This window comes from Acinetobacter thutiue (assembly GCF_030385805.1).
Taxonomy (GTDB): Bacteria; Pseudomonadota; Gammaproteobacteria; order Pseudomonadales; family Moraxellaceae; genus Acinetobacter; species Acinetobacter corruptisaponis.
The window spans coordinates 57,672-288,357 of sequence record NZ_JAUDZE010000002.1 but is presented as its reverse complement, the minus strand read 5'-3'; the positions used below and the strand labels follow the sequence as shown (position 1 = coordinate 288,357).

Annotated in this window: 217 protein-coding genes, 6 tRNA genes, 2 other RNA genes, 3 pseudogenes and 1 riboswitch (2 of these 229 only partly in view); of the genes and pseudogenes, 90 read left to right on the top strand and 138 right to left on the bottom strand. The window is 42.2% G+C overall.

The window, feature by feature from the left end:
• Positions 1-650, bottom strand: partial view of an acetolactate synthase large subunit gene (locus tag QTA56_RS07305; protein WP_267980280.1) — the beginning only. It extends 895 nt beyond the left edge of the window; the window shows 650 of its 1,545 coding nt (coding positions 1-650); it begins with the start codon at positions 648-650; its stop codon lies off the left edge, out of view.
• Positions 651-827: 177 nt separating this feature from the next.
• Between QTA56_RS07305 and QTA56_RS07300 the strand changes: the two genes are divergently transcribed.
• A complete protein-coding gene (locus QTA56_RS07300) occupies positions 828-1,646 on the top strand; it encodes an IclR family transcriptional regulator (protein WP_267980279.1) in 819 nt (272 codons plus the stop codon).
• 330 nt (positions 1,647-1,976) lie between these two features.
• Here QTA56_RS07300 and QTA56_RS07295 read toward each other — a convergent pair whose 3' ends face one another.
• Positions 1,977-3,578, bottom strand: coding sequence for a GMC family oxidoreductase (locus tag QTA56_RS07295; protein WP_267980278.1), 1,602 nt, complete (start codon positions 3,576-3,578; stop codon positions 1,977-1,979).
• A gap of 104 nt (positions 3,579-3,682) precedes the next feature.
• The gene (locus QTA56_RS07290) at positions 3,683-4,450 is read right to left on the bottom strand and encodes a TorF family putative porin (protein ID WP_267980277.1); all 768 of its coding nucleotides are present in this window, start codon (positions 4,448-4,450) and stop codon (positions 3,683-3,685) included.
• A 369-nt stretch (positions 4,451-4,819) separates the two neighbouring features.
• Here QTA56_RS07290 and QTA56_RS07285 point away from each other — a divergent pair, with 369 nt between their 5' ends.
• The 3 genes from QTA56_RS07285 to QTA56_RS07275 are packed head-to-tail and all read left to right on the top strand — an operon-like array spanning position 4,820 to position 7,327.
• The gene (locus QTA56_RS07285) at positions 4,820-5,941 is read left to right on the top strand and encodes a class II histone deacetylase (RefSeq protein ID WP_267980276.1); all 1,122 of its coding nucleotides are present in this window, start codon (positions 4,820-4,822) and stop codon (positions 5,939-5,941) included.
• 46 nt (positions 5,942-5,987) lie between these two features.
• Positions 5,988-6,140, top strand: coding sequence for a hypothetical protein (locus tag QTA56_RS07280; protein ID WP_267980275.1), 153 nt, complete (start codon positions 5,988-5,990; stop codon positions 6,138-6,140).
• Entirely contained in the window at positions 6,137-7,327 is a 1,191-nt protein-coding gene (locus QTA56_RS07275) for an MFS transporter (protein WP_267980274.1), read from the top strand. The genes QTA56_RS07280 and QTA56_RS07275 overlap by 4 nt, the downstream gene beginning before the upstream one ends.
• 139 nt (positions 7,328-7,466) lie before the next feature.
• Here the strand turns inward: QTA56_RS07275 and QTA56_RS07270 are convergent, their stop codons facing one another.
• From QTA56_RS07270 to QTA56_RS07255, 4 genes are all read right to left on the bottom strand, one after another.
• Complete coding sequence (locus QTA56_RS07270) at positions 7,467-8,408, bottom strand: helix-turn-helix domain-containing protein (protein ID WP_267980273.1); 942 nt, start codon at positions 8,406-8,408, stop codon at positions 7,467-7,469.
• Positions 8,409-8,608: 200 nt separating this feature from the next.
• Complete coding sequence (locus tag QTA56_RS07265; RefSeq protein WP_267980272.1) at positions 8,609-9,868, bottom strand: D-amino acid dehydrogenase; 1,260 nt, start codon at positions 9,866-9,868, stop codon at positions 8,609-8,611.
• Between the two features lie 110 nt (positions 9,869-9,978).
• Positions 9,979-11,334: an aminotransferase class III-fold pyridoxal phosphate-dependent enzyme gene (locus QTA56_RS07260; protein WP_267980271.1), complete on the bottom strand. Its 1,356-nt coding sequence runs from the start codon at positions 11,332-11,334 to the stop codon at positions 9,979-9,981.
• A 27-nt stretch (positions 11,335-11,361) separates the two neighbouring features.
• Positions 11,362-12,786, bottom strand: a complete 1,425-nt coding sequence (locus QTA56_RS07255; RefSeq protein WP_267980270.1) for an APC family permease — start codon at positions 12,784-12,786, stop codon at positions 11,362-11,364.
• Positions 12,787-13,033: 247 nt separating this feature from the next.
• On the opposite strand from QTA56_RS07255, the gene QTA56_RS07250 reads away from it, so the two are divergent.
• Together QTA56_RS07250 and QTA56_RS07245 are read left to right on the top strand one after the other, a co-directional pair.
• Positions 13,034-13,942 (top strand): alpha/beta hydrolase, encoded by a 909-nt coding sequence (locus QTA56_RS07250; RefSeq protein ID WP_267980269.1) that lies wholly within the window; start codon positions 13,034-13,036, stop codon positions 13,940-13,942.
• Positions 13,943-13,955: 13 nt separating this feature from the next.
• Positions 13,956-14,789, top strand: a complete 834-nt coding sequence (locus QTA56_RS07245) for an SDR family NAD(P)-dependent oxidoreductase (protein WP_267980268.1) — start codon at positions 13,956-13,958, stop codon at positions 14,787-14,789.
• Positions 14,790-14,958: 169 nt separating this feature from the next.
• On the opposite strand, the gene QTA56_RS07240 is transcribed toward QTA56_RS07245, so the two are convergent.
• From QTA56_RS07240 to QTA56_RS07225, 4 genes are all read right to left on the bottom strand, one after another.
• Positions 14,959-16,308, bottom strand: coding sequence for a PQQ-dependent sugar dehydrogenase (locus tag QTA56_RS07240; protein ID WP_267980267.1), 1,350 nt, complete (start codon positions 16,306-16,308; stop codon positions 14,959-14,961).
• Positions 16,309-17,013: 705 nt separating this feature from the next.
• Positions 17,014-17,484, bottom strand: coding sequence for a DUF2147 domain-containing protein (locus QTA56_RS07235; protein WP_267980266.1), 471 nt, complete (start codon positions 17,482-17,484; stop codon positions 17,014-17,016).
• 188 nt (positions 17,485-17,672) lie between these two features.
• On the bottom strand, positions 17,673-18,914 hold the full coding sequence (locus QTA56_RS07230) for an OmpP1/FadL family transporter (protein ID WP_267980265.1): 1,242 nt from the start codon (positions 18,912-18,914) through the stop codon (positions 17,673-17,675).
• A 351-nt stretch (positions 18,915-19,265) separates the two neighbouring features.
• On the bottom strand, positions 19,266-19,751 hold the full coding sequence (locus QTA56_RS07225) for a hypothetical protein (protein ID WP_267980264.1): 486 nt from the start codon (positions 19,749-19,751) through the stop codon (positions 19,266-19,268).
• Between the two features lie 210 nt (positions 19,752-19,961).
• On the opposite strand from QTA56_RS07225, the gene QTA56_RS07220 reads away from it, so the two are divergent.
• Positions 19,962-21,314, top strand: a complete 1,353-nt coding sequence (locus QTA56_RS07220) for a flavin monoamine oxidase family protein (RefSeq protein WP_267980263.1) — start codon at positions 19,962-19,964, stop codon at positions 21,312-21,314.
• Positions 21,315-21,413: 99 nt separating this feature from the next.
• Positions 21,414-22,874: a coniferyl aldehyde dehydrogenase gene (locus tag QTA56_RS07215; RefSeq protein WP_267980262.1), complete on the top strand. Its 1,461-nt coding sequence runs from the start codon at positions 21,414-21,416 to the stop codon at positions 22,872-22,874.
• 126 nt (positions 22,875-23,000) lie between these two features.
• Here the strand turns inward: QTA56_RS07215 and QTA56_RS18260 are convergent.
• Positions 23,001-24,370, bottom strand: a pseudogene (locus QTA56_RS18260) (flavin monoamine oxidase family protein).
• Between the two features lie 98 nt (positions 24,371-24,468).
• Here QTA56_RS18260 and QTA56_RS07200 point away from each other — a divergent pair.
• Positions 24,469-25,104, top strand: a complete 636-nt coding sequence (locus QTA56_RS07200; RefSeq protein WP_267980261.1) for a TetR/AcrR family transcriptional regulator — start codon at positions 24,469-24,471, stop codon at positions 25,102-25,104.
• Positions 25,105-25,309: 205 nt separating this feature from the next.
• On the opposite strand, the gene QTA56_RS07195 is transcribed toward QTA56_RS07200, so the two are convergent.
• Positions 25,310-25,582 (bottom strand): hypothetical protein, encoded by a 273-nt coding sequence (locus QTA56_RS07195; protein WP_267980260.1) that lies wholly within the window; start codon positions 25,580-25,582, stop codon positions 25,310-25,312.
• Between the two features lie 371 nt (positions 25,583-25,953).
• Between QTA56_RS07195 and ssrA the strand changes: the two genes are divergently transcribed.
• The 4 genes from ssrA to QTA56_RS07175 all read left to right on the top strand — a co-directional run bounded on the left by ssrA (position 25,954) and on the right by QTA56_RS07175 (position 29,054).
• Positions 25,954-26,313: a transfer-messenger RNA gene (gene ssrA, locus QTA56_RS07190) on the top strand.
• Between the two features lie 168 nt (positions 26,314-26,481).
• Positions 26,482-27,711, top strand: coding sequence for a tyrosine-type recombinase/integrase (locus tag QTA56_RS07185; RefSeq protein WP_267980259.1), 1,230 nt, complete (start codon positions 26,482-26,484; stop codon positions 27,709-27,711).
• Positions 27,712-27,860: 149 nt separating this feature from the next.
• On the top strand, positions 27,861-28,724 hold the full coding sequence (locus QTA56_RS07180) for a DUF6387 family protein (RefSeq protein WP_267980258.1): 864 nt from the start codon (positions 27,861-27,863) through the stop codon (positions 28,722-28,724).
• Positions 28,725-28,814: 90 nt separating this feature from the next.
• On the top strand, positions 28,815-29,054 hold the full coding sequence (locus QTA56_RS07175) for a hypothetical protein (RefSeq protein WP_267980257.1): 240 nt from the start codon (positions 28,815-28,817) through the stop codon (positions 29,052-29,054).
• Between the two features lie 111 nt (positions 29,055-29,165).
• Here QTA56_RS07175 and QTA56_RS07170 read toward each other — a convergent pair whose 3' ends face one another.
• From QTA56_RS07170 to QTA56_RS07160, 3 genes are all read right to left on the bottom strand, one after another.
• Complete coding sequence (locus tag QTA56_RS07170; RefSeq protein ID WP_267980256.1) at positions 29,166-30,692, bottom strand: DHA2 family efflux MFS transporter permease subunit; 1,527 nt, start codon at positions 30,690-30,692, stop codon at positions 29,166-29,168.
• 6 nt (positions 30,693-30,698) lie between these two features.
• Positions 30,699-31,847: an HlyD family secretion protein gene (locus QTA56_RS07165; protein ID WP_267980255.1), complete on the bottom strand. Its 1,149-nt coding sequence runs from the start codon at positions 31,845-31,847 to the stop codon at positions 30,699-30,701.
• Positions 31,848-32,116: 269 nt separating this feature from the next.
• Positions 32,117-32,614, bottom strand: a complete 498-nt coding sequence (locus QTA56_RS07160) for a thioesterase family protein (protein ID WP_267980254.1) — start codon at positions 32,612-32,614, stop codon at positions 32,117-32,119.
• Positions 32,615-32,785: 171 nt separating this feature from the next.
• Here QTA56_RS07160 and hemB point away from each other — a divergent pair, with 171 nt between their 5' ends.
• The gene (hemB, locus tag QTA56_RS07155; RefSeq protein ID WP_267980253.1) at positions 32,786-33,799 is read left to right on the top strand and encodes a porphobilinogen synthase; all 1,014 of its coding nucleotides are present in this window, start codon (positions 32,786-32,788) and stop codon (positions 33,797-33,799) included.
• A gap of 269 nt (positions 33,800-34,068) precedes the next feature.
• A complete protein-coding gene (gene thiO / locus QTA56_RS07150) occupies positions 34,069-35,190 on the top strand; it encodes a glycine oxidase ThiO (RefSeq protein WP_267980252.1) in 1,122 nt (373 codons plus the stop codon).
• Here thiO and QTA56_RS07145 read toward each other — a convergent pair.
• Entirely contained in the window at positions 35,176-36,081 is a 906-nt protein-coding gene (locus QTA56_RS07145; RefSeq protein WP_267980251.1) for a TIGR01777 family oxidoreductase, read from the bottom strand. The two genes, thiO and QTA56_RS07145, sit on opposite strands and share 15 nt — an antisense overlap.
• A gap of 75 nt (positions 36,082-36,156) precedes the next feature.
• The gene (locus tag QTA56_RS07140; protein WP_267980250.1) at positions 36,157-36,603 is read right to left on the bottom strand and encodes an ABZJ_00895 family protein; all 447 of its coding nucleotides are present in this window, start codon (positions 36,601-36,603) and stop codon (positions 36,157-36,159) included.
• Positions 36,604-36,878: 275 nt separating this feature from the next.
• On the opposite strand from QTA56_RS07140, the pseudogene QTA56_RS07135 reads away from it, so the two are divergent.
• Positions 36,879-36,974 (top strand): annotated as a pseudogene (locus QTA56_RS07135) (VOC family protein); the annotation flags it as partial.
• Positions 36,975-37,023: 49 nt separating this feature from the next.
• The gene (locus tag QTA56_RS07130) at positions 37,024-37,677 is read left to right on the top strand and encodes a hypothetical protein (RefSeq protein WP_267980249.1); all 654 of its coding nucleotides are present in this window, start codon (positions 37,024-37,026) and stop codon (positions 37,675-37,677) included.
• 58 nt (positions 37,678-37,735) lie between these two features.
• On the opposite strand, the gene QTA56_RS07125 is transcribed toward QTA56_RS07130, so the two are convergent.
• On the bottom strand, positions 37,736-38,518 hold the full coding sequence (locus tag QTA56_RS07125; protein ID WP_267980248.1) for a crotonase/enoyl-CoA hydratase family protein: 783 nt from the start codon (positions 38,516-38,518) through the stop codon (positions 37,736-37,738).
• 166 nt (positions 38,519-38,684) lie between these two features.
• On the opposite strand from QTA56_RS07125, the gene QTA56_RS07120 reads away from it, so the two are divergent.
• The 3 genes from QTA56_RS07120 to QTA56_RS07110 all read left to right on the top strand — a co-directional run bounded on the left by QTA56_RS07120 (position 38,685) and on the right by QTA56_RS07110 (position 44,438).
• Positions 38,685-39,935 carry an exonuclease SbcCD subunit D gene (locus tag QTA56_RS07120; RefSeq protein WP_411956083.1) on the top strand — a complete coding sequence of 417 codons (1,251 nt, stop codon included), beginning with the start codon at positions 38,685-38,687 and terminating at the stop codon, positions 39,933-39,935.
• A 9-nt stretch (positions 39,936-39,944) separates the two neighbouring features.
• On the top strand, positions 39,945-43,541 hold the full coding sequence (locus QTA56_RS07115) for an SbcC/MukB-like Walker B domain-containing protein (protein WP_267980247.1): 3,597 nt from the start codon (positions 39,945-39,947) through the stop codon (positions 43,539-43,541).
• A 105-nt stretch (positions 43,542-43,646) separates the two neighbouring features.
• A complete protein-coding gene (locus QTA56_RS07110) occupies positions 43,647-44,438 on the top strand; it encodes a transglutaminase-like domain-containing protein (RefSeq protein WP_267980246.1) in 792 nt (263 codons plus the stop codon).
• Here the strand turns inward: QTA56_RS07110 and QTA56_RS07105 are convergent.
• Positions 44,435-45,121 carry a YggS family pyridoxal phosphate-dependent enzyme gene (locus tag QTA56_RS07105; RefSeq protein ID WP_267980245.1) on the bottom strand — a complete coding sequence of 229 codons (687 nt, stop codon included), beginning with the start codon at positions 45,119-45,121 and terminating at the stop codon, positions 44,435-44,437. The two genes, QTA56_RS07110 and QTA56_RS07105, sit on opposite strands and share 4 nt — an antisense overlap.
• Before the next feature lie 126 nt (positions 45,122-45,247).
• Between QTA56_RS07105 and QTA56_RS07100 the strand changes: the two genes are divergently transcribed.
• The gene (locus QTA56_RS07100; protein WP_267980244.1) at positions 45,248-46,285 is read left to right on the top strand and encodes a type IV pilus twitching motility protein PilT; all 1,038 of its coding nucleotides are present in this window, start codon (positions 45,248-45,250) and stop codon (positions 46,283-46,285) included.
• A 24-nt stretch (positions 46,286-46,309) separates the two neighbouring features.
• Positions 46,310-47,428, top strand: a complete 1,119-nt coding sequence (locus tag QTA56_RS07095; RefSeq protein WP_267980243.1) for a PilT/PilU family type 4a pilus ATPase — start codon at positions 46,310-46,312, stop codon at positions 47,426-47,428.
• A 101-nt stretch (positions 47,429-47,529) separates the two neighbouring features.
• Here QTA56_RS07095 and fur read toward each other — a convergent pair whose 3' ends face one another.
• Positions 47,530-47,967 carry a ferric iron uptake transcriptional regulator gene (gene fur, locus QTA56_RS07090; RefSeq protein WP_004682786.1) on the bottom strand — a complete coding sequence of 146 codons (438 nt, stop codon included), beginning with the start codon at positions 47,965-47,967 and terminating at the stop codon, positions 47,530-47,532.
• Positions 47,968-48,078: 111 nt separating this feature from the next.
• Between fur and QTA56_RS07085 the strand changes: the two genes are divergently transcribed.
• Positions 48,079-48,477, top strand: coding sequence for an outer membrane protein assembly factor BamE (locus QTA56_RS07085; protein WP_004676608.1), 399 nt, complete (start codon positions 48,079-48,081; stop codon positions 48,475-48,477).
• Positions 48,478-48,803: 326 nt separating this feature from the next.
• On the opposite strand, the gene QTA56_RS07080 is transcribed toward QTA56_RS07085, so the two are convergent.
• The 10 genes from QTA56_RS07080 to QTA56_RS07035 all read right to left on the bottom strand — a co-directional run bounded on the left by QTA56_RS07080 (position 48,804) and on the right by QTA56_RS07035 (position 59,054).
• The gene (locus QTA56_RS07080) at positions 48,804-49,124 is read right to left on the bottom strand and encodes an RnfH family protein (protein ID WP_267980242.1); all 321 of its coding nucleotides are present in this window, start codon (positions 49,122-49,124) and stop codon (positions 48,804-48,806) included.
• Positions 49,124-50,206, bottom strand: a complete 1,083-nt coding sequence (locus tag QTA56_RS07075; protein WP_267980241.1) for an SLC5/6 family protein — start codon at positions 50,204-50,206, stop codon at positions 49,124-49,126. The genes QTA56_RS07080 and QTA56_RS07075 overlap by 1 nt, the downstream gene beginning before the upstream one ends.
• 249 nt (positions 50,207-50,455) lie before the next feature.
• Positions 50,456-50,911, bottom strand: coding sequence for a bacteriohemerythrin (locus QTA56_RS07070; protein WP_267980240.1), 456 nt, complete (start codon positions 50,909-50,911; stop codon positions 50,456-50,458).
• A 420-nt stretch (positions 50,912-51,331) separates the two neighbouring features.
• Positions 51,332-52,180: a class II glutamine amidotransferase gene (locus tag QTA56_RS07065; protein ID WP_267980239.1), complete on the bottom strand. Its 849-nt coding sequence runs from the start codon at positions 52,178-52,180 to the stop codon at positions 51,332-51,334.
• Between the two features lie 98 nt (positions 52,181-52,278).
• Entirely contained in the window at positions 52,279-53,055 is a 777-nt protein-coding gene (locus QTA56_RS07060) for a GNAT family N-acetyltransferase (protein WP_004757387.1), read from the bottom strand.
• Between the two features lie 122 nt (positions 53,056-53,177).
• A complete protein-coding gene (gene argB / locus QTA56_RS07055; protein ID WP_004682793.1) occupies positions 53,178-54,077 on the bottom strand; it encodes an acetylglutamate kinase in 900 nt (299 codons plus the stop codon).
• Between the two features lie 14 nt (positions 54,078-54,091).
• Positions 54,092-55,510: a phosphomannomutase/phosphoglucomutase gene (locus QTA56_RS07050; RefSeq protein ID WP_267980238.1), complete on the bottom strand. Its 1,419-nt coding sequence runs from the start codon at positions 55,508-55,510 to the stop codon at positions 54,092-54,094.
• Positions 55,511-55,661: 151 nt separating this feature from the next.
• Positions 55,662-56,114 (bottom strand): dUTP diphosphatase, encoded by a 453-nt coding sequence (dut, locus tag QTA56_RS07045; protein ID WP_267980237.1) that lies wholly within the window; start codon positions 56,112-56,114, stop codon positions 55,662-55,664.
• A 23-nt stretch (positions 56,115-56,137) separates the two neighbouring features.
• On the bottom strand, positions 56,138-58,177 hold the full coding sequence (locus QTA56_RS07040; protein ID WP_267980236.1) for a UvrD-helicase domain-containing protein: 2,040 nt from the start codon (positions 58,175-58,177) through the stop codon (positions 56,138-56,140).
• Positions 58,178-58,400: 223 nt separating this feature from the next.
• Positions 58,401-59,054, bottom strand: a complete 654-nt coding sequence (locus QTA56_RS07035) for a YiaD family glycine zipper/OmpA-like lipoprotein (protein ID WP_267980235.1) — start codon at positions 59,052-59,054, stop codon at positions 58,401-58,403.
• Positions 59,055-59,437: 383 nt separating this feature from the next.
• Here QTA56_RS07035 and yihG point away from each other — a divergent pair, with 383 nt between their 5' ends.
• From yihG to QTA56_RS07005, 6 genes are all read left to right on the top strand, one after another.
• Positions 59,438-60,355, top strand: a complete 918-nt coding sequence (gene yihG, locus QTA56_RS07030) for a 1-acylglycerol-3-phosphate O-acyltransferase, YihG family (protein ID WP_267980234.1) — start codon at positions 59,438-59,440, stop codon at positions 60,353-60,355.
• A gap of 24 nt (positions 60,356-60,379) precedes the next feature.
• Entirely contained in the window at positions 60,380-61,441 is a 1,062-nt protein-coding gene (locus QTA56_RS07025; protein ID WP_267980233.1) for a preprotein translocase subunit SecA, read from the top strand.
• Positions 61,442-61,569: 128 nt separating this feature from the next.
• Positions 61,570-62,289: a septum site-determining protein MinC gene (gene minC, locus QTA56_RS07020; protein WP_267980232.1), complete on the top strand. Its 720-nt coding sequence runs from the start codon at positions 61,570-61,572 to the stop codon at positions 62,287-62,289.
• Between the two features lie 73 nt (positions 62,290-62,362).
• Entirely contained in the window at positions 62,363-63,175 is an 813-nt protein-coding gene (gene minD, locus QTA56_RS07015) for a septum site-determining protein MinD (protein WP_004682801.1), read from the top strand.
• A 2-nt stretch (positions 63,176-63,177) separates the two neighbouring features.
• On the top strand, positions 63,178-63,450 hold the full coding sequence (minE, locus tag QTA56_RS07010; RefSeq protein WP_004676585.1) for a cell division topological specificity factor MinE: 273 nt from the start codon (positions 63,178-63,180) through the stop codon (positions 63,448-63,450).
• Between the two features lie 123 nt (positions 63,451-63,573).
• Positions 63,574-63,861, top strand: coding sequence for a PA4642 family protein (locus tag QTA56_RS07005; protein WP_004676583.1), 288 nt, complete (start codon positions 63,574-63,576; stop codon positions 63,859-63,861).
• Between the two features lie 43 nt (positions 63,862-63,904).
• Here QTA56_RS07005 and rhtC read toward each other — a convergent pair whose 3' ends face one another.
• Together rhtC and QTA56_RS06995 are read right to left on the bottom strand one after the other, a co-directional pair.
• Positions 63,905-64,522 (bottom strand): threonine export protein RhtC, encoded by a 618-nt coding sequence (gene rhtC / locus QTA56_RS07000; protein WP_267980231.1) that lies wholly within the window; start codon positions 64,520-64,522, stop codon positions 63,905-63,907.
• A gap of 127 nt (positions 64,523-64,649) precedes the next feature.
• Entirely contained in the window at positions 64,650-67,727 is a 3,078-nt protein-coding gene (locus tag QTA56_RS06995; protein ID WP_267980230.1) for a DNA translocase FtsK, read from the bottom strand.
• Positions 67,728-68,030: 303 nt separating this feature from the next.
• Between QTA56_RS06995 and trxB the strand changes: the two genes are divergently transcribed.
• The 3 genes from trxB (at position 68,031) to QTA56_RS06980 (ending at position 70,656) form a co-directional block, all read left to right on the top strand.
• Entirely contained in the window at positions 68,031-68,981 is a 951-nt protein-coding gene (gene trxB, locus QTA56_RS06990) for a thioredoxin-disulfide reductase (protein WP_267980229.1), read from the top strand.
• Between the two features lie 99 nt (positions 68,982-69,080).
• Positions 69,081-69,812: a leucyl/phenylalanyl-tRNA--protein transferase gene (gene aat, locus QTA56_RS06985; protein ID WP_267980228.1), complete on the top strand. Its 732-nt coding sequence runs from the start codon at positions 69,081-69,083 to the stop codon at positions 69,810-69,812.
• A 28-nt stretch (positions 69,813-69,840) separates the two neighbouring features.
• Entirely contained in the window at positions 69,841-70,656 is an 816-nt protein-coding gene (locus tag QTA56_RS06980; protein ID WP_267980227.1) for an arginyltransferase, read from the top strand.
• Between the two features lie 2 nt (positions 70,657-70,658).
• Here the strand turns inward: QTA56_RS06980 and rimI are convergent, their stop codons facing one another.
• From rimI to QTA56_RS06940, 8 genes are all read right to left on the bottom strand, one after another.
• Complete coding sequence (gene rimI / locus QTA56_RS06975) at positions 70,659-71,117, bottom strand: ribosomal protein S18-alanine N-acetyltransferase (RefSeq protein WP_267980226.1); 459 nt, start codon at positions 71,115-71,117, stop codon at positions 70,659-70,661.
• 101 nt (positions 71,118-71,218) lie between these two features.
• A complete protein-coding gene (locus QTA56_RS06970; RefSeq protein WP_267980225.1) occupies positions 71,219-72,103 on the bottom strand; it encodes a metal-dependent hydrolase in 885 nt (294 codons plus the stop codon).
• Positions 72,104-72,500: 397 nt separating this feature from the next.
• Complete coding sequence (locus QTA56_RS06965) at positions 72,501-73,382, bottom strand: metal-dependent hydrolase (protein WP_267980224.1); 882 nt, start codon at positions 73,380-73,382, stop codon at positions 72,501-72,503.
• A gap of 204 nt (positions 73,383-73,586) precedes the next feature.
• Complete coding sequence (tuf, locus tag QTA56_RS06960) at positions 73,587-74,777, bottom strand: elongation factor Tu (RefSeq protein ID WP_267980223.1); 1,191 nt, start codon at positions 74,775-74,777, stop codon at positions 73,587-73,589.
• Between the two features lie 93 nt (positions 74,778-74,870).
• Positions 74,871-77,009, bottom strand: coding sequence for an elongation factor G (fusA, locus tag QTA56_RS06955; protein WP_267980222.1), 2,139 nt, complete (start codon positions 77,007-77,009; stop codon positions 74,871-74,873).
• A 178-nt stretch (positions 77,010-77,187) separates the two neighbouring features.
• On the bottom strand, positions 77,188-77,658 hold the full coding sequence (gene rpsG / locus QTA56_RS06950; protein WP_004638185.1) for a 30S ribosomal protein S7: 471 nt from the start codon (positions 77,656-77,658) through the stop codon (positions 77,188-77,190).
• A gap of 160 nt (positions 77,659-77,818) precedes the next feature.
• Positions 77,819-78,193 (bottom strand): 30S ribosomal protein S12, encoded by a 375-nt coding sequence (gene rpsL, locus QTA56_RS06945; protein WP_004638184.1) that lies wholly within the window; start codon positions 78,191-78,193, stop codon positions 77,819-77,821.
• 169 nt (positions 78,194-78,362) lie between these two features.
• Positions 78,363-79,712 (bottom strand): EcsC family protein, encoded by a 1,350-nt coding sequence (locus QTA56_RS06940; RefSeq protein ID WP_267980221.1) that lies wholly within the window; start codon positions 79,710-79,712, stop codon positions 78,363-78,365.
• A 290-nt stretch (positions 79,713-80,002) separates the two neighbouring features.
• Here QTA56_RS06940 and QTA56_RS06935 point away from each other — a divergent pair, with 290 nt between their 5' ends.
• Positions 80,003-81,232, top strand: a complete 1,230-nt coding sequence (locus QTA56_RS06935; protein WP_267980220.1) for a beta-ketoacyl-ACP synthase II — start codon at positions 80,003-80,005, stop codon at positions 81,230-81,232.
• 18 nt (positions 81,233-81,250) lie between these two features.
• Positions 81,251-81,703, top strand: a complete 453-nt coding sequence (gene hemJ / locus QTA56_RS06930; protein ID WP_267980219.1) for a protoporphyrinogen oxidase HemJ — start codon at positions 81,251-81,253, stop codon at positions 81,701-81,703.
• A 23-nt stretch (positions 81,704-81,726) separates the two neighbouring features.
• Here the strand turns inward: hemJ and QTA56_RS06925 are convergent, their stop codons facing one another.
• Positions 81,727-82,941 carry a hypothetical protein gene (locus tag QTA56_RS06925; RefSeq protein WP_267980218.1) on the bottom strand — a complete coding sequence of 405 codons (1,215 nt, stop codon included), beginning with the start codon at positions 82,939-82,941 and terminating at the stop codon, positions 81,727-81,729.
• A 203-nt stretch (positions 82,942-83,144) separates the two neighbouring features.
• On the opposite strand from QTA56_RS06925, the gene QTA56_RS06920 reads away from it, so the two are divergent.
• Positions 83,145-83,666 (top strand): hypothetical protein, encoded by a 522-nt coding sequence (locus tag QTA56_RS06920; protein ID WP_267980217.1) that lies wholly within the window; start codon positions 83,145-83,147, stop codon positions 83,664-83,666.
• Positions 83,667-83,721: 55 nt separating this feature from the next.
• Here the strand turns inward: QTA56_RS06920 and QTA56_RS06915 are convergent, their stop codons facing one another.
• Entirely contained in the window at positions 83,722-83,892 is a 171-nt protein-coding gene (locus QTA56_RS06915; RefSeq protein WP_267980216.1) for a hypothetical protein, read from the bottom strand.
• Positions 83,893-85,159: 1,267 nt separating this feature from the next.
• Between QTA56_RS06915 and QTA56_RS06910 the strand changes: the two genes are divergently transcribed.
• Positions 85,160-86,785, top strand: coding sequence for an NAD+ synthase (locus QTA56_RS06910; protein ID WP_267980215.1), 1,626 nt, complete (start codon positions 85,160-85,162; stop codon positions 86,783-86,785).
• Positions 86,778-87,809 carry a hypothetical protein gene (locus tag QTA56_RS06905; protein ID WP_267980214.1) on the top strand — a complete coding sequence of 344 codons (1,032 nt, stop codon included), beginning with the start codon at positions 86,778-86,780 and terminating at the stop codon, positions 87,807-87,809. Before QTA56_RS06910 ends, QTA56_RS06905 begins: the two co-directional genes overlap by 8 nt.
• A 106-nt stretch (positions 87,810-87,915) precedes the next feature.
• Here QTA56_RS06905 and QTA56_RS06900 read toward each other — a convergent pair.
• The 5 genes from QTA56_RS06900 to coaD form a co-directional block, all read right to left on the bottom strand.
• Positions 87,916-87,992 (bottom strand) — tRNA-Met (locus tag QTA56_RS06900).
• A 254-nt stretch (positions 87,993-88,246) separates the two neighbouring features.
• Positions 88,247-88,323: transfer RNA gene (locus tag QTA56_RS06895), tRNA-Met, on the bottom strand.
• A gap of 62 nt (positions 88,324-88,385) precedes the next feature.
• An RNA gene (gene rnpB / locus QTA56_RS06890) (RNase P RNA component class A) lies at positions 88,386-88,741 on the bottom strand.
• 26 nt (positions 88,742-88,767) lie between these two features.
• A complete protein-coding gene (locus QTA56_RS06885; RefSeq protein ID WP_267980213.1) occupies positions 88,768-89,031 on the bottom strand; it encodes a YfhL family 4Fe-4S dicluster ferredoxin in 264 nt (87 codons plus the stop codon).
• On the bottom strand, positions 89,032-89,523 hold the full coding sequence (gene coaD, locus QTA56_RS06880) for a pantetheine-phosphate adenylyltransferase (RefSeq protein WP_004676544.1): 492 nt from the start codon (positions 89,521-89,523) through the stop codon (positions 89,032-89,034).
• A gap of 316 nt (positions 89,524-89,839) precedes the next feature.
• Here coaD and QTA56_RS06875 point away from each other — a divergent pair, with 316 nt between their 5' ends.
• Positions 89,840-91,063, top strand: a complete 1,224-nt coding sequence (locus QTA56_RS06875) for a tyrosine-type recombinase/integrase (RefSeq protein WP_267980212.1) — start codon at positions 89,840-89,842, stop codon at positions 91,061-91,063.
• Positions 91,064-91,191: 128 nt separating this feature from the next.
• Here the strand turns inward: QTA56_RS06875 and QTA56_RS06870 are convergent.
• The 8 genes and pseudogenes from QTA56_RS06870 to QTA56_RS06835 form a co-directional block, all read right to left on the bottom strand.
• Positions 91,192-91,341, bottom strand: a pseudogene (locus tag QTA56_RS06870) (IS256 family transposase); the annotation flags it as partial.
• Positions 91,342-91,763: 422 nt separating this feature from the next.
• Positions 91,764-94,232: a S8 family peptidase gene (locus tag QTA56_RS06865; RefSeq protein ID WP_267980211.1), complete on the bottom strand. Its 2,469-nt coding sequence runs from the start codon at positions 94,230-94,232 to the stop codon at positions 91,764-91,766.
• A gap of 3 nt (positions 94,233-94,235) precedes the next feature.
• Positions 94,236-95,216, bottom strand: coding sequence for an AAA family ATPase (locus tag QTA56_RS06860; protein ID WP_267980210.1), 981 nt, complete (start codon positions 95,214-95,216; stop codon positions 94,236-94,238).
• A 183-nt stretch (positions 95,217-95,399) separates the two neighbouring features.
• Entirely contained in the window at positions 95,400-95,762 is a 363-nt protein-coding gene (locus tag QTA56_RS06855; protein ID WP_267980209.1) for a DUF2513 domain-containing protein, read from the bottom strand.
• Positions 95,763-96,228: 466 nt separating this feature from the next.
• Complete coding sequence (locus QTA56_RS06850; protein WP_267980208.1) at positions 96,229-96,459, bottom strand: helix-turn-helix transcriptional regulator; 231 nt, start codon at positions 96,457-96,459, stop codon at positions 96,229-96,231.
• 76 nt (positions 96,460-96,535) lie between these two features.
• The gene (locus QTA56_RS06845) at positions 96,536-97,420 is read right to left on the bottom strand and encodes a recombination directionality factor (protein WP_267980207.1); all 885 of its coding nucleotides are present in this window, start codon (positions 97,418-97,420) and stop codon (positions 96,536-96,538) included.
• Between the two features lie 138 nt (positions 97,421-97,558).
• Complete coding sequence (locus tag QTA56_RS06840) at positions 97,559-98,671, bottom strand: YqaJ viral recombinase family nuclease (RefSeq protein WP_267980206.1); 1,113 nt, start codon at positions 98,669-98,671, stop codon at positions 97,559-97,561.
• 103 nt (positions 98,672-98,774) lie between these two features.
• Complete coding sequence (locus QTA56_RS06835) at positions 98,775-99,845, bottom strand: DUF932 domain-containing protein (RefSeq protein WP_267980205.1); 1,071 nt, start codon at positions 99,843-99,845, stop codon at positions 98,775-98,777.
• A gap of 654 nt (positions 99,846-100,499) precedes the next feature.
• On the opposite strand from QTA56_RS06835, the gene QTA56_RS06830 reads away from it, so the two are divergent.
• From QTA56_RS06830 to QTA56_RS06820, 3 genes are all read left to right on the top strand, one after another.
• The gene (locus tag QTA56_RS06830; protein WP_267980204.1) at positions 100,500-100,853 is read left to right on the top strand and encodes a hypothetical protein; all 354 of its coding nucleotides are present in this window, start codon (positions 100,500-100,502) and stop codon (positions 100,851-100,853) included.
• A gap of 34 nt (positions 100,854-100,887) precedes the next feature.
• Positions 100,888-101,526 carry a DUF805 domain-containing protein gene (locus QTA56_RS06825; RefSeq protein ID WP_267980203.1) on the top strand — a complete coding sequence of 213 codons (639 nt, stop codon included), beginning with the start codon at positions 100,888-100,890 and terminating at the stop codon, positions 101,524-101,526.
• 87 nt (positions 101,527-101,613) lie between these two features.
• Positions 101,614-102,363, top strand: a complete 750-nt coding sequence (locus tag QTA56_RS06820; RefSeq protein WP_267980202.1) for a hypothetical protein — start codon at positions 101,614-101,616, stop codon at positions 102,361-102,363.
• Positions 102,364-102,431: 68 nt separating this feature from the next.
• Here the strand turns inward: QTA56_RS06820 and QTA56_RS06815 are convergent, their stop codons facing one another.
• Positions 102,432-102,704: a hypothetical protein gene (locus tag QTA56_RS06815; RefSeq protein ID WP_267980201.1), complete on the bottom strand. Its 273-nt coding sequence runs from the start codon at positions 102,702-102,704 to the stop codon at positions 102,432-102,434.
• Between the two features lie 99 nt (positions 102,705-102,803).
• Complete coding sequence (locus QTA56_RS06810) at positions 102,804-103,682, bottom strand: YagK/YfjJ domain-containing protein (protein WP_267980200.1); 879 nt, start codon at positions 103,680-103,682, stop codon at positions 102,804-102,806.
• Positions 103,683-104,253: 571 nt separating this feature from the next.
• Between QTA56_RS06810 and QTA56_RS06805 the strand changes: the two genes are divergently transcribed.
• On the top strand, positions 104,254-105,183 hold the full coding sequence (locus tag QTA56_RS06805) for a hypothetical protein (protein ID WP_267980199.1): 930 nt from the start codon (positions 104,254-104,256) through the stop codon (positions 105,181-105,183).
• 96 nt (positions 105,184-105,279) lie between these two features.
• Here QTA56_RS06805 and QTA56_RS06800 read toward each other — a convergent pair whose 3' ends face one another.
• Positions 105,280-106,491, bottom strand: a complete 1,212-nt coding sequence (locus QTA56_RS06800; RefSeq protein ID WP_267980198.1) for a hypothetical protein — start codon at positions 106,489-106,491, stop codon at positions 105,280-105,282.
• Between the two features lie 164 nt (positions 106,492-106,655).
• Between QTA56_RS06800 and QTA56_RS06795 the strand changes: the two genes are divergently transcribed.
• The 3 genes from QTA56_RS06795 to smpB all read left to right on the top strand — a co-directional run bounded on the left by QTA56_RS06795 (position 106,656) and on the right by smpB (position 107,861).
• Complete coding sequence (locus QTA56_RS06795; protein WP_087548253.1) at positions 106,656-106,940, top strand: pyocin activator PrtN family protein; 285 nt, start codon at positions 106,656-106,658, stop codon at positions 106,938-106,940.
• Positions 106,941-107,066: 126 nt separating this feature from the next.
• Positions 107,067-107,261, top strand: coding sequence for a helix-turn-helix transcriptional regulator (locus QTA56_RS06790; protein ID WP_267980197.1), 195 nt, complete (start codon positions 107,067-107,069; stop codon positions 107,259-107,261).
• Between the two features lie 126 nt (positions 107,262-107,387).
• Positions 107,388-107,861, top strand: coding sequence for an SsrA-binding protein SmpB (smpB, locus tag QTA56_RS06785; RefSeq protein WP_267980196.1), 474 nt, complete (start codon positions 107,388-107,390; stop codon positions 107,859-107,861).
• Between the two features lie 49 nt (positions 107,862-107,910).
• Here smpB and QTA56_RS06780 read toward each other — a convergent pair whose 3' ends face one another.
• The 10 genes from QTA56_RS06780 to rluD all read right to left on the bottom strand — a co-directional run bounded on the left by QTA56_RS06780 (position 107,911) and on the right by rluD (position 116,452).
• Positions 107,911-109,173 (bottom strand): McrC family protein, encoded by a 1,263-nt coding sequence (locus QTA56_RS06780; protein ID WP_267980195.1) that lies wholly within the window; start codon positions 109,171-109,173, stop codon positions 107,911-107,913.
• Positions 109,170-110,927, bottom strand: coding sequence for an McrB family protein (locus tag QTA56_RS06775; RefSeq protein WP_267980194.1), 1,758 nt, complete (start codon positions 110,925-110,927; stop codon positions 109,170-109,172). Before QTA56_RS06775 ends, QTA56_RS06780 begins: the two co-directional genes overlap by 4 nt.
• A 70-nt stretch (positions 110,928-110,997) precedes the next feature.
• Positions 110,998-111,192 (bottom strand): hypothetical protein, encoded by a 195-nt coding sequence (locus tag QTA56_RS06770; RefSeq protein WP_267980193.1) that lies wholly within the window; start codon positions 111,190-111,192, stop codon positions 110,998-111,000.
• 33 nt (positions 111,193-111,225) lie between these two features.
• Positions 111,226-111,714, bottom strand: coding sequence for a hypothetical protein (locus tag QTA56_RS06765; RefSeq protein ID WP_267980192.1), 489 nt, complete (start codon positions 111,712-111,714; stop codon positions 111,226-111,228).
• 26 nt (positions 111,715-111,740) lie between these two features.
• Positions 111,741-111,869, bottom strand: coding sequence for a hypothetical protein (locus QTA56_RS06760; RefSeq protein WP_267980191.1), 129 nt, complete (start codon positions 111,867-111,869; stop codon positions 111,741-111,743).
• 26 nt (positions 111,870-111,895) lie between these two features.
• Positions 111,896-112,546, bottom strand: coding sequence for a hypothetical protein (locus tag QTA56_RS06755; protein ID WP_267980190.1), 651 nt, complete (start codon positions 112,544-112,546; stop codon positions 111,896-111,898).
• A complete protein-coding gene (locus QTA56_RS06750) occupies positions 112,539-113,759 on the bottom strand; it encodes a WYL domain-containing protein (RefSeq protein WP_267980189.1) in 1,221 nt (406 codons plus the stop codon). The genes QTA56_RS06755 and QTA56_RS06750 overlap by 8 nt, the downstream gene beginning before the upstream one ends.
• A gap of 105 nt (positions 113,760-113,864) precedes the next feature.
• Positions 113,865-114,431: a flavodoxin family protein gene (locus QTA56_RS06745; RefSeq protein WP_267980188.1), complete on the bottom strand. Its 567-nt coding sequence runs from the start codon at positions 114,429-114,431 to the stop codon at positions 113,865-113,867.
• Positions 114,432-114,514: 83 nt separating this feature from the next.
• Positions 114,515-115,255 carry a peptidoglycan editing factor PgeF gene (gene pgeF / locus QTA56_RS06740; protein WP_267980187.1) on the bottom strand — a complete coding sequence of 247 codons (741 nt, stop codon included), beginning with the start codon at positions 115,253-115,255 and terminating at the stop codon, positions 114,515-114,517.
• 147 nt (positions 115,256-115,402) lie between these two features.
• Entirely contained in the window at positions 115,403-116,452 is a 1,050-nt protein-coding gene (gene rluD, locus QTA56_RS06735) for a 23S rRNA pseudouridine(1911/1915/1917) synthase RluD (RefSeq protein WP_267980186.1), read from the bottom strand.
• Positions 116,453-116,522: 70 nt separating this feature from the next.
• Here rluD and QTA56_RS06730 point away from each other — a divergent pair, with 70 nt between their 5' ends.
• Both QTA56_RS06730 and QTA56_RS06725 read left to right on the top strand, forming a co-directional pair.
• Positions 116,523-117,557 carry an outer membrane protein assembly factor BamD gene (locus QTA56_RS06730; RefSeq protein ID WP_267980185.1) on the top strand — a complete coding sequence of 345 codons (1,035 nt, stop codon included), beginning with the start codon at positions 116,523-116,525 and terminating at the stop codon, positions 117,555-117,557.
• Positions 117,558-117,678: 121 nt separating this feature from the next.
• Positions 117,679-119,559 carry a DNA primase gene (locus QTA56_RS06725; RefSeq protein WP_267980184.1) on the top strand — a complete coding sequence of 627 codons (1,881 nt, stop codon included), beginning with the start codon at positions 117,679-117,681 and terminating at the stop codon, positions 119,557-119,559.
• On the opposite strand, the gene hemA is transcribed toward QTA56_RS06725, so the two are convergent.
• Positions 119,560-120,843: a glutamyl-tRNA reductase gene (gene hemA / locus QTA56_RS06720; protein ID WP_267980183.1), complete on the bottom strand. Its 1,284-nt coding sequence runs from the start codon at positions 120,841-120,843 to the stop codon at positions 119,560-119,562.
• A gap of 79 nt (positions 120,844-120,922) precedes the next feature.
• Between hemA and QTA56_RS06715 the strand changes: the two genes are divergently transcribed.
• The 12 genes from QTA56_RS06715 (at position 120,923) to QTA56_RS06660 (ending at position 129,228) form a co-directional block, all read left to right on the top strand.
• Entirely contained in the window at positions 120,923-122,641 is a 1,719-nt protein-coding gene (locus QTA56_RS06715; RefSeq protein WP_267980182.1) for a tetratricopeptide repeat protein, read from the top strand.
• A gap of 4 nt (positions 122,642-122,645) precedes the next feature.
• Complete coding sequence (gene lolB / locus QTA56_RS06710; protein ID WP_267980181.1) at positions 122,646-123,227, top strand: lipoprotein insertase outer membrane protein LolB; 582 nt, start codon at positions 122,646-122,648, stop codon at positions 123,225-123,227.
• A gap of 13 nt (positions 123,228-123,240) precedes the next feature.
• On the top strand, positions 123,241-124,074 hold the full coding sequence (gene ispE, locus QTA56_RS06705; RefSeq protein WP_267980180.1) for a 4-(cytidine 5'-diphospho)-2-C-methyl-D-erythritol kinase: 834 nt from the start codon (positions 123,241-123,243) through the stop codon (positions 124,072-124,074).
• Positions 124,073-124,147, top strand: a tRNA-Gln gene (locus tag QTA56_RS06700). The genes ispE and QTA56_RS06700 overlap by 2 nt, the downstream gene beginning before the upstream one ends.
• 26 nt (positions 124,148-124,173) lie before the next feature.
• Positions 124,174-124,248, top strand: a tRNA-Gln gene (locus QTA56_RS06695).
• Between the two features lie 18 nt (positions 124,249-124,266).
• Positions 124,267-124,341 (top strand) — tRNA-Gln (locus tag QTA56_RS06690).
• A 90-nt stretch (positions 124,342-124,431) separates the two neighbouring features.
• A tRNA-Gln gene (locus QTA56_RS06685) sits at positions 124,432-124,506 on the top strand.
• Between the two features lie 282 nt (positions 124,507-124,788).
• Entirely contained in the window at positions 124,789-125,742 is a 954-nt protein-coding gene (locus QTA56_RS06680; RefSeq protein WP_267980179.1) for a ribose-phosphate pyrophosphokinase, read from the top strand.
• 96 nt (positions 125,743-125,838) lie between these two features.
• On the top strand, positions 125,839-126,135 hold the full coding sequence (gene rplY, locus QTA56_RS06675) for a 50S ribosomal protein L25 (protein WP_004676507.1): 297 nt from the start codon (positions 125,839-125,841) through the stop codon (positions 126,133-126,135).
• Positions 126,136-126,154: 19 nt separating this feature from the next.
• Complete coding sequence (gene pth, locus QTA56_RS06670) at positions 126,155-126,736, top strand: aminoacyl-tRNA hydrolase (protein WP_004676505.1); 582 nt, start codon at positions 126,155-126,157, stop codon at positions 126,734-126,736.
• A 145-nt stretch (positions 126,737-126,881) separates the two neighbouring features.
• Positions 126,882-127,262, top strand: coding sequence for an aspartate 1-decarboxylase (gene panD / locus QTA56_RS06665; protein ID WP_267980178.1), 381 nt, complete (start codon positions 126,882-126,884; stop codon positions 127,260-127,262).
• A 175-nt stretch (positions 127,263-127,437) separates the two neighbouring features.
• Positions 127,438-129,228, top strand: a complete 1,791-nt coding sequence (locus tag QTA56_RS06660; protein ID WP_267980177.1) for a patatin-like phospholipase family protein — start codon at positions 127,438-127,440, stop codon at positions 129,226-129,228.
• Between the two features lie 9 nt (positions 129,229-129,237).
• Here QTA56_RS06660 and QTA56_RS06655 read toward each other — a convergent pair whose 3' ends face one another.
• Positions 129,238-130,419 carry a hypothetical protein gene (locus tag QTA56_RS06655; protein WP_267980176.1) on the bottom strand — a complete coding sequence of 394 codons (1,182 nt, stop codon included), beginning with the start codon at positions 130,417-130,419 and terminating at the stop codon, positions 129,238-129,240.
• Positions 130,420-130,430: 11 nt separating this feature from the next.
• Entirely contained in the window at positions 130,431-130,646 is a 216-nt protein-coding gene (locus QTA56_RS06650; RefSeq protein ID WP_267980175.1) for a hypothetical protein, read from the bottom strand.
• Between the two features lie 186 nt (positions 130,647-130,832).
• Positions 130,833-130,991, top strand: a riboswitch (FMN riboswitch).
• A gap of 96 nt (positions 130,992-131,087) precedes the next feature.
• Here QTA56_RS06650 and ribB point away from each other — a divergent pair.
• Positions 131,088-131,747: a 3,4-dihydroxy-2-butanone-4-phosphate synthase gene (ribB, locus tag QTA56_RS06645; protein ID WP_267980174.1), complete on the top strand. Its 660-nt coding sequence runs from the start codon at positions 131,088-131,090 to the stop codon at positions 131,745-131,747.
• Positions 131,748-131,798: 51 nt separating this feature from the next.
• On the opposite strand, the gene QTA56_RS06640 is transcribed toward ribB, so the two are convergent.
• The gene (locus QTA56_RS06640) at positions 131,799-132,473 is read right to left on the bottom strand and encodes an HAD-IA family hydrolase (RefSeq protein WP_267980173.1); all 675 of its coding nucleotides are present in this window, start codon (positions 132,471-132,473) and stop codon (positions 131,799-131,801) included.
• A 93-nt stretch (positions 132,474-132,566) separates the two neighbouring features.
• Here QTA56_RS06640 and QTA56_RS06635 point away from each other — a divergent pair, with 93 nt between their 5' ends.
• A complete protein-coding gene (locus tag QTA56_RS06635) occupies positions 132,567-133,334 on the top strand; it encodes a hydroxymethylpyrimidine/phosphomethylpyrimidine kinase (protein WP_267980172.1) in 768 nt (255 codons plus the stop codon).
• A 78-nt stretch (positions 133,335-133,412) separates the two neighbouring features.
• On the opposite strand, the gene lysM is transcribed toward QTA56_RS06635, so the two are convergent.
• From lysM to QTA56_RS06600, 7 genes are all read right to left on the bottom strand, one after another.
• Complete coding sequence (lysM, locus tag QTA56_RS06630) at positions 133,413-133,886, bottom strand: peptidoglycan-binding protein LysM (protein ID WP_267980171.1); 474 nt, start codon at positions 133,884-133,886, stop codon at positions 133,413-133,415.
• 183 nt (positions 133,887-134,069) lie between these two features.
• On the bottom strand, positions 134,070-134,312 hold the full coding sequence (gene acpP / locus QTA56_RS06625; RefSeq protein ID WP_267980170.1) for an acyl carrier protein: 243 nt from the start codon (positions 134,310-134,312) through the stop codon (positions 134,070-134,072).
• A 188-nt stretch (positions 134,313-134,500) separates the two neighbouring features.
• Complete coding sequence (gene acpP, locus QTA56_RS06620; protein ID WP_004655272.1) at positions 134,501-134,737, bottom strand: acyl carrier protein; 237 nt, start codon at positions 134,735-134,737, stop codon at positions 134,501-134,503.
• Between the two features lie 86 nt (positions 134,738-134,823).
• Positions 134,824-135,558: a 3-oxoacyl-ACP reductase FabG gene (gene fabG, locus QTA56_RS06615; RefSeq protein ID WP_267980169.1), complete on the bottom strand. Its 735-nt coding sequence runs from the start codon at positions 135,556-135,558 to the stop codon at positions 134,824-134,826.
• On the bottom strand, positions 135,555-136,541 hold the full coding sequence (fabD, locus tag QTA56_RS06610; RefSeq protein WP_267980168.1) for an ACP S-malonyltransferase: 987 nt from the start codon (positions 136,539-136,541) through the stop codon (positions 135,555-135,557). Before fabD ends, fabG begins: the two co-directional genes overlap by 4 nt.
• Positions 136,542-136,738: 197 nt before the next feature.
• Positions 136,739-136,924, bottom strand: a complete 186-nt coding sequence (gene rpmF, locus QTA56_RS06605; RefSeq protein ID WP_004638135.1) for a 50S ribosomal protein L32 — start codon at positions 136,922-136,924, stop codon at positions 136,739-136,741.
• 79 nt (positions 136,925-137,003) lie between these two features.
• Positions 137,004-137,564: a YceD family protein gene (locus QTA56_RS06600; protein ID WP_267980167.1), complete on the bottom strand. Its 561-nt coding sequence runs from the start codon at positions 137,562-137,564 to the stop codon at positions 137,004-137,006.
• A 96-nt stretch (positions 137,565-137,660) separates the two neighbouring features.
• Between QTA56_RS06600 and QTA56_RS06595 the strand changes: the two genes are divergently transcribed.
• Complete coding sequence (locus QTA56_RS06595; RefSeq protein ID WP_267980166.1) at positions 137,661-138,323, top strand: elongation factor P hydroxylase; 663 nt, start codon at positions 137,661-137,663, stop codon at positions 138,321-138,323.
• Positions 138,324-138,410: 87 nt separating this feature from the next.
• Positions 138,411-139,028, top strand: a complete 618-nt coding sequence (locus QTA56_RS06590) for an L-threonylcarbamoyladenylate synthase (protein WP_267980165.1) — start codon at positions 138,411-138,413, stop codon at positions 139,026-139,028.
• A gap of 15 nt (positions 139,029-139,043) precedes the next feature.
• On the opposite strand, the gene QTA56_RS06585 is transcribed toward QTA56_RS06590, so the two are convergent.
• Positions 139,044-139,604 carry a hypothetical protein gene (locus QTA56_RS06585; protein ID WP_267980164.1) on the bottom strand — a complete coding sequence of 187 codons (561 nt, stop codon included), beginning with the start codon at positions 139,602-139,604 and terminating at the stop codon, positions 139,044-139,046.
• Between the two features lie 54 nt (positions 139,605-139,658).
• Positions 139,659-140,135 (bottom strand): hypothetical protein, encoded by a 477-nt coding sequence (locus tag QTA56_RS06580; RefSeq protein ID WP_267980163.1) that lies wholly within the window; start codon positions 140,133-140,135, stop codon positions 139,659-139,661.
• A gap of 308 nt (positions 140,136-140,443) precedes the next feature.
• On the opposite strand from QTA56_RS06580, the gene QTA56_RS06575 reads away from it, so the two are divergent.
• Entirely contained in the window at positions 140,444-141,202 is a 759-nt protein-coding gene (locus QTA56_RS06575; protein WP_267980162.1) for a hypothetical protein, read from the top strand.
• On the opposite strand, the gene QTA56_RS06570 is transcribed toward QTA56_RS06575, so the two are convergent.
• Complete coding sequence (locus QTA56_RS06570; protein WP_267980161.1) at positions 141,194-141,919, bottom strand: GNAT family N-acetyltransferase; 726 nt, start codon at positions 141,917-141,919, stop codon at positions 141,194-141,196. The two genes, QTA56_RS06575 and QTA56_RS06570, sit on opposite strands and share 9 nt — an antisense overlap.
• A 243-nt stretch (positions 141,920-142,162) precedes the next feature.
• Between QTA56_RS06570 and QTA56_RS06565 the strand changes: the two genes are divergently transcribed.
• The 5 genes from QTA56_RS06565 (at position 142,163) to QTA56_RS06545 (ending at position 145,320) form a co-directional block, all read left to right on the top strand.
• Positions 142,163-142,957, top strand: coding sequence for a segregation and condensation protein A (locus QTA56_RS06565; protein WP_267980160.1), 795 nt, complete (start codon positions 142,163-142,165; stop codon positions 142,955-142,957).
• On the top strand, positions 142,954-143,553 hold the full coding sequence (scpB, locus tag QTA56_RS06560; RefSeq protein WP_267980159.1) for an SMC-Scp complex subunit ScpB: 600 nt from the start codon (positions 142,954-142,956) through the stop codon (positions 143,551-143,553). Before QTA56_RS06565 ends, scpB begins: the two co-directional genes overlap by 4 nt.
• A gap of 40 nt (positions 143,554-143,593) precedes the next feature.
• Positions 143,594-144,538 (top strand): 23S rRNA pseudouridine(2605) synthase RluB, encoded by a 945-nt coding sequence (rluB, locus tag QTA56_RS06555; RefSeq protein WP_267980158.1) that lies wholly within the window; start codon positions 143,594-143,596, stop codon positions 144,536-144,538.
• Positions 144,539-144,668: 130 nt separating this feature from the next.
• Positions 144,669-144,902 carry a hypothetical protein gene (locus tag QTA56_RS06550; RefSeq protein ID WP_267980157.1) on the top strand — a complete coding sequence of 78 codons (234 nt, stop codon included), beginning with the start codon at positions 144,669-144,671 and terminating at the stop codon, positions 144,900-144,902.
• Between the two features lie 7 nt (positions 144,903-144,909).
• The gene (locus QTA56_RS06545) at positions 144,910-145,320 is read left to right on the top strand and encodes a type II toxin-antitoxin system VapC family toxin (RefSeq protein WP_267980156.1); all 411 of its coding nucleotides are present in this window, start codon (positions 144,910-144,912) and stop codon (positions 145,318-145,320) included.
• 7 nt (positions 145,321-145,327) lie between these two features.
• On the opposite strand, the gene QTA56_RS06540 is transcribed toward QTA56_RS06545, so the two are convergent.
• The 11 genes from QTA56_RS06540 to QTA56_RS06490 all read right to left on the bottom strand — a co-directional run bounded on the left by QTA56_RS06540 (position 145,328) and on the right by QTA56_RS06490 (position 160,184).
• Complete coding sequence (locus tag QTA56_RS06540) at positions 145,328-147,052, bottom strand: ABC transporter ATP-binding protein (RefSeq protein WP_267980155.1); 1,725 nt, start codon at positions 147,050-147,052, stop codon at positions 145,328-145,330.
• A 12-nt stretch (positions 147,053-147,064) separates the two neighbouring features.
• Positions 147,065-148,204: an ABC transporter permease gene (locus QTA56_RS06535; protein WP_267980154.1), complete on the bottom strand. Its 1,140-nt coding sequence runs from the start codon at positions 148,202-148,204 to the stop codon at positions 147,065-147,067.
• An 11-nt stretch (positions 148,205-148,215) separates the two neighbouring features.
• The gene (locus QTA56_RS06530; protein ID WP_267980153.1) at positions 148,216-149,154 is read right to left on the bottom strand and encodes an ABC transporter permease; all 939 of its coding nucleotides are present in this window, start codon (positions 149,152-149,154) and stop codon (positions 148,216-148,218) included.
• Positions 149,155-149,166: 12 nt separating this feature from the next.
• Positions 149,167-151,125, bottom strand: coding sequence for a M3 family metallopeptidase (locus QTA56_RS06525; RefSeq protein ID WP_411956086.1), 1,959 nt, complete (start codon positions 151,123-151,125; stop codon positions 149,167-149,169).
• A gap of 345 nt (positions 151,126-151,470) precedes the next feature.
• Positions 151,471-153,288, bottom strand: a complete 1,818-nt coding sequence (locus tag QTA56_RS06520; protein ID WP_267980151.1) for an ABC transporter substrate-binding protein — start codon at positions 153,286-153,288, stop codon at positions 151,471-151,473.
• Between the two features lie 11 nt (positions 153,289-153,299).
• Positions 153,300-155,096: an ABC transporter substrate-binding protein gene (locus QTA56_RS06515; protein ID WP_411956082.1), complete on the bottom strand. Its 1,797-nt coding sequence runs from the start codon at positions 155,094-155,096 to the stop codon at positions 153,300-153,302.
• A 185-nt stretch (positions 155,097-155,281) separates the two neighbouring features.
• Positions 155,282-155,923 carry a dethiobiotin synthase gene (bioD, locus tag QTA56_RS06510; protein WP_267980149.1) on the bottom strand — a complete coding sequence of 214 codons (642 nt, stop codon included), beginning with the start codon at positions 155,921-155,923 and terminating at the stop codon, positions 155,282-155,284.
• The gene (bioC, locus tag QTA56_RS06505) at positions 155,920-156,672 is read right to left on the bottom strand and encodes a malonyl-ACP O-methyltransferase BioC (RefSeq protein WP_267980148.1); all 753 of its coding nucleotides are present in this window, start codon (positions 156,670-156,672) and stop codon (positions 155,920-155,922) included. The genes bioD and bioC overlap by 4 nt, the downstream gene beginning before the upstream one ends.
• Positions 156,669-157,823 carry an 8-amino-7-oxononanoate synthase gene (locus QTA56_RS06500; RefSeq protein WP_267980147.1) on the bottom strand — a complete coding sequence of 385 codons (1,155 nt, stop codon included), beginning with the start codon at positions 157,821-157,823 and terminating at the stop codon, positions 156,669-156,671. Before QTA56_RS06500 ends, bioC begins: the two co-directional genes overlap by 4 nt.
• Positions 157,810-159,105, bottom strand: coding sequence for an adenosylmethionine--8-amino-7-oxononanoate transaminase (gene bioA, locus QTA56_RS06495; RefSeq protein ID WP_267980146.1), 1,296 nt, complete (start codon positions 159,103-159,105; stop codon positions 157,810-157,812). Before bioA ends, QTA56_RS06500 begins: the two co-directional genes overlap by 14 nt.
• Positions 159,106-159,434: 329 nt before the next feature.
• Positions 159,435-160,184: an alpha/beta hydrolase family protein gene (locus tag QTA56_RS06490; protein WP_267980145.1), complete on the bottom strand. Its 750-nt coding sequence runs from the start codon at positions 160,182-160,184 to the stop codon at positions 159,435-159,437.
• 99 nt (positions 160,185-160,283) lie between these two features.
• On the opposite strand from QTA56_RS06490, the gene QTA56_RS06485 reads away from it, so the two are divergent.
• Positions 160,284-160,862: a peroxiredoxin gene (locus QTA56_RS06485; RefSeq protein ID WP_267980144.1), complete on the top strand. Its 579-nt coding sequence runs from the start codon at positions 160,284-160,286 to the stop codon at positions 160,860-160,862.
• Positions 160,863-160,917: 55 nt separating this feature from the next.
• Here the strand turns inward: QTA56_RS06485 and ftn are convergent, their stop codons facing one another.
• Positions 160,918-161,382 (bottom strand): heteropolymeric bacterioferritin subunit Ftn, encoded by a 465-nt coding sequence (ftn, locus tag QTA56_RS06480; protein WP_267980143.1) that lies wholly within the window; start codon positions 161,380-161,382, stop codon positions 160,918-160,920.
• A gap of 352 nt (positions 161,383-161,734) precedes the next feature.
• Between ftn and QTA56_RS06475 the strand changes: the two genes are divergently transcribed.
• Positions 161,735-162,790, top strand: coding sequence for an SDR family oxidoreductase (locus tag QTA56_RS06475; protein ID WP_267980142.1), 1,056 nt, complete (start codon positions 161,735-161,737; stop codon positions 162,788-162,790).
• A gap of 60 nt (positions 162,791-162,850) precedes the next feature.
• Here QTA56_RS06475 and QTA56_RS06470 read toward each other — a convergent pair whose 3' ends face one another.
• The 6 genes from QTA56_RS06470 to QTA56_RS06445 form a co-directional block, all read right to left on the bottom strand.
• Complete coding sequence (locus tag QTA56_RS06470; RefSeq protein WP_267980141.1) at positions 162,851-163,234, bottom strand: DUF6155 family protein; 384 nt, start codon at positions 163,232-163,234, stop codon at positions 162,851-162,853.
• The gene (locus QTA56_RS06465; protein ID WP_267980140.1) at positions 163,218-163,370 is read right to left on the bottom strand and encodes a hypothetical protein; all 153 of its coding nucleotides are present in this window, start codon (positions 163,368-163,370) and stop codon (positions 163,218-163,220) included. Before QTA56_RS06465 ends, QTA56_RS06470 begins: the two co-directional genes overlap by 17 nt.
• On the bottom strand, positions 163,367-165,400 hold the full coding sequence (gene ligA / locus QTA56_RS06460; RefSeq protein WP_267980139.1) for an NAD-dependent DNA ligase LigA: 2,034 nt from the start codon (positions 165,398-165,400) through the stop codon (positions 163,367-163,369). Before ligA ends, QTA56_RS06465 begins: the two co-directional genes overlap by 4 nt.
• Before the next feature lie 70 nt (positions 165,401-165,470).
• Entirely contained in the window at positions 165,471-166,499 is a 1,029-nt protein-coding gene (locus QTA56_RS06455) for a cell division protein ZipA C-terminal FtsZ-binding domain-containing protein (protein ID WP_267980138.1), read from the bottom strand.
• A 1-nt stretch (position 166,500) separates the two neighbouring features.
• Complete coding sequence (gene smc / locus QTA56_RS06450; RefSeq protein ID WP_267980137.1) at positions 166,501-169,950, bottom strand: chromosome segregation protein SMC; 3,450 nt, start codon at positions 169,948-169,950, stop codon at positions 166,501-166,503.
• A gap of 24 nt (positions 169,951-169,974) precedes the next feature.
• Positions 169,975-170,670 carry a GntR family transcriptional regulator gene (locus QTA56_RS06445; RefSeq protein WP_267980136.1) on the bottom strand — a complete coding sequence of 232 codons (696 nt, stop codon included), beginning with the start codon at positions 170,668-170,670 and terminating at the stop codon, positions 169,975-169,977.
• 347 nt (positions 170,671-171,017) lie between these two features.
• Here QTA56_RS06445 and QTA56_RS06440 point away from each other — a divergent pair, with 347 nt between their 5' ends.
• A complete protein-coding gene (locus QTA56_RS06440) occupies positions 171,018-171,995 on the top strand; it encodes a hypothetical protein (protein WP_267980135.1) in 978 nt (325 codons plus the stop codon).
• A 14-nt stretch (positions 171,996-172,009) separates the two neighbouring features.
• Positions 172,010-172,552 carry a GTP-binding protein gene (locus tag QTA56_RS06435; RefSeq protein ID WP_267980134.1) on the top strand — a complete coding sequence of 181 codons (543 nt, stop codon included), beginning with the start codon at positions 172,010-172,012 and terminating at the stop codon, positions 172,550-172,552.
• A gap of 5 nt (positions 172,553-172,557) precedes the next feature.
• Here QTA56_RS06435 and QTA56_RS06430 read toward each other — a convergent pair whose 3' ends face one another.
• The gene (locus tag QTA56_RS06430) at positions 172,558-173,358 is read right to left on the bottom strand and encodes a sulfite exporter TauE/SafE family protein (RefSeq protein ID WP_267980133.1); all 801 of its coding nucleotides are present in this window, start codon (positions 173,356-173,358) and stop codon (positions 172,558-172,560) included.
• A gap of 6 nt (positions 173,359-173,364) precedes the next feature.
• Here QTA56_RS06430 and QTA56_RS06425 point away from each other — a divergent pair, with 6 nt between their 5' ends.
• Positions 173,365-174,141 (top strand): biotin--[acetyl-CoA-carboxylase] ligase, encoded by a 777-nt coding sequence (locus QTA56_RS06425; RefSeq protein ID WP_267980132.1) that lies wholly within the window; start codon positions 173,365-173,367, stop codon positions 174,139-174,141.
• 14 nt (positions 174,142-174,155) lie between these two features.
• A complete protein-coding gene (locus tag QTA56_RS06420) occupies positions 174,156-174,899 on the top strand; it encodes a pantothenate kinase (RefSeq protein ID WP_267980131.1) in 744 nt (247 codons plus the stop codon).
• On the opposite strand, the gene QTA56_RS06415 is transcribed toward QTA56_RS06420, so the two are convergent.
• Together QTA56_RS06415 and ffh are read right to left on the bottom strand one after the other, a co-directional pair.
• A complete protein-coding gene (locus QTA56_RS06415) occupies positions 174,869-175,456 on the bottom strand; it encodes an RBBP9/YdeN family alpha/beta hydrolase (protein WP_267980130.1) in 588 nt (195 codons plus the stop codon). The genes QTA56_RS06420 and QTA56_RS06415 overlap by 31 nt on opposite strands.
• Before the next feature lie 159 nt (positions 175,457-175,615).
• Positions 175,616-177,022 (bottom strand): signal recognition particle protein, encoded by a 1,407-nt coding sequence (gene ffh, locus QTA56_RS06410; RefSeq protein ID WP_267980129.1) that lies wholly within the window; start codon positions 177,020-177,022, stop codon positions 175,616-175,618.
• A gap of 147 nt (positions 177,023-177,169) precedes the next feature.
• Here ffh and QTA56_RS06405 point away from each other — a divergent pair, with 147 nt between their 5' ends.
• On the top strand, positions 177,170-177,979 hold the full coding sequence (locus QTA56_RS06405; protein WP_267980128.1) for a cytochrome C assembly family protein: 810 nt from the start codon (positions 177,170-177,172) through the stop codon (positions 177,977-177,979).
• 77 nt (positions 177,980-178,056) lie between these two features.
• Positions 178,057-178,983 (top strand): tRNA dihydrouridine synthase, encoded by a 927-nt coding sequence (locus QTA56_RS06400; RefSeq protein WP_267980127.1) that lies wholly within the window; start codon positions 178,057-178,059, stop codon positions 178,981-178,983.
• Between the two features lie 176 nt (positions 178,984-179,159).
• On the opposite strand, the gene QTA56_RS06395 is transcribed toward QTA56_RS06400, so the two are convergent.
• The 8 genes from QTA56_RS06395 to QTA56_RS06360 form a co-directional block, all read right to left on the bottom strand.
• Positions 179,160-180,206, bottom strand: a complete 1,047-nt coding sequence (locus tag QTA56_RS06395; RefSeq protein ID WP_267980126.1) for a pilus assembly protein FilA — start codon at positions 180,204-180,206, stop codon at positions 179,160-179,162.
• A 140-nt stretch (positions 180,207-180,346) separates the two neighbouring features.
• Positions 180,347-181,798 carry a hypothetical protein gene (locus QTA56_RS06390; RefSeq protein ID WP_267980125.1) on the bottom strand — a complete coding sequence of 484 codons (1,452 nt, stop codon included), beginning with the start codon at positions 181,796-181,798 and terminating at the stop codon, positions 180,347-180,349.
• A gap of 168 nt (positions 181,799-181,966) precedes the next feature.
• Positions 181,967-183,952: a hypothetical protein gene (locus QTA56_RS06385; RefSeq protein ID WP_267980124.1), complete on the bottom strand. Its 1,986-nt coding sequence runs from the start codon at positions 183,950-183,952 to the stop codon at positions 181,967-181,969.
• 19 nt (positions 183,953-183,971) lie between these two features.
• Positions 183,972-186,452, bottom strand: coding sequence for a DUF6160 family protein (locus QTA56_RS06380; RefSeq protein ID WP_267980123.1), 2,481 nt, complete (start codon positions 186,450-186,452; stop codon positions 183,972-183,974).
• 23 nt (positions 186,453-186,475) lie between these two features.
• Entirely contained in the window at positions 186,476-187,261 is a 786-nt protein-coding gene (locus QTA56_RS06375) for a hypothetical protein (protein WP_267980122.1), read from the bottom strand.
• 12 nt (positions 187,262-187,273) lie between these two features.
• On the bottom strand, positions 187,274-189,979 hold the full coding sequence (locus QTA56_RS06370) for a hypothetical protein (protein WP_267980121.1): 2,706 nt from the start codon (positions 189,977-189,979) through the stop codon (positions 187,274-187,276).
• A gap of 340 nt (positions 189,980-190,319) precedes the next feature.
• Positions 190,320-190,889, bottom strand: coding sequence for a dCTP deaminase (gene dcd / locus QTA56_RS06365; protein WP_004675063.1), 570 nt, complete (start codon positions 190,887-190,889; stop codon positions 190,320-190,322).
• Positions 190,890-190,996: 107 nt separating this feature from the next.
• The gene (locus QTA56_RS06360; RefSeq protein WP_267980120.1) at positions 190,997-191,590 is read right to left on the bottom strand and encodes a LysE family translocator; all 594 of its coding nucleotides are present in this window, start codon (positions 191,588-191,590) and stop codon (positions 190,997-190,999) included.
• A 311-nt stretch (positions 191,591-191,901) separates the two neighbouring features.
• Here QTA56_RS06360 and QTA56_RS06355 point away from each other — a divergent pair, with 311 nt between their 5' ends.
• Positions 191,902-192,474: a DUF2062 domain-containing protein gene (locus tag QTA56_RS06355; protein ID WP_267980119.1), complete on the top strand. Its 573-nt coding sequence runs from the start codon at positions 191,902-191,904 to the stop codon at positions 192,472-192,474.
• 18 nt (positions 192,475-192,492) lie between these two features.
• On the opposite strand, the gene apbC is transcribed toward QTA56_RS06355, so the two are convergent.
• Positions 192,493-193,722, bottom strand: a complete 1,230-nt coding sequence (gene apbC / locus QTA56_RS06350; protein WP_267980118.1) for an iron-sulfur cluster carrier protein ApbC — start codon at positions 193,720-193,722, stop codon at positions 192,493-192,495.
• 158 nt (positions 193,723-193,880) lie between these two features.
• Positions 193,881-194,417 carry a hypothetical protein gene (locus QTA56_RS06345; RefSeq protein ID WP_267980117.1) on the bottom strand — a complete coding sequence of 179 codons (537 nt, stop codon included), beginning with the start codon at positions 194,415-194,417 and terminating at the stop codon, positions 193,881-193,883.
• Between the two features lie 479 nt (positions 194,418-194,896).
• Between QTA56_RS06345 and QTA56_RS06340 the strand changes: the two genes are divergently transcribed.
• A complete protein-coding gene (locus tag QTA56_RS06340) occupies positions 194,897-195,394 on the top strand; it encodes a hypothetical protein (protein ID WP_267980116.1) in 498 nt (165 codons plus the stop codon).
• 33 nt (positions 195,395-195,427) lie between these two features.
• Here the strand turns inward: QTA56_RS06340 and QTA56_RS06335 are convergent, their stop codons facing one another.
• Complete coding sequence (locus tag QTA56_RS06335) at positions 195,428-195,895, bottom strand: hypothetical protein (RefSeq protein WP_267980115.1); 468 nt, start codon at positions 195,893-195,895, stop codon at positions 195,428-195,430.
• Positions 195,896-196,102: 207 nt separating this feature from the next.
• On the opposite strand from QTA56_RS06335, the gene metG reads away from it, so the two are divergent.
• Together metG and QTA56_RS06325 are read left to right on the top strand one after the other, a co-directional pair.
• Positions 196,103-198,160 carry a methionine--tRNA ligase gene (gene metG, locus QTA56_RS06330; RefSeq protein WP_267980114.1) on the top strand — a complete coding sequence of 686 codons (2,058 nt, stop codon included), beginning with the start codon at positions 196,103-196,105 and terminating at the stop codon, positions 198,158-198,160.
• 115 nt (positions 198,161-198,275) lie between these two features.
• Entirely contained in the window at positions 198,276-198,632 is a 357-nt protein-coding gene (locus QTA56_RS06325) for a hypothetical protein (RefSeq protein WP_267980113.1), read from the top strand.
• Positions 198,633-198,683: 51 nt separating this feature from the next.
• On the opposite strand, the gene QTA56_RS06320 is transcribed toward QTA56_RS06325, so the two are convergent.
• A complete protein-coding gene (locus tag QTA56_RS06320) occupies positions 198,684-199,442 on the bottom strand; it encodes a methyltransferase domain-containing protein (RefSeq protein WP_267980112.1) in 759 nt (252 codons plus the stop codon).
• Between the two features lie 100 nt (positions 199,443-199,542).
• Entirely contained in the window at positions 199,543-200,220 is a 678-nt protein-coding gene (locus tag QTA56_RS06315) for a DUF1345 domain-containing protein (RefSeq protein WP_267980111.1), read from the bottom strand.
• A gap of 187 nt (positions 200,221-200,407) precedes the next feature.
• Between QTA56_RS06315 and QTA56_RS06310 the strand changes: the two genes are divergently transcribed.
• The 5 genes from QTA56_RS06310 (at position 200,408) to QTA56_RS06290 (ending at position 206,000) form a co-directional block, all read left to right on the top strand.
• Positions 200,408-200,956 (top strand): TetR/AcrR family transcriptional regulator, encoded by a 549-nt coding sequence (locus QTA56_RS06310; RefSeq protein ID WP_267980110.1) that lies wholly within the window; start codon positions 200,408-200,410, stop codon positions 200,954-200,956.
• 13 nt (positions 200,957-200,969) lie between these two features.
• Complete coding sequence (locus QTA56_RS06305) at positions 200,970-202,616, top strand: MFS transporter (RefSeq protein WP_267980109.1); 1,647 nt, start codon at positions 200,970-200,972, stop codon at positions 202,614-202,616.
• 27 nt (positions 202,617-202,643) lie between these two features.
• Entirely contained in the window at positions 202,644-203,810 is a 1,167-nt protein-coding gene (locus tag QTA56_RS06300) for an HlyD family secretion protein (protein ID WP_267980108.1), read from the top strand.
• A gap of 67 nt (positions 203,811-203,877) precedes the next feature.
• Positions 203,878-204,750, top strand: coding sequence for a 1-aminocyclopropane-1-carboxylate deaminase/D-cysteine desulfhydrase (locus QTA56_RS06295; RefSeq protein WP_267980107.1), 873 nt, complete (start codon positions 203,878-203,880; stop codon positions 204,748-204,750).
• Positions 204,751-204,803: 53 nt separating this feature from the next.
• Positions 204,804-206,000, top strand: a complete 1,197-nt coding sequence (locus QTA56_RS06290) for a BaiN/RdsA family NAD(P)/FAD-dependent oxidoreductase (protein ID WP_267980106.1) — start codon at positions 204,804-204,806, stop codon at positions 205,998-206,000.
• 46 nt (positions 206,001-206,046) lie between these two features.
• Here QTA56_RS06290 and QTA56_RS06285 read toward each other — a convergent pair whose 3' ends face one another.
• From QTA56_RS06285 to QTA56_RS06275, 3 genes are all read right to left on the bottom strand, one after another.
• On the bottom strand, positions 206,047-206,226 hold the full coding sequence (locus QTA56_RS06285; RefSeq protein ID WP_267980105.1) for a hypothetical protein: 180 nt from the start codon (positions 206,224-206,226) through the stop codon (positions 206,047-206,049).
• A 377-nt stretch (positions 206,227-206,603) separates the two neighbouring features.
• Positions 206,604-208,232 carry a mechanosensitive ion channel gene (locus QTA56_RS06280; protein ID WP_267980104.1) on the bottom strand — a complete coding sequence of 543 codons (1,629 nt, stop codon included), beginning with the start codon at positions 208,230-208,232 and terminating at the stop codon, positions 206,604-206,606.
• A gap of 228 nt (positions 208,233-208,460) precedes the next feature.
• Positions 208,461-208,661 carry a hypothetical protein gene (locus QTA56_RS06275; RefSeq protein WP_267980103.1) on the bottom strand — a complete coding sequence of 67 codons (201 nt, stop codon included), beginning with the start codon at positions 208,659-208,661 and terminating at the stop codon, positions 208,461-208,463.
• Positions 208,662-208,868: 207 nt separating this feature from the next.
• Here QTA56_RS06275 and QTA56_RS06270 point away from each other — a divergent pair, with 207 nt between their 5' ends.
• Positions 208,869-209,291, top strand: coding sequence for a hypothetical protein (locus tag QTA56_RS06270; RefSeq protein WP_267980102.1), 423 nt, complete (start codon positions 208,869-208,871; stop codon positions 209,289-209,291).
• Between the two features lie 22 nt (positions 209,292-209,313).
• Here the strand turns inward: QTA56_RS06270 and QTA56_RS06265 are convergent, their stop codons facing one another.
• Entirely contained in the window at positions 209,314-210,075 is a 762-nt protein-coding gene (locus QTA56_RS06265; RefSeq protein ID WP_267980101.1) for a ferredoxin--NADP reductase, read from the bottom strand.
• A gap of 90 nt (positions 210,076-210,165) precedes the next feature.
• Here QTA56_RS06265 and gigC point away from each other — a divergent pair, with 90 nt between their 5' ends.
• Positions 210,166-211,050, top strand: coding sequence for a LysR family transcriptional regulator GigC (gene gigC, locus QTA56_RS06260; RefSeq protein ID WP_267980100.1), 885 nt, complete (start codon positions 210,166-210,168; stop codon positions 211,048-211,050).
• Positions 211,051-211,115: 65 nt separating this feature from the next.
• On the opposite strand, the gene QTA56_RS06255 is transcribed toward gigC, so the two are convergent.
• The 16 genes from QTA56_RS06255 to ndhC form a co-directional block, all read right to left on the bottom strand.
• The gene (locus tag QTA56_RS06255) at positions 211,116-211,610 is read right to left on the bottom strand and encodes a hypothetical protein (protein WP_267980099.1); all 495 of its coding nucleotides are present in this window, start codon (positions 211,608-211,610) and stop codon (positions 211,116-211,118) included.
• 162 nt (positions 211,611-211,772) lie between these two features.
• Complete coding sequence (locus tag QTA56_RS06250) at positions 211,773-212,066, bottom strand: cold shock domain-containing protein (protein WP_267980098.1); 294 nt, start codon at positions 212,064-212,066, stop codon at positions 211,773-211,775.
• Positions 212,067-212,185: 119 nt separating this feature from the next.
• Entirely contained in the window at positions 212,186-212,821 is a 636-nt protein-coding gene (gene upp, locus QTA56_RS06245) for a uracil phosphoribosyltransferase (protein WP_267980097.1), read from the bottom strand.
• A gap of 108 nt (positions 212,822-212,929) precedes the next feature.
• Positions 212,930-214,426, bottom strand: a complete 1,497-nt coding sequence (gene nuoN / locus QTA56_RS06240; protein WP_267980096.1) for an NADH-quinone oxidoreductase subunit NuoN — start codon at positions 214,424-214,426, stop codon at positions 212,930-212,932.
• Positions 214,427-214,429: 3 nt separating this feature from the next.
• The gene (nuoM, locus tag QTA56_RS06235; protein ID WP_267980095.1) at positions 214,430-216,028 is read right to left on the bottom strand and encodes an NADH-quinone oxidoreductase subunit M; all 1,599 of its coding nucleotides are present in this window, start codon (positions 216,026-216,028) and stop codon (positions 214,430-214,432) included.
• Position 216,029: 1 nt separating this feature from the next.
• Complete coding sequence (gene nuoL, locus QTA56_RS06230) at positions 216,030-217,925, bottom strand: NADH-quinone oxidoreductase subunit L (protein WP_267980094.1); 1,896 nt, start codon at positions 217,923-217,925, stop codon at positions 216,030-216,032.
• On the bottom strand, positions 217,922-218,230 hold the full coding sequence (nuoK, locus tag QTA56_RS06225) for an NADH-quinone oxidoreductase subunit NuoK (RefSeq protein WP_004638057.1): 309 nt from the start codon (positions 218,228-218,230) through the stop codon (positions 217,922-217,924). The genes nuoL and nuoK overlap by 4 nt, the downstream gene beginning before the upstream one ends.
• Entirely contained in the window at positions 218,230-218,748 is a 519-nt protein-coding gene (nuoJ, locus tag QTA56_RS06220; protein ID WP_267980570.1) for an NADH-quinone oxidoreductase subunit J, read from the bottom strand. The genes nuoK and nuoJ overlap by 1 nt, the downstream gene beginning before the upstream one ends.
• On the bottom strand, positions 218,748-219,290 hold the full coding sequence (gene nuoI, locus QTA56_RS06215; RefSeq protein ID WP_267980093.1) for an NADH-quinone oxidoreductase subunit NuoI: 543 nt from the start codon (positions 219,288-219,290) through the stop codon (positions 218,748-218,750). The genes nuoJ and nuoI overlap by 1 nt, the downstream gene beginning before the upstream one ends.
• A gap of 18 nt (positions 219,291-219,308) precedes the next feature.
• Positions 219,309-220,325, bottom strand: a complete 1,017-nt coding sequence (gene nuoH / locus QTA56_RS06210) for an NADH-quinone oxidoreductase subunit NuoH (protein ID WP_267980092.1) — start codon at positions 220,323-220,325, stop codon at positions 219,309-219,311.
• Positions 220,326-220,328: 3 nt separating this feature from the next.
• Positions 220,329-223,013 (bottom strand): NADH-quinone oxidoreductase subunit NuoG, encoded by a 2,685-nt coding sequence (gene nuoG / locus QTA56_RS06205; RefSeq protein WP_267980091.1) that lies wholly within the window; start codon positions 223,011-223,013, stop codon positions 220,329-220,331.
• A gap of 11 nt (positions 223,014-223,024) precedes the next feature.
• Positions 223,025-224,350: an NADH-quinone oxidoreductase subunit NuoF gene (nuoF, locus tag QTA56_RS06200; RefSeq protein ID WP_267980090.1), complete on the bottom strand. Its 1,326-nt coding sequence runs from the start codon at positions 224,348-224,350 to the stop codon at positions 223,025-223,027.
• Positions 224,347-224,856, bottom strand: coding sequence for an NADH-quinone oxidoreductase subunit NuoE (gene nuoE / locus QTA56_RS06195; RefSeq protein WP_267980089.1), 510 nt, complete (start codon positions 224,854-224,856; stop codon positions 224,347-224,349). Before nuoE ends, nuoF begins: the two co-directional genes overlap by 4 nt.
• A gap of 12 nt (positions 224,857-224,868) precedes the next feature.
• Complete coding sequence (gene nuoC / locus QTA56_RS06190) at positions 224,869-226,656, bottom strand: NADH-quinone oxidoreductase subunit C/D (protein WP_267980088.1); 1,788 nt, start codon at positions 226,654-226,656, stop codon at positions 224,869-224,871.
• 90 nt (positions 226,657-226,746) lie between these two features.
• Positions 226,747-227,424, bottom strand: a complete 678-nt coding sequence (locus QTA56_RS06185) for a NuoB/complex I 20 kDa subunit family protein (protein WP_004638049.1) — start codon at positions 227,422-227,424, stop codon at positions 226,747-226,749.
• 6 nt (positions 227,425-227,430) lie between these two features.
• Positions 227,431-227,982 carry an NADH-quinone oxidoreductase subunit A gene (gene ndhC, locus QTA56_RS06180; RefSeq protein WP_267980087.1) on the bottom strand — a complete coding sequence of 184 codons (552 nt, stop codon included), beginning with the start codon at positions 227,980-227,982 and terminating at the stop codon, positions 227,431-227,433.
• A gap of 397 nt (positions 227,983-228,379) precedes the next feature.
• Between ndhC and QTA56_RS06175 the strand changes: the two genes are divergently transcribed.
• Together QTA56_RS06175 and QTA56_RS06170 are read left to right on the top strand one after the other, a co-directional pair.
• On the top strand, positions 228,380-229,798 hold the full coding sequence (locus QTA56_RS06175) for a GGDEF domain-containing protein (RefSeq protein ID WP_267980086.1): 1,419 nt from the start codon (positions 228,380-228,382) through the stop codon (positions 229,796-229,798).
• A gap of 92 nt (positions 229,799-229,890) precedes the next feature.
• Entirely contained in the window at positions 229,891-230,247 is a 357-nt protein-coding gene (locus QTA56_RS06170; RefSeq protein ID WP_004799824.1) for a hypothetical protein, read from the top strand.
• Positions 230,248-230,336: 89 nt separating this feature from the next.
• Here QTA56_RS06170 and bfmS read toward each other — a convergent pair whose 3' ends face one another.
• A protein-coding gene (bfmS, locus tag QTA56_RS06165) for a sensor histidine kinase BfmS (protein ID WP_267980085.1) crosses the window boundary here: on the bottom strand, positions 230,337-230,686 show its 3' end. The gene runs 1,297 nt beyond the window's last position; 350 of the gene's 1,647 nt are visible here — the last part of the coding sequence; the start codon falls outside the window, past its right edge; its stop codon occupies positions 230,337-230,339.

Genomic DNA, 230,686 nt, shown 5'->3' with positions numbered 1-230,686 from the left:
GCTTTCAAGCCCTCTTCGTTTACGCCAGTATCACCGACAATAAACACCAGAGATTTACCCTGTTGATATTGCTTGGCAACCTCTTCAACCTGAGTGGCAATAAAATGGCGTTGTGGGGCAGCCACATGGAATTTTTTACCCAAGTCCTGAATCTGTTGAGCCTGAAAATCCATTGGTAAAATTAGGGTGGCAATTTGTCCCTTGGCTTGCCAGGCCGCTTTCATTGCATCCTGCAAATCATCACCGATACTGTTGGCATTGCGGGTCATACGCACCCAGCCTGACACAGTTTTCGCCATGCTTTCAATATCGCTGGCTAACGGTGGATCATAGTTGACATGCCATGAGGCATGGTCACCAATGATGTTGACAATTGGGGTATTGGCACGGCGGGCATTGTGCAGGTTTGCCATACTGTTGGCGAAACCAGGTCCCAGATGGGTCAGGGTCAAGGCAGGTTTAGCCGCCACACGACCATAACCGTCAGCCGCCCCAGAACATACTCCCTCAAAGAGAGACAGCACTGGCTTGATTCTTGTTTCTGACTCCATCACCGCAACCATCGGAATTTCTGTGGTTCCTGGATTGGCAAAACAATATTCAAAGCCAAGTTGCGCAGCTGTTTTTACAAAGTATTCCGCACCGATCATCGCTTCCACCAAAAGTTAATTATTCCCTTATTAAGAGATTTATAAAACATAAAATTTATAATTTCAACAATTATTTTCATATTACGGGATTTTTTATATTTTTTAACATTTCAATTGACCAGACTGCATAACTGGTGAAAGATATGAAAAATAATTTGCAGTTTTAATCGAGACAATATGAATAGCAGTCTGGCCAGGATACTGAACGTACTTAACCTGTTTGGCCCTGAACAATTAGAAATTGATGCTGAACTTATCGCGCAAAAATTTGATTTATCAAGAACTTCGTCTTATCGCTATATAAAAGAACTATGTGATGCGGGATTAATTGCCAAGCGTGGGCCAGGTGGTTATGCGCTGGGTCCCCGTGTGATTGAGCTGGACTGGATGATGAGGAAATATGACCCTGTGCTCAGTACGGGCCGTCCCTATCTGGAAAATTTAAGCCAGATTACAGGCCTTACCGTTTTTGTCAGCGCGTTTTATGACAGCAAGATCATCAACACCTTTATTCTAAGCCCCAACAATGAAATGCACTTTAGCTTTGGTCGTGGGCGACCTTTACCGCTGTTCAGGGGCGCACAGGCCAAGGTTCTCACCTCTTATAGAAGCATTAAAAAAATCAGGGAGCTTTATGAGACTCAAATTTCTAAAGACCCACAAAACCCTTATTCACTTGAGGAAGTGCTGAAAATTGCCAAGACCATTCGTAAGGATGGCTACTGCGCCACCAATAACGAGTTGAATATCGGTAATATCGGGATTGCAGCGCCAATCTTTTCAGATTTTGATTCAAAGGAAGTGACTTATAGCGTCTGTGTGGTGGGGTCTGATCAACAGTTTAATTTATTGCGTCAGGAAACCATCATTGAGATTTTATTGGAAACAGCCAAAAACCTAACCAAATCCATTGTGTCCTCGCCTAAATCAGTGAATACGCCAATTGAGGTCAATGAGGAACAAATTCAACGTGAAGAGGTTGAGCATCTAGAGTAAGTAGCTGACTTCAACATAAAACTCTTGATGAAATATGATACTCGGAAACGTCATCCGCAATTGTTCGAGACAGGACTTTATGAATAAAATGTTGTTTCTGCGATACATTAAACTAGTTGCTAGTAGTGAACGAGTTTTGCGGATGACAATGGTTTTGCCTACTTTTGCCAAAACAAAAGTAGGACGAGCCTGAGCAAACCAAAGCGACTAAAGCTTTGGTATAGCGCAAGACGAAGTTGCTTATCCTGAAATTCGATGAGAACTCAGCAAGACTCCGTTAAGGCAATTTTTTTTCAATAAGTTAAAACAATATTTAAGTCGAATTCAGGTTTAGCTACGCTGAATCAATAGGTTAGCACCTTTTTCCGCAATCGCAACCGTTGGCGCATTGGTATTAGCGCTTGGGATGGATGGAAACACTGAACAGTCAATCACACTGAGCTGATCAATTCCATGTACTTTCAGGTTTAAGTCCACCACAGAATCCTGCGGACTTTGCCCCATTCGACAGGTTCCTACAGGATGATAGGTGGTTTTGCAATATTGCCGCACAAAACTTTCCAGTGCCACCACATCATCCCGTTTTACCGTGTGGTCAGGGGCAAAAACCTCGTCAATTTCATTGGACAACGAGGGTTGCTGTAGTAAGTCCAGACCGAACTGAGTGGCCCGAATCAGCCCCTGTAGATCATCTGGATGTTCCAGCAAGTTAGCCTCGATCCTAACCGCATCATCTGGGTTTTTACTACGGAGATAAAGCTGTCCCCTCGACTTAGGCCGTAAATGACACATTTTCAGGGTAATGCCATGGGTATAGTTTTTGCCCTGACCACTTGGATCATCAAACACATCCAGAACAGGCAGGAACATCGCCTGTACATCGGGACGGCCCTCATGGTTGCTATCCATAAATGCACCACCCTCCAATACACTGGAAGCAACCACACCCTCCCGAAACAACAGCCACTGCAAACCATGTTTATAGCGTTTCAGCCCTTTATCCTCACCATACAGTGAAATTGGGTGCTTGATGGTGGCATTAATCGAGGTATGCAGATGGTCGTGGTAATTTTTTCCGACTGGCAGGTCCTGCTTGACCTCAATCCCCAGACTGTCCAGATGCTCTTTCGGCCCAATGCCTGAAAGGAGCAGGATTTTTGCTGAACCGATTGAACCTGAACTGAGTACCACACCTTTTCTGGCTTTAATGGTCGTACTGGCGCCATTGATTCTGCATTCAATTCCAGTGGCCTTGCCCTGTTCCACCAGAACTTTCTCCACCTGTGTATTGAGTTGCACAGTTAATTGTGGATTCTGGCGTACCGAAGCCAGATAGGTTCTTGAGGTACTGCCACGCTCACCATTTTTGATATTGTGCTGATAAAAACCCACACCTTGCTGTGACTGTCCATTAAAGTCATTCACATAAGGCAGGCCCAGTTCCTGTCCCGCCTTGATAAAGGCACGTGTTAAAGGATGTTTGAGTCGGGTGTCACTGATCACAAAATGCCCTTGTGTACCGTGATATTCACCAGACAGGCTTTCATTGTTTTCAGATTTTTTAAAATAAGGCAGAATGGACTGAAAATCCCAGCCTGTGCAGCCATACACATCGGCCCATTCATCGTAGTCTTCAGCCTGTCCACGGAGACAAATCATGCCGTTGACGGAGCTACTGCCACCCAAAACCTTGCCCTGCGCACAGGACATTTCCCGATGATGGGTTCGGGCATCGGGTTCAGTGGTATAGTTCCAGGTGGAGTTGATCACCACGGGAATACCTGCTGGAATCTTGTAATTAAAGTCCTGATCACTGCCGCCTGCTTCGAGCAATAATACTGTTCCCTTATTCTGTTCAATCAGACGTGTGGCGACCACACAGCCAGCCGATCCCGCACCACAGACAATATAATCAAATTCCTTAACTTGCATGAGTTCTCCTTTGGACCTATTACCCGTTTCAGTAATACTTCACTCCCTAAAAAAGTGAGGCAGCCAAACCATCCTACCCACCTCACAAAGAGGAGCCACAGCGTTTAGAAATTCTTGGTCACACTGACATATAGACGGTCATCGTACATATCAAACTGGCTGTCAATATTATTGCCTACCCAGGCCAGTTCAGTGGTTACGCCCTTATAGTCACCACGTACCCCCACCTTGTAGTCGAAGTAATTGTCTTTTTTGCCATCGGGAACCGAACCTAGCTGGAACTCAGCAACGCTGTCCTGTTTGGTATAGCCCGCTGAACCAAACAACCGTACGTTTTCAACCACAGGGAAACTGTATTCTCCACTAAAGTAATACTCGTTACCTGAGCCAAATAGATATTCTGGAGAATAGTAAACTGCCGCACTCAAGTTATCCTGAGCAACCAGTGTGCCTGTGCGCTTATACATGACACCATATTCACCAAAATCAGCAGACTTACCATTGGGACTGAAATCCCCTCCTGGGTAATTCACATCCGCATAAAAGAAGTCCAGACTGTTCTTGTCATCAATACGCCATGTGTAGCCCACAATTGCATCAGCTTCCATGCTGCCGCCATTCGGTGTGGTGGCGCTTGCACCCCACAGCATCAGGTAAGCACCTGACTGATGCGCCAGAATCATCCCACCCTGTACCGATGGCTTGTGGCTCGACTTGGAAAAACCACGACTACGGTAATCTGAGGATAGGGTTAAGGTTCCATGTACAGAAAACTGATCCATAAATGTTGCTGGAGCTGATGTTCCTGTATCTGCCTGTACCGCCTGTCCACACCCTAGAGCCAGCATGGCAGCTAAAACTGAATATTTCATATTCTTCTCCTTTTCATCCTTGTTGTTTGCCTCATCAGTCCACCCTGAATGTATGTGAGGCGATGTCATCTTTGGGGTTTTAACCTATGAAAAACAATTTTTTCCATATTATGGGATTTTATATATTTAAATAATCATAAAAACAACACATATTTTTAAATATTTACACATTACGGTATTTTTCAATATTTATGCATTATTGTAATGCAAAAGGGTGCTGTATGATTGTGCAGGCTGCACCAAAATATAGAATTTTTAATTTTTTTATCGAAATATAAGAATTTTTATCTTTTTACTATTGTTTATTTCTCAATAAAGTAATATATATCCCATATTACGGGATTTTTATAAAAATAGATGGAGTTAAAAATGAAACAGAAGCAAACTGGATTTTTCTTTGATGAGTGGTGTTTCTGGCACACCACAGGCCTACATGCAACGGTATTGCCAGTCGGTGGCTGGGTACAGGCCCCATCAAGTGCAGCACACGCGGAATCACCTGAATCAAAACGCCGCTTTAAAAACTTAATGGATGTGTCTGGCCTGACCAGACAGCTGGATGCCCGTTCGGCCTCTCCCGTCACAGAGGAAGACCTATTACGTGTTCATCCCCAGCACTATCTTAGCAAATTTAAAAATCTAAGTGATCAGGGCGGTGGCTTGCTGGATGAACATGCACCGATTGGCCCTGGCAGCTACGAAATTGCCAAAGTTTCGGCAGGGCTTGCCTGTGAGGCGGTTGAAAAGGTATTGCTCGGTGAATTACAGAATGCCTACTCCCTTTCACGTCCACCTGGTCATCACTGCCTGCCCGACAAACCGATGGGTTTCTGTTTTCTTGCCAATATCCCGATTGCGATTGAACGGGCCAAAGCCAAATTTGGCCTAAACAAGGTCGCGGTGATTGACTGGGATGTACACCACGGCAATGGAACGCAACATATCTATTATGAACGGGATGATGTACTGACCATTTCCCTGCATCAGGAACATTGCTTCCCGCCTGGCTATCACGGCGCTGACGATCTGGGCGAAGGAAAAGGACTGGGCTATAACATCAACATTCCACTGTTGCCAGGCTGTGGCGATGAAGCCTATCTGTATGCCTTTGAAAGCATTGTATGGCCTGCGCTGGAAAAGTTCCAACCCGACATGATCATTGTCGCCTGTGGCTATGATGCCAATGCATTCGACCCACTCGCCCGCCTGTTACTGACCAGTGAAACTTTCCGCCGTCTGGCCGAACTGACCAAGCAGGCAGCTGAAAAGCTATGTCAGGGCAAACTGGTGATGGTGCATGAGGGAGGCTATGCGGAATCCTATGTTCCATTCTGCGGCTTGGCGGTGGTTGAGGCACTGAGTGGTATCAGAACCAGCGTACAGGACCCATGTATTGACCTGCTCAAATTACAGCAACCCAGCGCTCCCTTTAACCAGTTCCAGAAACAGCTGATTGATCAGCTTGCGCAAAAAATAAATTCAACCCCATAACTCAACGCTTCATTGCAAGGAAGCAAACGGCTTCAAGGAGTATGTCATGTTAGATCGGATGTGTTATGTCTGGGTGGTTCCAGACAGGCAACCCCAATATCGTGCTGAACGGCTGTATTTTTTACCTATTTTTCATTTCACCCGATTCAAGGCTGAATGGCGCAGCAAAAAGACCAAAAACTTGGGAGAAAAATTATGAATACTCAGGCTTTTTTTGATTCCAAGGGACATATTTTTGCATTGTGCCTGTTTGCCGCCATTGGCCCACTGGTGATGATGACCACGCCTGTACTGGCCTATCAACTTGCAACTGAATGGCAGTTTGCGCCATCACAGGTCGGCACGTTCTTCTTCTATGAACAAATCTTTATGGGGATTGCCGCTTTACCTGCGATTTACTGGGCAAAACGCTATTCACCGCAAAAAGTCATGAAAGTGTTTATTTTGCTATTTATTCTGGGAAATTTCCTGTCCCTGTTTGCCAATAGCCTGACCACGCTGGTGCTGGCCCGTTCATCCGCTGCCTTTGCGGCTGGCAGCATCATGATTGTCACTATGGCTTCATGCAGCATGACCTCCAAACCTGCCCGAACCTTTGCTCTGTGGCTACTTGGACAAACCATTTTTGGTGCCCTCGCCATTCTGGTGTTGCCACACCTGTTCGCCCAGTTTGGTTTAAAGGCGTTCTTTGTGCTGTTGATTGTACTGATGCTGATCGCAACACCTTTTTACAAACAGTTCAGCAATGAAGTTCCGCAGGCACCACAACAGACCGAACAGCATGCCAACCACCCATCCAGCCTTTCCATCATCTGGAGCATTATTGGGGTTGCATCGGTGCTGTCTTTCTTTATGTCGATCAGCAGTATCTGGACATTCCTGACCAGTATTGGCCTGAACTCCAACATTCCAGAAGCCTCCATTAATGGTTATTTATCCTTTGCCACCTTATTTGGAATTTTGGGCTGTTTTGTCGCCACCTTTATTGGGCATCGGGTCAGCCGTATTGTGGTGGTGATTATTGGATTTATCCTGTTCTTTATTTCCCTGTTCCTCATGCTCGGTACGATTGCAGCATCGACCTTTATGACCTCAATTGTGGTGTTCAAGTTTGCATGGATGTTTACTTTCCCATTTATCCTTGCCAGCCTCGCCATGATGGACCATACAGGCAGCATTATGAAATATGTCAGTCTGATGATTGCGATTGGCATGGGCGTTGGCCCTGGCATCTCAGGCCAGATTATTGAACAAACCGCCAGCTTTAACACCCTAATCATGTATGCCATGGCGATGTTTGTCATCTCCTTGGTTCTGGTGACCCTGTTGAATGGCAAGTTCCGTAAACACCAAAACGGTGCGCAGGCAAACTCTCTGGCACATTGAGCCGATCAGTCCACAACATAAAGCCAGTCAAATGACTGGCTTTAGTGCTTTTAAATTAAACCTTTTCAATAAAGTTTCTAAAAATAATTCTTTCTCTTTTTATTGTTATCTCATTCCAAGACCAAACAAAAAATACGACCTATTTACACTGCGCCAATGTTTGTGACGGCGTTTCACCAAATAACTTTTTATAGTCTGTGGCAAATTGCGATAAATGCCAGAATCCCCATTCACTCGCCACCTCACTGACCGACACCGATTCAGCATTCTGGATAAAGGTACGCCTTACCCCATTCAAACGTAAATGTTTTAAAAACTGTGCAGGACTCTGCCCCGTGATCAGTTCAAAACAGTTCTGCAAGGTACGGCGGGAGGTATAGGTCAGTTGGCACAACTCATCCATTGTGGGTGGGTTATCATGGCAGGACTGCATGGCATCGAGTGCACGCTGCACCACAATCTTGGCCTTACGTGCAGAGGTCCGAATCTCGTTGCGTTGCTGTTGCAAGGCCTGAATATACTGAAAGCCCAGATCCAGAATCTCGGATTTTGCCTGTTGCATACTGACCAGGTTTGTTGTGTGAAGTCTGGAGAGCTGATTTAATAAAACCGAAAGTTTGCAATAAATTTCCTGTGCCAAGGGTTGATGGGTCAACATGCTTGCGCCCTGTGGAATCTCTCCAGCCTCGGCCAGTAGAGACATGGGCAGACTCAGCGACAGAAAAGACGACTGCGGTGGTGTCCGCATCATGATTTCACCACCCTGACAAAGTGAAATAATTTCTGAACCCTGCAATGCCTGCCCCATCCACAGGGCTGGGTCGGACAGGTTGGAAAACACGCCTAGACACAGTGAGTCGGCTTTGCCTTCGCCACTCTGGAAAATCGAGGGACTGATTTTTTCTTCATAGATTTGAATGTCATCCAGCCAGAGTTCATTTAAGTGACTTTCAAAATGACCTGAGGAAAGCTGGTTATAGGAGAGCGACCAGTCCTTTAAAATCTGGGTATGCTGCAACGACTCCCGAATTTGAAAGGCATGCAGCAAACCTGAATTTACATCTGGTTCAACGACTAACATCCGTGCCTCGCTTTTACCTAAAAATGTAAAAATATCTTATAGTTAGGTTTAAATAAAAAACCCAGTCCTGTTTTTATTGTAAAACGAATCACCTAATTGGCAAGTCTTTAAATGTAATTATTTCAAATGTATATCCAAGCATATTTCGCCTAAAAAATATTGAATATTTATGGTCAACTGATATGAGAAAAAACTCAAATTTAGCTCTGGTAACGGTAGATATCCAGTCCCTCACTACGAATCTGTGTCGGCTTTTGGGAAATGATGTCACTCAACAAACGCGCAGAGCCACATGCCATGGTCCAGCCTAGGGTGCCATGACCTGAGTTGATAAACAGGTTGCTATAAGGCGTTTTACCGACAATTGGTGTGCCATCGGGAGTGGCAGGTCTTAGACCCGTCCAAAAATTGCTTTGCTCAAGCGAACTGGCCAAGGGGAAAAGTTGCTGTAACACCATTTTCAGGGTGTTTTCACGTTCGGTATGCAGGGATAGATCAAAACCACTGATTTCCGCCATGCCACCCACCCGAATACGGTCATCGAATCGGGTCAATGCGATTTTATAGCTTTCATCCAGAATGGTAGACACGGGAGACATATCCGCATTTTTAATGGCGGTAGTGATGGAATAACCTTTGAGTGGATAAATTGGTGCAAATAAACCCAGTTGTTTCAACATATCACGGCTATAACTCCCCAATGCCATCACATAGGCATCCGCGGTGAGCTGTGATCCATCTTCCAGTATCACCTTAGTTATTTTCTGCTGGTCTGCCTGAATCGACTGGATACGGCTATTCAAGCGAAACTGTACCCCTAGCTCTCTGGCATACTGCGCAATTTTCTGGGTAAATTTTTGACAATCACCTGTCTGGTCATTCGGCAGGCGCAATCCGCCCACAAAATCAACCTGCGCATGGGCCAAGGCAGGCTCAACCTCAATTACGCCCTGTTTGTCCAGCAGTTGATAAGGAACACCCTCTTCTTTCAGCACCACGGTATCTTTCACCGCATTGTCCAACTGTTCCTGTTTCCTGAATAGTTGCAAAGTCCCTAATTGGCGCTCATCAAAATGGATGCCTGTTTCCTGTCGTAGTTCATCCAGACAATCACGGCTATATTCAGACAAACGAACCATGCGTTCCTTATTGATTTTATATCGGTTTTTCGTACATTCACCCAGCATTTGCAGCATCCAGCGATACTGAAAAATATCACCTGTCAGTTTGACCCGCAACGGTGCATGCTGTTGAAACAGCCATTTAAAGGCTTTCAGGGGAATGCCAGGCGCAGCCCAAGGTGAGGCATAGCCTGGGGAAATCTGGCCTGCATTGGCAAAACTGGTTTCAAGGGCAACATCAGGCTGACGGTCAACCACAATCACTTCATGTCCTGCCTTAGCAAGGTAATAGGCAGTGGTTGTGCCAATCACCCCTGCGCCCAAAACAAGAATATGCATATTACACCTTTAAAAAATTATATTTTTCAGTTATATAAATCAAAAAAAATAGAATTGGATGCTGATAAAGCCAACACCCAATCCTTATTTAAGCTAGTGAATCTCTGGTTTTATCGGTCAACCTGTTCAAACGCGGTCTGTAGCGCATTGACCAAGAGATCACAACCCGCCTGATCAAGCACCAAAGGTGGGGCAAGTACGATTTTCGGCCCGACTGGACGCACTACAGCACCCGCATCACGGCAAGCCTCGGTAATACGCCAAGCTAAATTGTTGTCAGGTGCGATAGATTCACGGGTGTTTTTGTCTGATACCAGATCAATCGCCAGCATCAAACCTTTACCACGTACATTGCCCACAGATGGGAATTTTTCCTCAAAGGTTTTTAACTGGGTCAACAGGCTATCGCCCATTTTGGCAGCATTGGCAGGCAGGTCTTCTTTTTCCACAATATCCAGAACTGCCAGCCCTGCCGCACAACCCAATGGATGTCCACCATAGGTATAGCCCTGCATCAAAATGCCACGATGGTCCTTGTTCTGTAAAAAGGCCTGTTCAATTCGGTGATTGATCAAGGTTGCCGACAGTGGCACATAGCCTGCGGTTAAAGCCTTGGCAAATACCATAATGTCAGGTTTTACCCCCCAGCCGCGTGAGCCGAACATATTGCCGCTACGGCCAAAACCCGTCACTACTTCATCGGCGATCAGTAAAATTCCATATTTGTCACAAATCTGGCGAACCAAAGGCCAGAAGTTGGCTGGAGGTACAATCACCCCACCTGCACCCTGCACAGGTTCAGCAATGAATGCGGCCACACTATCTGGACCATAATAGAGAATGTCACGTTCCAGTTGCTCGGCAACCAAGCGTCCCAGTTGTTCTGGATCATCACAGTTCCACGGGTTACGATACAGCCACGGTGACTCAATTTGTGAACAGCCCTCAAGCACAGGGCCATAGTTCATGCGGTAAATGGACAAGCCACCCACAGATGTGCCGCCGAAATGCACCCCATGATAGGCATTTTTCAGGGAGATAAAACGAGTACGCTGTGGCTGTCCCTGTAAAATCCAGTATTGGCGGGCAACTTTTAGGGCGGTTTCCACTCCATCTGAACCACCTGTTCCGTATAAAACCCGCGCCATATCTTCCTGAGCGGTCATTTCAATCAGTTTATTGGACAAGGCCTCGGCTTTTGGATGGCTCACCCCATCAAACAGTTGGTAGTAGGCCAACTCATCCATTTGCTGGCTAATCGCCTGTTTAACTTCTGGCCGATTATGACCGACATTGACACACCATAATCCAGCAAAGCCATCCAGCATTTTGCGGCCTTTATCATCCCAGACAAACAGTCCATCACCCTTGACGATTCGCAATGGTGCCTTGTTTAGCCAGTTGTTTGGATGGGTCATTGGATGCCAGAACTGGTAATCATTTTTTTGAACCACTGAACTATTCATACGTTAAACTCCTTGTCGATTCTGACATTAAGAATGAGTGACAATGTCTGTGACATTTGCATATTTTTGAGGATTGATGTGTTTCAGCACCCGCGCTGTGATCATGCCAATGAGCATGCAGGCAAGCAGTAACCACGGTAAAAACAGCACCACGGGCGAAGAAGAACCGCTCAGCATTTCCAGATTTCCAATCACCACATACAGCATCAGCAACATACCCAGTGCGGAAATGATCGGGGCAATCAAACGGCTCCAGATCGACACAGGCAGGTCTTTATGTTGTTGAAAATACTTGATGACAGCGAATGAAACACCGATCTGCAACACCAGAATGGCCATACTGCCCAGCACCGATGCCCATGCAAAAATATTGATCATTGGATCAAGCTGAAGTAATCCAAAGACAACCTGTGCGGCAATCATAAAGATGCCCTGCGCAATGCTGGCGATATACGGTGTTTTATAAGTGGCGTGGGTTTTTGCCAGTTTTGACCATAGCAAACCATCACGGCTAATGGTAAATAGATAACGGGATAATGAATTGTGAAAGGCCTGGGTTGCTGCAAACAGGCTGGTAATGAGTAAGACTGAGATCAGGTCAACTGACCAGCCACCCAGCAATTGTTCCGCAACGTTGTAGACATAAACGCCTGGGTCTTTGGCTGCCTCTGCAACGATATTATTGGCACCCGTATACTGTACAAACACCCATGCGGTCAGTGCGTAGAACACAGTAATAAGGATAACGGCGGTAAAGGTTGCCTTGGCGACGATTTTTTTAGGTTCCCGACATTCCTCCGCATAAATTGCGGTTGCCTCAAAACCAATGAAAGAACAGATTGCAAACACCATGGCGATGCCAAAATTACCATTGAGAACCGTGCTCGGCTGAAAAGAACTAAACTCCCAGGAGACTGGTCGAGTCATAAACACCAGATCCATCAGCAGGACAATGGCAATTTCAAGCAGCATCAGTATGCCAAGCACCTTGCCACCAATCTCTACCTTGGCAATGCCCAGTGCAATCACCAGCAACTGCATCAAGGCGGCATATCCCCACCACGGCAAACTGATCCCAAGGTGTCGGGTGACAAACTGCTCCGTAAAGAAACCAAACATGGCGCTGCATGACAGCTGCATTGCGGCGTAGGCCAGCAGTGCGACATTAAAGCCCGCCAGTCCACAGGTCACGCCCAGTCCCTGTACGATATAGGAATAGAATGCGCCTGCATTGACCACATAGCGGCTCATTGCCACCAGACCAAAACTAAAGATAAGCAGCAATGCGCCTGCAACAATGAATGTCCCTGCCACCCCTGCACCATTGCCCGCCATAAAGGCCACAGGCAAGGCGCCCACAACGCCAGTTAAGGGCGAGGCGGCGGCAACCACAAAAAATACCACGTACCACAGCCCTAGACTTCCTTTCTGGAGTTTATTTTCTTCTGCCATACTGATCTCCTTCCTTGATCATTTTTGAGTCTATAAAGGAAGAACGGACAGGCGTTATCAAAATATGGCAATTTTTATGATGGGCAGAAAACTCTTATAGCTTCGACACGAACTTTTCTCATGTGGAATAAAAGCTGAATGCATATTTTGGCGCAAAATATCAAGTGACATGGCGGCTCTCGTCAAGCTAACTACTCCGTTTTTCCTGAAGATAGGGTTAGACGCCGCCTATCTAGAGAAAACCCTCATGAACAATAAATTAAGCCACCTGGCACAACCCACCGATGTTCAGTTTTATTTAGTTGGAATGAGATGTAATGCCTATTTATATCGTCCAGACCATCAGGCCCCTAGTCCAATCATCATTATGGCGCATGGGCTGGGTGGCACCAGAAAAATGCGTCTGACTGCATTTGCCGAACGCTTTGCTGCCGAGGGCTATGCCTGTCTGGTTTTTGATTATCGCCACTTTGGTGACAGTGAGGGACAGCCAAGACAGTTGCTGGACATTGAACGCCAGCTTGAGGACTGGAAAGCGGCGATTAACTATGCACGTAGTCTGCCGAATATAGACAATTCAAAAATTATTCTTTGGGGAACATCCTTTTCTGGTGGGCATGTGTTGTCAACTGCCGCACAGGATTCAGGCATTCGTGCGGTGATTTCCCAGTGCCCATTCACGGATGGCCTGGCTTCAAGCCTGGCTATGAACCCCGTTACCTCTGCCAAGCTCACCGCCTTGGCTGTACGTGACCGCATCGGGGCAGCATTCGGGAACGCACCGATTATGGTTCCTTTATCCGCCGCTCCAGGTGAAACCGCCCTGATGAATGCAGCTGATGTTGTTTCAGGATTATCGGAAATCACCAAAAATGACCCTGACTACAAGAACTATGTTGCGGCACGTTTTGCACTCGACATTATCCGCTACTATCCAGGCCGTCAAACCACAAAAATCAAGGCCCCTGTACTGTTCTGTGTATGTGAAACCGATACGGTTGCCCCTACAAAAATGACCTTACGCCATGCAAAAAGAACACCACACAAGGAGATCAAGCTTTACTCATACGGTCATTTCGAAATCTATGTAGGCGATGCCTTTGAGCATGTGGTCAAAGACCAGATTGATTTTCTAAAACGTACCGTGGCAGTGTGATGGAGTAAAAAACATGCGTAAATATCAATTAAAAGACAAGGTTGTGGTGATTACAGGTTCAACAGGCGGTCTTGGACAGGCAACAGCACGGGCTTTAAGGGGGAAAGGCGCAAAACTGGCGCTGCTTGATTTGGACCTGAACAGTGTGGAGCGACAGGCAAATGAACTGGGTGGCAGTCAGGTAGCGGCTGGCTGGGTGGCGGATGTCTGTTCTCTGGACAGTCTGGAAAAAGCAATGACCAATGTGGTCCAGCATTTTGGCAAGATTGATGTGGTGATTGCCAATGCTGGTGTTGGAACGCCAGCATCACTTGAACACATGCCACCAGAAACCTTTGAGCGTACCATTGATATTAACCTGAACGGTGTGTTCCGCACATTCCGTTCAGCACTGCCCCACGTCAAAAAAACTCAGGGCTACCTGCTGGCTATTTCCTCTCTGGCCGCTTTTGTCCACTCCCCTTTAAATACGCACTATACCTCAAGCAAGGCAGGTGTTTGGGCCTTATGTGACAGCCTGCGTCTGGAACTCAGGCACCTGAATATTGGGGTTGGCAGTTTTCATCCCACCTTTTTCCAGACCCCGATGATGGATGCCGTACAATCTAACCCAGCGGGCAAGGCGGTATGGAATGGCAATACAGGTATATGGAAATATGTGCCTATTGAAACTGTGGTTGCGGAGCTGGTTGAGGGTATAGAAAGGCGCAAGGATATTGTGATTGTGCCCAAAAGTAATAGGCTGGTTGCCAGTACGCCAGGACTCGTCCGCAGCCTGATTGAGTTTATAGGCTTCGATCAGAAACGGCTTAAGAAAACCATGCAACTGGCTGAAAAAGCTGATTAGAATGAGAGCGATGGAGGGACTTCAATCCTGAATTTATCACGTTCCTGTTGTAGTGTTTTACCCGACTATTCCCTGTAGGCTCGGGTAAAGGCACTATGTTCTGAAAAGTATCAACTGGATTATTTAAAATCGTCAAAGCACACCTAAGTATTTATCTCAGAGTATCCTCTCAACGCCGTTGCATTGGGCTTTCATAAGTTGTCTGCCCCACAGGTGACACACGCCAGATCATGCCACCCACATCATCCGCCACCAAAACTGCACCTGAAAAATCAATTACCACCCCCACAGGCCGTCCCAAAGCCTGTCCCTTATCACTAAGGAAACCAGTCAGCACATCCTGTGGTTTACCATAAGGCTGACCATTTCTAAACGGTACAAAAACCACCTTATAGCCACTATGCGGTTTACGGTTCCATGAACCATGTTGGCCGATCAACGCACCCCCACGATACTGCGGCATAAGTTCAGCCGCATAGAAAGCCAGGCCCAACGAGGCGGTATGGTTACCCAGTGCATAGTCTGGCTTAAGCGCACGTGCAACCATCGCGGGGTTTTGTGGTTTTACCCTTGTATCCACATGCTGTCCGTAATAACTATACGGCCAGCCATAAAAGGCACCTTCCCTGACGGAAGTCATATAGTCAGGCACCAGGTCGCTCCCCAGCTCATCACGTTCATTGACCACGGTCCAGAGTTTACCGCTCTGGGGTTGCCAAGCCATGCCATTTGGATTGCGTAAACCTGTGGCGAATGGCCGTGCCTGCGCACTGATAATGTCAAACTCCAGAATCAGCGCCCGTCCCACTTCCTTGTCCAGTCCATTTTCAGCCGCATTACTGTTCGACCCCACCGTAATATACAGTTTGCTTCCCTCTGGATTGGCAACCACATTCTTGGTCCAATGGTGATTCAGCTTGCCAGCAGGTAAATCCAAGACTTTGGCGCCTTTTGATGTAATTTGAGTGGCACCCTCTTGATAAGGGAAACGCAGCAAGGCATCAGTATTGGCCACATAAAGCATATTGCCAACCAAAGCCATCCCAAATGGTGAATTTAGATTCTGTAGAAATATAGTGTTCTGGTCGGCCACGCCATCACCATTTGTATCACGCAGCAAGCGGATACGGTTGGCACTCGGAAATGAGGAACCTGCTCGCCGCATCACCATTTTCATGATTTTTCCGCGAATGCCCTTGCTATCATCAGGTTTTGGAGGGGCATCCGTTTCAGCGACCAGCACGTCACCATTCGGCAATACATATAGCCAGCGTGGATGCTCAAGCCCCTGTGCAAAAGCCTGAACCTTTAAACCCTCCGCTGGAATTGGCATTTTCCCTTTGGGCCAGCCCTTGGCAGGTGCAATATTAACCGTAGGCAATAAAGCTGACTGCGGTTCAGGCAGCACAGGTTGTGGACCATAGCTCTCTGCAAGTGGATATTTGGAGGATGCGGTACAGCCTGAAAGAAGCACAAACATACTAAGGCCTGTAATAGACAAGATAAATTGGGTAGCCATCTTCATATCTCCATTTTTATTTTTGTTGCCACAGAAAGCATAAGGCGAAGCATCGTTGAGATATAGCCGATTTGCTTAACAGATTGTCTCTCTTGTAAATCAAACGTACCAATGTGTAGGGTGATGATGGTGCCAGCCTTATAACCCCATCTTTATAAAGTTATAAGGCTGGCTGATTATTATGGGGTGAGAATGACTTACGGCACTCTTCCGCCCTGTTGTCAAAAATTAAGTAAGAGCACGGATTGTTTATTCCTCATCCATATTAATTTTAACAAACATACCCACTGCAAAAATATAAGAATATAAAATAATTATTTATTGTAATAAAGATCATAAAAAATATTATTTCAACAAAAACCAGAAATAATTATTCAGCTAAAACATAAGATTAATATTTACAACAAAATATCAATATCATTAAGTTTTCTTATTTTAACCAGAAGAGATAAATTAAATAAATCCTAATTCTTTTATAAAATTTTATTTACCTTAATACGTTTATAAATAAAAACCACTCATCCATTATAAGAATAGCCAATATACATTTAGGATATATTCCATATCAATTTTCATTTTAGGTTTAGAGAAGAAAGTCCTGCACCCTAAAAAGGATTTTGGTAAATTTCCCTTTTCCCACTCTTTTCTTGATGATATTCCCATCAATTGAAGTCAATTCATTCCATTAACTTCAATTTTAAAATTTTACTGGTCTCTACTCTTGATCCAGGTTTGGGTACGTCCAAGAAGAGATATACCCACATAGCCATTTAATGTCATCTTTTTTCCATTTGGACTCATTCGAATAGTTCCCTTATAGGTTTTACCCGTCTCAGGATCAACAACCAGACCATTTACATATTCATTGGGATTTTTTGGATGTTTGGTAAAATGAGAAAGAATACGTAAACCAATAAGGGGCTGATCTTTTAATTCACCAGCGCATTGGGTACATTTTTCTACTTTCTGGGGAGTTCCATTTGGTAAGTCATAAATCTTTTCTATCTTTCCATCATAGCTGCCATCATTATTTTGATAAATGAGAATATTGGCCTCATGAACACCTGTTCTATCATTAATCGCTTTCCATTTACCTACAATATCATCTGCCCAGGCATGGCTCATAAATAAACAGGGAATTAGAAAAAATATAGTTATAAAAATCTGAGTTCTCAAAAATTTACCCCTTTTTCGAAATATTTTAATCTGCTGTTTGACTATGCAACAGATCAAGCCAATCTGAATAATTGAAAGTTAAGTTAATTACTGTATAAATCCACATAGAAATAAAATAAATCAATTCAGTGGATAACATCTTAAAAAAGCAAAAATGGAATGGTGTAAATATAACCATCCCAATAGATTTAGAAACGATAACCAAACTTCAATGCATAGGCAGTTGCATGATTATTTTTAAAATCGGCCTGTTCTGCAATTGGCTGAATCCCCTCAATCGGCAAGTAATACGTTCCATCTTCCGAAGTCACATCACCTAACCAAAAGTACTTAACACCAGCAGCGATGAAATAATTGGATGCTGGATTAAACTGGACTCCCATCCCAAATGACCATGATCCTTTGGTGGGGCCTAATGTTGAAGCGGGATTTCCAGTTCCTGAATCCCAGCCGATGTCTGTGGATGCACTCCATTTTTCAGTAAATTGATGTCCCACACCAATCAAGGCACTGTATTGGTCTTTATGATAACCATCTAGATTAAATCCATTTGTATATGCCCCGCCCGTTGCCTCAGTCATCAGGATTGAGGAGATCGCATCAAACTGCACAGGTCGGCTTGCAAATTTTTTCCAGTTCACCCACCTTAAATTGGTATAGATCAGTGTGTTGTCAGCCACACCTGTCTGAAAGTCAATATTGATTGACTGTGGTGTATCCAGCTTGGTTTTGGCAGGACTAACCAGTTGTAATGGCTCTCCAAAAACATCTTCCTCCACTTGCAGTTCATACTTAATTTTTGATCGGTAGGTAATAGCAGCCTTGAGTGCCATTTCAGGAATTTGATAACCCATTCCAGCCAACCAACCTATTTCTGCATCTTTTTTAAAATTAGCGTTATAGCCATTAAAAGCCTCAGTATAGGCTTTTCCTCTTAACGACACTTTTCCCTTTACATCCTGATAGACAGGTCCGCCATAAATCTGGACATTCTTAACTGGCGAGTATCCCAACAGCAGGCTCAGATTTTGTGTTTCAACTTTCGCCTCGGTTCCCTCATGACTCAGGTGATTATCAAAATAACTATTGTTTGCTTGTTGGGGATAAGAGATTTTCGCACCAAAGGGTTGATCGTAAAGAATCCCAACACTGAGATCATCCCTAAGCTGAAACTTTAAGGCAAAATTATAAAGACTAAATGAATTTGCCATATCCCCCGTATTGAGGTTCTGCGAATCATCCACCAATTCAGGACGATTCTTCACCTGACCTGAAATCTTGATATCGGCTATGGCCATACCTGCCTCTGCATAATTTCCATTTTCTAGAAATGGTAAAATACTCTGCCCAGACTGATCCATTGCCGCAGCATAGACCTCAGCAACAGGCAATACACATAAGCTTCCTAAAAAAATATTTGTTAGTTTCATTTCCATCATCCTTTGGAAAATGTTTATAAAGTTTTGGCATCTAAAAAAACTGATGAACTGGTGATCTACAAGTCAATGAAGCAAATACCTCTCCAGTTCTGATTTCTTGTTTTGCCCTATTCTTTTAACCACCCAGCATTTCATTAGAATTTTCCAATTTAAATAAACACGTTCATTTAAATTAATATAAATATTATTGAACGCGTTCTATAAAATCAATAAAAACCTGTAAAAAATTTTGAAAAACTTTGAAGAACTTATTTAGGTAATAAAAAAATCCCATATCTACAAAGATATAGGATGTATTGGCGTTCATTTTTTTGTAGCTAAAAAACTTAAGGACACTTATGTTTATACAAGTTTTTTATCCTGATAGTGCTTAAGAAAGCTGTCAATTTTGGGTTGAATTTCGCCATATCGTTTTTTGATTGCCAGTTCCATCAGCTCAATCTGAACCTCTTCCTGGGCAATCATATAGTTGAGAAATTCATTATCCCCACTAGGTCCCAAGCTACGTACTTTCTTTAAATCCTGCATATACACCTGAGTTTTTGAATAAACGAGCTTGAGTAACGCATCCAGCAATATGCCAGGCGTTGCACCAATCATTGAGGCTTTCGCTTTGGTAAAAGAAGATGGAGTGGTATCCAGACCTAATTTTTTTGCATAGGCTGCATAGCGTGGCGTATTAAACTTTTCTAATTTTTCGTAGGAACTCCAAAAAATATGCTCAGGCTCCCCCTCGACACGAATGGCAATTCGCTCAATGGTTCGAAGTGCAAAAGCCCGATTTTGTAGTTCATATTTCATTCCGCTTATAAAATCTTCAGACAACATACTTTTTACTCCTTGATCCAGCGAATCACCGATCATAACTTCTGAAAAACTGAACAGTTTTAGCTCATTACCGACCCAAACAATGATTAATTCATACACAAAAAATAGGATATTTATTAATCAAATTTTATGGCTATTGATTTTAATGAACGAGTTCAATAAAATCAATTTAAATTTAATGAACACGTTTAAAAAATTATGGAAGTGAAAATGAAGCTAAAAAATGACAACTGGGACGTAATTGTGATCGGTGCAGGTTTGGCAGGGCTGAAAGCTGCACTGGAACTAAAAAAGGCAGGTAAAAGTGTGCTGGTGATTGAGGCACGCGACCGTGTTGGAGGAAGAGCCAAATTGGGAGAAATCTGTGGACAGCCCATCGATCATGGTGGTCAATGGCTGGGGGCACAGCAATCACGTTTTAGGGAACAAGCCCAGACACTGAATGTTGAAATTTACCCGCAATATATCAAGGGCAAAAGTCTGCTTAGTTTGAATAATAAAGTCAGTCATTTTCAATCCATTCCCAAGCTTCCTTTATCTTCCTTATGGACTTTGGTCCGTGTTTATTATCGCTGGCAAGGTGATATGAAATTAATGTCTGATCACAAGTCTTGGTCAGCCGAAAAAGTTCAGCAATGGGACCGACTCTCACTTGATGAATGGATCAAAGAAAATGTTAAAAATCAAATAGCCAATGATTTTACTCACTTATTAGTGAATGCCATTCTTTGTACAAATGCTTCAAAAACGTCCTATTTGTTTTTTCTGGAATGTCTACGACAAGGACAGGGCATAAAAGTCATGGCTGATGTGAAAGGCGGTGCTCAACAAGATAAATTTGTTGGAGGCGCATGGCAGATTACTCAAAAAATGGCTGACTTACTTGAGGGAAATATTGTTTTGAACAGGCCTGTTCTTTCAGTACAGCAGGATAAAAATGGTGTACAGGTGAATTGTGCTGAAAGTCGTTTTAAAGCAAAAAAACTGATTATTACAGCACCACCAGAATATATTGAGAAAATTAAGTTTACACCTGAATTAACAGAAGAAAAATCTAAGCTATTGCAAGGCATGGAAATGGGCAATGTGATTAAAGTACACATTGCTTATCCAACCCCTTTCTGGCGTCATCGTGGTTTAAACGGATCAGTAATGAGTCCTGATCACCATTTAGGTATTGTTTTCGATCAATCACCCCATGATGAGAAGATTGGAATTCTAGTCGGGCTTATTGAAGCTCATCACGCAATTGCGATGGGATCACTCTCAACAGAACAACGTAAAAAAATTGTGCTCTCCGATCTTGTGCATTACTTCGGTTCTGATGCTGCCGAACCACTTGATTATGTTGACTGCAACTGGGATCAGGAGCAGTGGTCTTCGGGTGGCTATGCGGCACATACCAAGCCAGGCATATTGTCAAAATATGGAAATGCCTTGCGGGAACCTTTTGGACATATCCATTGGGCTGGAACAGAAACAGCCACCGAATTTATGGGCTATTACGAAGGTGCCCTTGAATCTGCCATACGGGCAGTAAAAGAAGTCATTGAAACCGTTTAACTCCCTCCATGTTGACATTGAGAGAGTTGAATAAGCTTTTTAATTTATTCCTTTTGGGATGTCATTCCCCTGCTCACCCAGTTATTTAAAGGATTTATCATGAAATTAACCCATTTAAGTGATATCCAGCATTCAGCCACTGCACACATGCAGAATATTTTTGCACAGCAAAAAATTGCTTTTGATGCTGAACCTTATCCAGAACTTGCTTATAGACGAAATAAACTGGTTCAACTGAGAAAACAAATTATTCGTTATCAGGATGTTATTGCAACAGCGATTAGTCAGGATTTTGGCTCAAGATCAATTGAGGAATCAAAATTGCTCGATTTACTGGGTTCTGTTCTGGAGGCTGAGCATGCAATCAAGCATGTGCATCGCTGGATGCGACCAAGCAAACGCCATACCGAACTGTTATTTTTATCCAATAACTTAAGGGTTCAGTATCAGCCCAAAGGTGTTGTCGGGGTGATTGTACCGTGGAATTTTCCAGTGTATCTGGCTTTAGGACCTTTGGTTGCCGCAATCGCTGCGGGTAATCGTGTCATGATTAAACTGTCAGAATTTACCCCAGCAACCAATGCTGTACTTCGCCGTATGCTGCAAGAAATCTTTGAGCAGGAAGAGGTTGCTGTTTTTGGTGAGGAAATTGTCAATCCAGCGGAGTTTACCAATCTCCCATTTAATCATATCGTATTCACTGGTTCTCCTGCGATTGGGCGTGTGGTGATGCGCTCTGCCTCAGAAAACCTGACCCCAGTCACGCTTGAACTCGGTGGTAAATCTCCTGCCCTCGTCACCAGAAACTACCCAATTGCTGATGCAGCAAAACGAATCCTGCATGGTAAGGCAACCAATTGCGGTCAGATTTGTGTGGCACCCGACTACGCACTGGTTCCACAGGAAAGTGTTGATCAGTTTGTTGCAGAATGTCAGCATAATTTCACTGAAATGTTTGGTCGCAATGTGACGAAGAACCTTGATTATACTTCTGTCATTAATGAACGGCATCTTCAAAGAATTCAGGACATCCTGACCGACGCAAAAGAAAAGGGAGCACAAATTATTGCTTGTGGTGAATACGATTTTGAAAAAGATGCCCGTCGCATGCCCATTCATATCGTACTGAACTGCACCCAGCAAATGCGTATTCTGAAAGAGGAGCTATTTGGACCTGTTCTGCCTATCATTGCATACAATAGTCTGGATGATGCGATTGCCTACATCAAAACGGATGAGCGCCCATTGGCACTGTATTGCTTTTCACATAATAATGCAGAGCTTGACCATATCCTAAAACAAACACATTCTGGTGGCGTAACCATCAATGATTGGGGTTGGCATGTGGTCAACCATGATGCTCCTTTTGGCGGAATCGGTAACTCTGGTATGGGCACTTATCATGGTGAGGAAGGATTCCGTGAGCTATCCCATGCCAAAACAGTGTTTTCACGTCATCGGTTGTTTCCAACCCAATTATTTTACGCACCATATGGAACTTGGGTTCAAAAACTAACCTTGGGTTTCTTTTTAAAGAAAGGCGATCCGACCCTAAAATAAGATTTATTCACTGTTTTTAAATGCCCCTTGTGTAAACGGGGCATTTATATTTTAAGCAATAGGTTATGAAAATAACCCAACAAAAAACCGACTTTTAACCCAAAGTCGGTTTGTTTGAAATGACACTCATATTGCCTGCTTATTGATCACCTCTTTTGCAGCACGAATGCCCGACTGTAATGCACCATCCAGATAACCAGTCCATTCAGTTGCCGTTTCTGTACCCGCCCAATGGATTCGATCAAAGGGTTCCCGAATACAATCACCATAGGTTGTCATTGCGCCTGGCGGCATGTGGGCAACATAGCCACCTTGTGACCACTCTTCGGTTAACCAGTCCTGTTCAACATACTCCAAAGGATGGGCAGCCTGATGACCAAAATAATAGACATAATCTGCAATCACACGCTTACGCCGTGTATCAGCATCTAAAGCACTGAGTTCAACAGCATAGTCTCCCTCGATCAAACCCAGTAAAACACCATGACTTTCATTTTGGGGAGATTGGTCGAAAACAACGCTGACTGCCCGATCTGTTGCAACCACAGCACCATTTAACTTTTGATGTCTCCAGAAAGGCTTGTTGTAGGCCAAGTGAACCTTGATGACCGCCCCCATAATCATGCTCTGTAATAATTTGGCACGTTTTACAGGTAGCTGTGGTGTGTAATGAATCTTGGATGCCAGAACAGGTGGTGTTGCAATAATGATATTTTTTGCTTTATAGCTTTGGGCTTTACACGTCACGATAACATGATCCACATGCTGCTCAACTGCCATGACTGGCGAATTTAAAATAATATTTTCACCCAAGTAATCTGAAATAAGTTTAGAAATTTGCCAAGCCCCCCACCAACAAATTTATCTTGCTGTGCCCCCTTTTCAGTTGAAATTAAAACCTCTAATCCATGCCCTTGTTTGAAATATTCCAGAAAATATAAATAGGAAAGCTGAGATGAATTGCAGCAGAATAATGCCCCAACAATTGTCCTTATAAAGTCCCGCGCCGCTTCGGTACGTACATTTTTTAAAATCCAGCTTTCTACAGTTTCAGCATCCCACTGCTTCGCATTGCTTGCCAGCCAGGGTTTACCATGGGGCAAAGACTGAATTTCCTTATTCCAGCGCCGATCAATCAATGCAATCTCAATTAAAGCAGCTATAGGAAGTTTAGGCATATCCGACTTATAAGATTTAACCAAGCCCTCACGACTAAATAGGCTCGCACCTTTTGCAAATTGAGGATAGGTTTGCACGCCCAGCTCCTTTGCTTGAGCCAACAACAATTTTTGCTGAGGTCCAACCCACTGACCTCCCAGATCAATCGTTTCTCCATTAATCTCGCCCGCTTTTGAACGACCACCTACCCTGTCACGAGCCTCAAGTACAAGTACTCGCTTCCCAACCTTTTTTAGTTCCATTGCAGCTTTCAGCCCTGCCAAACCTGCACCGACCACAATTACATCCCATATTTCATTATTTGTTGCAGTTTTCATCATCATCTTCCATTTTTAAAATTCTACCTTTATTTAATGAACGCGTTCATTAAAATTAAATTTGATTTTAAAAAACATGTTTACTAAAATCAATACCTATGGAAAATAAACAAACAAAAACGTCTCGTCGTGGGCGTCCTCCCCGTAGTCAGGAGGAAATAATAGCAAGCCGAAATATCATTATTCAGGCTGCCAGAGACTTATTTGCAGCGCATGGCTACGAAGGCGTATCCATGCGTAAAATCGCAGCAAAAGCGGAATGCTTACCTGCTTCGCTATACAACCTGTTTCCAAGCAAGAGACATCTGCTCCACCATATTTGGGAAAATATTTTTCTTGATCTCATGAGGGAGTTAGAGGAATGCTATAAGAATACGCCTGCGTCTGAACGACTAGAAAATCTATGCCTCACACAAGTTGATTTTTGGTTAAACCGACCTGATGACTGTCGAGCGATTTTCTTGATAGAAGACCACCCTCAGAATCCTGAGGAGCACTATTTTGTGGATGATTCACAAGCTGTTCCACAATTAGAGATTTACACACGTGCAATCACCGAAGCACAACAACGTGGTGAAGTAAAAGCGGGCGATCCTAATGAAATCAAGAATGTTCTACTCTGTAGTATCTTAGGTATTGCCCTAAGCTTAATTGGTATTCCTGAGTATCCCTGGGGAAATCCAAATACATTGAAAGAAATGACAATACGAGCACTGATTATTGGATTGAAATAAAAAATTGTTATTGAAAACAGTCATGCCAGAGTTAAGCTGTACTTAACTTTGGGTATTGATTGAGATTCTTCCTCTTTCTCTATATATAAGATTATAACAGTGAATTTCAGGCATAAAAAAACCACATCGGGGATATGATGTGGCGAAAGGGTGAATTACGTTATAAAAAGTACCTATCCTGAATAAATACCTTTAAATTTCTATACTAACTTTTTGCAATGTTATTGAGCAGTTCAGGCTCCAGCATAAAGAAGTCCCGTCCAAAGTTTTCCAAAGGAATGTCTGAAACATTGATGTGGTATTCAATGTCACCATTTAAAAAACTCTGCGACTTTTGTATGGAACGCTCCCAACCAAATCCCTTTCCACATTGCCTCAATAAATATTGATAGACTTTTGCATCATTAACCCTTAACAAGAACGCGTTATCCGATAACTGCTGTATCGAGACGTTTTGTGAATATTGCACATCAATCATGATCCACTCCTTAGAATAAATGACCAAGTGAATAACAGTTATCATTATGCATAATTGGTTTTATTTCAACCATAAACTCATATTTTTCTATAACTATTAACGGGTTAATGAGGATTTCTGACATAAAAAAACCACATCGGGGATGATGTGGCGAAAAATGTCACTGTATGGATACAGTGTTGTCAGATGCTTAGGCTAATTGTTTCTGCTTAAATCAAACTGAATTATTGAAAAAATTCCAATCCACAAATTATTGAGTCTTTCATCTTTATCCAGCTATAACACTTGCTTATATTTCAATCATTAACCCCCTTATTTATAGATTTAGATGTCAATTTTCAATATTTATGCTATGATGCCCGTTCATATATGGGGGTGTTATTGGCTTCGACGCTGGTGATGAAGCTCATAGATGCATGCCGAGAGCGCATTTTCTCTCGTAAATAAAATTTGCATTTTAATAGTCGCAAACGACGAAACTTACGCTCTAGCTGCCTAAGGGCAGCTTGTCCGCTTCACTGAATACTTGTGGTCAGTGAACCCGACCGAAGCGCACGCACACAAGTCCGTATAAAGTCAAGCCTCGGGGCTTTATACCAAACTTAGAGGATCGCGCCTTGTACCCTGTTCGTCGGGTCGCTTGGTGTTAAAATAATAGACGATATCTAAGCATGTAGTATTCTCGAGTGTAGTGCTGGCGGACGCGGGTTCAACTCCCGCCACCTCCACCAAATACCTAAATTTATATGCTGTCACATGATGGTATATAAAAGAAAAAGGCTTAAGCTATAATGGTTTAAGCCTTTTTTTTGCCTAAACATAACTAGCCATAGGGATACATGCCGTGTATCCTAGCGTGTATCCCCTCATATTTATTGAACTCGCAGGGATACAAGAAAATGAAACGAACAGACATAAAACGCAGACCACTAGCAGACACCGTACTTGCAACCCTTGAGCCTGAATTAAAAGAATATCGGGAGCTAGACGGCAACGGCTTATATTTTCGTATCAAACCTGATGGCAATAAATCTTGGCAATTACGATATAAAAAAGCTGATGGTAAATGGTCATGGTTAGGCATTGGAGGCTATCCTGAAATATCAGGACAGTTAGCACGTAAAAAAGCGAAAGAACTTTTAAGCGACATTTCAAAAGGTGATAACCCCATCATCACCAAACAAGAACGTAAGCGCAAAGAAATAGAACAGCACAGTGCAACCTTTGAAGTTTTAGCTCGTGAATGGTTAGACACAAAAAAGGAATCATGGGTACAGGACACCATGAACCGAAATAAAGGCGCATTGGAAAAACACATATTCCCTATTTTTGGCACACGCCTATATGCCACCATCAAGCCTATTGAATGGATGAACTTGTTAAAAAGCATTCAGCAAGAAAAAGGCATTATTGAACAGGTGAACCGTATGCGCTCGATGTGTCGTGACATTTACGACTTTGCAAAGGTCACTGGACGTATGGACTACAATCCACTTGAGGGCATTCAAAAATATCTACAACAAGGCAAAAAGCAAAACATGCTGCATGTGAGTGAGCCTGAACTCCCTCCGCTACTCCGAGCTATCAATAATTATCCGACTATGGATGTACGTATAGGCTTGCAGCTTTTAGCTATGTTGTTTTGCCGACCAACTGAACTAAGACAAGCCAAGTGGCAAGAATTTGATTTAGAGCAAGGCTTATGGAATATCCCTGCTGAACGTATGAAAAAACGCCCTGAGCATCTTGTACCGTTGCCAACTCAAGCCACCACCCTATTAAAAGAATTGCAAAGCTATGAAACCAATTCTAAATACTTATTTCCAAGCAGATCGGACAAAAGCAAACCTAAATCAGACACGGTTTTTATTATGGCTTTGCGCCGTATGGGTTATGAGGGCAGACAAACCCCACACGGATTTAGGCATATTGCGAGTACCTTGTTAAACAATCGTGGCTTTGATGAACGCCATATTGAAGCAGCACTGGCACACGTTAAAGACGGCGTGGCAGGCGTATATAACAAGGCTCAATATTTAGATGACAGAGCAAGCATGATGCAATGGTACGCCAATCATTTAGAAGAAATTGCAGACCAAAGCATTATTCAATTTAAGAAAGCACAGTGACGCAATTTGTCGCTGTAATTGCCAATAGATACACAAATATAGCTTAATATCGTTTATATTCAGATTGCTAAGTCTAGGTTAGCTCCCGAAAGTCGGACACCCAATCCGATTGACTTAGCAGCTTTTTGGGGATGCTTGGGAGGCATGAATTGAAACGTATTAGCGATAAGGGGAAAATACCCGAGTTTTTCAATAATAAAAGATATGACGAATATTATAAAAATTGTGGTGTGGTGGAACTAGCTCACGAAATCCAAGAACGACAAAATATCTCACGGAAAATCAACGGCATATTTGAGGATGATTACATTACTCCTATTACAGACGATGACATTAAGAATAAAAAAATCGTCAGTAGAAAACGCTTTAGGATTGTTAATGGTGAGCGCATTGAATACACCCCACCCCCGAGGACTATTGAGCAAATCATTGAAGATGACAAAAAGTTTTATTTGAGATGGATTGAGGGTTTTGCAGAGCAGACTTATGCTGAGCATCCAAAACTAGGGAAAATACTCAACAGCAAAAAACCTATGGAGATATTTCCGCGATTTTTATTTGATTGTAGACCATATATACAGCCACTAAAGGAAGCCACAGACGATATAGAAATTCGTGTTAAATATGCATTGAGGGGGAATGTGGATGCTTATGATGAATACCCAGCTATTAGTATTAATTTAGATTTTTCCGATGATGCAATTATTGCGGGCGTAAAAAAGCATTTAATACAATTGAGAAAGCAGCTAAAGCACAAGCCAAAACTTCTACCACCTAAAGAATATCTAAGAAAATTTAAAAATTTTAGAGCCTTGCAAGTGATTGATATTTTGCTTTGGCAGAAGCTAACAGATCATCATATTGAATATGAAACTTTGGCAGAGTTTTTATTTCCTCAAGGACAATTTACTGGAAAGCAACTAAGAGAAACTATTATTCCATTTACAAAAAAACTTTTAGATTCAAAAAGTAATGAATCTGCATACATGTTTTATCTAGCAGATAAAAAGTAGTGAAAAGTAATCTAAATTCGTTTTCACAACTCTAATAATTATTAAAAAACATACTGCACCTACACAATATTTTGTCATGTAGGTGCATAAATGACTATCAAACCAATCCGTATTCAATTTAAAACAGCTTGTGAACTACTGGACATAAAACAAGAAGCGTATGAAGAATTAAATCTTTTGCACTTGCAAGCAAAAATTCAGGAAGCAATTGGGTCATTTCACGGTAGGGGTTTAAATCAGCATAAATCCACAATGAAATATTTAAATCAAAAAATATCGAAATGTGAGGAAGATTTACAGCTAAAACTTTGGGAAAATATAGGGGAGTAAAACTGTGATGCGTATAAAAAACCCAAAGACCAAATAAACCTCATGTCAGATTTAAATAAAAAAACTCGGATTAATAAGTCCGAGTTTTTTGAAAATAAACATCTATTTAAGTTAATGCGGTGCTGGCCCACCTGTAATCTGCTTCGGTTTGGGACTCATCCAGATCAGGGCACTGGCAAAGATAAATACAATCGCCAGAATCATAAACACATGGTTGGCTGAAATGGTAATTGCCTCTTTATCAACGAGATTCGCAATCACACCTAAGGTCGCATCAGGAGAGAAACCATTTTGCAACAAGGTATTCTGTACTTCTTGCGGATGTAAGGTATTCACCATTTCACTACGTGCCACTTTGGCATGGTCATCCCAAATCGTCACTGCAATGGATGCACCAATCGCCCCTGCCATGGTTCTTAGGAAGTTCATCAGACCTGCGGCAGAAGCCATTTCCTGTGGCAGCACCGAACCCATTGCAATATTCGACAGTGGAATAAAGAAGAATGGCACTGCAAAGCCCTGCAAAATCTGCGGCCAAGCCAATGCCATAAAGTCGGCATCGGTCACCCAGAATGCACGCATGACCGTGACAATACCCAACAAGGCCAAACCAAAACTCGCCAATGCCCGTGGATCATATTTGGTTGCCAGTTTTGCCACAATCGGTGACATGGTCAAACTACCAAAGCCCATCGTGGCAGTCAGATAGCCTGCCCATGTTGCGGTATAACCAAGATTGATCTGTAGCCACTGTGGAATAAGCACAATACTGCCAAAGAACGAACCAAAGCCAAACGCCAGTGCCAGCACGGAAACTGCAAAGCCCCGATGGCGGAACACATACAGGTTGACCACGGGATGTTTATCGGTCAGCTCCCAAATCATAAAGACAATGAAGCCAACGACTGCCACCAAGGCAAGCATGATAATACTGCTGCTATTAAACCAGTCGCGCTCATGCCCGAGATCAAGCATCAACTGCAAGGCACCAATCCATAGCACCAATAGACCTAAACCAATCGCATCAATCCGCAATTTTTCAGTTTTGGTTTCAGCCACAGACAATAGGCGAATTGCAGCCAGCGCACAGAAAATCCCAACAGGAATATTGATAAAGAAAATCCAGTGCCAGGATAAATTATCACTAATCAGGCCACCGAGAATCGGCCCCAGGATTGGCCCAACCACGGTGGTCATGGCCCACATGCCCATCGCCTGTGAATGCTTTTCAGGCGGGAAAATGCGCATGAGCAAGGTTTGGCTGAGTGGCATCAACGGGCCACCGCAAAGCCCCTGACCGATACGGAAAAATACCAGCATTTCCAAGGAGGTCGCCAAACCACAGAGGAATGAAAAGATGGTGAAACCAATCAGCCCGAAGACAAAGACCCGAACCGTTCCAAAGCGTCCTGCTAGCCAGCCTGTTAAAGGCACACAGATGGCTTCAGCAACGGCATAGGAGGTGATGACCCATGTGCCCTGCGAGCTGGAAACGGCCAAATTGCCTGTAATATGTGGAACGGAAACGTTGGCAATGGTGGTATCCAGTACCACCATAAAATTTGAAAGGGCGATGACAAAAGCGGCAAGCAGTAATCGCCCGCCACTGAGTTCTGCAAAAGGTGTTTGCGTTTTCATGGCTGCTTACTTCGATGCCAGATCAATATCCGCCTGCATAGACAAGCCCACTCGCAATGGATGTTCTGCAAGTTCTTTAGGATCAAGGCTAATGCGTACAGGCAAACGCTGTACCACCTTAATCCAGTTACCTGTGGCATTTTGGGCAGGAATTAAGGCAAATGCCGCACCTGTTCCACCTGAGAAGCCCTGTACCACACCGTGATAGACCACATCATCCCCATAAAGATCAGAGGTCAATGTGACTTTCTGCCCTGCCTTGACTTTGGCAAGCTGGCTTTCTTTATAGTTGGCATCCACATACAGTGCTGATACAGGCACCACTGACATCATCACTGTGCCTGGTGCGACACGTTGCCCGATCTGAATATTCTTGCGGGTGATGACACCATCAACTGGCGCACGAATCACGGTACGTTCCAGATCAAGCTGTGCCTGTTCAACATGCGCTTTCGCAACCAATACATCAGGCGTGGATGCCTCGTTGAAGCCTTGAATCAATGCCTCATTTGCGGCCAATGTGCTTTCCGCAGCTTTACGGCTTGAGGTTGCCTGTGCCAAACCTGCCTGTGCCAACTCAAGGCTTGCTTTCGCGGTTGATACCGTACTTTGTGCCTTGCTCAGTTCTTCCTTGGAAATCGCACCTGATGCAGCCAACTCATTACGGCGTTTAAGTTCCAATGAGGCACGGTCATAATCGGCCTGGGCTTTGGTCACTTGCGCCTGTGCGCTGGTGATTTCATCATTACGCACCACAACCTGAGAGTTCAAGGAACTGCTGTTGGCCTGACTTTGTTTGTATTGACGCTGTGCCTTTGCCAATTCAGCCTGTGCCTGTGCCAGTTGAATCTTGGCATCACGCTCATCAATGCGGACCAGCACATCACCCTGCTTAACTTGCTGAGTATCCTTGACCAAAACCTCAGACACCTGTCCACTGACCATTGAGGTAATCTGCGCGGTTTCCGCACCGACATAGGCATTGTCAGTATTGACTGAATGGTTGAAGAACATCGCCCAAATACCATACAGAATGGCTGCAAGAATGAGAATGAGTGCGAAAAATCCTAAAAACTTTTTACGTTTTGCTTTCATTGCATCATCTGCTGCCAAGTTTGAAGCAGCATCCTGTTGATTTGCTTGGGCGTCAGTCATAAGTTATTCCTGAAAATTAAAGAGACTTTTAACTTTTGGTTTAATCAGCCGATCAGTTTAATTTTGAAAACTGAACCGAATGTTAAAACAAAAGATCAAAATACAAACAAAAATCCAGAAAACATTCTAACGACAAAAAATCACATATCGAGAATAAAAAAAATAACTGATGCGTTCAATTCTCATATTTTGATAATTATTTTTATATAAACCTTATTTTCACCTATAAAAAAAGCGTCCAATGACGCTTTAAATGTTTGCTCAATGCCCTAGTACGCATAAGACGCAATTGCGGTTGCGATTGGCTTGTCTTCATCATTGACCATCGTCATGCGCATGGTGCAGCCCTTACGCCCCAGACGTAATGTTTCAGCACGCGCAATAAAGAATTGGCCACGCCCTGGTGCCAGATAATCCACACGCATATCGACTGTTGCCAAACGGGAAACTTTTTTAATGGTATCAGGCAAATTCTCAGGGGTTGAATGACGATAAAGCTGTTCCATCGCAACAATACCACCAATACTATCCAATATGGTTGCGGCCACACCGCCATGCAGGATTTGAAAGGCTAGGTTCCCCACCAGCTCAGGCTTCATTTCCACATAGGCTTCAATCTGGTCATCGACCACACGCATCACCATGCCACTGTATTTAAAAAATGGACAGGCATTAAAAGATTTACAAAGTTGCTTTAACACCACAGCATGATCTACTTCCACACCTAACTGAATATTACCCGTCCAGTTTTTCTTTACATCATTCATACGCTGCCAACATCCAAAGGAACGATAAACATCCCATTATTTTGTACAAATCTAAAATTATGGGGCTACAATAGCGAGGTTCTTTCATTGGTTCAGGCTGCCAAGCTCTCCCCAGCATGCCTTAAATGAGCCAATTATTCCTATAGTGTAATACTGAACATCGAGATTGTTATGACTTATACGTTCAATCGTCCAGCTTTCCCTGCGACTCGCATGCGCCGTATCCGTAAAAATGACCAGCTCCGTGCCATGGTCAGCGAAACACAACTCACTGCTAATCACTTGATTTATCCAGTATTTGTACTACCAGGACAACAACAAAGCCAGGACATTCCAAGCATGCCAAATGTGCAGCGTTTGTCTGCCGATTTATTGCTCAAAAAGGCGGAAAGCCTGCTGAAACTTGGTGTATCCAAACTTGCCCTATTCCCCGTAACACCACAACAAGATAAAAGTTTAACGGCGGAAGCGGCTTGGCATGAAGATGGTCTGGTTCAAAACACTTGCCGCCTGCTTAAAAAAGAATTGCCTGAAATGGTGCTGATCACCGATGGCGCACTTGATCCATACACCACACATGGTCAGGACGGCATTATTGATGATACAGGCTATGTACTGAATGATGAAACGGTGGAATGCCTGATCAAACAGGCACTCAGCCATGCCGCAGCAGGCGCGGATGTGGTCGCGCCAAGTGACATGATGGATGGCCGTATTGGTGCGATTCGTCAAGCACTTGAGCAAAATGGTTTTATCTATACCAATATCATGGCCTATTCAGCCAAATATGCATCCAGCTTTTATGGCCCATTCCGTGATGCGGTAGGTTCAGCCAGCAACCTAAAAGGTGGCAATAAATACAACTATCAAATGGATATTGGCAACCGCGCAGAAGCCCTGCATGAAATCGCCCTTGATATTCAGGAGGGTGCGGACATGGTGATTGTAAAGCCAGGTATGCCGTATCTGGATATTGTACGTGAAGTCAAAGATACCTTTGGTGTTCCAACCTTTATCTATCAGGTCAGTGGTGAATATGCGATGCTTGCGGGCGCAATTCAAAATGGCTGGTTATCGGACAGTGTGATTCTGGAGTCCTTAATGTGCTGCCGTCGTGCAGGTGCCGATGGGATCTGGACGTATTTTGCTGAAGAAGCAGCCCGTAAACTGAAAGAGATGAAATAATATTCATTGCTTCTAAAATGAGAACCTACCCAGCAGCGTCTTGCCGAGTCCTCATCTTATTTTAGGATAAGCCTGCGGCTCGCCCTACTTTTCTTTCGGGAAAAGTAGGCAAAACCATTGTCATCCGCAAAACTCGTTAACTACTGTTAGCTAGTTTGCTGAATCGCAGAAACAACACTTTATTAATAAAGTCCTGCCTCGAACAATTGCGGATGACGTTTCCAAGTATCAAATTTCAGGATTAATTTTCTTGAGCTTGAGTTGAACGTATGCATATTGCCATCATCGGTGCGGGTATTATTGGATTAATGACTGCACTGGAGCTTGCTGAACAAGGCTGCTCAGTGGATATTTTTGATCAGCAACAAGCAGGTCAGGCTGCTTCATGGGCGGGTGGCGGTATCCTCTCCCCCATGTATCCGTGGCGATATGCACCTGAAGTCAATCAACTCGCCCAGTATGGCAAATCCTTGTATCAAATGTGGAATGAAAAACTGCTGCCGATTACAGGCATTGATTTTCAAATCCACGATACTGGAATGTTAATTTTTGACCAAGAAGATTTCAACCCTGGACTAAACTACGCAACCCAATTCAATGAGCCAATGCAGCAATGCGACCTGTTCAATCGCAAACAACTTGAACAGGTTAATCCACATATTTCAACACAATTCCAGCAAGCCATTTATTTTCCCCAGCTTTCCAATGTCCGTAATCCACGTTTATTGCAATCGCTGATTAGCTATTTAAAACAGCATCCCTCCGTGCGTTTTTTTGAAGATTGTCCCGTTAAAAAACTGATCATTCAAAATAAAAAAGTACAAGGCATTCAAATAGAAGATGGCAGAAATTTCTTTGCTGATCATGTCGTGATTACATCAGGTGCCTGGAGTCAGCATTGGGCCGAACAGCTACAACGAAAAATCCCTGTACATCCTGTACAAGGTCAAATGCTACTGTTTAAAACGCCTGAAAACTGGCTACCAACCATGTGTATGAATCGGGTGATGTACCTGATTCCACGTCAGGATGGTCATATCGTCTGTGGTTCCAGCATGGCGGATTGTGGTTTTAGCACCGCAGTGGATGAGCAAACGCAGCAGGATATTTTAACGGCGTGTCTGGAAATGGTGCCTGAGCTGGAACAGTTCCCGATTGTGCAACGCTGGGCTGGGTTACGTCCAAGTTCGCCACACGGTATTCCGTATATTGGCCCAATGCCTGAAATTGAAAACCTGTGGGCTAATTTTGGACATTTCCGTAATGGGCTGTGTATGGGTGCGGGTTCGGCACGTTTACTGCGCCAGTTAATGCTAGGACAAGAAACCCTTGTTTCGCCAATCGCCTATTCACCAGAACGCCTAAAAAAACAGGATTTAATCTCTTCCTAAAATTTCGCTCAAGGCCGATTTCAGGTCGGGATACTGAAACTGGAAACCTTGGTCCAGCAATGCCTTAGGTGATACAAATTGACCATTTAGAATCAATTGGGATTGCTCACCCAAAGCCAGTTCAAAGACACATTTCGGCATTCGAATAAAAGGCTTACGTTTTAAAACCTGCCCTGCGACCTGAACAAATTTTTGCTGATTGGATTGCTCAGGCGCAACCAGATTATAAACCTTTTGCTTACTATTCGATTGCAGCAGAAAAACCATTGCATTGAGTACATCCTGAATATGAATCCAGACAATTGGCTGCCGTCCTGAACCGATCTTGCCTACTGCATTTAAGCGAATGGGTAACAGCATTTGCGGTAAAATCCCTCCATTTCCAAACACAACGCCCAACCGAATAATTTTGGTATTTTGCTGACTAAAGTTCAGTGCGGCTTGTTCCCATGCCTGACAAAGTTCAGACATAAAAATTGTTTGCGGTGGTGTGTTTTCATCACAAATGGCAGTCCATTGTTCTTGAGGATCAATGCCATAATAGCCAATCGCTGAACCTGAAAGAATGCATTGTGGGAAAATCTGCTTTTGCTCCAGCCATTGATACAGACTTTGAGTTACAGAGACACGACTTTCAATGAGCTGTTGCTTACGCTGTTCTGTCCAGCGCTTTTCCCCAATATTTTCTCCAGCTAGATTGATCACATAATCAATCTGTTGGGAACTCATCTGTTCAAAGTCATTTACCCAAGTTAAATCTGGATGATCAGAAACTTTATTCTTTTGCCGAGTGAGCGCAATGACCTTGTATTGCCTTTCCAATAAAAATGGCAATAGATGGGAACCGATAAAACCACTGGCGCCCGTGACCAGGACAGTCAATTTTTGCATCACACAACCTTTATAAAATGATATGCATCCTAGTCTTGGCAAAATTGGCATGAATTACAAGTGAAGTTTTTTATCCTAATCAAACATCTTGTTTACCATTCTTTGCGCCTGTGGACCATAGAACCAGTAGGTCATTAGAAATAGTGGAATAGCAAGCATCGCCCACATGCCTAACACCGCGATGAGAAATTGCGGTTGTTTTAGATAGAGCAGAAAATTCTGCCAAATTTCAGGGTCTTTATGGGCAAAGATAAATAAACCGAGTAATAAACCACAAATGTTATATCCCCAAAAAATCAGGGTAAATCCTAAAGTCAGGCGTTTCTTTTCCTGCACAGTTGGGGCGCGGCGCTGTTGCTTTAAAAACCTGAATAAGACAAAAATAATCGCGATTAAATAAGGAACAGCGGTAAGCACACCACCTATGCTATTGGGTAGAATTGCTGCCAATACGCCAGCAATCAAGGTTGAAACCAGACAAATAATAAAAAACCAAATATAATACAAACGCAATGAAATCATTAACATAAACCTAGCTAGAGCGGTTTCGAGAAATAATTATAATTTTTTTTCACTTTTTTTTCATTTTTATGTCAACCAATCCTCAACTATCACCGTTATATAGGGTACAAGGTCGCAGCAACCGATTGGACATTGCACGGCATCCGCAACGTTTTCGGTGACCTTTCATTATGACTCTCCATCTTTTGCAAAGGTTTTGTTAGCAGCCAAAACCTTGAATAAAGATTTTGACCGACGATTTATCATCACTCGAATCGTCGGTTTTTATTTGCCTGAAATTTACAGTGCCAAACCGTTGCTGGCAGGGCTATTTTCTCGATTTAGACAATAATATCTTTGGAATTTGCGAAATTGATGTGAATGCAAAATGACAATGCTATACTAAAATTTCATAAAATTAAAATAGTTAAGTTTTAGAAAATGAAATGTCCAAACTGTCAAACGGAAGTGGCAAACGACAATATCAATATTCAAAGTGATATGGGAAAATGCCAGGCATGCAACCACCTGTTTCGTGTTTCAGAACATTTTGACAGGCCTGCATTTGCATTTGACCTGAACCAGCCTCCTAAAGGGACCTGGTATAAAAACAATATGCAGGAAATTAAGCTTGGAGCAACGCTAAGAAGTCCAATCGCGTTCTTTCTTGTGCCATTTATGTTGATTTGGTCAGGCGGATCATTGGGTGGCATTTACGGTACTCAAATTGCAAAACAGCAGTTCAGCCTTTTACAAAGCCTATTTGGGATTCCATTTCTTCTTGGCACATTATTTTTTGGATTTATTACTCTGATGGCGACATTCGGCAAAGTGGAGCTGACTATTGACCGTCAAGGTGGACGTGTTTTTACAGGAATTGGCAAACTGGGTAAATCCAGGTCTTTCCAGTGGCATGAAGTGACCCGAATCCGTGAGAGTTATGTCTCCAACTCATCCAACAGACAGCAGGGACAAATCTTTATTGATGCGGCTCAACCTATCCGTTTTGGTTTAGGGCTTTCTCAAGAGCGACATTACTATCTGTTCCACGCCCTCAAGAAAATCCAGTCACAATATAAACCTGAACGAAGATAATTCGATTTAAAAGTATTCACCAACAATCCATCATGACATGAATTGTCGGTTTTAATTTTTATTGCCCTTTAAACTGTGGCAAACGTCTTTCCAGCATGGCATGCACTCCCTCCTGTGCATCCTGTGATGCAAATAGTGGCTTGAGGTAACTGTCCATGTTCTGAAAGGCAAAAGTCTGCCCTTGTGTCACCGCATCGGTTGCCGAAGCCAACAAGGCCTGCACAGCAAGTGGTGCAGAAATACAGATTTCTTTGGCAATTTCGATGGCACGTTGCAACTGTTTGCCATTTTCCACAACCTCAGATAGCAAATTCATTTCATTGGCTTTTTGGGTATCAAAGGTCTTACCCGTTAACAGATACGGCATAGCCTTTTGCCAACCCGCAGCCTGTACAAAACGTACGGTTGCGCCTCCAAAAGGCATAATTCCGCGTAGCACTTCAAGCTGACCAAATACCGTGTTTTCACTGGCAACCACTACATCGGCATTCAGCATCAACTCCACCCCAGCGGTATAACAGATCCCTTGTACTGCGACAACGACAGGTTTGGTTCTGTGCCGTCCACCAACACCCCAGGGATTAATTTGGCTTTCCTCAAAATTAAAAATGCCCTGTGGAATTTTTGGTTGTAATTCAACCAGGTCCAGACCTGCCGTGAAATGATCACCATGTGCAAAAATCACGGCGCAACGTAATTCAGGATTGTTCTCATATTCGGTTAAGGCCAGAGATAAATCCTCAATCATATGACTATCAAAGGCATTTCGTTTTGCGACCCGATCCAAGCCAATCAACATCACATGACCCATCATTTCACGGCTTACTTTTCCTGAACTCATTTTTGTATTTCCTCATTTTTTAATAATAACTTCGATTCTAAATTAGAGGATCGCTTAAAAATGATCAAGCTGCACTATGTATGGCTTTTTCTGCTCAGCAAAGCCCTCCTTTCCATTTAAATACATGCTACCTTATTCCCATACAAAAATAGGGATTTTCTATTTCATGACCGTGCGTTTTTTTCATACTTCTGACTGGCATTTGGGGCAATTCTTTTATAATCATTCCCGCCATTATGAACATGAACAATTTCTGGCATGGTTACTTGAGCAAATCAAACAGAAACAGCCGCATGCCTTACTGATCGCAGGCGATATTTTTGATGTGATCAACCCCAGTTCGCAGGCACAAAAACAACTGTATCAATTCCTTGCCGATACACATGAACTTGCACCGCACATGCAAACCCTGATGATCGCGGGCAATCACGATTCAGGCTACAGAATTGAACAGGTTGAGCCATTATTAGCGAAATATAATGCCAAAACGGTTGGGGTAATTCGCTGGAATGAAGATAATACGCTGGATTTGGAACGTTTAATTCTGCCCATTTATGATGAGCAAAAACAGATTGTCGCGTGGTGTATTGCCCTACCTTTCTTGCGTTCAGCCGAAATCACGGGCTTTAATGAACACACGACGAATAGCCAAAATGCCATTGCTTATCTGCACCAACAATTAATCGAAGAAGCCAAACGTCGCAAAACCGATGAACAAGCCCTAATCCTGATATCACATGCGCATATGCAAGGTGGGGAAACCTCGGATTCAGAGCGACCGATTATTATTGGCAATGAAGAGGCACTTTCGACCAGCCTGTTTGATGACAGTATCGATTATGTTGCACTTGGGCATCTACATAAACCACAGAAAGTTGGGCAAGATCATATTCGTTATAGTGGCTCTCCAATTCCGCTGTCATTTAGTGAAATCAACTATAAGCACCAAGTGGTTGAGGTTACGATTGACCCATCAAAAATTGACGAAAAATTTACCTTTCAAGCCTTACATATTCCTAGAACTGTTGATTTATTTCATATCGAAGATCCATTAGAACAAGTTTTTATTGAATTAAAGGCTTTAGAAAAAGGTGAAATTCCTAATATTGATCAACGGCATTATGTCTTTATCGAATACTCAACAACCATCCCCCCGCAGCCGAATTTGCGCCAACAATTCGAAGATGCCTTGCCGAAAGATCGCTACCGTCTGGTGCGTATTTCCAGACAATATTTATCTAATGAAAATAATGCTGAAAATAAGCAGACCATTCATCTAGAGCCACCGACACCAGAAAAATTATTCCAGCAGATCTGGGAGAAAAAGGGTTATCACGCCGATGAGGAAGTCACCAAAGATTTTTTAAGTCTGGTCAATGAAGCACAGAAAAAACTTGAAGATGATCAAAGTTCTTAAGGACATGCCATGAAAATTTTATCGATTCGACTAAAAAATCTGGCATCTCTTGCAGGTGAGCATTTTATTGATTTTGAATGTAATCCTTTAGCTAATGCAGGCTTGATCGCGATTGTTGGCAAAACTGGTGCGGGTAAATCCACCATTTTAGATGCCATGTGTCTGGCCCTATTTAATAAAATTCCCCGCCTCAAAGAAAGTGACGGCAAGCTTCTGGACGTAGATGGTTCTGAGCTGCTGACCAACTCTCCCCTGACCGTTTTACGTCGCGGTACAGGACACGGCTTTGCAGAATTGTGTTTTGTGGCACAAGACCAAAAACATTATCAGGCGCGTTGGGAAATTAAGCGTGCCCGTGAAAATGCCAGTGGCAAATTGCAGAGTGTACAGCGTTCACTCAAATGCCTGACCGATGGCGTGGTGGTTGCAGATAAAACCAAAGCCGTCGAAAGCCATATCCAGCAAATTACCCAGCTCAGTTTTGAACAATTCACCCGTGCCGTTTTACTGGCACAATCGGAAGTTACCGCATTTTTAAAGGCACGTGATACTGAACGAGGCGAATTGCTGGAATACCTGACCAACTCCAGTATCTTTGCCAAAATTGGGCAACTGGCGTTTGAAAAAACCCGTGAAATGACCAACCAGCGCAAACAGCTGGAAAATGTTTTAGGTCATATTGAAATTCGTTCCGATGAGGAAGTTGCTGCCTTACAAACTCAATTTCAACAGACACAACAACAGGTCCAGCAGCTTGAAACCGAACGGACTCAACTCAAGCAACAACAGCAATGGTTTGAGCAACAACAAAAGCTGGAAAGTGAAATTATCTTCAAACAACAGCAGCATGAAACGCAGCTCAATGCCCATACCGCCCTCGCAACAGATCGTCAATTGCTTGAACAATTGGAAATCTTTTCCGAGATTCGTCCTGTTGTGTTTCAACAGCAGCAAATCCAAAAAACACTGCAACAACTTGAGCCACAGCTTCAACAAAAACAGCAACATTTTAGTCGCTTAACCACAGAGTTCGAGCAGGAAAAAGTCCGCTATACCCAAGCAGAAACAGCGCTGCAACAGTTCCAGAATTTTGAGCTGCAACATCAAGATAAGTTGAGTCAGGTGCGTAAATACGTTCAGGAACGTGACTATATTGCCGAAGATTATAAAAAGACCAAAAGCAGACTAACGCATATCGAAACTCAGCAGCAACCTTTGCTACAACAGCAACAGCAGCTTGAGCAGAACCTACAAAATATCAGTACCCAACAGACATCCTGTCTTGAGCAATTACAGCAAAGTGCCCACTTCTCAACTTTAGATAAGGGCCTCCATGCTCATGTACAGCAACTTGAGCAGTTTATTCAGCATTATCAAAAAGTTGAAAATACACTGGGGAATATTCAACAGGCTCAACGCAAACTTGAGCAAGATAAAAGCCAACTTGAGCAATTGATCTCGCAGTTTGGTACAACACAGCAGATTGATCACACCCTTGAGCAGAAACAGACACAGAAAGAGCACGTGTTGACTCAGCTGAATCAACTGGATGTGATTCAACAAAAACTACAGCATCATTTTCAATTAAAAAATGAAGTCTCAGAGCTGCAACACACATTAAATACGATACAAGTCCAGTATCAACAGCTCGAGCAAAATGCTAAAAAAGCAGAAAGTGAATTTCAGGCAGCAAAAACCGAGCGGGAAAAATTACAGCTTATCCTGCAACAGCAACGCTTACTCCATGCCGAGAATATTGAACATTTACGTGCCGAACTGAAACAAGGTGAAGCTTGTCTGGTCTGTGGTAGTACTGAACACCCCTATCGTGAGGATGAAAGTCCTGTTTCGAAAGCCCTATATGCATTACAGCAACAGCAGGAACAACAGGCGCTACAACAAGAGCAACAGTACTTCCAGCTTTGGCAGAATACACAGCAACAATTTACCCAACTTCAATCAGAGCAAAAACAGCGCCAAACAGCCTTGCAACAAACTCAGGAAAAATTAAATGCTCAACAACAAGAGTTACAACAATATTTGACTCAAAGTCATATTCAACTCGATTTTAATTTAGCTCAACATGAGCTTGAGGCATCATTAAAGCACTTAAGCGCTCAATCTACACAAACAAAACAACAGATTGATCAGGAATTACAACAGCTCAATCAGGCCAGTAAACAGCAGTTTAATTTAAATCAGTCTATCCAGAACACTGCCTACCAACTGGAAACCGTACAGCAGTTACAGCAACAGATTCAGCATATTGTGGATTGTCTGGATTCAGATGAGAAAACACTTTGGCTGGAACAACCACTTAGCCAAGCACAACAGATTGTGCAGCGTTTAAAACAACGCCTGCAACAGCTTGATCATGCCGATGGACTCAGCAAACAACAGCAGCACAGCACACAACAACTCAATTTATTAATATCAAATCTGAATAGTTTAAGCACGCAACATACTGAGCTAAATCAGCAATTGCAGGAAATTGCGAAAAAGGGTCAACAAAATAGTGAGGCTGCCAATCAACTCATTCTGGCAATGGCTGGTTCAACTGAATTGAAAGCCAATGAATGGTTGCATCAACATGATCAACAACGCCAGAAAATGCAACATCAATATCAGCAGGTAAAGCAGAATTTTGAACAGGCACGACAAAACTTTGAGCAACACAAGAATGAACTAGAGCAGCTCAAAGCACAGCATCAGCATAACCAACAATCATTCACACAATGCACAACAGAAATCGGTGCATGGTTGAAGCAGCATGTGCATTTTGAAGAACAGCAACTCAGTCAGTTGCTAGCCATTTCTTCAACGCAGGAACAGCAGATTCGCTTAACGTTACAAAATGCAGATCGTGTCTTGAGTGAGACCGCCTATGCGCTTAAAACCGCGCAACAGCTATTCAATGAACACCAGCAACAGCAGCCTGAGATCCAACATGAACAGTTGATCGAACTGATTCAGCTAAATCAGGACAAACTGCAACAGCAGCTTGAACAACGAGATCAATATAAAGTTCAACTCGAATTGCATCAGCAAAACCTTGCCAAGCAAAAACAGTTTGCAGATCAAATCCAGCAGATTCAGCAGCAGGAACATCGCTGGAATAAGATTTCCAGTTTGATTGGCGACTCTAAAGGTAAAGACTTCCGTGATTTGGCACAACAGTATAATCTGGATATTTTGCTGGAATATGCCAATCAGCAATTGGTGATGTTATCGCAACGTTACACATTAAAGCGCCTGGATAACTCGCTTAGTCTGGCGATTATCGATCATGATATGGATGGCGAAACCCGTTCAGTGGCTTCACTGTCTGGTGGTGAGTCTTTCCTCACTGCCCTTGCGATTTCACTGGCGATTGCCAATATGGCTTCGGGTTCCATGAAAATCGAATCACTGTTTATTGATGAGGGTTTTGGCACGCTGGATGCATCTTCATTGCACATGGTGATGAATGCCTTGGATCAGCTACAAAGCCAGGGTCGTAAAGTGATTTTAATTTCACATATTCAGGAAATGCATGAACGGATTCCTGTACAGATTCAGGTCCAGCCAATAGGTTCTGGTTCAAGTCGGATTGAAGTGGTGGGTTAATATGCAGTAGCCCAACGCTTGATTTAAAAACTGTCAAATCTAACTTGGCATTTTGTTTGCTTAGCTTAACCTGTTACGATTCGCTCATTACTTTAGAATTTAACTATGTCAAAATTCCATATTGATTGCCTACTTGAATATTCAGTCTCTCAAGCCACTGAGTTTATTTTCCAAGTCGAAGCAGCCCAACATGAATGGCAACATACGCTTGCAGAGCATGTTTCCATTACACCAGCTCAATTGAACATACAACATTTTGAACGGGATCAGTCTTCCAACCGATTAATACGCATTTCAGCAGCGGAAAACAGTCGTGTGCGCCTACATTATAGCGCCCATGTTGAAACCAAAATTCCTCAACGTCCTCTTGATGCCGTTGAAAATACTATTGCTCAACTTCCTGCTGAAAGCTTGTTTTATCTTGCACCCAGCCGTTTTTGTGAATCTGATCTTTTGGTCAATATGGCCATCCGTACCTTTGGCAATTCACCTACAGGCTATCAACGGGTTCAAGCCATTTGTGACTGGATCTACAATAATATTAGCTATGAATCTGGATCGTCCAACAACACAACCTCTGCAAAAGATATTCTCATCAATCGGGCTGGAGTATGTCGTGACTTTGCCCATTTAGGTATTGCCATTTGCCGTGCCTTGAATATCCCAGCCCGTTTCGTGTTTGGCTATATGCCTTTTTACAAGGCACTACCTGATTTCCATGCCATTTTTGAAGTTTATCTGAGTCAACAATGGATACTGTTTGATGCAACGAATATGGGAGCGATTGATGAGTTTGTAAGGGTTGGTACAGGTTTGGATGCTAAAGATGTGCCCTTTGCCTCTTTATTTGGAACAGCCGAACTGATCAAAATCAAACCCCAAATTACCAAGCTCTAATGATGATAATCCCGTGCACCAAACAGCGCTGTCCCGACTCTGACCATGGTTGAACCTGCGGCAATGGCAGCGTCCAGATCACCTGACATTCCCATACTCAAGGTATCCCAATCCTGAAGCCGTGCATGTTGTGACCTAACCTGCTCAAACAAGGTTTTTGCGTCAGCAAATGCGACACTGTTCTCTGGTGCTGGAATCACCATTAGCCCACGTAAACGTATGTTTGAAAGTTGGCTAATCTGTTTAACGAGTTCAGCAACTTCATCAGGCTGGCAACCATCTTTAGAGTCTTGCCCATCAATATTCACCTGAATACAGATATTTAAAGGCTTTCGATTTTCCAGACGCTGACTGGATAAACGCTCAGCAATAATCAGGCGATCCACGCCATGTACCCAATCAAACTTTTCCGCCAAATGTTTGGTTTTGTTGCGCTGTACATGACCAATAAAATGCCATTCGATCTCTAAATCCTGTAGTTCATCAATTTTTGTCAACGCTTCCTGCAAATAGTTTTCCCCAAAGCTACGCTGTCCAGCCTGATACATATCCCGCAGGCTTTGGCTGGGATGGGTCTTTGAAACAGCCAGCAATTGCACTGATGCAGGATCACGCTGAACACGCTCACACGCCAGTTGAATCTGATCTAATACGGATTGGCGGGATTGTTGCGATTGATTCATTGACACAGTTCTCACTTGTAAAATCTTTTTTTACATTGATAGGACTCAGGGTGTTGGTAAGCCTGAATGAAAGCCGTATATTATTCTACAAAATAATGAGACATTTTGGTTTGTTTCGGGGAAATTATGGATATTACAGAACTACTCGCCTTTTCAGTCAAAAACGGTGCTTCGGATTTACACCTTTCAGCGGGTATGCCTCCTATGATTCGTGTGGATGGTGAAGTTCGCCGAATCAACTTGCCAGCACTTGAGCATAAAGATGTACACCGTCTGGTGTATGACATCATGAACGATAAACAACGTCGTGACTATGAAGAAAAGCTGGAAACAGACTTTTCATTTGAAGTTCCCAACATTGCCCGTTTTCGTGTGAACGCATTTAACCAGAACCGCGGTGCGGGTGCGGTATTCCGTACCATTCCATCAAAGGTTTTGACCATGGAAGACTTGGGGCTTGGTTCAATCTTCAAGGAAATCTGTGATTATCCACGCGGAATCGTACTGGTCACAGGACCAACAGGTTCTGGTAAGTCAACCACACTTGCTGCAATGATCGACTATATCAACGAAAACCGTTATGACCACATTTTAACGGTCGAGGACCCAATCGAATTTGTACACCAGTCTAAAAAATGCCTGATCAACCAGCGTGAAGTGCACCGTGATACACATGGCTTCAATGAAGCACTGCGTTCAGCACTGCGTGAAGACCCTGACATTATCCTGGTTGGTGAGATGCGTGACCTGGAAACCATTCGTCTAGCATTGACTGCGGCGGAAACGGGTCACTTGGTATTTGGCACACTACACACCACCTCAGCAGCAAAAACCATTGACCGTGTGATTGACGTATTCCCTGCTGAAGAAAAAGACATGGTGCGTGCCATGTTGTCAGAATCATTACAAGCCGTAATTTCACAAACACTCTTGAAAAAGAATGGTGGCGGTCGTGTTGCAGCGCACGAGATCATGATTGGTATTCCTGCAATTCGTAACCTTGTCCGTGAGAACAAGGTTGCCCAAATGTACTCTGCAATTCAGACAGGTGCAAACTATGGCATGACCACACTGGATCAAAGTCTGAAAACACTTGTATCCAAGGGAATCATCAATACTCAAACTGCTCGTACCGCAGCAAAACAGCCAGAATCATTCCTATAAGAATAAATGAATTAGAGAAATAACATGGATTTTAATGATTTACTTAATCTGATGATTCAACAAAATGCATCGGACTTGTTTGTCACCGCAGATGTTGAACCGTCGATGAAAATTAACGGGCAAATTGTACCTGTTGCCAAAACCAAGTTATCAGGTGAAATTGTCGGTCAACTGATCAACTCAGTAATGACAGACAAACAACGTAAAGAATTTGTCGATACACGTGAATGTAACTTTGCCATCACCAACCGTGAAAAAACAGCACGCTTCCGTGTCAGCGCATTTCAACAACGTGATATGCCTGGGATGATCCTGCGTAAAATTGAAACGCATATTCCAAGCATGGAAGACCTGAAACTACCAGAAGTGCTCAAAGAACTTGCCATGACCAAGCGTGGCATCATTATCTTTGTGGGTGCAACAGGTACAGGTAAATCCACCTCTTTGGCCTCCATGATTAGCTATCGCAACCACAATTCAAAAGGTCACATCATTACCATCGAGGACCCAATTGAATTTGTACACCAACATGCGGGCTGTATCATCACCCAGCGCGAAGTGGGTATTGATACTGACTCATTTGAAATCGCATTGAAGAATACCTTACGTCAGGCACCTGATGTCATCCTGATTGGTGAGATTCGTTCCCGTGAAACCATGGACTATGCCATTGCCTTTGCGGAAACAGGTCACTTGGTATTAGCCACCCTACATGCCAACAACGCCAACCAGGCACTGGACCGTATCATTCACTTCTTTGAGGCAGATCGCCATAGCCAGCTTTATATGGACTTGTCGCTGAATATGAGAGCAATGGTCGCACAACAACTTATTCCAACCCCTGACGGTAATTCACGCCGTGCTGCCATTGAAATTTTGATCAATACACCATTATTGGCAGATTATATTCGTAAGGGCGAAATTCATGAGATTAAAGATGTCATGAAGCGTTCACGCGAACTCGGTATGCAGACCTTTGACCAAGCCTTATTTGACCTTTATAAGGCAGGTGAAATCACCTACAAAGATGCACTTAAACATGCAGACTCGCCAAACGATTTACGTCTCACCATCAAACTTTCAGAAGAAGGTGCAGACCAATTACTCAGTGCCAGCAAAAATATTACCTTTGATGGTCAATAAGCGATTTTTTAATCCATTAAAAAAGAGAAAGTTGCTCACAACTTTCTCTTTTTTATTTGTTCAATTTTGGTTAATTGAAGAAACTTTACAAGCTTGAACACTTATTTCTTACGAAAAGCTTCCTGACATTCAGCATCACTACAATAACCATACAAATTCAGCGAATGGCCAGTTAAGGCAAAACCATGCTGATCTGCAACTGAATGTTGTTCTTTTTCAATCACATCATTCGTAAATTCAACGACTTTGTTGCAGTTCAAGCATACCAGGTGGTCGTGGTGATCTTCCTGCATAATTTCAAAAACAGAGTGATTGTTTTCAAAATGGTGACGCTGAATGATTCCAGCAGCTTCAAATTGTGTTAACACACGGTAAACTGTTGCTAGGCCAACATCTTCACCTTGCTCTAGCAGTGTTTTATAAATATCTTCCGCACTTAAATGGTGTTGCTTTGAATTTTCTAATAATTCCAAAATCTTAATACGAGGAAGGGTGACTTTAAGTCCAGCTTTACGTAAGTCTTGGTTGGAAATAGGCATGAAAAAAGGTCTCTCAACAAATCTTAAGTTGGAATAGGCAATAGAGTTTAGATGCAGTATGATCTATCCTTGAATCAAATGCATCATCATTTATCAGGATAGTGTAGCAAAATGCAAAAAATCATGCTGGCGTTGTTCGTCACTTCAGTACTTAGCGGTTGTTCAGTCTTTGGTGTTTATAAAGTTGATATTCCACAGGGAACACCCTTAACCAAAGCACAGGCATCTCAAGTACAGGTCGGCATGAGCTTTCAGCAAGTCCGTTTCTTGCTGGGTAGTCCAACTGTGACAGATCCTTTAAATCCACAGCGCTGGGACTACATTTACAACTATATACCAGGTACCTATGCAAAAAAAGCAAAAATACCAGCAGCCCATGGTCAACATTTAAAAGTTTACTTTGACGAAAATGGTAATGTACAACGTATTGAGGGCCTGGATACCATCCCTGAATCACAACCTGGTTTACCAGCATCAAAAGAAGCCATTTTGACTGCGCCCCCACTATAACCGCTTTCCCATAAAATAAAACCCCTCATCGAAGCATTCGTGAGGGGTTTTATTCTGAGGGGCTGCTAATATTTCACAGATGCTTGCGACAGAGGACATTTTTTAGACGATACAAGGCATGACTTATGAGATTTAGCTATTCTAAATGAATAAGGCATAACGCAGTAGCGGCAAAAAATGTCCCTGTCCCGCAGGGTTATGGCTAAAACTGCCCCAAACTTCGTTATGAAACTTGACAAGGGTATCGCCATTGCCTGCGTTTCATGCCTTGTTTGTATGGTTTTAGCCTATAACGCAAGGCATGGCTGAAATATCAACAGCCCCTCTTATTGTGATGGCCTAAAACGATTACCCTTTACAAAACGCCCGACAGGATTCTTTGCAGCTCGATTACGTCGAATATCCTTGGGATTAATGGTTAAAGCCCGATAAACCTCAACACGGTCCCCCGCCTGCAATATTGTTTCAGCCTCAATTCTTGAACCAAAAACTCCCAACTGCAAAGGTTCAGGTAAACAGACCTGATCAGCCAAGCCACTGTTCTGGATTGCCTGCAATGCAGTCATGCCATCAATAAAGGTAACGGCGATATGGAATTGCTGCTCAGGGTTGGCAAAGGCAACCCAGACTTGCTTGCCCTGTTCCATTATAGACTTTGTCCAATAACGGCCACCATCGCAACAACAATGGAAAGTGGCAACACCAGACGCACAGCAATACGCCACAGGTTATAAAACAGTTCATTGCTAAAATTCATGGCTTTACGCAGATGGCTAATCTTCATGATCCAGCCTGCAAAAATGGCATAGATCAGGCAAATTACCAGTCCCCATAACATCAGTAAAACATTAAAGATTTGCTCAACCTGAGGTATGATCCAAACTGCAATGGCAGCAACAATAATCACCCACTGCACAATGACTGCAAGTTGACGTTGTGCCAACTGTTCTTTCGCCAATTGAATCAATAACGCGGCTGACATGATTGCAGCAAACACCCAGGCTAGAGCTGGAAGCTGGGCCTGAATTGAAAAGAATCCAAAAGCAATCACGGCAAATAACTGGGCTATCCAGATCGGTAATGTGGCTGAAGTTGCATTTTCCTGCTTTTTAATTGTAGATAGGCTGCTCTGCCAATATAGACCCAAGCCTAAACCACTGGCCACCAGAGCCAAAACAGTTGCATTGCCCCATTCCCTAAACTCGACACCCGTCCAGTGCCATGCCTGTAGCTGGGTTCCCATTAGATTGGCAAGGATAAATGCGCTAATCACACCAATTGCTGTCAGTGCGATTAAGAATAAACGTGGAACAAAGGACAGGCCAACAGCGATGATTGCCAAAACCGCAAAAATAATTTGGCTGGACATATCTGCTGCAAGTTGCAGAGCGACCACATGCGTTGCTGTGGTTAAAACACTCCCTGTAAAAAAGGGAACAAAAACCACAGCCAACCAGCCAACCAAACGCCATCTAGGTGAGGCATCCGCATCACGTGTTAAGCTGGAGAGTGCCTGTAATGCTGTGGTCTGTGAACGCTTTGCCAAAGCAATTTCAAGATAGCCAATGGGTAATGCCAACAAAAACATGGTGCCCAACCACAACAGCCAGAAGTCAAATTGACGGTCAATCTGGATACCAACGGTAGGGGCCAATGTTGTGATCATGACAAAAGATAAGCAAAACGCCATCACTGGAGCCAGCCAGCGTGACAGAGCGGTGTCCTGCATAATGCATTCCTTGAAAAATCTTTGAACTCATTGCAGCTCTTTATGGAGCTTACAATGAAATATTCAATCTATTTTGCCTTTCTCAAGCTTGAAAATCAAAACAAAAGATGCCGAAAGAAAAAAGCAAATCACCCATTCAGATGATTTGCCGCGCACCATTTATTATTTTACTCGTTCGATCCCTTATTTATCATGTCTACTCATCTTATTATTTCTTATCATAAGGGATCTTTTTTTATTGTCTTATTATTATGAGAAGAAACGGGAGAACCAGTTTTTCCCCTTTTTCTTTTCATTTTCCCTAATGATACCCATCATATTTTCTTTGACTGCACCCACATAATCCGCATCATCATGGCGAATATGGTTAATCAGCCATTTTGACAGAACTTCATGCAGTTCCTGGTCAATGTCATGCCCCAACTCAAAACGCTCTCGATAGGACTCTATTTTCTTGATAAACAAGTCATGTACGCGCTTGTGTGGTATACGGTATTTATAGTTTGCCTCTTCCTGCAAGCTTTCCTCAAAGATAAAATGTGACTGGGTATAATCAATAATATTATCCAGAATCCCTTTCATCTTTACCCGATCACTGGCATATTTTAAATCAGCAATTTCATTAATATAATCCAGAATACGACGATGCTGATCATCAATGACGTCTATTCCAGTATTATATTCGACAGACCACTTCATCCCCACACCCCACCTGAAAACCAACGTTATTTAGTGAATAAAAACATCATATCGACAAATTTTTTAAATAAAAACACAGCATTTTTGTCAGATTTTAAACATTTTCACTCAAAAAGAATTAACCTATTGTTTTCTATTTAATTTAATATTATTACCGATCAAAACACTCAAGTATTTTTTAACCAACAAGAAAATTAACTGCATTATTTTATTGAAATAAAAACAATTTTTTATTATTTTAAATTATACTTTAGTATTAAAATCCAATATTCAGGTTTTCAATGTATTGTACTATCAACTTTAAATCAGAAATATCCTTTTCACGCCCATAACCTGCTTTAAAACCAGCAAGTGTTTTTAAATCTATAAAATGAATACCCTCTACAATATCTGAATGAGATAATAGCCATTCTGTTGTTTTCTTCCCTAATATTGATCTGCCCTGGTTATGCGCTTTAATGCTGGATTTTCAGCTTCTCGCATAAGACGCTCAACCCGCGTTAAAGCATGTTTAATCGGATGACCATGTTCAAACAAGATCATTTCTCCAGGCTGATACGCTTTCCACGCTTCATTATGCGTTAAAGGTTCAGTGGTAATCACAGCCACACGGTCTTCTGGCGTGGTCACCTCACTAAAGTCAACCTCGACATCCAGATCAATCAGGTGGGCATGCTGAAAGGGGTATTCACGTACCAGCCAATGCAGCTTGGTGGTTGCATAACTAAACAGTGCCTTGCCATTGGACAGGCAGAAATTGAATGTGCCGAATTCAGCAATCTGCGGCGCAATACGTTCTAGCAGGGAAAAGACTTTTTCGATACAAGGCTCGGTATAGCCAAATGTTTCAACCATTTGATCCAGCAAGTAACAGAATGCACGCTCACTATCGGTATTGCCCACAGGTTCAAAACGGCCACTGAGTTGGGGATTAAAATCATGTAAATCGCCATTATGTGCAAAAATCCAGTGCCTGCCCCATAATTCACGTAAAAACGGATGTGAATTTTCCAAGGTGATTTTACCCTGAGTGGCCTTACGAATATGCGCAATCACATTGCGGGACTTAATCGGATAGTTGCGAATTAAATCCGCAATTGGCGATTCAACCGCAGACTGATTATCGACAAATAGGCGGCAGGCTTTATCTTCAAAAAAAGCAATACCAAAACCATCACAGTGATCAGACGTGACACCAGCTCGTTGGGAAAAACCACGAAAAGAAAAAGTAATGTCTGTGGGGGTGGCGCAATTCATTCCTAATAGCTGGCACATATCTTTTAACTTGCTAACATCTATGCCTATTGTGCATGAGGTTCAGATGCCTTGTAAATCTGAATATGTGCGCACTATCAAATCAAGTGTGATAATCCCTACCGTTGCGCCATTTTATTCATCACAAATGAGGTGGCGATCTTATTTACTTCCAGAAATACAAAATAATCCAGACATTTAAAATCCTCATCATAAAAGGCCTGTTTGGATAGTCTGGACTGCATGCCTAAATAAGTTTGAAATAGCTTAGGCATCTTTTCATCCTGCGGAAAGCTGTAGTCAGGACGTTCTGGTTCAAAGGCACGCTTGGAACGGATGTCTATGCTTTGATGATCCGCCAACTGCTGAAGCTGGCGATGGGTATAATAGGCACGTGCCAGATTATCCTCCAGATGAATGCTGACACAGCCCATGAGATATTTGGCACGCATCGACCAAAGCACTTTAGGCGCAAGATTCAGCCATAACATGGATAATGCCTTGCCAGATCGAAACTGTGGATGTACACAGGTACGACCAATTTCCAAAACGTTTGGTAAATGGGATAAATGAGGGATGATTTCAAATTCCTGAGCACTGTAGCTCTGCCCAATTTCATGCCCCTGAAACAACTTGAGGCGGGTATAGGCAACAATTTCGCCTGTCCATTTTTCACGTAATACCGCATGTTCACAGCCAAAATCATAGAGGTCCTGATCCAGGCCATCCTCAAAGGACAGTCCAAACTGGTGGCTAAACTGTGCTGCCCTAAAGCGTTGTACTTGTTGTAATTCTTTTAGATTATCCACCCACTCAAAACGAAACTGGTTTTGTGATGGTTTTTGGCGTAAAGGTGAAGTCAGTGTATGACGATACTGATTTAACTTTTCTAGCATAATGAAAGCTCCTTATGACTAGAGTTACCTTAAATCGCTTCAATGACACTTCAATGAATAAAACATGAACAGATGATGACGAAAAAAGAGACCTGTATGAGGCCTCTTTTTATTTGCAAAACCTAGTGTTTTGCTCGATTGGTAATTAAAGTACCGACCCCATGATCGGTAAAGATTTCCAATAAGGTGGCATGTGGAACACGGCCATCGACGATGTGCGCGCTGACCACACCACCTTTCACTGCATCCAGTGCACACCCCACTTTAGGAATCATGCCACCATAGATCACACCAGTCTCAATCAGGCGATCAACTTCCTGCGTGCTGAGTCCAGTCAACAGGTTTTTATTCTCATCCAATACGCCTGTGATATTGGTCAAGAGAATCAGTTTTTCAGCACCCAATGCCTCAGCAACTTTCCCCGCAACCAAGTCTGCATTGATGTTATAGGTATTGCCCTCTTCATCCACGCCCAAAGGCGCAATCACTGGAATAAAGTCACCTTGAGTAAACATTTCCAGTACATCTGTTTTAACACCTGTGACTTCACCCACCATACCCAAATCAATTTGAGTGACTGAACCGTCGGCTTCCTGTTTTTCCATCAATAATTTACGGGCACGCAGCAAGTTGCCATCTTTACCCGTTAAACCAATAGCACGGCCACCATGCTGGTTGATCAGGTTGACAATGGATTTATTGACGCTACCGCCCAAAACCATTTCAACCACTTCCATGGTGGCAGCATCAGTCACACGCATCCCATCAATACGGTCAGATTCCTGCCCAAGACGCTTCAACAATGAATCGACCTGTGGACCGCCACCATGCACCACAATTGGATTTAAGCCCACTGTTTTCAACAACACGATGTCACGAGCAAACGAACTTTCCAGCTCTGGATCAGTCATGGCATTGCCACCATATTTGACCACCAGCGTTTTTCCTGCAAAACGCTGGATATACGGCAAAGCTTCAATCAAAATTTTTGCTTTATCAATGCCGATATGCTCGTGTGGCATGCGCCCTCTCCTTATTAAGCCTGTGCAAGTTCTTGTGCAATTTGTGGATATTGATGTTGCAGCATAGAAACAAATTTTTGGCGAATCTCAGTTAACCGATCTGGATGATCTGCATCAAAGCGGACAGTGAAATATTCACCTGTATTGGATGCTCGAATAATGCCAAAACCATCGTCAAAATCAAGCCTTACCCCATCAATTTTACTTAAACGAGCGCCTAAATGATGGCTTAGAAGTTCAATGTCATCCAAAACCTGTTTAGGATTGACCTCATGCGTACTGATATAGGTATCTTCGGTACAATATCGTTCAGGGTAAATACTGAGTAATTCAGACAGACTCTTAGCATTGGACTGGGTGAGGTATTCCATTACCCGTAATGCGGCATACAAACCATCATCGTAGCCAAAGCCACGTCCATCATTAAATACATAGTGGCCTGCATATTCACCACCAAATACTGCTGTACCTTGCGATTTGGACAAATAGGCACGCAGGAAACTGCTGCCCGTACGGATCATTTTGGCCTGACCATCAAGTTGCCCCACCGTATCAGCAACCATCCGAGAGCATTTCACATCAAATACGATTTCTTTATGCGGATGTTGTTGTAAGCACATTTGCGCAAATAAAGAGATGAGGCGGTCAGGACTAATAATATGTGCCTGTTCATCCAGCAATACCACCCGATCACCATCCCCATCAAGGGCAATGCCCATATCCGCTTTTTCAGCAATAATCGTGGCCTGTAATTGCTGCAAATGGGCAGCATGGGATGGGTCAGGTGCATGGTCTGGGAAATGGCCATTCGCCTCACAACGCAATGCAATGACTTCACAGCCCAATTTCTGCAAGACTTGTTTGGCGCAGTGTCCTGCTGAACCATGTAAACCATCCAGAACAATTTTTAAGGGGCGCAGCAACTGAATATCATTCAGTAGCGACTGCTGATATTGTAGACAATATTGTGAGTTAAACTGATGAGAAACAGTCTCTACATAAAGATCATCATTCATGGATAAAGAGACTTGGGCCAACTGCCCCACCTGTTGAATGGTTTCTGGACTTGGTGGTTCACCCTTTAAAATCCACTTGATGCCATTATCCGATTTGGGATTATGACTGGCAGTCACCATAATGCCATTCCCACCAAAATCACGGGCAATGTAGTACATCATCGGCGATGAACAGCAACCGATATTGGTCACGTTCAAGCCTTGTTGCTCTAATATTTTTTGAATGATATTGGCATAGCTTGGGCTGGTTAAACGTGCGTCATAGCCAATCACAATTTGATTCTGCTCAGCATATTTATATTGTTGGGCTAAAGCATGGGCAATGGAACATATAATATTCGGTGTCAGATGAGACAACTTTCCACGAATATCGTAGGCACGAAAAATATTCAGAGGAAATATTTGTTGTATATTCACATAAAACTCCTCTTAATAGTCAAAAACATACATTATAAAAAAAGTAACGATTAAAAGGTTTAATCGTTACTTTCATTACCTTTATTCATTTCTATTTAGAATATACATGACTCATCGAAATATTGTTTTAATATTACAGTAAATCGTAAACTTAGTTTTTACCTGTATGCCCAAAACCACCTGCACCGCGTTCGGTTGCAACAAATTCTTCAACTTGTTCAAATTCTGCCTGTACCACAGGCACTAAAACATATTGTGCCAAACGTTCACCTGGCTCCAGACGGAAAGTGTTTTGTCCACGATTCCATACAGAAATCATCAACTCACCTTGGTAATCCGAATCAATTAAACCCACTAAATTGCCCAATACAATGCCATGCTTATGGCCCAAACCCGAACGTGGCAAGATCAAGCCCGCAAAGTTTGGATCTTCAATATAAATTGCCAGACCAGTTTTGACTAAAACCGTTTCACCCGCCGCAATCTCAATCGCTTTATCTAAACAGGCGCGTAAATCTAAACCTGCTGAACCTGTAGTTGCATAAGCAGGCATCGCCCACTCCTGACCTAAACGGGCATCCAATACTTTAACCTGAACTTTCATGACAAATTCCTACTGATGATTTATTAACGTTTCAATAAAGCTCTTAAATTGGCGAGATGTTGTTGAGCCTGTTCTTTTGGATCAACATTAGGGGCAAGTTTCTTTTTACGACCATGCCACTCCAGTTCATCCTGTGGTAATTCATCCAGAAAACGGCTTGGAGTCATTTGACGCATCTGCCCACCATTCTTGCGTTGCTCTGCCAAAGTCAGGGTTAGGCCCTGACGCGCACGGGTAATTCCCACATACATTAAACGGCGTTCTTCCTCAATCGTTTCAGCCGCAATCGAGTTTTTATGGGGCAATAACTCTTCTTCCAGACCAATCATATACACATACGGAAATTCCAGACCTTTTGCCGCATGTAAGGTCAATAAGTTAACCTTGTCGGTATCTTCCTCTTCTTGCTGCTGCTCCAGCAAATCCAGCAACACCAGTTTACGAATCACGCTTTCAATATTTTTCTCATCAACATCATCAGCACGATTAATCAGGTTTTGAATACTGGTATATAGACTCTCGATATTGTCGAGTTTGGTTTTTTCCTGTGCAGGGGTCGCAGCCTGTTCACGTACATAATCAATATAGCCTGCCTCGTTGATCATCTGGCGAACTTTAGGCACAGGTTCATCATCATCCAACAGTTCACGGGTAAAGGTTGCAATAAAATCTGCAAACTCATGCAACTGTGTGGCCGCTTTCTTTGGCAACACCATTGACAGCCGTTGATCCGAAGAAGCAGTTAACAGCGATAAGGTATTTTCCTGTGCAAACAAACCCAGCTTTTCCAAAGTCACAGGCCCAATCGCACGTTTTGGCGTGTTAATAATGCGTAAAAATGCGCTGTCATCTTCAGGATTGATAATTAAGCGTAAATAGCTCATCACATCCTTAATTTCGGCGCGGGCGAAGAATGATTGACCACCTGACAATTTGTAAGGAATCTGCATTTGGCGCAGTTGCGTTTCCAGAACCCGTGCCTGAAAGTTACCGCGATATAAAATTGCGTAGTCTTTCCAGTTTTTGCCGTTCATCAGTTTATGCGTAATCAGGTCTTTCACCACCCGTTCCGCTTCATCATCGTCATTTAAACAGGTGATAATCCGAATGGTTTCACCATGTCCCTTGTCACTCCACAATTTCTTGTCAAAGATATGTGGATTATTGCCAATAACGGCATTGGCTGCTTTGAGGATACGGCTGGTGGAGCGATAGTTTTGCTCCAGCTTGATCACGTTTAAATTATGAAAATCTTCTTTCAGCAACGCCATGTTTTCAGGCTTTGCTCCACGCCATGCGTAAATGGACTGGTCATCATCGCCAACGGCAGTGAACTGCCCCATCACCCCGACCAGAAGCTTGACCAGGGTATATTGGGCAGTGTTGGTATCCTGATACTCATCCACCAATAAATAACGGACACGGTTTTGCCATTTTTCTCGCACCTCAGCATTTTCCTGAAGCAAGCGGGTTGGCATCACGATCAAGTCATCAAAATCAACCGCATTATAGGCACGTAGGTTACGTTCATAGAGTTGATACAAATGGGCAAGCTGAACATCTTCAACCGTTTCACAAACCGAATGCGCCTGTTCAGGAATGATGAGATCATTCTTCCAGTCTGAAATCTTCTTCATTGCCTTGGCAATGAGTTCCTTACTCTCCGCACCAGACAGGTTGTCACGCTGCATCAAGTCCATCAGGATACGTTTGCAGTCATCAGCATCTAAAATGGAAAAATTATTTTTAAGCGGTAAATGTTTAAGTTCCAAACGTAATAAATTCAAACCAAAGGTATGAAACGTTGAGACAGAAAGCCCTTTGGCCTCTTCACGGGAAAGTAGTTTCCCCACACGCTCTTTCATCTCACGTGCGGCCTTATTGGTAAAGGTCATCGCGGTAATACGGTAGGCAGGTATCCCACATTGCTTCACCAAATAGGCAATTTTTTGGGTAATCACAGATGTTTTACCAGAACCTGCTCCTGCAAGCACCAACAAAGGCCCTTGAACATATTTCATGGCTTCATATTGCTTGTCATTGAGTTGACTACCAGTCGACATCTGTACATACCCCTCATTTTTGAGCCCGATTTTGCGAGACTAAGTATAGACATCTCCGTTTTAGAATCCTAATCCTAAATCTCAGGATATGTATAAATTATGATGCCTCGCTCAACCCATACGTCGCCACTCGTCGCACTAGTTATGTTAAAAGTTCCAACACCCTAATTTTGGGCAATAAAAAACCAGCCGAAGCTGGTTTCCCACAAATCAGTAAAGAAGATTACTGTTTTGCATAAATGCTGATTTCAACACGACGGTTTTGTTCACGGCCAGAAGCAGTGCTGTTGTCCGCAATTGGGTTTGATGAACCATAACCTTGCGCATCGATACGGCTCGCTGATACACCCTGACTTGCCAAATAGCTTTTTACTGACTGAGCACGCGCTTGAGACAATGGAATATTGATTGAGTCATTACCTGTATTGTCTGTATAACCAGTTACAAGAATCGCACTCTGGTTATCTTCAGCCAAAGTTTGCGCCACTTTGTTCAAGGTACCATAGAAGTTTGGCTTAATGTTTGACTTGTTGGTGTCAAATGTAATGCTACCAGGCATAATCAATTGAACTGAACCATCTGCATTACGGCCCACTTCTACACCAGTACCCTGCATTTGTTGACGTAGTTTTTTCTCTTTATCGTCAAGATATAAACCGCCAGCACCACCAAGCACCGCACCAATTGCCGCAGCACGGTTATTTTGCTTACTTGTGTTTGCATTACCTTTAGATATGCCATAACCTGCCGCAGCACCAATTATTGTACCTAGGGCAGCTTTATCATATTCTACGCCACCCATGTTATTACCTGTAGTTTGGCAACCAGAAAGTACCAATCCAGCCCCAACCAGTGTTGAAATTACTAATGCACGCATTGCGTAGCTCCTGTCTATGTATTTTTGTCTGATCAAATAATGAATGAGAAAATTCAGCTAGACCATTGATATTTTGTTAATAATAAACAATTTATTTATCTTTTTGTAATATTTTGATGCATTTTACTTCATAAAATCCTCATATTCTCTCCATTATTTTCAATTTATCGGATTTCTAAAAATATGAGATATATGTTTCAATAAAAGTTATTTAAGAACTTTATAAATGCTGGGTGCTTCACATATGATAAAGTGGATTAAAATTGCAGAAAATGGGTAAGTCCATAAAAAATGTCAACATCTTCAAATATACAATTGTATTGCAATTTCCGTTGTTTATAGTTGGAACATCTTTTTAAATCTCTGTACTCAAGGTTAGATTTATGTCTACTGCCCATAAAAAAGCATCCTTATTGCAAAAAGTCAGTAAAGGACTCACAGTTGGTTCAGTCATTACAGGAAGCACGTTTTTACATGGCCCCCCTGTTTTGGCACTCGGTTTTACCAAGCTGTTTAAAAAATCAAAAAAAGTAGACGAAACCAATATTCAATTGGCCAATAGCTGGATTGGTGTAAACAACCACCTGATTGAAAAGGTGCTGCCAAACCTAAAGTGGGATATCAGCATTGATGAAAAGCTTGACCTTAATTTACAGGGCCGCTATATGATGATTTGCAACCATCAAAGCTGGGTGGATACCACGGTGAACCAGTATTTTGGTTTAAGCCGTATGCCCCTCACCCGTTTCTTTACCAAATGGGAACTTATTTTCATTCCGTTTGTGGGTCAGGCATTTAAAATCCTGGGCTTTCCCATGATGAAGCGCCATACCAAGGAACAGATTGCAAAAAATCCTGAACTGAAGTCACGCGATATGTATGAGGCGCGTAAAGCCTGCGAACAGTTATTGAGCCAGCCGTTTACCCTATTAAACTATCTGGAAGGCACACGTTTCACTCCAGAAAAGCATGCACAGCAGCAATCTCCATATAAAAACCTGCTCAAGCCTAAAGCAGGCGGTCTAGCATTGGCCTTGAATATTCTGGGAGATAAGATTGATGCGCTGGTTGACATGACCATTGTCTACCCAGATGGCGTACCAGATTATGGAGATTTCTGGCTTGGCGATGTTCCACGCATTGCAGTGGATTTACGTCAAATTGACATTCCTGACTGGGTGGTGGGTGGTAATTATGAAGATGATCCTGTTTATCGGGAACGTTTCCAAAACTGGGTGGATCAGGTCTGGACTGAAAAAGATCAACTCATTACTGAAATGAAATCCAAATATAAGCCATAATTTCTTTAGGGATTAAACAAGAACATGACCCAGCAGGACTCAGGACAAAACTCTAAATATAGCTATGTGAATCCGAATAGTAAGTTCTTTAAGCTATTCCTCGCCTATGACATTTTCATGGTCTTTATTATTGTTTTCAATCTGTTCTGTCTGGGCATGAACTTTTTCCTCATGAGCAACATTGGAGAATGGTTTTTTAATACTATCCATCTTCCCAGTGTCCTTGAGTTCTATCGTACATATTTACATCCCTGGGTGATTACCACTGAAGCATGGTTTATTATTTTTTTAATCATTGAGCTGGGGGTACGCTGGCTGCTCTCAATTGTGCAAAAACATCATGCACGCTGGTGGTTTTTTCCCTTTATCCACTGGTATGAAATCCTGGCCATCATTCCACACCTGCGTTTTCTGCGTCTATTTCGTGCAGGTATCATCGCCTATCGGTTATATGAACTTGGCTACAAGGTCATTCCAGACAATATCCGCATTAAAGCGATGTTTTATTACCGTGTGATCATGGAAGAACTGTCTGACCGCGTGGTGATCACCGTGATTGATGGTGTCAGACACGAACTTGAAACCAGCTCCACGCACAAAAAGATTATCCACGACCTGGTTGATCATCATCGCGAATTGTTTACCATCACCCTTGCCTCCATGCTACAGGAATCTCTAGCCAAGGCATTGCAACAGCAACAGCCTGTGATTACGCAAAAAGTGGGCATCATCGTTAATCAGGCGATTGAGGATACACCTGAACTGACACAACTGCTACGTTTGATTCCCATTGTGGGTGGACGGATTGAACAGCAGATTCAGAGTATTGGACAACGTCTGGGGGAGAATATCAGTGCGGGTTTAATTGAGCCATTTACAGTAGGTTCCCCAAATCGCCCCAATGAAAACTATCAACTTATCGCAGAAAAGGTCAGTGAACTGAACATTGACAACCAATATCTGGAAGAGCTGGTGGAATCCGTGGTATTTGAAAGCCTTGAAGCGATACGAAAGCAGGTCAAGGTGAAACAGTGGCAGCAAACTTTGCAGGAATACGATCAATTGGATAAAAAATCAGAAAGTTGACAAGAAAATTTACCAATCAAGCTAGAGAATTGCTGTAATTTGTTCTAGCATTTGCTCTTATTTACAACATATGCAGGGCAATTGCCCTTATACAATAGAGTGCTTAAAAAAGCCCTGAAGGATAAATTATGGCTGATATACGGATTACGGGCAGAATGGTGAATTTTAGTCGACTAACTTTCGACACAAATGACCATGCTGCAATCCGACAGCAACTGACAAGCACACTCAATGAGGGTTCTTATTTAGGGACGTTGGTCATCATTGACAGTACCGTCGAGCAAGAGCTGATTGCCCTGATTCAACTGTTAATTGATTTGGGTCTACAGCCAATGGCGGTGATTGATGGTATTTTGGGAGATGAGGCACGCGCAATCCAGTTCCCTGTTCTGCCTACGGATCAGCCCTTGCAGCGCATCAAGGCCTCTAAAGAGCAGGTCGTTGACCATGCACCTGAAAAAACAGTCAATAGCACTGCAATACAAACACCACAAAAAAACACATCGGTTACGCATGTCACCTCTTATCATGATGAGATTTTGCGTACAGGCCAGTCTTTGGTACAGGATCAGGGCGATATTATCCTGAATGCTGGCATGAATAGTGGATCAGAAGTGATTGCATCTGGAAATATTCACATCTATGGCAATGCCCGTGGTAGAGTCATTGCAGGCGCAGGTGGACATGGCTCAGCACGCATTTTCTGCAATTCTTTGGAAGCGGAACTGATCTCGATTGCAGGAACCTATTGTGTGGCGGATGATATCCCCAAAGATATGATCAAAAAACCTGTACATATTTATTTAAATAACAAGCAAGAGCTTGAATTTGAACCCTTACAGTTTTAACTTAACTGATTAAGTCAAAAAAGCACCAAAAAGCCCTTTTAGGGGCGTATGACCATAAATAGGAGTGGATTCGGTGGCCAAAATTGTTGTCGTAACGTCAGGCAAAGGTGGTGTAGGTAAAACTACAACAAGTGCATCTTTTGCAACGGGTTTAGCCCTACGTGGTCATAAAACTGTTGTGATTGATTTCGATGTGGGTTTACGTAACCTTGATTTGATTATGGGCTGTGAGCGCCGTGTGGTTTATGACTTTGTCAATGTCATCAATAATGAAGCCCGCCTACAGCAAGCACTGATCCGTGATAAAGACATTGAAAACCTGTTCATTTTGCCTGCATCACAAACACGTGATAAAGATGCGCTGAGTGATGAAGGTGTGGCGCGTGTCATTGACGAGCTTTCACAGGAATTTGACTACATTATCTGTGACTCTCCTGCGGGGATTGAACGTGGTGCGATTCTAGCCATGTACCATGCAGATGAAGCCATCATTGTCACCAACCCTGAGATTTCATCGGTTCGTGACTCTGACCGTATTATTGGTATGCTGGACAGCAAAACCAAAAAAGTCGAACAAAATGAAGGTCGTATCCGTAAGCACCTATGTATCACACGTTTCAACCCTGAACGTGCAGATAAACAGGAAATGCTGACCATTGATGATATTTCTAAAGATATTTTACGTGTTCCGACTTTGGGCGTGATTCCAGAGTGCCCAAGCGTGCTACAGGCATCGAACGAAGGTAAACCTGTGATTCTTTATCCAGAAGCGAAAGCTGGGCAAGCCTATGACGATCTGGTTGCCCGTTTCCTTGGCGAAGACCGTCCTTATCGACACATTGCAGTGCAGCCAAAAGGTTGGTTGGCTAGACTATTTGGAGCGTAATTATGGCAGGATTCTGGAGTAAACTGTTCAGCGGTGATGAAAAACCATCAAGTGCACAAACGGCTAAAGACCGTTTGAAAGTAATTGTTGCATCTGAACAGGGCTTGGGTCGTCGTTTAGGGCAAGACAAACTTGATCAAATGAAGAAAGAAATCATGCAGGTCGTGAGTCGTTACGTGCGTGGTGTGGATGAACAGCATATCCAAATGCAAGTTCGTTCAGAAGCCAATATCGAAATGCTTGAGATGAATATCAATTTACCTGAAGAACGATAGAAGTTTTTTCATTAGCGATTTTTCGCAAATAAAGGCAGAATACGCGAGTGGATTTGGAAAGCATTCCTTTCATCCACTTCAAGGATTTTGCCTTTATTGTTTTATAAAACTGAGGAGATTGTCATGGCATTATCACAGCCAGCAACTTTCAATGAAGAATGGTCAGATGAGCGTGTGTTTGCCTACCTCAACCAGCTTCCACCAGCGGGTGTAAATGCTGACTTCCATGTGCTCTATCATGCGTTCAAGCATATGCGTCCACATGACTATGAGCGTTTGATTACCAAGTTTCTGGCAGATGGCCGTGACCTGAATGCGACCAATCCAGAGGGACAGCGCATCCATGATGTCATCGCACAATATCCTCGCCAAAAAGAGGGTTTTCTGGAAGTTTTAGCAAAATTCGCTTAATAAAAAAGCCTGCATCATGCAGGCTTTTTCTTTATATCTCTTATTATCGGTTGCCAATCAAATACACACCTAATAACGTAAATATCCCACCTGAAACGCCATCAATCCATTTGGCAAAGTTTTGGTATGCAGTTCTAAATGCGGGCAAGGAAAAAACAAAGGCAACCAACAAGAACCATAGGAATGTCTCAATCGACACGATAATAAAAAGCAAGGAATGATGCTGGTTAAATAAAGGATTGGCTAAAAACAGTGAAAATACACTACCAAAGTAAATAATTGCCTTGGGATTCGACAGGTTGGTGAGCAGACCTTTCATAAAGAATAGATAAGGTGATTGAGGTAGGGTCATCTGTTTTACTGTTTCATCACCCTTTGAAAAGGCTGAGCGTAGCATCTGGAAACCGAGCCAGCATAAATACAGGCCACCTGCAATTAAAAGGCCCTGCTTTAGCCATGCCATCTTTTCAAAAATAATATTCAGCCCCATGAGCGCCAATAACGACCACAACATCGCACCCAAACAAATACCAAGAACCACCAATACCGCATCTTTGCGAGAGCTACTAATTGCAGTTTGGGAAACTAAGAAGAAATCTGGGCCAGGGGTAATCAATGCACAAAAATGAATAAAAATAAGCGTACACAGTGCAACCCACATAGCCAAACCCAATATTAAAACCTTAAAGGTTTAGCTTAAATAAAAAACGTGATTATTACCATATAAAAACAAAAAAATAAAAACGACAAAGCCTCAGAATAGAGGCTTTGTTAATGGAATATGATCGTTAAACCAGAATATCCCGTTTCCCATTTGCCCCCATTGCACTGACAATCCCATTTTCTTCCATTTGATCAACAATACGGGCAGCACGGTTATAGCCCAGACTAAATTTACGCTGGATAGATGAAGTAGATACTTTACGGGTTTCCAGTACAAAAGATACACACTGATCATACAGCGCATCCCGACTTGGATCACCCTCTCCATCCTCAAAACCACGGGATGTTGGTTCTTCATCAAATGGGGTCAGGATTTCATCGATATAATCAGGTTCACCACGTTCACGCCAGGCATCACAGATACGGTTGACTTCATCATCACTAATAAATGCACCATGTACACGTTCAGGTTCAATCTTACCAGGTCCAAGGAACAGCATATCACCATGACCAAGTAGGTCCTCTGCCCCACCTGCATCCAGAATGGTACGTGAGTCAATTTTACTGTTTACACGTAATGCCACACGGGTTGGGATATTGGCCTTAATCAGGCCTGTAATCACGTCTACAGATGGACGCTGTGTTGCAAGCAGTAAATGAATGCCTGCCGCACGGGATTTCTGTGCCAAACGGGTAATCATCTCTTCAGCTTTTTTACCAACCTGCATAATCATATCGGCAAACTCATCGGCCACGATTACGATCGAAGGGAGTGGAGTCAATCGCGGTGCGCGCTCACCCACCACTGAATCACTTGCTTTCCAGGTTGGATCAATCAGGTCCTCACCATTGGCAATTGCCTCTTCCACCTTACGGTTATAGTCACTGAGTTTACGGATTTTCAGGAACGACATTAGTTTGTAACGGCGCTCCATTTCATTGACACACCAGTTTAATGCGCTGACTGCATCTTTCATGTCAGTGACTACTGGCGTTAACAGGTGTGGAATATCATTATAGTTGGCCAGTTCAAGCTGTTTCGGGTCAATCAGGATCAAGCGTAACTGATCAGGCGTATATTTCAGCAACATCGAAAGGATCATTGAGTTGACCGCAACTGATTTACCCGAACCCGTAGTACCCGCAACCAGCATATGCGGTGCCTTGGCTAAATCGGTCAAGACAGGATTGCCTGAAATGTCCTTACCCATCGCCATACTAATTAAATTATTCGGATCGCGGTAAGTTGGCGTTTCCAGTAGCTCAATCAAACGCACCATTTCACGCGTGCTGTTTGGCACTTCAATGCCGATATACGGTTTTCCTGGAATGACCTCGACCACACGCACCGATGCCATTGACATTGAACGCGCCAAGTCACGCGAAATATTGGTGACTTTGGATGCCTTGACCCCTGGCGCAAGATCAAGTTCAAAACGTGTGACCACTGGACCTGGCTGGGCTTCCACCACCTGTGCCTTGACATTAAATTCCTGTAGCTTGATTTCCAGAAGCTCTGACAGTCGGGCTAATTGTTCAGCAGTGAAGTTCACCTTTTTATTTGGATCAACATCATCCAGCAGTTCCAGCCCTGGTAAGGTTGGCAAGTCGTGGCGTTTCTGCGCCACCTGCATGGCACGTGACATTGGACGACCAAAGGAATCGGTTAATGGTGCATCCAGATCAAAATCATCTTCAATATCCAGGTCTGCATCAGGTTCAGCCTTACCTGCGGTCTCCTGCCAGGCCTCAATAAAGGCTTCCTTGGAAAGTGTCTCTTTTGGAGTGGCAATTTCAATTGGCGCTTTTACAAAAGCAGAGGACTGAGCATAACTTGCAGCTTGAGGTCTTATATTTTCCTGCTCCTCTTCAACAAGAAGATCATTAAACTCATCAAACGCTTCACTTGTAGAACTGTGCTTATCTTCCTGAACAGAATTTTGAACTGAAGACGCATGTGGCTGGACTACAATGGTTTGTGCCGATTCTGCGATCAATGCCTCTATATCTGCTTCAAACTCCACCTCATCCACTTGTTCATGAAAGTTTGAATGTGCTGGAATGTCCTGTGTAAACGGTGTATGCGTTGCAGTTTTATTATTTGGGACGGCAGCCAACAACTCATCAAAAATCTGGTCATCATTCCAGTCTAAATTGCTACCGCTCTCTCTTTGCAAAGCAGGTTCAATCCGTTGAGACTGCATCGTATTGTAGGATGCCACATGCTGATGAGAATCATCGGCAGCCTTTAACAACGCATCAATCTCCTGTTTATGGCTAATGTCATCGCTTTGCAGCGCGCGCCATACCTCACCCGTCTGAATCAGGCGTTGGCTTTCCGCTTCCAGTTGATGTGCCTTTTGCAGGGTTTGTTCAAAATCCTCAATGACATGGGCTTCTTCTGATTGGGCAGTTTGCTGCTCTTTCGCAACCACATCCGCAAATAGTTTTTCTGCCATCTGTTGATGATGTGAATCACCCACTTTAGCTGATTGATCATTCTGTTCTAAATCAACCGCTTTAATGTCAGGAGTATTCGCGACCGCAGACTCAGTTTTAGCTTTATTTTTAATGGCAGGTGTTTCTTTGGTCAATTGTTCAGTGAGGTCATAGGCCGACTCGGTCTGTGGTACATTTTTATAAAACAGGTCCTGCAAGTAAGCGGGCGTATTTTTCAATGTCACCCAGGTTTTATCCCACTGGATTCCAAATGCCAAGGTAATCAATACAATGCCAAATATCAGTAAGAATAAGGTTGCCCCATAAATCGTCAGCAACTGCGATAAACTCTGTCCCAACTCATAACCGATAATACCACCCGCCGCATTTTCCAGCGTGTCGGCTGGCATATTCCAGTGTAAATACAACAAGCTTGATAAAGATAAAATCAGGAAAAACTGGGCCGCATAACGGAACGGGCGATTTAGAAAACTTCTTGGCCACCAGACCTGAATTGCTTCCATAAACAGGAACAATGGAATCAGCAGGCTTGCCCAGCCTAGAAAGCCAAACAACAGGTCCGCAATCCAGGCACCTGCCACCCCACTGGCGTTGGAAACCTGCTGGGTATCACTGGAAATATGCATCCATCCTGGATCAAATGGTGTATAGGTCACTGTGGCAAGAAATAGGTAAATGCCAAAAGAAATCAAAAATAATGTCATTAAAAAGCGTTGTGCATAAACACTTGACACCGCAGTCATATACAGTCCTGTAACCCAATTCATTTATCATTAGAATTAATGAAGTTCATCAAGAATCTTCAATCAATACGCTCTCTATTATGCACTCGTTCTTACAAAAAAGATGCACGATTGTTTACTGTTGTTGTTAACATCGTGGGCGTGTTGACTTTATCGCAAAGCACTGGCGAAATATCAACAACCCTATTGATGATATAGCCCAATTCGATTGAGTTTATCAATATTATCCTCATGGATTTACGCCACTCCCCTGTGGATTCACGTATAATTTTAGCATTTTCAATATAAAAAGGATGTTCTTTAATGAGCGCTCGTCACTCACGGTTGATTATTCTGGGTTCTGGCCCTGCGGGTTATAGTGCAGCGGTATATGCGGCACGTGCCAACCTCAAGCCAACTCTGATTGCTGGTTTGCAGCTTGGTGGACAGTTGACAACGACCACTGAAGTGGATAACTGGCCAGGTGACCCAGAGGGATTAACTGGTCCTGTATTGATGGAACGCATGCAAGCCCATGCTGAACGTTTCGGTACAGAAATTGTCTATGACCATATCAATGAAGTCGATTTGAAAACCCGTCCATTTGTCCTGAAAGGCGACATGGAAGAATACACCTGTGATGCGCTGATTATTGCAACAGGTGCAACTGCGCAGTATCTGGGTCTGGAATCTGAAACGGCGTTTATGGGTCAGGGTGTGAGTGCCTGTGCAACCTGTGATGGCTTCTTCTATAAAAACCAGAATGTCATGGTTGTGGGTGGTGGTAACACTGCGGTTGAGGAAGCGCTTTATCTTTCAAACATTGCGGCGCATGTAACGCTGGTACACCGTCGTGACAGCCTACGTTCCGAAAAGATTTTACAAGACCATTTATTTGCCAAAGAAAAAGAAGGCAAGATCAGTATCATCTGGAACCATCAGGTTGATGAAGTGCTTGGTGACAAGACGGGTGTAACCGCTGTGCGTATCAAGTCCACCCAGGATGCCAGCACACAGGACGTTCAGGTTCAGGGCCTGTTTGTTGCGATTGGTCATAAACCAAATACCAGCATGTTTGATGGTCAGCTTAACCTGCGTGATGGCTATATTCAGGTTCAAAGTGGTACTTCGGGTAATGCAACGGCAGCTTCCATTGAGGGTGTGTTTGCCGCAGGTGATGTGGCGGATAGCGTTTATCGTCAGGCAATTACCTCAGCAGGTTCAGGCTGTATGGCTGCACTGGATGCAGAAAAATACCTCGACAACCTGAATTAATTACCGCTCTTCATCTTAATCTTACGTTGACAGTCCAATGGATTGTCAACGCTCTTCAGTTCAGTTAGTTTAAAATTATTCTGACTAACCTCATTTCTTATGCAATCACTTCCCCTATCCCAATATATTTTTCCAAATCCTATGGAAGCTGATCCTGAGGGTCATGGTTTTATCTGTATTGGTGCTGATTTATCTCCATCAACCTTATTCGAGGCCTATACACACGGCCTATTTCCCTGGTTTAATGAAGATGAACCGATTTGCTGGTGGAGTCCTGATCCTCGCTGCATTATCCAGCCACAATCCTATAAACCCAGTAAATCCTTGCTGCGAAATATGAAAAAGCATGACTATCACATTACCATCAATCATGCCTTTGAAGATGTAATCCGTTCCTGCTCGCTGCCCCGTAGCTATGCCAATGAAACCTGGATTAGTGAAGATATTATTCAGGGATATTGTGCATTGTTTACAGCAGGTTATGCCTATAGTGTTGAAGTCTGGCAACAGGAAAAACTGGTTGGTGGTCTGTATGGGGTTACAATCGGCAAAGGCTGTTTTGGTGAGTCCATGTTTAGTACCGAAACCGATGTTTCCAAGATGGCTTTCTATACCTTGATGCTAATTGGACAGGAAAATCAGTTGCCCTGGATTGACTGCCAACTGGTTAACGATCATCTCCTCAGTCTGGGTGCCAGTACAATTTCTCGCCAGGCATACCTTAAATCGTTACAAGATGTAATTATTGCCCCCCCTATCAATTGGAAAAACTATCAGGAACGTGTATTTTCAAGTAAAACAATAGCAGTTAATGCAAAATTAGACGGTTAATGGACTAACGCCTTGGAGGGACAGATTCATGAAATCATACCAACCCAAGTCCCTTTTAAATGACTTACAGTATTACATCACGCCACCGCACGACTGTAGCTACCTCGACAATAAATCAGCGCGCATGGTGTTTCTGGACCCAATTCATCGGATTGATGTCGTCACATTATCTGAACTTTCCCGTGTCGGTTTTCGTCGTAGCGGTGATTTTATCTATCGCCCCGAATGTCACCTTTGCCGTCAATGCCTTTCCTGCCGTGTACCTATCAATGACTTTCAAATGAACAGCAGCCAGAAAAAGGCATGGAAACGCAACCAAGACCTGCAAATGAGCATCCTGCCGACATCACAGGCCTCACAACAACATTACGATTTATATGAGCGTTATATCAATGAACGCCATGCTGATGGGGATATGTATCCCGCCAGTCTAGACCAGTTTGAGAAATTTCTGGTGCATAGCTGTACGGAAAGCTTTTTTATTGAGCTTTGGAAAGACCAAAGGCTGGTTGGAGTTTCAACCTGTGATCTGATGGATGATGGACTTTCAGCGGTTTATACTTTTTTTGATCCAGATGAACAAAAGCGTTCACTCGGTGTTTTTGCCATCCTCAAGCAGATTGAATATGTCCGCACATTAAATCTTGATTATCTCTACCTAGGCTATTGGGTGCCGCATTCATCCAAGATGAATTATAAATCCCAGTATACTCCACTTGAGTTACTGCTTGATGGACAGTGGCGCAGACTTAACCGCCCACTCTCAAACAACGAAATCCAGCAACTTGGAAACTCGTTGATGAGCACACTTCCATCTGAATGGAACAACCTAATTATTAAATAGCCTTATTGAAATAAGGCTGCAAAATCATCGGTGCATGTCTTGACCATAATCACGGCATGCTCCTTTGAGCCATCACTATTTGGATAATAGTTTTTTCGTAGATCAATCTGATGAAAACCCGTTTTTTCATATAGGCGAATTGCGGAAATATTACTTTCACGCACTTCCAGAAAAATCTGAACTGGATTGTTCTTTAACTGTTGAATTGAATGATCCAACAATTCATAGCCTAAACCCTTGCCCTGCTGGCTGGGATGAATTGCCATCAGCAATAGGTTCGCTTCATCCAACACAGGCTGCAAAATACAAAAACCCACCACCTGATTGGCTTTTTCATAAACGCTACATTGATAAGAGGTCAAGGATTCCTGAAACTGTTGCCTAGACCAGGGATGTGTCTGCACCAACCGCTCAATCTCAGCTACACGGTCTATATCGCTTTCCTGCATCAATCGAATCACGGACTGTTACCTTATAAAATACTGGTGCAGATTATCAGCAATTTAATGCAAAATTTGAATAAAAAAATAGGCAATTTTGCTTGCCCATTTTCTATTTATCATTAGTTCAGGTTGAATCCCAGTTCGGCACGCCACTTATTTAACAGTTCAGTGGTGTCATCATCATTTGGATGGAATTTAGGTCTTAAAAAAGCAAGCAATGTAGGAATCTGGCGCGTCATAAAGCCTTTATAACCATACATGAACTTGATCATATATTTGGTGTCACGCCATGTGAGCTTGCCATCAGTTTTCAAAAGTTTTGCAGTGAAATAGGACTGGGTAATAAAGATTAGCCCCATTGCAATCACAAGTGCCAGCGAACGCATGAAATAGGCCTTAGCTCCGTGACCATACATCGCTTCATACACATCAAAGGCAACAGCCTTATGCTCATTTTCTTCAACCGCATGCCACATCCATAAATGGTACATGGTCTCATCCATAAACATGGACTGAATATCAGGATTACTCAACAACTCCTCTGCAATGGTGGAGGTGAAATGTTCCAAGGCGCAGGTACCAGTTAAGCTGATCATTTCCTTGGTAAAACCAAAAGGTTTGAGTATTTTTGTGGTGATTCCGATGGTACGGTTAATCAGGTGCCCTGTTTGATCCTCCATCTCACGAACATTGTAGCCATAGGCCTGGGCGGAAGCATTAAACGCCACATGCTCTTTTGAATGCATGGCTTCCTGACCAATAAAGGCACTGATTTCTTTCTGTAATCTTGGATCTGCCAATTTAGGGTCGTTTCGTACTGCACGCGTGCTATTAACAAAGAATTGTTCACCTTCAGGAAATAGTGCGGATAAGGCCGTCATAAAATGTGTGAGGGCTGCATCACCATTTGCCCAATAACGGGGAACCTCACCAAATTCAAAATCCATTCGGCGTACAGGGAAACTCGCTCCAGCCCGATTTGAGATATTGACTTTAGCATTCATACTACGCTCTCCTATCTTGAAGATCTCTTTATTAATCATTTATTATTCTTTAGTTATACGCCCTTTCCCATGCGTTAAATAAGTGCAGATAAGGTCAGAAAAGCATCATCTTGGGACATGAGGAGAGAAAAAGGATGATGAGTGAAATCATTTTTCTCGACACAAGAGAAAAGGAGTGATAAGTGAAACTACTTTTCTGACGTAAAAGGAAAGTTTAATTGAGTATTAAATTTTCCGACGCAAGAGAAGAAAATGATGATAAGTGAAACCACTTTTTCCGACACAAGGAAAATTTGTCCAACAAAAACCTAAAATACAATTTTCTAAAAATGGAAATAAAGAAAGGACGATCAAAATCGTCCTTTCTTTACATACGGTTAACCGTAAAAACTAGAGATTACAAACCAAGTTTTGCTTTCCAGTCTTTAAGCAACTGCACTGTATCTAAGTCATTTGGGTGGAAACGTGGTTTGAAGTAAGCCAACATTTCCCCCGCCATACCCGCAATAATGCCTTTTGATGGGCTATAACCATATTTATAGATCATGCCCAATTCTTTTAGATTAAGCTTATTGTCACGATTCAATAAACGTAGAACAAAATAAGACTGCAATGCGAAGATCAACACCATCGCCACAACTAGGGCTGTATTGCGTAGCGCATAGGCTTTCACACCACGACCAAAAATCTCTTCATACACATCGTAGGCAACAGCTTTATGCTCATTTTCTTCAATCGCGTGCCATAACCACATATATTTCATGGTGTCATCAGTCATTAGTTCCTGAATATGGGGATTACGCAATAATTCAGAGGCAATAGTGGCTGTAAAGTGCTCAAGCGCAGTTGTTGCAGTTAAGTCAACCATTTCCTGAGTCATGCCAAATGGCTTAACCACCTTAGCAAAATTCTTACGTGCAAACTGGATATAACTGCCTGTGATACGCTCTAAAGCTGATACATCATGTCCATATTTTTGGGCAGAGGCATTAAAACCAACATGTTCCTGAGTATGCATTGCCTCTTGACCAATAAAGGCACTGATTTCTTTTTGTAGTGCTTCATTGTCCTTGATGGCTGGGTGATAACGTACAGCACGGACTGAATCAATAAATAATTTCTCACCATCTGGAAACAATGCAGAAAGTGCTGTCATGAAATGGGTTAAACCAGCTGAGCCATTCATCCAGTACTCTGGAACCTGATCAAAATCAAAATTCATACGACGTACTGGGAAACTTGCGCCTGCACGATTTGAAATATTTACCTTAGCATTCATGCTGCCTACTCCTTTTAAATGAAGCTATGCTTCACTGAGTCATTTTGTTCATTTTCTTGAGTTTTATATTACGTTTTTATTTGTATCAATTAAGTGCAGTTTAGGACAGGTAGGTATCACTTTAGGACACTATTTCAAAAGCTTTGTCTAACAATAGACATAAAAAAACACTCCAGAGGAGTGTTTTTTTATTACCTTAGAGGCTTATGCAGTTACTTTCGCAACAACACCAGCACCTACAGTACGGCCACCTTCACGGATCGCAAAACGTAGACCTGGGTCCATTGCGATTGGGTGGATCAACTCTACTGACATTTCTACGTTGTCACCAGGCATAACCATTTCAACGCCATCCTGTAGTTTGATCGCGCCAGTTACGTCAGTTGTACGGAAGTAGAACTGTGGACGGTAACCGTTAAGGAATGGAGTGTGACGACCACCTTCTTCTTTAGAAAGTACATATACTTCCGCATCGAATTTAGTGTGTGGCTTGATTGTACCTGGCTTAGCAAGTACCTGACCACGTTGTACGTCTTCACGCTTGGTACCACGAAGAAGGATACCACAGTTCTCGCCCGCACGGCCTTCGTCAAGAAGTTTACGGAACATTTCAACGCCAGTTACAGTCGTTGCAACTGTATCACGGATACCAACAATCTCAACAGTTTCACCTACTTTGATGATACCTGCTTCCACACGACCTGTTACCACTGTACCACGGCCAGAAATCGAGAACACGTCTTCGATTGGCATCAGGAATGGCTTGTCGATTGCACGCTCTGGTTCTGGGATGTAAGAGTCAAGCGCTTCCACAAGTGCAAGAACAGAAGACTCGCCGTAAGGACCGTCGTTACCGTTTAACGCCTGAAGCGCTGAACCACGGATGATTGGCGTGTCATCACCTGGGAAGTCGTAGGTAGAAAGAAGTTCACGAACTTCCATTTCAACCAACTCAAGTAACTCTTCATCATCAACAAGGTCACACTTGTTCAGGAACACGATGATGTAAGGTACACCTACCTGACGAGAAAGCAGGATGTGTTCACGAGTTTGTGGCATTGGACCATCAGTCGCAGCACATACGAGGATCGCGCCGTCCATCTGTGCAGCACCAGTGATCATGTTTTTAACATAGTCGGCGTGGCCTGGGCAGTCTACGTGAGCGTAGTGACGGATTGGAGAATCGTATTCCACGTGAGAGGTATTAATGGTAATACCACGTGCCTTTTCTTCAGGAGCCGAGTCAATTTGCGAGTAGTCTTTCGCTTCACCGCCGTAAGTTTTTGCACAGATTGTTGCAATCGCAGCAGTTAAAGTTGTTTTACCATGGTCAACGTGACCAATTGTACCCACGTTTACGTGTGGTTTATTACGTTCAAACTTGGCTTTAGCCATGATGATCTTCCTTTATAAACTGCTCATGAGGGTCACCCATGAGCACTTGGTTTTTTAACTAAATTTTAGTTGGGTAATATAGTAATCGAAAGATTACTCGTCGTCACCTTTTTTACCGCCAGCCTGGAACTTAGCGATGATGCCTTCAGCCACGTTACGTGGAGTTTCAGCGTATTTAGAGAATTCCATAGAGTAAGTCGCACGACCTTGAGACATAGAACGCATTTGAGTTGCGTAACCAAACATCTCAGCAAGAGGAACTTCTGCCTTAATCGCTTTCGTTCCACCAGGAAGATCGTCCATACCTTGAACCATACCACGACGACGGTTTAAGTCACCCATGATATCGCCCATGTAGTCTTCTGGAGTTTCCACTTCAACTTTCATGATTGGCTCAAGAAGAACAGGGTCTGCTTTCATGAAACCATCACGGAATGCATAAGAACCTGCCATTTTGAACGACAATTCATCAGAGTCGACATCATGGTAAGAACCATCAAACAATGTCGCCTTAATACCCACAACAGGATAACCAGCCAAGACACCATTCTTCATGCGTTCCTGAATACCTTTGTCAACCGCACCGAAGAATTCTTTAGGTACAGTACCACCTACAACTTCTTCAGCGAATTGGTATTCTTTACCAGCTTCTTCAACATCCATAGGCTCTAAACGAACATATACATGACCGAATTTACCTTTACCACCTGTTTGACGAACAAACTTACCTTCTTGCTCAACAGTCTTTTTGATTGTTTCGCGGTAAGCAACCATTGGTTTACCAATGTTCGCTTCAACACCAAATTCACGCTTCATACGGTCAACGATGATGTCAAGGTGAAGCTCACCCATACCAGCGATGATCGTTTGGCCAGACTCTTCATCTGTACGAACGCGGAATGATGGATCTTCTTTCGCCAAACGACCTAAAGCAATTGACATTTTTTCTTGGTCAGCTTTAGTTTTTGGTTCAACGGCCAATGAAATTACTGGCTCTGGGAATTCCATACGCTCAAGTGTAATGACATTTTTCTCATCACACAGTGTATCACCCGTGGTTACGTCTTTAAGACCTACACACGCTGCGATATCACCTGCACGAATTTCTTCAAGGTCTTGACGCTCGTTCGCGTGCATTTGCACGATACGGCCAATACGTTCACGCTTAGACTTCACTGGGTTATAAACTGGGTCACCTTGTTTAAGTACACCAGAATAAACACGTACGAAAGTCAGGTTACCTACGAACTTGTCGTTCATGATCTTGAACGCAAGTGCAGAGAACGGAGCTTCGTCAGATGCTTCACGAGACGCTTTAGTTTCGTCTTTGTCGTCAAGAATACCTTCAATTGCCTTAACTTCTGTTGGAGAAGGCAGGAATTGAATTACAGCATCCAACATACGTTGAACACCCTTGTTCTTGAACGCTGAACCACAAAGCATAACCTGGATTTCAGACGCCAATGTACGAGCACGAAGACCAGCGATGATGTCTTCTTTAGAAAGATCACCCTCTTCAAGGTACTTGTCCATTAACTCTTCAGAAGCTTCAGCAGCAGCCTCAACCATCTTGGTACGCCATTCGTTAGAAGTATCAACGAGATCAGCTGGAATATCGCCGTATTCGAACTTCATACCCTGAGATGCTTCATCCCAGATAATCGCTTTCATTTCGATCAGGTCAACAACACCTGCGAATGTATCTTCAGCACCGATTGGCACAACGATTGGCACAGGGTTACCGCCCAAACGTGTTTTTACCTGTTCAACGGCACGGAAGAAGTTGGCACCTGTACGGTCCATCTTGTTCACGAATGCCAAACGAGGCACTTTATATTTGTTTGCCTGACGCCATACAGTTTCAGACTGAGGTTGTACACCACCTACCGCACAGTACACCATGCACGCACCGTCAAGTACACGCATAGAACGTTCAACTTCGATTGTGAAGTCAACGTGTCCTGGGGTATCAATCACGTTGATACGGTGTTGCTCAAACTGGTTGCCCATACCAGACCAGAAACAAGTTGTCGCAGCAGAGGTAATTGTAATACCACGCTCCTGCTCTTGCTCCATCCAGTCCATTGTTGCTGCACCATCATGTACTTCACCGATTTTGTGAGATACACCTGTGTAGAACAGGATACGTTCAGTTGTAGTTGTTTTACCTGCGTCAATATGCGCAGAGATACCGATGTTACGGTAACGAGTAATTGGAGTTTGGCGAGCCATGATGTCTTACATTCCTAAATGTTATCTTTAAAACAGGACGCATCAATTAAATTGATGCGCACGAATATCCATGCAGGCAACCTAAATACCCGCAAAGCTCCCACTTTGATAAAGAGAGATGTTGAACCGAGCCGCAGTACGCATGAATATTCTCCTGATTAGGGACTGTTTTATCCGCTTAGAAACGGTAGTGAGAGAAGGCTTTGTTGGCTTCAGCCATACGATGCACGTCTTCACGTTTTTTGATCGCAGCACCTTTACCTTCAGCTGCATCTAGCAACTCACCAGCAAGACGTAAAGCCATCGTTTTTTCAGAACGCTTAGCAGCAGCATCTACTAACCAACGCATAGCCAAGGCAGTACGACGGGATGGGCGCACTTCCATAGGTACTTGATAAGTAGCACCACCAACACGGCGTGCCTTTACTTCAACCATAGGACGAACTTTCTCAAGAGTAGTCTCGAAAAATTCAACTGGGTCTACTTTGTTTTTTTCCTGAACACGTTCCAAAGCACCGTAAACGATACCTTCAGCAACAGATTTTTTACCATCCTGCATAACGTGGTTCATGAATTTAGCGATTGTTTGGCTGCTAAATTTCGGATCTGGAAGGATCTCACGAGCAGCGACTACGCGACGTCTTGGCATTTTAATACACCTAATATTATGACACTTCAGGATGATCCAGCAGTTGTACTAAGTGTCGTGTACATGACGCTGGCCTTACTATACGTCGCCTGAATTACAAATCTATGAAGAATTCAAACAAGCGAAACGCTAAAGGGTTGCTTGGGCTATTTTCCTAGAATTACTTCTTAGGACGTTTCGCACCGTATTTAGAACGTGACTGGTTACGATCTTTAACGCCAGCACAGTCCAAAGAACCACGAACGGTATGGTAACGTACACCTGGTAAGTCTTTAACACGACCACCACGGATAAGAACAACACTGTGCTCTTGTAGGTTATGACCTTCACCACCGATGTAGCTAGACACTTCAAAACCAGAAGTTAAGCGAACACGGCAAACCTTACGCATTGCAGAGTTAGGTTTTTTAGGAGTAGTCGTATATACACGTGTACATACACCACGACGTTGTGGACAAGCCTTCAACGCAGGAACTTTTGATTTTTCAATCAAAGTTGTACGACCCTTACGGATCAACTGATTTGTTGTTGCCATTTGGCAATTCTCCCGTTATTAAACAACCTCAAAAAGAAAAACACCTCTTTTTAAGGGCACACAATTGTAAGCCAAGAAGTAAAAATGGTCAACATTGCACAATAGAGCAATGCTGACCATTCCTAGTGTTTTTGTTGCGTTCTGATGTATGAATACATCATGAAACAAATTAGCTGTGTTTTGTTGAAGCTGGTTCCATCTCAATTGGTTTTTGTTCAGCCACAATTTCAGGTTCATCTTCTGTCACTATTTCATCCTGCTGTGCAGTCAAGGCAGGTTGTTGTTCAGCATGTTCATGCTCTTCAACATATTGGCTTGCCAGTTGCTGGATACCAGTTTCCACCTTTTCCTCCACGTTTTGCTGATCGGCAGCATTTTCTTTTGCCTGCACCTCAACATGGGTAATCACATCATTTTTAGTTGCTTCTGCTGTGAACGGTTTATGTGATTCAGTTTCAGCCGCATTTAACAGCTTTGGACTTGCCTTGCGAAGCAAGGCTTCGGCCTTGTAATAAGCCGCCAAGGGGGAAATATTTTCATTTGGGTGCTCATTTAAATAGAAACGTGCGGCACCAAATACTGACTGAGACTTATGCCCCACATCCTCAAGCAGTTTCCAGCTATAAAAGCCACCCAATGCCGCACCCGCCACAGGAGTCAGCTTGCCAATCACAGAGGCCTGGGGGATATGGTTGAGCCATCCCCACTTAAACTGTCCCTCATCATCAACCAGCCATTTCCTGATCATTTCAATATCATTGTTTGAACCCAATAATTGCTGGAACTGTTGCAGGTCATGGGTTTCCAGCATGGATTTCAATGCTTTCAATGCAAGTAGCAAGGTTTGCTTTTCCGCCACAAGGCTCAAATCAATTTCCTTGAAAATAAATGCGACTATTTCCTGATCTGCATCCTCAGTGAGGTCAAAGCCATGAGAACGACCAGTTTGATAGACGGTTCTCAATGCCAGAACGATAGAGGCAGGAATGTCTATTGCGGCACCCCATACTCCTGTTGCACCCGTAATCAAACCCTGCGCCGCGGCCAAAAGCTTGTTCTGTTCAATCAAGGCCTGACTCAGACGTTGGGAACGACCTGTATCCTTGGTGAGTTCAGCAATGTCTTTCACTCCCGCCTCCTCAAGAATTTTCTCTGTTAGTGAGGTGTTTGAACTAAACTCATTTAGCCACTGAAACAGGTAGTCGGAGACTTTTTCACCCAGGTCTGGCGATATAAACGAAGCCACATTATTAACCCGTGTGTAATGACGACCCAACAGTTGATTTGACAGCTTAGGCAACTGTTGGCGCAGCATCTGTTGTGGCGTTTCATACTTCTCCACATCAAATGGACTTTTGAAGCGTGCACTACCCTCAACCACATTGGATGAATGGGCGAGTTCCGCTGCGGAAGTCGTTGGGGCAACCTGACGTTTTTGTAATTCTGAACTGAGCTTTTTAGCCACTCCAAAGGCCTGTGCCAATAAACCTGAAGATTGCTTATTTTGGGATTTTGTCATCAAGTACCTCTGCTCTGTAATTGTGTGCATTTCTAGGTAGATACTAGGTTGAATATCTATTTATCTCAACTTTTATGTGTGTACTTTCATTACGTTTCGTCACAACATGACTGATATTTACCAATATTTACACAACTGGAAATAGGCATAAAATTTGCCATAAGAAATAAAAAAACTTTCTGCTATCATGGTGTCATTCACTTATAAGCCGTTTTAATCGTTATATTCTCCTGATTTATGAATAACGATCATCGCACATGGCTTAGCATTACCATAAAAGGGATCTGTAAATGAAACGTGTTGTAATCACTGGTATGGGCATTAACTCATGCATCGGTAACTCTTTGGAAGAGGTCACTCATTCTTTAAAAAATGGAATCTCTGGGACACGTTTTAACCCAACTTATGCTGAACTTAATTTCAAGAGCCATGTCAGCGCGGCAGCTGTTCAGGATTTTGATGGCATTGACCGTAAAATTAAACGTTTTATGGGTGTCTGTGCCATGTATGCCTACAATGCGGCGATTGCGGCGGTAGAAAATGCAGGCCTCAAACAGGAAGACCTGGCCAATAACCCACGTTATGGTATTGCAGGTGGCAGTGGCGGTAATTCAACCGCCTCTGTTGCTGAAATGGTGAAACTTTTAGAGGAAAAAGGCGCACGTAAAATCGGTCCTTTTTATGTTCCCCGCAATATGAGCAACACCATTACTGCAAACGTTGGTGTGTCATTAAAACTTCAGGGGATCGCCCACTCAATTACCAGTGCATGTGCGACATCTGCGGATGCGATTGGCTATGCCTACAACCTGATTCAGCTTGGCAAACAGGACCTGATGCTGGCAGGTGGTGGTGAAGAAGATCACTGGTCTCAAAGCCTGTTATTTGATGCAATGGGCGCATTGTGCTCTAAATATAATGACAACCCTGAAACAGCTTCACGTCCTTATTCAAAAGACCGTGATGGTTTTGTGATTGCGGGTGGCGGTGGTTTTGTCGTACTTGAATCGCTGGAACATGCCCAGGCCCGCGGTGCCAAGATTTTAGCGGAAGTTGTTGGTTATGCAGCCAACAGTGACGGGCATGATATGGTGGCTTTAACAGGTGAAGGAGCGACACGTTGTATTCAAATGGCTCTGGATGAGGCAAAACAGCATGGTGTAGATAAAATTGATTATATCAATACGCATGGCACCTCAACACCTGCGGGTGATATTGTTGAACTTCATGCCATTGGCCGTGCCTTTGGTGAGGGAAATGTCCCTCCTGTCAGTTCAACCAAATCCATGACAGGTCATAGCTTGGGTGCCGCTGGTGTCCATGAGGCGATTTATTCTGTACTGATGATGCAAAATGACTTTATTGCACCAAATATCAACGTTACAGAACTGGATGAGGGCGCACAGGGTTTCGATATTGTACTTGAAAAACGTGATGCAAAACTGAATACTGTCATGAGTAACAGTTTTGGCTTTGGCGGTGTAAACGCCTGCCTCATTTTCAAGAAGTGGGATGCATAATCCCACCTAGGATGATCGATGGATGCACCTTCTGATGCTTTCTTGTGGGTAAAAGCATTACATATTATCGCTGTGGTTTGTTGGTTCGCTGCGTTGTTCTATCTGCCTCGTCTTTATGTTTATCATGCCATGAGTGAAGATACGGTCAGTCATCAACGCTTTGAGGTCATGGAACGTAAATTGTACCGTGGCATTATGTGGCCATCCATGATTGCCACACTCATCACCGCCCATTTCCTTGTGGATTGGGGGGATGCCACCCGACACTACCATGAAGCCCTATGGTTTTATCTTAAAGTCGGTTTGGTGGGTTTACTGGTGATTTACCACTTTGTCTGTGGTTACTACCGTAAAAAGCTGATTGGCAATCCCCATTACAAATCACATAAGTTTTGGCGGTTCTTTAATGAAATGCCTACACTGATCTTATTTGCAGTGGTCATCCTTGTAGTCGTGAAACCTCAGTTCTAACTGAGGTTTTTTCTTTTATACCGCTATAAACTCATACAACGATCTTCATTCCATACTGTCTTTTCAAGATAAGGACTTTTGATACAAAGCCTTGTATCTGTTTGATAAAATTCATAACCCTCCTTATTCTGATTTAAGCTCTGAACATTCCAGGTTTGCTGGCTATTCAACACATTAAAAAGCAAAATTGTATGGTCTAGCTGTCTCATTTTAATTAAATATTTTTGCATACTCGGCCCTCCAATCTGCATCAGAATGTTCCCTACAAAATTTTTAACCACGATATGATCATGTTTTTTTGCAGCTAAATGATTAATATCTTTTTTAAAATCAGCATAGTTCATTTCTGACAAAACGATCACTTGCTGTAAATCCCGCACATATTGGTTTGTGGTCATATGAGGAAGATAGACAAAAGGTAAAGCCAGCTTTTGCCAAAATGCCATTCCCTCACCACTTTCAGATGAGTGTGTCACATTAAATGGATTGACCAACACCATTATGTTGGCTTCCATTGCCAGCGTTTTACGCATGGAAAGCTGTTGCAGAGACAATCCTTCTAGACTCAAGTGATGATGTTCTTTTCGATTTAAATCATGCAAAAGCTGAATGCTTGTATTGATCTTTTCGAACAATACCATTTGACCAACAAGATGATTGCTACGCGACATACTTTGGGTTAAATGCTCAATATATTGTTGCAGTTGTTGCACAGGCTGGTTGGAAGTTAATACATTCATTAAATATAAGTAATGCACATTCATAAGCAATCCATAATTTGCCCACACCGCATCAGGTGGCTGCAACAATTCCGATTGAGGAGATTGCTGTAATAAAGTTTGATAACGTTCAATCCATCCGTGGTCTCGCTGAACGGCTTGCTGGATTTGTATTTTATGTTGTGCAATCCATTGCATATCAAAACTTTGCTCTGTTTGATACTGGCGCTTAAAGTCACTGAGCAATTGTTTGGTTTCAGCAGATGTACCTGACGAGGTCAGTTTCAGCTCCAAAGCGGATGGCTGCCCAGAAAGATTCTGTTTGTGTTGAAAGTAGTTCGCCCAATCTTGGTGATAACGCAGTCGCCCTAACACCATTGGATCAACATTCTGTTTTGCATCAAATCCCAGCATCAAAAAGTAAGGATGTGTTTTTAATTCAGGTTTATAGCCCTCTTGCAGGCTAAGTAATTGTTGTGTCTCCTGACTAAGTGGCTCGTCATGACGTAACCACAGCATAAAAACAACCAATAATAAAAAACCAACTCCCCCAAACCACTTTAATTTTTTCAAGCTACCCTCATAAATAATAATGATAATTTTTCTCAATGCATAATATCCTGCATCTTGATTAAATCAAGTTGGCTTAATCAGGTATGCTTATTTTCAAGCCTCATATTCTTCAATAATATATTTATCAATATATAAAGTAGGACCTGATGATGTGGCAATCTTTCAGCTCAGCCTGCCAACAAATAAAGTTAGGGCTTATTGGCTATCTTTTTGTGGCATTGAAAATAAATGAATTTGAATATCGTGGACTCACGCAGGGTGAAGTGGAGCTTGCACAGCAAGTTTTTGGCAATCTCATCAACTATGATCAGGTAAGAATTTTTAATACCCCTTATTTACCTTGGCAGCCCGCCAATATTTTTATCGCACCCAATGGCAATTTATTCGCACGTCAACCCTCTTTCAGTCCAGACTATTCAAAGTGTTCAATGGCGTTACAGGGTATTTTTATTCACGAGCTGACACATATTTTACAATACCAGCAACAGACCAATGTCATTCTGAAAGGCGCAATCCTACAACTGGGCTATTATCTAAGTTTTAAAAGATACAATCCTTACCGTTATCAATTTATTCAGGGTAAAGCTTTCGAGGATTACAATATTGAGCAACAAGGCGATATTGCGCGAGATATTTTTTTCAGGAAAATTCCAAATATTATTACAAAATAAAAAGCCCTGTAATTTTATCTACAGGGCTTTTTAGGTTATTAGACCGTAATCTACTTTAGGCAATAGAGCCTTTGCGAGTTTCAGCATCGAGTTCATGACGGGTGTCCAGGTCAGTCGTAAAATCCATATCTTTGCGCATATCATCCATAATAATCGTACCTATACGCCCCACACCGATTGCCAATCCAAAAGCAATCACAGGAAATAAAATTGTTGAAATCACCATATTTTTACCTCTCTTGTTTGAAAGTTTAGTTTTAACTGGTTCGCTTTAAACCTATTGATCCTGTTCCTGAAACATCACTGTACCAATGCGACCTACAACCACTGCCAACCCAAACGCAACAACTGGAAATAATAAAACTGACATGATACTTACCTCATTAAAATGAATACAAAATTTGCTTAACAATTAAGCCTGTTGATCCTGTTCCTGGAACATCACTGTACCAATGCGACCTACAACCACTGCCAACCCGAACGCAACAACTGGAAATAATAAAACTGACATGCTACTCACCTCACTAAAATGAATACAAAGTTAGCTTAACAATTAAGCCTGTTTATCTTGTTCTTGGAACATCACTGTACCAATACGACCAACTACCACAGCCAAACCAAATGCAACTACAGGAAATAATAAAACTGACATATCTGTTACCTCTTTTCTGCATGATGCTTTCATGCTTGATTTAAATTAAAGTGTACAAGTGTTCACATTGATTAAGATAATAGCAGTGCACATTTGTACACTCAAGCGTCGCAAAGATATTCCCGACGAACGGTATAAAAAACAAACATAAAACCACAACCAATTGAATTAATTAAATTAAAAAATTTAATAAATTTCTTTAAAAACCATTTTCTTTTTATTTACCCAGTTTTTTTATTGTTTTATTGGGTAAATCAGCACTTCTTTTTCTTGTAATTCGCATGTCATTTCTATCTGTAAAGATGGGTTGAAAAAAAACTTTATATGACTATATGAAATTTCTTCACAATCATGCACCATTTAGGGTCTGTTGATATTTCAGCCATGCCTTGCGTTATCGGCTAAAACGACATAAACAAGGCATGAAACGCAGGCAATGGCATCCCCTTGTCAAGTTTCATAACGCAGTTTAGGGAAGTTTTAGCCATAACCCTGCTGGACAGGGACATTTTTTGCCGCTCCAGCGTTATGTCTTGCTTACTTAGAGTTACTAAGTTTCGCAAAACATGCCTTGTACCGTCTAAAAAATGTCCACTGTCGCAAGCATCTGTGAAATGTCAACAGACCCTACGCAAACATTGAGAAATGTTGCCGTTTTATACAGAAAAACTTGTTATTTTTACGCAGAAAAATGTGCATTTAGTATATATTAGTAAACTTGTCATTTTTCTTTAAGATATAGAATGTTTGGCGCCATGATATAGCAATGTTTTTAAAACTATACCTATATAAATCAAAAGCTTGTATATCATAATTTGTTAAAACTCAGGATTAGGTTTGAATGAAAAATTTTAAAGTTGCCCTTGCTCAGTTCTCTCCGCATATTGGCAATATTGATGCAAATACTCAAAAGATGGTTGAACAGGCAAATTCAGCGAAACAACAACAGGCTGACTTGATCATCTTCCCAGAGCTTTCCACACTGGGCTACCCTGCTGAAGACCTTATACTTCGTCCGAACCTACAAAAACGAACCCAAAAGGCGTTTGCCCAGTTAAGCGAAGTCAAAGATATTGTGATGGTGTTCGGTTTTGTGCACCAGACTGAGGATGGACATCGCTACAACTCCGCCGCTGTAATGAAAGACGGTCAGGTTTTAGGTGTTTACAATAAACATAACTTGCCAAATTACGGTGTGTTTGATGAGAAACGTTATTTTCAGGGAGGTCACCAACACCTGGTTTTTGAATATCTAGGGCATAAGTTTGGTGTCTTGATCTGTGAAGATGTGTGGTCACTCAATACCGTTAAGCAGTTAAGCCAGCTTAATGTTGAAACTGTACTGATCTTAAATGCTTCACCATATGAAGTCGGTAAACCTCAGCACCGTGTACAAACCCTGAATGAGCTGGCAAAACAGCTTAGCCTGAATATTGTTTACGTGAATCAGGTTGGTGGACAAGATGACCTGATTTTTGATGGGTCAAGTTTTGTAAGCAATCATAATGGGCAGCTTGCCTTACAGGCTCCAAGTTTTCAGGAATCTGTTTATTTCGCTGAATATGATGCAAAACAAAAGCTGTTTAAAACCGCAGAAACCACGCCTACACTTGACACTTTTGCTGAAATTTATCAGGCATTGGTCATGGCAACCCGTGACTATGTGCAGCGTTCAGGCTTCCCTGGGGTGATTCTGGGCTTATCGGGTGGTATTGACTCTGCACTCACCCTCGCAATTGCAGTGGATGCGATTGGTGCAGATAAGGTACAGGCCGTGATGATGCCTTATACCTATACCTCTCAAATGAGTGTGGAAGATGCGACTGAACAGGCACGCCGTATGGGTGTGACCTTTGGCATTGCTGAAATCCATCCAATTGTAAACAGTTTCATGCAAACCCTTTATCCATTCTTTGGCAATAGCCCTGCCGATGCAACTGAAGAAAATTTGCAGGCACGTACCCGCGGTACTCTGTTGATGGGCTTATCGAATAAGTTTGGCAACCTTGTCCTTTCCACAGGTAACAAGTCAGAAATTTCAGTAGGTTACTGCACATTGTATGGTGATATGGTGGGTGGTTTCTCTGTACTCAAGGATGTCTATAAAACCATCGTGTTTGAGTTGGCGAAATATCGCAATACTTTGAATGAAACGCCTGTCATCCCTGAACGTGTGATTGCACGTCCACCATCAGCAGAGTTACGCCCAGACCAGAAAGATCAGGACTCATTGCCAGCCTATGATGTACTGGATGCGATCCTGTATGCCTACATTGAGGAAGACCTGAGCCAGGCAGACATCATTGCCAAAGGCTATGAAGCTGAAATGGTTGAGAAAGTCATTCGTCTGGTTGACCGTAACGAATACAAGCGTCGCCAAGGTGCAATTGGACCACGTATCAGCTCACGTGCGTTCAGTCGTGAACGCCGTTACCCTATCGTCAATGGATGGACTGCGAATGACTGAACACATTGTTTCTGAAAAGTCACAACACCTTGCTCAAGCACTTTTGCTTGAGCAAGTGGCATTTTATAAAAATCAACTCACTACTCAGCTTTCTGCTGAGTTTTTTCAACAGTTTATCCAGCTTTTTATACAACGTGCGCCAGACATTCAACTCAAGGAAGTTGTTGAACTAGAGCAAATTCAGGCTGTCGTTAAGCGTTATGCCTTTGAAATGCAGCTTGGTGCAGGTTTACTGGAATTTATTGGTGAAATTGCTCAACGACTGCATGTTTTTTCTTTACAGTCTTCAGCAGAGTTACAGGACTTATTTTCAGATCAGCAGTTTGAGATATGGCTTTCCAAATTTCTGGAACTGGAAAATATCCGCCACTATCTCAACCATTTCCTAAAAGAAAGCCCGTCTATTCAGCAGCTGTGCCAGTACATTGCCACCACAACCTTGCAGAATAAGTTGCCAAAACTGTTTTCACAGGCTGATGAAGACAGAATGTCTGAAAGCAAATATGAATGGCAGCAAAAACTAAAAAGCTTTTCATACCGTCAGCAACAACGAATTGAGCAGAAACTAGAAGAAAGTATTGCCAAATTTATTCAGGAGCAACTGGCTGATTTAAGCCTATTGTCTAATGATGACCTGGAAAGTCTTGCCCGCAATGTCTGGGATGACAACAAGGCCAAACCTCTATCAGAATACACCAAACAGGTGACTCCATTGGATGTGGAAGAATTCTTTGTCATGATCTATGAATATTGGAAAGAATTACGCCAGTCCTCTTTCATACAAGACCTGATCCTGTACGGTGTAAAAGTCTTTTATGATTTCTATAAAGATGAAAGTCTGGAAGATGTTTTTGCAGCAATTGGTCTGGAAGAGACAGATTTACTCAATGAGGCCGTACGTTTTTATCCAAAAGTTGTAGCCGCTTTAGACGAGCATGGTGTATTAGAGCCAATTATCACATTAATTTTAAAACCGTTCTACGAAAGCCCCCAGACCTTGGCAGCCATCGAAAAACATTTATAGCCTGTGTGTGCATAACCAGAACAACGCTGTTTTGGTTTAAAACGACAATAACAGGTAGATATCATATAGATAAAAAGAAACCACGCAGGAGCGTGGTTTTTTAAAATGGTGGCTATGACGGGACTTGAACCTGTGACCCCCGCATTATGAGTGCGGTGCTCTAACCAACTGAGCTACATAGCCATAAACTGTGAGCGCATTATCTAGTGTTCCGTATAGCTGGTCAAGTCTATGGTTTTGAAAATACGAAACATATGCGCAGTTTTTATTCTTTTAATTTTCAACTGATCAAATTTCAACAAACATTTAAGCAGCTTTAAAAATTTAGGGAAAAAAATCTCATTCATACGGTAGAAATTTTCAGATTCTGAACAGCACAAAATATTTTTTAAAAACAGCAGATAAAAAGAGACCACGCAGGAGCGTGGTCTATAAAATGGTGGCTATGACGGGACTTGAACCTGTGACCCCCGCATTATGAGTGCGGTGCTCTAACCAACTGAGCTACATAGCCGAAAACTGTGGGCGCATTATCTTAACTTTCACTACATACGTCAAGCACATTTTTCAAAAAATCTTGGAAGTGGGCCTATAAGCCGGGTTCTGTCGAGGACGATCATTCCTCTAGGCGTACAATCACTCATACGCTCAAGCGACCTACCCGAATCCAGTACGGGCCATACCTCAGGATTCCTATTTGGTCTTGCTTCCGGTGGGGTTTACCATGCCGTGAACTGTTACCAGACACGCGGTGCGCTCTTACCGCACCCTTTCACCCTTACCTCACGAATGAGGCGGTCTACTCTCTGCTGCACTTTCCGTCGGCTTTCACCGCCCAGGCGTTACCTGGCACCTTGCCCTATGAAGCCCGGACTTTCCTCCCCTGCTTCAGTCACGGAGACCTCCACAGCAGCGACCGTCCAGCCCACTTCGTGGCGCATCTTATCAAAGTTAGCAATTAATTGCTCGCATTTTTTTGTGCAGTCAGCTTTTTATATTTATCCATAAGCTCATCATGGGATTCAACATGCTGAGGGTCAAGGGGAATACAATCGACTGGGCAAAACAACTGGCACTGTGGTTGGTCATGATGGCCTACGCACTCTGTACACAGTGCAGGGTTAATCTCATAAATCAGTTCACCCATATAAATGGCTTCATTCGGACATACAGGTTCACAGACATCACAGTTAATGCATTCATCTGTAATATATAAGGACATTTACCAACCTTGTTGATGTTTTCGTTCAAATGCCTCAACCACAACGGCAGGCACAAACTTGTTCACATCACCTTTTAAGCGGGCAATCTCTCTCACCAGCGTCGATGAAATAAATGAGAATTGCTCTGATGGTGTTAAAAATACTGATTCAAAATGTGGATCGAGCTGACGGTTCATATTGGCCAACTGGAACTCATATTCAAAATCTGAAATTGCTCTTAAACCACGGAGTACCGCTGTTGCACGCTGCTCACGGAAGAAATTGACCAACAAGCCATCAAAACCCACAAACTCAACATTATTCAAATGGCTCAGCGATGCTTTTGCGAGCTCAACACGTTCTTCTAAACTAAACACTGGATTTTTATGATGTCCAATTGCAATGGCAACCACAACTTCATCAAACATTTTTGATGCCCTTGCAACCAAATCAACATGCCCATTGGTAATTGGATCGAAAGTCCCTGGATAAATCACACGTGTTTTAGACATGCGTTGTACTCTAGTGAATGAGATAAGGTGTGTATTTTAACAAATGTTCGGGCTAAACGCGAAATTCCTAAACGATGGAAAAAGATTGCGTTTTACGGCACAATGTTCCTAATTGTGGAAGTTTGAATTATGGTTAAAGCAACAGTCGTAAAAAATAATAATGGTTAATGTTTTTTATAATTCCTTACAGTTCTTTTAAAAAACATAAGTAATTGAAACAAAACAAATACTATTCTTATTAGTTCTTTTTAGTGTCTTTCAATTCCATGTAAAAACGGGTAATAATACGGGTAACATTTTATTCAAAGTACTCGTAATGGCTACTACAAAACTTTCTGATGTCAAAATTAAGAGTCTGAAACCAAAGGATAAATTATATAGACTCCTAGATTCTGATCGGCTATATATAGAGATTAGACCAACTGGTGCTAAGGTATGGCGATTTAAATTTGTTTTTCAGGGCAAAGAATCATCAATGAGCTTGGGTGAATACCCTTCTATTAGTTTAGCTGAGGCTCGCTCTTTAAAAGACCAAATGAGAGCAAAGCTAGCAAAAGGCATACACCCTGTTGAAGATCGTAAAAATATTAAAGCCCAAGCATTAGCTGAAACAACCAATACCTTTGATACAATTGCTGCTGAATTTAAGCTGAAACGAATGTGTTCAAAGTCTGAAACCTATCAAGGGAAGTTTGATATTGCTTTAGAAAAAGATATTTCACCTGTGATTGGGAAGAAGAATGTAAACGAGGTAACAGCAGCCGATGTGCTTAAAATACTTGATAACACTGTAGATCGTGTTGTAAAAGAATCAAATGGAAGATTTACTGGTGCTTCTGCGGCACTTGAGAACAGAAGATTTGTTGGTGGTGTTATTCGATATGCTATAGCAACGCTTCGTGCTGAGAATGATCCTACTTATGCAGTACGTGATGTAATTAAACGTCCTCGTGTCAATCATGCAAGAGCATTAACGAAAGAAGAGCGATATAAAGCAAGAACAAGTCTACCTAAATACAATGGCACACAAACTGTGAAGAATGCAGGCTTTATTCTCCTATACACAATGCTGCGCGCTGTAGAAATCAGGAAGATGCAATGGTCATGGGTAGACTTTGAATCAAAATTAATTACATTTCCAATTGAAGTGATGAAGAAAGCTAGAATCCATGTACTACCAATTTCAGATCAAGCATATAAAGTTTTACGACAGCAGCATGAAATATCAGGTGATAGCATTCTGGTGTTCCCTGCTATTTTTAGCAAAAAGAGTAGCGGGATGCTTTCACCATCAACTTTAAATAGCATGCTGGAGTATATCGGTCTTAAAGATGTAACTACTCATGATTTTAGAGCCACAGCATCAACCTTACTATATGAAAAGGATTATGAGGAAGCGTGGATAGAGAAACAATTAGCACATGCTGAATCCAATAAAACTAAAGCCTCTTATGATCATTCTAAACATCTAAAACAAAGACGGAAAATGATGCAAGACTGGGCTGATATTGTTGATAGTTGGAAGACTGAAGTAAAATAAATGAAAATATATAAATGTGTATCGAGTTAGTACAAGTTAGTGTATTGGCTGACTGGATATTATAAATAATTCTGTATAAATGCGGTTTTAAAAATAGAGGGTGTAAATAATTCTGTATAAAAGCAGATTTAAAAATACTTAGTCACACGCTGTTCAAACATGATACTAAAACGGTTCATGGCAGATTTCCAATTCTGAATGAGCATCGTCCATTTTTTACTTGCTGCCATAATCGCCAAATATACCAACTTTTTCACGGAATCATCGGCTGAAAAAAGCCCTACAGGCTATATTTATCTTTAACTGGATTTACATAATCGCTAGGTTGCACCTTGTTCTGCAAAACAAGGCTTTTTTTAATCAAACCTCTTAAACCCTGTCTAATTTTTATTGACCACTACAGTTTTATATTAATTACATTTAAAAAAATACGTCAAATTTACCCCATTTCATCCCTCTTCTTTTGGAATATTTCTATATAGGTTAAATTTCACACAACAACATTAAGGATAGAAAAAATAAAATTCATCCAATGAAATTTTGGATTAAAATTTAAAATATTTGTAAAAAACAGCTTAGAAAATAAAAAGGTAATGAAGATTTAAAAACTCATAATTTGTCGAAAAAATTATATAAAGTTTAATCACATTTATTTTTTCAAGTAATGATACAGAGATTTTTCTCTGTATCATTAAATCACTTATGCTTCGACTGAAACTAAAGTTGATAATTGTTGTTCTACAGCGATAAGATTTTGTATACCATTATATATATCAATATCAGAATCAGCTTCTACACTTATTATTAAACTATATCTCACCTTATAATCTTCTCGTGCAAACCTAGAGTTCTTCCACCATCCATAAATTGGAAAAACTACAATAGTATCCATGGAAACAAGATCTGCAATAGTCCCTTCCCATGAATCAGAATGAACTGAACCAAGTCTGCGGAAATCATCTTTAAATAACCACCCATCATAAGAGTTCTGTGAACCTGTATAATTTTCATCGACAGCTAAACTATTGATAGTTGCTAAAAAATTTTCTTCGCTTTGTGAAGGACTCTTCACATTAAATCCTAAACCAAATGATCTGTAGGCATACTTAGTAGCATATTTATTACTCGTCGGATTAGGTTCAATGAAATAAGAGAGTGTGACTTTCAGGCGTCCTATTGAGTCTGGATTGTCTGCTACGGTACTCAGGATCAACTCTTTTGGTATAGGTACTTTGTGATGATGTAACTCATCAAATCTAATTTCTCCATCATTCTCGACTTTAAGTATATTAATTTCGCGCTCTACAATTATAGTTGCTGAATTATTTTGGCTATTTAACGCTTTTTGTAAATAAGGAATGCCATAACCAAATGTTCGCAAAGCTACCATAACACTAGTTCTATCAGCATAATCCTTCATTTTATCATTCCATTCCGCTGAATGGATTAATAATCCTCTCAACGTTTCAGGCCAATAATTTGAATATTTTTGTGTCACTTCTGCAAGAAATTTACTTGCTAACGCTGTAGCAGCACTTGTATCTTTATGTACAGTCAGATCATTTTTAGCTCCAGAAGTCGTTAATAATAAAAGATCTTCAGGATAATCAAAATCCGTCCCACAAGGTGAGATAGCATAATTTCCCCCCTCAAATACTACCTCTGGTTTAATTGGACTATTTTTCCCCCAAATCCATCGTACTGAACTAGAAGTTGCTGGACTGACTTCACCAATATCACTAAACAGCCTCCAACCTGCATAAGTAGCATTTCTTAAAGTATAATGTTCAGTGTATGCCCCAACAGTAATAGCATTCCATGCTTGAGCGGGATCTTGTATTTTACTTAAATTTGCATTATCCCATGCATCTAAACTTGAGGAAATTTCGGGGTTATTCCCAGCAGAAATTACAAATAATCTTTTGGAATCTTCATATGTAAAATTATCAATCGAAGCAGACCAGGAAGAAGGTTTACCTTCTGAGGGCTCTGCGGTGACTGCTAGACTGTAAATTCTTTTTGCATGAGGCTGCCTAATCTCTAAATCTAAACATACACTCTTAGTTACATACCCATATAGTAATGGATCATTACTACCACGTTCTGGCAATATTCTTCCAGATTCTAATGAATAATTAATAGTTATAAGATCCGTACTTTCTAAACAACTCACCAAATTTCCATATATAGCTAGACCAGCTTGTAATGAACCATGATGATGATGATTGCCTAAAGTAGAATATAATGGCCACTGACCTACAATATTATCACCATATGAAGAACTATTTCTTTCAGAAATAAAAGGACGTAATAGCTTATGATTGAAATTAATCCCAGTATCAAGGATTGTGATTCTAATATCATGTGAATTTGAACCAGATACTCGAGACTCCAAATCATCAATCCAATCATCATGTTCAGTAGTTTCTAAATCTAGAAAGTTACCTACTGTAGTTGTCGGGTACTTTACCTCTAATAAGTTTGAAATTAAGAAAAGTGACTTCTCTAAACTTTGAATAGATACTTTTACTAAAATAATACTGGTATTTGGTAAATCAATTTTCTGACCTTTAAATTCTGCATTAGTCGCCCTACAGAAACTAGCTATTGTTTCATCATCGACTCGATCACTCTCAAGCCATAATTCAAACCACATAGGTTCAACAATATTATTTGGAAAATCTCTCTTATCTGTCCAAAATGATTTTAAACTAGCTAAGCGTATATGATCAATTGAGTTTATTAAATTATAGTTCTTAGGCTTTTCATCATCTGCTGTTTCAATATATTTTTGAATTTTGCTTAAAAATTTTTGTCTTTTTTCCATTGGAATAAAAACTGTTGCCATTAGATTTTCATCATTTTCAGATTCTCGAATATTTCTGAAGTGAATTTGAGTATTATCTAAAGACTCAATTGGAAATGGAGAATCCTTAACTCCAAATATTTCTAAATAAATTCCATTATCTTGGTTTATTATTGGTCTCAAAGCAGAATTACGTTGTGCTTCACTGAAATTTTGGAAAGCTACACTTATACTTTCCAAAAGAAATCTACCATGGGTGGTGTGATTTCGAATACGAGTCCCTCGTCCTCCACCTCCTCTATTTTTTGTCTTATATGATTGATTTGTAGTAAAATATTCCAAATAAATATGATCTAAGCTCATTAATTATTCCATTTTATTTTCTTTACGCCGCCTTAATGAATTACAAATATATTCAGTGGTAATGATTCCCTGATTATTAAAAATTGCATCTTTAGCGCCGTCATCAAATGCTTTTTCAATGTCCCCCAAACTTAAATCCGAAGTAAAATCTGTTATTTTTTTCCAGTCAAGTTGAGTATCTGGAAATATTGAGATTCTATTTTCTAAATAACTTTTCACTTCATCAAAAGTTGGTAATTCAAAAGATATTATATCATCAAATCGTCTATTTAGTGCACTATCTAAAAGTTGTGGATGGTTGGTAGCGGCAATAACTATACTTTCAGATTGAAGTTGTTCTAGTAAGATTAAAAATGAGTTTAATATTCTACGACTTTCACCTACATCATTTTTTGCAGTTCTATTAGAACCAATGGCATCAAACTCATCGAATAGGTAAACACCTTGATTATTATTAATAAAGCTAAAAATAGTCTTAAGATGTGTAGCCGTATCTCCCATATATTTTGAAATCACAGACTCCAATACAATTTTATATAAAGGCAATCTCAACTCGGAAGCTAAAACCGATGCAGATAATGTTTTCCCTGTACCAGGTGGCCCAACAAACAATAATTTTTTCCTAGGCGACAGTTCATATTTTTTTAAATTATCTTTTTGTCTATGCTCTTTGACGATCAAATTCAACCTAGTCTTAGTTTGATTATTGAGAAAGAGTTCACTCATACGATGATGAGGTAAATATAATTCAATAAGACCTTGTAAGTCTTTATCTGTAGATGCCCCCTGCTCATAGCGATTTGTATGAACTTTTTTCTTGAATTGATACTTCTTTACTTTATCAGATAAATCCTGAGCTATTTTATTATGTCCTGCTCTTGCTTCCTTTGCAGCCATTTGCAAAACTGTGGTGTAAAAACGATGATCATCATTTTCTGCATGACTTTCGACTAATGCAAGCACTTGCGAAGCTGAGATAGCCATGCTTATTTCCTCCAATTGGTATATGCAAAATTTTGCGAACTATTTTATGTATTTATTCTACTATTTTTCTGATCCCTAAAGAATACACTATATTTAAACTATTGTTGTTTAAGATAATTTATCCAAACAAGCATACATTCCCAACATAAATTATGTTTGATTTTTATGTGTTAAAATACTGCCCTAGGTCAACAAATTAGTCAAAGCCAAGCCTAGCATAACTTTAATTGACTCAAAAGTTATATCAACTCCTTTCTCTTTAGAAATTTGTTTAATCCTATTCCAAACATTCTCATCCCTAAGCGTATCTAATAACTCATGCCCATCCCAAGTAAGCTTTAAGTTGAATAAAGCTAATTCGCCATCAAGATATACATCTCGCCCACCCGTAAAAAAACCTTTAGCAAGTAACAAGTCTGCCATTTCTAATTTTATTATTTCATGTGGATCATCAAGCCCATTAGAATCAAGATTATAACTATCTGAATGAGTTAAAGCTTCTACATCTATAAGCAAATTACGAATTACATCCCAATCTCTTTTCATAATTTTTAAATTCCTATGATTTATTACTCAACAATACCACTAAATTTTAAAATAATATCTTCCTTATCATGAATTAGCGACATTTGATGTCGCTTTAATCATACTTATAAATTTGCTCAAAATATTCAATACTCTCAATTTGATTGAACTGGCTGCTGCAAGTCTTTTTAATATCATGAACATGCTTCAGATTATGAGCTTGTTAATCTTACTCTATTTGCCTCATAGAACTTCTCAACAATATCCAAATACTCTTATACAACTTTCACAAAGCTGGCATTTCCTGAGGCCTATCGTGATAATCATTTAACGTATGTTGATAAAATCCTGCTATTCATACATGCACAATGATTGTAAGAGACGTAGAATTGTATAACTATATTTTTCCGTTTCTATGATTGAACACTAATGTATATTTTTATCAAAAAAAATAGCTCAATTGAAAAAATAGGGAGCAAAAGCTCCCCTATTCACGACTAGCTAACTTAGTTTCAATCCATTGATGAATCTCCCAAACTGACCAACCAATACGTTTTTTCGAGATCGTAACTTTCTTTGGAAAGGTTGGATCATAGTAAGGTGAGTTTTCATCCATCATTTCATATATTGTTGAATGACATACACCTATGAACCCAACAACTTTTTTGATACTAATAAGTTGATTCATTTGGAAAGTCTGACCTTTGAACGCATTCATGATGTTTTTCTCCTGATCAATGATGCGAGCGCATTTCGCTCAAACAATAGGCCAATTCCGTAAGAAATTATTTTTACTAGTTCAAAGCCTGCACCGACTGCTGCAACCCTTTCTGGATATCCTGAACATGCGTTTGCTGATGCTGCTCTGGCCTTGCTTCATCCGAGTAAAACTCTTCAACAATGTCTAAGCCCTCATCACCGCCTACCTCAAAGCTGGCATTGCCATAGCCCTGCCGTGCCACAAAGTCCAATGCCTCCTGATAGAATCCTGCCGCCTTGCTCTGTTCATCGATCTGTTTAGCTGAGACAATTGCCTCCTGTAAATTGATGGCATCCCGTAAAGTTAAGTCCACATAATAGATCGGGGTACGGTAGCTTTGTGTGGTGCTTTTCCCTCGCAGGGTCAATTGCAATGGTAAGCATGACAATAAATTACCCGATGCTGCATGGTAATAACTCAGCCGTGCTGCCAGTGTCCGAATACTGTTAAAACCAGTGGTTCTAAAAATAAACGTACCAAACTCATCTGCTTCATCCAGATTGACATACAGCCTGCCATAAGGTTTGCACAGTCCCCCCTGTGCCAACGGACACAAATCAGGTGATGGGCATGGATGCTGTTCAATGCCGTTCTGTCCTAAACGCTGACAGGTTTCTCCATTACCTGAGCAGATTAGCCGCCCAGTTTGTCGGTCAAAGAGACTGTACTCTGCCCGTAGATTCAGTTCAGGATCATTAAAGATCATCCGTACTGGAATGGCACGAAGTTTGCCGTTCTGTGCTTTGCTACGAAGCTGCTCATCCAGTGGATGTTTGACCCAACCATCCTTAGTCTGGATTTGACTGGTAATGGTGAACTGGTCATCCTTTTCAGGCAGTCGCTTGCCGTTCTTTTCAACGATCTTGCCAATGCTGATACGCCCCAACACAGGTGGGGTAATTGCTAAACCTTTAATCATGGAAATGTCCTCTATATAGATGTCTAAATTTGGGTAAATAAATTTTTAGGCATAAAAAATCCCATACCTGTTGGGGTATGGGATTGGTTGATCTGATACGTTTGTTTGAGAAATAAATGCTGGATATGCGTAGCTGCCTTATCCACCATTGGGATAAATCTGAAAACGCCTTGTTCCTGCTTTGGTTTGAGGAAACTGCTGTAGGTATTCAGGGTGTTGTTTAAGCAGAGATTTGCTGTCTAGGCTGATGGAGTCCTGTGATTTCTTCCACGTCACTGATCCACCTGTAAACACCGCCCGCTCCGCATCTTTCATCATCATTTGTAATTGATGTTTCAGTTCATCAAAGTACTGTTGATGTTGTTCAACTTTGTGTCGCTCCTCTAACAGTTGATTAAATAGGTAGTTGGCTTGTTCATTTTGGGTCAAGTCTTCCACCAGTAAGGGTACTTGTTCAGGGTAGAGTTGTTGTAAGGCTTTAGCTGCTGAATCAGAAGCATCCACACTTGGCGGAATATCGGATTCCACACATTGCCAGAAGTGACGTTCGGCATTAATCAGGTGTTGAATCACGGTTTCATTGCGTGTGACTTTGAAGATTTTAGTTTCATGCCCACAGATCAAGGCACAAATATGCGCTGCCTGTTTGCCTGTTACTGCCAGTTGGTGCTGCACTTGGCACAACACATAAAGCGGTACACCATCTCGCCAAAGCTTAGAACCGTACTCACCCACCGTCTTACATTCCAATATCTGAACTTCTTCATTGCCCACCACGGCATAGTCCAAATTGGCAAGCATAAAGTGTTTGTCTTCATCAGGATGTTGCAGCACTGCATTAACTCGACGCACCTTATGGTTGGTATGCATGCTGTAGTATTCCGCCACCAAGGGTTCAAGTTGTTTACCCCAGTAAAGTGGTGCATAGCCTGCACTTTCGTCTTCGATGTTTTGTTGCATCCGTCCTGTTTTGATCATCCACAGTTCCAGCATCGACATATACGGATTGAGTCCACAGGCGGTGGCTGCATCACTGCTACCGATGCCCTGTTTTCGGACTTCCAGCCATTGTTGGTAGTTCATCTGCTTGGTGCTGGCAAGACGTTTGGCTGTGGGTGTTTTAGCTTTTCGGGGTAGACGTTTGCTTCGTGTCCCAACTTCAATCTGCTGACTCAGTTGGTTTAGGTTCGGTAAATACGGTTGTAGTGGCGGATGGTTTAGGGTTTTTTGAATCTGGGTATTGATATTCATTGGGCTGTCCTAGTGGGTAAAATGGAAATTTGCGGCATAAAAAAGCTGCATCCGAAGATGCAGCTTTAGAAAATAAATTTGGGTTAAGTTTGCTTAGGCTAATTTAGGCAATCATTCTTAAGGCCTGTTCCAATCCACGCTGTTTAATAGCTGCACCCGCACCGAACCAAGCCGAATCAAGACGGTAGTCCTGACTCATGGCTCGACGCTCGTGGTCAACAAATTCCGTGATACTGCACAACAAACCATAGGCGGTATCCTTGGCTGAGCTAAGTTCAGCCCCTCGCCCATGTCCATTAAACATGGTCATCACCTTGGACATGGCACGTCCGTTGGGTTCAGTTTTATTGTCAGCTTTATTCGTTGTGGATGTTACTGGTACTTGATTTGGCATTGCCACATTACGGTAGAACTGGACAATACTTTCATCCTGCTCGGCAATACTCAGGCTGGTATTGTTAAACACTGCATCAAAATAGGCTGCGGCTTCCTGCTGGGTCACTTTACGCTGGCTGAGTTGCTTCATTTCATACATGTGCTCATCCCATGCACGAACCGAGATGCCGAGTTGCTGTTTTACTTTCTCTGCATCAAATCGGGTACTGTGGGGAACCTTGACCACACCAGCATTGTTCGCTGTGCTGTTGTGTGCTTTGAGTGCAATCGCTAAAGTGTTGTTACACACCACACGAATCGAAGTAAATTGTGCTGTGGTTGCAAGCGTTCCATCACAGGCAGTTGCCAATAAAATGTAGCCATTACTGACATCTTTGCCTTTTAAGGCGGAGCTTTGTCCTGTTTTAGCCAATGCCCAGAATTTCTTGCCACCTTTAAGTACCCCTGCGGTTTCCAGTTCAAAGCCTGATTGTTCAGTCAGGTCTTTGTAGAAATGCAGGATTTCCATCGGCTGTACTTCCTGAAAACGCTGACTCACCACGGATAAAGGTGCATGGGTATCGGAACGGTATAAAACACGTTGTTCTTCAAAGGGCATAATGATGTTTTGCCCCCGATGGTTCTGCGCCATATAACTGACATCGGAGGATTCAATCCGCCAGTCCATGCCTGCCTGTTGTGCCCAGATTTCTAAAGGTTGATTAGGTGTAAGTTCATTGCCTAGGCCATGCCAAGGGGTTTGTCCTACAAATGCCATAGTTTCAACTAAATGTGCCATACGGTTTTCCTGTTAAAAGATTGAAATTGCATGATGCGAATTCAGATTTTGTGCATAAAAAAAGGCCTGCTGGGGGAGCAGGCCAAAGTGAGAAGACATCAAAATGCTTTTGAATACATTGATTCACCTAGATGGTATATAACTGAAATTTTTTAAATTCTTTTTGTTCATCATTTAATTTTTCTGAATCAATAAATTGACGTGTTCTTTTTCAGCGATTATGATTCCCATGCTGGCCTACATTGCCAGTCGGTTTTGACAGACCGTTTATTGGATTGCATCAGAGTTATTCTTTTCTGAGGGATAATTTTGAGGGTATATCTCGTCTCCTCCCGTTGCGGTAGGACGGGAGTGGGACACTTTCGAGTGTGCTGGTGTCAATCCAATCCAGTCTGTCAACCCTCTCTCGTTCTGCCACCATTAAAATGATCTGGCAGAACTTCTATTGCATATAGGAGTTAGTTGTCATGGCAATTCAATTTACCCTTGGGTTATCACCCCAACACTTTTCTGTCTTTCCTCCAGACCCCAAGGTTTGTTGGCATCCCTTTCCATAGCTAAGAACAGTCAATCAATAACAAGACTTTTTTCACACAACAATTTCAGCTCTTTAAATCTGCCTATTGAAAAATTAAAGGTAGGGGTCAGTGCGCCATGAAAAAAATAGCCAGCATCCTGTGCATGCTTTGGGGTCTAGCCGCCTGTGGTCTGGATCAGTCTGCACCTGTCAGTGTCAACATCAACCTTGATGAAAATCCTGCTTATGAGTATCAGGGGCAATATGCACCCATGTACTACAGCTATATCCACGTTCAATCCACCGTGGATCAGGTGCATGTCAACAGGGTTATCATCAATCGTGGCAATTGTCCTATTTCTTTCTGGGTCTATAAGAATCCTAACCTTAAGTTTGGGCAGGAAATGAAAGCTGTCTTGCGTTGTGACATGGAGCAAGTTCGGGAAGTAACCGTAGATACCGATCAGGGTGAATTCACCTTTACCTTTTAGACAAATCTTCAATCAATAAAACAAGGACACCAAAATGAAAGGCAAGATTCTAGATTTTACAATTCAGACCAATACAGGAATTATTCTGGGAGATGACCAGAAGCGTTACAACTTTACAGGTAGCGAATGGAAAGAACAGCAGGCACCTATCCGTGGTCATCAAGTTGATTTTGATGTGAATACCGAGGGTCAGGCGACAGCAGTTTATCTTGAACTTACAGTAACTCCTGCACCCGTTACTCAAGTTAAAACACCTATAACTTCACCAAGTTTTTCAAATGGCAATCAACATGATTCTGCCAAGGAAATATTCAATAAACTGGAACAGACTGAAGCCAGTTATCGTCAGGCGATTTTTACCTGCTTTAAGAAGTTCGGTGACTTCAAGGGTCGTGCCAGACGCAGCGAATTCTGGTACTTCGAGTTGTTCTGTGTATTGATCAGCTTAGTCTTTAGCTTTTTTATTAGTGAGGATCTGGCAACCATCGCCATGCTGGTCACGCTCCTTCCAAATATTGCCGTGAGCGTAAGACGTTTACATGACATTGACCGTTCAGGCTGGTGGATGCTGGTTGCCCTTGTACCGATTGTGGGAATCCTTTTACTGCTGTTCTGGGCTGCACAGGATGGCAATCCATCAACAAACCAGTATGGTGAATCACCAAAGGCTTAAACAATAAATAAAGTTTACCCATATAAACATACGGCCTCCCCAATATTTTTCACTGGACAAATCATTGGGGAAAATGATGGAAAAGCCATGAATATAAAAGTTACCACCCTTATTTTTACCAGCAGCCTGTTTCTGTTTGGCTGCAATGAAGTAAATTATGCCAAACTCAATTATCAGGCACAGTCCTGTAGTGCAGATAATTCTGTGAGTTGTAATGATATTCGTGTTCAACGGGCAATTGTCGCCACAGAAATGGCCTATCAACAGATGATTGATGAAAAAGATAAATTTGTGGCTGAACTGGGACAAACAGGATATGACCAGTTGCTTAACCTAATGAAACAAAAGATCGAACACCTTAAAAAGCAACGCCCTGGCCTTTATTTGCGCTGGTTTCAGGGCGACTCTACATATTATAAGGAAGTAGATTTTGGTGATCGCATTGATGTTGAAATTGAAAAGCTCATCAATGCCAGAAATGCCGCCCCAGTATTAGAATCCACCTCGGCAGACCTAATTCAGGACGGTGAACCCATCCATGTGGCTTCTGAACAAAACCAGCCCGCTTATTCCTCAACAAAGTACCCGTATAGCTATACACTTTCGGTTGTAAATCCAGCTCAGGAACTAGATTATGGATGGCTTCTGGATACGGCGACAGGTCCCCTCAAGTTCGACATAAACTACACATCCGTTGCCCAGAATTCTATTATTAGGAGGTTAAAAAAAGGTGACTGTATTCACTTTGGTGCTCAGGATGTTCCTGTCATGAATGAAGAACATCAACTGTATTTTGAAACATACATTACTGACCCTCAAATTGTGCAATGCGAGTAAACCCAAATAAGAATATGACCTTGATTCAAGATGTAGGGAGGCATGGCCTCCCTATTTTTTATCCGTCCTCAGTAAAAGGATTCCCCACAATGCTGGCATTGAAAGCAGGACTGCACAGTTTGAGTTGAAGCAGAACCAAACACTGTACCCAGTAAACCACCGACTACGGCTCCAGCAATCCCTCCAACCAGAGGGGACACAGGTAAGGTTTTTGATAATGCAGCACCCATCGTGGCAAATGATGCTGACGATGCCAGACTTTGGTTGCCAGCTTGTGAACCGCTATTTTGTACAACACGGATCACATGCTCTGAATGGCAATATGGACAATTGATTTGCATAAGATGTACCTCTGAAATAAGAAAGGCTTACCGTTGTGGTAAGCCAATAAAGAGAAGATGTTTCTCATCTAGATGGTACATATCTGTTTAGAGTTTCAATTAACGCTGTGACATACCAAAGGTACGCATCCTCTTAGAGCTCTTCACACGGAGATATTGTTCCTTTTCAGGCCGTGCCAAATAAGATAGCGTTGAACGCATCTTATTAGCTTGATAAGGGACATTGCTAAAGATCACTCCAATGCCAACGACGCCCTTTTCCTCATATTGTTTTAAGTACCTATGATCATGACAGTTAAAATAGCTTCCATCACCGCCAGTAATATCTTCCCAAAATTCACCTATGGTCTTAGCTATCTTCCATGCACTCGTGCGCTTACGTTCATCAAAAACCAAAGCCACATGGCAATGGTAGCCTTTCCGTTCCCCCTGCTCTAATGCCCATACCAACAACAATATGTCATCGCCATAAACTGAACGATTAATTCTTCTCAGTAGTTTCTCTAAATCATCATCAACCTGTTTGATATCAGCATTAACTTTATAGGCTAAATCAACTCGTACAACTAACAATGCAGAATACTCTCTCTGCAAATCGCGTAACCGATCCTCTAACTTATTGGCATTTAATCTTTCGTTATAACGATGTTGCCGCACTTCATTCAGGTGATCAGCTCTAGCTCGATTGAAATACCTCTGCCAGTCTCTAAATGAAGTTTGCTTTAGACTGTTGTAGAGAGAACTTGATGTTTCATATTTCAGATCATAGTCATACAACAGATTACAAAATTGATCGATTAAACATGAGTAGCTAAAGTCAGGGTTATAGACTTGATGGAAATCTAAAAGAAGGTCTGTGAAGTTTTCATAGAATGATCTAGGTTGTCGTGTTGAATCCATACCTGATAGAACAAACCTTTCAATTTCTATCAAGAGTGATGCTTCATTAATTTGATTTTGGTTAGGTTCTACTTTCATGCTCACTTACCTGTAGTTGTTTAGGACTACATGAAGTGGCTACTGTGTAATTAATTACCTAAAGGCTTTAACATCATGTTTAGGTAGTATGAATCTATGCTCTAAGGTAATAAGTAGGTTTGAAGCAGATAAATAACATAGTTGTTAAAGTAATAGATTAGTATTATTAACTAAGTCATTACACCTAACCGACACCACCTATAAGCAATATTATTTTCCCTATATGATCGATAATTTTATATATCCATGTATGATATACAGGCGGATTTACTTCAATCATGGGTTATTTACTTAATGTCAAGTTATCCGATGCTATATCCCTTTGCTGATTATATTCAACTCCATTAAAATTATACAGGGTTGCTAATCACAAGACTAAAACTAGTTCAATATTTAAAATGGTCTGAATGGTGCTCTAAACCCAGATAAAAGCATGACAACCCATATATACGTTATTGGAAGCTTATAAAAAAATAATGGGAAATCAACTGAAATCTCCCTAGAAACACCCCTAAAACTCCTTCTACATTTAGCTAAACTGCATGTAAAGCTTACTGTAAAAGAGATAATTATGCACCCAAGCCCAGCTCATAAAGAACTTAATCAGCTCATTAAAGCATCTACTGATGAGGATACGATTTGGCTTCTACATTTAATGAATAAAGATAATGAGGAGCACCGTTACAACAGTAACATTAGTGATACAGATGACCTGTTAAACCAATCCACCATTAATATATTAAACACATTAAAAAATTCCGATGAGATTAGAAAAGTGATCCTAGACAATTATGTAAACATTAATGAGCGAAGTGTTTTTAATTTTATAGATAGTATAAAACGGTTTAAGGAAACTCTTAATATACGAGCAAAAGACCTTTCAGACTATAAATCGAATAAGCGCTTATTATATTTTACCCTTTACTCGATGTCATCTGATAGAGCTCTTTCATGGCATACCGTATGCACAATCCAAAATGATTATTTTAGGTTTCTGTATATGCTATTCATCTCGCCTTCATATTCAAGATCCAACCGACTTCTTAATGGTATAGAGGAACGCTTCAGTAAAGTGCTAAGTAAAAATCCAATACACTTTAAGAACTTCGATAGTGATAGTTTTTACTTATGGGCTAAAGGCTATATGGACCAAGATAAGGAAAATAGCAGAGTCCATAATAGTAGCAGCTATAAGCCATTGGACCCCAAAGAGTATAATATTGTCATCAATGCTATCTTTGATAGCTTATTAGATAAAGATGCTAACATCTACAAAGCAATAAAAATTCAGTTATCAAATGCTTGGTACCAAAAAAGGCATAGGGAAAAAAATAAGGGGCGAAAACATCATTACTATCTGACTGATAAAGCTCTTCTTAGCTTAGAAATATTGGCGAAGAAGCATGATATTACCAAAGAAAAGATGATAGAAAGCCTAGTCAATGAGCGCTACACTAAAGAGTGCATGGACAATAGCGGCAATCATCTTTACTCAGTATAGAATCTTGAAACATATACATTCATGGGTAGGAGTCTCTCCCACCCATTACAGGGAGCAGCCCATTAAAATGTCTAAACAACGTTAGTGACATAGAAACTACCCTTTGATCTCTTCAAGCACCTCTAGTAGCTTCTTGGATAGATCTGGATGGTAATGAAAAAAAGTTGCTATATCTGGAGCAATAAAACCATGTTTCGGCTGTTTTACATGTTCGTTAACATAATCGCGAATGAAATAGTATAAATTTTTGATTCTGTTATAACTGTCTTTCACGCTCCTAGCAGAGATGACAAAGCCATATTGATGAAGCATGATTTCTTCAGCCCTGGCGCTACAGCTATCATCATTCTTCACGGCCCCATAAATTGCATTATCAAGCTCGAACTCTTTCTCACCAATCAGATACCAAGTTCCAAATCTACTGATCCACGTACCTTTAAAGTCTGAGAATATACTATTATGGCATAGGTCTTTACCAATCGATTTAATGTAGTTTTGTACTTGCGACCTATCCATTACGTCCACATTGTTATGAATGCGAATAAAGTCACCTCTGCTGTTTAAAAGATCCTGAGATTTATAATAGTAGGCTTCTCTTCTTAGTTTAGCTCTTTCAGGAATATCATTAGGTGTCTCTTTCATGATTAAATTCTTAACATCAACCTTACAATATAATCGCTTTCGCAGCATTTCAAACTCGACAAATAATAATGCCCTCAAGAAGATATGCTCATTACCAATTTCATCATAGTGAGCTTGCAATGTATCTTTGCTACTGTTTAGTATTTTTAATTTTATTAGCCTCCTATAGACATGGCAGGCGATATTGCCACCTAAATCAAACGTTAACATTTGAGCGACTAACCTAAAACTAACTGCGTAGGATGCTTGTGCTATGCCCGATTCTCGGGTCAGCATATAGACATCCTTATTAAAACTGTCATCAAGCATTTCTGTTTGCTTCATTTCATTCATTAGACCATCTGATGCTATATCAAACCTCTGTCTATTAATGTATTTACTGGCTTCGTGTTTCTGCCTTATTGTTAATGATTCAGGTAAATCCCATTCTTGAGCTACGTTATAGGTAGCCAATATCTCCACCCCACATAACAAATAGTGTCTATACGCCTCAGCTTGCTGACCACTTAGCTTCCTGTCTGCAATCAATCTTCCAACTAAATCATTTAGCTTTCCATAAATGCTTACTTTCTCTGATGTTATTGTTGAAAGTGACACTAGGTCATAGAAGTATAAGAAGTCTACAATCTCAAGAGCTGTGTTCTGAACATCATTAAGCTTGGGCATAAATAATTAGTCTAGTGTCAAAAAAAGGAGTTCCGATTTCGTAATTTTCGCCACGATTTCCATTTTTTACAATGCTCCATAAGCGATCTTGAGAAATATTCACGTAGCGACGAGATATTTCAAAGCCATGCTTTAAGTCATTGTACAAATATAGGAGTCTCACAATGTACGAGCTAAAGACAATTGATTACCTTTTTTTAAAGTATCGAACTCCTCACATCAAGTTGGAAGACATTACCAAAGAGTTTTATCCACATCTATGCAAGGAAAGGGTCTTAGAAAAGGCTCGCCAGCAGAAATTCCCATTTGCCTGTTTTCGGCTTGATGATAGCCAAAAAGCTCCTTTTTTTGTCCGCCTCGAAGAGCTTGCAAATGCCTTTGATGAGATTTACCGTCAGAGCCACTCCATTTTCCAAAACACGATGCAAAAAACAATCAAAACTTCATAAGTAGAGATAGTGACATGTTTACAGCTTTCGAGAGCAAACTTACAAACACCATCGAAGAATTAACTTTTACTAGTAAAACAAATTCACAAATATTCGTGATTATCAATACTAGTGAGGTAGCATAGAATGGGAGTTGCACATAACGTTAATATTGATCGTAGAGTTCGAGCAAAAGAGTTTATGATACTGCTTTCTATTGGCAGAACCAAATTTTATCGAATGATTAAAAAAGGTGAAATTCCACAGCCAATCAGAGTTAGCGAGAAAGAAGTCTTTTGGCACGAATCAAGTGTTAAAAAAGTTGTAGAAAAACATAAGTAAAATTCTGATATGATAGCCTGCTAAATGCAGGCTTTCTTTTTAAATTAAGAGCCTTTTAAAACGGGTAACGAAACGGGTAACTCGGAAAAACTATAGAATTTAATTATTCTTTTTCAAAAGGTTGAGATGAATAAGATTGTTGTAAAAAAACATAGTGGTGGCACGATTGCTCAAAACAAAAGAGCACGCCACGATTACTTTATTGAAGAAAAATTTGAAGCTGGTATGTCACTGCAAGGCTGGGAAGTCAAGTCGCTGCGTGCTGGACGTATGACACTTTCCGAAAGCTATGTCATCTTTAAAAATGGTGAGGCCTTTTTATTTGGTTCACAAATTCAGCCGTTATTGTCTGCATCAACGCATGTGGTTCCTGAATCAACACGTACCCGTAAGTTATTGTTGTCTCGTCGTGAGCTGGAAAAGCTTTTGGGTGCAGTCAACCAAAAAGGTTATTCATGTGTGCCGCTTGCCTGTTATTGGAAAGGTCATCTGGTTAAGCTGGAGATTGCGCTGGTGAAAGGTAAACAGTTACATGACAAGCGTGCCACCGAAAAAGATCGTGACTGGCAGAGAGATAAAGCGAGAATGTTGCATAAGTAATTTAAATGATTGTGGATAAACTATTTTTAGTTTACCCACAATCATTTAATTAAAATGGAGGAAATAAAGAAATTAATTTTTGAACAGATTCTGATATTGTATGTTCGTCAGCCAAATTAAATGGAACAGCACTTAATTTCCGACCATCAAAAAACTGAAAAGCTAAGCTTTCTGTGAACTTTTCACATTGTGGATACACTAGTACCACATCACAAGCAAACTTATGACTATAAGCAAACATTTGATAGACATCGGCCTGACTAATACTGTCTTTACCTTTATCCAATCTCTTCCATTTAGTATCTAAAATTAATTTTTTACCATTATTTTCAATTAATAAATCAGGTTCTAATCCAAATCTATTTTGATCTTCCTTATAATGACATAAATACTCACCGTTCATCTGCTCATGCAAAATTGCATCAGGCTCAAGCTGTTTCCTGATCTGTATCGCTACATATTTCTCAAACAGCTTTTCCATAGGGAACAAAAAACTGATTCCACGATACGTTCCATGTGTTGTTATTGGTGTTAGTTTACTTAAAACGATCTCACAAATTACTTTAATGTCTTGATAATATGAAACTAATCGCCCATCTCGCCACTGCTTAAAATCATCTTTATAATTCTGACTACGAGGAATATCCTGCATCAGTAATCGATACTCATGTGATAGCCGCCAATTTTCAGAATTATTGGTTAATTTACAAATTTCCTCTACTGCTGTTTTTAATAAGCGGTTTTCTGGACGATTTAGGCTATAAATATCATGTCGAATAGGGAAAATATGTTGGCGCCCCAATGGTTGACGCATTCTAGCAGGAATATTAAATTGCCCCCTTAAGAAAGATTGTTCCTCTTCCACTCGTTCATAATCAGAACGAATACCCTTTTTTAATAATATGGTTAATTTCTCCAAAAACAATTTCATTAGCCATTCATGTAATGGATAATGATATTGCTCTAAATCTGTCTCATTTGCTACACGCTCTGGTAAGTCTAAATAACATGCCAGCATTTTCTTTAAAATCTTTCTGGATTGCTCAAGCTCCTCCTTTTCTGTTATTTTAGGTAATACTTCAATGATTGCATTTGGAGTCTCGATAATTCCAATATAATTCTGTACTTTCAGTTTTTTTATACCATTAATACACAGAAAAGACTGACTTTCGTCAGCTCTATCCTGTTCAAGTTGGCACAATACCTTAAAATCTGCTTCGGTAATAAAAGCCTTATCCAAGCTTTCCAATTTTACTGATATAGCAACTTCAAGTTGTGCATACTCTCGTACTGTGATGAGAGTTTTATTCATTCTTCATCCTCTTCATCACTATTATTTTGCTCTTCCTCTGATAATTTTCCAGAATAGATATTTATATAAGCCTGTTTATCTAACCAGATGCTACTTTTATAACTTGCTACTTTCCAAGTATTACGAACTGCAATAGTAACTTTAACATTAGAGAATAAATCTTTAGTATTAATTTTAGTTTCCTTTATCATTCCATTACAATTTAATACCCAATTAATTTTCTCCCAATCATCGTAAAAATATTCTTGTAACAATGGAATAATTTGTCTCTTGAAAATATCTGCTAAATCATCTAATAAACTATCATCATTAAGATTTATAAAATAAGCATGACCAATCGTATGGTCACGGTCAAGCAATACTTCAATACGCTGATTTATTCTTATTAATAACTCTTTAATATCAACACCATCAACCTCTATGCCCTCTAATTTCTTTGGTTCAGGCATCATTTCGATAAACTTAAATCTACGACGTAATGCAATATCAATCCCTATCAAAGAACGATCGGAAATATTCATTGTACCAATGATATAAAGATTTTTTGGTACACTAAACTCTTCTTTTGAGTATGGTAATGTTACACTTAGTGTTTCACCTTTACTTTCTCGCTTACTATTCTCAATTAATGTAATAAGTTCGCCGAAAATACGTGAGATATTACCACGATTAATTTCATCAATAATTAATACAAAATTACTGCTTTCATTCTCTCTAGCATCATCACAAATTTCTTTAAAAACCCCTGGCTCAACTTTATATTTTGCTTGCCCATTAACTGTTTTTACACGAATACCCTCCACAAAGTCTTCATAACTAAAACTTTGATGAAAAGTGATAAATTGTATATTTCCTTTTTTTCGCCATTCATCAAACTCAATTTTAATGGCTTCACGATTTTCTGGTGAATCATCATCTAAATCAAGTTCTGTTCCTATAATTTCTAATGCCTTGTTAATTGTACTATATGTTTTACCTGTCCCTGCTGCACCATAGAGAATTTGGTTTAATGCTATTGGGTGCTCATCTTTCTCATCTTTCTCATCTTTCTCATCTTTCTCATCTTTCTCATCTTTCTCATCTTCATATTGGAACCAATAAGCATCATGTGATAACTCATAAAAAGGTTTGTTGTTAAATTTATTACGAATATCATCCAAGCATTTTTTATATTCTATCCAAGTGGTTAATTTTCTATTTTTAGGTATATCTATACCATGTTCATTAAAAAATGGTACAGTTGGTTTATCCAACGGAATATATTTTTCTGGAAAAAACCAGAATAACGCTTGAGTTAATTTTGAAAATCCTACACCTTTAATTTCTAAACAGGTTAGAAAAATATCATCATCTATTTTATTACCATACGCAAGTTTAAATAACTTCCAAAGATTGGATATATCATGATCCTCTCTCTCATATGAATAGGAAAACAACCACGCCTTTCGAGGATCACTACTTGGAACACCTGCATAGTTTTTTGGTACAACTGTTTTTATTTTATAATCATCAATAAGTTTTTGAAGCATCTCTGTCCTTTTTTCATGTCCATATTTCATAATAATAGACAAAAAAGAAAAAGGATCTATTTCTTTGAGTTTAATCTGATTGTTTTCTGAGTCACGATCATCCAATCCTTTGGTAACACCTATATATTCAAGAATATTAACCAACTCACCTCTTTTGCCCTCATAATCTTTTATCCACTCTGCAAGAGCTTTGAATGTATTTACCCAGTCAAATTGATTATCCATTTAAATCTCCATAATATATTTAAAATAAAATATTTAGTTTAATTATAGCCTTTAGGCACTATCAACCTACCTATGCTGACTTTGCCGCTATCTGATGACCTTTCTCATCATACACATAAATAAAACCACCTTTTTTAATACTGACTGTATTTGATGTATATCCAACTAAGGTACTTGCAAGCTTACCTTTTGCAAATAATTGTCGTCCTTTTTCATCATAAACATAAAAATAGCCACCTTTTTCCTGAACTAAAGCAATTGCCATAATAATATTTCCCTTTAAAATTATAAGATTACATTACTCATCAAACATCCAACGTTCCCTTAACGTTCGAATTTTTGCAGATGGATGAATGATGGAACGATCAGGATTAACTAATCGGACAGAACCTTGTGGTAAACCATAATAAAGTTCTATTTTTCGTTGAATTGTTCTTACACGAGCATCACTTCGGGTTACACGTTGACGGTTTACACCAGCCCGTAAATGACTTAAAGATTGTTCACCATCTTCACTATTCAAGTTTGAACTATCAAACTCTTCAACAAAAGTTTGGTCACTAGGAATTTCTTCATTTTCAATGATAGAGCCTTTCTCTTCCAATTCTGACTCTAGACTGGGCAAATCCTTTTCTTCCAACTCTAATAAAATGTCAAACTGATGATTATGCCCTGCTTCTCGCCAGTTTCCAGAGAACATCTCATAAGAATCATCCTCAAAATTTCCTTCTAAAACATAATCTAACTTAAAGCCTTTATTATCATAGTATTCTACAACCCCATGCACAACCTGAAATTCCGTTGTCTTTAAGACTATTCGCCCTGACTGAACTCGCCCATATCCATTGATATTGCCTTCAAATAAGATAAAAATTTCATTATCTTTTTACCAATCCGAGTCACTTTTGCTGGAATATTATCCCAATAAATATCACCTAACATTACTTCCTCCTTACATGACTGAAAATTTAAACAGCATATAAAACAAAAATTTCTTCTGGGAAAATATCCCCACAATCTTTAACTTCGTATAAGATATCACCCCAATGTTCATCAACTAACTTTTCTCCGACAATACTCATTACCTCATTCATTTTTTCAAATTTTAGAGACTTTAAATTCATATGAATAATAAATGAAGTATTATACTGAAAATTATAGAACTCCATTTCACCAAAATCTTTCACATTCAGGAAACTATAATCAACATTTAAATATTGACCTTGTTTAAAGCACAACGTTTTCTTTACATCCGACATATCTAGACTATAATCTCGATCAAATATAAAGGAAACCAGACTAATCAATATTTCTTCAAATACTACCTGATAAGAATCACATTCCTTATATCTATATATAATTGCATTATACAAATTAGAATTTAAAGGCATTACAACATTTTCTGGCACAACAATGATCAAAAAATTAAAATGATCTGCATTAATTTTCTCTAAAATATCCTGTTTTTCTGTGATAATGACTGTTACTGTATCTTTAGACTGAGTTGGTAATACATCAATCAATGAAGTGGTAATACGCAAATTTCTATAATACAATCTGGTATGATCTAAACAGATCATTTTGTCAGCATCAGCATAGATAGAAATATCTTCACTCATGATCTAGCTCAACTGAATCATGATTTACATCCTCAATTTCAGCATCCAGCTCATCATCAAAGAATGAGTCGATTTCATTTTCTTCTCTTTCATAAGCCTGGTATTCTTCTAAATCATCATAATTTAAATCATAATAATCCTGTGCGGCCAACACATGCACTTTAACTTTTTCAAACAATTCACGTGGTTCAATCACCTGTATAGAATGTGATTTTTCAATGAACCAGTTTAAAAGACTGGTTGTAATAATACATTTTGCTTCCAATATAAAATGCTCATCATTCTGATATATAATCTCCTGATCAACATCAATTGGATAAGACTGTAATTCATCCTCCAAATCATTTTCACAACGAAGTTTTATAAGCAGCTCTTCCCGTTCAAAATAAGCATCTTCATGTTCTTTTGCCTCAACCAGTTCATCCAGATCAAAAGTATCAATATTTATAGCAATACGTTCTTTTTTATCAATAATAGCCTTATCAAATCTTTGCATATTAAAGGTTTTTAATTTTCCTCTTTGCCCTTCAAGTTTACTTGCCATTAAATATTGTTTATGACCATCTTGAATAATTCCATGTGGTTTAAGCATATATTGTCTTTTTTTTAATTCTCCTTCTCTACGATATTCACATTGCATCCATGATTGTTCTAAAAGTGCTGTATAAATATTTTCTACAGCGTCATTTCCATCTTCCAGTGTGAGAGGATAATAACTTGCAGGTACAAAGCGAATACGATTAGGCCAATCCTTTAGTTGAGTATTCTGCTCTAACTGCATAGTGGCGGACTTAAAAAAACCTTCAACCTTTTCATACACCTGATAAGGTAAATATTGACGTAAATAATCATTTGCCATCACCAGTACTAAAGCCAATTCGCTACTGATTTTTTCAATCGATGCATCTTCACTTAAATAATATTCACTAGGTCGATTGCCCTTTTTCGGAATAATATGTAATTTACCTGTTACTAAAATTTTTTCTAATTTACTCAAATCACGTTTAATGGCTTTACGGATTGATTGCTCATCAATTTCATCATTATACCAAGCCTGTATTTCTGTCTTTAACTGATCCATTGGACAAGGTTTTAATGGAAAGCGTGGTAAACAATGGTAAAGGTTTAAGATTCTATTCACTTGATTAATATCATTCTCTGAACGATATCGACGGTAGGCTTGTAGAGAATTTTTTGGCTTTGTTGTTTTCATCTTTCAGTCTGGCTTTAACTGTTGCTGTTAAAGTCAGAATAGCACTACCTCTCCGACATTGGCTGTCTGATAGAAAATTTTTATTATTCTTATATTCTATTGATTTTACTTACTTTTAACTTTTATTTCTGCCAGATATTTCCCAAACTTTCTCGCTGTTTCCAAGTCACCTTCAGGCGGTGTGATTTCCACACTGGCATTATCAGATTGCGTCATTAGCCCCAAGAAACTCGACATACGGTTAATATCCAATGGACTTCGTCCTGTCGGCATAAAAGGCAAGCCTGCCCATAGCATGCCATGCTGCATCGCAAATAAATTAATTTGCTGGAGTACCGCCAGTTTGTCACCACTGAGTCCCCCCCCATTGGTAAAACCAGCCGCAAGCTTGCCTTGCCATGTACGCGCCAACCAGCGTTTGGAGGAGTCCTCCATAAACTGTTTCAAGGCAGAAGTTAAACTTCCCATATAGGTTGGACAACCCATCACGATCACATCGGCCTGGTCTAATAAATCCCACTGCGGTGCAGCCACAGAAAGCAGATGCACTTCCGCACCCGCCTGCTCGGCACCCTGAGCAATGTATTGTGCAACTTTGGCCGTATGCCCATAAGGACTATGGTAGATCACACAAACTTTAACTCGGGAAGTAATTTGCTCAATAACAGACATGGAAAATTTAAAAACCAATGAATTAGATCAAGTTTAACATTTTTAAACCAAACAAGGCGAATCGACCATGCAAAGGATGCAATTTATTGCATAAATACAAATGTTGCCATCCGTCCAGTTTTTGCATTACGGCGATAGGAAAAATAATCCTGTGACTGTAGATAGGAACACTGATCACCACCAAGCACGGTTTCCACACCTAAACAGTTTAAGATAAAGCGTGCAATGGCATAGAGATTTGCCTGATATTTACCCTCAACCTGACCAGTAATAAAAGCACTTTCCAGTTCAGGATATTTTTCACAGAAAGCCACCTTTACTTCTGCTCCCACCTCAAAACAAGGCTGGCTAATAGCAGCACCCAGCCATGCCCAAGTGGGTTGAGACTTCATTTCAGCAATCGTATTTTCAATAATGCCACTGGCCAAACCACGCCAACCCGCATGAAGATTGGCAACTTCGGTGCCATCGGCATTGCCCAAGACCACAGGAAGACAATCCGCAGTCATCATCATCAAGGCATGACCTACACGTTGCGTGACTAAACCATCGCCCTCAAGCGCAACAAATGGAATTTGTTCATTGATGGTATGGCAAATGGTGCTATGGGTTTGCATCATCCAGGTAATTTTATCAACACCATATACAGATAATTCATTTAGCAAGATCATACGGTGCTGCTGAACCCGTTGAGCATCATCATTGACATGCAAAGCCAGATTAAAACCAGAGAGGTTTTCGTTCGACGTTGCAATGGTTTGAGGATGTTCAATACGTGTTTGTCCCACATACACACCTTTAGGTAAACCTTGTACAAATTCCATAAATATCTCCTAAGCTATATTTTCTACCGTCAACCTCTCCCTAACCCTCTCCTAAAAGGAGAGGGAATTTAAAGCAATGTAAAACATTGAATTCACGAAAGTCTCCCTCCTTTAAGGAGGGAGATTTAGAGGGAGGTAGAGCTTTACTTAATACGCTTCATTCTCGCGACGAAGCACTTCCACCAATTGGCTAAAGTCCTCTGGCCACGGTGCTTCAAACATCATCTCCTCACCTGTACGTGGGTGAACCAGACCAAGTTTGGCTGCGTGCAATGCCTGACGTTTAAAGCTGCGCAGCATATCAATTAATGCTTCCGATGCACCTGCTGGAAAACGTACACGGTTGACATAAACAGGGTCCCCAATCAAACCATGTCCGAGGTAACTAAAGTGCACACGAATCTGATGGGTACGCCCTGTTTCCAGTTGTGCCTGAATACGGGTGAAGTCACGGAAGCGTTCTTTGACATTATAATGTGTTACAGCATCACGCCCACCTGGCAAGATTGCCATTTTGACACGGTCTACAGGATGGCGCTTGATTGGTTCATCAATGGTGCCACCCGCAATAATATTGCCATAGGCCACCAAATCATAAACACGGTAAACGGTTTTCTTTGCCAGTTGCTTGCTCAATGAAAACTGGGCCTCAAGATTTTTGGCAACCACCAGCAAACCACTAGTGTCTTTATCAATACGATGCACCAAGCCAGCGCGGGACAGCTCCGCCAGTTTCGGTGCATGGTAAAGCAAGGCATTGACTAAAGTGCCTGTTGGATTGCCTGCACCTGGATGAACCACCATGCCCACTTCTTTGTTAATGACGATAATATCGTCATCTTCATAGACAATATTGAGTGGAATATTTTCAGGCTGACTTGAGGTTTGTGCCTCAAGCTCAACATCAAGGGTAAGCAGTTCATTGCCCTCACAACGGTACTTCGGCTTTACGATGTTACCATTTACCAACAGATGACCATCTTTCATCCATTGCTTGAGTTTTTCACGGGAAAACTCGCTCCAGACCATCGCTGCAACCTGATCAATACGTTGGCCTAAATACGTTTCATCAAGTTGAATTTGCAACGATAAACGTGTTGCAGTTGAATCAGAATTATGATTATCTGCATCGACAGAATCTTCGAGTAAGAAATCTGTTTCAGAGAAGTTTGAATTGGAAGATTGTGCTGAAGTCATTTGATGATCGGTACAAAAATGGTTTAATAGCACCATTGTAGCTTATTGTCCCAAAAACAGAGGAATTTTTATGTCGCTACCCCATTATAAAATTACGATACTGGCACTATCTTTAGGCGTAGCGTCTGCATTTGTGGGCTGTAGCAGCAATCCAAGCAAGAAAGATGTGGTTGATAAAGGGCCACAATCCAGTGAACAGGTTTATTTTGAAAAAGCACAAAAATCGCTTGAGCGTAATCAATATACCGATGCGGTAAAGTCGCTTGAAGCCTTGGATACCTATTATCCAACTGGGCAATATACACAGCAGGCACAGCTTGAACTTCTTTATGCCAAATTCAAACAAAAAGATTATGAGGGCACGATTGCACTGGCGGAACGTTTCATTCGTTTAAATCCGCAACATCCAAATGTTGATTATGCCTATTATGTTCGTGGTGTCGCCAACATGGAAATGAACTACGATAGCCTGATTCGTTATACCTCACTGCAACAGTCACACCGTGATGTCAGCTACATCAAGGTTGCCTATCAAAACTTTGTGGATTTGATCCGCCGTTTCCCAAGTAGCCAATATTCTGTCGATGCGGCACAACGCATGAAATATATCGGTCAGGAACTGGCTGAGAGTGAGATGAACGCGGCGCGTTTCAACATTCAGCGCAAAGCCTGGCTGGCTGCTGCTGAACGCGCACAGTGGGTGGTTGAGCATTATCCACAAACTCCACAGACACCTGAAGCTTTGGCAACCCTAGCCTATAGTTACCAAAAACTTGGTGATACAGCGACCTCCCAACAATATGTTGATATCCTTAAGCTCAACTATCCAAACCTTGTAAAATCAAATGGTGAGGTCAATTTACGTGCGGCACGTAAAGACGGTAGTTGGGTCAACCGTGCAACTTTGGGCTTATTGGGTCGTCAATCCAAAAATGTGGATAGCAAAAATATAGACGCCAATACTGAGACTGAAAAACGCAGTCTCACCAACCGTTTAAGCTTTGGTTTACTGGATAAGCCTGAAACATCAGCACCCGTTGAATCGGCAGTCCCTGCCCCTGCTGTTATTGACAACAATCCAAGCGAGGAAGATGCCGCAAATTAATTTGCAGTCATCTGATGCACAAAACAGGCAAGCCAACCCTTGCCTGTTTTTCATTTTATGCAACAATGATTCTGACAGATAATAAAGATGTCCCACTTCCAGTTTTAAATGGTTAAACCTTATGGCAATTCCACAGCATACGATTGATCAAATTCTGGATCGAACCGACATTGTCGATTTGATTGGTCAACGTGTGAAGTTAAAAAAGACTGGGCGTACTTATTCAGGTTGCTGTCCTTTCCATCAGGAAAAATCACCTTCATTCCACGTCTACCGAGACAAGCAGTATTATCATTGCTTCGGCTGTCAGGCCAATGGTAATGCCATTCGTTTCCTGATGGATATTGATGGACGTAACTTTGTAGATGTGATGAAAGAACTGTCCAACAAGACAGGCATTGATCTCCCCAAAGACAATCAGGACAATAAAAAATTGTCCTATAAACGTAGTCCGCAACAGGTTGCTGCACCACAACCTGCACCAGTACAGAATAATAGTCCAACCTCACCAGCCATCCCTGAATCCATCGACGATCATTTTGTTGATATGGATCGTTATATGGATGACCCTTTTGCACAGTTCGACCCATCATTTACGATGGATGAACAGGTGCAGGAAGGCAATCTCTATGATCTTCTGGAAAATATTGCGCTATTTTACGAGCGCCAATTTCCCAACAGCCAGAAAGCACAGAACTATTTCAAGCAACGGGGATTATCTACCCAAACCATTCAGTTTTGGCGACTAGGCTATGCACCAGAAGATTGGCAGCATCTGGAAAAAGCTTTTCCCCAAGATATTGAGGGACTAAAACAACTCGGTCTGATTCGCTCCAGCGAGAGTGGTCGGGATTTTGATTTACTGCGTGACCGCGTGATTTTCCCAATCCGTGATCATAAAGGTCGTGTGGTGGGTTTTGGGGGCCGTGCCTTAAATGATGAAATCAAGCCCAAATATATCAACTCACCTGACTCAGAAGTGTTCCATAAAAACCAGCTTCTTTATGGTTTATATGAGGGGCGCAAACTCAAGGCCAATGACTGGCTGATGGTGGAAGGTTATATGGATGTGATTGCGCTACAGCAATATGGCATCTCTGGTGCGGTGGCAACCCTGGGAACAGCCAGTAATGCAGATCATTTAACCACCCTGTTTAAGCAAAACTCACGAATCACCATTGCATTTGATGGTGATGCCGCAGGACAAAAAGCGGCACGCCGTACTTTGGAAATCGCTCTACCGTTACTTAATGATGGTCGTGAATTAAAATTCTTTGTACTGCCGAATGAACATGACCCAGACTCGCTCATTCGTCGGGAGGGTTTGGAAAACTTTCAAAAGCTACTGCAACAGGCTCCTTTATTGTCAGACTTTGTGTTTGCGCATTTAACAGGCCAGCATGATGTTAGTTCTCCCGAGGGTAAAAGTCTGGTGATGGGTGAACTGCGTGAATTAACAGAACTGTTACCTAAACATGGCTCATTTCGTTATTTACTGACCCAGTCTTTCCGTGAAAAACTTGGCTTGGGTAAACGTTTTACGCCTCAAATTAGCCATGATGCATCCCTGTCTTTTAACATTCACACCAAGGATGAGGATTTTGCTATTGCAATCTTAATGCATCATCCTTTCCTTTATATACACTTTGAAGAATTACGTGCAGTCATTGACCACACTGAACTGTTGGCTAAAATTCTAGCTTCATTAAATATTGTGTTTGATGATTTACCTGATGATCAGGAATTGGCAACCTATTATGTGCTGGGTGCCTGTAGTAGCTACAGTCATGAAATTGCCGATATTATGCAGCGTACCAATATTCAGACACTTACACAGGCACCTGAAATTGCAGACAAACTGGCGAAAGAATATGCTTTAGGACTGCAAGAAAAGTATTTGAGAATAAAACTTAAATCACCGATTTCTTTAATTGAGTCTCGTAATTTACGCCAGCAACTCAATGAATTGACCAAGCAAATTAGTTTGAGGTTGTTGTCTTAACTACTGTCTCGGCTTACGCTCATGTTCAAACACATCCTGTAGATGTTGCTGTAGCCACTCAAAATAATCTGGATTTTCAGCCTTGGCAGCCTCTCTTAATAAGATAGAGGTTGGATGCATGAGCTTTTGTGTTAAGCGATGCGCAAATTCCTGTAATACCTGCTCTGCATCATGCCCATGCTGTAACGACTCCAAGGCATGCACCAATTCTTTTTGGCTGACTTCCTCACTGTGCTGGCGATAGGCCTGAATGGTGCCACTCGCCTCCTTGACCTTTTGCTGGGTCATCAATTGGGTTGCCAACTGATTGACCATAATCTCGGCTTCTACCGCCGCTTGACGGCGTTGTGCCAGATTCTCATCAATCACACTTTGCAGATCATCAACGCCATATAAATAAACGTTGTCCAGTGATTCAACCTTTGGATCAATATCACGCGGAACGGCCAAATCAACCATCAGCATCTGTTGATAACGGCGTTTTTTTAATGCCACCTTAACATCTGAATAACCAATCACCTGATGCAAACTGCCTGTACAACTTGAAACCACATCGGCTCGATGCAAATTCTGTGCAAGTTCTGTAAAAGATATAATTTCAACGTCTACCTGATGTGCAATATCCTGCGCGAGCAAATCAGCGCGTTCACGACTACGGTTACAAATGATAATCTTGGCCACCCCCATTTCAGCTAAATGCTTGGCAACCAGACTATTCATTTCTCCTGCCGCAACCACCATAACGGTGAGCTTTTCTGGATGACTAAACACTTGTGAGGCCAACTGAGCCACGGCATAGCCCATAGAAACTGCATGACTACCTACAGAAGTTTCCGAGCGAACCCGCTTTGCCGCATAAAAGGCATATTCAAAAACACTATTCAGCTCAGGCGATACCGTTTCCGCATCTTTGGACAATGCCAACGCACTTTTAACCTGCCCTAAAATCTGTGGTTCACCCAACATCAGTGAGTCCAGACCACTGGCAACACGCATAAGATGTGTAACCGCCTGGGCATTCTCGTAACGATAAACATGATGAATTAACTGTTTTACATCAATATTATTCACCTGGGCCAGCCAATTCAGGACGCTATCCTCATCTTCCGTCATGGCATAGACTTCGGTTCGGTTGCATGTGGAGACCACCACCATGTCTTTCAGTGAAGAATGCTGGCGTTGTTTAAGCAATAACTGGGCTAATCGCTCTGCATTGAAAGCAATTTGTTCGCGAAGCTCAACAGAAGCTGTCTGATGGTTGACACCCAATGCAAAGAAAGACATATCAGATCATCATTTCGCTAAATTTATGTTATTGTGCAACATCGGTGTCATAAAAAGCATTACTTTGGATCAATAAAAATTGCGTCAGCTACATCGCCGTACCTATTTTAACGGCAAGACGATTAGACGGTATTCTACCACAATCTTGTTGTTAGGTAGTATGAGCGCTTATGTCTCCGCACAAGCAATACACGATATGTATGCTGACCAGAGCTTCGAACATGCCCTACAACAGAGCATGGTTGCCGAATTTTCCCTTGCCTATGACGATATTGCAACAGCCCTGCACAACTATACCGTACTTGCCATTCGCAGCAATTCCACCATTATTAAGCAACGTGCCTTAGATGTTGCTCTGGAATACAACGATCTACAGGCAGCCTTGGACATTGCCACCCACTGGGTTGAGCAGGAACCTAAAGATGTGCCTGCATTGTTCTATTTATCGCATATTGCCCTGAAAACACATGAATACGAACTTGCGGCCAAGACACTGGACAAGATTTTAAATATTGACCCAACCGCCGATTTGGAACAAATTCTCGCAGGTATTGCACCTGAACAGGCGCAAGATCGTGAAGTTCTGCTCAATGCCTTACGCGCAAGCAAGGAAAAGAACAATCCCTCTATTTTAGCTTTAATCGCGGGATTAGAGGCACAGGATGGCTTATATGAGCAGGCACTGGGCAATATTAACCGTGCCTTACGTAAACGTTCAAAATCCACCAGCTTTATCCTGATGAAAGCCAACCTACTCATGGCTTTACGCGATGATGCCGCCACACAAAAATGGTTTGCCCAAGCCAGCCGTAAAAACAGGAATAACCTTGATGTCCGCTTGGCTGAAGCGCGTTACTACATCCAAATCAACCAGCAACAGGAAGCTTTAGACAAGCTTGAAAATATTATTAAAGACCATCCTCAGGCTGAGGAGGCTCTGTTTATTGCAGGCTTAACCAGTATTGACCTCAAGCAATATGAGAAAGCGGAACAATATCTGGTTGATTTACGTTCTTCGGCAAAATACCAGAATGAAGCCTATTATTATCTGGCGATTAATGCACAGCGCAAACAGCATTATGAAACGGCAAAGGCCTATTATCGCCTTGTTGATGGCAGCCTGTATATCGTGTCCCGCCGAAACATGATTGCGATTTTTGAGAAACAGGAACAACTGAATGATGCATTGCGTTTCCTGACTCAGGAACGGGTCAACTATCCTCAGCACGCCAGTTTTCTTTATCAGGCCCAGGCCGACATTTTAAAGAAAATGGACAATAAAAAGGCAGCCCTGACCCTGCTGGATGAAGCGATCAAGAACATTCCAGATGACCCAGAGCTGATCTATGCTGAGGTATTATTGCTCGACCCATATACAGATCGGGATAAGCTGGATAAGACACTCAAACAGCTATTGGCAATCGAACCAAACAGTCCAACCTATTTAAATGCCTATGCCTATACTTTGGCATTGCAGAATCGCCGCTTAAAGGAAGCGCGCAAATATGCTGAACTGGCACTGGAATACGCACCAGAACAGGCCTCCATTCTGGATACACTGGGCTATATTGCCTTTTTACAAAATGATTTTGATACTGCAGTTCAAGCGCTGCAACAGGCCTATAACATCAGCCAGAATGTGAATATTGGGATTCGCTATGCCAAGGCGCTGTATATGCAAGGTTCACTCGCCCAATTTAGCGATGTGTTACAGCAACTGAAACAAAAACATGCAAATGCCCCACAATTACAACAACTTGATGGCTTAATCTTACCTGTAACCGTAAAAAAGAGTTAACCCAATGCGTTTGTTTGCAAAAATATGTCTGGCCATGTGTAGCAGTAGTGTGTTGTTTCTCACTGGATGTCAACATTTAAGTCAACCGAATAAAGTGATTGCCTCACCACAGCTACAGGATGAAAACAATTTTAACTTACAGGGCAAAATTGGAGTGCGTACCCCACAGCAGTCAGGTAGTGCATTCTTTACATGGCTACAGCAACAGGATCAGTTCGACATTGAACTCACAGGCATTCTAGGAGTGGGTAAAACCCAGATTCAGGGTAAGCCTGGCGAAGTGACATTGAATAGCGCCAAAACGGGTTTAATTACCGCGGCATCACCTGAAGAATTGCTGGAAAAAGCCACAGGCTGGCAAGCGCCCATTATGCATCTGGCTTATTGGGTTCAGGCCAAGCCAGCCACAGCAAATGCGCAGATCATTAAAGATGAGAACAACCGTTTAAAGCAACTGATTGAAGATGGCTGGACAGTTGATTTTAATTATAACGATACGCAGACCTTGCCCAACAAGCTTTTATTGAAACAGGCACTTGCAGAAGATAAAGAAAACCGTATTACAATGGTTATTCAAAATCGATAATCCAGATTCTTTTATGATTAGAGTCCCATCCCCTGCCAAGCTTAATTTATTCCTGCATATCGTGGGTCGCCGTGACAATGGCTACCATGAGTTGCAGAGTATTTTCCAACTGATTGATCTTTATGACTGGATCAGTTTTGAGGCCATTGAGGAAAATCAGATTCAAATTGAGGGATTAGCCGAAGTAAAACTGGAACAAAACCTGATTTATCGGGCTGCACAATACCTGCGTCCACACGCCAAGACACCCTGTGGATTAAAGATCTCAGTGGAAAAAAATATTCCGATGGGTGCAGGTCTGGGTGGTGGCTCATCCAATGCCGCAACCACATTGATTGTACTGAACCAGTTATGGCAGTGCGGGTTAAATGATGAGCAACTTGCAGCCTATGGTGTACAGCTTGGCGCTGATGTTCCGATTTTTATTTTCGGGCAAAATGCATGGGCTGAAGGAGTGGGTGAACATTTATCATTCATAGACTTAGCTCAAAAACAATTCATTGTTTTAAAACCTGACTGTTTTATCAGCACTCAACTGCTTTTTTCACAAAAAACATTGACAAGAGATACTAAGCCCACTACATTTTGCGCCTATCAGTTAGAACCTTCTCTTTTCGGAAATAACTTTGAACCTCTGGCTCGACAGTTATACCCTGAAGTTGAGGAAGCAATGCAATATCTGGATCAGTTTGGTCAGGCAAAGCTTACAGGTACAGGTGCCTGTGTTTTCACTGAAGTAATCCAGGAAATGAATGTAAAGCAAATTTTGCAAAACGCGCCTTGTAAAGCATACTTGGTGAATGGTTTGGCAGAATCGCCATTACGGCATTTCAAGGTTACCGATTAGGGGCGTCGCCAAGTGGTAAGGCAGCGGGTTTTGATCCCGCCATCCGTTGGTTCGAATCCAGCCGCCCCTGCCAATTTTCACCTGTAGGATGTTTGTAATAGGGGCGTCGCCAAGTGGTAAGGCAGCGGGTTTTGATCCCGCCATCCGTTGGTTCGAATCCAGCCGCCCCTGCCATTACAGATCATCAAATTTAGGGGCGTCGCCAAGTGGTAAGGCAGCGGGTTTTGATCCCGCCATCCGTTGGTTCGAATCCAGCCGCCCCTGCCATTTCTCTTTTTTCGTCAGGCTTGTTTTATATTGGTATTTGATCAACCATATTGACAAAATCATATAAAACCATTAAAGTTCTGCCGCATTAGGGGCGTCGCCAAGTGGTAAGGCAGCGGGTTTTGATCCCGCCATCCGTTGGTTCGAATCCAGCCGCCCCTGCCATATAATAGATTATTCTTTAAACTACCCGTTGGGGAAATTTTAAGTTTCCTCTTTGCGCTTGGGTGAGGTGTTGTTTCGCTTAACCTCTATGAGGAAGGGTTATAGATTTTTCCATATTTGAATCAAGCGTCATTTCACTTGATTTCATTTTGAAGAATTATAAATTTTCCCTTTATATTTTGGCAAAGCGTTGCTTCACGTAATCCTCTTTAGAAAAATCATAGATTTTTCACTTGCGCTCGGGTGAAGCGTTGCTTCACGTAATCCTCGCTCAGGTGCTTCATGCCCAATCTCGTCGTTTTTAGTGGAAGTGCTCATCCACAGTTCGCCCAAAAAGTCGTAAGCCATTTACATATCCCTCTAGGTGCCGCTGCTGTAAGCAAGTTCTCTGATGGTGAAATTTCAGTTGAAATCACTGAAAATGTACGTGGTAAAGACGTATTCATCGTTCAGTCCACTTGTGCCCCAACCAATGATAACCTGATGGAAATCCTGGTGATGGCAGATGCTTTGCGTCGCGCAAGTGCTGGTCGCATCACCGCTGTCATCCCTTACTTCGGTTATGCACGCCAAGACCGTCGTCCACGTTCTGCCCGTGTACCAATTACCGCCAAGGTTGTTGCAGACATGCTGACCACTGTGGGAATTGACCGTGTGGTCATGATTGACCTGCATGCCGACCAGATTCAGGGTTTCTTCGATATTCCAGTGGACAACATCTACGGTACACCAGCGTTATTGGCTGACCTGCGTCAGCAACAACACGACAACCTGATGGTGGTTTCACCTGACGTGGGTGGTGTTGTTCGTGCCCGTGCTGTTGCAAAGCAATTGGGTGACATCGACCTAGCCATCATTGACAAACGCCGTCAAAAAGCCAATGAATCTCAAGTGATGCATTTGATCGGTGATGTTAAGGATCGCGACTGTGTCATTGTCGATGATATGGTGGATACCGCTGGTACGCTTTGCAAGGCTGCTGATGCACTGAAACAGTTTGGTGCCCGCCGTGTGATTGCCTATGCAACCCACCCCGTTCTATCTGGCAAGGCACTTAATAACCTGCGCAACTCTGTGATTGATGAACTTGTGGTGACTGACACCATTCCACTTTCAGATGAAGCATTAACCTTAGGCAAAGTTCGTCAGGTTTCCGTTGCCAGCATGGTTGCTGAAACAATTCGTCGTATTAATAACGAAGAATCTATTAGCGCAATGTTCGATAGTTATCTATAATACCCCAGCTTTTTTCAAGCCCTGCCTTATGGCGGGGCTTTCTATCACTAAACTGGTCGCAAGTTTAGTTTCTTAAATCTCAATGAGGATATGCCCATGGCAAACTTCGTATTAAATGCTCAAGCACGTGAAGCTGCTCAACAAGGGAAAGGTGCGAGCCGCCGCCTTCGTCACGCAGCGCAAATTCCAGCGATTATCTACGGTGGTAGTGCTGAGCCTGTAACTGTTACTTTAGAGCTTCGTGAAATCGTTAAAGCTTTAGAAAGCAATGCTTTCTTTGAAGAAGTAATCGAAATCAAAATCGGTGACAAAGTTGAAAATGTTAAAATCCAGGCATTGCAACGTCACCCAGCTAAAAACACTCCAATGCACGCTGACTTCAAACGCGCATAAGTGTTAAAGGCGTAAATTAGTGTCAAGTATTTCGCTAATTGTTGGTTTGGGCAATCCTGGAAAGGAATATGCCCAAACCCGCCATAATGCAGGTTTCTGGTTTGTTGAACAGCTTGCAGACCGTTATGGCATCAATTTAAAAGCTGATCCCAAGTTTCATGGATACAGTGGTCGTGGCCAAGTTGAGGGCCATGATGTACGTTTACTCCTCCCTACCACCTTTATGAACCGTTCTGGTCAAAGTGTTGCCCCTTTCGCCAAATTCTATCAAGTTGCACCTGAGTCAATCTTAATTGCTCATGATGAACTGGATATGGACCCTGGCGTGATTCGCTTGAAAACAGGTGGCGGACACGGCGGACATAATGGTCTCCGTGACATCGTTCCCCATATGGGTCCCAACTTCCATCGTTTACGCATTGGAATTGGACATCCTGGTTCCAAAGAACGTGTTTCTGGTCATGTGCTTGGCAAAGCTCCCAGCAGTGAACAAGATTTAATGGATGCCGCAATTGCCCATGCCTTATCACAAGTCAAAATGCTTGTGAGTGGACAGGTTCCACAGGCCATGAATCAAATTAATGCATACAAACCCGCTTAAACTTAAACTGAAATTGTTGATCAATCACGCTTGCCATATTGCAGTTTTAGGCGCAAAATGCGCATCAAGCCGCCTACAGCCTGCGGAAACGTGACAAGTCAACCATAAGATATCCGTCTTAGGTCTTACTCAGGAGACGCTAGCCATGCTATCTCGTTTATTAAAATGTAAAATTCACCGCGCAGTTGTGACACATGCGGAACTTCATTATGAAGGTTCCTGTGCAATTGATGGTGTGTTAATGGACTTAGCAGGGATTCGTGAATACGAAGAAATCCACGTATGGAACGTAACCAACGGCAAACGCTTCACAACCTACGCAATTCGTGGTGAAGATGATTCAGGCATTATTTCAGTGAATGGTGGTGCAGCCCATCAGGCTGATGTTGGTGACTTAGTGATTATTGCAACTTTTGGTGATTTCAATGAAGTCGAGGCAAACCTGCACAAACCACGTTTGGTTTATGCAAACCCAGACAATACAGTGAACCACACAGCAAACTGTATTCCTGTACAAATTGCATAAGCAGAAAACATCAAGATTCCTAAAAGCCAGTTTAAAAATAAACTGGCTTTTTTCATGCCATGAGAAAATACAAAATATCTAAAATTAATGCATTATTTTTACGCAACCCAACTTGTAAAGTATGTTCCAGTATTGCTTTATTAAATAGATAGAAAATAAAGATAATTTAATCAATATGGATATGATAACAACCCTGAGCAAGGTCATGCCCTTTGCCGAACTGGATCATGCCACTCTAGAGACATTGGCCAGTTATTGCCAGATTTGCCATCTACAAACGGGTCAGCGGCTTTATCAGGTCAATGATATTGCCAACGATGTTTATATCATTGCCTATGGACGGGTGAAACTCAGCAGTGCTACAGGCTTGTCCACCTATCTGGGACGTAATGAGCTTGTGGGCGAAATGGGAGCGATTGCCAATCAGCCTCATCATGGCACGGTGCATGCCACACGGGACACCACATTGCTCAGTATTCCCCAACCACAATTTATCGAGTTTATTCAGTCTCATCCTAAAGTGCTGTTTGCGCTATCCCGTCTGATCATTGCCCGCTCCCAGCCTGAACTCCAGCACACCCATGCCATGAGTAATAGCCGAACCTTGTCCGTTGTTCCTGTCTCAGCACACATTCCTGCGATTCATTTGGCTGAAAAATTGACAGAGCATTTACTACGCTGGCCCCACGTGCGTCTGGTTACGGCAGCGCATGTGGATGCACTTTTTGGACATGGCTTTAGCCAAACCCCACTTGATTATGGTTACGATGACTTAAAGTTGAGGCACTGGTTAGCCAGTCTGGAAGAAAAGCATTGTTATGTTCTTTATGCAGCCCATCACAATGATGATGAATGGTCAAAACGATGCCTGCATCAGGCTGACCGCATCCTGATCCTTGCTGAAGCCAACCAGACGCCCATTCAAACCAAACTCGTTGATGTACTGAATCAATATGATTGGCAAAGCCCCATCGAACTGGTGCTGTTACGCTCTGATGGTGATCCATCTCCCCATACCTTGCAATGGAAGCAGCTTTACCACGCCCGCGCCCATTATTTTATTCATCCGTGGGCACAGGCAGATATCTGTGCGGTTGCCAGACAAATTTCCAGTAAAGGTGTGGGCTTGGTACTTGGTGGCGGCGGTGCGCGTGGTTTTGCCCATATTGGTCTAATCCGTGCACTGGAACAACTGCATATCCCTGTTGATATTGTTGGTGGCACCAGTATGGGTGCCTTTGTGGCCGCACTGGTCGCCTGTGGGTTTGACAGTGTGGAAATGGCGCATATTGCCTATGAAACCTTTGTGGCGCGCAATTATCTGAATGACTACACCATGCCCAGAGTCTCACTGATTCGGGGGCAGCGCTTTCACGCACGGCTGCATGCCATTTTTGGGCATCGACGCATTGAGGAACTCAAACAGACCTATTACTGCATCTCGACCAATCTCTCCACAGGGCAGGCGGTCATCCATGATCAGGGAGAACTGGCAACATGGGTCGGCACCAGTATGAGCGTGCCAGGTGTTGCCCCACCTGTGGCTTGGCATGAAAACCTGCTCTGTGATGGTGGTGTAATTAATAACCTACCCACTGACGTGATGCAGAATCTGGAAAGAGGCACCATCATCGCCAGCAATGTCAGCCTGCATGACGACATTCGAGTGCCTGGTATAGGTCTGGAAGAACCCGATCAAAGTGCCCTGCTCAACTGGAATAAAATTATTAAGGATAAACTGCTTCCTGCACCACGACTGGCAGAAATTCTCATGCGCACCGCCACCCTTGCCAGTGACACCATGATTCAGGCAGCCGCCATTGAACGCGCCAATTTACACATTCGTATGCCAATCGCAGGGATTGGTATGTTTGACTGGCACAAACTGGATGAGCTGGTGGAACGGGGCTATGAACATGCATTGGCAACACTCGAACCCATTCGGGATACCCTACCATCTTCCTAAAAAGTCATTTTAATGTACAGTCGCAACATGAATCTGATAACGCTCAAGCAAGCGATCTAAATATTGATAGGTCTCTGAATCCAGTTGCTGCATATAGGCATCCAGAATTTTCTGGCATTGCTGCTGTTTCTCAATGGGCATACGACGCACGATGTCAAAGGTGACTTCCCATTGCGAACGCAACAAAGATGCATAGGCAATATGATGTAACACCTCTTCATCAATTTGGGCAATCGCGCTTGCAACTGCCTGTCTGGCCTCATCCTGCATATAGTTGACCACCACCAGCATATCTGTCCATAAGTCACAATGATCGGCTGCGGCAACAATACTCTGGATAATCTCAACCTGTCGCAAGGCAGGTAAATTGGCAACATAATGCTGGGCCTGCTCCGACAAACAGGCCACGACAGGCAGCATATCCTCCCACAACTGATCTTCCTGCGCCGCCTGAATAATCGCATTGATTACGTTCTCACCCTGCTGCACTGCCAAATCACCCAACTCCTGTTTGAGACCATAACCAATATGGCTCATCAAGGCCAATAATTTTGGCCAGACCAATCGCTGATCTGGATCAGTAATAATCAATAAAGCCTGCTCAATACGCTGTTTCGGCAACACATGAACCAAATGATCAATCCGTTCTCTGGACTCAATATAAAAGGCGATTTCCAGTAAATCACTTTCCTGTTCAACAATCTGCGCGACATCCTGCACCACCTCATCAGACAGCATGCTGACAAATCGCCCCATCGTCACAAAGTCACGTTGCTGCAACAGCACTTGGGCAATATCCATAATCTGATGCGTGGTGAAATAAGCCAACAGTTCCCTTGCCAATCGTGGGTCTAAATAAACTGAAATGGCGGCAAGTGTTTTGGCAGACAAATGTTTGGCAATGCGATATAGATTTTCAGTGGATAAATGCACTGCGATTTGCGCCACAATAAATGGGTCTAAAAAACGCTTGACCATCAACACCGTAAGCCAGCTTGGTAACCAGTTCACCCATCTGGCCAAGTAGCGAAAGCGTGGTTTTTGCTGATCCTGTAATAACTCAATGATCGCAAAGCGAAACTGCCTAAGACTTTCTGGTGCCAGTGTCTGCAAGAATGCCAGTTGTTGTTCTGAGACATTTAGGATATGGGCAAGCTTGATAATTTCTGCATGAACAGCGAGTCGGGTCATCATATCCCCCTTTATTTGTTATTTTTAAAAAATAAGCGCAAAAAGAATGGCATTTGAAACAAGCTTTGATTGATTCTTCGATTTTCCTGTTGAATGGTTTGTTGTAACTGTTGATTTAATACATTTAAATCCTGTTCAGATAATTGTGAGAAATCTTTAAGGCTCATTACAGGTCGATGTAACTGTTGCGCCAGTTGCTCCAGCTCAGTTTGATTCATTTTCTCCATCAGCCAACTCTTCCATTTTATTGTTATTTTATCTTTTGAGTGTATGCTCAATTTAAAAGTATTACCAGTTCAACTCATCAGCAGAAAAATCCCAAACAGGTTTCAGCTACTTTTTTCATTTTGATAGAACGATTGATTCTATAAAAAGTTGTCTTTTTCACACAAAATTTGGCTATAATCAAGGCACATCGCTTCAGGGCGGGGTGAAATTCCCCACCGGTGGTAAGTTAGACATTTTTTACTGAATGATCTAACCAGCCCACGAGCCTGTATATATTTTTATATACTCGCAGATTTGGTGAAATGCCAAAGCCGACGGTATAGTCCGGATGAAAGAAGACGAAACCACCGAAACACTCTTTTGGGTTGTTTTTGTGCACGCTTATTTTTACATCAGTCCTGAAATGTTCAACCGTAGCCTATTTACGAGAGCGTTTCATTATGTCAAGTTTAATCCAACCCGAACTTTTCTTTTCAGCCCTTTCCCCTGCTGAACACCGTATTCAACAAGCTTTAGAAGATATCCGACACGGCAAACCTGTGTTGGTCATGGATGATTTTGACCGTGAAAATGAAGCTGACCTAATTATTGCCGCTGAAACACTAACAGTCGAAGTCATGGCACAAATGATTCGTGATGGTTCTGGTATTGTTTGCTTATGCTTAACCGAACAACTGGCTGATCATTTAGGGCTTCCAGCTATGGTCGTGGATAATTCCAGCCAATTTAAAACAGCTTTTACCGTCACCATTGAAGCAGCGCAAGGTGTGACCACAGGTGTGTCAGCTAAAGACAGAGTAACCACTGTTTTAGCTGCCACCCAAAATGATGCTGTTGCCAGTGATCTCAACCGTCCAGGTCATGTTTTCCCTTTACGCGCACGTGATGGCGGTGTGCTGACCCGTCGTGGACATACTGAGGGTACTATTGACCTAGCACGTTTGGCAGGTTTAAAACCATCGGGGGTATTGTGTGAATTAACCAATCCAGATGGTTCAATGGCTTCAGGCATTCAGGTTTTGGCTTATGCTCAAACGCATGATTTAACCGTGATTAGTATTGAAGAGTTAGTACAATATCGTTTAAAGCATAATGTTTAGTTAAAGCATAAAAATGCCTCTAAACATAGAGGCATTTTTATCAGTGACATTTCAAGAAACTTTTCGCTCTGCATTTAATTCAGCCACACATCCAATCAATTCACTAAACTGGGAAATCTGTGTGATAGGTTGTGCTTGGGCGAGTTCCTCTGCCGTTCCATAACCATAATTCACCGCAATGGTTTCAATACCATTGGCATGCGCCCCAATAATGTCATACTGACGATCACCAACCATGATACATTCAGCAGCATTCAAATTTTCCTGTTCCAGAATATAAGCAATCAAGTCTGCCTTATTGGTACGTTCACCTGTCAATTCACTGCCATACATTTCAGTAAAATATGAATCGAGCTGAAAATGCACAAGGATTTGTTTGGCAAAAATCGTTGGCTTCGCTGTCGCTAGAAATAAAGCATAACCTTGTGCTTGCAATTGCTGTAAAGTCTCGGCAACTGTAGGGTAAACTTCATTTTCAAATAAACCCGTCACCGAAAAACGTTCACGATAAGCAAGTAATGCCTGTTCAGCCAAGTCATCATCCTGAGTATTCAATAATTTTGCCAATGACGCTTTCAGCGGTGGTCCAATGGTCCAGTCCAGATCAACTTCATCAGCTAAGGGGTGACCTAGTTTTTCTAAAGCATAACGAATTGAACGATGAATCCCCGCTTTCGGGTCAGTTAATGTTCCATCCAAATCTATCAGAATATTTTTGATCGTCATTCGTTCAATCTCTTACAGCCCTACACAACATCATCGAGAGTTTCTCAAAACTCCCCTATACTAGCCTAAATGACAACATAAAAGGAAATTGCAGTGCGTCCAACCGTACTTTGTTTTTCAGGTTTAGATCCATCAGGCGGTGCTGGTTTACAGGCAGATATTGAAGCGATTGGGCAAAGTGGCGCACATGCCGCGATTGCCTGTACTGCCCTTACCATTCAAAACTCGCAACAAGTGTTTGGTTTTGAAGCCACCTCAAAAGAATTATTGCTGGCACAAGCCAATGCTGTAGTGGGTGATTTACCGATTAAATGTGTTAAATCTGGCATGCTTGGTACAACGGATAATATTGCTGCTCTGGCTAAGTTTTTACGTGAACACCCTGACTATTTATATGTGCTGGATCCTGTACTTGTCGCCAATAGTGGTGGCTCATTGGGTGATCAGGCAACATTGGTCAAAGCCTTTGTTGAGTTAATCCCTTTGGCAACAGTGATCACGCCCAATACAGTTGAGTTAAGGGCTTTAACTGGCCTGAATGATATTGAACAAGCCACGCAAAAACTATTTGAGATGGGCGCAAAAGCGGTCTTAGTGAAAGGTGGACATGAAGATACGCCTGATCATATCCGTAACGTGCTCTATGCTGATGGCAAAATGATTGCTGAAAGTACCTGCCCTCGTTTAGAGGGACAATATCATGGTTCAGGTTGTTCATTGGCAAGTTTTATTGCAGGTCGTTTAGCTTTGGGAGATTCCCTTAAAATTGCAGTGCAACATGCTGAAACATGGTTGTTTGGTGTACTCAAAAATGCTGAAACACCTGTGGTAAATGGTCAGAAGATTCCAAAGCGGTTTTAAGCTATTTTCAAATTGATAAATCGTCTAGAATTTATTAAATAAAAAAGGCGCCTATGCGCCTTTTTTACAATTCACAAATTACTGCGGAATACGCAACACCTGACCAGGAAAAATGTCATCGGCATTTTTTAACAATGGTCGGTTTGCCTCAAAAATTTTATTGTACTGGTTTGGATCACCATAATATTCTTTTGAAATCTTGGATAAATTGTCCCCAGATTTCACGGTATAGAATTTGCTTTCGGGTTCAGGTGCTTCAACTGTCATCTGGTCATCAACTTGTGCCACATGGTCAACATTTCCAACCGCAAGGACAATCTTTTCCTTATCAGCCTGACTCTTTACCTGCCCCTTAATTGTTGCCAAATCAGTCGTACCATTATAGGTAACAGACAAGCCCTCAACACCTAAGCCTAAACTCTTAATCAAGCCCAATAGTTTGTTGGCAATTTCCTGAGCTGAGGGTTCAGCGGGTGTTGCTGGCGCAGGTTGGGGTTCTGCTGGAGCCGTATTTTTTTTACCAATACCTTTAACAAAATCAAAAAGACCCATTGTTATTACCTCTATCATTATTTATGCATGCATGGTCAAAATAGACCTATTTCTAGTTATACCGAAAATTTTTCGCTTTCAGGTTTCAATTTAAAGTGGTCTTGTAAATCTATGTATATTTTTAAGTTAGTCACAAAAAGCCACCTTATGGTGGCTTTCGGTCAACTTAAGGCATGATGCAATTTAGGCATTTTCTCCCACAATATTCGCCATATAATCAATTGCGGATTGGACGGTGATAATTTTTTCTGCCGCTTCATATGGAATTTGAATACCAAACTCTCCTTCAAGAGCCATAATGAGTTCAACCACACCCAATGAATCGGCCCCTAAATCATCTGTAAAAGTTGCATGAGGCTTAACCTCCTGCTCATCTACACTAAATTGCTCAATGATGATTTGTTTAATACGTTTTGCTATATCCATAAAATTTCCCTTTATTTTTTTATGATTTAATTCGTTATTTTAAATCGAATAAATTTTATACACTCAAATCGTTATTTTTCATATCCAGAGTTTATTTTTTCTTGTAAAAATATGTATATGTTCTCTCCAGCGAAAAGTTAAGCCTATAAAAAAGCCACCTTGCGGTGGCTTTAGATCATGCAGGATGATTAACCAAGTTTCTTGGTTACATAATCAATTGCAGATTGAACTGTTGTAATTTCATTTGAATCTTCATCTGGAATGGTGATGTCAAAATCATTTTCAAAAGACATTACAAGTTCAACCAAATCCAAAGAGTCAGCACCTAAATCATCCATGAAAGATGCTTCATTCTTGATCTCTTCAGCACGCATACCTAATTGTTCAGCTACAGCTTGTTTGATGCGTTGTTCGATATCGCTCACAGGAATTCTCCTCATTGCTTGTGGCGTTTTAATTTGCCACTAGTTTAATTGAATATAAAAATTTTTAAAAGTTTATACATCACCACTTAGGCCATGTATAAACCACCATTTACGTGTAAAACTGTACCAGTAATGTAACTAGCCTTATCGCTGGCAAGGAAACTCACTGCATTCGCAATATCTTGTGGTTCACCCAGACGATTTAAAGCTACTTGATCACTCATCTTTTTACGAACATCTTCGCTTAACTGATCAGTCATTTCTGTTGCAATAAAACCAGGTGCCACACTGTTGACCGTAATCTGGCGGCTGCCCATCTCCTTGGCTAGGCTACGGCTGAATGCCTCAATGCCTGCTTTCGCTGCGGAGTAGTTGGCCTGTCCTGGATTGGCAAAGTGTGCGACCACTGAACTGATGTTGATAATGCGTCCAAAACGTGCCTTGGTCATGCCCTTGAGTACCCGCTTGGATAAGCGGTAAACAGCTTTCAGATGAATATTAAGAATGTCATCCCAGTCATCTTCAGACATGCGAAGCAACAAGTTGTCCTTGGTGATTCCAGCATTATTGACCAATACAAGAACCGCACCATGTTTTTGCTCAATGTCTGAAACCAGCGCATCAATTGCTTCGCCATTACGGACATCAAGCACAGCACCTGTCCCGTTTTCAGCAAAGCTTTCTGTCAGTTTTTGTGCGCCTGATTCAGAGGTCGCAGTTCCAACCACAAAAAAACCGTCTTGAATGAGCTGCTGTGCAATTGCTGCGCCAATTCCTCGGCTTGCTCCTGTCACCAACGCAACTTTTCGTTGTTGTGTCATGCAATTTTTCCTTCTGCCACCAAGACCGCGCTCAGGGCATCTTCCATACGTGCCTTGCTGTCAATCGCAAATGCTTTTTCTATGTTCGGTAATCGCTTGGCAAGATTGCTGAGCACCGTACCTGGTCCACATTCAACCACATATTGAATACCCTGATCCTGTAGATATTGCATGGTACGTGTCCATTGCACTGATTGGTACAACTGGGCAGTGAGCGCCTGACGTAACTGGGCAACATCCGTTGCGATTTCCGCGTTGACATTTTGTATTACAGGAATGCGGGGTAGCTCAATGGCAGTTTGTTCCAAAGCTTCGGCAAACTGTTCAGCAGCAGGTTTCATGAGGGAACAATGAGATGGTACAGATACAGGCAGGGCTATCGCCTTACCAGACTGCTCTTTTGCCTCAGCCATGACCTGCTGAACCAATGCCGTGCTACCCGCAATGACCACCTGTCCCTGTGCATTATAATTGGCGGCATCAACTGAACCCTGACCAGCGGCAGACGCATTTTTACAAAGCTCAATCACTTTCTCATCGGCCAAGCCTAAAATTGCCGCCATTGCCCCCTCACCCTGAGGAACTGCACTCTGCATCAATTTACCGCGTAAATTGACCAGTTTCACCGCATCGGCAAGGGTCATGGCTTCTGCCGTAACCAGTGCACTGTATTCGCCTAGAGAATGGCCAGCAAGGAATTTTGGTGCAACACCACCTAGTTCCAGCCAGACACGCCATAGGGCAATGCTGGCAGTGAGTAATACAGGCTGGGTATTTTCCGTTTGATCCAGTCTTTCACCACTCTGCGCAATCTGCCAAAGGTCAAAGCCAACTGCCTCTGAGGCTTCTGTGAATGTATCTTTAACGACGCTAAACTGCTCTGCGAGTTCAGCCAGCATACCCACTTTTTGTGAGCCCTGACCTGGAAAAACAAATGCTGTTTTTGTTGCTTGAGCTGCCTGCCCAAGTCGTTTAATCGACATATAAAAATCCTTAAAATGGTCTATTGCCAGTTTGATCCATACCCACGATATTACATGAGAATGGCAACAGACTCTTTCCTGATGCGGCAATTTACCATTGATTAAATCGTTTTTTAATTGCGAAAAACAACAAAAAAGGGAGCTTTCGCTCCCATTTTTTCTATACTTTAAGCTAACGCTTAATGCATATGACTCAATTATTCAGCATCAGCTGCTTTAGCGAATAATTGACGACCACGGTAAATACCGTCTTTAGTCACATGGTGACGACGATGAGTTTCACCAGTAGTTTGGTCTACAGATAATGCATTCTCGGTTAAAGCGTCATGTGAACGGCGCATGTCACGGCGAGAGCGACTTTTACGGTTTTGCTGAACGGCCATGATGGCTCCTTACAAAGATCGAAAAAATGGATCAGAACAAATTCAGTTGTCTTAACTCAACATGATAACACAAATTGTGTTATGAGTTAAGTTTGCCTTTCAAACTTGCCAAAACATCAAACGGGTTATCCCGTTTTTCTTCGGCAACTTCCTGAACGGCAGGTTGATGTTTATGTTCACAGGCATCATGCTTGGGAGACAAAGGCATCAACAATAACAATTCATCTTCTAGCAATGCGAGCAAGTCAATAGAAGCAGGCGTATCAAAATCACCTTTTTTCGAAGACTCACTTTCACCTAAGACGATGAAATCAGCATCCTCATCCAATCGCTCTATCAGTGACTCATCATCAACCAAGGCTAAATGAAAATCTGAAACCAGTTCAATTTCAACAGGCCCCAAACAACGTTGGCACTCCATTGGAACTTTGGTGTCAATATGTCCATCCAGCCATACAATACGATGATAGGCATCCATTGATAGCTTACAGTCTATGTTGATCAATTGATCATCAATTGAACCAACAGCTTCTCGAGCAATACGAGCAAAGCGAGACAACGGCAGTGTTCCTGACCATGTATAGCCCTGTTCAGCCCATTTAAATGGCTCGATTTGGCTTGGAAAAGTGTTTGCTGACATAATTAAGGCGGCAATTCTACAAATTCATCGGTACTCTGTCAAAGATTAAGATACAATTTTGCACTTCTTTAGACAGAACTCGGGGTAAGTCAAGCAATGCACCTGTTGCAGCCGCAACCTGAAGTAACAACTTCATTACTTGTTGGCACCCATTCAACCCTTTCGCCTGTGTTAGCACCAGATCAAGTGCAACGCTCATCTTGGCAAAACTTAACAACAGAACCAGAGCAGGTTGATTGGCTTATTTTACACTTTAATCACTGGTTTTCCCACCATAATGTCACCTTGGTTAAAGGTGATTTTGAACCAGAATATTTCCCAGCCACCGCTGAACAGCCTGCACGAATCCAGTTTGCCCATGGTTTCTTTAACAGTGCCCTGCATGAAATTAGCCACTGGTCTATTTCTGGTGAGAAGCGACGTCTTTTACCTGACCTGGGTTATTGGTATGCACCCGATGGCCGCAGCGCCGAGCAACAGGCTTTATTTGAACAGGTTGAAATCAAGCCACAGGCCATTGAATGGTTATTTGCCACCGCTTTTGGTCGGAAATTCCGTGTGTCTCTGGATAACTTGACAGGTGATGGTGGCAATGGGCAGCAGTTTAAAGACAATGTTTTCACCCAAGTACAGCGTTATTTTTCGGGTGAAGCAAAGCTACCTCATGATGCAGCACATTTCATTCATTACATCTGCCTATGCACACGTCAAGGCATGCCGTTACAACTCGATGAATTTAAACGTGAATACCTTGATTAAATGACAAAATTACCACATCCAGACCTTGCGCCCCACTAAAATTACGTTTCATAATTAATTCAGCCACTTAGATTAGGGAGCTACAAAATGTTACATTTACATATTCATCCTGAAAATCCACAGGCTCGCTTAATCACTCAGGCAGTTGAACGTATTCGTACAGGCGATGTTGTGGTCTATCCAACCGATGCGGCTTATGCAATTGGCTGTCAGATTGGAAACAAGAATGCGATGGAACGGATTGCCCAGATTCGTGGCCTGGGTCCAAAGCATCAATATGCAATTATGTGCTGTGACTTATCCGACATTTCGACCTATGCCAAAGTGGACAATGCCATGTATAGGCTGTTAAAAAATAATACTCCTGCTGTCACCACCTTTATTTTGCCTGCAACCAGTGAAGTGCCAAAGCGTTTAATGCATCCGAAGAAAAAAACCATTGGTTTACGCATTCCAAGCAATCCGATTGCTCAGGCATTATTAAAAGAACTGGGTGAACCTTTATTGACCAGTACCCTGATTTTACCTGATCAGGCAGACCCTCTGGATGATCCATTCGATATTGAAAATCAGTTGGGTAAACGAATTGATGTATTTGTGGATGGTGGTTTTGGCACATTATCCACCACCAGTATTGTGGATTTATCGGGAGAAAATCCTGTCGTTGTACGTCGTGGTGTCGGTGATGTCAGTGCTTTTGAATAAACCAGAACATGTCACTTAGTGAAGCGATGCAGCCCGCTCACTTGAAGAACTTTCAACCGCTGGAGCAGCGCTTGGCACACGAGTCACTTCTCTAGGTTCTTCAATGATTTCACCCTGTTTTGCAGTCCGAATTTTATCAAAATTAGGACAGGCTGAAATTCTTTGCTGAAAAGAAAATATTTCCTTTCCAAATTTATCCTTGGTTATTAAATAAAAAGTGACTTTATCTTGCTCCAATACATTTAACATCGCCAAACGTGGCTTAATCTCCATCGCTGTCAATCCATTCAATTGACTACACCAAGCCTTTTGGAATGTTTGTTTATTTAACAATTCAGGAATAGCCACAACATTAACTAAAAAGTTTTGATAAATACGAATATTGGGATATTGATTTAAAAGATCAATTTGCAAACCTGGTGGCTGCCTAGATGCAATTTCCTTTTTTGTATCATCAGACCAAGTTGTTTTTAAATATTCTCTAGCCTGTTTTTCATATTTATAAGACTGATATTTGGGATAGATGACTTGCCAAAATATCATCAATATCGCAATAACGATCATTACATTTTTCATGTCAATTCAGATTCCTAACCCTGTAATTCTCAATATTTCAGTCTGAGAAAAATCCTAAGACACACTTTGTTTAAGTAGCTGAAATTCAGGACATTGTGTAAGCACCTGTTTATGTTCCATTAAAACCTTTCCAAAACGAGCTTTTACGATATAGGTCATGGCAACATTATCTTCTTCTATAACATTTACAATAGCTTTTGCCTTATCTTTATCCTCTTTTTCAGGAAGCCTCGAAAAAACCTGGCAAGCTATTCTCTGGCTATTTTCCATAAGTTTAGTCTTAATTATCGCTTCTGCCTGTGCTGGAATCTCTTGAGTAAAATCAACGTAAAAAAACAGGTTAGGATATTGATTGAGAATATCAGCCTTAATAGGTAAGTCTTTCATGGCATCTTTCATTTCTGGTGTATATGAAAAGTTTTTTAGACCATTTCGTGCTGTCTCCTCAAATTCATGCTGCCAGTATTTTTCTGTTCCATAGAATAATCCACCAATAATCAGAAGCCCCACTACAACAAATTTAACATTCATATTTTTCCCCATATTTTCATTATTTAGTCTATAAATACATAAAATAGAATATAGCGTTATTATTTATAAATATTTATAAAATTCAATAAAATAATAATTCCAATAGTAAAATAAACTCTTTTTCCGATAAAAGGTTCAAAAACAATAAATTGATGAAAATATAAGATGATTTACAATTTTTTATTTAGAAAACTTTATCAAACCTTATTGAGATTGAAGTCAACTTATATTGATACGCTGAGTTGAATGTATTGACGAATCAATAATTTTTCTTATGCTAGTGTCAAAAACAAAAATGACATATATGTATGAAAAACGGTGACACGCAGCAACACATTGCAACATTAGAACAGATCATTCAATTTGGTGTGGGCCAAGACCGTACTGATGGCAGTCTTGATATTTTTATTGATAAATTGTCAGGGAAATTACCACTTGGTGCAGATGCGCCCACTTTCGAATCCCGAAAACGTATTATCTGCCTTGGGTTACGTTCTAAAATTGCCCAGTTCTCAACGATTACATTTTTATGCGGTTTTCTTACCCTTATCTCTGCATTAATGGCATGGGCACTGATTCCTGATTTAAGCCTGTTCAGCTATGCCCTTGTTAGTTTAATGTTCACATGGGGTTGTATTGCAGCTTATGGTCAGTCTAAAAACTATTATCAAATTTTGAATGCAATAAAAATACTGCAACAAACTCAACCTGATCCAGCAGTATTCCACCCTGTGATTGATCAATATGCTTCAGATGCCCAATTTTTTAAATCTCGACAACAAACCCGTGTAATTGCCTGTGTGATTGTTCTTATTTCGGGTAGATGTCTATTTAGTATTTATCAGAATCCACCTGAGGCATTATTTCAAATTAGTTTTATATTGCCTTTTATGCTAATGCTAGGGATTGGCTTATTATTTCATCCTATTTCCAGAAAAGAGAGTTTGTATCTTTATGGAACAGCACAGTTACCCTGGAAGCATTTTCCAGTTTTTCTTAAACTGTGCTGCATTTTGGGTGGAATTCTTTCAATTACAATGATGATAGGCTATGAATTTTTATCCTAGCCTAGAGGTCAATTCAGATAACCGCTGTTTCTGAACACCCTGCTGATCAAAATTTTCTGGACTTAACCATTGCTGGTAAGCATGCGCTAATTCTGGCCATTCATCATCAATCATTGAGAACCATGCCGTATTACGATTTCGTCCTTTAATAATGCGGTCCTGACGAAACAATCCCTCGTATTGAAAACCAAACCGTAAAGCCGCTGTCTTTGACGGTTCATTACAATCATCACACTTCCATTCAACACGTCTAAAACCATTGTTAAGACATTGCTGTAACAATAAAAAGATGGTTTCTGTGGCTGCGCTGGATTGCTTCATCTTATGCGAAAAGTACACATTGCCAATTTCAACCGCACCATGTGCAAGTCTGGGATTTAACAAGGCAACCCAACCCTGTACCTCTCCAGCAACCTCAATCAAAAAGTGGCTGGAATCCTTGAAGCCAAATAAATTTTGTAATGAATCTTTTAGGCTTTGCTGGCTCTGTGGTGCGGAATAAGGCAGATAGGTCCAGCATCGTTCATCAGGTTCAGTTGATACCGCTTCCCATAACTGCCCTGCCGCCTGATCTGTTATGCCATGAGCCACATCGACCAGCTTGACATATCGTCCCGATATATCACCCTGAACAGTAGAAGCAGTCACATTTTCCTCAAGTGAAGAACCAGTCATTTGCCCAAACTGATTCTGTTGTGTTTTTAAATAATTTCTCATTGGCTGTTATCGTTTAATTAAAGTCTTTTTGGAAACCCATTTAAACATAGGTTTAGCTCTGTTCGAGGTGAAATTGCATCACAATAAAAAATACCCTGAGAACTTTAAGGTTTTTGTAAGTGAGTAATTTATTAAATTTGCTATTTCGATTAGAATAGCCAAGCTCTTGGTAGCATTGTGTCGTCCTTGCACACAAAATTATATCTTTCATGCTTTTGAAAATTCGCGTGGCTTATAACGGTAATGAATCAAACTCTCCCCTCAGTTCTGGAGCCTACTCCATCCATTCGCGTGCTTGACGAGTGGCAGGAGACTATACCCGAAGATTTGTACATACCACCTGCTGCGTTTGAAATCTTGCTTGAGCAATTTGAGGGCCCCCTGGATTTTCTGATTTACCTGATTCAAAAAAATGGTTTTGATTTATTGCAGCTCGACATCTCCCCAATCGCGACCCAATATCTTTCCTATATGGACAGCATGAAGTCGCTGAATATTGAGCTGACTGCGGATTATATGGTGATGGCAGCGCTACTCGCCGACTTAAAATCACGTTTATTACTTCCTAAACCCAAGGTTGTTGATCAATTTGAGAAAGACCCTAAACAGGAACTGATTGACCGTCTGGAAACCTATTTACGCATTAAACAGGCGGCTGAACGTCTGGGGCAAATGCCAATTTTTGAGCGGGATACCTTTAGTACCAATGTCAGTATTGGTCATATTGCCCCAATCTACGAGGGTTATGATGTCGATGCCCTGCGTGACGCATTATTCTGTATCTTTAACCGTCCTGAACCCATCACCCATGTGGTTGCACAAGAACCTGTATTGCTTGAAGAGCGTATGGCCTATATTGAAAACCAGCTTGCATCTGGTGAAAACTTAAGTTTTATTGAACTGCTCAATCCCAAGCAGGGTCGTATGGGCATGGTGGTGACCTTTATGGCGGTGCTGGAACTGACACGTCAGCAAAAAATCCAGATTATCCATACAGGCATTGAAGCCCCACTGACTGTTCAGGGGATTGCCGCATGAGTTTAGATCAGTTTGACACGAATGAGGGAATGTCACTTGAAGACATTCATCACGACGTTTTATTGCAGATCGAGGCAATCTTGTTTGCCAGTGACTCACCAGTCTCGCTTGCACGGCTAAAAGAAGCCTTTCAAAACCAATATAATAAGCAACAGTTACGTACATTCTTGCAGCAGCTTGCCATGTTGCAGCATGGCCGTTCAATTGAACTGATTGAAACGGCACAGGGCTTTCGTTTTCAGGTGCGGGCAAAGTACCGTAATATTATTGCCCAGGTTTGGCCTGAACGCCCAACCAAGCTGTCGCCCTCGTTACTCGAAACAGTCGCCGTGATTGCGTATCATCAGCCTGTCACGCGTGCCGATATTGAACAGATTCGTGGTGTATCGAATAATAGCCAGATTTTAAGAAATTTATTTGACTGGAACTGGATTAAAGAAGCTGGTTTCAGGGATTTGCCTGGAAGACCTGCGTTGTTGATTACAACGCCCCAATTTTTAAATGCTTTTGGTTTAGTGTCATTAAATCAATTGCCTCCCCTACAGAACGCCAAGGAAGCATTCATGGCTCTCGATGCACATGCACCGAAGTCTTGAGAGGTGAACTGTTGATCATTATGTCTAAGGTTGTGCTGTCATGAGTGAAAAACTACAAAAGGTGTTGGCGAGAGTCGGGTTAGGCTCACGTCGTTATATGGAAGAGGTAATTGCTGCTGGCCGTGTCAGCATCAATGGTCGTATTGCCCAGGTGGGTGAGCGTATCGAACCAACCGATGAACTGCGTATTGACGGCCGTAAGGTGCAGTTCCAGATTGAAGATGAAATTCGTCGTCGTGTCTTGATTTACTATAAGCCAGAGGGTGAGATCTGCTCGCGCAATGACCCTGAAAAGCGTCCTACCGTATTTGATCATTTGCCTCAAATTGCCAATGACCGCTGGGTGATGGTAGGTCGTCTGGATATTAACAGTACAGGCTTGTTGTTATTCACTAACGATGGTGAGCTTGCTAATCGCCTGATGCATCCATCCAACGAAGTTGAACGTGAATATGCGGTGCGTGTGATGGGTGAAGTGACCCCACAAATCCGTAACAACATGCTCAAGGGTGTTGAACTTGAAGATGGCCCTGCCAAGTTTGAGTCATTCTCTGAAATTGGGGGCGATGGCATCAACCGCTGGTATCAGGTGGTGGTGAAAGAAGGCCGCAACCGTGAGGTGCGTCGCATCTTTGAATCGCAAGGCCTAAAAGTCAGCCGCTTATTGCGTACCCGTTACGGTACGGTGATCTTGCCACGTGAGTTGCGTACAGGCCGCTGGATGGAACTGGATAAGACTGACATTGACAACTTGGCAAAATCAGTTGAGCTGAAGCCACGCCAGGGTACAGGCTTGTTTGGTATGGCAAAACGCCGTACTGAAAAAATGGCGGAGAAGCCATTGGCTGCACGTCGTGGCGGTTATCTACGTCAACAGCGCCGTGATGATGAACAGCAAGACCCGCAGCGTTCTAGTAATAACGGTAATAATAGCAACAATGGTCGTAAAACCATTGGTTTCAACAAAGGCTTTAAGAAGTTTTAATTGAAAAAAGATGCAGGGTTGATGACCTTGCATCTTACTTTTCTATATCCGAAAAATTACGGTATATTGTTCATTCTATCTTTTTATTTTATGATCAAAGTATAGTCATCCCTAAAAAGGAGCAAGTACCATGAATGCTCGTCTCGAACAAAATATAATTGAACAACTGCATCAACTCGATGATGCGCATTTACATAAAGTTTTAGAATTTATTGAACAGATTAAACCACAGTCTCCAGAACTCCCCAAGATTACAGGATTATTTGCACATTTAAATGTGGATGATACTGAACTGGATAAGGAAGTTGCTCAATTGAAATGTGAACGTCAAAATTCCCTAAAACTTTTATCTGATACACTCTAAAGCGGTCATGAAAACTTATGTATTAGATACCCATGCATGGATATGGCAATTGTTTAAGCCTGAAAAATTAGGACACCATGCTAAACTAATCCTTGAACAGGCAGATCAAAACCAACAGGTAAATATTATTATCCCTGCGGTTGTACTTGCCGAAGTCAGTATGATCGCTCAAAAACAAAGAGTAGTTGGATTTAAAGCTGAACATATTCCAATTTTAGTATCTACAATTCAGCAGCATCCAGCATATTCATTTAGCATATTGGATCAGGACATTATTCTCGCCAGTCAAAAATTTACGGACATTCCAGATATTTTTGATCGGTTGATCACAACTGAGAGCTATTTATTAAATGCTACACTGATCAGTTGTGATTCAATTATTCATGCTAGCCAAGCTAAAGATTTTATCATCTGGTAGTTTTCAACTACCCATCCCCCTGCGGAATCGCATTAAGCAACTTCTTGGTATATTCATGCTGCGGATGCAAATACAGTTCATCCGAATTGGCAATTTCTACCACTTCACCATGATTCATCACCATGACCTGATCTGAAATATATTTCACCACCGATAAATCATGTGAAATGAAAATATAACTCAGTCCAAATTCGTCCTGTAAATCCTGCAACAGATTCAGCACCTGCGCTTGTACCGACACATCCAGCGCAGAAACCGACTCATCACAGATTAAAATTTCTGGCTTTAAGGTGAGGCAACGGGCAATCGCGATTCGCTGGCGTTGTCCACCAGAAAATTCATGCGGATAACGGTCATAGGCATCTACAGGTAAACTGACTTTTTCCAGTAGCCCCAAAGCCATCTTTTTACGTTCTGCATCATTTTGCCCAATGCCATGAATCCGCATCGGCTCAAGTAAAATCTGCCCAATGGTAAAACGGGGATTGAGTGACGCATAGGGATTCTGGAAGATGATCTGAATCTTGCGCTGATACTGGGAGAATTCTTTTTCAGTCATGGACAGAATATCTTTGCCACCAATCAAGGCTTGTCCACCTGTGGCTTGATGCAATCGCATCAGCAATAGACCAATCGTGGTTTTGCCTGAACCCGATTCACCGACCAAGCCCAAAGTCTTTCCTTTCGCCAATTGAAAAGATACACCTTTGACCGCCTGAAACTCATCTTTGCCCCATAGTCCTTTACGGCTATAAAACGACTTTTTCAGATCTTTAACATCAAGCACAATCGGTTCATCACCAGACAAACCACGGACACGCTGTTTCAGATTTAATTCGGACAAATTGGTTGCTTCAATCAATTGTCCATTTTCGTCCTGCTTCATAAAATCACTGGTCACGGGTAAACGATATGGACGGGATGACAATTGTGGACGGCAATGCAACAAGGCACGGGTATAAACATCTTTAGGTTGTTGCAACACCTGTTCAGCCTTACCTGCTTCACGGATTTCGCCATGACGCATTACAATCACTTCATCAGCGATTTCACCGACTAAAGCCAGATCATGGGTAATAAACAGCATCGACATTTGGTGACGTTGCCGCAATGATTCCAATAGGTCAATGATTTGTTTTTGAATGGTCACATCCAGTGCCGTGGTCGGTTCATCAGCAATCAGAAGTTTTGGTTTACAGGCAATTGCCATTGCAATCATCACCCGTTGCTGCTGACCGCCTGAAAGCTGGCTTGGATAGGCATCAATCCTGCTTTCAGGTGATGGAATGCCGACCTCATGTAACAATTCCAACACTCGGCTTCTTGCCTGTTTACGATTCATACCTAAATGAATCCTGAGCACTTCGGCAATCTGGTCACCGACTGTAAATACAGGATTGAGTGAGGACATCGGTTCCTGAAAAATCATGGCAATGTCTTTGCCGCAAATCTGGCGGATTTCCTTTGCGGATAAATTAAGTAAATCCTTGCTCTCAAAGCTGATCTTGCTTTGATTGGCAATCTGGCTCTGCCCTTTGGGCAATAAACCCATAATCGCCAATGAAGTCACGGATTTGCCACTACCCGACTCACCGACCAAAGCAACCGTTTTATTTTTTGGAATATTAAGTGAAATGCCCTTGACCGTTTCAATCCACTGCTTATTTTTACCCTTAAAACTGATATGAAGATTTTCGACATTTAATAACGGCGTTTCATGATTATTTTGCATCTGATTTCTCCGCTATTTCAGTTTAGGATCAAGTGCATCACGCAATGCATCAGTAAACATTGAAAATGCTGTGACCAAAACGGCCATTGCAATCGAAGCCGCAGCCAGTTGCCACCATTTCCCCAAAATCAATTCGCTTTGTGCTTCATTGAGCATACTGCCCCACGACACCACACCCACAGGCACCCCAAAACCCAGAAAACTAAGGATGACTTCAGATTTGATGAAAGACACCACCAGAATTGAAATCTGCACCAGTGCAATATGACTGACATTAGGGAAAATATGTACAAACATACGGCGCATATTGCTGACGCCAATGGCTTTGGCTGCCAACACATATTCACGGGATGTATGCTTCATATATTCGGCACGTATCAGACGAAATACCCCAGTCCAGCCCGTCAAACCGAGAATAAGTACAATCGACAGAATCCCTTTTTGCTGGAGTACTGCGGCAATCGCCAGGACCAGCAACAAATAAGGAATCGAGGTGAAAATGTTATAAAACCAGTTCAGAATATCATCAACCCAACCGCCAAAATAACCTGCAATTGCCCCCAGAAAAGTCCCGATCACCACGGCCAGCAGCGCCGACAACAAACCGACCAGAATCGACGTTTCCGCCCCTTTAATGGTTTTCAATAGGATATCCTGCCCCCATTTATCGGCCCCAAATGGCAAGGTGGTTTTTAACTCCTGCTTTTGTTCAAGCAAATGCCCACCCAGTTGCTGATCAATTTGCTGCATATCTTCCGCCAAAGGATCCACCACGCCATAATGATCCACATAACCGCCTTGCTGTTCATTCTGGATCTCGCTGTTGAGCTGGCGGATGACATCTTTTAATGGGTCTACCGGATTTTCTGGCAGCGTTTCGTTAAGCTTCGCCGCTTCCCCAGTTGACGAGGGATCGGCATCGGCACCTAAAAAAGTAGGTGGTGCATAACTGACCGCCACTTCCTTATTCCAGTCCGATGCAATCACACCGGTCATGGACAAGGCCAGCAGGATGAAATAGAACAGCACGACAATAAAGGAAACCACTGCAATACGATCCGACTTCAATCGCTTTAATGCCAGTTGCCATAATCCTGTTGCAGCCGTTGCTTCGCCAGAAGAGGCTTTGCTTTTAAAAATTGTACTTAGCATTGTGCTCTCCTCTAATTCAACTGAACACGAGGATCGAGGAGCTTATAAATCAGATCGGCGATCAGGTTAAAAATCATGGTCATTGCAGCGATATAGACTGTAATCGCCTTAATTACAGGAAAGTCACTACGTTCCACCGCAATAATAATTTCCCGTCCAATCCCTGGAATCCCAAAGAAACGCTCAATCAAAAATGCACCGATTAATAAAGCTGGCAAGCTTGCCATCACTTCGGTGACAATCGGAATTGAGGCATTACGCAATACATGAACGCCCAAAACCCGTGTTTCAGGCACACCTTTAGCACGGGCAGTACGTACATAGTCCTGATGAATTTCATCCAGTACAAAGCTACGATATAAGCGTAAGGTCGGTGCAATGCTGACCACCAACATAATCAGGATCGGCAACAAGGAATAATAAAATAGATTTTCGCGAAAGCTGTCACTCCAGCCCTGCACAGGAAACCAGCCCAACTGATAAGCCAAGACATACTGGAAGATAATGATATAGACCAAAATACTGATCGACATGCCAATGGTACACAGCATCATGACCATACGGTCTGTCAGGGAACCACGTACCGATGCCACCGCCAAGGCCAACACAATCGAAATCACGGTTTGCAGAATCACCAGTGGAACCAATAAGGTCAGTGATGGCCCCAAACGGGTCAAGATAATCTGCGATACCGATTCACCTGTACTCCAGCTTGCGCCATAGTCAAAGGTCAGGATTTGCTGAATGAAAATCCAGAGTTGCACGTAATAAGGCTGATCCACGCCCAACTGTTTACGGATATTTTCAATCTGTTCAGGATTAGACATTTTGCCTGCCAGAATATAGGCAGGGTCGCCACCAACCCAGTTAAACAGGAAAAAAATCAGCAAAATGACACCCAACATGGTTGGAATCATTTGCCAGAGTCTACGCACGACATAAGCAAACATCTTGGCACATCCTTATTTGACTCGTTGTCCTGTAATTTCATCCAGAAATGCCTTGTTGTCAGGCGCCCTACCCAGAAAATCTTTCACCAGTTCAGCCGCTTTTTTCTGGCTGCCTTGTGACAAAACCGTTTGACGATAACGTTGCCCAATTTCTGAATTATTCAGGTTATCCCCAAAGGCAGATAACATATCCAATGCCAATACTTCAGACCACATGTAGCCGTAGTAGCCCGCCTGATAGCCCATTAAATGTCCGAATTGCCCTGGGAATTGGGTATTTTCCACATAGCCCAATGCGGTTGCCGATTCCATTTTTTTCCAGACATCCAATGGTTGCAGTTGGCGAGGGTCTTTGTCATGCAATGCCATATCATATTGTGCATACAGGGTTTGGCGAGCATAACGTGCGCCACGTCCATAGTTGTGTACTGCATTTAAACGCTCAATCAGCGCATCATCAATACGTGGGCAGGCTGGGTCACAATAGTCTGCCACTTTAGACAAGGTTTCTTTACGTCTCGCCCATTCTTCATACATCTGCGATGGTGCTTCAACAAAGTCACGCTCAACTGACGTACCCGACTGCCCTACATAACGGGTATTGGACAAAATGCCATGCAAGGCATGTCCAAACTCATGTACAAAGGTTTCCAGCTCATTGCTATTTAAACCCTTACGATTAAAATTGGTCACCAACACTGAAATCGGTTTACGCCCTGTCAGGCTGCTACCGCCATACACGCCCCACACTGCCGCATGTCCATATTTGCCCTCACGCGGAAATTTATCCATATACAAACCGCCAAGCAATTGCCCAGTTTTCTGGTCGGTCACATCGTAATATTCAACTTCATCCTGCCATGTATCCACTTTGACAGGTTTAAATTCTATCCCATATAGATTTGATGAGATCGCAAATAACCATTTCTGTGCCGCTAAAGTTGGGAAATAATCACGCATTTTTTCCTGATCAATCTGATATTTATCCTTGCGTAATTTTTCTGTCCAATAACCCACGTTCCAGCGTGTGATCTCTGCCTGTTCCAAAGGAATATTCAGTGTTTTTGCCTTAAATTGCCTTAACTCCTGCATCTCCTTTTGCTCAAGTGGCGTCACAATCTGGTAAATATTATTCAGGAAATCATTCACCGTTTTTGGATTTTTTGCCATGCGTTTTTTTAAGGCGAGATCGGCATAGCTTGGTTCACCAAATAACCGTGCCTGTTCATAACGCAGGTCAATAATCTGTTTGAGCAAGTCCAGATTCTTTTCTGTCCCCCGTCGGGTAAAAGCAGTCTGGTAACGTTTACGTGCTGCATCACTCTCAGAAAGTTCCATAAACGGCTGATAGGCAGGATAATCAAAACCCAGCAAATAGTTACCCTTGTCATTTTTCTTGGCATTGGCGAGATAGCTTTCTGGCAAGCCTTTTAACTCATCTGGGGTAAATTCCAGTTTTTCAGGATTATCATTAATGTTACGGGTAAATTGCTGTGAAAGTTGGGTTTGCAGGTTACGGATTTCCTTTAGGCGTGTTCTTTTTGCAGATGACAATTGCACACCTGTATTTTCAAAGTCAGTTAAAATATCCTGACGGTATTTCACATCAATTGGATCAGTCGCTTTGCTATTTTTAATGCGTTGATAGAGTTTTGGATTCTGATATAAATCGGTCTGTAGCTGTTCCATTTTCACAATACAGTCATCTGCCGCCTGACGAAATTTCGCATCAGGATAGACATTACGATATAAGCTGATCGGATTGGTCAAGTCCTCAAACATCGCCATAAAGGCATCCCATTCTGCTAAAACAGGTGCAGCATTGGACTCAGCTTTGACTGGTTTTTTTTCAAGTTCGGTGATTCGTTGTTGGAGTTTTTGAATGCTGGCATCACACCATTGCGGCTGGTCAGCGAGTTTTAGAATAGGTAAGGTAGCGCGTGCTGGTTCTGCCCATACCGCTTGATTCATCCCACAAAGACCAATAAAGCATAGCCCCAAATTCGTTAATGTCTTTTTTGCCACACGCTTTCTCCAATTCATTTCAATTCTGTTCAATTCACTCTAATACTAATTTTTAAAAGACTCTTACTGTCAGAATCTAAATCAATACTAGCTCATTTATGTTTATCACAACGGTGTCTTGCCGAGTTCTCATCCAATTTCATCATTAGCCTGCGGCTCGCCTTACTTTTCAAGGATGAAAAGTAAGCAAAAATCCTTTGTTGGGCTGATGGTACATCCCTGATACCACAGCCCAACGGGCGGCATCCATGCCGCTTCCACGATAGCAAAACCAATTCAGGACTAATGTTTTTACTTTTTCTTCCTTTCTTCAATATCAATATACATCCATTCCGCAGGCAAAATCGGATGCTTTTTATAGCCAATCACACGCGGCTGAGCCAAGACATTGCGATAACGACTGGAAATCATTTGCACAGGCGAATAAAACTCTAAAAGCCGTGCCATCTTCCGATATAACTGATCTCGTTCAGGCCCATCTGACAATTTTAATGTCCGCTCATATAAACGGTCATACTCAGCTAACTTAAAACAGGAATTATTGGTGGCATTGACATTTTTGCCATAAAACAACTGCATAAAATTATCCCCATCAGGATAATCCGCAATCCATGCAGAACCCTTGAACATGGTTTTACATTGCTTTTCTGCTTTTAAACCCTCAGCAAACGGCACAGGTTTGGAGACCATATTCACTTTAATACTGGCTAAATCTTTCTTTAATAATTCAGCCATTTGCATACTACGTGCGCTATTACTGGATGGCATAAACTCAATCACCAGAGGCTTGCCATTCGGTAAAGTACGCCAGCCATCCGCCCCAATTTTATAATGATAACGATCCAGCAATAAATTGGCAGCTTTCACCGAATAAGGAACACTGCCCTTATAGTCTGGATCATGCCCTGCAACGCCGTAAGGAATGGGGAATTGCAAACGCTTGGCATCACCTTTCATTAAAATCTGAATGTCTTTTTCAGGTGAATGTGCCATTGCCATCGCACGACGCAAGGCAATTTTTTCCTTACTGAATCCCCCCACTATAGGGTTCTGGATATTCCAGTATAAATAATCAATCGAGGGATCGGAAATACGGGAAAGTTGAATACCCTTTTGCTCAAATTCAGCTTTTAACTTACCATCCTTGAGTGCCTGAGCAGGCAAATCTCCTGTTAAGGTCAATAAATCCAGCCCATCTTTCTGAAAAGATAACCAACCCGACTGTGCTTCCTCAATCACCTGAATATCCACCACACCAATCTGTGGCATCTTTTTGCCTTGCATTTGCTGGACAATTTTCTGATCTTCAGGATTGCTGGCTTTAAAATCCCAGACAAAGCCACGATAGTCAGGATTGGCTTTTAAAATAATCCGTGAAGCAGGTGTCCAGCGAGCCAATAAATAAGGCCCTGTGCCAATTGGATGCCCCATGACAAAACCCGCCTTGTCCCGATAATTCTCAATCACCTCACGAGCCACCGCCCCTGTTGGCTGGTGTGCCAGCAACATCGGAAAATTATGATTTGTTTCGGTTAAACGAATCACCAGCGTATAACGATCAGGGGTTTGCAAGCCTGCAATCAGCTGATCATAATTGAATTTTCCTGTTTTATTGGCCTGTTGAATGGCAGCATCCATCCCAACAATACGCCCCTCAAATAACCAGCTACTCGGTGAATGCAGTTGCGGATCAAGCAACCGCTTAAAGGAATAGGCATAATCAGCAGCCGTGAGTTCTCTGGCTTTGCCTTTAAACACAGGGTCTGGAGAAAAATAAATCCCTTTTTTAAGACGGATGGTATAGGTCAAGCCATCCGCACTGACTTCTGGCAAGGCAGCCGCAGCATTGGGAATCAGCCTGGCAGGTGAAGCCAGATAATCATAGGTATATAAGGTATCGAAAATGGAATACAGTACATGCGCTGAATACAAATCCTGAACTGCGGCAGGATCAAAACCTGTTTCCGCCACAGGAAAGGCATAGCGCAACACCTTGTCTGGATCGGCTGGACTTTTTGCCATTGTCCCATTGCTTATGCCAATCGACATTGTGCCAAGCAAGACCGCCATCCCATACTGCTGCAATGAAAGTTTAAAATTCTGCTTCATACGTGTTCACATCATTTCTTTTGTGTTGGAACAATATCCAGATATTGCCAATTGGTATTCATAATCGGATGTGCCTTAAAGCCCTGAATTTCAGGCTGAATGACCCAGTTACGGATACGGGTATCTTGTAGTACCCACGGATTGTCCGCTTCAATTTGTCGGCTCATTTTTTCATAAAACGGCATACGTTGATCAGGCGGTAATTTCATTGCATTTTTATACAGCGCATCATAGGCTGCGGATTGATAACAGGACAAATTCCCTCGCCCAACATTCGCCCCATAAAGTAGTTGAGCAAAATTTTCTCCCTCTGGATAATCGGCATGCCATGCACCGCCCCACATCATATATTGACATTGAAAAGCAGCCTTGAGGTTGTCGGCAAAATTACTGACCTTAAAATCTGCCCGAATGCCAATCGCATCCAGCCCCTTTTTCCACAGTTCTGAATAAATCACAGAAGACGAACTACTTTCAGTATTAATTTTAAGGGTTAAAGGCTTGCCATTTGGAAAAGTACGATAACCATCTGCCGCCTTTTTATAGCCAAAGTGATCCAGCAACTTATTTGCCAAGACAGGGTTATAGCCAATGCTACTACGATAATCTGGATTATGGCCATTGACGCCAGCAGGTACCAGCATTTCGGCCTTAACCGCCTGCCCCTTACGAAGAATACGAATATACTCATTCATATTCAATGACATGGCAATCGCCCGTCTTAATGCAATTTTATCCAGACTACTACCACCGACCACAGGATCACGCATATTAAACATGGTGTAGGTGACTTCTGCTTCCTTATTGGCATACAGGCGAATACCCTTTTTCTGCATCTCCGCATTCAGTTGATTGTTTTGATCTAAGGCTTTGGCAATGGCATTGGAAGTTAAGCTATCAAAATCAAGTTGTTTGGACTGAAATGCCAGCCAGCGTGACTGTTCTTCTTCAATGATACTGACCGTCACTTTGCCAATTTGTGGCATTTGCTTACCACTCATTTGCTTGACTAGTTGATTGTCCCAAGCCGTACCTGTGGATTTAAAATTCCAGGTAAAGCCACGATAATCAGGATTGGCGACCAATTCAATCTTACTGCGCGGCACATATCTACTTAACATATAAGGCCCTGTGCCCACAGGATGCACTCCAATACGATCCTTATAATATTCAACTACTTCCCGAGCAATTGCGCCAAAGGTGCTATAGGCAAGAATATAGGGGAAATTATAATCAGGCTGGGTCAGGGTAAATTGAATGGTGTATTTGTCGAGGGCTTTTACTCCCTCAATCGGTGCATCATAATCAAATTTTCCCGTCTTGTTGACTTGCTCAACCAGCGCATTTGCACCAAGCAATTTATTATCAATAAAGGAAAAAGACGGCGCATGGTTTTTTGGGTCGAGAATACGTTTGACCGCATAGACATAGTCTTCAGCAACCAACTCTCTACGCTTACCTTTAAATGCAGCATCATCAGTAAAGTAAATGCCTGGCTTGATTTTAAAGGTATAGACCTGCCCATTTTTTTCGATCACTGGCAAGCTCTGAGCTGTTGCAGGCACTAGCTTGACTGGATTTGCCAAGTAATCATATTGAAGCAATCTTTCAAAAATTACATCGGCAATATTACCACTATAAAAATTGGAGGTTTTGACCATATCAAAACCATCATCAGGTGCAGGAAATGCCACCCTCAGCACCTTGTCAGCTTGGGCAGGGCTTTTTGCATGGCTGATTGGCACCCCTACAATCACGACAGCAATTAAGGCGGCTGTAAAAAATTGAGACTTCAATATAACGCTCATATCCTGTTTTTTAATCCACATCCAGCTTTTCGCCAGTATTCAGGTGTATTGATGAATTTGCTTTTATGGACTCCATCATTCTATATTTTTATAAAAGAATCAATGAATTAATATTTTTAACATGAGATAAAAATAGGATGCTGTTTTATAATGATAAGTTGTTATTTCATTAATCATTATCAGAATTAAAAATTTTCCAGCTCAATCCATTGAGCATCAGGAAAATGCTTTGCCAAATAATCTTTTAAATAATCTGCGGTATCTTTCGAAATAAGCGGATCTTTTGACTCATCCTTTAAGTTATACACCAAAGCATGCAAACTCAAACCACGCTGCTTTAAAGCCTCTAAACTCAATAAAGTGTGATTAATACTGCCCAAACGCCCAGAAGTCACTAAAATCACAGGAAATTGATGCTGCACAATATAATCAATCGTCAACAATTCTGTGGTTAAAGGCACCATTAAACCGCCTGCACCTTCTAACAATACTACCTCAAACCGCTGAGCAAGTTCTTTAGTCGCTGCTTCGATCTTGGCAAAATCCAGATCACGCCCATCCAAACGTGTGGCTAAATGCGGCGAGGCAGGATAAGTAAAAATTTCAGGCATGGTCAGCTTTTCATGATCTTCCTGAAACCAGCCACTGCCCATAATTTCACGATGCTTTTCGATATCTTCGGAGATATCTACATTCCCTGTTTGTACCAACTTCTGGGTAATGACACGCTGCCCCTGTTCGGTCCAAAGCTTGGCTAAATAGCCTGTGGCATAAGTTTTACCAATTTCAGTATCAATACCACTGACAAAATAAATTGCTGCACTCATGCTGTTCTCCGTGCAATCACATAAATCGGATGATAAGTCAGGCGAAAACCCTGCTCATCATGAAACTGTTGATAATCTGAATAAAACTGCTGCAAGGATTGCTTAGTCCAGCGATGCGATTGAGCTGTTGCCGTTACTCCAGTCGATTTTAGATGTTGTAAGATTGATTTAGGGTGATCAAAATACAGATGCTTATGTTCTTGCTTAATGAACAGCACGTCAAAACCTTGCTGTTCAAGCTGTTTCTGTAGAGCATCCATATTGATATAATTCAAGCCGTGTCCAGTCAACTGTTTAATTTCCGTTAGATTATCTGGCCCAAAGGTAGAAAAACCCAAATAACCATTGAGTTTTAACGCAGAATGAATTCGTTGTAATAAAGCAGGTAAATCAATAATCCATTGTAAAACAGAACTGGAAATTACCGCATCCAACGAGTTAGGTAAAACCAATTGTTCAATATCACCAATCAGCCAGCTAATATTTTTAAGATCAATAAAATGCTGTTCTACATCCTCATATAAATCATTTAAGAACAGTTGCTCAACCTGAAAATAAGACTCACATAAATGGGTGAGATTGCCTGAACCACAGCCAATCTCAAGGACTGAATTCAAGCTTTGCGAACAATACACTTTAAGATATTCAAATAACTGCGCACTAATCTGTTTCTGTACCACAGCATGCTCGACATAGCTTTGCCCTGCTTTGGCAAAACGTTGGGCTACCAGTGCTTTATTGATGCTCACAAACACTCCACCAATTGTTCCAATTCAGTTTTTTGCACCAAAGAGGTTAATGAAATACGCAGGCGTGAACTATTCTGTGGCACTGTTGGTGGGCGTACCGGCATGGCATAAAAACCTTGTTGTTGTACATAGCGTGCTTTTTCAATTGCAGCTTGGCTTTCACCCACGATAATCGGAATGATATGACTACTCGATGGGCTTGAGAAGCCTTTTGCAATCACCGCTTGCTGTAAATACTGACTGATCTCAGCCAAGTGCTGGCGTTGTTGCTGCATGCTCAATACTTTATGAAAAATAAAATCTGACCATGCCATCGAGATTGGAGGCAAAGCTGTACTAAAAATCAGTGGGCGCATTTTATTGATCAGATAATCACGGATGATTGAATCACAAATGATATAGCCGCCTACCGAGGCAATTGCTTTACCAAAGGTTCCCACTAAGAAATCAATCTGATCCAATACACCATATTGTTCAGCACAACCCAGCCCTTGCTCACCTCTGACACCAATCGCATGGGCTTCATCGACATACAACATGGTTTTGGCAAAACGTTGCTTTAACTGCGCCAATGCAGCTAAATCCGTCTCATCGCCATCCATACTAAAAATACTTTCGGTCACCACAATAATGCGTTCAACTTGCTCATCTTGATGATACTTTTGCAATAACTGTTCCAGATGCTGCAAATCATTATGACGATAACGTACATATTGAGCAGTCGAAAGTCGAATCCCATCAATCATACTGGCATGTACCAGTTTATCGGCCAGAATCACGGTTTTGCTATCACATAAAGCAGGCAAAATACCGATATTCATGTGGTAGCCACTATTAAAGAGTAAGGCCGCACGACCAAAGGCTTTGCTTAGGCTATTTTCAAATTGTTCATATTCTGCAAAATTACCCGTCAGCAAGCGTGAAGAAGATGAACTAAAGAGCGCTCGTTCGATTTTCAACGTATCAAGAAATTCTTCTCTTAAAGTTAAATCAGCGGCCAAACCTAAATAGTCGTTGGATGCGAGATTCAACATGGTTCGATCTTGAATCGTGATCCATCGTCCAGATTGCTGATTTGAAGTGAATTGGCGGAAATTACCTTGCTGCTTGAGATGGTCAAGCTGCTCGGCATAATGATCAAGCAAGGACATTGGCATTTACTCCTTGCATATTTTTTACCACTTCACTCATCTGTGCTAATAAATAATGGAGTTCGTCATCTGTGATCACGTACGGCGGCATTAGGTAGACCAATTTCCCAAATGGCCGCACCCAAATGCCACGCTCCACAAACTGCTGTTGTAAGGTTTTCATGTCGACATTAGATGTTAATTCAACTACACCAATCGCCCCTAAAACCCGTACATCCGCAACATGATCGAGCTGGGCTAAATCCTTTAATTGTTCGGTAAGAATTTTTTCAATCCGTTGAATATTGGCTTGCCAATCCTGTTCCACCAGCAATTGAGTACTTCTTAATGCAACCGCACAAGCCAGTGGATTCGCCATAAAGGTTGGGCCATGCATAAACACGCCTGCTTCACCACGACTAATGCTTTCAGCCACTTGCTTGGTGGTCAAGGTCGCAGACAGTGTCATATAACCACCTGTTAAGCCCTTACCAATACACATAATATCGGGTTCGACCTGCGCGTGTTCCCATGCAAACATTTTGCCTGTACGTCCAAAACCCGTGGCAATCTCATCAAAGATCAGCAATAAATTGTATTGCTCACATAAAGCTTTGGCCTGACGTAAATATTCAGGATGATAAAAACGCATCCCTCCCGCACCTTGTACAATCGGCTCGATAATCAGTGCAGCAATGCTGTGATGATGCTGTTCAATCTGTTGCTTGAGTTCCTGGATGTCTTGCGGATTCCATTCTCCATCAAAACGGCTTTGTGGCGCAGGGACAAAAATTCGATTCGGTAAACTCGTGCCAAAAATCTGATGCATTCCTGTGACTGGATCACACACCGACATCGCATTCCATGTATCGCCATGATAGCCAGAGCGCGTGGTAATAAAATTGGTTTTCTCTGGTTTGTTTAATGCAGCCCAATATTGCACTGCCATTTTTAACGCCACTTCTACGGCAACCGAACCTGAGTCTGCGTAGAAAATCTTATCTAAATTCGGCGGCGTAATTTTTAATAATAATTTGCCCAATTCAATTGCAGGTTCATGGGTCAGACCGCCAAACATGATATGCGCCATGTTCTGCAATTGATCTGTAACCGCTTGGTTGAGTTCAGGATGGTTATAGCCATGAATCGCACACCACCATGACGACATGCCATCAACCAAAGTTCGACCATCTTCTAGTTCAATCGTCGCACCGTAAGCACGTTTGACTTTAAAAGTTGGCAGTGGATTTAACATCGAAGTATAGGGATGCCATATATGTTCTAAATCAAATAAATCGGTCATCCTTTACCTCATTTGCTGCTATTTCAAAATTTACCATTTGCCTGATTACACTTTTCGATACTCGGAAATGTCATCTGCAACCTGCGTGGTATAAATAAAATACAAGGCTTCGTACACTTGATCAAAAGAAAAAAATGAAAGAAGTGAACAGGTTTTGCAGATGACAAATGGTTTTGCCTACTTTTCCCGAAAGAAAAGTAGGTCGCCGAAGGCATATCCTGAAAATGGATGAGTACTCGGCACGATTCCGTTAGATCTATAAAATAGGTTTTATCTTAAACTTGTCAAAATCTAAAATATATTGCGAGAACTTTCATTCCACCGCAAGATTAAACAATTTTCTGAATAAAATCCTCAATTATGTGCACAGTTTGCTCAACCATAAAACATGGAAAACCATGAGATGCACTATCAAGTGAAACAATAGATAGATTCTTTGCAGCTAAATGCTGAATATTCTGCATAACCTGGTAAGGAACAAGTGCATCAAACTCTGCGAACACATGCAATTGATGACCTTGATAATTTTTATATATCTCAACCAAATTTAATTGTTCAAGTAACTGCAAGCCTTGCTTTAACAATGCTATTGGCTGTGGTTGAATCAATTTTTGCATAACCAAAAAATCTTTTTTTGCAGAACTTGCACCCTGACAGACCAATAAACCAAAACGTTTTAACGTACTAATCACATCCTGTTCAAATGACTGTTTAAATGCAAAGAAAGTTTCAACTGGCATCGCAGTTGTCCAATCTGGCTGAGCAACAAAACGTGGATTTGAGGCTAAAGTGACTAAAGCTTTCTGCTCATCGTATTGTTGTTGGATTTGATTAACCAGTAAGGTTGCCAGTTGTCCGCCAAGCGACCACCCAACAATCACATCAAAATTACGTGCAAACTCAACTTGTTGTCCTAAAACTTCATTATCCAAAGCGTTAAAGATATTGCATCGTTCTACACGATGACCTTGTCGTTCTAACGCATCCTGCAACGGTTTTAAAAGCTCAGCACCACCGCCCCATCCAGTAATGAGCAAAATCTTCTTCGACAAATGTATACCTTTATGCTGATCAATCATTTTGTATAAAACATCGCATAGAGTGGTTATTTTTTCTAGCTGACACGATTCAATTTGCTAAAATATGCGCTATTACTCCAACGATACTTTGAGATCACAATGATGAATACGATAACGTCCAAAGTTCTTATTTTATGTAGTTCTCTTATTCTACTGAGCACACCAAGCCTAACCACAGCACAAAGCACCTTATTTTCCAAACAAGATTCCGCTCAAAAACAATGGGTAGGACAGTCTGCACCAGATTTCAAACTACAAGATCAAAATGGCAAATGGCATACGCTCAGCCAATATAAAGGTAAATGGGTTGTGCTGTATTTTTATCCTAAAGATAACACCACAGGCTGCACCCAGGAAGCCAATCAATTTAAATCACTCTATCCTCAATTTTTAAAATCGAATGCAGTGGTATTGGGCGTGAGCTTGGATGATGTCGCCTCACATCAAAAGTTCTCAGAAAAACTGGGGCTACCTTTCCCAATTCTTGCAGATGATCAAGGGGAACTTGCTGGAAAATTTGGTATTGTTCGAAATTTCGGAGTTGCTAAAGTGGCGAAAAGAGAAAGCTTTTTAATCAATCCGCAAGGGGCAATCATGTATCACTACACCAGCGTAAATACACAAACCCATGCTGATCAAGTGTTGAAAGATTTAAAAGAAGCACAAACTAAAAAATAATTCAGAAATAAAAAACTCAGCTTGTTTAGCTGAGTTTTTTTATGATAAATAAAGCTTAAATTTGAGATTGAATATAGTTCTGCAAACCAATCAATTCAATTAAACGTAACTGCTTTTCCAACCAGTAAGTATGATCTTCTTCTGTGTCAGAAAGCTGCTGGCGCAACATATCACGGCTAATATAATCGCCTTTTTCTTCACACAATTTAATACCTTTCGCAAGCTTCTCACGAACATGATATTCAAGTGCCAAATCTGCTTTTAAGCAGCTCACAACATCTGTACCCACATTGATGTCTTCACGGCTCATATTTGGCTGGGCGCCCAAAAACAAAACACGGCGAATGATTGAGTCTGCATGGGAAGCTTCTTCCTGCATCTCATGGTCAATACGCTCGTAAATCTTGCTCAAGCCCCAATCTTCATACATACGGGAATGGATTAAATATTGATCACGAGCAGCCAATTCACCGCCAATGAGCATATTTAAATAGTCGATGACTTCTGGATTGCCACGCATAATACTTACTCCTATCGAATGACAACATTATGGTCAATTTACACAATAATTGCAAAACCAAAAGTGTGTAAGTTTATGATTTTTATAAAATTAAAATGAGAAACATACGCATTTACAGTTTTAATTCGCCCAATTTATCTAATTAAAATAAGCCTTTGCACATTGGGCATAGCTTCACAACTCAATGAATTTAATCAAAATCAGTTATTTAATTTTTTGTAACGATTCGCAATGCTTCCTATTCCACTGCAATTTTGATCAAAAAACATTAAAAAATGACTGCTCGGCTGTTGTTTGTTTACACAAAATTCGGTAAATAACATCAATCACAAAAACACAATGCGGAAAAAAAATGGATAAAAGTAAGCCAATCTTGGTCACGGGTGCAACGGGTTATATTGCGGGCTGGATTATCGAACGCCTGTTGAATCAGGGTTATAACGTTCATGCAACAGTTCGTGATCCCTCAAAAATAGAAAAGATTCAGCATCTTTATGACATTGCAGAACAATCATCGGGGCAAATCCAGTTTTTTAAAGCCGATTTACTTGAATCTGGTTCTTTTGATGAAGCCATGCAAGGCTGTGAAATCGTGATCCATACCGCCTCGCCTTTTGTTGTGACCAACTATAAGGATGCGGTAAAAGACATCATTGAGCCTGCGGTAAAAGGAACAGAAAATGTACTGGACAGTGTCAATCGCACTGAATCAGTAAAACGCGTGGTGCTGACCTCAAGCATTGCCTCAACCTATGGCGATGCGGTGGAAATTCAAAATACCGCGAATAATGAGTTTGATGAAAGCGATTGGAACAATACCAGCAGTGAAACCCATCAACCATACCCATACTCGAAAGTTGCCGCAGAACGCAAGGCCTGGGAAATGGCAGAGCAACAAAATCGCTGGAGTCTTGTCTGTATCAACCCTGCACTGGTGATGGGACCATCACTAACTGATGCAAGTCAGTCTGGCAGTATTGAAGTACTACAACAGTTTGGCAATGGCACCACCCTGTTTGGTGTACCACCGATGTGGAATGGCATTGTTGATGTTCGTGACGTTGCCGATGCACATGTGGCTGCGGCACTCAATCCAGCAGCAAAAGGCCGCTATATCGTGTGTGGTGGAACTTTAAGCTTACTCGAAATGGGTAAGGCATTAACGCAAAAATTTGGCTACAGATACCCTTTCCCACATTTTACCGTGCCTAAAGCAGCTTTTTCCTTGATCGCACCAGTATTTGGACATTCCCGTCAATTTGTAAAACTCAATATGGGTTATCCTATCTACTTTAATTCTCAACGTAGTGTGAAAGATTTAGGGATTCAATATCGCAATATTCGTGAAAGTGTTTGTGAGCATTTCCAGCAATTGCTGGATGATGGGATTGTTAAAAAGCGTGCATGATAATAAAAGCCTATTCAACTATATTCAGTTCAATAGGCTTGTTTCTATTTTGTCTTAGAACTAATCACCAAAATAATCACTATAAGTTTCACATAGTCCATCATGAAACCCCCAGCCAATGTCATCTGTATCGTGACAAATTTTTGCTGCTCTTTGTTGAAATTGACTTTCCACATTGAGCTGCTTCATCCATTTCATTGCCTGAGCAAACATTGACTCCATGCTATTATAAAATGGCTCATCAATATCCCCATAGGTATTGGTATATTGCACGCCAATTTCTACATAATAAAATGCCAAATCAACAAGTGTCTCACTTATACCCACTAATTTTTTATAGTCCATCACCGATTTACGAGCCACTGCTAAACGCCCATCTCCAAAACCACGTTTAGGTAGAAATTCATCCTTAATGATCAGTTTGTGTTTAGTGAGCCACTTCATTTGCGCCCTCTGTACTTATCTGTAAATCATAAAAATCTCTGACTACTGAAAACTGTTGATATAGTTTAACAATCTCTTGAAGCAATTGTTTTTCAGGTTTTGTGGCCAGATGAGCTTTCAATGCTTTAATACTCATTCAACACCTCCGTACTGCGCCAAGAAATCCAGAAACTCTTGTTCATTCATCACCCGAATGTCCAGTTTCTGTGCTTTATCCAGCTTGCTTCCTGCTTTCTCGCCAGCAACCACACATTTGGTTTTACTGGAAACACTGCCGCTAACACGGGCACCCAAAGCCTGAAGCTTCTGCGTTGCCTCATCACGTCCCATACTTTCCAGTGTACCTGTCACCACCCAACTTTCGCCATTTAATGGCTGACGAGTCGGTGCAGTCGGTGCATCCCAGTGGATGCCTGCGGCAAGCAAGCGATCCAGCACCTCAATGTTATGCGAAGCCTGGAAGAAGTCAGCGATCCATTCTGCGGTAATTTCACCGACATCAGGGGTTTTCTTGAGTGCCTCAATATCTGCTGACTTTAACGCATCAAAAGTCTGAAAGGTATTTGCCAACATACGTGCGGTGGTTTCACCCACACCACGAATCCCGAGTGCATAAATAAAACGTGCCAAAGTGGTTTTCTTGCTGGCTTCAATCGCATCAATCAGGTTTTGAACAGATTTCTCACCCATTTTCTCAATGGTCAGCAGCGTTTCACGATGCTCATGCAAATGATAAATATCAGCAACATCCTTGAGTAAATCAAGGTGTAATAGAGACTCGACCCAACGATCACCCAAGCCCTCAATATCCATGGCTTTACGTGAGACAAAATGGCGAATGGCCTCAATCCGTTGTGCTGCACAATATAAGCCACCCGAACAACGCGCCAACGCCTCGCCCTCTGGCATCACCACTGGCGAATCACAGACAGGACAATTGTCAGGAAGATGAACTATTTCAGCATCGACAGGACGAAACTCGGCCCAGACTTTTTCCACTTTTGGAATCACATCCCCTGTACGGTAAACGCTAACGGTATCTCCCACACGCACATCCAGACGATGAATTTCACCAATGTTATGCAGGGTGACGTTGGATACAGTTACACCGCCCACAAACACAGGTGCTAAACGTGCCACAGGGGTTAATGTTCCTGTACGTCCCACCTGCCAGTTAATCTGTTCCACCTTGGTCAGTGCAGCCTGTGCAGGGAATTTATAGGCAGTTGCCCAACGCGGTTCACGGCTTAAAAAACCCAGTTGCTGTTGTTGTTTAAGGTCATCGACCTTAACTACCATGCCATCAATTTCAACCTGTAGCTCTGGACGTTCCTGTTGAATCTGCTCATAGCGCTGTTGTACTTCCTCAATCGAGGTACACAGGAACTGGCGCTCAGCAATCTCAAAGCCCAGTTGCGTCAGCCAATGCAAACTGTCATGCATGGTGGTTAAGCCATGATGAGGCTGACACTGAGCAATACCATAGGCATAGAACGCCAATGGACGTGATGCGGCAATATTCGGATCAAGCTGCCTTAAACTCCCTGCCGCGGCATTACGTGGATTGGCAAAGGTTTTTTCACCTTTAGCAGCCTGATCAGTATTGAGTTTTTCAAAGCCCTGCTTTGGCATTAACACTTCACCACGCACTTCCAGAAACTGTGGAATCGCATGATCCTTGCTGGATAGAACTTTTGGTAAGTTACGAATGGTTTTGACATTATGGGTGATGTCCTCGCCTGTTTCACCATCACCACGAGTCACGCCACGAACCAGCACGCCATGTTCATACCAGAGGGAAATCGCCAAGCCATCGAGTTTTAATTCGACTTCATAATGGACTTGTTGATTCGGTAAACGCTCATCAATACGACGGGCAAAGGCAAACAGGTCATCCTGATTAAAGACATTGCCTAATGACAGCATTGGAACTGTATGGGTCACACTCTCAAATTTTGACAGGGCTTGTCCTCCGACCTTATTGGTCGGCGTATCTGCCTGAATAAATTCTGGATGTTGTTGTTCCAAAGCCTTGAGTTGATGAAATAAATGGTCATATTCACTGTCTGAAATAGAGGGTTGGTCCATCACATAGTAAGCATGATTGTGTTTTGCAATCAGTTGAATCAACTGACGCATCTGCTCAATAACTGAGTTGTGTTCCATTTAAATTTCACCATATAAAAGGGCGGAAAACCGCCCTATAACTTTTACTGAATTTATTATAAAAGATTGATTAAACCGTTGCTTGATTTGGACGATAATCAATCACATGATGTCGCCAATGTTCTTTCAACTGCGGCGTGAATTCAAGATTGTTTTCATCGTAGACTTTACCATCAATCTCACGCGCAATTAAGCCTGCGATACTGGTCATCATGTCATAACCTGTCACCGCCTTGCTGTTTGGCAGTGCAAGGAAAAATGCCAGACCCTGCACTTGTTCCGCAGACAATGTTTCCAGATCAAAACCCGCTGGGCCATTATCAGTCACACGCAGTACCGAAAACATCAATGCACTTGGCTCATCGGTGTTTTCATAACGATGGAAACATGACATTTCACCAAAACGCAGGCCATATTTCAGCAATACCTTTAATGCTTTATCGCCCGACAAGGCACGACGTGGATTTGGATAAACATTGAGTGCGATAATCTGTTCCGCTGTTGCCAGCGCACTTTCATCATCATAGCGTTGCTGCTCATGCAGATGCACATCCAGAATATTACTTTCGCCATCAAATTCAGCAATCTCAACTGTTTCAATATTTGGATTCAGGCTAAGTTCTGATTCAGCCTTGCTTTCTTCAGTGCCACTTTCCTCAACTTCATTTTCTTCAGTTTTTTCTGGATTTTCCAATGCTGCTGTTGCATCTTCAACTTGTGGCTCAGATGTTACGACCTCACTCTCCGTACTGGTCTCAACTTGCACAGTCAGCTCAACCACAGTATCTTCACTGATTGTTTCTTCTGTTTTTTCCTCAACTGCAACTGCCTGCACAGGTGTTTCAACTAGAGGTTCAGCCTCAATCGGTGCTGTTTTAAAACTTGGCTCAACACGGTCGGTTGCAGCGGTGACCACATCATTTTGCAAAATCTGATCTCGTACGTGACGAGGAATCACAGGCTGCTGACTTTCGGGATTAATATGTAAATCCGCTTCCAGTGATGGCTCAACTGGTTTGGGTTTTCTTAAAATCATGATCAAACCAACGAGCATAATCACAACGGCGACAACAATGCCTATTATTGTATTCATTTCCATACTAGGACTCCGCAACTAACCCGTATTCTTTTGCCTGTTCTAAATCCACAGTCACTAATTTTGATGTGCCTGGCTCTGGCATGGTCACTCCAAGTAAATCAGTTGCCATTGTCATTGCCAATTTATTATGTGTAATGTAAATGAATTGCACTTGTTCAGAAAGCTCTTTTACCAAATTACAATACCGCTGCACGTTGGCATCATCCAGTGGTGCATCCACCTCATCCAATACACAGAAAGGCGCAGGATTCAGCCTAAAGATGGCAAACACCAAAGCCAGTGCCGTTAGGGCCTTTTCACCACCTGACAATAATGCCAGAGAACTGTTACGTTTACCTGGCGGACGCGCCATTAATTTCACCCCAGACTGCCAGTCATCTTCTAGGCTTAGGGTCGCCTCACCACCATTAAACACTTTCGGAAACAGCAGTTGTAGCTCTTGATTGACCTGATCAAAGGTGGTCATAAACAGCTTTCTTGTTTCCTGATCAATACTCTTCATGGCATCTTTGAGCTGATCGACAGTATTTTGCAGGTCCTGCATTTGATGACTGAGTTCATCAAAACGTTGCGACACTTCCTCATATTCCAATGAAGCCGCCAAATTGACTGCACCGATTTTCTCGAATTGCTGCTGGGCTTTTTCCAGTTTCTGCTGATGATCTTTAATTTCAATCGACAGATCAGATAAAGCTTCCGCATTAAGTTCTTTCAACTGTTCCAGATAATGTTCACGATCTGATTTCGCCGCCTGCCATGCCAAACGTTTCTGTTCCAGTTGCTCACGTACCTGCTCATCTTTCTGTTGAGCTTGATGGCGTTGTTCTGTGAGTTGCTGTTGTTTCTCTTGTACTTGATTGAGTTCAAGTTGCCATTCATTCCAGGTTTTTTGCAGCTTTTCGGTTTGCTGAAATTGCTCGTGGAATTGCGACTCCAAGTTCGGCAGCTCAAGCTGAATCGGATCAACAAACTTCTTGGCCTGCTCAATTTGTTCGATGATTTGACGATACTGCGTTTTCAGGAACGAGATATCTTTCTCTAACAATTCAATTTGCTGATTGGCTTGTGAGGTCTGACGGCGTAAAGCTTCACGTTGCTGCTGTTGTTGAGTCAACTGCTGTTGCTGCTCATCCAGTTGTTCATTTAAATTTTCGACCTGAAACTGCAAGGTTTTATAATTTGGCAATACTGCTTCGAGTTTTAGTGCCAGTGCATGTAAATCAATTTCCAGATCATCCCGCTGCATTGCATCTTCTTCAAGCTGGACATCAAGCTGTTTCAGTTGATCTGCCAGTTGCTGCTGTTGCAACACAAATGCCTGTGCGGTACTTTGCAACTTGGCAATTTGTACATCCAGCTGTTGCAGCTCTTTCTGCTTCTGCTTCAAACTTTGCTGCTGTTGTTGCAACGTCTGTTGTTGCTGTTGCAAAGCTTGCTGTTGCTGTGAAAACTGGTTTTCCAAATCAAGCAACTGTGGCTGTTTCTGTGCCAGTTGTTGTTCAATTTCTTCTAAACGCACCTGATGACTGAGCATTCCCTGTGCAGTTTGACTCTCTTCATCATAGTGCAGACCAATCACCCAATCTGCACCAACATGATAACCATCCAGCGTTAAAATGGATTGTGCTTGGTGTAGATCCACCTGATGACGCAGTGCCGTTGCCAAATTTTCTGCCACAGCTACATTTGCCCACAGTGAAGATTGTGGTGTTTCAATCCATGCACTCAAACAAGCCAAATGATTAATTTGACTCTGTTGCTGTTCAGATGATTTTAACTGGCGAGCAACGCCCTCTTGAAATGATTGCCCATTTTCTACAAGTTGAGCCTGTAACCACTTTGCTAAAAACTTTTCAATGATGGCAGCATGTGTTTTACCTTGAGCAGTTAAACGCAAGTTTTGCATCAATCGAACGATATCTTGGTTCTGTTTGGGACTCTGCTTTGCCACCAATTGATTCAGGTTCTTTTGTTCAGCCAATAACACCTGAATCTCTGTTTTTAAACTCTGTACATCCGCCTTGTTTAACTGTTGCTGATCCTGCTGGCTTTGTACATCCTGCTGTAACTGTTCAATTTTAGTTTCCAGCTCAACAATCTCGTGCTGTAACTGCTGCTGTAACTGTTCCAACTGCACCTGTTCATCATCCTGAACCTGAGCACGAATCTGGCTGCTTTGCGTTTGCAAGGTCTGCTTTTGCTGTTCAATCCGCAGTACATTTTTGCTTAGTTGCTCAATCTGTGCCGCCATTTGCAGCTTTTGTTGTTGTTGCTTTTCAACTTGGGTTTTAAGTTGTTCAAATTGCTGTTGTGCCTGCTTTTGCTGTGCCTGAACATCGGTAAAATTCTGCTCGGCGGCTTGGGTCTGCTGTTCCAGCTCAAGCAATTGCTCATTTTGCTCATCAAACTGCGTGGTTAAGGTTTCAACCTGCAACTCGGATAACTGCAAACGTTCCTTGGTTTGTAGTTTTTGCTGCTCAAGCTGAACCAAGCTGCTGCTGTTTTGCTGGAATAAACTCTGTTTTTGCTCCAGCGTCATTTTCAATTCAGCCAGTTTCTTCTCAGCCTGTTGCCACTCCTGTTGCAATGGTGAAGACTGCTGAATCAACCGCTGGAATAAGGCACTTGTGGCTTCAAGATCATGTTCAATCGTATGTGACTCTGAACGAACCAACTTAAATTGTTCACCTAACGTGGTCATTTCAACCGTATATTCTTGTTGTAGCTTTTGACTTTGATTGGCTTGGAACGAAAGAATCTCGATTTTTAAGGTTCGGATTTGGCTTTCTAAAGTTTTGTATTGAATTGCTGCTTCAGACTGACGCTTCAAGGTTCTGAGCTGTGATTTCAGCTCTGCCGCAATATCTTCCAGACGTGCCAGATTTTGTTCGGTATGTTCCAGATGCTGTAAGGTTTCACGGCGGCGTGCCTGATAACGGGAAACCCCAGCGGCTTCTTCAATAAACACCCGCATTTCTTCAGGCTTGGCATCAACCAGACGGTTAATCATGCCTTGCTCAATCACCGCATAAGAACGTGGCCCTAAACCTGTACCCAGGAAAATATCGGTAATATCACGACGGCGGCAGCGCGTACCATTGAGGAAATATTCAGACTTGCCTTCACGCGTAACCTGACGACGCACCGCAAGCTCATTGTAGGCATTATAAGCGCCACCCAACTTGCCATAGGTATTGTCAAAACGAAGTTCCACACTCGCCACACCGACAGGTTTACGCTTGGATGTTCCTGTAAAAATCACATCCTGCATGCTGCCACCACGCAACTGGCGTGCGCTGGACTCACCCATCACCCAGCGAATGGCATCAATGACATTGGATTTACCGCAACCGTTTGGACCAACGACCGCAGTACGGTTGGCCTTAAAATTCAAAGTGGTACTATCGGCAAAAGATTTAAAGCCTGAAAGTTTTAAACTGCTTAAACGCATAACGCCGTGTTTTGACCTAAAAAATTAGCGGCGTGAGCGTCTTGCCCAAGCCAATTCAATCTGTTTCATACGTGTCAGAGATTCCAACACAAGGTTGCGCAAGTGTCGACAAAAATCTTCCATAAATAAAGCGGCTTGTTGTGATTTTCGGATCAAAATAGCATCAATCACCAGCTTGAACAGGGTAAACGACTCCTGTAGCTCGCGACGTGAGGTGTTTAAGGTTAAAAAATAGCTACGGCGTAACGATGGCAACAGTTCCTTGTAGAACTGCATCATGTAGGGATTCGCCACCATCTCGTGCTGTTCAGCCAGATATTTAAAGATGGCATCATAAAACTTCTCAATATCCCCAGCACGGACAAACTCCACCAGTTGGTCTAACAAGGCCTGTAGCTGCTCCGCCTCATTGACCCGCCAGGTCTCACTAATCCGCTGCACAATATGCCCCAACACCATCACATTGGTGTCAAACAGTGCCTTGACCTGCTGGGCCGACATTTCAGAGACAATTGCGCCACGGCGTGGAAAAATTTCAATTAAATAAGTACGTTCCAGCAACAACAATGCTTCACGGACAGAGCCACGGCTGACATCCAACTCTTTCGCAATGCGCAGCTCCTGAATACGTTCGCCTTCAACCAGCTCGCCGCTAATAATTTGTTCACTAATGTATTTTGCAATCTGTTCAGAAAGACTATCAGCCTCTTCGAGATTCATGAGCCCCTCGCTATCTTTGTTATACGCATTGTCCAATGCTGTTTGCGCTTTTTTGTTTTAACTGATCTCGCTGTATAAATTCTATATCATTGTCTGACAATTTTATTGCTTTTTAAGCCAATCGTTCTAAAAAAACCTGATTTGATCCTGAACATACAGATAAAACCCATCTTTTCTATTTTTAATATCAGCCATTTATCTGCTTTTTTGCCCGACAACCATATATCTGAAAGTTGAAATTTTATCAAATTTTTATTGATACAAGTCACATAAAATAATATTTTTATTAACACAACAACATTTTATTATTTTACTGAAGTGTTCAGTAATTCTATATGAGTAGCATCATGGGTGTTCATCAGGCTGTCAATATCGCAATTTTTGGGTTAAGTCTCAGGACATTGAACGAATTAAAAGAACAGATTCAGACAGCGGTTCCCAATCATGTCCAGGTGAACTGGAGCAACATTGCAGAACCACAGCTTGATATCTTAATGATCAATCATATCTTTTTCGATTCACCCAACATTAAAAGCCTGATTAAAAACAGCAATATCAATGTGCTTCAGATTGCCAACGATGTCGACAAAAACAGTTCCATTGAAAATGATACCCTCTATCTTCCACTTAACCATATCCACTCACTACATCACTGGTTAAGCCATCATTTAAATGAACGTTCACAACCAACTCCAGAAGCGACAGAAGCACCAGCCACCCCACCTGTAGGCGAGACCTTTCACCGCAGACAGATCAGGGAGGTTCTACAGGAAATCCAGAATCCGAGAAATGGAAAAATTCAGTTATTTGATAATAATGGCTTATTGGCAATTGCCGACCCGCGGAGTGAATGGTTGTGGCAAAACCCTGAATTCACCTCATCACAAACCGATCCCAGTTTGAACTATACCTATGCAACTCAGAACGATCAGCATTGGATTGCAGAGGCCCCCCAGCAGGATTTAAAACAATGGCTATGGAATTTGCTTTGGACATCTATGGATTTTGAGGGACTCTGCCCACAGTTTGCATCCAGCTTTTACCTTGATATTTGGCCACAGCCAAAAAACAGGATTGATCGTCAGGACATTTTGCGAATGTCAGCCTGTTTTGCCCAAGGTGCAAAGATTGATACCGTTGCAGCCCAACTAAATCTTTCTGAACAAAAGGTAAGACATTTCGTTGCTGCCTGCCTGGGAGCAAATTTCGGAAAACTCATCAAGGATCGGGAAGCAAAATATAGCCCTCAAATCCAGCAAAATGAGACTGAACAACATTTTATGAAAAAGCTGTTTGGCCGCCTACGCAACCGTTTAGGCTTTTGATCAGGGATGAATTTATGATTTTACATCAATATAAAATTGTCTTTGGTGGAACCATGGGTTCGGGGAAATCCACCGCCATCAAGGCCTTGTCGGAAATTGAAGTGCTGAGTACCGAAGCGCTGAATACCGATACCGAATCCCATGAAAAGCTACTCACCACGGTGGGCATTGATTATGGTGAACTGACCCTGGAGGATGGCGTCAAGGTCGGTTTATATGGTACGCCAGGACAGGACCGTTTTGATTTTATCTGGTCAGTCATCTGCAAGGGCGCGATTGGAACCATTGTGATGATTGACCACGCCGCAGAAAACCCACTGATTGATCTAGACCAGTATGTGCAGGCATTCCAGCCTTTTGGCAACAATATTGTGATTGCCATTACCCATATTGACCGTAAACCAGAACGCACCCTGTCCATCTATCGAGATTGGTTAAAGGCAAGAGAGCTAAACTATCCACTATTCTTTGTCGATGCACGGCAACAGGATGATGTATTGCTTTTGGTGGAGACCCTGATTGCAAACATTGAAGTGCATTATGGACTGGTGAATTAAAGGACCTACATCAGCCCTTTATAAATAAAATAACAGCCAACCACCACCAGCAAACCTGCAAAGCATTTTTTCAACATCGCGGGAGATAGGCGATGTGCGACTTTGGCACCAAATTTAGCCGTGATAAAACTCATCACGCTGATCCCAAGAAAAGCATAGATATGCACATAGCCAATGGTATTTGGAACATCAATCTGCTCTTTGGCACCAAACCACATAAAACCTAACGCCCCAGCCACGGCGATCGGGAGACCACAGGCAGCCGAAGTTGCCACCGCCTTTTGCATCACCACACCATGACGGTTCAGGTAAGGCACGGTTAAACTGCCACCGCCAATCCCAAAAATGGCAGAAGCCACCCCAATTCCCCCACCCGCAGCAAACTGCAAGGGTGCTGATGGCAAATGACGATTTGCATCAACAAGCGCATGCGCGCCTCTAAACATCTTATACGCCATCCACACCGCAAAGACACCGATCACCAGTTGTAAATGCTGGCCTGACATAAGATCGGCAATTCCAGCCCCCAGAAATGAACCCAGCACCAATCCTGGCGCCAAATTACGGAACACCTGCCACAACACCGCACCTTTTTTATGATGTGCCATCACCGAGCTGATTGAGGTCACAATAATGGTCGCCAGAGAGGTTCCAACTGCAACATGCATAATCACATTCAGGTCATAATTCATTTGAGTAAAGACAATATATAAAATTGGCACAATAATTAGGCCACCACCGACCCCAAACAGTCCTGCGGTAAATCCAGCAATTGCACCAATCAGCAAATATATGATTAACTCCATAAACACATGACCACTCTACTTGTAAAAATGATGGATGATTTCGCAACCCGCCAGTTACAGCAATTACTCAACACAAAAAACCAGTTTCCCGAAGTGGTTTTAGTAAAAACCACCACCACATCGACCAATGATGATATGCGTGAAATTGCACAAAAAGGCATTACGACAGGTTTGGTATGTAGTGCGCAGCAGACTCAGGGTCGTGGTCAGCACCAGCGACAATGGGCCTCTCCTGAAGGGAACGTTTATTTAAGCACACTGATTCAAAGCAAGACAGCACTGGATGGTCGCCTCGCTCTTGAAGTTGCATTGAATATTCTACAGATACCAAGCTTGCAAGGTTTAAACCTACAGGTTAAATGGCCAAATGACTTGTATAGCCCTCAAGGCAAATGGGGCGGAATTTTGGTAGAGCCACTCTCCGCGAATCAAGCCATTGTTGGTGTTGGAATCAATCTCAACACGCCACCTGTTGAGAATGCAGACCAGCCCATCACCTCATTGCATATGCTGGGTTTGCATCAAATCGAGCGTCTGAGCTTGATTGCAGAACTATATACCGCCATCCAGCAAGCAGCCCAATGGTTTGAACATGGGAGCTATAACTTGGCCAAACGTTTTAACCATCATGCCATTTGGCTAAATCAGCAGGTGGAATTTGAACATGCCCAAGGCAAGGTTCAGGGACGTTTTCAGGGTATCTCCAATGATGGTGCTGTCATCATTAAAACTGATCAAACACAGCAGTTTTATCAAGGTCGCTTACGTCTGGCTGAAATTTGAGAAATCTTTATCCTATGAAAAGTTTATGGCTTGATATTGGCAATACACGGCTAAAATACTGGGTCACTGAAAATAATCAGGTGCTTGAGCACGCAGCTGAACTTCATCTACAGTCTCCCGCAGATTTACTCTTAGGTCTGATCCAGCATTTTCGCCATCAACAGTTCAGTCGGGTGGGTATTTCCTCAGTGCTGGATGCAGAAAACAATCAGCGTATTCAAATGATTCTGGCTGTTCTGGATATTCCGATTATCTTTGCAAAGGTTCATGCAGAATATGCTGGCCTGCAATGTGGCTATGATGTGCCAAGCCAACTTGGGATTGACCGTTGGTTACAGGTCTTGGCAGTGGCAAAACCGAACGAAAACTTTTGTGTGATCGGCTGTGGTACAGCATTGACCATTGATCTAGTTGAGGGATTACAGCATTTAGGCGGCTATATTTTGCCAAACCTCTATTTGCAACGGGATTCACTCATTCAAAACACCAAAGGCATTAAAATCCCTGATTCCGCTTTTGATAACCTAAAGCCTGGACACAACACAGTTGATGCTGTCCATCATGGGATTCTGCTGGGCCTGATCAGCACCATTGACCAGATTATGCAGCACTCCCCTAAACACCTGATCTTAACAGGCGGTGATGCCAACTTGTTTGCCAAATTTTTAGATCATTACCAGCCGCAGGTTGAAACTGATTTATTGCTAAAGGGTTTAAAACATTATGTTCAGCTTAATTCCACTTTCAGCAGGCTTTGAAGCGTCTGCAATAATTGTGGAAACTCGGTATATCCATCTTCCTGACGGAAATGCCCAGCCTGTGCAACCTCAACCAGTTGGGCGCCCAACAAGTGTGAAAATTTAAAGGTTAATGGTACAGGTACAACAGGATCGTTACTGGAAAAGAAAACCAGTCGGGTTTGTAAATGTGCCCTTAAAACATGACTCTCAAATTTCGAATGGTCCAGAAATGGGTCAAATTCAGGATGTTTGGAAATCGCCTCATTAAAGCCTGCAATAAAAATGCCAGCCTTAATGCTATGCTGCTTAAGTCGCTTTAGCAAAAATTGCGCCACTGCCACACAGGACAATCCATGCGCAATGACGATACTCTGCTCATCCAAACCCTTGAGCTGTGCCTCCAAACAGGTTTGCCAAATTTCAGCGTCAGGATGACTTGCATCGGCTAAAAAAATACGCTCAGCAGCCACATTCAGATTTTTAAGTTGTTGTTCCAGCCAGCCATACCAATGCTGGTCTGGATCGGCATGTTCACAATGTATGATAAACACTTTATTTTTAGAAAAATGTGACATAATTAACAATATTTTCCAATATAAAACATATATTTAGCGTCAATATTCTTATGTTTGGATTTTATTTAATGTTGATGTTTTGTATTAAATTTATACATTCATTGATTTAAACTAAAAAATAAAAAGGCGCATTAAGCGCCTTTTCAAAACTGGAAACGATTATTTCTTTGGCTCATTGTTGCCAAATAATGGTCCCATATTGCCACCACCAAACTGTTTCTGCATATTGCCAAGTGATTTCAACATTTTGCTCATACCTGATGGATTGGCAAACTTCTTCATCATTTTTGCCATTTGCGCCTGTTGCTTCATCAGTTTATTCACTTCGGCAACATCCATACCACAGCCTGCGGCAATACGCTTTTTACGGCTGGCATTGATCAGGTCTGGATTACGGCGTTCTTTAACGGTCATAGACTGGATAATGGCTTCCATACGCTTAACCTGCTTTTCAGGGTTCGCCTGTGCAATCGCATCCTGGATACCAGAATTGCTCATACCTGGCAGCTTGTCCAGAAAGCCCATCATGCCGCCCATTTTACTCATTTGCTCAAACTGCATCAGCATGTCTTCAAAATTGAAAGTTCCACCTTTTTGCAGCTTTTTCGCCATTTTTTCGGCTTTTTCTTTGTCGATTTTGCGTTCAACTTCTTCGACCAAAGAAAGCACATCGCCCATGCCCAAAATACGCTGTGCAACACGGTCTGGATGAAATGGCTCAAGTGCATCCAGTTTCTCACCAATCCCCAAGAACTTTATTGGTTTACCTGTAATGGCACGCACAGACAATGCCGCACCACCGCGTGCATCACCGTCTGTTTTGGTGAGGATTACACCCGTTAATGCCAAAGCATCGTTAAATGCTTTAGCTGTATTGGCGGCATCCTGACCTGTCATCGCATCAACAACAAACAAGGTCTCTGTTGGCTTAACCGCTGCGTGCAATTCCTTGATTTCATCCATCATGTCTTCATCGACATGCAGACGACCTGCGGTATCGACAATCAACACATCGGCAAACTGGATTTTGGCCTGTTCAATGGCACGATTCACAATATCAATTGGCTTTTCGGATGCCTGTGATGGGATAAAGCCCACACCCACTTCATTCGATACTGTTTCCAACTGCTTGATTGCCGCTGGACGATAAACGTCAGCAGAAACCGTCATGACTTTTTTCTTCTGACGTTCTTTTAAGAAACGTGCCAGTTTCGCCGCAGTGGTGGTCTTACCCGCACCCTGCAAACCCGCAAGCAATATCACCACAGGCGGTTTTGCGCTTAAATCTAAAGTCTCGTTGGCCTCACCCATCATCTTGGTGAGTTCATCATAGACAATCTTGACAAATGCCTGACCTGGGGAAAGCTGAGTCATCACTTCCTGCCCAAGCGCCTCTTCCTTAACTTTCGCAATAAACTCACGAGTTACAGGTAACGCCACATCGGCTTCAAGAAGTGCCATACGTACTTCACGTAAGGTATCTTTAATATTGTCTTCGGTCAGCTGCCCTGAGCCAGTAACATTTCTTAAACTCTGTGTGAGTCGTTCTGTTAAGGTATCAAACATTGCGAAATCCGCTTAAAATGGCTAGTTGCAAAAAAATCTTTCTTAAAATAGAAAATTTATGCATAGAATGCTATAGGATACTGTAGTTCGAAGCGAATTTATATCTTATATGGTGAATATTATTCATCCTCCTAAAAAAGGTTTGACATGATCAGTCTCCCCTTGGTTTACACAATTTTGGCACTTATTGCATATACCAGTTCCTTTTGGTATTTGTTTATCCACCTAATGTCAAAACGTACCCCAAATCTCTGGTGCTATGGTCTTGTTGTCAGCTTGGGAGTGGTCCTGCACGGCGCTGTACTGTATCGGGACATGATGACACCAATGGGAGTAAATTATGATGTATTCAACCTCATTTCCTTTACTTCGGGACTGATGCTGGCGCTCAGTCTAATCCTGAGCTTACTCCGTCCAATCTTGCCATTAAACCTGATTGGCACTCCAGTTGCCGCAGTTGGCCTGATTCTGGGATATGCATTTAGTCAAACCAATCAGGTGATTGAACGACATTCAGTTGGGCTAGACTTACACATTATTTTATCCCTTTCCGCTTATGCTGTTTTGTTAATGGCAACCATTCAGGCGGTATTGCTCTGGTTTCAGGACAGGGAACTGAAAAAGAAACAAAAAAAACGCATTTGGGTCAACCTCTTACCTCCTTTTCAAATCATGGAATCACTCCTATTTGACTTGATCATCACAGGTTTTGGGCTACTCACAGCAGCCTTGCTGTTTGGCTTCTTTACCATTGACAACTTCTTTGCCCAGCACCTTGCACATAAAACCGCCTTTAGTATTGTATCTTGGTTCCTCTATGGGGCATTGCTGATTGGACACTACAAATTTGGCTGGCGTGGACGCAAGGCGATTCGCTTTACCATTACAGGTTTTGTGTTGCTTGCAATTGGTTTTATAGGCAGCAAATTTGTTCTGGAAATGATTTTAGGCCGCTAAATTCAGGTATCCTAAAACACTGGACAGCCTATCTTAAAATGCGTATAACGCTGTTTTTGCTCTACTAGGTAATAACCGTGAAACTTATCCTCGCTCCAATGGAAGGTCTGACTGATCCAATCATGCGTGATGTGCTCACCCATGTTGGCAGTTTTGATTGGTGCGTGACCGAGTTTATTCGTATTACCGAAAGTATTTTGCCAGACCATGTGTATTATGGCTTCTGCCCAGAATTAAAAACTGATGGTAAAACCGCAGCAGGCACACCTGTGCATGTACAGTTTCTTGGAAACAATCCAGAGATGTTGGCCGCCAATGCCGCGCAAGTTGTGGAACTGGGCGCACCTGCAATTGATCTCAATTTTGGTTGTCCTGCCAAAACGGTCAACCGTCATCGTGGTGGTTCTGTCTTACTGGATGAGCCAGAAACAGTACATCAACTGGTAAAAGCTGTTCGTGATGCTGTTCCTGCACACATTCCCGTTTCAGCAAAAATGCGCCTTGGTTATTTAGACGAAAACCACACCCTCGATAATGCACATGCCATAGAAGATGCTGGCGCAAGCTGGCTTACAGTGCATGCACGAACCAAAGCCGATGGTTATACCCCACCCGCCTACTGGGAAAAAATTCAGCCAATTACTGAAGCACTAAAAATCAATGTCATTGCCAATGGTGAAATCTGGAATAATGCAGATGCCAAAGCATGCTTGCAACAATCACATTGTCAAGATTTGATGATTGGTCGTGGAGCTGTGACTACACCAGATTTAACCTTATGTATTCGTCAGAATAAGGATCAAGCTGTTTTGTCATGGCAGGATTTGGTTGAGTTGCAACAGCGCTTTTTAAGCGGGCAATTTAAGACTGAGGTTGGAATGATTGGGCGTTATAAACAATGGCTGGGTATGATGACCAAGGCCTATCCAGAAGCGCAAGCGCTTTGGAATCAGGTTAAAAAACTTAAACAGCTTGAACAGATTATCGAATACTTAACAATTTAACCTATTAAGTTAATTTTACTATTCTTCCCAATATCATTATTTCTCTACTAAGAGTTTTTTTAATATTCTTAAAGGTACATTCATTTTAAAATGAGAATCTCTACAATTTAGAACATTTCTATAAGTAAAAAAAGCGACCGAAGTCGCTTTGGAAAACCAACAATAATTAGGAATACCTATAGCCCACTAACTTTCATTTTGAAATCAGTAATGGAAGCGCCTTTGATACCCCAGTTACCCATAGAACCATTTGGCAACCCATTAAACACATCCGTATTTGTATTTCCTAACTCACCCAACTGAACATTATTTAAAGATAAATTAAACTTATCAGAAGTCAAACATTTTGTAGAGTCGGTTGCACAGGCACGATCAAAATTCCCAAATACAAAGCCTCCTGGAACCGTTACAGTGCCATTTGTTGCTTCATTTTCAATTCCTGCATGAAAACCATTTAAAGAAAAACCACTTGTTCCCATTCCTGTCATTTGTAACTTAAATTTAGCCCCTGTTGTCCCTGAAACTAGATTAATAGAACAACCATCAGGATTGAGTGCTGTTGCACCACAAATAGAGTCTATTGCACCACCAAATACTACCATATGCCCTTGCGGTGAAGCTCCAAGCTGGATATTCATGGTTGGTTTATTCACTGCTACAAACTTAATATCAATATTATCAGTACGTAATAATTCCTTGATATTGGATTTCAGTGTAGTACCAGAACTAAAAATGGACTTTTGTGTATAAGTAGGTGTTAATGAAGAAATTGCATCAACATTGTCAGGTACTAAATAAACTGAAAGCGGACGTATACGCATGCCGTTGACATCACTTCCCAAAGTTACCGCAATATTGGCAAATGCACCACCTGTACTCATTTTACCTGCATCTGTATCTATGACTGCTTGTAGCAATTGTGATGAATTACCCAGTATGGTTCCATCTGCATTAAAAGTTCTAACGAAATCCACTCCAATGGCTGAAGATGCAGCTCCAGGACTCGCGGCCATAACCAATGCAGACTTATTGGCATATGTTGTATTATTACTGTTAATCAATGCCAACTGGTTAAAGTCAATTTTTGAAACATTTATGCCAACATTCAAACCATCCTGAGCTGTTGCCTTAGCAAGGGTTTGATCATCCAGTGGTTGCATTGCCATTGTTAGTGGACTAAACAACAGCAGGGATATACATCCTATTTTTTTGTTTTTTTGCATTGCCCGAATCCATAGACAAATGTTTAAAATATGTACGCTAGGTTAACATAATTTAGGAAAATCACAAAATAAAAGCGATAATGCGTCATTAAATCTCGTTAATCCCAGTTATTTAAAGTCCAAATAACTGGGAGAAACACTTATTTAGATGGCGTAAAGCTAATATATTTTTGTACAATTTTTCCATCACTATCTACAGTTACATAGGCATAAGTTGACGCTGTTGCCCCCCAAGAATATTGCTTTTGGCTACCTGTAGCGCTTTGAGAAACAGAGCTTAGCACTGCAGGACAGCCCATCGCATTTACATTTTTATCAATATTCCAGTCTTCTCTTAAATTAATTTGGTCAAACCTCACCTTAGTTGGCATACAATTTGAATAAGGTTGTACATTATTCACATAAGATTTAGTTTTAAGTTTTCCTCCCACAAAAAGCAATTGATGTGTAACAGCTCCAAGTGGTATATCCTCCGTATCATTCACATCTTTTGAAAAGAAATCTTTCCATGTATACAAAGATTGTTCTTGATCTTCTTTTTCACTCGCATTGTACAACATTTGTAGAACACCACTACATTTCATTGTAGACTGAGCTTCCTCATAAGAACTGTCAAATTTTAATTCTTGCAGTTGTTCAAAAGTAGGGATACAGGCAGATAAAGCATCTTTAAAAACCAGTGTTTTTGATACAAGTAAATTATTACGGAATGCTAATGTGGCATGATTCAGGGTACTGTTATCTTGTTGCCCCCATTCTCTTATTGTATTAGAAATCCCATTATAATCTTGTGTTGAAGTCAATATTCCATCACAACCCATTTTAGTCTTAACATCCTCATAGGCATCATTTACAGTGATACTTTCCCAATTTGTATGTAAAGGTATACAGGTATTTATGGTTGGTGCTGCTTTATTATAATATTTTTCAAGAAGTTTATTATTATCTTGATCAAATATGATTGTTAAGGTGTCTTGGCTATTTTTATCTTGCCATAAATAAGATGAAATTGAACGATCTTTTGTAACAATACTATATTGATAAATTCCACGGCAACTTGATTGTTTCTCAATATCATCCAAAGTTTGTTCAAAATTCAGTTGATCTATAAATTTCTTTTCAGGCATACAACTTGAAGTATGTGTTTTTAATGGGAAATACATCTTATAGACCAACTTTCCTTGATTGGTTTGTACAAGAATTGTAGGTTCATCTAAATTATTGCCCCATAAATATGTTTCTGTTTGTGAACTTATATCAGTATTTGCTGAAGAAAAGAAACCGTTACAATTAAGTTTACTATTGGTCTGTTCAATACTGTCATCCATTGCCAACTGTTTCCATTGTTCAAGACTCACCTGACAGGGAGCACTTTGCGTCGGAGTTGGGGTAGGTGTTGGAGTCGGCGTAGGTGTTGGAGTCGGCGTAGGTGTTGGAGTCGGCGTAGGTGTTGGAGTCGGCGTAGGTGTTGGAGTCGGCGTAGGTGTTGGAGTCGGCGTAGGTGTCGAAGAACCACTGCCTCCACCACCACAACCACCAAGGACTAACATAACCGAAACAATCATGGCTTGGGAGGTTATTTGTTTACTCACTGAAATATCCTTACATCACTGAATTTTTATTAAGTTTAATGGTTATTTTTAAGTTTTAATTCATTTTTTTGTAAAAACTGGCTTTTTACTACGATTTTTTAATTTATTGGCTGAAAGCTACCCTAAAAATTAAAAAGCGACCGAAGTCGCTTTTTAAATAATTTCAAATTAGCAGAACTTTAATCCACCATAACAGTTGGGTACAACTGCCTGATAGTTTGACAAAGGCAAATCAGAAAGTTGCATCACAGCAGGTACACCTTTGATATCAATACTACCCAATGGTACATACAATGGTAAACCCTGCGCTGCTTTTTGTGCCCCTGAATTTCCCAATAACACCTGATTTTTAGGAACTGCACCCACAACATTAGCTGCATTTGGATTGGTTGTCGTTGACTTATAATCCATTGAAATACTATCGCCTGAGCCATCAGATGCGGTCTTGGTAATACCACTACCTGTACTCACAGCATATAATGGATTCCCACTAGCATCTTGATCCTGAATCGAGAAGAAGTTTGTAATAAAGGTCGCGACCTGTGGCAATACATCACTCATTGGAATTTCTTTCTGAACTTCCAGTTTACCAAAGTTTAAAGGTTCAGAAAATGACATCCACCAACCAGGCTGGGCAATATCATCACTATTACTGCCAGGCCAACGTAATTTCTGGTTTTGTAGTGATAAATAAAAGCCTTTGTTAAAATCATAACCTGTTATTTTACCGCTTGCATCTTTTACTGCTTTGGCGATTGGTAAGTTATGCATACGGGTAAAGTTTTGCTGTACTGCAACGTTGGCATACAAATTGTCAATAGTGGTACATGAGCCAGTTGCCATAGCTCCACCTTTCATACATCCCATATAATTATTGGCAGCTGTCTGTTTCATTATATCTGTAGGGGTCCCACCATTCGCTAAACTATTCGCTGCTGCTTTAATGGTTTCGTTGTTATTATATAAATCCCTAGCAAGGGTTAAGTTATCTGCCTTTTGTGCAGTTGTTAAATCATCATAAGGTTTAGTGCCATCAGCTCTTGTTGCTGTTGGGTCCACAACAGTCCATGAATAGGTATCTGCGAACCCCATAAAAAAGGTCGCATTTTTTACCTCATTTAACCCAATTATGCTTGCCAGCCCCCCTGTAACAATGGACTGATCCATAGCCACATAAATTGGTCCGTCCTTTGCTGAAACCACAATTGGATTAATTGGTACATTATCCACTTTTAAATTTAGCTGTGACATACGATTGCCTGTTACCACAGTTTGTGGAAATTGGAAATTAACTGCCAAGGATGCAATATTAATACCCCAGGTATCCGATGTTAAAGTGGAGGCACTTACACCTTTATCACTAGGTTTTGATGAACCCATTGCACTGACATCTGTATATGCAGCTCGTCTTGCTTGAAGTGATGCAATTAAAGACCAATCCAATGCGGCATAGACTGGTACATAGATCTTCTGATCCTCAGTTAAACCAAACTTTGCAGCCTGTGTTTTGGCACTTGCAGCAGTCTGGTCAACAATAATATAACCACTAAAGGTATTAATCCCGCCCTGATTCAGGGTAGAGGTTGCTGTATCGTTATACGTCCCTGCGGTCATATAACCTTTAATACCTTCCGCACTTAAACGTACCCCCGCCATTTCACGAGTTGCTAGATCATTCGGATTTTTAATAGCAAATTCGATAAAGGGATTACGCAAGATAGCATCACTGGACGCTCGTTCATTTATTAATGCACCTGAACTATCAGTTGCACCAGTATAATTCCACACTGGCGTCCCATCACTTTTTACCTGAGTAGGTACACCAGAAAGGGCGAGATTTTCAATATCAATGTCACAGCCCCCTGCACCATTGACTCCACCACAACCAAGTTGTAGTTTTTTAATATTGGCATTAATTTCCAGATCGGCCTGTAACCCCATTTTATAGAAGTTAAAGTCACTTGTTCCACCGCCATATTTATTTTTATAGTCAGGGTCAATATCTGTACCAAGTGTTGTTCCCATATATAGTAATGCCTGCCCAGTTGCCTGTCGCATTTGATCATCATCCAGACTATGCAGGTTGGAGGCTGCAAAGCTCTGCACCGCTAAAATACTCAGGGTCAAAGTACTTAATATTCCGTATTTTTTCATTATGATCATCCTTTATATTTTATTTGAGCTGGAACGCACCATTACGAGGAGTAATTGCCATATTGGCATTAATACGTCCTCCTGTCATTACCATTTCACCCAAACGCTGTCCTGTTGTTGCAGTTGCAGTCTCCGTTAATTTTGGATACAAATTCAAGTCTCTAACCCGTAGTACATTTTCCGCTTCACGATCTGGATTAATAGTAAAACCATAGTTAAAGCTTACAGTATCTTTTTGTATCGCAATCGCGTTATTAAACTGAATGAGGCCCGAAATATTATCTAAACCTATCATAGATTCATCAACAGGATCACTCAGTTGAATTGCTCCTTCTTTTAGCAGGTAACGTCCAACTATAGATAAAACTGCGTTATTATTCGCAGTAATTTCATTATTCGGAACCAAACTAAAGTTCATATCACCCAACATTTTGAGTTTTAATCCAAATAAAACATCATCTTTGGCATTAAAGGGGTTATTAATATTGCTCAAGACATTCAGATCCGTTCCTGTCTTAGTAGGATCTTTATAGCTTGGTAAATAACCACCTGCAATTTCAGCTGCCATAACCATAAGCAAGTCTTTAAGCGTAACATTGACGTTGCCATTCTCAAAGCCCATACTGCCATAACCACGTAATAGCATATCAATATTACGTAGACCAATATAATAGTTCCGACTGGCATCCACCACCATAATCGAGGTGGTTTTGGTTCCATCATCATTGCGACCCTGCACACTTAAACCAATTGCCAGCCCCAAACGATCCGTATTGGTTACATTTGCCTTAGTCACAGCATTGGTCGTATTATTTAAACCAAAGACTTCACCCGTATATTTAGTTGAATAAACTGCAATATTACTGTTCAGATTATAGAAAGGCAGACCTAAACCCCAGCTATTGGTTTTTCCATCATCCTTACCAATAGTATTTGTTAGTGAAACCCCAGCACTTGAGGTAAACCGACCACGTTTTGAAACTGTCTGGAAATCACTACCACGAATGGCAACCACCAAACTGTTAGGTGTGATGGTATCGGCAATTTGCTGCTTATAGTCCGCAGCTGTGGTTAAAGTACCACTAGCTCCACCTAAACGAGCATTATTCAATACAGTGTTTTCTGGTAAAAGTAAATGTCGGGTACTGGCTAGTCCCAAGTAAACATCACCACTATCAAAATAGGCACGTTGTAGTGAGTTTGACATAAGTGGGCTCAGCCTACTAAATTCAAAACCAAAGGTATTTGCACCAGCCCCCCCAATCTCCAGGGTGGTCGGGTCACCTGCTGTTCCAAGTTGTGCCCCAAGCATTCCATCCCCATCATTGGTAAATTCACCATGCAAACGCACGCCTATACCTGTAGACCCCAAAACTGTACCTGTACCATTGGTATTGGTTGTTGTACTTGGATCACCATTATCAGTATTGGTGGCATAGCCTAAAATATTTTTAGCCTGATTCTGGTTCTTGGTATCTACACCACGGATTTGTAAATAGCTGTTAACCATACGACCACTTGCACCTACCCGAATGAGCCCTTTGGCAGCATTGTCTGAAGTGCTAGTATCAGTAGCCAAGGTATACACAGGATTGGTTGGATCCACATAGGCCGCTTTTTTAGTCATCAGCTCAATGTTTAAACCTGAACTGGTAGCAATACCATCTGTATCTTTATAGGTTGCATTGGCACTTTGGCTTGCATTTATATTTGGAATGGGTACACGAGTAAAATCAATGTAACCATGCGTATCATTTGGAGTCTGATTCAAGCTTGCAGGTGAAACATCAACACCATTTACATCCTTGACACTATTAGTTTGCAACATCAGCCCTTTGGTTGGGTCAACATACATGACCCCCTTTCCCAAAAAATTGAAATTAAAGTTTTTTAAAATAAGTTGGTTATAATAGTTGGTTACATTATTACTCAAACCGATATACATATTTAAATTCTGTAAACTTAAACGTAGATCTGATTGAGAGTTTGGGTCAAATAGACCATTTTTGGTCTGAAAATGAATATATTGTGGCGAATCAGTCTGGATCGCAACATTACCAATTTGCGGATCACATGTACCCGCAGTTTCATTACAGACCTTGAAGCCCTTTACTGAAATAGTAGACGGCATAGTTTCTATTTCAAAATCTAATCCTACAGTTGAGCCCGTGGTTCCTGTTTGAATTTTATAATTTGTGCCTAATTTATAGTTTCCATCTTTATATGTCGTATTTTTACGAATTTGCACTCCATTCGCTGTTGCCCTTAAATCTGGTTCATTTATGCCTGCTGTAGGTGTTCCCGCTTTATCTTGCCAATACAACTGATCAAAATCCATTTGTTTATATTCAGTCTGTATATATAAACCATCCTGGCCATTGACTTGACTTAAGGCATTGTCCTGTAGCTCTTGCAAAGCATAGACACTTTGTGAAAGTAAAATAGCACTTGCCAAAGCTGTCAAAACAAAATATCGAGTATTTACAGACTTCCTTTTCATTTTTAAGTTCCCTTATTTTTGTTTTAACAACGCGGATGCGTACCACCTGCACAACTAAACATTTTAATTGTACCTGTTAAAGATAAATTGGCGTTCATATTCACACCTAAAAAACCCTTTTCACGTCCCACCTGAGAACTATAGTTTGGATTATTGGCATCAAATGCACCATCGCTATTTGTATACTTAGTATTATTTAAATAACCTCGGTCAGAAGTATTTGATACCGCAGGGTCTGAACTGGCATCAAGATTTGCAGTGCCATCATTTTCAATTGCAAGTGACTGGAAGCCCAGATTACGGATTTCAATCGGGACTTTAGGGTCAAAACTAAACTTGAGTGCTGGTTTGGTCAATAGACCTCCACCGACTTTGGTAAATGTTACATCCTCACCATCTATCCCAAGTTTAGGAATATTAATGGTTCCCTGTATACCTTTGAAAGTAATCCATTGCTTTTTACCCGCATTATCACCACGTGAGGTATAGACTGTTACCCCTCCAACAACACTTGTATCAACTGAACGATTATTCAGTGCAATCGCTAAACGACAAAATTCTAATTTATTCGATAAACAGAGCGAGGTGTCAAATTGGGGAGTACGTGCGGGGTCGTACATAGCAAGCAAGGTATTGCTTACTATACCAGTTACAGGGGTTTGATTCAGGTTCAGTGCAATATTTAAGTCTGCACCCGCTTGACCCACCATGGTTTGCAACTCAGTATCGGTTAAGCCATTGAGTTCAGCAAAACTTGGATTTGCCGCCAATGCAACACATAGAGCAAATAGCGGTTGATATTTTTTCATCACATTCGCTCCTTAGTTTAAACCTGTGGTGGTCAATTTCATATGCTGAATAAGCAAACCATCAATTACAGCCGACCCCATATTATTGGAAAGGGTTCTAGCTGAGGTTAGATCAGTTGGAAAGGTCGTTGGAATTGAATTTTTTAATGTGCCATTTGTATTATAATCATTTACACCACAGTTATTTAAACAACCTGTTTGCTGGCCCAAAATCTGATAATTGGTATTCTGAGTACGTACTGTATTGTTTGTTTTGGCCCATGGATTTGTCCAAGACGAAGTGCTGTAATTGGGATTGATATAATATGCGACATCATAATTATTACCACTACAGTTATTAGTAGCCCCACCACTACCGTTACTACAGTTCGTACCTGTAGCACTACTTCTATATTGATAAAATGCAGGAGTGTTTGCATTATTGGTACTAGGGGTACAAATCCCGAGCACTGTATTGTTTTTCCCTGGAGAACAACTAAGATTATACGTTGTTGCACCAACTATTATAGACGTTAAAATATCTGCCTGCCCATTCCAGCTTTTACTTGTAGATGATTGTGATAACCAGTTATAACATTTGGACAATCCCAAAGTACCACAACCTACACCCAAGGCATTACTGTCATCTACACGCATCATATATGACCTTGTTGCATCCTTGATTGTTCTTGTTGTATTAAATGTTTGTACATAATCACGCTGCCCCGTACTGGTTAAGTTTTGACCATAATCAGGGTTTGACTCTAAAGAACCAAAGGAAATACCATAAGCCTCAATTCCTTTATAAGCACTGAGCAAGTTGTTCGTTGCATCGTATTCAGTTGAACCAATGGTAATACTACTATGCGTTGCTGTTGAACCCTGATAGCCTGTAACAGTGGATGTACCACACTGGTAAACATTACAAGTTGAACCTGTATAGGTTAGAGTTGAACCATTTGCCTCTTTAGTATTAGCATCGAAACCATAACGTGTATAAATTTTACTATACACATTTGGATCGTTTGGCACACGTGTCACTTCAACACTAAAGTTTCCACCCTTTGCGTCAAAAATCAATGGCTGATAAAGTGAACCAATCACCAAGTTCGCATTTAAACTGTAAAGAAATAATCCTTTGTCTTGATCATCAAAACTTGGAGCCATCCCCCCCAATGCTGGCGTAGACTTATCCACAATTGGTGTCGCATTAATTCTCAGTACACTTTTTCTGGCATTTGCTGGAAGCGTCCAAGTGTTGGTATTACTAGATACTGCACTAATGACACGAAAGCCTTCCTGATTAAAACACTGAGTTCCTGGGCCTACGTTACCACCAGCGATTGATGTTCCTGGCGCCGCTGCAGCCAAACCACAAATTGAACGCTTCCCATAGCCAATGGCATCTCCAAATGCCCCCGCGATCCCTGTGTATTTTCCGTCCACCCAAAAGGTATTGTAATTATAATAGACTGTTTTACCATCAACCACTCGTGATCTAGGGGTTGCATCATCAATGATATTATTGCCCTGACTATTACCTAACGGCACATAGGAACGAATAACGTGATTATAACTTGGATTATTTGGATTCGCCTGAGCCAAAGTACCATCCTGTCCAGCAACAACAGGCCCATTCCATAAAACTGTACCTGATGGTGCCGTTCCAGCCCCAGTAGCAATCACAACCGCATTTGTTCCACCAATTGAAGAAAAATTACCAGCCTTTAGCTCTGCCAACTGGGCCTCAGAGAGTTTATCTGCCTGATAGACAACTTTACTTGCATCGTAAGACTGCCATTTACTGGTTGAACTTATGTTAGTCACTTTTCCTCGCGCATCAACCCCATCTGTTGGACCCGAATTTAAGCGCACCAGAGCTGCCATACCCAGAGTATTATTATAGGACTTGTTTAAACCAAGCTGATTTGTAACTCCGCCCAGAGTACGGAACATTTTAAAGTTGGAACCGTTAACACTAAAACCATCCCAAACCATGTTAAAACGTAATTGGTTACTTAAACCATCGTATGCGTTAGCGGTTGTTTTTCCTTCTGCAGTGTTGGCATCACGCATAAAGGCATCACCCCATAGGCTTAATCGCAGGTTATAGGCAGATTTTTCAGCAGCAGTTAAGCCAGCCACATTACTATCGTAGAGTGGAGCTTCAAAATTAAAAAATGTAACAGGCTGACCTGCAGCCCCATTCCCTGAAAACTGCTGAACATTTTTGGTTTCAGTTTTAAAAATCCAAGGGTTATTTGCAGTTCCCCACGTATCGATTGCCCTCCCAAAACTCATATTTGCATTGGAAGCATTATAATAAGTCCCCCAATCAGTATTTGACTGAGATAAATTTAAACCATATAAAAATATATCTGCTTTTTTAATGACCTGCCCATTGCCATCATATACCTCACCATCAGTTGTATTATAGGTATAGTTCGGCGTGTAAGTATAATTGCCAGCCGATCCTGTACGCTTATTTCCTTGCAATGGCCCAACAGGAATTAGACGAATATAACCTGTATCGTAGGTACCTCTACCATCATTCGCAGTATCTGCACCATTCATTCGCATAGAAAAGTTTTCAGGTAAAAATGCAATTCCCTCACCTATGGCTTCACTTAAATTCTCGTCAGGTAATTCCTGCAATGCGAAAGCAGACTGACTTAAACATAAGCCAATCAAACTTGCCAAAACAGTTTTTTGAAATGATACCGTATGAAGTGTAGTCATCTTGACCTTCCCGTTACACGATGCTCTGCACCAGCGTTATTTTTCTTAAATTCCTCTTGAGTGATTCCATCTACCCTCAAATTTTAGAGTTAAAGACGTGCTTCCTAGCATCACTCAAATATAGACAAATTTTGCCTATGTAATCTCATTTTCCATTATGCCGAATATTTACACAAATGCAAAATAATTTAGGTGAATGGTATATTTTCCGATGAATGAATATAAAATTTAATAGAAAAGCCCTTTATTATATGTATGAATCTTATAATTTTATTTATCAATTATCAAAACAAGAATAGCAACAATCATCCATGAAAAATGATTGTTGCAAATTGTAATACTATGTCTTCGGCAAAGTCACCCCTGTTTGCCCCTGATATTTCCCACCACGGTCTTTATAAGAGGTCTCACACACCTCATCACTTTCAAAGAACAGCATTTGCGCCACACCCTCACCTGCATAAATACGTGCTGGCAGGTTGGTGGTATTTGAAAACTCAAGTGTCACATGACCTTCCCATTCAGGCTCCAATGGCGTGACATTCACAATAATACCGCAACGTGCATAGGTCGACTTACCAAGGCATACAGTCAGCACATTTCGTGGGATACGGAAGTATTCAATAGTACGCGCAAGTGCAAAGGAGTTTGGTGGAATAATGCAGACATCCGATTCAATGTCGATAAAACTTCTGTCATCAAAGTTTTTTGGATCGACAATGGCAGAGTGGACATTGGTAAATACCTTAAACTCTCTCGCGCAACGGACATCATAGCCATAGCTGGATACCCCATAGGAAATCAGTTTTTCTCCGTTTGCATCGAAACGAACTTGATTTTCTGCATAAGGTTCAATCATGCCGTGTTTTTCGCTCATTTCACGAATCCAACGATCAGATTTTATTGCCATGACTTTTTATCCAAAGATGAACTGAATGATTGGCAGGTACTTTAACTTAAAATGGCATCAATGGAAATAACAGCCCTATTCTGGGATCATTGATAGCGCTTGGAATATTATAAATTGATCAGTGCTGAGTAGCTAATTGGAATTGAGAAGCTGACCAAGACAACTGATGCGGTACGTTGTAATTTGGCTTGCGACAACCATTTTACTTTATTGGTGGCGAGCGCTGCACCAACAGAAATCCAGAACAATGCAATTGGAAGAATCAGTGCAACAAATGTACTCATATGCGCCATATAGATTTGCTGACTGTTCCACGCCACTGCTGGAAAAATAGCTGAGGCAAATAATAACGCTTTAGGGTTGAGTAAAGTCGCACACAATAACTCACGCGGGCGAATGGTCGGCTGGTTTAAGGCCACTTCCTGATCGGCAGTACGCCATAATTTTACAGCCAGAAAAACAATATAGCCTGCGCTCAATAATTTAAGAAAAGTGGGTAATAAAGGTACAGTAGCGGAAACTTTACCGATCAGCATTCCCCATGCACTGATTGCAATGATATAGCCAATCGCCTCTGCTGGAATGAGTAATAATGATTTACGCAACCCCACCTGAATACCTGAAGATGCAAGCAAGGTGTTGGTCGGGCCAGGAGTAAGCAAAATGGTGATGACTAAACCAATAAAAAACCATGAAATCATTGAATGACCTCACTAAAAGATATTTTTACATTAATCCAATTGCTCATGCATAGCAAAATTTTAACTGTAAGCACTTATGACGGTGGATTATTTAAATAAATGTTTTATTTATATTTTTAAAATTTCAAGTCCACTTTACTCTAAAGTCACTGCATAAAAATTTGTAATTTTAAATATGGTAAATGTAACGTATTGGTTAAATAATGTTTATAAAATAACCAAGGTTTGAAGTCATTTTAAGTTTTTACTAAGTAAATGGTGCTATTTTATAGGTATACCAACTTATTTTCCTGATATGTAACCCTCAATTTATGCCTAAGCAATTCTTTCATAAATGGCTACCCTCTTCGGAAAAGGTCGCAAATTTAAAGTTTATGAGGATTTTTGGTCAACGCACCTTAAATCCATTGCTTTGGTATGTAAACCGTCGCTCAATTGCCAAGGCGATGTTTATTGGAACATTTTGGGGAATTTTACCAGTCCCTTTTCATAGCGTATTTATTATTTTGACCATTTTATGGCTGGAAGTGAACCTGCCAATTGGGCTATGTATGGCATGGCTGACCAATCCTTTTACGGTAGTGCCAATTCTATATTTAGGCTTCTGGTTTGGTACTAAAATCTATCATGTGAATATGATTAATAAAGACATGCTACTTGGGGTTCTGCACCAAATCATGAATTGGCTAAAGAACTTTGGTCATGGTCATATTGATTTTAGCTTGGCCAAGATTCTTGTTTCTGGGCTGGTCATAGAAGCGATCCTGTTTGCCGTTTTATTTTATTTCACAACACATTTGCTATGGCGGTGGAGTGTGATTTATTCATGGAATAAAAGAAAGAATGCTCAAGTCATGAATAACAAGATAAAAAAAGACCTCTAAATTTAGAGGTCTTTTACTTTAGAAGATTCGTTTGTCATCTCTTTGGCGTTTAGGCAACTTTTCCATTTGTTGTATTACAGCTTGGGCAATATTGATATAGCTTTCCGCCGCACTATCCTGTGCAATCACGCTCGGCTTACCATTATCAGCATGCTCACGAATTTTAGCATCCAGAGGCAAGCGCCCAAGCAATGGAATATGGTACTGTCCAGATAACTGATCGCCGCCGCCTGTACCAAAAATCTGCTCTTCATGACCACAGTTAGAGCAGATATGGGTAGACATATTTTCAATCACGCCCAGTACAGGAATGTTCACTTTATTAAATAATTCAATGCCTTTTACCGCATCCATAAGTGCAACATTTTGTGGTGTCGTCACAATGACAGCACCCGTGACTGGAATACGCTGCGCCAAAGTGAGTTGAATGTCTCCAGTGCCTGGTGGCATATCAATCACCAACACATCCAGATCAGGCCACAAGGTTTGATTAAACAATTGCATGAGTGCGCCTGTTGCTTTTGGCCCCCGCCAAGCCACAGGGGTATTGTTTGCACCAATCAGGTGCCCAATCGAAAGTACCGCCATGCCGTAGGCGTCAAGGGGAACAAAGTGTTCATTTTCAATCAGGGGTGTTCTACCCGCATTACCCAGCATGGTTGGAATACTTGGGCCATAAATATCTGCATCCAAGACCCCAACTTTTAAACCCAATTGCTGCAAGGCAAGTGCAAGGTTGACTGTTGTGGTTGATTTACCCACCCCACCTTTACCCGACGATACCAGAATCACATTCTGGATACGTGGATGGGCTGCCACATCACGTTGCTGCGGCGCAGCTTTTTGAATTGGTGGATTATTGGGATCAGTTTCAGCTTTAGCTGAGGCATCCATGACTGGCGGCAAATTGCTATTTTCCGCTTTAGGCTTGGATGAACAGCTATGCCCAGCTTCGCCATGTGCTACATGTTTTTGCTGGATGATATGAAGATTGAGTTCCTGAATCCCACACTTTTCCAAGGCTTCGGCAAGCTCATCATGAATCTGTTGTAGATGTTCTTTTTCTTGCGGAAAAGTATTGATGGTCAGTTGTAAAATACGACCTTGTACATTCACCTGACTAATACGGTCTTTTAAACGATTCTCTGAATATGGCAGGATATAGTTTTGTAGAACAGTTTGAATGTCATCTTCCTTGACTTCTTGCGCAGGTGAAAAAACAGATTTTAAGGAAGAAAGCCACGACATTTTGTTTACTCCAAAAACAGATCAACATATCACTGAGTTTGGTTAGTTTAGCAGTATTGCAGAATAGACGCTCACATCTACGAAGATAATTGCTCATTTTTTATAGCGTATTTTCTTCACTCAATATGAACGTCCATGATTTAGAACTTTAGCAACGATTAACCTTTGAGTTTATTTACAGCATCGGTTGCCGCTTTCTTTAAATCATCCAGCTTATTGCTCGCCTGGGCTTTCAGGTCATCAAGTTTTGCAGCAGCCTCATCTTTTAACTCAGCGGCTTTTGCCTTTGCATCATCAAGTTTATGACTTGCCTCTTCTTTAAAGTGCTCAAACTTCTCTTTCGCCGCATGTTGCGTATCAGCCAGTTTATCTTTCAGTTCATCAGCCTTGCTTGATAAAGCGGCCTTACTTTCATCATATTGCTCACTTGCATTACTTTTTAAATCATCCAGGGCTTGTTCACCTTTTTGTTTCAATTCACTCGCTTTGTCTTTTGCCTGCTGCAAGTCAGTTTTGGTTTGCTCAAGGTCTTTTGAGGCAAAGCTTTTAACATCTTCGACAGTTTCCTGACCTTTCTGTTTAATGTCTTTGCCCACCTCACTGGCTTTATCTTTTGCCTGCTGAAAATCTGCCTTGGTCTGTGCCAAGTCTTTCGCAGCAAAATCTTTTAGCTGATCAATTTTGTCATTACTCATGGTGTTATTCCTCTTGTTATGTCGTGAAAGCTACAATTGTTTTCTACCTATATTTATACAAGGTTCTGCCAAAGCTTGGCGGAATTGCTGCAAATTGAAACAATTGGGATACAGTAAGATTCAAATTATTGCCGATTGATAACTTTTTGAATTTTTGGATATAAAAATCCTATCAATGAATCAGGTCAATTTTAGACTTGAAACTCTTTTTTGGAAATTTCATATAAACTATGCTAATTTAAAGTGTAGTCAGGCTTCAGTGCTGGACGCTGAAATTCCGTGATTTTTCTCATTTTTAGTTTTCTCATCACAGCAAATGTGGATAATCTTCGGCTAACTATTGCCGTAAAATCAGTCTTGACGTTTCGATCATTTTTAGAACCATTGGGTTAATATTAAAAAAAGTATAAATAATATGGGGAATGAGTTCAGATATAATTCCGCCCTCTGAATCACAATGTATTTAAAAAATAGCATCTATGAATGAACATGAACTTTTAGAAATTCAAAATGAACTTCAAGCACAAGAAAAACGTTTGAACTATATCCTTTCGAGTAAAAGAAGAATACAGAACATGATTGATTCTTTTGAACAGGATTTGGCTGAGCAATTACTTCCTGTCATTCATAATGAAAGCAATGATCAGGCTTCCATTGAAAGTAGTCTGGCTTTGTTGGCTTGCTGGAAATTTTCTAAAGTAGAGTTTCCAAAAACAGTGCATTGGTGTAGTGAACTCACTATCAGTGACCTAACTATAAAAGATGAATTTACTGTTGCGGTTAAAGCTCAGGCATGGCTGGGTATTTTGGGAAGTGATGAGCTTTGGCAAACTCCACTCTATGCTGAAATTTTGGTTGATCCTAAAACCAATAGCTTAAAGCATTATCACATCCATTTTTTATCAAAAGGAAAAATCATTTCATTGAGAAAAAATTCAGAGCAAAGCGTAACGGTTAAACAAATGCAGAGTATGTAATCTTTTGGGATACATGCTCCTATTCCTAAAATATTAGAATAGTGTAAGGGATATAACCTTTGCCTTTATCTTTCTGCTCATCACAAAATAGCAACTATTTGCACTCATACATCCCAACACAACAATTGGTAAGATCGCAAAGTAGATCAAGATACCAATCTTCAAAGTTGAAAAATCAATGTAATTCACCTGATCTTCCAATAAAATAATGCTCACCAAAAATGTCCAACATGAAAGTAAAATCAGGCTTACTTTAATGAATTGGGACAGATCAAAAATTTTGGTAGGCAATTTCAAGAGAGCCAAAATAATTAAGTAGCCCGTAAAAGCAAAAACAACCAGAAAGGGTGTCAGATAGAGCATCACTTCCATTCCATCACTCACCACATGGATTAAATGATTTTGCTGAAAATTTAAAAACAGGCAAAACGGAATTACAAAACTAAGGACAGAAACCAAACTTGCCAATAACGATGCACAGACTAAATTCCAAGATCGCATTTTTCTCTCCCAGCGATTTAATGCTGTGTTTATTTTCATTCAAACAGACGTACTTTGATTGAAGCCAAAGTGAAGTTTTGATGAAGTCTCAAACTAGCATAAGCAGTCTAATCCGATTAAAAAGATTTCACCGATTCCCTTGTGCAAGTCTGTCTTAAGTCATGTAAAATCATCCACCTTGTAAATACGAATGAGAGAACAATATCCGTGCGTAAAATTTTAGTCACCAATGCCCTCCCTTATGCCAATGGTCCAATCCATATGGGACACTTACTCGGTTATATCCAGGCAGATATTTGGGTTCGTGCGATGCGTGCAATGGGTCATGACGTGACTTACGTATGTGCGGATGATGCTCACGGTACAGCGATCATGCTGCGTGCTGAAGCCAATGGCATCAGTCCAGAAGCGCAAATTGCCAATGTTCAGAAAGAGCATATTCGTGACTTTGATGGCTTTGGTGTGCATTTCGATCACTATGATTCAACCAATAGTGATGAGAACAAGGCTCGTTCAGAAGAAATTTATATTAAGAACCGTGAAGCAGGCAATATTGCAATTCGTCCTGTCACACAATTGTTTGACCCTGAAAAAGGCATGTTCCTGTCTGACCGCTTTATTAAAGGTACTTGCCCAAAATGTAAATCTGAAGATCAGTACGGCGATGCCTGCGAAGTCTGCGGTACAACCTATAACGCAACAGAATTACTTGATCCACGCTCAACCTTGAGTGGTGCAACGCCTGTAGAAAAATCATCAGACCACTACTTCTTTAAGCTTCCTAATTTTGCTGAATATTTGCAAAAATGGACGCGTGATCAAGGTCGTTTACCTGTTTCGATTGCCAATAAGCTGGATGAATGGTTCGATGCTGGTTTATCAGATTGGGATATTTCCCGTGATGCACCTTATTTTGGTTTTGAGATTCCAGATGCGCCAAACAAATATTTTTATGTTTGGGTCGATGCGCCGATTGGTTATATGTCGAGTTTTGAAAACTATATCAAGACCAAGCGTCCAGATTTAAGTTTTGATGATTTCTGGAAAAAAGATTCACAAAATGAAGTCTACCACTTCATTGGTAAAGACATTGTTTATTTCCATGCGCTGTTTTGGCCTGCCATGCTTGAGGGTGCAAACTACCGCACACCATCAGGTTTATTCGTAAATGGTTTCCTGACTGTGAATGGTCAGAAGATGTCAAAGTCTCGTGGCACATTCATTAAAGCTGAGACCTATTTACAGCATTTGAATCCTGAATATTTACGCTATTACTTTGCCTCCAAGCTTTCTGACAAAGTTGAAGATTCAGACTTAAATCTGGATGACTTTGTACAAAAGGTAAATTCGGACCTGGTTGGTAAAGTGGTGAATATTGCCAGCCGTTGTGCGAAATTCATTAACAGCAATTTCAACAATACTTTATCCAGTACCTGTGCTGAACCTGAGCTGGTTCAAAGCTTTATTGATGCTGGTGATTCGATTGCCAAGGCATATGAAGCACGCGAGTTTTCTGCGGCAATTCGTGAAATCATGGCCTTGGCAGACCGTGCCAACCAGTATATTGATGAGAAAAAACCGTGGGCACTTGCCAAGCAAGAGGGTCAGGAGCAACAGGTGCATGATGTTTGTTCGGTGGGGATCAACCTGTTCCGTCAGCTTGCGGTTTACCTGTCACCTGTATTGCCAACGCTTGCTGCACAGGTTCAGGCATTCTTACAGCTTGCAAGCTTTGACTTCGAATCTCGCAAGCAGATTTTAGTGGCTCACGAAATTGCACAGTTCCAGCCATTAATGCAGCGTGTTGACCCAAAAGCGGTTACGGCAATGGTGGATGCATCTAAAGATTCTTTGGCTGCTGCGGCAGAAGTGCCAAAAGCTGAGAAGAAGAAAGAGAAGAAAGCCGAGAAGAAGCCTGAACCTAAAGTGGGTGAAGCTGAAATCATTGGTATTGAAGATTTTATGAAAGTTGACCTCCGTGTAGCTGAAGTTTTAGAAGCTGCAACGGTAGAAGGTTCTGATAAATTACTTCAATTAACTTTAAATATTGGTGAAGCTGAGCCACGTAATGTATTTAGTGGCATTCGTGAGTTTTATCAGCCAGAAGATTTAAAAGGCAAATTAGTAGTGATGGTCGCGAACCTTGCACCTCGTAAAATGCGTTTTGGTATTTCTAACGGTATGGTACTTGCAGCAGGTAATGGCGAAGGTGTTTGGGTGATCTCACCTGAATCTGGCGCTAAAGCTGGTGATAAAGTGTCTTAACCCATTATTTCCCTTCATCTCAAAAAGACTCATTTATGAGTCTTTTTTATTGATTTTTTTAAATAAATACATAAGATGCATACGCTTTTATTTTTTAATTTATAAGGGGTTTTTTATGAAAAAGTTTTTAGCGCTTGCAACTGTAACAGCAATGTTATTTTCAACAGGATGTGCAGTTCGTATTGCTGATATGACTGTTGCATCCACCAAGAATTATAATATTAACTCCAACCAGTTTATTAAAGGACAACGTGTCATCGGCGAAGACAAAGTACCTGTAATCCTGTTTCCTCTTGGTATGCCGAACTTTAAAACTGCAATAGATCGTGCAATTGAGAAGAACCCTTGTTCTGTTGCATTATCTGATGTGGTGATTACCCAGTTAAATCAGGCTTTTCTGGTGGGCCAAGTTGGCTATCGAGTAGAGGGAACTCAAATTATTGATTTGTCTCAACCAAACTGCAAAAAGTAAATTTAGAATAAGTGATTGAAGAGTGTTAACCCACTCTTCAATTGATTCCTATCATTTAGCAAGCACCATCCACAATACCTCACTGCTAAAAGAGCCATCTGCCTGAATCTGATAATATTGCTGGGTTTGATCAGATGCTTTTCGCTGTAAATAGCGTATGGTTTCAACCGCATGTTCAGGTGTCTGCATCCGCTGCGTCCAGCTTTGAAACTCTAAATCCAGACTTTGCTTTTCAACAGTTTCAACTTTAAACCCTGCATATTCAGCAAAGTGCATCCATTCCTGTAAACTATAATTTCGCACATGGCTTGGATCACGGATGGTTTCTATGGTCTGGAAAAATGTATCCATAACAGGATTTGCATTTCCTAAAATATCGACAATCACAAGCTTGCCATTTTTAGCCAAAACTCGATATATTTCGCTCATTGCCTGCATCACATTCTGCCAATGATGCGCTGAATAACGTGTGATCACACAGTCAAAACTCTGATCTGCAAACGATAAGGATTCCGCAGCACCTTGCTGACCAATCACATTATGAAAGCCTCTTTCCCTGCTTTGTTGAGCAACCAACTCCACCATAGACGGCGTTAGGTCATAAGCCACAACCTCATCCACACATGGGGCGATCTGGTAAGTGACATGCCCGCCCCCACAGCCCAAATCCAACATCCTTTTAAATTGATGCGCTTGAATCAACTTTCGCATTTTTTGAAATTCAATCCCCTGCGCATGGACTGCACTGTTTAAATAGGCTTGAGATTTATCCTGATATTGCTGCTGGTTCACTTGATGCTGGGTGGTCATGTTCTTATCCTTGCGATGTTTGGTTATATTTAAAATAACCAACCCAAATCAAAAATAAAAATGATCAATTTTAATAAAATTAATAAAAATAAATTATCAGTTAAAATCCAATTAAACTGGCTGCCACATTGATTGCAACTGCCAAAATCACCGTATTAAACATAAAAGCCAAAACGCAGTGAAAAATGTTCAGATGCCTGACCTCAGAAGTGGTAATGGACACATCCGCTGTTTGTGCCGAAGTGCCAATGATGTAACTGAAATAAATAAAATCGAGATAATCAGGCTGATCTGTTTTGGGGAAATCCAGTCCAGCATCCTCATGGCGGCTTTTGGCAAGATAATAGTCATGGGCATAGTGAATGGCAAACAGGGTATGCAACATCAGCCATGTTGAAAAAATAGTGCCAATGGTCAGCAAAATAAGAACTCCCTTAAGAACAGCCTGATCTTTGGGAACATGGCTCAGTTGTACCACAATGGAGATGAAACAAACCACGATTGCAATCAATACAACAGTCAGGATCATCCATTTCCCCTCATCCTGTTGTCTGGCCCGCTGTAAAATATGGCTTGCATCCAAGTGCCACATCATGCGTAAGGTGAGAAATAAATACAGCCAGATGGCGGTGTTCCATCCCAACTGTAGGCAGGTCGCCCATTGCCAGTTAGTGAAAAAATGCAAAGCGGTATAGATCAGCAAACCCAGTAAAAATGTCGAAGACAAATAGGGACGGTGTTTTACTCCTTTCGCCAAACGATAGATCAACGCCTGCATTTTTCACCTCTTTTCATTTTTATCTGCAATGAACTTATACTTATTTTTACCACTGTCTGATTGAATAAAAATTAGTAAAAACAACTCTTTTACTTAATTTCAACAAAATAATTTCCATTTCAATATTTACAACGGACAAAATTGTCCGTTAAATTCAAGTGAGCAATAAAGGTCTACTTTTCACATTATGACAAAACGCCAACAACTTGCAGCACATAACCGTGATGAACTGCTTCATGCTGCCGAGGAAATTTTTCGTAGCTACGGTGTTCATGTGCCGTTACAGGTCATTATTGACCATGCTGGCGTGGGTCGGGCGACCTTTTATCGTAATTTTTCAGATCGCAAGGCCTTAATGGCCGCCTTGCTCGAACAGGCCATTACCCGACTGGAGCAGCGGGCACAAGCGCTGCTTCCCTTTGAAGATGGCTTTATCCGTTTGATTGAAAGCCACATTGAACAGCTTCCGCATCTGGTGGTGCTGATTGATTACTGGCGCATCATTGATCGTCAGGACCCAATCATGCTAAACATTTATGAACGGCGTGACAAAGCATTACAACCACTGATTGACCAGGCCATACAACATCAATTATGCCGTGATGATTTAACAACAAAAGATTTTGCCCTGATTACGGCGATTCTCGGTTCTTCATTTCAGGGACATACAGGCCAGGATCAGGTGCAACTTGCAAAACGGGCAATAGAATTATTATTAAACGGCATTAAAGTGTAGTTCGAGGAATAACATGGATAAAACACCTCGCTATCTTGAGACACCTCCAGATTGGTCGGCAGACGAGCGTCCAACCCTGCCTGGTTCGCCTGCGGCAATTGCCCATGCAACCCCGAAACGTCTGGCCTATTTTATTATTGGTCTATTTATTGCGGTTGCCGCCAGTTTAAGTAATGGCTTTATTGTAGCCAATTTACCAATTTTTCAGGGTGAGTATGGTTTAACGCCCTCTCAGGCGGCATGGCTGCCCGCAGCCTATGTCATGGCAAATGTCAGTTCCAACCTGATCCTGTTTAAAGCCCGTCAGCAATATGGTTTACGCCTGTTTTCAGAAATTGGTTTGCTGGTGTTTATTGGCGTACTGATTCTGCACATCTTTGTTAAAACCTATGAAATGGCGCTGTTTGTACGTTTTATTGCAGGGCTGGCCGCTGCTCCGCTTAGTTCGCTGGGTATGTATTACACCATGCAGGCCTTTAGCAAGGCTGATATGCCAAAAGGGATTTATCTGGCTTTTGGATTCCAGCAACTTGGTTTGCCTTTGGCATGGATCATTTCGCCCTATCTGCTCAGTGCCAATCAATGGGATGTGATTTACACCTTTGAGCTGGGTCTGGCAATTTGCTGCCTGGCGATGGTGGTGTCACTTAAACTGCCACGCAGCCTGCGTTTAGAGGTCTTTGAAAAGCAGGATTTCTTTACCTTTGCCCTACTCGCCCCTGGGTTTGCCTGCCTGTGTATTGTACTGACTCAAGGGCCAATCCTGTGGTGGTTTAACAGTCCTTGGCTGGCCTATACCTTGATTGTTGGTTTCTGTCTGGTTGTTCTGGGATTGACCTATGAGCATTATCGTAGAAACCCATTGATCATGACCCGCTGGCTGGCGACAGGTGATTTGCTCAGTTTCGTGGTGAGTGCCTTTGCCTTACGCCTGCTGATGTCAGAACAGAGCTACGCCGCTGTGAATTTCCTCAAAACCATGGGCATGGGACCAGACCAGTTTGTGCCACTGTATGTAGTGATCTTCTGCGGCACCATTGCAGGTTCGGTGTTTAGCGCGCTAACCTTTCATCGTGAACGTTTGATCCTGAACTTATTCCTAGCCGAAATCCTGATCCTGATCGCCTGTGCGCTAGATTATCATCTCACCAGTGATGTGCGTCCTGCCAATTTCTATCGTAGCCAGTTTTTGGTGAGCTTTGCTGGCGGTGTGTTTATTGGTCCCCTGCTATTATTGGGCTTTATGCGTACCCTACAGCGTGGTCCACAATATGTAGTGACCTTTATTGTACTGTTCTCAGCCACGCAAAACTTTGGTGGCTTGGTCGGATCATCATTCTTTAACACCTATCAACAGCATCAGACCAATAATTATAAGGTTGAAATAAACAGTGAATTAGATCCAACCGATCCATTGGTCACGCAACGTCTACAGGCTTATCAGCATAGTGCAATGGTGAGTAGCAACGATCCTGTCTTGCAAAACAATCAGGCGCTACAAAACCTGAATAAAGTGGTTACCCGTGAGGCACAGGTGCGTGCCTATAACGATGTGATTGTACTGAATGGCATTTTTGCCGTTGTTTTACTGCTATGGGGGTTATTTAAATATGTACGCAATAAATACCTGACCCGAAAGAATCTGCAAGCAGCCAGTTAACGCCTAATCGTATTTGATTGAGAAAACATGATGTCTGAACAAGATAAACCAGAAAATAATAGTGCTCAAAATGCTGAGCAGAACGAAACGCCACAACCCGTAAAGGTACAGGAAACTGTGCCTCAAATACCACCGCCTCCACCACCGCCCACCAGCAAGCTCATCAAAACCAAACGCTCTACCCTATGGTGGATGCTGCTGGTTTTAATTGTCGGGATTACCATTATTTTATGGGCATGGCGCATTGGCCCATTTCATACAGCGATTGAACAAACCGACAATAGCTATGTCAAAGGTAAAACCACCATTCTTTCCTCACAGATCAATGGCTATATCAAGGATGTAAGGGTCAAGGACTTCGATCAGGTCAAGCAGGGTCAGGTCTTGATGCACATTGATGCCACCACCTATGACCAAAAGGTGACACAGGCAGTTTCAGGAGTCGAGCAGGCACAGAATAGCCTTGCCAATCAAAGCCAGGCCATTGCCCAACGTCAGGCCGATGTGGTGGCGGCACAGGCCAAACTGGATCAGGTCAAGGCACAGTATGATTTATCCGTTGCACAGCTCAAACGCTATCAGCAACTGGGAGACAGCGGTGCGGCATCAAAATCGGAACAGGACAAGGCTGCTGCCGATGCCCAAAACAACCTCGCCTTGCTCAAGCAGGCCCAAGCCAATATTCTGGTGGCGCAAGAGGCGTTAAAAACCGCACAAGTGGCAGAAGCAGGTTTAAAGGCACAAGTGAACAGTGCCCAGGCACAGCTCGATCAGGCCAACACCACCAAGGATTACAGCACCATTGTTGCTCCGCTGGATGGTCAGTTGGGTGAAGTGAATCCACGTGTCGGTCAATACGTGGCTGCGGGAACACAGTTGCTTTACCTGATTCCCAAACAAACCTGGGTGATTGCCAACTTTAAGGAAACCCAGATTGCCAATATGAAAGTTGGGCAAAAAGCCTATTTCACCGTTGATGCCATGAATCACCAGAAGTTTACAGGTCATGTGGAACAGATTTCCCCTGCTGCGGGTTCAGAATTCAGTGTACTCAAACCTGATAATGCCACAGGCAACTTTACCAAAGTGGTGCAACGTATTGCGGTACGCATCGCCATTGATCCAGAACAAAAAGGCATGGAAAACCTACGTCCTGGTATGTCGGTGATCACGTCGGTGGATACCGACTCATAAACCAACACTGACATTCTCAATCAAATGCATTTACAATGTGGTCAAATTCATTTCTCGTTCGCAAAAAATGTTTGATCACATTGCTTTTCCCATCCCTTATCAAACATTGCAACTTCCCCAGCCTGTTCAACTGACCATCAAACGCCTTGACCAGATTCATCCCCAGATTTCGGGCAACAAGTTTTTTAAACTGAAATACAACCTCTTGGCAGCACAACAGCAAGGTTTTACCCAAGTCCTTACCTTTGGCGGTGCATTTTCCAATCATATTGCCGCAACAGCCTTTGCAGCACAGCATTTTGGTTTTCAAAGTATTGGCATGATTCGTGGTGAAGAACTGGCTTCGCAACCATTCAATCCAACGCTACAAACAGCACATGATTTGGGTATGCAACTGCATTTTTTCAGTCGGGCTGAATATCGTTTACGCCATCAAACGGAGTATCTGCAAAAGTTGCAGCAACAATACCCGCAGGCCTTTATTATTCCAGAGGGTGGAAGTAATGCACTTGCCATTCAAGGGACACAGGAAATTCTCTCCCCTGATGATATGGAAAATTATGACGTGATTTGTTGTGCGGTTGGTACAGGCGGAACCCTTGCAGGCATCATTGAAAGCAGCTCGGAACAACAGCATATTTTAGGCTTTTCAGCCTTGAAAGGTGATTTTCTCAAACAGGACATTCAACAATGGACTGATAAAAGCAATTGGTCTTTAACCGATGCCTATTGTTGTGGTGGTTATGCCAAAACCACACCTGAACTGCTGCAATTTATACAGCAATTCGAAAAACAATATGATATCCCATTGGAACAGGTGTATACCGCTAAAATGATGATGGGACTTCTTGATTTAATCCAGCACAATCATTTCCCTGCCCACACTCGAATCTTGGCGATTCATACAGGAGGGTTGCAGGGAAAGCTTAAAGCATATTAAAACCTCCACAAATCTTTTATAATTGCCCGCTTTTCGTCTACTGAGTAATACTCATGGTTCATCAAGTTGATGTTGTTGTTTTAGGTGCGGGTGCATCAGGCTTGATGTTGGCTGCTGAAGCAGGCAAACGTGGACGTTCAGTTGTGGTACTGGAAAAAGCCAACAAGGTCGGTAAAAAAATTCTGATGTCGGGAGGTGGTAAATGCAACTTTACCAATCTGGATGTTGAACCCTCCAACTATCTTTCAGAAAATCCACACTTCGTGATTTCAGCCCTGAGTCGTTACACCAACTGGGACTTTATTGGCTTGGTCTGCGAATATGGCATTGAATACGAAGAACGCAAGCATGGCAAACTGTTTACCCTGAATGGCGCCAAGGAAATTCTGGAACTGTTGCTTTCAGAATGTGACAAAGCCAAACAGATCAAAATTCAAACCCACTGCGAAGTTCAGCAGGTAAAAGCTCTGGCAAATTCAGGTTTTGTCATTGAGACCAACCAGGGAACTTATCAGTGCGAATCGCTGGTTGTTGCAACAGGTGGGTTATCAATCCCAACACTGGGCGGTTCTGGATTTGGCTATGAACTTGCACAGCAGTTTGGACATCATGTTTTCCCTACCCGTGCAGGTCTGGTCCCCTTTACCTTTTCAGACCATTTTAAGGAAGTTACAACACGCTTAAGCGGTAATGCACTAGATGCCACCTTAATCAATGGTCGTCATCAATTTACCGAAGCCCTGCTGTTCACCCATCGTGGTTTAAGTGGCCCAAGCTCATTGCAGCTTTCAAACTACTGGCATGTAGGGGAAAGCTTCAACATTGATTTCTTTCCAGGCCAGGATTTCGTGCAATTTTTTAAGGAAAGGAAAAAAGTACAGCCTAAAGTATTACTCCGTACCCTGTTAAATGAATTCACTGCAAAAAGTATCGTGCTGGAATTACAGCAGCTGATTTGGGCTGAGCAAAGTGAAACGGCAATTGGAAACATCAGTGACCTGCAACTTGAACAGATTGCGGCGCAACTGCATGCATTTACGGTGAAGCCATCGGGAACGGAGGGTTATCGTACTGCCGAGGTCACGCTTGGTGGTGTGGACACCAGCGAAGTATCCTCAAAAACCATGGAAAGCAAGAAGCAGAAAGGCTTGTATTTTATTGGTGAAGTACTTGACGTGACAGGCCATCTAGGGGGGTATAACTTCCAGTGGGCATGGTCATCTGCCCAAGCCGCAGCCCAATTTGTCTAGCTGTTTTTCAGTACACCACAGTGTTTTGCACTACCATTGAAATATTTTAACTTCGTTCGTCTGAAGAGTTTGCTGCCTCTGAGGAAGATGCCTGCTGAGTATTTTCAATCGGTTTCTCTTTCACTGAACCCGACTTGGCAACCACAAACTTATACGCACTGGCCAAAAAGCCTACAGTGATGCCTGCAATAATAATGGGTGCGAATACGCGATTTGGCCTCTTCATTTTATCCTCCTATAGACTTTTTATTTTGGGGCTGTTGATATTTTATAAATGAATTGCGTTGTAGGCTAAAATTTCATCAGACTAGGCATGAAACGTAGGTAATAGCAAACCTATTGCCAAGTTTCATAACGAAGTATGAGGGGATTTTAGCCACAACCCTACGGGACAGGGATATTTTACTTGCGGAACGTTGTTCCTCATACTACGTTATGAAACATTCATTTAGAATGACTAAATTTCATGTTTCATGCCTTGTATCACCTAAAAAATTTCCTCTGTCGCAATCATAGATAAAGTATCATCAGCCCCTATACAAACAAAACGACCACCCTGCCTAGAGTGGTCGAATTGATCAAAAAAATCAAAGATTATTTTTACTATTCATCCGAATATGGAGGAATCGGTGGTTTTGGATTCTCTGGATTGATTGGTGTTGGCGCTATCGGATTCACTGGATTGGCTGTAGCAGGAGTCGCTGGACTCACTGGGTTGTTTGGCGTCATCTCATTTTGACGCAACGGATTTGGATGTTTTGCCTCAGTTTTTGCTTTATCCAACAGATCACTGAGCAAACGTTCCGCAGGTTGACGACCACCTAGACCAAAAGCCAGAGCAAACGCGACAGCAACTGAACCGAGGGTTAAGCCAAATGCGAGGTTCACAATAGAGTCAGCAATACCCATTGCCCTTAAGCCCATCGCAATCACCAAGCCCATAATTAGAATACGGACCAGATTGCCCAACCAGCGTGAGCTATTGTATTCACCACGTTGAACCACATTGGCGACCACATTGGCCAGCCAGAAGCCGACAACCAGAATTACCGCACCAAGCAGGATACTGGCACCAAACTGGATAAACATCGCGATCAGCACACTGACCTGTTCCAAACCAAGTCGGTCAGCAGCCTCTGAAACCGCGAACAACATGGTAAAGAACACAATCAAACAACCGATGATATCTGAAACACGGGTTTGTCCAAGGAAGCGTTGTACATCCAGCTTCATTGGAATTTCATCAACACCCGCTCCTGAAACCAGTTCAGCCACCAAACGTCCAACAAAACGGGAAACCACATATGCCACGATCAGGATCAGACCAGCAGCAATAATTTGTGGAATCGCATACATGATTTGATTGAGCATTGCGGTGGCAGGTTGGGAAATTGCCTCTATACCCAGTGCTTCAAATGCCACGATCAAGGCCGTGATAATAATAATGGCAAAAACAAATGAACCCAGGAATTTGGATACATTGGAGTTCTTAAACAAACCTATTTTTTCTGCCTGTGTCTGCAAGCCAAGGCTATTACTCAAGCCCTCAACAATACCACGCACAATTTTTGCCAGAATGTAGCCCACAAAAATGATGACACCCGCAATAAACAGGTTCGGCAAATAAGCAACCGCCTCATTCACCATATTCTGTACAGGAATCAACAGGCCTGTCAGGCCTAGAATAGACAGCACAATCGGCAAGAACAGCAACAAGACCAGCCAGTAGAAGATTTCACCAATATTACTGCTGAGTGAGCCTACACCCACCTCATTGCTGAGCTTCTCGTCCATTTCCGTTCTGGCAAGCACATTGGTTAGTCCTGCCTTGACCAGCCCTGCCACAATCCAGCCAATAAAACCGACTGCAACGGCCGCCAGCAGGTTTGGAATAAAGGCCAGAATCCGACCAACCATATTGCTGAATGGATCACTCACGCCACTGATGTTCAGCACATTCAATGCACCGACAACAGCAAGGATAATCACAAACCAGAAAACCAGTTTGGAAATCAGGTTTTCAATATTTGGTGTATGACCAGTGGCAGAAGACAATCTATGATTGGTGTTTAGTTTCTGGAGTAACTTTTTCACGCCAGCGGCAACAATCAATGCAATAATCCAACCTAAAAGTAAGATAACAATTGCCGCTAAAATTGGGTGAAACTGGTCCCAATAATACATTGCGTCGAATCCTCCTCTCTGGGAGGGATCATTAAAATATTCATTCATGTGTTGTTATCCTTATGTTGTGTTTTAAAATTAATCAAACCACCCATGATCGCTCTATAACCAAGAACATAACTTATGGATGTCTCAACCTTAATTTTTGTCTATTTTCCAATCAACAAACGGCAGCACTAATACAACAAAAAGTCCGCATAATTTTGCAAAAAAGCTCATTGATTCACACCAATGAGCTTTTTCAATTCAACAGGTTTTGGTCTAAAAATAAACGATCTAGGCATCCAAAAGTACCGACTGCATATGAGACAGCATTGCCTGTGCAGTTGGATTCGCTGAATGATCCGCGACCATATAAACAAGAAGTGCAATCAGGAAAATCCCCACAATGATCAACATATAAACGGGTAGTTTCCTTTTCTTTGCAATTTCCTCTCGACTCGCCACATGAGGTTGTGGCTTACTAAAATCATGCATGATAGCTAGCCCTCATCCTTTTTATTTCTCAGGCTTTTATCTTAGCAACTGCTTATGTTGCATTGTGTGAAAAAGCTTCGGACTATCGTTGTTGCTGTTGCAAAACTCTACTGTTTCTTCTTTGTTTTTTGTTTAAAATATAGGCGGTTTAGAAAACGCTAAAAATAGGCTATACTACGCGCCCTCATTTCCTAAATGTTCTGCTTTATGTCCTACCAACAGCAAAGTGTCTCACTTGATCTAGATACGGATGTAACCCATCAGTGTTTTCTACATTACACACGAGATGAGCATTTGATTGGACTGATTGAGTTCAACAAACCCAGCTATATCATGAAATGGGGCGACCTTGAATATTTCCGCCGCCGTACCGAAGAACTTTCAGTGATGCCTTTTCCTGAATGCATCAATGCAATGATTGTGGATATCCGTAATGTTCAGGCTTTTCTGGACAATGAGGTTCCAATCTTGCCGTGGCGTTTGCTTGAGGAAGAATGCCCTGTTCGCCTTGTGGTGCCACAGGAACGTTTGGAACACTATGCAGGACTGTTTGAACCCACATGGCTCACAACCGATGTCGATACCGCCATTCAGGAAATCCGTGAATTTATGGATATGTTTGTACATTAAGACATATCCAGTCCGCCCAAGATTACCAATAATTCTCCACCGCAATATTTCCCTCACCACGGCGGTTCATAGTCAAGCCACGCTGTTTTAAGGCTTCCTTGGTATCTTCCACCATTTGTGGATTGCCACACAACATGACATGGCTGCTTGCTGGACTCAATTCTGATCCCGCCGCCTTTTCCAGCTCACCATTTGCAATCAGAACTGGTAAACGGTCATGTAAAGCCGCATCTGGATCACGGGTGATAATTGGAATAAACCTAAAGCCTGAGTGCCCCTCACCAAAAAGGTTGGCGATTTCCTGAATACGGTCAACATAGGCCAGTTCGGATGCGGTACGAACACTGTAGACCAAATTGATTTGTTGATATTTATTCCAGGTTTCAAAGTCTTGCAACATTGATAAAAATGGTGCCAAACCCGTTCCCGTTGCCAACAGCCATAAATCCTGTGGTAAAGGCTGCTGATAACGTGCCAGAGTTAAATAGCCATAAGATATTTTTTCAAGATACAGCTCATCACCAACCTTTAAATGTTGCAGGTTTGAGGTAAAAGCCCCATCGGGAACGACAATTGAAAAAAATTCCAGCGTTTCATCAAATGGCGAAGACACCACTGAGTAAGCACGCACTACCAGTTCATCACCAACCATTAAACCAATACGGGCAAACTGCCCTGCGGTAAATTTAAAATGCGCTGGTCGGGTCATGGTGAAACTAAACAGATTGTGGGTCCAGCGATGTACAGATAAAACCTTTTCTACGCTAAATTTTTCAATTGACATGATTTGAACGTGGCACGAAACAGTGAGCTCATGTTAGCATGATCAGATAATTCATGAATACTTTTAAACTCAAACGGTAAGGCTTTTAACATGCGCATGACATTACGCCAATTGGCTGTTTTCGTGGCGGTCGCTCAAGAGGGAACTGTAACCAAGGCGAGTGATGCTGTCCGACTCACCCAAAGTGCGGCAAGCATGGCCCTGGCCGATTTGGAAGATGGTCTTGGCGCACCATTATTTGACCGCTTGGGCAAGCGCTTGCAGTTAAATGATCTGGGCCGTTTTTTGTTGCCGCAGGCCCTGGAAATTTTAGGTCGTTGTGAATCGTTTGAACAGGCCGCCAAGGGTGAGTTACAAAGTATTGACCTACGTTTGGGTGCGACCCTGACCATCAGTGACTACCTGATGCCTGACCTTATGGCAGATTTTTTACAGCGCCATCCACAGGCACATTTACAGTTACAGGTGGGCAATACTCGTCAAATGATTGAAGCGGTGAACCAGTTTCAGCTTGATCTGGCTCTGATTGAGGGCTCATGCCATTTGCCCCAGTTACAGTGCATCCATTGGCGTGATGATGAATTAGCAGTGTGTTGTGCTCCACAGCATCCCTTAACGCAGTTAAACCGTCCACTCACCCCAACAGACTTTAATGATGTGGAATGGATCTTACGTGAAGAGGGTTCAGGCACACGTGAAGTCTTTGACAACGCAATTTTAAAAGACCTACCTGATGCCAACATTCGCCTTACCCTAGGTCATAATGAGGCCATCCTAAAAATTGTTGCCAATGGTCTGGGGATGACCTGTGTATCACGGCTTGCGATTGAACCGCTTCAGGAAAAAGGGCAATTGGTCATTCTGGATACACCTTTCTGGGAACTCACCCGTCCCCTGTTTATGTTGGTACATCGTCAGAAGTATCAGGGTCCTGGTTTAAAGGCATTCTTACAATTTTGTGAAGATCAGGTGTAAATAAAACACCAAAGCCAAATATTTTAGCTTTGGTGTATTTTTACAGCATGAATTAATACTAATATTTATTGTACAGGATTCCCTTCAATCATAATTTGATCGCCTTGTTCCTTAAAATTAATGATATAGCTTATATGTTCTTGATTATTTAAGGCTAGATTTGCCTGACAAGACAATATTGCATCCTTATTCGTATCAATTACTGCTGTGTCAACTGAAATTGATTTTATATGATAAGTTTGAGCATAAGTCCCGTCATTAAACATTTGCATAATTGATTTTTTAACACGGTCACTTGAGCAATCTTTTAAATCATATTTTGAAACGATACCCACATCGAATAAATCCAAAAAGTAATTTCTTATTGGATCAAAATATATATAGCCTATTACAGCAAGAATAATGACAATTATCAGATTCGTATAAGCCTCACTCTCATTTTCTTTTTCTACTGCTTGCTGTTTTTTCTGCAATAACTCGTCATTTGGCGCCCCACAATGGATACATGCTTCTGAACGATCACTATATTCCTTATCACATTCCAAACATTTTTTAAGCATATATAACCTTTTATTTTTTAAAGAATAAAGGAGTTATGCTAGCATGTGATTACACAGGCTTACAATACTGCTTATCTTGTACCCTAATTATGAAAGACAAAAAAAATCCTTTCACAAAATTAAAGGCGAATAATTAACTACCAATAAAACAATTCAAGATAACTAACGTCGGAAATTTGACAGTAATTCGCTGGTGATGGCCTTATTATGAGCCATGATTTTGTTTTTCTTGGTTTTCGCAGGGTTTGAATCGACACACTCAATCTTGACCGCCTTAAACTTTCCCTCATTTTCCTGCACTAAAAACTTAACTTTTTCATTTCTCTTTGGCTCACCCTCTGATGCAGGATAGTCTGAGATATGAAAAAACACGTCTCCTTCAGCAGTGGCAATAAAACCAAATCCCTTGTCTGGATTATATTGTTTAATTTTTCCCTGATAGAATTCTTGCTTCATGGCCTGCACCCAATTTTATAAAGACGATGGGAATAGTATATAAAAATTAAAAAGAGACGTTCGATCTTTCCTTAAAAATTTATGGATAGATTACGTCTCTTTTCAATCTATTTTAAAAATTAGTCTTTCTGGACACTACCAAAAATCTTGTCGCCCGCATCACCCAGACCAGGGACAATATAGCCTTCTTCATTTAAGCCCTGATCAATCGAAGCGGTATAAATACGCACATCTGGATGAACCGCCTCAACTTTAGAGATGCCTTCAGGTGCGGCAACCAGCACCATCACCCGAATGTCCTTGCAACCACTTGCCTTTAGCACATCAATTGCAGCAATCAACGAATTCCCTGTCGCAAGCATCGGGTCAATAATCATGGCCAAACGGTTAGCAACATCAGGCACCAGTTTTTTATAATAGGTACGAACCTCCAAAGTTTCCTCATTCCGTTCCAGGCCCAACACACTCACCTTAGCACTTGGAATCAGGTTAAGCACGCCCTCCAGCATCCCAATTCCAGCACGCAGGATTGGAACAATGGTAATCTTTTTTCCTGCAATGCGTTGGGTTGTGACCTTGCCTGTCCAGCCATCAATTTCATCATCCGACATCGGCAAGTCCTTGGTTGCCTCATAGGTCAGCAACATCGTGACTTCTTGCGCCAACTCACGGAAATTCTTGGTGCTGATGTCTGAACGGCGGAGCAGACCAAGTTTATGGCGAATCAACGGATGGCGAATTTCCTGAATAGACACGAGTGAGTACCTAAATAAATATTAATCTTTATCTATTATAAAACGTTTTTTTACTCTTCAATAAAAAAGCCCCCAATTTTTGGAGGCTTTTTTGTACAAATCAGAGTATTACTGCTGTTGTGACAACATGAAATGCAATGGAGAAAGAATCTCAGACTTCAATGCAAGGTTGATCATTGGGTCTGGATAGATGCCCAGGAGTAATACAAGTAATGCGGCACCGAGTACCATAATACCACCCACCTTGGTTCCCCAGTGTGCATCGGCATCAATACGTGGAACATCTGGTGGAGTCATATACATCACCACCATCACACGTAAATAGTAATACAAACCGATACCACTACCCACCACAATCATTGCAGCCAGGAACCAGTGCTGGGTTGTCACCGCTGCCATCACCACAAGGAACTTACCAATAAAGCCCGCTGTTAATGGAATACCAGCCAAGGACAGCATCATCACAGTTAAGGTCGCTGTCAGGATCGGACGGCGCCAGAACAAACCACGGTAGTCAGCGAGGCTTTGCGCTTCATCCACATTGTTGTATGGACTGGACATCAACGCCACCGCACCGAACGCACCGATTGTGGTCAATACATAGGTGATCACATAAACGGTGACACTGCCCAGACTTGCATAGGTCATGCTAATCAGTGCGATAAGCAAGTAACCAAAATGCGCAATCGAAGAATAACCCAGAATACGTTTCAAGTTGACTTGACGCACAGCCAGCAAGTTACCTACCAAGATCGACAGCACAGCAATCACCGTTAAAACGGTAACCAATGATTCAACCAGAATCGCGCCTGAAGTCAACAGGTAACGAACAAACAGGCCAATGGTTGCAACTTTTGCTGCGGTTGCCAGGAATGTTGCCATTGGTGCTGGCGCACCTGCATACACGTCTGGCGTCCATTTATGGAATGGTGCAAGCGAGAGTTTGAATGCAACGGCAAAGATGATTAAACCTAGGCCCAACAACACCATTGGCTGTTTGATGGCGGTAAATAATGCCTGAACAGAATCATAGAATGACAATGAGCCTGTATAGGCATAGATATATGCCATACCCATCAACAACATGGCAGACGCAGTCGCAGAAAGCACAAGGTACTTAATCCCCGCTTCCAAAGACTGACTACGTTGATAAGTATACGCCAACATGCCGTATACTGGAATTGACATCAACTCAAGGCTGATAAAGAACGCAGCATAGTGTGAGCTTGCAACCAACAGCATGGCACCCGCAACTGAACATAGCAACAGGATGTAAAGCTCTTCACGGTTGTCCTTATAGGTCTCGATGTAGGCATGAGACAAGGTACAGCACGCCAAGGAAGCGATCAGAATCAGGAATTGGTAGAGCATGGTGAATGGATCAACCATAAACATGCCCATGATGTTCACTGGCGCAAAGTGGCCACTGAACATGGTGTACACAATATAAATTGCAGACAGGTTAAGACCCACAACCGAGGTTGTCGCGATCAGGTTGTGATTACGTTTAATTGCAATCAGCAGCATGACCACCACTGCGGTCAACGCCACAATCATCACTGGGACCAGTGGCATAAGCTCAGAAAAAGAAATTGTGAAGTTCATGGTTTATTGCATCTCCACATGTTCAAGTTGAGTTGCAGCCTGTTGAACAGTTTCAACAACTTCTTGTACTGGCATATAACTATTGACTAACCACTGCATACTTGAATGGGACATATCCAGGAATGTCTGTGGGTAAAGTCCCAACCAAAGCAAACCAATCACACAGATCATCAAGATGCTGACTTCACGCGTAGATAGATCTTTAAGCGGTGTCGTGTAGTGTTTTTGCTGTTCTGGATTTGGTTCACCAAACAGTGCCTTGTGAATCAGGATCAAACCATAGAGGCCAGCAAACACCAGACTGACTGCGGCAATGATGGTAAACGCAGGATAGGCCTTGAATGAACCCATCAGGATCAGGAATTCACCAATAAAGTTACCTAGACCTGGTACACCAACAAGCGCTGCAACAAAGAACATCAGGAAGAATGGCAGGTATTGCAACTGACCACGCAGACCACCCATCAGGCGCAGGTCACGGGTATGTAAACGCTCATATACCTGACCAGACATAATGAACAATGCAGCAGATGACAAGCCATGTGCCAGCATCATGATCATTAAGCCCTGGAATGTCAGGATATTACCTGCATAAATTGCAAGTAGGATGAAACCCATATGCGAAATGGAGGTATAGGCAAGCAGACGTTTCATGTCGGTTTGCTGGTACGCAAGGAATGCACCGTAGAAAATACCAATCAAGCCCAGAATAATCGCGATATCAGCAAACTGTGCTGATGCTGCTGGGAAGAATGGAATCACAAAACGAAGCAGACCATATGCTGCGGTTTTAATCAGGATACCCGCCAAGTCCACAGAACCCGCTGTTGGTGCCTGAGCATGCGCATCAGGTAACCAGCCGTGTAATGGGAATACTGGTAATTTCACCGCAAAACCAATGAAGAAACACAGCATGAATGCATAGGCAACTTCAGGTGGCAAGTGGTTCGCAACAGCCAATAAATAGTTGTAATCGAAACCGATCATGCCTGTCATCATGTATCCATAGACCACTAGGCCCAGAATACCAATCAACATGATCAAGCCAGCAATTTGCGTATACAGGAAGAACTTGGTTGCAGCGTAAACACGCGAACGACCATTCGACCCAGAGTGTCCCCATAACGCAATCAAGAAGTAGATTGGTACGAGCATCATCTCCCAGAAGAAGAAGAACAAGAATAAGTCAATCGCCAAGAATACACCGATGACCCCACCCAAACTCCAAAGTAAGTTTAAATGGAAGAAACCAACGTTCTTTTGAATCTCACCCCATGAACAGCCCACTGCAAGCACACCCAGTAATGCAGTAAGCAATACCATGAGCAGAGACAAGCCATCCACAGCCAGGTGGATGCTAATACCGAGGGTCTGAATCCAAGGGAGATGAAATTCAGCCGCCCAGGTTGGAACCTTTCCGCCCAACTCGTAGCTATATGTACCACTTTGCCAGAGTGCGATGCCCAGACCAAAGGTAATGAGCATGCCAATCAAGGCAATCCAGCGAGGTAGATGTTGGTCGAACTTATCAACCAACCAACAAATAAAACCAGCAATGAAAGGAACCAAAATCAGTGCGGGTAAAATTAAATTGTTTTCCATTTTATTTCCCCACAACCTGAATCACGATCAAGATCATCAATAACACCACTACACCGAGTGACATGCTTGATGCGTATTCACGCAATGAACCTGTTTGACGCGAACTTGTAAAGCTATTACCACTTTTCACAATCGCAGGAAGCACCAGCCATAAGCCATCAACTGGATCACGACCTAGAATTTTCGCAATCAACAAATAAGGTTTTACAAATACGATGTCATACAAGGCATCAAAACCAAATGCGGTACGGCAGATATGCGCCAAACCTGCACCCAAAGAGCTTTGGGCAAAAGATTTAACCGCACCGTAGGCAAAGGCAAACAAGAAGATACCAACAGCTAAACCAGCAAGTGCAATACCACTCGCTAAATGCTCAGCATGTGAAACCGCTTCTTCTAAAGCTTCAGGAACAACAAAGCTTGGAATTTTTGCATGAGTTAACAAGTTTGCAACTGGCGCTTGAAGAAAATAACCAATCCCTGTTGATAACGTAGCAAGAATTGCCAGTGGTCCCCAGTAGGTCACACCATGAATGGCATGTGCATGGGTTTTTTCTTCACCGAAGAATACCACCCAGATTAGGCGGAACGTATAGATTGACGTTAAGAATGCACCAACGACACCCACCCAGTACAAGGTATGGTAAAGCGGAATGTTTGCAATTGTAGACTGTGCATATACAGCACCCAAAATCGCATCTTTAGAGAAGAAGCCCACTGTCACGATTGGAAGTGCTGCCAATGCGCCACCACCGATCACAAAACACCAGAATACGAATGGAATCTTTTTACGTAATCCACCCATTTTAAAAATGTTCTGTTCGTGATGACATGCAAGAATCACTGCACCTGAAGAAAGGAACAATAACGCCTTGAAGAATGCGTGGGCAAGCATATGGAATAAACCAGCCTGATACGCCTCAGCACCCACAGCCATAAACATATAACCGAGCTGGCTCATAGTTGAGTAAGCCAAGATACGCTTGATGTCGGTTTGAACCAATGCTGCAAAACCAGCCACCAGCAACGTCACTGCACCCGTAATCGAAATGAACTGCATCACTTCTGGCGCCATTTCCATCACAGAGAACATACGGCAGCACAGATAAACACCCGCTGTAACCATTGTTGCAGCGTGGATCAATGCTGATACTGGCGTAGGACCAGCCATCGCATCGGCCAACCAGGTTTGTAATGGAATTTGCGCTGACTTACCTGCCGCACCCAGGAACAACATCAATGCTGTCCAGATTGACAATGATGAGCTTTGCGTCATGACAGTCGCTGCATTTTCAACGATGTACTGTGTATTCAACGTACCAAACTGCTGATAGAGCAAGAACAATGCGATGAGTAAAAATACGTCACCCACACGTGTTACTGTAAATGCCTTGATTGCCGCCCAGCCATTGGCAGGGTTTGAGTAGTAGAAACCAATCAACAGGTATGAGCACAGACCTACACCTTCCCAACCCAAGAACAATAACGCCAGGTTATCACCGAGTACCAACAACAGCATGCTGGCAACGAACAGGTTGAAATAGGAGAAGAAACGCGCATAGCCTTCTTCACCACGCATATACCAAGATGCGAAGATGTGAATCAGGAAACCGACACCCGTGATCATACCTGTCATCAGTAATGACAAACCATCCAGGTGCAAGCTGATACCTGGCTCAAAACCGCCAACACTGAACCAAGTCCATAAATGTTGAACAAAAACGGCCTGACCGCTGCTGGTAAATGCAAGACCAGCAATTAAAGCAAATAATGCAGACAAGCCGACTGAACCAACACCAATAATGGCAGCCACATTTTCAGAAAGCTTGTCACGCCCTGCCGCCAACAGGATAAAGCCAATCAGCGGGAATAAAACGGTTAAATATAATGTACTCATCCGCGCATCTCACTAGCAGCATCCACATCCAGATGATGGAAGCGATGATAAAACTGAAGGACGATCGCAAGACCAATACATGCCTCGGCTGCGGCAAGCGTCAGGATCAGGATGAACATCACCTGTCCATCTGGCTGTGCCCAGACGCTGCCTGCCAAAACAAATGCCAACGCGGCGGCATTCATCATGACTTCAAGGCTCATTAACATAAATAAAAGGTTACGTCTTACCATCACACCGTAAAAGCCCAGTGCAAAAAGGATGGTTGCAACGATCAAACCATGTTCTAAAGGGATGTGTCCCATTATTGTTTATCCTCTTCCGCACCTGGTTCACGTTTGCCGAGGTGATATGCAGCAACAAGGGCTGCAAGCAATAACATTGCGGCAACTTCCACCAATAATAGATAGTGGGTAAATAACGCCTGACCCACAGCCTTTGGCCCTACAATTTCCGTACCCATTGGCGCAGAAATCGTGGTGTATTCTCCACCCAGCATCCACACCAGAATCAAGCCCAAAATAAAGCTCAGCATGGCTGGATAGGCCCAGGCATCAGAAGTCAACCATCTGCTTTCCTGTTCAACGGTTTCCTGCCCAAGATTGAGCATCATCACCACAAACACGAACAGCACCATGATTGCGCCAGCATAGACGATGATTTCAAGTGCACCTGCAAATGGCGCGCCCACAATCATGAAAATACCTGCAACCGCTAGCAATGACACAATCAGGCTCAGTAATGCATGCACAGGATTGGTATTGGTTACCACACGAATCGTCGAAACAATGGCCACGAGAGCCATTAAATAAAATGGCCACATCATGGTAATAAACTCCGTACATCAACTGGTGCACTTTCTTTCTGCGCCTGACCTTTATCCTTGCCTGTCACTGCCATACCCGTTACACGGTAGAAGTTATAGTCAGGATATTTACCTGTTCCAGAAATCAACAGGTTTTCTTTTTCGTAGACCAGGTCCTGACGCACATATTCACACAACTCGAAATCAGGTGTCATCTGGATGGCAGTGGTTGGGCAGGCCTCTTCACACATACCGCAGAAAATGCAGCGTGAGAAGTTGATGCGGAAAAATTCTGGATACCAACGTCCATCTTCCTTTTCCGCTTTCTGCAATGAAATACAGCCCACAGGACACGCAACCGCACACAGGTTACATGCCACACAACGCTCTTCACCATCAGGATCACGTGTCAAGACGATACGACCACGAAAGCGTGGCGGTACAATCTGCTCTGCTGGTACTTCTGGATATAAAATCGTGTCACGCTTACGTGTGACATGGCTGAACACCATCCACAACGAACGTACAATCGATCCAAATCCAGCTAGAATTTTATACATTTTGTACTCCCTGCTGTCCTAGGCCTGATTCATCAGAATCACAGCACCAGTCACCAACAAGTTGACCAACGCCAATGGCAAACAAACTTTCCAACCAAAGTTCATGACCTGGTCATAACGTGGACGCATCAATGAGCCACGTGCCAGGACAAACATCATCACAAAGAATGCTGTTTTAATCACGAACCAGAAAACGGGTGGAACAAATGGAATTTCCAGGTTAAATGGTGCAAGCCATCCACCGAAAAATAAGGTGACGATCAATGCTGAGATCAGAACCACGTTGACATATTCCGCAACGAAGAACATCCCCCACTTCATCCCACCATATTCAACGTGATAGCCTTCCGCCAATTCCTGCTCAGCTTCTGGCTGGTCAAATGGATGACGGTGAGTCACCGCGACACCCGCAACCACAAAGATCAGGAAGCCAATGAACTGGGGAATCACAAACCAGACATCACGCTGAGCTTCCACAATCTCACGTAGATTGAATGAACCTGCAATCGCAACCACACCCATCAATGAGATACCCAGAAACACTTCATAAGAAATGGTTTGAGCCGCAGAACGCAGACCACCGAGTAATGAGTATTTGTTGTTGGACGCCCAACCACCAAACAGCACCGCATAAACAGCGATACCCGCCATTGCCATAAAGAACAACAGGCCAATACTCATGTCAGCAACACCCAAATATGGGCTTACTGGAATGACCATGAATGAAAGTACCGCAGTTGCCATCGCAACCGCTGGTGCCAGACGGAAAGTCAGCTTGTCGGCAAACTTAGGTGTCCAGTCTTCCTTGAACATGATCTTGAGCATGTCGGCAACAATCTGGAACATCCCCCCAGGGCCAACACGGTTTGGACCGTAACGGTCTTGCCATAATGCCAACAGACGACGCTCAATAAACGACATCAAGGCAGCCACCAGAACCACCACCAGCAAGATCACTACCGCCTGAATCACTGAGTAGGCGATTGGCCAGTTCTCAGCCCAGAGTGGCGTTTGACGTATAATTTCTTGATTCATGAATTACACTCCTACCGCCACAGACACAGGCTCTGCCAATGAAACTGTTGGTGCTAGACCAATTGGATAACCGATATAGCCTGTTGGTAAATATTCAATGACCTGTACAGGTAAGCTGATGCTGGTTTCACCTGTTTTCACGGTAATACGCTGACCATCCTGAACATTTAAACGGGTCGCATCCTGTTCACCCACCGCAAACATTGCTTCAGGAATACGAGACTCCATCGCAGGTGTTTTAATGGTGAATTCGCCAGAACCAAAGATATGGTGCATTGGCACAAGACGGAAGCTTTCAGGATTCACAACAACCGCTGACGGCGCCACATAGCTACGTGCAGGACGTTTTGCCAAGCGATCGAATAGACGAATACCTGAATCACCACCTTTTAAGTGACCACCCACTTCATCCTGGTATTTGTTCCAGGCTTGTGGTGAGTTCCAACCCGCAGACCATGCGAAAGGCACCAAAGATGAATTGGTCTGGTTGCCCACATAACCTTCCATCGAGAAAGTTAATGCTGAGTCTGGATCAGTCGGCTGTTTTGGTTCGTGAATCGACAACGGCGCACGCATTGCTGTACGGCCAGAGTAACGACGTGGTTCACGCGCAATCTTCAAGCCATGAATACGATAGCCCGCATCAGGCGCAACATCTTGAATGGCTTCAAGCACAGGAACATTCTTGACGATGTCATCAATCACATCATCAAGAAGTGTCCAGTCCACAGCTTTGCCTTTAAGACCCGTCTCAATGGCATGTAACCAGCGCCAAGATTCCTTGATCGCATATTCAGGCTTGTAGTAGCTTGGGTCATACACTTGATAGAAACGTTGTGCACGGCCTTCTTGGCTCACTACAGTACCATCACCCTCAGCAAAGCTTGCTGCTGAAAGTACGATATCTGCAAGTTTCAAGGTTTCAGTTTCGCTATGATCGAGTACGATCACAGTTTCAGCCTTATCAAATGCAGCTTTCACTTGCGCCACTGGTAAACGACGAGTCAAGTCATTTTCAATGACAACGATAGCCTCATAATCCTGGGCAAATGCTTGCTCCAAGCTTAATCCGCCAAATAGTGCCAAGCCCATTGAGTTCACTTCAGGAACTGTCAATGACAAGCCTGCATGTTCACCGAGGTTTTGCACAACTTGAGCCGCAGCTTCCATGATTGCAGGATCTTGCAAGCTAGTACCAGAGATAATCAATGGCTTTTTCGCAGCTTTTAAGGTATCCGCAATAGTTTGTGCAAATGCTTTTGCATCATCTGCTAAACCAGTCAATGCTTCGCCTTTCACCGCAGCAGCAACCGCGAAACCTAAACGTGCGATGTCATTTGGAGATGCGACTACTTCACCTGTTGCAACATCCGCTAATCGGGTTTGGGTTGCAGCAAGGATATAGATTGGTGATTTTGCATCCTGACCGATACGCTGTACAGGTTCAGCCAACCAGTCTGGGGTACGTGTTGCAGCAGCCATTTCTTTGGCTTTGTTTTTCGCAGCCTGACGAACAGACAATGCCATACGTGGCGCAGTCTGGGTTAAGTCTTCACCCAAGATCAACACCGCATCATAGCTTTCAATTTCACGCATGTTCGGGTTGTAAATACCCTGGGTTTGCATGATGGATGCCGCCAGCTCAACCAGATTCTGGTCTTTTTGAGACATACCAGTTGAATAGTTGTCCTGTCCAACCAGTTCACGAAGTGCGTAGTTTGATTCCAGGCTTGCGCGTGGAGAACCAATACCCAGCACTTTCTTGCCCTTGAGTTGGGCAATCACCTGATCCAAGGCCTGATCCACACTTACGGTTGAAACAGTTTCAGCATTGCGGAACTGTGGCTGGCGCGGACGGTCTGCACGATTCACATAACCGACACCAAAACGACCTTTATCGCATAGGAAATATTGGTTTACCGAACCATTGAAACGGTTTTCAACACGACGGATTTCACCATAGCGCTCACCTGGAGAGATGTTACAACCAGAAGAACAGCCAAAGCATACGCTTGGCGCATACTGCATGTCCCATTTACGATTATAGCGTGCAGAATGGGTCTTGTCGGTGAATACACCTGTTGGGCAGACTTCAGTCAGGTTACCAGAGAATTCAGATTCTAAAGTCCCTGATTCTGGACGACCGAAATACACACGTGACGCATTGGCATACACGCCAAAGTCTGTACCACCTGCATAATCCTTGTAGTAACGCACACAACGGTAGCAAGCGATACAACGGTTCATCTCATGTGCAATAAACGAACCTAACTCCTGATTGTAGTGGGTACGTTTGGTAAAGCGGTAGCGACGACGGTCGTGCTGGGTCATCACCGTCATATCTTGTAAATGACAATGGCCACCCTCTTCACAGACTGGACAGTCGTGTGGGTGGTTGGTCATCAAGAATTCGACAATCGACGCACGAAAATCGGTTGCTTCCTTGTCTTCAATCGAAATGTAGGTGTTGTCAGCAGCAGGTGTCATACATGACATCACCAGACGTCCACGCGTGTCTTCCGCATTGTTGTACTGGGTAACGGCACATTGACGACAAGAACCAACAGAACCTAAGGATGGGTGCCAACAAAAATACGGGATATCGATGCCAAGGCTTAAACATGCCTGAAGCAAGTTTTCTGAGCCGTTGACTTCATACGATTTTCCATCGACATGAATTGTAGCCATAGTCGAATTCCTTAAACCTGTTCTACATCACGAGCCGCGACATGGGTATTTACCTTTGCCTCAAACTCATGACGGAAATATTTTAATGCGCCCATCAGTGGCTCCATCGCACCTGGTGCGTGAGCACAGAACGTCTTACCAATCCACAACTTTTTAGTGAGTTCAGACAAATGCTGGATGTCTTCCATCTTGCCTTCACCACTTTCAAGTGCTTTCAGTGCTTTCACAGCCCAAGGTAAACCATCACGGCAAGGGGTACACCAGCCACAGGACTCACGCGCAAAGAATTCTTCCAGATTACGGGTCGCAGACACCATACACTGGGTTTCATCCACCACCATCAACAAACAGGTCCCCAAACGTGAACCCGCCTTCATGATGCTTTCAGCATCCATTGGCAAGTCAATATGCTCGGCAGCCAGAAAGTCAGTTGACGCACCACCTGGCAACCATGCCTTAAGCTTCAAGCCATCACGCATACCACCTGCATGGTCTTCAATCACTTCACGCGCAGTGGTACCAAATGGCAATTCCCAAAGACCTGGGAACTTGACCTTGCCTGACGCACCATAAATCTTGGTGCCTGGGTCTTTGGACTTGTGCGCTGACAGGTTGATATACCATTCAGGACCACGCAGCATAATCGCAGGTAGGTTATTGTAGGTTTCAACGTTGTTGACAATCGTTGGACGGCCCCATGCCCCTGCCACCTGTGGAAATGGTGGCTTGGTCCGCGGATTGGCACGACGACCTTCAAGCGAGTTGATCAATGCGGTTTCTTCACCACAGATATAACGTCCTGCGCCTGTGTGAACGTACATTTCAAAGTTCCAGCCAGTTCCAAGGATGTTTTCACCCAGATAACCTTTGGCACGGATTTGCTCCAGCGCTTCATTTAAGTATTGCGCTGCCTCAATGTATTCACCACGAATGAAGATATAACCGTGCGTTGCTTCAAGGGTATAACCTGCAATCAGCATGCCTTCAATCAGTTGATGTGGAAGTTTTTCCATCAACAAGCGGTCTTTAAAGGTACCTGGCTCCATTTCATCGGCATTACAGATCAAATAGCGTGGACCACCATCATTCGGTGCCATCAATGACCATTTAATCCCTGCTGGGAAGCCTGCACCACCACGACCTTTTACAGTTGCGGCCTTAATAACTTCAAGTACATCCTTTGGTGGCATGCCCAAGGCCTTTTTAAAGCCCGCATAACCTTCAAGCGCTTCGTACTCATCTGCTGCACGAACAAACTCTTGTTTGCTCAAACGCCAGGTCAGTGGATGCGTTTCTGGGTTACCGTCGCCATAAATTGGTTTTGGTTCAGTATTCATACATACTTCTCCAATAACTGTTTGATTGAAGAGGTTTCCACCAAACCATGGGTATCTTCATCAATCATTAAAGTTGGTCCCTTGTCACAGTTGCCGAGACAGCAAATTGGCAGCAAGGTGAAACGGCCATCTGCCGTGGTTTGTCCATACTGGATACCCAACTCGCGCTGGAACGCTTCTGCCAGTGTTTCCGCCCCCATCAGGAAGCATGCAATCGAGTCACACAATAAAATCACGTGACGACCCACAGGCTGGCGGTAGATACGGTTATAGAATGTTGCCACACCTTCCAGATCTGCCACACTGATGGTCAGCAATTGTGCAATTGCGTTCATTTGCGCGTCATCTACCCAGCCATTACGGCGTTGTACACACTTTAAGGCATCCAGAGAGGCTGCACGCGGGTATGGATAGTGATCAATGTGATGTTCAATGTCATGGATTTCGTCAGCAGTCAAAATCCCTTCAACATTCACACGTGGTTTTTTATCAGTCAAAATCATCATAATCGTTTACCCCTAGCGATCCACGTCAGCCATAACCACGTCAATGGTCGCCAAGTAAATGATCAAGTCAGATACCAGACTGCCGTTAATCACGGATGGAATTTGCTGCAAGTGTGTGAACGTTGGCGTACGAATACGGGTACGGTAGCTCATGGTGGACTTATCAGAAGTAAGGTAATAGGTACTCGCACCTTTCACCACTTCAGTCATAAATGATGCCTCACCCGCTGGCATGACAGGTCCCCATGACACACTCAGGAAGTGCGTAATCAAGGTTTCAATATCCTGCAATGTCTTATCTTTCGGCGGTGGAACTGCCAATGGATGATCCGCTTTATATGGACCAGATGGCATGTTGTCCAGACACTGCTGAATAATTTTCAACGACTCGGTGATTTCACGGAAATGCACCAGCACACGTGCGTAAGCATCACCCTCGTACTCCACTGGCACATCAAAGTCAAAGTTTTCATAGCCACTGTATGGACGATATTTACGCACATCAAAGTCAATACCTGTCGCACGTAAACCCGTACCTGTTACACCCCACGCCAACGCAGATTTGGCATCGTATTGCGCTACATTACGCGTACGGCCAATAAATACTGAGTTTTTCAGGGCGGCTGTGTAGTACTCATTCAAACGTTTCGGCATCCATTCCAGCAACTCTTTAACAAGCTTCTGCCAGTTGTTTGGAAGATCATGCGCTGTACCACCGATACGGAACCACGCTGGGTGCATACGGTAGCCCGTAATCGCCTCAACGATGTCATAGACTTTTTGACGGTCTGCGAACATATAGAATACAGGGGTCATACCACCCGCATCCTGAATTGCAGTACCACAGTAAAGCAAGTGGTTATTGATACGGAACAATTCGTTCAACATGACACGAATCACCTGCGCACGCTCAGGCACCTTAATCCCTGCAAGCTGCTCAACCGCCATCACATATGGCATGTTTTGCGCACAGCCACCGAGGTAGTCAACACGATCAGTATAAGGAATGAATGAATGCCAGGTCTGACGCTCAGCCATCTTTTCCACACCACGGTGGTGATAACCGATGTCAGGCACGCAGTCTTTGACTTCTTCACCATCCAACTGCAAAACAATACGGAACGCACCGTGTGCAGATGGGTGGTTTGGACCCAGGTTCAGGAACATGAAGTCTTCATCGGCATTGCCGCGTTTTAGACCCCAATCTTCAGGCACAAAGCGCAGGTGTTCCTGTTCGAAATCCTGCTTGGCCTGGTCTTGCATATACGGGGTATATTCCGTCGCACGGGCAGAATATTCCTTACGCAATGGATGACCTTCCCAATAGGTTGGCAACAAGATACGACGGAGCATAGGATGCCCCTCGAAATTGATCCCAAACATATCGTAGGCTTCACGCTCATACCAGTTGGCATTTGGCCAGATATTGGTCGCCGTTGGAATATTGAGGTCGCTCTCATTCAACGCAACCTTGATACGAATATCAGTATTACGCTCAAGCGACAACAAGTGATAGAACACAGTGAAGTCTGATGGTGGCAAACCGTCACGGTGAACACGTAAACGCTCATCTACCGCTGACAGGTCAAACAACATCACATAGGGACGTTCCACTTTACGGAGGAACATAAGGACTTCTTGCACGCGTGCGCGCTCAACCCAGACTGTTGGAAACTCTTCACGAGTCGCCTGCACGTAGAAGTTCTCACCAAACTTGGTTTTGAGTTCTTCCACAATTGCAAATGCTGGGCGTGAATCAACTGGCGTTGATTCTGGCATAGCAATGTCAGTTTCAGCCATTGGCTTGGCTTCCTATTTAATACAAATTCTGGCAATTCTTTTTCGATGACCATATCCATCACGGACATGTCAAAACTCATCGTCAAAAAATTATTTAATTTCATCCATAGAGCGCAGGTTTTTCACCGCAATACGTTCAGCGTTTTTACGGTCACGTTCTGGCATCATCTTTGGCTTATACACAGGCTGAAGATCATCACCAATCACCGCTGAAAGTGGACGGCGCTCTAATTGAATTTGGTCTTGAAGCAACATCAATGCTTGAATAAGTGCTTCTGGACGAGGAGGACAACCTGGGATGTACACATCAACAGGAATAATTTTGTCTACGCCCTGAACCACGGAATAGATGTCGTACATACCACCTGAGTTGGCACAGGCACCCATTGAGATCACCCATTTAGGCTCAAGCATCTGTTCATACAAACGCTGGATTACAGGCGCCATCTTAACAAAGCAGGTTCCTGCAACAATCATCAAGTCCGCCTGACGCGGTGAAGCACGGATGACCTCGGCACCAAAACGTGACAGGTCATGCACCCCCGTCAACGTGGTCGCATACTCAACGTAGCAGCATGAAGTACCAAAGTTAAATGGCCACAACGAGTTTTTACGCCCCCAGTTCACTGCGGTATGCAACACATCCTCAAGACGCGTCATCATCACGCTTTTATTCACTTCTTCCTCAAGTGGGTCAGTGACGATTTGACGATCTTGTAAAGGATATTGATCGGCATCTGGATTCGCACGGGTTAAAGTATATTTCATCCCGACTTACTCCTGTTCAGTTATTGAGGTGGTCGGTGTCTTGGATTTAACACGACCAGAAGACTGTGCTGGAATATGACCAGTAGGATCGACAACCAATTCTTCGATGTTGTTGAATCGGGTAATGTCAGCAATGTTCATATTTGGCGAACCAATATGGGTTTTTACACCCGCTGCCTTACGACGGTCTGTTGGAGCCCAGTTCAATGCGCCAACCGCAATGGCGTAAATCAGGGCAATCAATAGATCCACCACAAAAATAACCACTGTGGTGAACCCGAACCAGCCCACTTCACGGACAGAGGTTGACCATGCGTAGAGGTAAAGGGCTTCCAGGTCAAAAACAACGAAGAAAATTGCAACTAAATAGAACTTGGCTGACAAGCGAATACGAGCACCGCCCGCACTAACTACACCTGATTCAAACTGCTCTTGCTTTGCACGTCCCCATGCTTTTCCCCCAAGGAGTAGAGGAACGGTAAGCATAAAAACGCAAAGAAATGTAACGCCGATCACGAAAGCGATAATCGCCCAATCGTATGGAGTAATGGCACTCATGCGGGGATAACTCCTGGCAGGCCTATTTTTAACAAAGAATGTATGTATTGGCCTTCAAATACACCAAACACAAAATTAATCCCGCCAATTGTACCTGATTTCTAATTTCGCATGCTAGTTGATGCGCTTTAGTCTTTCGGATGATTTTGTCCATAAATTTACGCTTCTCTCCCAGATCACCACGAATTCACCCTTAAAAATCGAATTATTAAATCAAGTATTACATATCGATCATTTTTTTCTTTATCCATGCGCCAAAAACATTCGAATTCCACTCCCCATGCCCAAAAACATGGCAGCACGAACTAAATCATTGCATTGATACAAATTTATGATGAAAATTTAAACAAAATTTATATAATAGCGCCACCAAATTTCCCCAAGGGAACGCGTCAGCATGCCTCAGTCTACAGTAGCATTAAAGCCGCTCTCGCTTTTCCAGCTCTTCCTGCTGTTTACTGCGGTTATCTTTTGCTGCTGCCTGTTGGGCATTGCAACCCGACACCTCACCTTTCTGGCTTCATTTTGGCCTGCCAACTCGGTTTTGCTGGGTTTGCTGATTCGCTTTCCACAAACGCGGCACCCCATCAGCTTTATTGGTGCGATTGTTGGCTACCTACTTGCCGATACATTGCAGGATACGCCGTTTCTACTCAATGTCTGCCTCACGACCGCCAACCTACTCTATGTGCTCACGGCACTCGCCCTGTACATTCGGTTCAATGCCTTGATCCGTTCCATACATCACGGTTATTTTTATCTTTTTTTGTTTAGTTTTTGTTGTGTGGGCGGTCTATCCAGCTCCCTGTTTGCAGCCATTACCCTGCCTTTCTTTAACACCAAGTTTGCCCTGGGTTCGTTTGTGACTGACTTCGGCTACTGGTTTACCGCAGAAATTCAGAATGCCTTATTGCTGTTGCCTGCAATGCTGAGCGCACCCGCCCTTACAGAATTCAGGCAACAACTCAAAGAATTTAAGACCCAAACCATTCAGGAAATCCTACCTTTATTCGCCGTGATTCTTTCCATCGCAATTGGCTACTACGATGCAGGGCCTGGTTCCCTGCTCTATCCAATTGCGGCCTTAATCTGGTGCGCACTGCGTTACCGACATTTTTCAGTGGCGATGATTACCGCTATCAGTTGTGCCTTTATCATTTACCATGTGTCGCAAAGCTATTTATTGCTGTATCCAGACCAGTATCTCCACAACACCATTTCCATTCGCATTGGATTGATCATGATGACGATTGCACCCTTGACCGTCTCCAGCATCAATCTGGTGAGATCCAAACTGATTCAGGAATTACAGCACACCATTGCACACGATGAACTCACCTCCAGCCTGACCCGACGTCAATTTCTCCAGTCCGTACAGTTAATCCAGCAACAGGCAACCCAACAGGGACAAACCACAGCATTCCTGATGCTGGATGTGGACCATTTCAAGCAGGTCAATGACAGCTATGGACACCAGATGGGAGACCGCGCATTGCAAAGCTGCGTGCAAACCATTCAGGCACAGCTTAGACCGAATGACCTGCTCGGACGTTTGGGTGGCGAGGAGTTCGCCATCTTTATGGCAGACACCAGCCTTGAGGCTGCCCATGCCTGTGCTGAACAGATTCGCCAGCACATGAGCCAAACCGCTATTTCAATTGATCAACAACGGCATTTTTTCATCCAGCTCAGCATTGGCCTGTGTATTTGCACGCCTGAGAACCACCAGCCGATTGAGCATTTATTCAAGCAGGCGGATGATGCACTTTATCAGGCAAAAAGACAGGGCCGAAATCAGGTGGTCATTTCGACATAATATGTTGCAATTCAGCAAAATACTTTAATTATCTTTATACACAGCCGACGCAATAGATGAGTATTCTAAAAGAAGCAAACAAGGAGAAAAATATGCATCTAGAATACACCCACGACTCGGATTATTTCTTTTTTTCACAACTACTGATGCGCCATATAGAAAGTTATGTTCGAAAACATCCAGATGCTGACAACGCGATTTTTGATTTAAGAGACATATACGAAGTATTTAGAGAGGATTTTGCGGCGACCACAACCAATCTAGAAAGTATTCTCAATATTGCCGATAGTTACAAGGTAGAAACCCTCAATGGAGATCAGGCACTCATCAAAAGCTATAAAATTGATGTTAAGAACAATTCACTGTTGATTGACTTTAATACGGATGCGCTCAATGGTCTACGGTCAGGACAGCCATTGATTGAACCTGACCCATCTGTGCATGAATAAAGATAAGTCAATCTATCCAAGTTTTAAGCCATACACTTTACCAAAGCCATAATGGCTTTGGTTTCTTATAAAATCCTAATGCTTGAAGCCTAGATTTTATTTTTACCGCTTTGTTTATAACGTTTGGCTGGCCAGGTCATGACAAAACGTGCCCCACCCAAATTTGGACTTTGGTCAACCTGAATCTCACCACCAAACCAGTAGGCGATACGGCTCACAATTGAAAGGCCTAAACCGTAGCCACCCGATGCACGGGTACGGCTATCGTCCAGACGCGCAAATGCCTCAAAAATACGTGAGCGCTCCTGCTCTGGAATCCCAGGACCATCATCCTCCACGCACACATAAGCCTTGCCATCAGCACGCACACCGCCACTGATACGCACCTTGTTGTCACAGTAGCGCACTGCATTACCCACAAGGTTCTGTACCACACGAT

Excerpts from the sequence above, each read along its gene's own strand:
- QTA56_RS07300 (WP_267980279.1), top strand. The coding sequence starts at position 828 with ATGAATAGCAGTCTGGCCAGGATACTGAACGTACTTAACCTGTTTGGC.
- QTA56_RS07295 (WP_267980278.1), bottom strand. The coding sequence starts at position 3,578 with ATGCAAGTTAAGGAATTTGATTATATTGTCTGTGGTGCGGGATCGGCT.
- QTA56_RS07290 (WP_267980277.1), bottom strand. The coding sequence starts at position 4,450 with ATGAAATATTCAGTTTTAGCTGCCATGCTGGCTCTAGGGTGTGGACAG.
- QTA56_RS07285 (WP_267980276.1), top strand. The coding sequence starts at position 4,820 with ATGAAACAGAAGCAAACTGGATTTTTCTTTGATGAGTGGTGTTTCTGG.
- QTA56_RS07280 (WP_267980275.1), top strand. The coding sequence starts at position 5,988 with ATGTTAGATCGGATGTGTTATGTCTGGGTGGTTCCAGACAGGCAACCC.
- QTA56_RS07275 (WP_267980274.1), top strand. The coding sequence starts at position 6,137 with ATGAATACTCAGGCTTTTTTTGATTCCAAGGGACATATTTTTGCATTG.
- QTA56_RS07270 (WP_267980273.1), bottom strand. The coding sequence starts at position 8,408 with ATGTTAGTCGTTGAACCAGATGTAAATTCAGGTTTGCTGCATGCCTTT.
- QTA56_RS07265 (WP_267980272.1), bottom strand. The coding sequence starts at position 9,868 with ATGCATATTCTTGTTTTGGGCGCAGGGGTGATTGGCACAACCACTGCC.
- QTA56_RS07260 (WP_267980271.1), bottom strand. The coding sequence starts at position 11,334 with ATGAATAGTTCAGTGGTTCAAAAAAATGATTACCAGTTCTGGCATCCA.
- QTA56_RS07255 (WP_267980270.1), bottom strand. The coding sequence starts at position 12,786 with ATGGCAGAAGAAAATAAACTCCAGAAAGGAAGTCTAGGGCTGTGGTAC.
- QTA56_RS07250 (WP_267980269.1), top strand. The coding sequence starts at position 13,034 with ATGAACAATAAATTAAGCCACCTGGCACAACCCACCGATGTTCAGTTT.
- QTA56_RS07245 (WP_267980268.1), top strand. The coding sequence starts at position 13,956 with ATGCGTAAATATCAATTAAAAGACAAGGTTGTGGTGATTACAGGTTCA.
- QTA56_RS07240 (WP_267980267.1), bottom strand. The coding sequence starts at position 16,308 with ATGGCTACCCAATTTATCTTGTCTATTACAGGCCTTAGTATGTTTGTG.
- QTA56_RS07230 (WP_267980265.1), bottom strand. The coding sequence starts at position 18,914 with ATGAAACTAACAAATATTTTTTTAGGAAGCTTATGTGTATTGCCTGTT.
- QTA56_RS07225 (WP_267980264.1), bottom strand. The coding sequence starts at position 19,751 with ATGTTGTCTGAAGATTTTATAAGCGGAATGAAATATGAACTACAAAAT.
- QTA56_RS07220 (WP_267980263.1), top strand. The coding sequence starts at position 19,962 with ATGAAGCTAAAAAATGACAACTGGGACGTAATTGTGATCGGTGCAGGT.
- QTA56_RS07215 (WP_267980262.1), top strand. The coding sequence starts at position 21,414 with ATGAAATTAACCCATTTAAGTGATATCCAGCATTCAGCCACTGCACAC.
- QTA56_RS07200 (WP_267980261.1), top strand. The coding sequence starts at position 24,469 with ATGGAAAATAAACAAACAAAAACGTCTCGTCGTGGGCGTCCTCCCCGT.
- QTA56_RS07195 (WP_267980260.1), bottom strand. The coding sequence starts at position 25,582 with ATGATTGATGTGCAATATTCACAAAACGTCTCGATACAGCAGTTATCG.
- QTA56_RS07185 (WP_267980259.1), top strand. The coding sequence starts at position 26,482 with ATGAAACGAACAGACATAAAACGCAGACCACTAGCAGACACCGTACTT.
- QTA56_RS07175 (WP_267980257.1), top strand. The coding sequence starts at position 28,815 with ATGACTATCAAACCAATCCGTATTCAATTTAAAACAGCTTGTGAACTA.
- QTA56_RS07170 (WP_267980256.1), bottom strand. The coding sequence starts at position 30,692 with ATGAAAACGCAAACACCTTTTGCAGAACTCAGTGGCGGGCGATTACTG.
- QTA56_RS07165 (WP_267980255.1), bottom strand. The coding sequence starts at position 31,847 with ATGACTGACGCCCAAGCAAATCAACAGGATGCTGCTTCAAACTTGGCA.
- QTA56_RS07160 (WP_267980254.1), bottom strand. The coding sequence starts at position 32,614 with ATGAATGATGTAAAGAAAAACTGGACGGGTAATATTCAGTTAGGTGTG.
- hemB (WP_267980253.1), top strand. The coding sequence starts at position 32,786 with ATGACTTATACGTTCAATCGTCCAGCTTTCCCTGCGACTCGCATGCGC.
- thiO (WP_267980252.1), top strand. The coding sequence starts at position 34,069 with ATGCATATTGCCATCATCGGTGCGGGTATTATTGGATTAATGACTGCA.
- QTA56_RS07145 (WP_267980251.1), bottom strand. The coding sequence starts at position 36,081 with ATGCAAAAATTGACTGTCCTGGTCACGGGCGCCAGTGGTTTTATCGGT.
- QTA56_RS07140 (WP_267980250.1), bottom strand. The coding sequence starts at position 36,603 with ATGATTTCATTGCGTTTGTATTATATTTGGTTTTTTATTATTTGTCTG.
- QTA56_RS07130 (WP_267980249.1), top strand. The coding sequence starts at position 37,024 with ATGAAATGTCCAAACTGTCAAACGGAAGTGGCAAACGACAATATCAAT.
- QTA56_RS07125 (WP_267980248.1), bottom strand. The coding sequence starts at position 38,518 with ATGAGTTCAGGAAAAGTAAGCCGTGAAATGATGGGTCATGTGATGTTG.
- QTA56_RS07120 (WP_411956083.1), top strand. The coding sequence starts at position 38,685 with ATGACCGTGCGTTTTTTTCATACTTCTGACTGGCATTTGGGGCAATTC.
- QTA56_RS07115 (WP_267980247.1), top strand. The coding sequence starts at position 39,945 with ATGAAAATTTTATCGATTCGACTAAAAAATCTGGCATCTCTTGCAGGT.
- QTA56_RS07110 (WP_267980246.1), top strand. The coding sequence starts at position 43,647 with ATGTCAAAATTCCATATTGATTGCCTACTTGAATATTCAGTCTCTCAA.
- QTA56_RS07105 (WP_267980245.1), bottom strand. The coding sequence starts at position 45,121 with ATGAATCAATCGCAACAATCCCGCCAATCCGTATTAGATCAGATTCAA.
- QTA56_RS07100 (WP_267980244.1), top strand. The coding sequence starts at position 45,248 with ATGGATATTACAGAACTACTCGCCTTTTCAGTCAAAAACGGTGCTTCG.
- QTA56_RS07095 (WP_267980243.1), top strand. The coding sequence starts at position 46,310 with ATGGATTTTAATGATTTACTTAATCTGATGATTCAACAAAATGCATCG.
- fur (WP_004682786.1), bottom strand. The coding sequence starts at position 47,967 with ATGCCTATTTCCAACCAAGACTTACGTAAAGCTGGACTTAAAGTCACC.
- QTA56_RS07085 (WP_004676608.1), top strand. The coding sequence starts at position 48,079 with ATGCAAAAAATCATGCTGGCGTTGTTCGTCACTTCAGTACTTAGCGGT.
- QTA56_RS07080 (WP_267980242.1), bottom strand. The coding sequence starts at position 49,124 with ATGGAACAGGGCAAGCAAGTCTGGGTTGCCTTTGCCAACCCTGAGCAG.
- QTA56_RS07075 (WP_267980241.1), bottom strand. The coding sequence starts at position 50,206 with ATGCAGGACACCGCTCTGTCACGCTGGCTGGCTCCAGTGATGGCGTTT.
- QTA56_RS07065 (WP_267980239.1), bottom strand. The coding sequence starts at position 52,180 with ATGTGCCAGCTATTAGGAATGAATTGCGCCACCCCCACAGACATTACT.
- QTA56_RS07060 (WP_004757387.1), bottom strand. The coding sequence starts at position 53,055 with ATGCTAGAAAAGTTAAATCAGTATCGTCATACACTGACTTCACCTTTA.
- argB (WP_004682793.1), bottom strand. The coding sequence starts at position 54,077 with ATGCCACACGAGCATATCGGCATTGATAAAGCAAAAATTTTGATTGAA.
- dut (WP_267980237.1), bottom strand. The coding sequence starts at position 56,114 with ATGAAAGTTCAGGTTAAAGTATTGGATGCCCGTTTAGGTCAGGAGTGG.
- QTA56_RS07040 (WP_267980236.1), bottom strand. The coding sequence starts at position 58,177 with ATGTCGACTGGTAGTCAACTCAATGACAAGCAATATGAAGCCATGAAA.
- QTA56_RS07035 (WP_267980235.1), bottom strand. The coding sequence starts at position 59,054 with ATGCGTGCATTAGTAATTTCAACACTGGTTGGGGCTGGATTGGTACTT.
- yihG (WP_267980234.1), top strand. The coding sequence starts at position 59,438 with ATGTCTACTGCCCATAAAAAAGCATCCTTATTGCAAAAAGTCAGTAAA.
- QTA56_RS07025 (WP_267980233.1), top strand. The coding sequence starts at position 60,380 with ATGACCCAGCAGGACTCAGGACAAAACTCTAAATATAGCTATGTGAAT.
- minC (WP_267980232.1), top strand. The coding sequence starts at position 61,570 with ATGGCTGATATACGGATTACGGGCAGAATGGTGAATTTTAGTCGACTA.
- minE (WP_004676585.1), top strand. The coding sequence starts at position 63,178 with ATGGCAGGATTCTGGAGTAAACTGTTCAGCGGTGATGAAAAACCATCA.
- QTA56_RS07005 (WP_004676583.1), top strand. The coding sequence starts at position 63,574 with ATGGCATTATCACAGCCAGCAACTTTCAATGAAGAATGGTCAGATGAG.
- rhtC (WP_267980231.1), bottom strand. The coding sequence starts at position 64,522 with ATGTGGGTTGCACTGTGTACGCTTATTTTTATTCATTTTTGTGCATTG.
- QTA56_RS06995 (WP_267980230.1), bottom strand. The coding sequence starts at position 67,727 with ATGACTGCGGTGTCAAGTGTTTATGCACAACGCTTTTTAATGACATTA.
- trxB (WP_267980229.1), top strand. The coding sequence starts at position 68,031 with ATGAGCGCTCGTCACTCACGGTTGATTATTCTGGGTTCTGGCCCTGCG.
- aat (WP_267980228.1), top strand. The coding sequence starts at position 69,081 with ATGCAATCACTTCCCCTATCCCAATATATTTTTCCAAATCCTATGGAA.
- QTA56_RS06980 (WP_267980227.1), top strand. The coding sequence starts at position 69,841 with ATGAAATCATACCAACCCAAGTCCCTTTTAAATGACTTACAGTATTAC.
- QTA56_RS06970 (WP_267980225.1), bottom strand. The coding sequence starts at position 72,103 with ATGAATGCTAAAGTCAATATCTCAAATCGGGCTGGAGCGAGTTTCCCT.
- QTA56_RS06965 (WP_267980224.1), bottom strand. The coding sequence starts at position 73,382 with ATGAATGCTAAGGTAAATATTTCAAATCGTGCAGGCGCAAGTTTCCCA.
- tuf (WP_267980223.1), bottom strand. The coding sequence starts at position 74,777 with ATGGCTAAAGCCAAGTTTGAACGTAATAAACCACACGTAAACGTGGGT.
- fusA (WP_267980222.1), bottom strand. The coding sequence starts at position 77,009 with ATGGCTCGCCAAACTCCAATTACTCGTTACCGTAACATCGGTATCTCT.
- rpsG (WP_004638185.1), bottom strand. The coding sequence starts at position 77,658 with ATGCCAAGACGTCGCGTAGTCGCTGCTCGTGAGATCCTTCCAGATCCG.
- rpsL (WP_004638184.1), bottom strand. The coding sequence starts at position 78,193 with ATGGCAACAACAAATCAGTTGATCCGTAAGGGTCGTACAACTTTGATT.
- QTA56_RS06940 (WP_267980221.1), bottom strand. The coding sequence starts at position 79,712 with ATGACAAAATCCCAAAATAAGCAATCTTCAGGTTTATTGGCACAGGCC.
- QTA56_RS06935 (WP_267980220.1), top strand. The coding sequence starts at position 80,003 with ATGAAACGTGTTGTAATCACTGGTATGGGCATTAACTCATGCATCGGT.
- hemJ (WP_267980219.1), top strand. The coding sequence starts at position 81,251 with ATGGATGCACCTTCTGATGCTTTCTTGTGGGTAAAAGCATTACATATT.
- QTA56_RS06925 (WP_267980218.1), bottom strand. The coding sequence starts at position 82,941 with ATGCTGTGGTTACGTCATGACGAGCCACTTAGTCAGGAGACACAACAA.
- QTA56_RS06920 (WP_267980217.1), top strand. The coding sequence starts at position 83,145 with ATGTGGCAATCTTTCAGCTCAGCCTGCCAACAAATAAAGTTAGGGCTT.
- QTA56_RS06915 (WP_267980216.1), bottom strand. The coding sequence starts at position 83,892 with ATGGTGATTTCAACAATTTTATTTCCTGTGATTGCTTTTGGATTGGCA.
- QTA56_RS06910 (WP_267980215.1), top strand. The coding sequence starts at position 85,160 with ATGAAAAATTTTAAAGTTGCCCTTGCTCAGTTCTCTCCGCATATTGGC.
- QTA56_RS06905 (WP_267980214.1), top strand. The coding sequence starts at position 86,778 with ATGACTGAACACATTGTTTCTGAAAAGTCACAACACCTTGCTCAAGCA.
- QTA56_RS06885 (WP_267980213.1), bottom strand. The coding sequence starts at position 89,031 with ATGTCCTTATATATTACAGATGAATGCATTAACTGTGATGTCTGTGAA.
- coaD (WP_004676544.1), bottom strand. The coding sequence starts at position 89,523 with ATGTCTAAAACACGTGTGATTTATCCAGGGACTTTCGATCCAATTACC.
- QTA56_RS06875 (WP_267980212.1), top strand. The coding sequence starts at position 89,840 with ATGGCTACTACAAAACTTTCTGATGTCAAAATTAAGAGTCTGAAACCA.
- QTA56_RS06865 (WP_267980211.1), bottom strand. The coding sequence starts at position 94,232 with ATGAGCTTAGATCATATTTATTTGGAATATTTTACTACAAATCAATCA.
- QTA56_RS06860 (WP_267980210.1), bottom strand. The coding sequence starts at position 95,216 with ATGGCTATCTCAGCTTCGCAAGTGCTTGCATTAGTCGAAAGTCATGCA.
- QTA56_RS06855 (WP_267980209.1), bottom strand. The coding sequence starts at position 95,762 with ATGAAAAGAGATTGGGATGTAATTCGTAATTTGCTTATAGATGTAGAA.
- QTA56_RS06850 (WP_267980208.1), bottom strand. The coding sequence starts at position 96,459 with ATGAATGCGTTCAAAGGTCAGACTTTCCAAATGAATCAACTTATTAGT.
- QTA56_RS06845 (WP_267980207.1), bottom strand. The coding sequence starts at position 97,420 with ATGATTAAAGGTTTAGCAATTACCCCACCTGTGTTGGGGCGTATCAGC.
- QTA56_RS06840 (WP_267980206.1), bottom strand. The coding sequence starts at position 98,671 with ATGAATATCAATACCCAGATTCAAAAAACCCTAAACCATCCGCCACTA.
- QTA56_RS06835 (WP_267980205.1), bottom strand. The coding sequence starts at position 99,845 with ATGGCACATTTAGTTGAAACTATGGCATTTGTAGGACAAACCCCTTGG.
- QTA56_RS06830 (WP_267980204.1), top strand. The coding sequence starts at position 100,500 with ATGAAAAAAATAGCCAGCATCCTGTGCATGCTTTGGGGTCTAGCCGCC.
- QTA56_RS06825 (WP_267980203.1), top strand. The coding sequence starts at position 100,888 with ATGAAAGGCAAGATTCTAGATTTTACAATTCAGACCAATACAGGAATT.
- QTA56_RS06820 (WP_267980202.1), top strand. The coding sequence starts at position 101,614 with ATGAATATAAAAGTTACCACCCTTATTTTTACCAGCAGCCTGTTTCTG.
- QTA56_RS06815 (WP_267980201.1), bottom strand. The coding sequence starts at position 102,704 with ATGCAAATCAATTGTCCATATTGCCATTCAGAGCATGTGATCCGTGTT.
- QTA56_RS06810 (WP_267980200.1), bottom strand. The coding sequence starts at position 103,682 with ATGAAAGTAGAACCTAACCAAAATCAAATTAATGAAGCATCACTCTTG.
- QTA56_RS06805 (WP_267980199.1), top strand. The coding sequence starts at position 104,254 with ATGCACCCAAGCCCAGCTCATAAAGAACTTAATCAGCTCATTAAAGCA.
- QTA56_RS06800 (WP_267980198.1), bottom strand. The coding sequence starts at position 106,491 with ATGCCCAAGCTTAATGATGTTCAGAACACAGCTCTTGAGATTGTAGAC.
- QTA56_RS06795 (WP_087548253.1), top strand. The coding sequence starts at position 106,656 with ATGTACGAGCTAAAGACAATTGATTACCTTTTTTTAAAGTATCGAACT.
- QTA56_RS06790 (WP_267980197.1), top strand. The coding sequence starts at position 107,067 with ATGGGAGTTGCACATAACGTTAATATTGATCGTAGAGTTCGAGCAAAA.
- smpB (WP_267980196.1), top strand. The coding sequence starts at position 107,388 with ATGAATAAGATTGTTGTAAAAAAACATAGTGGTGGCACGATTGCTCAA.
- QTA56_RS06780 (WP_267980195.1), bottom strand. The coding sequence starts at position 109,173 with ATGAATAAAACTCTCATCACAGTACGAGAGTATGCACAACTTGAAGTT.
- QTA56_RS06775 (WP_267980194.1), bottom strand. The coding sequence starts at position 110,927 with ATGGATAATCAATTTGACTGGGTAAATACATTCAAAGCTCTTGCAGAG.
- QTA56_RS06770 (WP_267980193.1), bottom strand. The coding sequence starts at position 111,192 with ATGGCAATTGCTTTAGTTCAGGAAAAAGGTGGCTATTTTTATGTTTAT.
- QTA56_RS06760 (WP_267980191.1), bottom strand. The coding sequence starts at position 111,869 with ATGTTAGGTGATATTTATTGGGATAATATTCCAGCAAAAGTGACTCGG.
- QTA56_RS06755 (WP_267980190.1), bottom strand. The coding sequence starts at position 112,546 with ATGAGTGAAGATATTTCTATCTATGCTGATGCTGACAAAATGATCTGT.
- QTA56_RS06750 (WP_267980189.1), bottom strand. The coding sequence starts at position 113,759 with ATGAAAACAACAAAGCCAAAAAATTCTCTACAAGCCTACCGTCGATAT.
- QTA56_RS06745 (WP_267980188.1), bottom strand. The coding sequence starts at position 114,431 with ATGTCTGTTATTGAGCAAATTACTTCCCGAGTTAAAGTTTGTGTGATC.
- pgeF (WP_267980187.1), bottom strand. The coding sequence starts at position 115,255 with ATGGAATTTGTACAAGGTTTACCTAAAGGTGTGTATGTGGGACAAACA.
- rluD (WP_267980186.1), bottom strand. The coding sequence starts at position 116,452 with ATGACTTCAGCACAATCTTCCAATTCAAACTTCTCTGAAACAGATTTC.
- QTA56_RS06730 (WP_267980185.1), top strand. The coding sequence starts at position 116,523 with ATGTCGCTACCCCATTATAAAATTACGATACTGGCACTATCTTTAGGC.
- QTA56_RS06725 (WP_267980184.1), top strand. The coding sequence starts at position 117,679 with ATGGCAATTCCACAGCATACGATTGATCAAATTCTGGATCGAACCGAC.
- hemA (WP_267980183.1), bottom strand. The coding sequence starts at position 120,843 with ATGTCTTTCTTTGCATTGGGTGTCAACCATCAGACAGCTTCTGTTGAG.
- lolB (WP_267980181.1), top strand. The coding sequence starts at position 122,646 with ATGCGTTTGTTTGCAAAAATATGTCTGGCCATGTGTAGCAGTAGTGTG.
- ispE (WP_267980180.1), top strand. The coding sequence starts at position 123,241 with ATGATTAGAGTCCCATCCCCTGCCAAGCTTAATTTATTCCTGCATATC.
- QTA56_RS06680 (WP_267980179.1), top strand. The coding sequence starts at position 124,789 with ATGCCCAATCTCGTCGTTTTTAGTGGAAGTGCTCATCCACAGTTCGCC.
- rplY (WP_004676507.1), top strand. The coding sequence starts at position 125,839 with ATGGCAAACTTCGTATTAAATGCTCAAGCACGTGAAGCTGCTCAACAA.
- panD (WP_267980178.1), top strand. The coding sequence starts at position 126,882 with ATGCTATCTCGTTTATTAAAATGTAAAATTCACCGCGCAGTTGTGACA.
- QTA56_RS06660 (WP_267980177.1), top strand. The coding sequence starts at position 127,438 with ATGGATATGATAACAACCCTGAGCAAGGTCATGCCCTTTGCCGAACTG.
- QTA56_RS06655 (WP_267980176.1), bottom strand. The coding sequence starts at position 130,419 with ATGACCCGACTCGCTGTTCATGCAGAAATTATCAAGCTTGCCCATATC.
- QTA56_RS06650 (WP_267980175.1), bottom strand. The coding sequence starts at position 130,646 with ATGGAGAAAATGAATCAAACTGAGCTGGAGCAACTGGCGCAACAGTTA.
- ribB (WP_267980174.1), top strand. The coding sequence starts at position 131,088 with ATGTCAAGTTTAATCCAACCCGAACTTTTCTTTTCAGCCCTTTCCCCT.
- QTA56_RS06640 (WP_267980173.1), bottom strand. The coding sequence starts at position 132,473 with ATGACGATCAAAAATATTCTGATAGATTTGGATGGAACATTAACTGAC.
- lysM (WP_267980171.1), bottom strand. The coding sequence starts at position 133,886 with ATGGGTCTTTTTGATTTTGTTAAAGGTATTGGTAAAAAAAATACGGCT.
- acpP (WP_267980170.1), bottom strand. The coding sequence starts at position 134,312 with ATGGATATAGCAAAACGTATTAAACAAATCATCATTGAGCAATTTAGT.
- fabG (WP_267980169.1), bottom strand. The coding sequence starts at position 135,558 with ATGACACAACAACGAAAAGTTGCGTTGGTGACAGGAGCAAGCCGAGGA.
- fabD (WP_267980168.1), bottom strand. The coding sequence starts at position 136,541 with ATGTCGATTAAACGACTTGGGCAGGCAGCTCAAGCAACAAAAACAGCA.
- rpmF (WP_004638135.1), bottom strand. The coding sequence starts at position 136,924 with ATGGCCGTTCAGCAAAACCGTAAAAGTCGCTCTCGCCGTGACATGCGC.
- QTA56_RS06600 (WP_267980167.1), bottom strand. The coding sequence starts at position 137,564 with ATGTCAGCAAACACTTTTCCAAGCCAAATCGAGCCATTTAAATGGGCT.
- QTA56_RS06595 (WP_267980166.1), top strand. The coding sequence starts at position 137,661 with ATGCACCTGTTGCAGCCGCAACCTGAAGTAACAACTTCATTACTTGTT.
- QTA56_RS06590 (WP_267980165.1), top strand. The coding sequence starts at position 138,411 with ATGTTACATTTACATATTCATCCTGAAAATCCACAGGCTCGCTTAATC.
- QTA56_RS06585 (WP_267980164.1), bottom strand. The coding sequence starts at position 139,604 with ATGAAAAATGTAATGATCGTTATTGCGATATTGATGATATTTTGGCAA.
- QTA56_RS06580 (WP_267980163.1), bottom strand. The coding sequence starts at position 140,135 with ATGAATGTTAAATTTGTTGTAGTGGGGCTTCTGATTATTGGTGGATTA.
- QTA56_RS06575 (WP_267980162.1), top strand. The coding sequence starts at position 140,444 with ATGAAAAACGGTGACACGCAGCAACACATTGCAACATTAGAACAGATC.
- QTA56_RS06570 (WP_267980161.1), bottom strand. The coding sequence starts at position 141,919 with ATGAGAAATTATTTAAAAACACAACAGAATCAGTTTGGGCAAATGACT.
- QTA56_RS06565 (WP_267980160.1), top strand. The coding sequence starts at position 142,163 with ATGAATCAAACTCTCCCCTCAGTTCTGGAGCCTACTCCATCCATTCGC.
- scpB (WP_267980159.1), top strand. The coding sequence starts at position 142,954 with ATGAGTTTAGATCAGTTTGACACGAATGAGGGAATGTCACTTGAAGAC.
- rluB (WP_267980158.1), top strand. The coding sequence starts at position 143,594 with ATGAGTGAAAAACTACAAAAGGTGTTGGCGAGAGTCGGGTTAGGCTCA.
- QTA56_RS06550 (WP_267980157.1), top strand. The coding sequence starts at position 144,669 with ATGAATGCTCGTCTCGAACAAAATATAATTGAACAACTGCATCAACTC.
- QTA56_RS06545 (WP_267980156.1), top strand. The coding sequence starts at position 144,910 with ATGAAAACTTATGTATTAGATACCCATGCATGGATATGGCAATTGTTT.
- QTA56_RS06540 (WP_267980155.1), bottom strand. The coding sequence starts at position 147,052 with ATGCAAAATAATCATGAAACGCCGTTATTAAATGTCGAAAATCTTCAT.
- QTA56_RS06535 (WP_267980154.1), bottom strand. The coding sequence starts at position 148,204 with ATGCTAAGTACAATTTTTAAAAGCAAAGCCTCTTCTGGCGAAGCAACG.
- QTA56_RS06530 (WP_267980153.1), bottom strand. The coding sequence starts at position 149,154 with ATGTTTGCTTATGTCGTGCGTAGACTCTGGCAAATGATTCCAACCATG.
- QTA56_RS06525 (WP_411956086.1), bottom strand. The coding sequence starts at position 151,125 with ATGAATCAAGCGGTATGGGCAGAACCAGCACGCGCTACCTTACCTATT.
- QTA56_RS06520 (WP_267980151.1), bottom strand. The coding sequence starts at position 153,288 with ATGAAGCAGAATTTTAAACTTTCATTGCAGCAGTATGGGATGGCGGTC.
- QTA56_RS06515 (WP_411956082.1), bottom strand. The coding sequence starts at position 155,096 with ATGAGCGTTATATTGAAGTCTCAATTTTTTACAGCCGCCTTAATTGCT.
- bioD (WP_267980149.1), bottom strand. The coding sequence starts at position 155,923 with ATGAGTGCAGCAATTTATTTTGTCAGTGGTATTGATACTGAAATTGGT.
- QTA56_RS06500 (WP_267980147.1), bottom strand. The coding sequence starts at position 157,823 with ATGTCCTTGCTTGATCATTATGCCGAGCAGCTTGACCATCTCAAGCAG.
- bioA (WP_267980146.1), bottom strand. The coding sequence starts at position 159,105 with ATGACCGATTTATTTGATTTAGAACATATATGGCATCCCTATACTTCG.
- QTA56_RS06490 (WP_267980145.1), bottom strand. The coding sequence starts at position 160,184 with ATGATTGATCAGCATAAAGGTATACATTTGTCGAAGAAGATTTTGCTC.
- QTA56_RS06485 (WP_267980144.1), top strand. The coding sequence starts at position 160,284 with ATGATGAATACGATAACGTCCAAAGTTCTTATTTTATGTAGTTCTCTT.
- ftn (WP_267980143.1), bottom strand. The coding sequence starts at position 161,382 with ATGCGTGGCAATCCAGAAGTCATCGACTATTTAAATATGCTCATTGGC.
- QTA56_RS06475 (WP_267980142.1), top strand. The coding sequence starts at position 161,735 with ATGGATAAAAGTAAGCCAATCTTGGTCACGGGTGCAACGGGTTATATT.
- QTA56_RS06470 (WP_267980141.1), bottom strand. The coding sequence starts at position 163,234 with ATGAAGTGGCTCACTAAACACAAACTGATCATTAAGGATGAATTTCTA.
- QTA56_RS06465 (WP_267980140.1), bottom strand. The coding sequence starts at position 163,370 with ATGAGTATTAAAGCATTGAAAGCTCATCTGGCCACAAAACCTGAAAAA.
- ligA (WP_267980139.1), bottom strand. The coding sequence starts at position 165,400 with ATGGAACACAACTCAGTTATTGAGCAGATGCGTCAGTTGATTCAACTG.
- QTA56_RS06455 (WP_267980138.1), bottom strand. The coding sequence starts at position 166,499 with ATGGAAATGAATACAATAATAGGCATTGTTGTCGCCGTTGTGATTATG.
- smc (WP_267980137.1), bottom strand. The coding sequence starts at position 169,950 with ATGCGTTTAAGCAGTTTAAAACTTTCAGGCTTTAAATCTTTTGCCGAT.
- QTA56_RS06445 (WP_267980136.1), bottom strand. The coding sequence starts at position 170,670 with ATGAATCTCGAAGAGGCTGATAGTCTTTCTGAACAGATTGCAAAATAC.
- QTA56_RS06440 (WP_267980135.1), top strand. The coding sequence starts at position 171,018 with ATGGGTGTTCATCAGGCTGTCAATATCGCAATTTTTGGGTTAAGTCTC.
- QTA56_RS06435 (WP_267980134.1), top strand. The coding sequence starts at position 172,010 with ATGATTTTACATCAATATAAAATTGTCTTTGGTGGAACCATGGGTTCG.
- QTA56_RS06430 (WP_267980133.1), bottom strand. The coding sequence starts at position 173,358 with ATGGAGTTAATCATATATTTGCTGATTGGTGCAATTGCTGGATTTACC.
- QTA56_RS06425 (WP_267980132.1), top strand. The coding sequence starts at position 173,365 with ATGACCACTCTACTTGTAAAAATGATGGATGATTTCGCAACCCGCCAG.
- QTA56_RS06420 (WP_267980131.1), top strand. The coding sequence starts at position 174,156 with ATGAAAAGTTTATGGCTTGATATTGGCAATACACGGCTAAAATACTGG.
- QTA56_RS06415 (WP_267980130.1), bottom strand. The coding sequence starts at position 175,456 with ATGTCACATTTTTCTAAAAATAAAGTGTTTATCATACATTGTGAACAT.
- ffh (WP_267980129.1), bottom strand. The coding sequence starts at position 177,022 with ATGTTTGATACCTTAACAGAACGACTCACACAGAGTTTAAGAAATGTT.
- QTA56_RS06405 (WP_267980128.1), top strand. The coding sequence starts at position 177,170 with ATGATCAGTCTCCCCTTGGTTTACACAATTTTGGCACTTATTGCATAT.
- QTA56_RS06395 (WP_267980126.1), bottom strand. The coding sequence starts at position 180,206 with ATGCAAAAAAACAAAAAAATAGGATGTATATCCCTGCTGTTGTTTAGT.
- QTA56_RS06385 (WP_267980124.1), bottom strand. The coding sequence starts at position 183,952 with ATGAAAAAATACGGAATATTAAGTACTTTGACCCTGAGTATTTTAGCG.
- QTA56_RS06380 (WP_267980123.1), bottom strand. The coding sequence starts at position 186,452 with ATGAAAAGGAAGTCTGTAAATACTCGATATTTTGTTTTGACAGCTTTG.
- QTA56_RS06375 (WP_267980122.1), bottom strand. The coding sequence starts at position 187,261 with ATGAAAAAATATCAACCGCTATTTGCTCTATGTGTTGCATTGGCGGCA.
- QTA56_RS06370 (WP_267980121.1), bottom strand. The coding sequence starts at position 189,979 with ATGACTACACTTCATACGGTATCATTTCAAAAAACTGTTTTGGCAAGT.
- dcd (WP_004675063.1), bottom strand. The coding sequence starts at position 190,889 with ATGGCAATAAAATCTGATCGTTGGATTCGTGAAATGAGCGAAAAACAC.
- QTA56_RS06360 (WP_267980120.1), bottom strand. The coding sequence starts at position 191,590 with ATGATTTCATGGTTTTTTATTGGTTTAGTCATCACCATTTTGCTTACT.
- QTA56_RS06355 (WP_267980119.1), top strand. The coding sequence starts at position 191,902 with ATGCCTAAGCAATTCTTTCATAAATGGCTACCCTCTTCGGAAAAGGTC.
- apbC (WP_267980118.1), bottom strand. The coding sequence starts at position 193,722 with ATGTCGTGGCTTTCTTCCTTAAAATCTGTTTTTTCACCTGCGCAAGAA.
- QTA56_RS06345 (WP_267980117.1), bottom strand. The coding sequence starts at position 194,417 with ATGAGTAATGACAAAATTGATCAGCTAAAAGATTTTGCTGCGAAAGAC.
- QTA56_RS06340 (WP_267980116.1), top strand. The coding sequence starts at position 194,897 with ATGAATGAACATGAACTTTTAGAAATTCAAAATGAACTTCAAGCACAA.
- QTA56_RS06335 (WP_267980115.1), bottom strand. The coding sequence starts at position 195,895 with ATGCGATCTTGGAATTTAGTCTGTGCATCGTTATTGGCAAGTTTGGTT.
- QTA56_RS06325 (WP_267980113.1), top strand. The coding sequence starts at position 198,276 with ATGAAAAAGTTTTTAGCGCTTGCAACTGTAACAGCAATGTTATTTTCA.
- QTA56_RS06320 (WP_267980112.1), bottom strand. The coding sequence starts at position 199,442 with ATGACCACCCAGCATCAAGTGAACCAGCAGCAATATCAGGATAAATCT.
- QTA56_RS06315 (WP_267980111.1), bottom strand. The coding sequence starts at position 200,220 with ATGCAGGCGTTGATCTATCGTTTGGCGAAAGGAGTAAAACACCGTCCC.
- QTA56_RS06310 (WP_267980110.1), top strand. The coding sequence starts at position 200,408 with ATGACAAAACGCCAACAACTTGCAGCACATAACCGTGATGAACTGCTT.
- QTA56_RS06305 (WP_267980109.1), top strand. The coding sequence starts at position 200,970 with ATGGATAAAACACCTCGCTATCTTGAGACACCTCCAGATTGGTCGGCA.
- QTA56_RS06300 (WP_267980108.1), top strand. The coding sequence starts at position 202,644 with ATGATGTCTGAACAAGATAAACCAGAAAATAATAGTGCTCAAAATGCT.
- QTA56_RS06295 (WP_267980107.1), top strand. The coding sequence starts at position 203,878 with ATGTTTGATCACATTGCTTTTCCCATCCCTTATCAAACATTGCAACTT.
- QTA56_RS06290 (WP_267980106.1), top strand. The coding sequence starts at position 204,804 with ATGGTTCATCAAGTTGATGTTGTTGTTTTAGGTGCGGGTGCATCAGGC.
- QTA56_RS06285 (WP_267980105.1), bottom strand. The coding sequence starts at position 206,226 with ATGAAGAGGCCAAATCGCGTATTCGCACCCATTATTATTGCAGGCATC.
- QTA56_RS06280 (WP_267980104.1), bottom strand. The coding sequence starts at position 208,232 with ATGAATGAATATTTTAATGATCCCTCCCAGAGAGGAGGATTCGACGCA.
- QTA56_RS06275 (WP_267980103.1), bottom strand. The coding sequence starts at position 208,661 with ATGCATGATTTTAGTAAGCCACAACCTCATGTGGCGAGTCGAGAGGAA.
- QTA56_RS06270 (WP_267980102.1), top strand. The coding sequence starts at position 208,869 with ATGTCCTACCAACAGCAAAGTGTCTCACTTGATCTAGATACGGATGTA.
- QTA56_RS06265 (WP_267980101.1), bottom strand. The coding sequence starts at position 210,075 with ATGTCAATTGAAAAATTTAGCGTAGAAAAGGTTTTATCTGTACATCGC.
- gigC (WP_267980100.1), top strand. The coding sequence starts at position 210,166 with ATGCGCATGACATTACGCCAATTGGCTGTTTTCGTGGCGGTCGCTCAA.
- QTA56_RS06255 (WP_267980099.1), bottom strand. The coding sequence starts at position 211,610 with ATGCTTAAAAAATGTTTGGAATGTGATAAGGAATATAGTGATCGTTCA.
- QTA56_RS06250 (WP_267980098.1), bottom strand. The coding sequence starts at position 212,066 with ATGAAGCAAGAATTCTATCAGGGAAAAATTAAACAATATAATCCAGAC.
- nuoN (WP_267980096.1), bottom strand. The coding sequence starts at position 214,426 with ATGAACTTCACAATTTCTTTTTCTGAGCTTATGCCACTGGTCCCAGTG.
- nuoM (WP_267980095.1), bottom strand. The coding sequence starts at position 216,028 with ATGGAAAACAATTTAATTTTACCCGCACTGATTTTGGTTCCTTTCATT.
- nuoL (WP_267980094.1), bottom strand. The coding sequence starts at position 217,925 with ATGAGTACATTATATTTAACCGTTTTATTCCCGCTGATTGGCTTTATC.
- nuoK (WP_004638057.1), bottom strand. The coding sequence starts at position 218,230 with ATGGGACACATCCCTTTAGAACATGGTTTGATCGTTGCAACCATCCTT.
- nuoJ (WP_267980570.1), bottom strand. The coding sequence starts at position 218,748 with ATGTGGCCATTTTATTTAATGGCTCTCGTGGCCATTGTTTCGACGATT.
- nuoI (WP_267980093.1), bottom strand. The coding sequence starts at position 219,290 with ATGTATAAAATTCTAGCTGGATTTGGATCGATTGTACGTTCGTTGTGG.
- nuoH (WP_267980092.1), bottom strand. The coding sequence starts at position 220,325 with ATGAATCAAGAAATTATACGTCAAACGCCACTCTGGGCTGAGAACTGG.
- nuoG (WP_267980091.1), bottom strand. The coding sequence starts at position 223,013 with ATGGCTACAATTCATGTCGATGGAAAATCGTATGAAGTCAACGGCTCA.
- nuoF (WP_267980090.1), bottom strand. The coding sequence starts at position 224,350 with ATGAATACTGAACCAAAACCAATTTATGGCGACGGTAACCCAGAAACG.
- nuoE (WP_267980089.1), bottom strand. The coding sequence starts at position 224,856 with ATGATGATTTTGACTGATAAAAAACCACGTGTGAATGTTGAAGGGATT.
- nuoC (WP_267980088.1), bottom strand. The coding sequence starts at position 226,656 with ATGGCTGAAACTGACATTGCTATGCCAGAATCAACGCCAGTTGATTCA.
- QTA56_RS06185 (WP_004638049.1), bottom strand. The coding sequence starts at position 227,424 with ATGAAATATACTTTAACCCGTGCGAATCCAGATGCCGATCAATATCCT.
- ndhC (WP_267980087.1), bottom strand. The coding sequence starts at position 227,982 with ATGAGTGCCATTACTCCATACGATTGGGCGATTATCGCTTTCGTGATC.
- QTA56_RS06175 (WP_267980086.1), top strand. The coding sequence starts at position 228,380 with ATGCCTCAGTCTACAGTAGCATTAAAGCCGCTCTCGCTTTTCCAGCTC.
- QTA56_RS06170 (WP_004799824.1), top strand. The coding sequence starts at position 229,891 with ATGCATCTAGAATACACCCACGACTCGGATTATTTCTTTTTTTCACAA.